The following is a 230,686-nucleotide window of genomic DNA, read 5'->3' on the forward strand; positions in this document are numbered from 1 at the left end:
AATCGATCTCCTGCTGCATTTTCAAAGTTTGGTACTCGTATGGTTTCAAAACGTCCATTTCCATTGTTCCTGTAGATCACATGTTTTCCTCCGTTAGGATTGTTCCATTGTGCATTCAACAAAACTAAATCCAAATCACTATCCGAATCAAAATCTCCCCACACTGCTGATCTTCCTCTAGCTCCTTCTGTTATTCCTACCTGATCATTTCCTAAAGTGAGTGTTCCGTTATTGTTAATGTAAAAATCTGGTGTATTTGGACTTGTTCCATTTCCTCCTCCTCGTGTTGCTACCAAATCTAAATCTCCATCATTATCAAAGTCTGCTGCAGAAGATCCATGCAAATCCTGTAATCTCCATCTTGCCAAATTAAAAGAGCGATCAAAAACTCCATTACCATCGTTCCAAACTAACTTGCTCGGATTATTAGGATCATTATGATTATTAAAAATCATATCATAATCTCCATCATTATCCATATCCGCTATGGTAGGACCTGCATATTTTAGAGCAGGACCTGTGGTAATTCCAGCAGATTGGGTTACATCTGTAAATAATGGATATTGAATAGAGATATCCTGAAAATTCAATTGGTTAATAGTAACATTACCTGATCGGGTTGCAATAGTGAGCGTTATTCGTCCGCTTTGGGGAAATCGTACGATAGCATTTAGCGAATGAGTCCCACTAGAAATGATATCAATATTATCCAAAATAACCTTGCCATCAGCCAAAATACTAAGGTTTGCATAATTAAAAGTAGTAGACACCTTAATGTTTACTTTTTTCACTAATGAACCTGAAACCGTATAGTTCAAATTTAAAGGAGATAACTGATTTACAAAGGTAGGATTGTTGATTTGAGATAAAACACCATTAATAACAATGATAGATAATAAAACAAATAGTTTTAGTTGTCTGTGTTTAGCGCAGTTTTTCATGAAATATGAGTTAAGTTGAGTTAGTCTAATTTTTTAAAAAACGCTACCGAATTTAGTTATAATTCGTATCTCAGCACTATGTTTTTACTGCACAAAAACTAGACAGAAACTCATTTTTCACCCATTTTTAATCGTGTTCCAACATAGATTATGGTATTAATTTGAAAGAAATATGGGAAAACCTTTTGCGGACACTTTTGATAGGAGATTTATAAATATATCCTTCCTATTTTTTAGTTTATAAAATCAGAAGGACTGATTTCAAATTCTTTTTTAAAGCATTTCGAGAAATAGGAAGGACTCGAAAAACCTGTCTGAAACGCTATTTCTGCAATCGTACTCTGTTTACTCATTAATAATTCTTTGGCTTTATGCAATCGAATAGAGGAGATCAATTGATTTGGAGACTTATTAGTAATTGCTTTGAGCTTTCTTTGTAGTTGTCGTTCACTTACGCCTATCTCTCTACACAGTATTGTAACTCCATAAAAATCATTACTTAAGTGATTATTAATATTTTGAATAACACGCTGTAAAAAAGAATCCTTATAGGGATCTTTAACTTTAGGAATATGAGGGACAATTTTTTCACGCTTCTGCTTTTTCGAGGCGGTATATAAAAGCATAGAAGTTCCTAAGTCGGTTTTAAAGACTGCCTTTTGCGGAGTGATATTGATATTTACCCCGATAAGTAAGTTCTTTACAGTTTCTGTTAATATAATTTGATTTGGAGTTGCTTGATTTGCTACAAGGGCAACAAAATCTTCCGTTTCTTCACAAATACAATCTACTACAGAACATTCTCTAATGTCAATTCCTATCGAAATATGAGCATTAAAACTTTGCACTGCTTCTACTAGCTCAGTACTGCAATGTACAGCTTTGCTAGGTCCTTCAAAAGTAATGGTAAAAGAGTTTTTAGTATCGATTACCAAATTTCCTTTATACGTATTCGCCAATTTCTTAACCAAATTTCTTACCGAATATTGATATGCTTCTGCAGCTTTTAAATGTCCAACCATAAAGGTGTACAACTTTCTTTCATATACTGGTTCGGAAGTTACCTTAATGCTATCAACAAAAGACTTTATCTCTTCTAAAACTTCAAACGTATTTCCTGCCCAAAACAAATGGTCATCTCCTTCTAGCTCCACCAATCTCGAATCTGGAATTCGATCTGCAATAAATCTTCCTTCTTCTATTTTTACATCAATATCACCAACTCTTTGAAGCAATAATGTTGGTACTTTTATGGAACCTAAAATATTAACAATGTCTACTTGGGTATTCATTTTGGTCAATATCATGGCAGCTCTAGGACTGGCTCCAGATCTAAAGTAGTTTGCCAACCACTCCATAAACACCTTATCTTTAGCTTTTGATGGTGCCAAAGATTCTAGATTCATAGCACCGCTCCCCCAATTGTTTTCGATCATGTCATACACTTCCTGACGTTCTTGATCGGTTGGCGCCCAAGGATAGTCATCAGCATATCTTCTCTTTGCAAAAATTCCAAAAGCAATTAATGAAATAACACGATCTGGATACGTAGCACTAAACAATGCCGAAACACTTCCTCCTTCTGAATGTCCAAATAATATAGCTTTTTCGGATCCTGCTGCATCCATAACAGCAGTAATATCTTCCATTCGTTCTTCTAAGGTAGCAAATTCCACCACTCTATCGGATAAACCTGTTCCTCTTTTGTCGAAAAGAATCACTCTGGCAAATTTTCCTAATTCTTCGAAAAAACTAACCAATTCTGGACAAGACCACATCAGATCTATATTAGAAACCCATCCTGGTATATATACTAGGTCTACTGGTCCCGAACCGAATACCTGATAAGCGATATTTACATCTCCACTCTTTGCATAAGCTGTCTTTGGTTTTGTCATTGTGATCGTTTTAAGAAGGTTAATAAACTGTAGAAAATCTACTTCTGTAAAACTATAAAACAACAACACGTAACCCACAATAACAGTAAGCACAAAGTGTATACGACCTGTATAAAACTGTTAAAAAAGCGTATACATTATGTAGACAACAAACATTTAATTATTTGAATATCAGATTTTTAAATATTAACATCTATAAAACTTCCGTGAACAACGATACTTAGGTGTTTTACTTTTCTAGCTGTACCAAATAGGAGAAAATTTCTTGTTCTGGAGCTAGTTGTAGCTTTTTTCGAAGTCGATATCTTGCCGTTCTTGCACTATCTGGAGAGATCCCCAAAATACCGGCCATTTCTTTTACATTAAGATTTAACCGAATTAAAGAACATATTTTTAGATCGTTGGTGCTTAGGTCTGGATGTTTTGATTTTAATGAAACATAGAAACCTTGATGGGCATCTTCAAAAAATCGACTAAAATCTTCCCAGTCCTTATCAATACTTATATTCTTTCGAACGATCTTATTTAGATCAGCAATTAATTTTGTTTTTTCTATTGAAGGAGATTTTTTAATTTTCTGTATAGTTTGCTGAATATTTTGTACAATTTCGTTTTTCTTAATAAAGTTTAAAGTATAGGTACTCAACTCTTTATTTTTAAACTCTAATTGTTGTTTTAATTCTTTTTGTTTTAGCTCTGAGTTTTCCAACTCCTTTTTTAATAGTTCTTTCTTGTTTACGGCTAATTGGCTACTCTTTTTTGCACGTTGTACAGAAATGATATAAATAAAACAACCACTAATAGTTATGATAATTACACTAAGCACCAAAATAAGCTGGATAATATCATCTTTCTTCTCCTGTGCTTTAAAAGACACTAGTTCCTTATCTTTTTTTTCTAATTCATTCGCAAATTCTATATACGCTATCTGTTTAGATTTTTCTAAGTTGAAGAGCGAATCTCGTAGCACAATATACTTGTCATAGAAATAATAGGCTTCTTCGGGTTTAGACTGTAGCTTTTTAATCTCCTTTAATTCCTCATAAGCAAACAGTTCATATTTTTTAAGGTTGTTCTCTTTGGCTAACCTCAATCCCATACTAATTTCTTTTACTGCCTCATCTAATTTACCTGATAGTCTTAAGATTTTACCATGGAGAATTAGATTATTCGTTAGTCCATCTGTATCACTTACCTTACTGCCTAAATCTTTAGATCTATTAATATGGTAATACGCTTGTTCAATTTCATTTTTATAGAGATATAGAATTCCTAGTTTGTTATGAGCTTCCGCGATACCATAAGTAAAGTTGGTATCAGTATGCATTTTTAATGCATCGGTAAGATATTTTAAGGCTTCTTCATATTTTCGTTGCTCTACCAACATGGTTCCTATTTTGGTAAAGGTGGTCGCTATTCTTCCTTTTAATCCTAAAGCAGTAAACTCATTAATAGCTCGTTCATAATATTGTTGAGCCTTTTTGTATTCTTTAAGATCGGCATACACCATTCCAATATTAAGTGTAGAATTGGCTATACCTTCTTTATCTTGTATACTTTCATAGGCTTTATAAGCATTGTTTAGAAATAGTAAAGCTTGCGTAAGATTCCCTTGTGCCCAATAGGCTACTCCTACTACTCGATTAGCCCTTGCTATTCCTTTTGGATAGGATAATTTTTCTGCCAGTTTTAATGCTTCAGAACCAAAATTGATGGACTCATTAGCATCCATAATCCAATATTCATATCCTATGGTGTTGAGAAGGTTTACCTTTATGGTATCTTCATCTGTATAGGCCTCTGCTAAATTCCGAAGGCTATCAATCTTTTTCGATTTTTGTGTAGCAAAAGTGAGATTGATGCAGAGGAAAAAGCCTAGAACAATAAAAAAGCTTTGGTTTTTACCAATAACATCGTACTTGGGTATATAAGATAGTACCTCAAAGAATCTCATCAAAAATCAGGGTTACAGGAATAATTGGTTTACAGTAAAAAACAAAGCTACTTATCATTTTCTTAATCCTATCGCTAAGAATTGTTAAAACCTGTCCTTCTAAACAGATTTTGACAACATCTCACTAAATTCCTATTTAATTTATGAAAAACACATCTTTGGTTCTAAAATATCCTCCTCGTTTTACAATGAAACTCCGATCAATACTCCAGCGCCTACTCCAGCGATCCCAATTAATATTTTCTCAAAAACACTCTTTCTTCGTTGTCGTTTTGCCGCCTTTTCTACCAATTCTAAACTGATACTTGCTTTATCCAAACTATTAATCGTATACTCCAATGCTTTTTGCGTATGATCCAAAGTGTTTTGTGTTTTTTGATATACTAACAAATCTAAGCTATCAGTCTTCGCAAAGTTGAAACCTAATCGTCGCTCTAAATCCATATTTCTTCGCAAGGTTTGTGTATACTTTTCCACCAACTCTTTGGTCATTCTATCCTGATCAATCGTACTCTGATATACGTTCTTAATAGCCAAAAAAGATTTTTTATTCACTAAGAAAATATCAGCGGTTTCAAACCTATACAAACTATCTTTTTTAACGGTCAATGGTTCTCCAGAATGATCTGCATAAGCAGCCGGAATCTTGATAACCTGCAAAGAATCTGCCACCTGACTGTAAGCTTTTGGTATTACAAAAATGAAAATGAGTACGATTAATTTATTCATGATATATTAATTTTATAAGAAGCTTTTGTTATTGATTTAATCCGAATAATCCTTCTAATAGCACACGATCTTTTGTCAACTGATTATTCGTTTGCTGAATAGAATCTTTGATGTTTTGTAATTCATTCCAATCCTTTGCATTTTTCTTTTTAAAAGCAAATAATATAGAATCTCGCTGATGAATCAGTAAATCTTTTTGTGCTTTCATCTGCTTAAATTCTATCCTAGAATTTTTTAAAAGATCTTTTGTAATAGCAAGCGTATCTTTTGATATTTTCAACTCTTTATTTGCTTTCTCTAACTCTGAAGTAATTACTTTCCAATTTTCACTACTATTAAAAGTCATGTAACCAATAATGATCAAAAAGATCAATGCTACTATTTGAAGTACGGTACTAATATTTATGGATTTCATCTATCTCAAGTTTATTAACTTCCTTTTACAATTACAACTAAATTATCTAGCGCTAAGGCTTTTTTTAAACATCAACGGCGCCTTGTATTTACTCTTCAAAAGTATAAATACATTTTTGACGAATCTAGGACAAAAACGGATAATCTGTGTAAATTTCCGACGAAAAATAATGGTACAACGTAAAATCTTAAGAAGGCGAGTTCGATAGATGTAAGAAATCTAGAATTATGTGATTAACAAAGTGCTTTTGCACACATATCACAATACTGCTAAATGATATGATCTAGCTTTTTTGGGGTGGGTATTTTTTCTGTATAATAGTAAATATCAACTAAAAACAACATATCCGATGAACCATATAAGTGCATAGAAAATAACTAGTACTAATTCCAATCTATATTTATTTATCATTTTTTCCATATCGGTATACTATATATTTTTATTACTCTTTATAATACCATTTCTCATATGAAATAACCGTATAAAATTGTCTCTTTTGACTTGATGCTTCGTCACAAAATGTATCGATAGCTAAGGCTATCCATAAATTTTCTTCCTTGTCTAAATTCAAAATAGCTCAATTTCGTATTTCAGTAATTTCATATAAGAACTGGTAAAGAAGGTTATTAAAAAGATCCTGTGAAGGAATACGCAGGACCTTTTCTAAAAATTACTAACGAAAATTTATCTTATAAATTTTAGTGCCTCTTATTTCTTTATTAATTGTTTGATAATACTTACTCCTACACCTTGAATACGAACAAAATAAGACCCACTTTCTAAATTCGAAACATTCATTTCTATGTCATCATTTGATTCATTTTTAGAAGATGTTAGTATCAATCTACCATTGATATCATATATCTCTATTTTGTTTAGCTTAGTTTTATTTGAGTTCGTAATATGTAGTATATCAATTACCGGGTTTGGATATATGGATACTCCAGCAAAAAGTTCGAATTCATCTGTACTCAGTGTTGGATCTACAGTAAGCTCAAAACTACAGCAAATCTCTGTTCCACTTTCATCTGCTGCACAAAGTGTAACGGTTGTAGTACCACTTGACAATAGTGCTCCTGGGGCAGGATTCTGTGTAAAAGTGACCAACGGATTAGCGCAAGTTCCTATTGCAATTGCTTCTCCAAGAGCAAAGTAATCTGGTAGTTGATAGGTGTCATTTCCTTCATCTGATGCTACAGTCTGATCAGCAGGACAACTAATTTGTGGTTCTGAAGGATTTTCTACCGTTACAATAGCAGTACAACTATCTGTATTACCATTATTATCTACTACCGTTAATGTTACTGTATTATCGCCTATCGATCCACAATCAAAAGTAGTCACATCTATACTCATCTCGGCAATACCACAATTATCTGATGATCCGCCATCAATATCTGCTGCAGTAATACTTACCTGACCATCTTCATCTAATTGAACAGTTATATCCTGGCATACAGCAGTAGGAGCTGTAGTTTCATTTACATTTACGGTAAAAGAACAGCTTGTTCTATTTCCAAATTCATCAGCAACCTCAAAAGTATTCACAGTTTCTCCCGCGGGGAACTCACTTCCACTAGCTAATCCTGCAGTTTGCGTAATTGTTCCAGTTGCGGTGGTGATGTTATCTATAAAGCTAGTTGCTATAAGCTGCATGGTAGCATCATCTACCAATCCACTATCTATGCTAGCAAACAATAAATAATACAATCGATTGGTATTTATAAGACCTGTTACCTGATGCTGATCATCATCGGTATCATCCGCAAAATTCTGAGAAGCCTCTACATTTTCTGGGATAATAATCAAATGGTTAACAGAAGGGTCACTAGAACTGCCATCTAACTCTTCTCTTACTCGTTTTACAAATATGTTATAGTTGATCGTGTTTACGGTAATAGTTGCTGTAAATCCATCTGCTAAGCCATCTCCATCTGCTCCTAACTCACCCGTAATATCAAAATCAGTAACACCATCTAAATCGGCTGCTAATAACCATAAATTTTCTACTTTTCTGGTAAAGTACGCACCATCTGTACCAAAGTCAGCAAGAGGTACAACCTCATTATCTGAATAGGTAATCGTTCCTGTAGAAAGATCTGTACTGATAAAGTTTCCATCATCGTACATATCATCTCCTCCATCATCAATAGATGACGCATTAAGTCCCTCGTCTAACTGGAAATCAAATGGATTTGGAATTAGTGATGAAACCAAAGAGTTTTTTCGATTAAAAAGTAACAAAATATCATCTAAGGTATTATCAAATACAGCAAAGTTATCGCTGGCACTTGGAAGATCGAAATTTACTACCGTACTACAACTAGTTACATCTAAATCAATAACAATATCATCTACACAAGTAACTACTGGCGCCTCTATATCATTTACCGTAATACGTTGTTCACAGCTTACACTATTTCCTTGATTATCTTCTATTGTCCAATTTACTACAGTGGTTCCTACAGGATATACACCTGAAGCATCTGACGTATTGGTATAATCATTTACGATTGAAACGTTACCAAACTGTGGTAATCGCAATCTAAAAAAGTTATTGTCTATACTTCCACATTGATTATCGTCCACATCAATATTTTCCAACAATGTAAATGTAATAGCATCTCCGAAAGTGTTGATCCATGTATTCCATGTTTCCTGTTCTACAACTACGAATTGCTTTACAATAGAACAACCGCTATTATTTTCTTCCAGCAATATTTGATCATCTGGCCCCGTTAATACAAACTTCTCATTGTCAATACCATCATGATCTCCATTAAACGTTATTTCTAAAGTAACATCGGCATTAGTTGTGCTGAGGCCAGATAAAATAGTCGGAGTATCGATAAGATCCCCTACATCATTGAAACGATAGGATACATTAAAAGTATCTGGTATTACTTGGTCTCCACAATTATCTCCAAAAGCTGGTGTAGCTACTGTAATTGATGCTTCATTGGAGTTAAGATCAGTCGCAACTGAGATGTCCGGTACACAAGTAATAGTGGGTGCTGTATCATCTGCAATAGTAACATCAAAAGAACAGCTTGCGATATTACCACTATTATCTTTTGCAAAAAATGTATTGGTCGTAGATTCAGCTAAGAAAAAATTACCAGATTCTTCTCCACTAATCAAAATAGGACCTGTACTATAATCATGAAATTCTATAATAAATCTTATGGATGCAGTTCCTCGGATATCATTCCAAAGACCAGAAGACGTTATCATCCCTACAAAATCTTCATTCCCCACATTATTCGGCTCACCAGAGTTAAAATTTCTAAAAGTAGCAGGTTGACCACTCTGCCATATAAAGGTTTCTTCTTCAACTTGATCATTCAATCCAATTAAAACGCCATTAATCGAATTATCAGTTAAAAATGTTTGTATAAACTCATTTTCTTCTATGTTATTGATGGTAATGATATCTAACTTTTCTTCTTGCGCTTTTTGGAAAGCTTCTGAAGCGGTCATTTCTTGATCTGATATAAAATACGTACTCGCTCCAAAATTTCCTAACGAAGTAAACCCATCCAAAGTAGTAGGAACTTCAGCAAAATTGCAATCTGAAATTGCTACTTCATAGGTTACTATGTCTGGACAATCCAGTGTTATATTTTCTGGACAGGCAATAACTGGAGCAGTGATATCTTCCACTGTAACCATAGCTGTACAAGTCGATGAATTTCCACGGGTATTCGTTACTGTTAGCGTTACTTCATTGACTCCTATATTAGAACAATCAAAACTACTAGGCGTAACAGAAAAAGCAGCAATACCCTCGGTATCGCTAGAACCCGCATCCATCTGAGCAGTAGTTATTGAGACTGTTCCTCCTTCATCTAATTGTACGGTAATATCCTGGCATCGCACCACAGGAAAATCATTAGCTACAACCGTCACAATTGCTGTACAACTAGATGAATTTCCACTTTGATCAGTAACTGTTAGGGTTACCTCATTTTCTCCGATATCAGCAGTACCAAAGGTATCTTGACTAATATTCTTACTATCTATATTGCAATTATCTGAACTTTCCACTTCAATATCTTCAATTGATATAGATCCCTGGTCATTGCTATCCAATTGGATTGTAATATCTCTACAGGCAACAGATGGATTTAATATATCTTCTACCGTAACCGTAGCGATACAACTAGAAGAGTTTCCTATGGTATTAGTAATCGTTAAAGTTACTTCGTTTGCTCCTAGATTATTACAATCAAAACTATTTGGTTCTGCTGTAAAAGATTCGATCCCCACATTATCGGTGGATCCCCCATCAATATCGTTTCCTGCGATTGTAACCAGACCATCTTCATTTAAAGAAACAGTGATATCTTGGCAAACTGGGGTTTGTATAGGATTGGAAACAGATAGAAAACCAACCCAGTTTGCGTCTTGATAATCTGTTTCAGTACCTTCTGGTATTATTAAATCAATAACGCTTTTATCGCCAAAAGAGCCATTAGAAATTCTTGGCGGATTTACGATTTGTGAAACTATTTTTGTAAGTGAATTTCTGAAGAATGCCTCTACTCCAACGGTAGTCACACTTGCTGGTATAATAATGCTGGTAATTCCTCCATTATCTCTAAACGCACGAAACTCCAATGTTGTAAGCGTTTCAGGTAATACCACACTAGTTAGACCTCTATTCCTAAAAGCAGCTGTACCAATAGTCGTGATCGTATAAGTAGCGTTATCTCCGGGATCAGTAACAGTCTCCGGGATTATCAAATCACTAGGAAAACCAGAACCTCCTGTTACGCGGACGGTTTGGAGATCCACATCAATGATCTCAAAGGTTAAATTATCAGAGGTAAAGGTTTGCGAAAAACTTACTATATAAAATAGTAGGAAAAATGTAGTGTTTAGTAATTTAATTCTCATGTCTTACTTTTTTGTTTTACGTTTAATTCTAAATTTTACAGATTATAAACCCTAATTCATCGATTAGGGTTTATAATCTGTATATTTAAATGAAGGTCAAAACTAGATCTGTTCGAAAAAACTTGATATAACAAACCCGCAAAAGACTTGTAATATTCCGACATGTAAAATGATAGTTATATAAAGTATTTGATGGTAAGTCGTATAAACAGATTTACGAAAAACAGAAAGTCAATCAAATAGCCCGAAACGCTTTTTATAAATCATCCTATGATCTCTTGTATTCCAATCTCATGAGATATCATAGCTTCAGAATAAAAATCCTTACTCAGACTGTTTCTTTAAGCGTATCGCCACTACTCTTTTCCTCTACCTTGATTGTATATTTTTCTTTATACAAAATCATTAGGTTACAAAAGGAGATGATAAATCCAGCGGAAAACAAATAACATAAGAATAATAATACCATTAACTGTACTCTATTAGTCATAATGCTTTCTTTAGTCCATGCTTTCTCTGGATCTCCCAATAGGATCATCATCTGTTCATTTCGAGCTGGTAAAAATCCATGAGAAGCTTCGAACGCTTCAAAAGGATTGCTATTCTTAAATTCATTACCGATCACGATGTCTTTTTCTAAATATGGTAATGTTTTTGCTTCCCTGGTAAAATGATAGGCAGCATAGGTTCCTATTAAAATAACAATGAAATTAATGGATAATCGCATCCACGTTTGGATCATTTTATTTTTTAAAGAATATAAAATCAGAAAACCTGCTAGCGCCGTAGCGATGAAAACTCCAAATTTCATCAAAAACACGGTATTATCATCCGATGCATGCCAAGATGGTAATGGGATGATAAACGCTCCTGCTACTGAAGCTATCCAGGTACTTAGCAATGTAATTTCTTTCCAAACTTCTTTTAGTTTTGCTACTAACATGATATCTTATTTTGGGGTTTGTAATACCAATGTTTTCTCTTCCTCGCCACCATTACTCATAATCAGATGTAGTTCTGGCGCTCCTACTCGGCCATCTTTTTCTAACCAAAATAAATAATACCCAGGCACAAAATCCTGAACAGCATTTTGAGTAGGTTGGTTAAACCGAAATCTTTTAATATCCTGTCCCTGCTCAAAGGACAATTTTCCGAACACAAAAAATCCTTCTTCTTCATTTGAATTTACAATTACTTTAATTTTTGTCGTTGCATCATTTTTCGCAGTATTATTGATGGTCTGTAATTTGGCATCATAATCCTGATAGATAGCATTGATGATATATTCCTTATCAGGAATAGTTTCATAATTTCTGGCCAGATCACCCACAATTCTTTCTGTTTCTTTAAGCGTAGCTACATATTCTGGAGTCAATGCATACTTATCATTACAATTTTCTAATACCGGAAATAACTCTTTACTTTTTACTACTAATTTTTCAAAAGCCTCTTTCTCTTTTGGTTCACTAGAAGCTGTAATTTTTTCTTGTAGGCTTGTCAGGTTTCGTTGGGTGTTTGACAATACTGCCGTAAGGTCTTTGTTTTTGGGTCCGTAACTGGCACAGCCCGACAGCATCACTGTTATTAGCAACAGTATAACTTGTGTTTGAATTTGTCTCATTTTAAGGGAATTTTAATGAATCTAAGGGATTATTTTGATTCAAAATTACAGGGAATTACCCCTTGTTCTATATCACAAAAACGGCAAATTGAAGTAATTTTCCGACTTTTGACAATAAATATCTATCCAAATTATTTTTCATTTTCTTTGCTTGCCCAAAGAAAACGAAACAAAAGAAAAGGCACTTTTTCAAGGTGTTTTTTAGTAATACTAAAAACCAGGTTTATTTTCCTAAAATTCTTCCAAGGCTTCAGGATTTTTAAACGTAAAACAAATCTTACACTGGTGAAAAAGACTTTCAAAGCTCTGCTTTGGAACGTTGTATTAATTGAATATCGTAATTAGATTAATTGTCTTGTATTTAAACTTATTTCTAGCAAAAACAATAAACTATAATTGATTAATTAATTGATCCCAATCAAAAGCAGGACCTATATCCCATTTACCCGAAGATCTATAATTTACATGAGAGGTAATTCCTCGGAAATTCACTAACTCTTCTTCTGCCACTATACCATATCGCTTATCTTCTGGTAAAAATGATGCAGGAATGTTATACTCTGCCGTTAAATATTTAAGTAACAAAGCCAAGCTTTTATATTGTTTAGCCGTGTGTGTCGCAAAGTATTGTTCTCCTCTAAACGGAATATCTAATTGGGTATAAAACTGTGTGTCACTGATATGACAATACACATCATTATCATTATATACAGTCACTAAATTGTCTCCGATTCTTTTCAAAAATCCAATGTTAGACATTTCTATGGCAATGGTTCTTCTACCTCCGTTTGTATTTCCACCTACTGCTCTAGAGCCTAAATGATAAGCCCAAAAAGCCGAAGACCACATATTAAGAATCGTTCCATTTCTGGCTATAATAAATGGTACAGATACTCTATGATTGGGTCTAGACAAGGCGGCTACATCTCCTTTTAGATAACCAGCAGTATAATGTAGTACAATCTGATTTTTGGTATGTTTTTCTTTTACATAAAAAGAAGTGTCTCCATTTTTTGTACGACATTGTACATATGGCATCTTCTCATGACTTCCTTTAATAGAAACGGAACTTGGTGTTAAAATAAATTCCTTACCGGCAGTATCTCTTCCGGTATCAAAAAAACTTTTCTCATGCTTGGCAATACTGGTAGCTTTCATACCTCATCGAATTTATAATTATTAATACCTCAAAATTACTGGCAGTTCTATACAATCACTATTACAAAAACGGTAAATAGAGGGAAAATTGCGACAGATTCTGTATGAACTTGTATAAGCTTAGAAACATTCGGACTAACCCTAGCTATTAAGTAAGGAAATAGGAAGTCCCTCAGGTCATGGAGCTTTTCGAAATGATAGAGGGATTTAGCGAGATGTTTTTGCAAATCAAAAAAGTTCTTACAACGTCCTAATGCTTCTCCAAACTTTTTTCTTGACTAAAAGTCTTCATCATTTTTTCGACATCCAGATGGATTCTTCCTTTTACCAGCCATGCAACAGCAAATGCATATACTGCTACCCACTCGATCCAAAAGGTATACGCAGGAATAATAGTATCGAAATTAATTCCTAATATGGCTTCTAGTGCAAAAATAGCAACCAACGCTCCTACAGATGCCCAAACGATAATACCACATCGTTTAAACAGTCGATTTCTGGATGCTGACGCATTGTGATTTAAGACAAATTTGAAAAAACTCATATAACCCAACAAAATGAAGAATAAGGCTGCACTCAACAAATGGATTGCCCCTAGGAATCCATTAGACTCGTGCCCAAACAGATATGGAGATCCTGTGAAAAACAATTGCCCCAAAGGGTTTTCTGATTTCGTAGGTATCAATACAGTAATTAAAATACAAATACCTGCTGCCGTAGTAACAAACCGATCGCTTAGTAGTTCTCCTTCTTTTTTGGGATAGCCTTTATAATTGATTAAGTTCAAGCCAAAAGCGGATAAGATTAATATAAAAAATACACTTCCAGCGGTATAATAATAATGACTCATACTAGAGATCAAATCCTGATGCGCTGCCAGCAGTAATAATGGCAATGCCAATCCTAAAATTCCTATTGTTTTTCTTAGTGAATAGAGTGATGTTTTATGTTCCATGATATACTGATTTATGTTTTCCCAAAAGTAGTATCACAAGACAGCTAACGGCTATCACAAAACCGGTAAAGAGAGGGAATTTTGCTATTCAAAGTTTACAACTTCGCAGAGCAAGGTTAACCTATCATTGTAGTAGCTAAGAAGTCAGGAGACTTTGCAGAGCGGGGTGTTTTTATGTTCTACACTACTCTAGATTCTAGTTTGTGTTGCATCATTGATTGCTCCTATTGTCTGTCATAGCAGACTTACTTCCTACTATCGATTCTTTTGGCTCACTTTTTGGTCGCCGATGTTGTAATTCTTTAGTGTTATTCAATAGTGCTACATGTATTAAAAAAGAATATGAACCCTACTTATAGAATTTCTCTCCATTATTCTGTTCGGGCTCTATCAAATTTTATTTTTAATTCTATTAAACGTTCTTTAATAACCCTTTTTCTACTCTCCATACCAATTGTCCATAGGGATGAACCGGTGAATCTTCTTAATACATTCCATAATCCAAATTCTTTACTAATTGTGGAATCAACATAATTTCCTGAATTTGAATCATATTCTTTACCTTGTTTAACACCTTCCCAATCACTTGCAGCTCTTCGCTCTTCTTCTGAGAAATAGTTGGTATATTGTTTATCTTTTACTAAACAGTAATGCTTAAATAGATTGTAGGCCCGGTGCACATATTTGCCCATTCGTATCAGATCATCCATACCTTCCGCTTTATTTAAACTATGAAAGGCAAAACCGATCTGCTCTGTAAATCCGTGATAATATTCAGCTGGGGTGAGTTTTAATTTTAAGAATTTAGTAGACCTGTCATTCTTGTACATATTATCCAGTATCTGTTTATTAACAACCACTCCGATAACTGCTCCCTGAGTATAATAAGCTTCATTGGCATAGGCGAGTGCTTTGGACTTCGCAGCTTTGAGCTCCATATAATATCGATCCGTTTTAAATTGCACATAGGTATCTTTAGGGTAATTTTCTAGTTTGCTTTTCCAATATTCAAATCTCAGCCTAGCTATGCTGACTTCATCTTCCAAAACCTTTTCATACTCCCTGTTCTCCGGTTCAATTTTACCTAAATCCGCTGGTAAATTGGTAGTATTATTGGCCGCTGGATTTAGCCGTTGGTTTCTTTCTGTGTATCTTCTTTCAACCTCTAACAAAGTTTGCTGCGGTACTACTTCTGGGTTTTGATTGGTAGTATCTTCTAATTGATCTTTATAATATTTCCAATCAGCATCGGTCATATTGACACGCATCATAAATAAAGAAGCAATTTCCTGTTCTTTTTCATCTTCTTTTTGTACCCTAGCATTTTTTATTTGATGTGTTCTCCAGTTATCAGAGTCATAATATTTTTCGTCATTGGTTTTAGTTAATTCTCCGTTTCCTTTTAATGCAAATACTTTTTTAGGCACAAAATCCTGAGCATAAAAATTCACATCATAAACTACCCCAGATTCTCTACCATTGCCGTATCTATTTTTAAACTCTTGATTCAACCAGTATACTGCATATTCACTACCATCACCACTTAGATTTACATCGATGTCCGAAGTGGGATTTGTACTTCCAGGAACATTCCCTATTAAAGGTCGAATTGGTTCATTAATCAAAATCTTTTTCATAATTCCATTATGGAAAAACGCAGATTCTCCTGTAGTCTTCATAAATTCCTTTCTTTCGTTTTCTTCATGTTGTTTCACAGGTTCCACCGCATCTTCTAGTAATCGCTCGGTTATCTCTTTTCGGTAAATTAATAATGAATTCATACCATAAACTTCAGGGCCATATTCATTTGCTCCAAATGTTGTATTAGGGGACTCTGAATTAAATTCTAAGATATTTTTCTCATACTGATCGAGCACTACAAACCAGTTATTCTCCGCATTATCATTCACATAATTTACAGGGTCTGAAACAGCTTCTAAATTTTTCAAACTATTGTCCACCGCACGTCTTTGGACTACAGGTTTATCTGATGACAATGGTATCGCCCCCTCCGTTGTATTCATTTCTTTTCGCTGCACCATTCTAGTATCATAAAGCATCCGATCCACTTTTTTCTCTCGGGTAGTATCTATTTTATGACCATTTATCAAGGCATCTCCTTTTGGCATACCATGCAGCGTATTATCAATCGCATGCGCCACCTCGTGTTTGATGTTATACTCGGTATCCATACCAGGTGCGAAATGAATGTTTTTACCCTCTATCGTAGCCTCTGCATTCACTCTTGCCGGAAAAGATGAGTTATGAGTAGCTTTTAAGGTTGAGGTATCTACTCCATAGCGTTGCCCCATTTGTGAGGCTATTTGCTGAAACTTGGCAGAACCTTGTGGCTTGGTTAGGATGGTTTCCTCTGAGCCTTGTATAGCTGATTTTAGCTTACGTTGAACTACCGTATTAAAACGGTTATCGGCAATGGTAGCTTTACCACCTATGCTGAACTTTTGCTCAACGGGTTGTACCGTTTCTAAAGTATTTTCTTGTAGTATTTTCATTGTATTTAATTCATTTTTGCTTGATTCTACAGGCAAATAAAGTCGTAACACGGATCACAGATCCTCGTCATCGGGGTTCTTTTGTAAATTATCTATCTGACTTTTTATTTCATTCGCTTTCTGAATGCTACCTGTCTTTTTTGCAATCTGTAATAAATTTTTGAGACAAAAGAGAATGTCTTGACCATGCGTTTTTTGCATTTTTGAATATAACTCATAGTCTTTCATAGCATACTGCCAGGCAAGCTCTAAATTATTCTTTCTCATGGCCAAACCGGATAGCCCTCGTAATGCACAAGATAATATGCTTCTTAGACCTATTTGATTCTCTTTTATATCTTTTGGCGATAGATGAACTGCAATTTTACTATACCACTTTTCAGCATATTCCCAATCAAAATGATCATCTCCCATATCGCCTAATATTCTGGCTAATAGGAATACGTTTTCTTTATCCTGATTAATTATAGTATGACAACGGTCAAATAACAACGCAAACACCTCATCATAATAGTGTCTATCTTGCTCTTTGATGGTTTGTGCTAGTAATAGACCTAATGCTAATGTTTTTCTAACAAGTGTTTCTTTTTCTTGTTCACATAACCATCTCAGTACCTTAACTACCAGCGTTTTTCTTGGAGAAAAAAGCGTTCTTGACAATTTTTTGTGTATAATTTTTCCCGAAGTATCCTGTACAGCCCCTGCTTCTTCTAGTATCAAAATGCCTTCTTTTACAAATTGATTATTGGAGTGTCTATAAAATTTGTACATCGTATTTTGAGTTTTAGTTTACGCCTATAAATTAGTTTGTTCAGGGAGTTCTGAAGTAACCCATTCTGTATAGGGCACACCGTATGCTTGGGCCACAACCATCACCTCATGAAATCTATGCGTCCCAGAAACGTTCTTGTTAAGACGTTGATTAAAAAACGAAAAAAGTCCCCAAGCCATCGCTTCCTTTTCTGCTGTGGTTGCCCCTATGATACGTCCAAGTTCCATAACAAGTGCTGTAGTCGCAGATGGTCCTGCACTTAATGGTACTTGATGTTCTCGAGCTTCTTTTGTCCAATCTGCTTCTTCATTTGGATTCCAGTGATTGGTTCGCGCTTTATTTAGATGGGGTCCCATTTGTGGGCTCCATCCGGAGACCCGTTTTCTGATAAACATCGCATAATCTGCTGCGATGGCAACACTTTTATTCAGGCTTTTCGGAAGCTTGTTAATCGCCTCTTGTATAGTTGTTCCTTGGCTAAAAAGATACTGTATTTGCAATGTACCATAATAGGTTCTGTATCGTCCGCGAACATTGGTTGCTGCATTTTTTATCTTCTCATTGTCATTGTCGCTTATAATATCTTCATGCCATTCCTTCAATCGGGTCATAAATGCTGTTACGCCTTCATTGATATACTCACTTTGCTGTACCTCTCGAGAAAGTGCATTTTCTTGTGCTAAATTTTCAGCACTTTTCACTTCCCCTGCCAGGGCTCTGGCAAGTTCTCCATAACTTCCGTATAATCTGTTTTCAGATGTTCTTAAATATATATTTGATTTTGCAGGGGCCTTCATCCATTTCTTAAGTATGTTTTTAGCCTGAACCTTTTCATCAACTTCCAGATCTTGAATCGGTTGAAAGGTTTCTACAATCGGCCAAACGTCCTTAATTTTATCCAGTTTTTCTTGAGTTTCGGGTTTATTTTTTTCTCCGATCTTTATAACTCTTTGTACGATCTTTTTATCGCTTGCTATTCGTTGAACCGGATGATACGCACTTGTAAAAGTATCCCCTTGATGAGCATGGGTTGTCAAAACAGAAGAATTTTTCTGCTCATTTTGCATCCCAAGTGCTTTTTCTCCCATAACATCTGCCTCTCTCTCCAAGCTTGTATCATCATTAATAGGCACCCTACTTTTTAACTGTCTGGTAGGTTGTACTCTGCCCTGTTTTTGTTGTACAACATGCCAGGCTTCGTGAGGTAGGTGTTTTTCTTGTCTTGGTCCCAAGTGGATATGCGTTCCTTGGGCATAGGCGTGTGCTTGCAATTGGGCAGGTTTGCTAGAGTTGTAATGTACTTTGACATCATCCATACTGTAGCCGGATAGGTTTTCGATCCCTGATTTTAGATGATCGGGTAATCCTGTGTTGTTCTTTCGACTACGCTCAGGATACGTTTTTCGTTGAATGGGGTTCGTATTAAAACCTGTACTCTCCAAACGAGCTCTTAACTTACCTTGTATTACTGTAGCGGGTCTATTATCTACAATCACAGCGGCACCGCCAGTACTAGGCTCATGTACCAAGCGTTGTACTGTTTCTTGCTGTGACTCTTGCGTTTTATCAAGTGGTGTTTTCATGAGATCAATGTTACTTTTTGATAATTCATCATAGATTTTGGTAACTGTATTTATTGCTCGGCGAATACTGTAAATTTTTTCATAACATCCTGTATATCCTTATCAATTCTTCCTTTTACCAACCATGCAACTGCAAAAGCATATACAGCAACCCACTCTAACCAAAAAGTATACGCTGGGATAATATCATCGAAATTGATTCCTAGAATCGTCTCCAACACAAAAATAGCGACTAGCATGCCTATGGATCCCCAGACTATAATTCCGCATCTTTTAAACAATCGATTTCTAGACGCAGATGCATTATGATTTAATACAAATTTGGAAAAACTCATATACCCCAACAACATGAAAAATAAAGCTGCACTCAATAAGTGAATAGCTCCGAGAAAACCGTTAGATTCGTGCCCAAATAAATAAGGAGTGTCTGTAAAAAATAAACTCCCTAATGGGTTTTCGGATTTGGTTGGAACCAATACTGTAATCAAAATGCATATTCCCGCCACCGTGGTGATTAAACGATCGCTATAGGACTCTCCTTCTTGTTTGGGGTATCCTCTATAATTTATCAAAATCAAGCCAAAAGCGGATAATATTAAGATAAAGAAAACACCTCCAGCAGTATAATAATAATGACTCATACTAGAAAGTAATTGTTGATGTGATACTAATAAAAGCATGGGTAATGCTAATCCTAAAATTCCGATTGTTTTTCTGAGCGAATACATTGATTTTTTATCTTCCATAGTGTACTGATTTATGTCGTTTCAAAAATAGTATCATAAAACGCCTAGCGACTATCACAAAACCGGTAAATATGAGAAGAATTGCGACATTGGTTGTATCGAACTGTGTTAGATTTATTAAAAATGATCACAGTACCAACGCAACCTTACTTATGTAAAAGAGAGAGTAAAAAGCATCGTTTACTCCTCTTTTCTAGATCCGATTTAGCATAAATACCGCTATATATACATCAACGTTACCCTGTTTTGGATAGAACATGAGAAGTATCCCTTTACCTAAGCCCCTTCTCCCTATCTCTAAAATCAAAATATGAGTTATTTGATGTTTTTGCATGTTATTTTATTAGGTCTTACCCCTTCGGAAACTGTTTCGAAGCGTTAAAGAACTGTTTCTAAGGATTAAAATAACATTTTGAAGGAGTTTTTTTAAGGCTTTTAACCCCATACCAAATCCTTTTGAACCTTAAAAATACATCAAAAAAGGATCAAGTTAATCCAAAAAAGTACTTCTTTTTGGGGTAATACCCTTTAAGATGGTACTTCGAAGGATTAAAATGATGCTTAGAAGTATTGTTTTAATCCTTCGAAGTACTTTGGTGAGGGGTTTACCCTATGTTAAATGGGGTTAGTAACTTAAACTAACCACAACTTGCTCCACTTATTCCACTTATTCCACTTATTGTATAAAATTACCCGTTAAAAATTCATTCTATTATTCGAATTTTTCTTAGTTCCTATTTTAAATTTGAACATGTCAAAATCACCTCGTTTCATTCTATCGATATTACCGAATTTTTTATCAAAAGTAGCTTTGCGGATCAGTGTATAGTTTGTTCTCTCATAATCTTCATCCAATTCATTTTCATAGTCTTGGATTTGTTGTATATGTGCATCTCCTACTTTCCATACTCCGGGTAATTGATCTCCATACGTTTCTGCAAATTGCTGCATATGCCGTCCTCTTCTACGACTAAATGAATCCGCATCATCCTGAAATGTTTTTTGGTTTTTAAAAATATATACTCCTGTTATTTTTTCATCACTTTCCGTAACAACAACGCTCTTGTGATTTATTACTTTTTCAATATTTAAAAGCAACTGCTCCATATCTTCCTGAACTAACTCGTTTTCAGACCCCTTCTTTTTTAGACCGTCCTTCAGTATCTCTAGTTGTAGATTCAGTTTTGCCACATTTCGGTATAAGTTTTTACTTTTTATATCCATAACGCTATCAGGCTCCTCATTCTTCATTAATTCAAAGTTTGTTTGTATATAATCCGTAGAATCTATAAGAAATTGTTCTCCTTTTGCTCTCGCTTTTAGGTTGATATTTACGTTTTCGTGATCGTTTGTAAATTCATATAAAATTCCTGAAACCATTGACAATCTATCTAATATGAGTAAACTTGGCGAATCGCCATAATGATATTTATAGACAAAACGCTGATCTGTTTCCAGTTGATGTCTCAATTGATTTTCTTTCCAATATTGAATTTTAAGATACTCCTTTACATATTTCTCTTCTGCAGTTCTCCTTTTATCAGAACTCTTATGTTTTTCTCCTATAATATTTAGTTTATTAACATCAATTTCGGTATCAAATGCCTGTAATTGTAAAATACTTTGATTGGTATTATGGTTTTGATGAATGGTTTTTCCTCTGGGTTGCCAATGTTTTATTGCTTTAGCCCCCATCACATCAGCTTCTTTTTCTAACCCCACATCATCATTAATATTTACTTTACTCTTTAACTGTCTAGTAGGCTTTACCCTTCCTTGCTTTTGTTGTACGACATGCCAGGCTTCGTGCGGCAGGTGCTTTTCTTGTCCCGGTGCTATATGAATATCGGTGCCTTGTGCATAAGCGTGTGCATGCAATTGAGCTGGTTTGCTAGAGTTGTAATGTACTTTTACGTCATCCATACGATAGCCAGAGAGGTTTTCGATACCGGATTTTAGGGTATCGGGTAGTCCTGTGTGATTCGCTTTTCGCTGGATAGGATTATTATCAACACTACCCATAGCTGATTTTAGCTTACGTTGTATCGCGACAAAAGGTCGATTATCTAACATAGTAGCTTCGCCACCTGTACTGGATTCTTGTTGTACACGTTGTACCGTTTCTTTTTGTGGTTCTTGAATGCTTTCTTGTGGTGTTTTCATCATTTTCAATTCCTAATTAATCGTATTATCGCTACGTATTGGAAGTACCGTTTACAAATTCAGCCATAACAGTTAAATCGTAATATCCATAAGATCATACATGATTCTCATAAAGGTATCTTTTACCGTATTATTATTGGCTTCATCTAAAAACCTTGGATTATTTCCTTTCTCGCTTAGATTCGAACTTCCAAACATCCCGGTCTGTGGTTTGATTACTTCTCTCCCTACCCCCTGATTTATAACTGTTGCTCCCACATTTTTGATCCCTCCGATGCCATGCATAACAGATCCTTGAAAGAAATTTTGAAAACCGGCACCTTCTGTTTGTACAAAGGTTTTTCCTGTATAGGTCAATCCAAATAGGACATGTTCGCCTCTAAATCCTAACATTCTCGACGGCATATCCACGCCATATTGTGGAGGTGGATTTGGTACTCCTGCCGGTAAATTTGCAAAATTGGCAGCATTACCCGGATAGTGAGATGTTTCTCTATTCGCAGGTCTTCGGGTCATCATTGCCCCCGCAGTCCTGGCTTGAGAATTCGCATCCCAAAATCCACCACCGCCCATCATGGTGGTTGGGTAATTGACATGAGAAGATGTGTACCCTGCGAGATTATTTTTGGGGAGGGTAACATTAGCTGCATTCACTACAGCAAGCGGCTGTGCTAATGCTATGAGCCTTTGGTAGAATGTGCCATTATCATTAAATACAATATGTCCACCGCTCCAAAACTCGGGTAAAGCCGACATCCCAAAGACCCTATTTATTTTGGTTATCATCGCATTTAAAAGTGCGTAATGATGCGGGTGATTGTTTGCTTGGAGATAATTTAGAAGTGCATTCCCTCTTTGTACGGATCTATTCATCGGATCATAGATAGGTAGGTAATTTCCATGAGTATCCACAGCAGGGGTTTTTCCATCTCGATCGAGACCCATGGCGCGCATAAGCAACCTCATAATATTAATAGTAATTCCACCTCTGTTATAATCTTGTATAATATCCTGACTACTAGTGTATTGCTGTGCTGGATTTAATGCTACACCGTTTTGGCTTCTATCTGTTTTTCCGACACACATGCTTCGAATGGTATTGGCGTGTCTTACCGTTCTTTGTACCGGTACCTTGTTTCCGATTGTTGAAAAATTGGGTACTGCTTTTCGCTGTATGGATAGCCCTTGATTTTTGACCGGTGTTCTTGCCATACGATCCACATGTTGCTCTCGGGTGGTATCGATAGCATACCCATTCACAAAGTGGTTTCCTTTTGGAGTACCATGTAGGGTATTATCTATGGCATGCGCCACTTCATGTTTTATATTATAATCAGTATCCTTACCTGGAGCAAAATGAATATTATTTGCTTGTATGGTGGCTTCTGCATTAAGTTGATTCGGAAATGATGAATTATGTGTTGCTTTTAAGGTAGAAGTATCAACACCATACTGTTGTCCCATTTGTGAAGCTATTTGCTGAAAACGTAATGAACCTTTGGGTTTCTCGAAACTAATATTACCACCTTTCTCAGTACTATCCATTCCTGATCTTAGTTTTCTTTGATCGATAGAAGAGGTACGGTTATCTTTTAATTGAGCCGTACCTCCGTTACTAGCTTCAGTAGAAACTATCGGGGTAATCGAGTGCTGTGATTCTTGCGTATTCTCTTTTTGTGTTTTCATAATCCTTTGACTTTTTATAAATAATTCATAGCGACACATTGTCCATAAAGACTATTAAATGTAGAACAATATAAACTCTATTATATCTGGATCGGTCATTTCTTTTTTATTGGTTGTGTTACGCTTAAGCCTAGCTTTCTAACTTTGCTTTCGTTTTTTATAGATGATTAGCAGTGGCATTCCCCACCGTCTGAAGCATCGTAAGGTCCTGATCTTTTAAGCTAATTAGAGCGTTGATTATGGGTCCGACTGTCATACTGGTATTAATGGCTGCTCTGATATCTACTGCGGTGATAATCCATTGACGCATTGGTATATTTAATGTATTGTTAAACCCTAATCCCCGAACAAGCACTGTAAGGTTACCGTTACCTAAATTATCCACATTACTATGCTGTATGGTAGCGCTCACAAAGGGCACTAATTTTATTTTTGTTCCATTGATACGCCAACCTACCACGCCTCTTCCAGCTGCGGTGATATCACTATCCAACGCTACCGTACCTATCTCTTTGATTACTGTGGTTGATGCGCCCTTTTTTCTTACATTCCTTAAATTAAGGGCACCTCTACGATCCACCTTTGTTTTTTCGCGATAGGTTCGGTAGGTGCCATTCTCTGCTGTAGCTTCTAGGGTAACGCCCCTTGCGTCTTCTGCAGTTACTTCTATGCTCGAATTGTTAATTCGTATACGTTGGGCAGTACGTTGTCTTTTTCTTGAGTTCGGGTATCGAGTTGGATTGGGATTCATCCAGTTTCCATAAATAAATAGTTCTCCACTATCAATTTGGATATTTGACCCCAAACCTGCAAAGTTCCTTCTTGCCTGTCTAATGGTTGGTGGGGTCACTGTACCCATGCCCATCAAATAACCAACAGCACCCTGAAGCCAGCCTTTCCATAACGAAGGGTTTGCCAAATCGATTCGTACCCCTTGGAAATTCATTGAAACGGTGGTATCCAGATCCACCCGAACCTCATTTTGATCCGTATCCATGGTTTCTATATCGATTACGGCATGATCTAGGTTATTTGCGTCTGGCGCGATGGTAACATGAACATTCACACAATTCAGGACAAGATTATTACCTCCGATATCCTGCGTGATTGTCATTGCCGGAATCATGGTATCTTCTTCTCCCCGATCAACCTCGTTCGCTGCCTGCCAATCGCAGCCTAAAACGTTTCTCATGGTAGCTAGTATACCGCTCATACGCATTGATCGTCTCTGCAACACTTTTGCTCCCCCTTCATTTTCAGTGTTCTGTATATTGGTGTTTTCTGTGAGACTTGCATTTTTCGCTATGCGATCTACTACCTTTTCGCGGGTGGTATCTACACGTGTCCCATTTACGTGTTTATTCCCTTTGGGTGTACCATGTAATGTATTATCTATCGCATGGGCAACCTCATGACGTATATTATACTCAGTATCCATCCCCGGGGCAAAATCAATCTTATTGCCCTGAATCGTAGCCTCTGCATGTACCTGAGCCGGAAATGAAGAGTTATGAGTAGCTACTAAACCCGAAGTATCTACCCCATAGTTTTTTCCCATGGTTGCAGCTATTTGCTGAAAACGAGCAGAGCCCTTGGGTTGCTGTTTTTGCTGAACCAGGATCGTATTTGGTAATGTCGTTTGTATCTTGTCTTGTAATTTGCGTTGAACTACCGTGGTTGCACGATTATCTGTTAATTCGGCTATACCTCCATCACCAGGCTCTTTGGTAATTTTTTCAATACTAGCTTTATGAGATTCTTGAGTTTTATCTTTTTGTGTTTTCATATCAGTCCCATAATTGTATCTATTTATTCTTTGATTTTATGCTAAGGGAGCTTGTCGAAGCAAATTGTAGGTAAAAAAGCACTTTGACAAGCTCAGTGTGACTATCTAAATACTTTTACTTTGTACCTTAAAAGGTTCTCGATACAATCACCTTCCATTACACTTCAGGTGATCACTCGAACTGACGTTTTTCAACTTATAATTACTCCTTCTTTCTGTAACTCCTGTTTTATAGCTGTTTCCAGGTTTTGTTGAGAGATGGTTGCTTTTTCATGGGTTACTGCTTGCAGTGTACATTTACGTATCACGTTCATCATCAATCCACCAGAAATATCATAGTGTTCGGCAATATGCCATAAGTCTGCATTAGTATCTAATGGTAATTTATCTGCAAAAGATTGTTGCCATAATTGATAACGTTCGTCAACACCAGGCATTGTAAATTCAATCATGGATTGAAATCTTCTAGTAAATGCCTCATCTATGTTATCTTTCAAATTACTAGCAAGAATAACCACTCCTGGAAAATCTTCTATACGCTGAAGTAAATATCCAATCTCCTGATTTCCGTATCGATCATTAGCACTGCTTACCTGTGTACGCTGTCCGAATAATGAATCGGCCTCATCAAAAAACAAGATCCAATCGTGTTGTTGTGCCTGATCAAATACTTTTGCCAAGTTTTTTTCGGTTTCTCCTATGTATTTAGAAACCGTCATACTCAAGTCTATTTTATACACCTGTTTTCCTGTACTTTTTCCTAATAATGCGGCAGCCATACTTTTACCAGTTCCTGGTGGTCCGTAAAACAAACTTTTGTAGCCAGGTTTTAATCGCTTGCCGAGTTCTAGAGTTTCTAAAACTGTTTGCCCATGGGTTACCCAATCCCTGATTTCCTGTAAGCTACGTGCTGTAGATCTAGAGACGATGAGATCATGCCACGATAACTTTGTATGCAACTGTTGTGCAGGGAAATCAGGGCTATATACTGCTTGATAGGGTATTCCTGTTAGTATGGAGGCTACATATTCATTAGATACCATCCATATACTGCTTAGTAAAGGACTGTTTCCTTTAGTCGGTGTCGTACTGATCATTCCTTGTCGAATGCCTATAAAATACTGAGTAACCAATCCATGATATATCAATCGTTTTTGGAGGTCATCTCCTGCCAATAAAAACATCGCAGTTTCTGCGGTAGGTATTAATCCCAAATGCCCTTCTAATAATACTCCTCCAAACTCACTATATCTACGATCATAATCCTTGTTTTTAGTGAGTAGAATATCTAATACTTCGGGTTTTAGATGTGGTACTAATGCCAGAATTAGTAGCAGTCTTTCTGCAAATTTGAGTTTGTGTTCTTGGATAAAGTTGGTATAACTTCCTTCCTTACCCATTATATCTGGAGGAGTTAATTCTTCAACAGATTCATATGGTGTTTCCTGTTGGAAATGTAGTTCTAAGCGAGTTTGTAATACTAAACTTAACCATGCAAGTTCAGCTTGCAAAACTTGGGCATTACTACTATTTACGTTTGTAATAGTTTTATGATGATTTTTTGTTTCTATGATTGTTGATTTTTCCATATCTCTATTTTTTTATACTGTACTAAAGTTCTTCCTCGCCAATAGGACTTCGAGAACCTCAGCCCTCGTATTCGTATTTCATATTTCAATTATCATTATGATACTTCTTTTTTGCATTGCCCTCCACTTCGACAACGATTCGACAGCACTTCGACGGGCTCAGTGTGACAGCTCAGTGTTACAACAAAACCTCAAACCTCAAACCCAACATCTAATACCTCTACATCACAACCACTCTACTACCAAAATTTCTTGCATCCATGGTAACTTTATGGTATGAAATCCCCATGGTATTTTTTCTAATGTAATATCATGCGTTTCTCTTTTTACTTGCAATAACCAATGCCCATCTCTAGTTCTCAAAGAACCTTGTCTACACAAATAAGAAGCTCTAAATCCATCAGAAGATAGATTTTTCCATTTGGGTCCTTTTGCTATTACGGCAGTTACCAAACCTTCGGCTATTTCTTTTTCTTCAACTGATAATTCAATTGGCGATACTACCGTATCGATATCTAGACCGCATACAATTTTATTCAGTAGTAAATCACCTTCAAACAATTCTTCTTCTTTGGTATCACATAAATACTGTAATACACAAATTGCTTTGTTGCGAGCTGCTTCATCTATGAAATTCTTATACTTCATAATTCCTATATTCTCAAAAAAGCGTTCTAAAAATGGCCAGAACAATACTAATCCTGCATTTTGTATGGATATAAAATCCGTATCATCAAATGGTGAAGACAACTGTTCTGCTGCGATAGATTTTGGCTTTGATCCTAAATGTTTCAATTCCTTTTGTAATCCTTGTAAATGCAATGCTAAAGGCTTCAATAAATTATTGACATCTAGTTCTTCTATAGTTTTCTTAGAAGTATTGCTTACATCGGTAAGTAATGATTTCGTCTCTTTCAATATCTTTGTCGATAGCCGATCAAAAAAAGGATGATTTACCAAAGATGATACTTGCTTAAAAAACTCCTTTCCTATTGCATTTTGTGCATACAAGGCACTACAAGAATCCACTAATCTTTTGATCTGATAAGCATACCTACCATTATCTACTATAAGTTCTTCTTTCTCATCAATCCCCAGATCTAGAAGCACCTCTTTTGTACGTTCTTTTAGGAATGCGAAATCGGTAGTAGCTACAGAATATTTTAAGAAAGCTGTTTTCCAAAAGCTATTGATTATTTTCTTCCTTTCTAGAGTATATTTCTTCTGAATGTTATCAAGAATACTGTTTTGAATCCTCAGTATCTGAGGAGATGAAAGGTTAGTAAGCAGTTTAAAAGAAGCTAATAATTGATCTTCTGTACTTACATATACAAAGCGTTGTAGGTAGGTAGGGTTCCAAGGCAACTCTTTTAACAATCTAATAAATGTGCTACTTGGTTGTTCTAATAATAGTGCTAATTGCTCGTGAAAATCATTTTTGTTTCCTTGTTTTGACCACCAAGGTAATACGCCTGTCTTTAGATAATGAATGATAGCTCTTAGTGGTGTTTCTTCATGAGTGTTATCACTGTTTTGTTTTTCTAAAACTACATTTGCTCGTTGATATGCTATGAGTTCTTCCTGTAATTTTTCGATAAAAGCAGTTTCGAAATTTTGCAAAGACACATTCCCCAAATCCAATGTTAGTCGATCAATCTGAAGTGATGATTCTGATACATTCGCTTGGCTAAGCACACGATCCAGCACAGTCGTCAATTGATTTCTACACAACGAACTCAATTTATGCTGTATCTTCGATGCATCCGAATGTTTCGGCACATGAATTTCTAAAATCTGTTTATTAACTATGTGTTTTTGCTGTAGCATAATCCGGTCTTTTATCCGTTTTGAATTTCAGTAAGGAAACGATGATACGCTTGGTCAAATTCTTGCATCTCTTCCTGATCCAACCATTGAATATTGGTTCTGATATGCACAGGTGTTTCTTCTCGAATGGTTAAAGCGATGAATTTTTTGAAATCATCATCCTGATATCTTTCTATCCATGAAGGAAGCATAAACGTGAGCTGCAAAGAATACGGATCCTGTGGAGTATTATTGGACATCCATCGTCCTGTTTCCTCTTCCTCAGTAAAAGGCACATCGATTTCAAAACCATTGTTGGATATCGAAATAATGGTATGCGTTCCATTATAATGAGTGGTTTTGGTAATCTCTACAAGGTCACCAACTTGTAAAGAATGTGATCCTATGTGACAAAAAGTATGGTTTGCATTTGTAGATGCCTTAAAACTATGTACCACAGCTGAGCGTAAGTAATATCGTATATCGTGCGTACGCTTCCAAACCGCTCCTGATTCTGATTCCTGAAAAGGTGCTTTGATCTCAAAAAAGTCATCACCAACTGCCAATACAGTATGGATACCATTATAACTATCATTGTTGGTAATTTCTACTTCTTCTCCTGGTAGCACATCATGATCACCGATGACACATCGTGTAAACTCATCTGTGATAGCAGCTTCAAATGTTGTAATTGGTGATGTACCGTAACTCGCTACAAAAGGATAGGGATAGGATTTTCTAGATCGCAACAAAATATGTTCTACCATATGTAAACCTGCGGTTTCCCCATTCCCGAGATTTCTACGACTGTAATCCTCGATCCCTATCTTTAAAGAAATTCTTTTTTCTAACCCAGAGACATTTTTGGTATCCCAAAGATCACTTTTGATATCATATCCTTTTGCTTTGCAGCCACTAACCGCAGGATATTCCTTTAAAAATCGTGCTTTGTCTTTAATCAATTTTTTATCCGAAGTATCCTGATTATCAGCAGTATCTTTTAATACCATTCCGTAAGAGGTAAACTTCTCGGCAAATCGAGCTAACAAATGATTCAAGAATTTGTTTTTTCTTAATAATCCTGTATTGGTATCAGCAGTCATTTCCTCTAGATAAGAAGTATAACTCTCTGGACTGTCTAGCAACTCTGAAATTCCAGGAACACAATCCAACAAATTTTGATTAAAATATGTACTGGTATCGTCCCCATCAAAACTCATTAGTTTTTTAAAATTTGCTAACTGAGAAAAATAATTAGCAAGGGTTTGCTCAAAAAACAATAAATATCCACTCAATTGTTTTGCTTGTGCTTTTCTGGTAGCAGAAGCAGCATCAGGTAATCCTATTTCTCCGATACCATAATTCATCGGAAATTGATTCTGAATCGGATAGTATTGATCTAATAATGGTGCATCGGATGTAGGTAGAACGATGTCTTTTTCTATTAAAGATCCTAATCTAGAGATTTCCTCTGTTCTTTTTTGATTATATAGTTGTTTGATTCGTTCTGCGTCAACACTTACAGTAAGCCCTTTGGAAGTAAAGGATAATTGCGATAGGGTACCATCAACATCTAGAATAGGTGTTTTGGAAGTATCTAATGGTAAGAGCCAATTTTTTATCGTATTGGTTCCTGTAGCAAGTGCCAGTTTATCGATAACCAAAATACCCGGTTGATCCATAATTTCTTTAATCACATCCGAGGTTTGAATTTCCTCTTTCCGATAGGCTTTGGCGATATCTTGATCTTCCATAAAGCCATGATGTAATCGAGGACCATCAAAAATTTCATCCGTTGTTTTACCTTTTTCTAGTTGTTGTTGCAAGGTGTAAAAAGGAATACGTGGCGAAAAATGGGTACCAACACGATGTAACATATTTGCTATAAGCTCATGGATATCGTCTACGTTATCAGCAATTTCGATTACACCTTGTAATCGTACTCCTTGCGTATCCAATAGTTTAATTTCTTCAAAATCTTCACCAATAGAACGACAGCTATATAATTTTTCTCGAACGGCAGTTATGATCTTACTACCAGGAATATCAAATAATCCATCTTTTTCTATAAACACACGAAACAGTCCTTTGGGAATACTTGGTACAAGTTCATTAGCATTTTTAGGAACTACTTTTTCTACCCATGCATTCTTAACTCCTTCTATATCAATCACCATCTTACGAATATCCATAAGGGTCACCGGATTTGTAGTCAAAATGGTTGCTGGGCCGCACAAACTCTTGTGGTTATTCCCTATCAAATCCTGGATATCATATTCCATACGATAGGCAAGGTCTGTAACAGCGTAGCATACTTGTTCTAAAATTGTAATACCAGGATCATGGATATTATGATCGGTCCAGGTATCTGCCGCCATTTTTTGGATCAATTGCATTCCTTCTGCTCTTAGGAATTCATAGCTCAACGCGTTGTCTTGTGGTAATTCTCTAGGTATGGTGATGGTATCTGTCATTGTAAAAGGTAATTGTTGTTCGTATTCTCCAAAATGATATATTTATAAATGTGGCTTTTGAAATGATTATAATTTCATGATGTATGCCAGAACGAAATATGGAGGTCGGTTTTCATGAGGTTGATTTTTTCCAGTAGGTTGTATATCTGCTTTGGCAGTATTAATAGAAATATCTGTTTTATTCTTCTGAATTGTTCCAAAATTATTTAAAGCAAACTCTTTACCAGCACCAGGATTATTATCCATTGTATCAGTAGTATCCCTACCAGTAAACCTAACCAATCCATTAAAACTTCCATGATTATGATTATGACCAGGATCCGTTATATTATGTTTATGCCCTTTATCTAAATGGGTATGAGTTGGCATTTGTGCTTCAGTAAGGGTTACTTCTTTTGCCCCTCCTTTTTCACCAATTTGGTATTCTGGATTATTCTTTTCCATTCCTACGATAAATCTTCCTGATAAGTCAGGAGTGTTATTAGTTCCATCACACAATACCCAACCTTTGGGAATATCTTGTCCGGACCACATAGAAATGAGACCTTTTGGCAAGCGTGTATCTACATACGTCTTTACCGCTTTCTGTGTCGCAAGTTTATCATGAGAAGTTGTAGTATTATCCAGCTCTTCATTATCCGAAATATTAGATGCCTTCAGGTTTCCTTCTACTTGCAATGTTCCTTTTACAGCAACTCCTTCTTTTTTAGAAACCTTAAAAATCGTAGTGTGGGTATTGGTGGTATCAGTTATAGAAATTAACGGAGCTGTATCTTTCCCTTCCACTGTTAGTTTAGCTGCCGGTTCTATGGTTCCTATACCAACATTTCCTTCTCCTGACTTAATAAATAGTCTACTTTGCCCTGTAGTATCTTTGATATTAAAACCAGGTTGATTGCTATTGGGTGCATCAGAATTTACTCTGGGATTTAGATTAATAGACCATTGTGGATTATCATCAGAAAAACTCTCATATAGATCCAACACTTCTTGTGTACCCACTCGCTCTCCTTCTGCTTGTACAGATAATGGGTTTCCTTGTACTTTTGCGACACCATCTTCTGCTTGATTCAACACAGCTTCTATAAAATCTGCAAACTCCTCTTGTGTAGGCTTGTCATTAATCTTAAAAAACCCTTTAAGTTCTGTTCTATTTTTTTTATTGATTTCCACTTCTTCTAATTTTTTTAGGATGTTAAATCTTCTGTAATTGCTACAATCTTTTCTTTTTGGTTTATAATTTCATGATATATGCCAATGCGAAATACGGTGGACGGTTTTCATGAGGTTGATTGCTTCCAGTCTTATTGGTATTAAATGAATGTCTATGCTTACCTGCAGGTTGGGTAGTTCTGGTGAATGCTTTATAATAATCATTAGAACTTCCTGTACCAGATCCATCTCCTCGTTTAGCTGCCCCCGTAAAATTATGTGCGTGTTCGCCAGCTTCTCCAGTAGTTCCTGAATGACTATGTGATGGTAATTGGCCTGTTGTTAGAGTAACTTCTTCTTTTCCTCCTGTTTTTCCAATCTGATATTCTGAATTTCCTTTGTCAAATCCTACAATAAACCTCCCTGATAAGTTTGGAGTACCTTGCTGTCCATCACACAATGCCCACCCCACAGGAATACTACTAATATTTCCGGACCATATCACAATTACTCCTTTTGGCATCCTTGTATCTACATAACTTTTTACTGCCATTTGGGTAGGAATCCTATCATGGCTAGCTCCTTCTTTATCTAAATCTGTACTTGTAGAAATATTCTCTGCCTTCAATTTTTTTACTGTCATATCTCCTTGAACTGATACTGCCCCTTTAATAGCAGTTCCCCCATCTGCTAGAATCTCTAGCTTTCTAGTAGTAGGATCACTATTCGTTGATTTTCCAAATACTCTTAGAGTGGTAGTTCCTACTTCAATCTTTGCAGAATCTTTATGCTCATTCGTATTATTACCTCCAAAAAGAAGCGTGTTTTCAGAAATTTGCATTGCATCGATAGGTTTGTTAGAAGTAGCATTTCCTTTAACCGTAAGAGGAGCCACAGGTTCGATGGTACCAATCCCAACAGTACCTTCTCCAGATTTTATAAACAAACGACTCTGTCCTGTTGCGTCTTTGATATTAAATCCAGATTGATTGCTTGATGGTTCTTCAGCGTTTACCCTTGGGTTTAAGTTTATAGACCATTGCGGATTATCATCAGTGAAATTTTCATAGAGATCTACAATCTCTTGTGTACCTATTCGCTCTCCTTCGGCTTGTATAGACAATGGATTCCCTTGTACTTTCGCAATCCCATCTTCAGCTTGATTAATGCTAGCTTCTATAAAATCTGAAAACTCTTCTTGAGTAGGTTTATCATTAATCTTAAAGTATTCCTTGAGTTCTGTTCTGTTTCTTTTATTGATTTCCATAAGACTGTATTTTATTACTTTGGTTTTAAGATTTTATTTCACAATAAAGTCTTTACTGATTTCCATATAATTAATTCCTTCAAAGCTATCTTCTTCGAATCCATTTTCGTTAACTACATAGACTTCATGTATTTGGGCAGCTACCATAATCATGTCGGGTTGCGAGGGCGTTACGATAGATTTTCCGTCATTCAGACTTCGTACATCGGTAAATGTCTTTCCGTCTTCACTTTGAAATAATTTTAGGTTTGCTACATAATCGATATACGGACGTTCTGCAATGAAGTTGATAATCATACTAGCATGAAGCGATCCTCCGATTTGAATTTCGCTATCCTCTCCATATGCCCAAGGAGACATGAATCGTTTGATTTCTTCTATTAACTTGTCTTTATAAAAAACTTCATCATATCCAGGATAAAATTTCACAACACATTCTGTAGAAACTTGTAAATAAGAAGGATTCGAAACGGATATCTCGGCATAAGTTGGAGCCAGATTTTCTAGATAAGAGTTGATCTTAAGAAGTGTATCCGCTGCTACTTTTGGAGCAAAAGGATTGAATGGCAATTTTCCTTTAATATCTGGAACTACAATCACATCTACTCCTCCAATACGATCCAAAGCTGGAAGACATTTCGTTTTATAAATTTCTGGGAACTTATGTAATATCATATGTTCATAATCCCACATGGTAAGCGCTCTATTTTTGTGCCGTAAACGTTCACTGATCCGCTTATATAAAGCATCTCCTTTTTCTACCGGTTTCCCCTTACTAGATGTAAAAGGTTGTGAAATTTTTACTATTTCAGGTATTTGGTTGAGTTCTTCGGTAATCGTATCTACTGGCAATGGATTTTCGAAATGCGCTGGTGCTACTGTTTCACTAGCAAGTGTAGCGCTAATCACCTGACTCCGAATATCAATAGTATCAGATACTCCTTCAATATTTTTGAACGCACTTATCTTCATCCAATGTAAATCAGATGGCATTAACGTACCACCTTGGGTAGCATCTTCGGGTATTCTAATTTTTACAATTCCTGTATTTAGTAATCCATTGGTACCATCCTGTAACAGATTAGAAGGTGCCAATGTTATCCATTCATTATTTCGCAGATAACTCCATTGTACTACTGGTTTTTCTATTTCAGGATCCGCACTCCCTTCTGCCATTTGAAATAAAATTGAAAGTACCTGTGGTGTATTTACCTCTTCAATTCCAAGATATAGTGAACCTTCGTCCTTATACGCAGGTATTAATGTACTTGTTGCTCCAGGAATTATATCATCATACCCAAATGGGTGTATATGAAATATCTTATTCGTAGTGCTATGCGTTGCTGTATTCGCTAGAATAGTATCACAAGACGTATATGAAATTCCTAGTTTTTTAAGCTTAGGCTGATATGGCGGATTGATCTTTAGACTTTTTATTTCTGCCTTATCCGATATTGCTTGTTTGACAGACAAGGTATTAAATACCGAATGCTGAAAGTTTATTGGAGTCAATTCTATTCTAAAATAGCGATCCCAAAGCAATGCTTCTTCATCATCTGTCTGTATTCCGAAACGTTCCTTATATTGATAATCTGGACTAGTATTTTTTATCCTTGTAGGAATATCATCAATGGATATACTATTTTCTTTATTAAAAAGCGGAAAACCTTCTGTTACCTCATTACCTTGTTCATCTTCAATCTTGGTAGAAAGTAACAGTTCTGCATTGCGATCATGTAAAAATACATCTGCCTTAAAATCATGATCATTCTCAATGATAGCAGCATCAAAACCTAACTTTTGATCTATGAGTTCGGCCAATTGTTCATCATTTAGTGAAGCAAGTTCTTCCTCGGTATGGTCTGCCTGAATAAGCCAATAATTTTTATAATAATCCACAAAAGATGTTGGCTGCTTTATCCATTCTAAATGTAACTGTACATCTTGCAACCGTTTCTGTGATATTTCGTCATTAGCGATGTAAAAACTAGTTCCTATTTCGGGTTGAAAGCCAAAAGGTTCAAATGGTTTATTGGTATCAATTGTTCCTTCATCATTCTCTATAATACTATGTTGCATATCCTGAACATCTACTCGAATATGGGCTTTTTGTAATGCCACATCTACTAAATGTTGATAGCTACTTCGTATCCTGTTTTGATCATCTTCCTCTTCTATTGAAGACTGTAATGTACAGACCATAACAGGATAATCTGACGCTATAAAAGAGGAAGAAGATGGAAATGAAATGATAGGTAAATCATTATCCTGAAGCTTAATTTGGATTCTCAGCGCATTTAGGTATACTTGATCCTTGCTGTATTTTTGCGTGTTTTCTACAGGTGTTTCTAATACTCCAACCTCTTTAATTTCTACAATTTTCACATCCTTAAAGGCTACAATCTCATAAATTTTTTGAGAGGCATCCACGATGTAATCGCCTATATCGGTTACAGTAAAATTAGTAGTATCTAATCGGGTAATGGTTTGATCCTTTATTTCAACGTTTAGATTATTCTCTGATGAACTGCCTACATAATTCCCTAAAGAATACTGAACCGCATCTGGCATAAACCATTGCTCTGCACTACTTAAATAGGTTTGAAAAGGATCTTTTCTATCAAAAACAGCTCGTAAATCTTTTATTTTTTGGCTGCTAAGATTTAAATCTAGAAATACTTCAATAGTACGTTTTCCGTCTTTGAGTAATAAAGTTGGAGAACTAATCGCAAATCCAATCTCTGATGGTTTTAAGGAATTATCTGCAATAGCAGTTAGTCTATCCCCAAAAGTTTTGAACCTTTTACTTTCTTCTTCCTCATCATATTGACTAAAAAGAAAATCCTTGACGTTAGCAGTATCATAAATATCAGATAATTGTTCTGTTTCTGGAGAAGGAATTACTACAGAACGCAGCTGACGTTCAGAAAATTCTAAAATACGATATACTTTATTTTTATCTTCTTCGGAAATAGTACTATCACTATTAGTTTGCATAACATGAATAAAATCTTGTTTTCTCAACAATAATTCTACTTCCACATATTCTAATGCTTGTTCAGAGTTCTCATTTGAGGCCTGTAAATCTTGAAGTACTTTTTCTAAAGATGTTGTTTCTCCGTTGTATAAAGGCAAAGAATCTCCTGGGTTTGGATTCCCATACACCTTCTTTAACATGACATCAAATCCATTGGTATTGTGTAATTCTTTTAAATCTTGTTGTCTCCGATGAATAATTTTTCTTTCGTACGTCTTTTCTAATAGTTCGTACTCAGGTACCCAATCTATAGGAATACCTTCTTTGTCTTGTAGATGCTTTAAAAAAATACGATCAAATTCATCTCTTTCTAAAAACAAGGCTTCTTTTACATAAGCAAGTGCCTCAGCATTCTCGTTGTTTACCGCTTCCTCTAATTGAAAAAGATCTTCTATCTGTAATGCTTCTGGAAAATCTGGTAATGCGTCACCAGGATTTGGATGCCCTAATGCCATTTCCATCATATCTACAAAAGCAGCATCTTTGCTTTTTCTTCGCTCCTGATGTACATTTCGGATAGTTCGTACTTGCTTGGATACAAAAACACTTTTTAATTGTGTAATTTGGGCTTTGCTAATCACCGTATCTTCATTGGTTACATACTGTAATTCGTTTCCTTCAGCATCTTCTCCTGCTTGTAATATGGTTCCTTTTTCTACTTCGAGATATTGAGTATTCTCTTCTAATTCTAAAAGTACATTCACCACATCTGGAACTGCCTGTTTTGGGTCTAATTGTAGATACTTTCTGTAGTAAAAATCGAGATGTTTTTCGGTAAGTCCATTCATTTTAGACTTTACATGATTCATTAACTTAAGAAAGGTGATAAACAACACTACATGAGGCTTGGATAATTTTGCCTTCTTTTCGGTGTTATTGTAAAACAGCTCTGGGTTTTCTACATATGCTGCTAGTTCTCTTGCCCATTGTTTTTGTTGTATTTTTCTCCCTTCTAGAGAGTTTTGATTAAATATATTGGGATCATCTATAAGAAATGATTCCCAAGTACCCGTAGGTCTGTTTTGTTCATCAAAAAACTGAAGCTCTTTGGCTAACCGCTGTGCTTCTGTAATCAATTCTTCTAAACTACGCCCTTCGATAGCTACATAATCAGTGCTCAGAGCATCCGAATTGCGATCGTTCTGACTGGTTCCATCTCTAAGAAGTATGTTATCTATATTTTGAATCGTATTCATCTCTTTTTACAACTTTTAGGTTATTTAGATTTTAAGTAGCTTTAATTTTCGCATTTGAGGGAACTAGTTTTCCTTGTCCAGGATACATTGGTAAAGGATCCGGTGTATTTGCTGGAGGTGGCTGTTTTGCTGGAGAAGTAACTTTAAACTCCGCTATAAAAATGCTACCCTTTATGATAATGCTTTTGTTTCCACTTTTACTTTTGGTTGTTAATTGATCTGGACCTAATTTTTTAATGGTTAATGTACCCTGACCAGGAATCACAAATGGAGGTGCTACATACGAACAGTTTTTAACTTCCACTTTAGATTCGTCTCCTGCCACACATACTTTTTTACCTTTTACAGTCGTTTTTCCTGAAGCTGTTATCTTACCTGGTTGTACACTAACAACCGCACTTCCAAAAGCTGGTAAAAAATTAACTGTATCTCCATCTATCACTATTAGATCCATTTTTCATTTAGTTTTAATAAGTATCGATTTTATTATAAATCAAATGCCACGCTAGAGGCTTCATTGATATAGAATGGATAGATAAGATTAAATCGATTATTTGTTGCTCTTACCATATAATCTATATCGATATGTACTACGCCATTTTCGGGATCTACATCTGTTATAGCAACATTATTCACCTCAATTCTTGGTTCGTATAATAGCACGGCACGAGATACCATATCACTTAACTCATTGGCAAATTTCTCATCCAATTCTTCAAACAAAAATTGCGTAAGATCACACCCAAAATCCGGGTGCATGATTCGTTCCTTTAGCGATGTGGATAACAAAATCTGAAGACTTTGCTTGATATCTTCTTCTCCTGAGGTAAGTTTGACCTCAGCACCTCCAATTCCAAAAGCAGGAGGAAATGACCATCCGTTTCCTAAAAATTTATTATTCATAGCTCTTATATTAAATCCACTTTTTTTCCTTTTACTTTTACTTTTCCTTTAGCATTGATATCAAAGTCTCCAGCAGCCTCTATTGAAAAATCCTTATTACTAATTATTTTAATACCATCTTTACCCATTAGAATACTATTACCATGAGCATCTTCTAATGTGATTGTTTTCTCCTTCTGATTGATAGCTAATTGCTGCTCATTGGACTGGTCTTTATCCGCTGTAGATAGTGTTATTACTTCTTTTTCCTCATCAAAAAGCAATTGATAATTAGACTTGGTAAAAATCCCTTTGTATTTGTTTTTTTTCTTTTCGGTATGTGGTGCTTTGTGGCTGTGCATAGCTCCTAAAACAACTGCTTGTCTGGGATCATCATTTAAAAAACCAATCACTACACGGTCTCCTTTTTCTGGAGGAAAGAAAATTCCATGATCTACTCCAGCGTCTAATGTGGTATACATAGCTAATACTTCGGTAGCTTTAGCTTCTTGATCAAAAGCTGGTATATGTACTTTAATTAGAAATCCGTGTTTCGAATCTTCTACATGTTCCAATACTGTTCCTACTTGTAATCCATTTACACCCGGTAATAAACCAGCAGCTTTTGTATCTATAATATCAGATTGCGAACTAAACCAGTTGGCATCCATTCCTATTTGTAGATAAGTATACCATCCAGACCCCATTACAAATCCATGTCGAACTCCAGTAATGATATGTTCTCCATTAAATCGACTTACATTTTCGATTTTCAGCGTCTGACCTACTTTTACTTTTCCATTTCCATTAATCCTAATGGTTCCTTGTACCAGAGACAGTCTTGACTTTACAAGTTGTGCATCTGACCAAGATTGCAATTCTAATGGATCTGTAGGTACAGCATGCACCAAGTTTGTTTCTTTAGCTCCAACTGCATCTGACAATTGTGAGGTTTTGTAATCAATACTAGTTAATAATTGCTCTTTACCTTTTTTGGGAATACTAAGTGCTAATTCATTCTTTTTTGTATCCAAACCAAATGAATGTACTTTCTCATATTGATGACGACTACTAATTTTTAGATCAAAATGGGCCAGATCTATCCCAAAGGTTAGGGTATGATCGGTACTACCAATTTGTGGCGTAAAAACAGAAACCTCTCCATTATCAACTTGTACTAATTGCCCATTCGCTTCTGCTCTTGATACTATAAAATCCCAATCCGAAACATAGTACTGTACCATCTGTGGATGTGCCAAAGAAGTATTTTCAATATTCTTAGCTTTTACATCTCTGTAGGTACTGATAATGTCTTTTATAAGTTTGCTATCCGTTTTATTCTGAAACACTTTGTTTTTTCGTAAAGTGGTCATTTTTATAGACGGATCGCAAAGCTCTATCGTAAGTACTGATTGGTATTGTGAGCGTTCGATTTCCTGATTGATCACAATACCTTCAAAAATCTTCGTCTCGTTTGTATTATTTCCTTCGTACCGCAAAAAGATTTCAATTTCAGCTCCTGGTATAAAAGCATTACTTTCTAGGGTGGTAAACTTTTGATTTGCTACACAACCATCAGATAGCTTAAGTTCAGCTAAAGGTATTTTGTTAAACTCTTTGCTCGTATCTATCGACAATAATTCATACGATCCTAATGGCAGGATCTTACCGTTACTTTTAATCGTACTTGTTACTACAGTTGATGACATCTCTTATTTTTCTATTGGTGGGAAATAAATTTCTTGACCTGGTGTTAGATTTCTAAAATCCGTTAGTTTATTTACACTTGCTACCAATGGATAATACATAGGAGAGCCATATATTTCCTGACACATTAATGGTAATTGATCCCCTGCTTTTACCATACGATAATGCGTAAGATCAGGAGATTGTAAATTCAACTTGGCTAATTGTGCTTTGGGTGTATCATCTCCAATGAAAGAAACATTGAGCTCGGCTCGCAAAGGATCTCCATTTCTTTCAAACAATGTGTAATTAATATCTAAGCTAGAAAGTCTACAATTAAACTTTAATGTTTTTCCCCAACTAAGAACTAAATAGCGCGGCTCATGAATTTTACCTTTTATTTCAGTAATGTCTTTTCGAAAATCATCTATTCTTTCTGCAACACTTTTTTGAGTTCCTCTTAACAATCTAAGTGCTATTTCAGCTCCATATTGATCTACATTGGTTCCATCAAAAATTAGACTCATACTCACTGTAGACGATCCGCTATGCATAAACTTAGCATCACTTTTATTCTGAGGATTACTTGCCTTATCGGTAAACTTATTTACAAAACTTCGCCTAACGGATTCGGGATTAAACATCACTTCTAATTCCTTCTTACCAGTGGTTCTTTCTTCATTATCAAAAGAAATAATGGTAAGCTTTTGTAGTTTAAAACTTAATTCACTTAATAATGCCATGATCTATCTAAGGGTTTTCTTTTTCAATATTTTTAGTACTTGATGCACGCATTCTTGTACTATATCACATTGCTCTTTTCCGGTATCCAAAGTTGGGCTACCTTTATCTGTCTGTGAAGCATCTGATATGATGGCTCGAATGACAATTTCTTTAATCTCTACTGCCATTTCTATAATCTTAAAATTTGAAATCGTGTATATGCCAACTCCATTGTATCGATGGCCACGGAATTGGATTGTGCATCCAAATCAGATACAGACCATTTTACTGGATATGCTTTTAGAAATAACCATCCACCAATCGGAATACCATTTTCGTTAAATAATGTGACTAGTACATTAGAAGGATTAAACTTAAAAAATGAAAATGTCGCATTGAATTCAGAAATCAGCGGAGAGCGCATCTGACCAAAACCAGGTAGACTAAGGCTATCTAAACCATCAGCTAAACTACTAGCTACAAAACCTCGCTCCAATACCAAATTGTTATAATTCATCTTTTTGGGTACGCGATGTGCGTGTAGGTTTTGTCCACCTTCATTTATCGTATCCAGTTGTACTTCGGTACTAATACCACTTACTTTCTGAAACCTAATATCTATCGGATTAGGAATAACGCCGCCTGATAGAAAGAATACTCCAAATCTATGTGATAATGAAGGCTCTTTATCTGCAAAATTGATTGCTCTTAAAACATCTAACATATGGTAACTCTTTAATTGTATTTTACTCGTAAGTCATGAGCTATTAAATCGAGACTCTCTATCGCTACTTCACTGGCGCTAGCGCTAAACGATGGAGCATCTAATTTGAAAGGTAATGCTCGGGAAACCTCCCAAACTACGATGCCCATCCCAGCTTCATCACAAAGCTCTATTCTAATGTCTTTCTTTTCACCAGATTTAATCCAGTCATATAAATCACTCCTACGTTTGATCAACCCTCTTTTTAAAGAAATATTAATCGGTTTTCTTTGGCTACGGATCAAATGATCACCTACTGCCCAACTAAAACCATGTCGATACAACACGTGATCATGGTCAATTTCTAAACCTGAAATCTCTGAGAACGACATGATTTCAACTCCGTTAATCGTTACCTGATAATTGTATACCGGTAACGGATAGGTTTCGCTAATTTTCTGTTTATCAATTGCCACAATACTTTGGTTTTTAAAATTTATATTGACTTATCATTCTGGTTTTATTTCCTAGAATAGAACTTGCGTAGTTTATGTACCCACTATGCTTCTTCCATAGTAACTCTGAATGCCATTAAATCCATAGATTCTATAGCTACATCATTAGAACTTGCATCAAAAGAAGGCGCAGTTAATTTGGTTGGAAAGGCATCAATAACTTTCCAGCTCACTACAGTACTACCTGTTTCATCTAAAAGATGCACTACGATATCTCGTTTATCTACCTGATTCAATTGTATATCATTGATCCAATCATAAAAGACAGGAATGCTCTTTCCTTTTACCAATCCTTTTTTCATAGATATATTTACGGGTTGGATCTGTCCTGGCATATACATAATATTCGGGCCTACTTTTCCTCCTGTAGCAAAGCTTTCTTTATATGTTGTTGTTTCGAAGGATAATTCTAAACCTGATACCTCCGAAAAACTTATAGATACTCCGTTGATATCTACCCTATAATTATAGGTGACTAAAGGGTAATCTGTCTTTATTTGTTCTTTAGTTAAAGCCATTGTTTTACTTTTTACTTGTTCATTAAATTTTCTACGCTAATTATGCTTCTTGTAGTTTATGAGAGAATTTCAGTATGATAAATTCTGCTGGACGCACAGCTGCTAGTCCAATTTCTACGATCATCTTTCCTTCCAAAATATCTTGTTGCGTCATGGTTTTTCCCAATCCGATATTTACAAAATATGCTTGTTCTTCGGTCGCTCCAGCTAATCCACCTTGTTGCCAAACTCCGTATAAAAAACTTTCGATCATCGCTTTCATCTTCAACCAAGTCACGGCATCATTAGATTCAAAAACTGCAAACTGAGATGCTTTTTTGGTAGACTCTTCTATCATATTGAATAACCTTCGTACTGGCACATATCGCCATTCGTTGTCATTTCCAGCTAGTGTACGAGCTCCCCAAATCATGGTTCCTTTTCCAACAAAACTTCGGATAGCATTAATAGATTTACCACTTGTAGCATCAACATTTAGTTTTTCCTGATCTTTAGAAGTGATTTTCGCAATAGGACCTATAACAGCATTTAAGCTTACGTTTGCTGGTGCTTTCCATACACCTCTTTCCCTATCTGTAGTAGCATATGCACCAGCTACTGCTGCACTTGGTGGTAAGGTGATGCGTTGTTTTGATACCTCACTGATAATTCTGCTATATAACTCAGAACGAGACTCCTTGAAAGTTGACAAACTAACAGATGCATTATCACCACCAGTAGTAATAAGATCAGTGGTTCCTGTAGAAGACTCTACAACGGCAGCTCCATCTAATAAAATAATATCAAAATCGCCTTTGTTTGAAAATGTATTCCATTCATTTATAATCTCGCTGGCAGGAGTTCCATCTCCAACATTCATGGTTAACACAGCATCAGCAATACTAAAAGAAGGTATGCTTCCCGATCCTTTGTTGATCTTAACTTTAGGAGCATCTTGCGAAGATCCATTGTATTCAACTCTAATCGCACCGGCTATTTCTAATTGTAGGGTTTCAGTTGCCGAAGAACCTGATACTTCTACAAGATCTTCTTCATAACGATAGGTAAGTGATGTTTGTAAATACGGAGTATAAGCGGCACCATATTTTAGATTATTTGTACCTATTCCATTTCTAAAAGATGTTCCATCTTCATCATCTTTTTTAATGTCAAAAATGCAAAATCTGTCTTTTAACTCTTGACATTGAGCTAAAGCACTTTGACATACTTCGTGATAATCAGGCGCATCTAATTTTGTTGCTTCGCCAAGCATAATCAAGGTAGGTTCGTCTTCCTTACTCAACGCCTCTAAACCATTTAAGAATGATTCTTTATCATGATCATCATTATGACTTCCTATGGATATGACATAACAATCACCACCACCATTTTTAAAGTATAAATCGATGGCATGATATAAAGTATGCTTCGGAGCTTCTACTTCTATATTTTCTACAGCATCATCATCCGAAATGCTTACCTTAAAAGATGCTGATTGTGCACCTCCAAAAGCCTCTTTAAACTCCAATAAAGTAGATACTCTAATGGCTTTGTTTGTAATATCTTTCCCATTTTTTACCGCTTTTTCCGTATATCCAATAAAAGCTGGTACCGCAGTAGAAACCTCTGCTACAGATTGTGGTAATAGAGGTACTTCCTCTGTATACACATCTGGTGTTAAAAATCTAGACATATTCTAATAGTTTTACATGTTTATACTAGGCTTTTCTAAAAACCAATACGTTTTTTCAGATCCGCCTTTCTATTTAATTTTAATTATTTGAATTCCTTGTTGTTCTGCTCGAGGGTTGGGTAAATGATTGATAAGAATATCACCGTTTTGAAGTAGTTTGATATTCTTAATGGGTTTGTTACTGTAGGGAACCAAATCTTTAGATTCAAAAATCTTAACTTGGGTATTCGGAAAATTTAATTGAATGGAATTTATAATCTGATCCGTGGTGTTTTCATCTACTACCACTTCATTGAAACTAATTTGATTATCTCTAGACTCTAAGCTGATATCCGTATCTTCGGTATTAGAAACAAAATAGTATTTCCACTTTACCGACTTTGCTCCAAATACAGCTTTAAAAATTATTGGTTCTTCTAAAGATGTAAGATTAATTTTATGACCTATAATATGAATACTTCCTAATGCAGGATATCCTCCAAAAACTCCTTCCTTTGCTACTTGGCTACTTACTAATTCCTGACTATTTTCTGAAAGATCTTGATTAGAAAATGAGATCATATGACCTTCATCTATCTTAGAAAAATCTGTAATCTCCTGAGTAGTATCTGAAGTTGGATATATATAAAAAGTAAAGTTGTCATCTTCGCTCAAAGGTTGGAAACCGATATTTCCCTGAGATATAGGAGCTAAAACCTTTATTCCTTTTTCTGTTTTCTTTATTACAAATCCAAGGTTACTTAAGTGTTTTCTCGTTTCATTTTTAGGTACAAGCACTACAGCATTAGATTCTAATAAAACAGGGTGAAAAACCTCTATGTCAAAAATTTCGCGATATTCCATGTTATACTTTATTTGATTCGATATTGGACTTGTTTATTGATCTATTTGTTAAAAGCTTATACTTTTTGATGAAGATTAAGATTCGTTTTGGATATTGGTTCTCCCACAAACTCCATACTTTGATCGTCTATAAAAGATAGCAGACGTACTTTATATAATACTGAGGGCAGGTATGATGTGTTTAAAGAATGCCATACTTGATTTTGTTCTTCTAATGGAAGTGATATTAATTCTACGATCAACTTCTCTATATTTTCATCTGATAATTGCGGTGAATTCAGAGGATCAAAGATTCGGTTGACCTGAAAAAACTTAATAACATGTGATAAAAACTTAAGTGCCTGATCATATTTATTGAATTTGGATACGAACAAAATCAATAACTCAATTCTTATTTCAGGATTTGCTTGGGTTTTTATGCCATTTCGAATTATACCGGCATATTGATCCGCATTTCTAAATTTTCTATCTTCTGAAATATTAATGAGAAAAGGAGTTATTTTATCATTAGTAAAAGAAACAGGATCGTTATTATTTGTACTTATAAAGTCTATAATATTAGATTCTGTAGTACCTACTACATTTTTAAAATACTCATTGAGCTTATCCTTTAAAACTGTTAATACAACATCGACCATGATTTATGCTAGGTTTATTGATTTTTGATGTTTCAAAGGTACCTGACTAAGCAGGGTAAAGGCTAGCACTTGTCCGTCAAATGATTAGAAATTTCCGACAAAAAAATGTCGTAAATAGACATGGTGTCACTTTTACGACACCGAGTTAAACCTTATCCCAAAAGAATCCTAATATTTTTAGACTAGGGAAAGTTCATCCAGTAAGGATGTTGTTTTTAGTACATAGTTGAAAGAAAGAAATTTAGAGATATTTCTCTATTCTATAAATTACACGGACATCCATAAAAAAAGTAGCTGCCCTTGAAAGCAGCTACTTAGGTAATAATTGATAATGAAAGCATCACAAATAAAGAACTATATAGGGCGTTATATAGTTCTTTAACTAATTCAAATTTTAGTATAAGCTAATTTTCCTTTTTCAAGTTTGTGTTTTATAATAGACATTATATTAATTGAAATTAAAGACTAGAATAATTATTTAGTTTACGTAGTGATAAGTCCTTTCAATCTTTTATCTATTTTTCTTTTTTTCAGAGTAATTAGCTTCATAACATCCATAAGTTTTGGGTCTTTACTTTTCTTATATATTTCATTTATACTTAATACTAGTAATTTAGCTTCTCTAGAAGCAGATACACGGTCACTAGTACTCATATTACTCATGCTTCTTTTTAGGAAGTCCTTTGCATTTTTCAATAACTCCATATATCTAAATTTTAAATGAAACACTTTATTTCATTATGGATTCAAAACAATATTTATAAATATTTGTTAATCAATGACTTTATTTTTATAATCTCTAATTTACAGGATATTTTTCATATATTTTCATTTATATTTGTAATTACAATCATTAATTATATTTATGAATTATACTTTGCATCAATTACAGATTTTTCTAAAAATCGCAGAAAAACAAAGTATTACGAAAGCATCGGAAGAGCTGCATCTAACCCAACCTGCAGTTTCTATTCAGCTTAAAAATTTTCAAGATCAGTTTCCAATTCCACTAACCGAGGTAATTGGAAGAAAACTTTATGTTACTGATTTTGGTAAAGAAATCGCTATTGCTGCAAAAAAAATAATCGATGAGGTAAACCAAATAAGTTACAAGACTAATGCGTATCAAGGACAGCTATCTGGTATTTTAAAAATATCGGTTGTTTCTACTGGTAAATATATTATCCCATATTTTCTCTCGGATTTTATGAAACAACATGAAGGTGTGGATCTTGTACTAGATGTAACCAATAAGCAAAAAGTAATAAAAAGTTTAGAAGAAAACACTGTTGATTTTTCACTTGTTTCCGTACTACCAACGCATTTAAAAATCGAGAAAACTAAATTGATGGAAAACCAATTATTTTTGGTAGGAAATACTTCTGAGAAGTTTCATAAAAAAAATTATAACAAATCTATTTTTACCGAACTTCCATTAATTTATCGAGAACCAGGATCAGGAACTCGACATACCATGGAAGCCTATATCGAACGTAACGATCTACCAGTTCGAAAAAAAATGGAACTTACTTCTAATGAAGCAGTAAAACAGGCTGTAATTGCTGGTCTTGGTTATTCGATCATGCCTCTTATTGGTATTAGAAATGATTTAGAAGCTGGACGTTTACAAATTATTCCAGTGAAAGGATTTCCAATTAAAACTATATGGAATCTAATATGGTTAAAAAACAAAAAGTTTTCTCCAGTAGCAGAGGCTTTTTTAAACTATGTTGAAGATAAAAAGGATGAAATTATTAAAAATAAATTCCATATTCTAAATTGATCTCCTCCTACAAATCTCGTAACCTATAATCAGCATTTTAATCAAAAATATTCCTCTTTTATTGATTAAACAACGTACTTATTAAGTTCTTTCAGCTGCTACTTCTACCCTAAAACAAAACAACCAGAGTTCTTTCTTTTTCGCACAAAATCAACGTGTTAATAATTAAAAAACCCTTAAAATCAATAAAACAGGGGTTTATACCCATACCAAAAATTCCCTTTCGATTATAACTTTGAGAAGCACTGCTTTATTAAAATTATAACTCACAATTATGTCCGGTAAAAAGAGAAAAATATCTCAATACGAAAGCGTAAAAGAGATTCTAAATTCATTACAGGGAAAAACGGTTCCTAGTTATCAAGGATTGCATGCTTTTTGGTTAGATCCGGAAGTTTTCATAACTGCTTCCTTATATGGACAACGTCTTATTGCACCAAAGGCAAATAACACTTCAAGTGAAACAAAGGGATGTTGCGGGTCTAAAGATGATTCTCACATAAATATTCCTGCTTCACAACCCACAAAAAAAAGCGATGGTTGTTGTGGATCTCAAAAAAAATCCTCAGATACTGCATCTCAACAGCCAGCAATATCTTCGGTACAACAACCACCAATACATACATCTATTGGAGATTGTTGGCCTTCAGGAGGGCAAGGAGGTGGAGGAGGAACCCATCCTCCTGTATATAAAAGGAGTGATCAGTCTGCAATTATTAAAGGCTTAAAAGGATTGTATCCTTTTGATGGTAGTATTTTTCCAAAATTACTGTGGGATGCTATTGCAACAGCTTCAACAGATCAAATTCAAATAATAGCAAATTGGATTGATGCCGATTGTCCTCTGACGCTGGAAGAAGAAAATTCTAAAAAAGAAGTACACCTAACTACCAGCAATAATCATCTTGCTCTAGCGAACGGAGAATTGCTTCACCCTGTATCTTCTAATACCACAAATCAGGATCATAGAGATAATAAAGGATTAACCATTAGAAAAGAAGTAAGTTCCTTATCTCCAGAAGAACTAGGAACATTTAGAGAAGCTTTGAATTGCATGTTTCAATACACAGATTATTGGCAGGATGAGAGAAGCTTTGACTACTGGGCAAGGATTCATACTAATTCCTGTCAACATGGATGGGAACAGTTTACAACATGGCATAGACTCTATCTTTATTTTTTCGAACAAAAATTAAAGGATTATGATCAAGATATTGCACTACCCTATTGGTCTTGGTCAGATTACGCAGATCAAAACAAAAACACTTTTAATAACAAAGAATATGACTTAGGAGTACTTCCTGAGGCTTATGGCTGTTTTCTTACTCAAAAAGGATTAGATCAATTAAAGAATCAAAAAACAAGCGAAGGAAAATCTATACTTACTAAAAAAGAAATTGCTGCCTTAGAAAAAATCGTAAAAAAAGGAACTATTTATAACTCTGGATTACGTTTTTTAAAAGCAGCTGGAATACCTTATGAAATTATCAATGTAAATAATGTTGCTGTATGGTCTGATAAAATCCGAGCAATTTATAATACCCTTAAAGAAATAAATCCACTTTGGTTTCCAAATCGATGGCCTGGATCTATGGGACCTCTTTCTCATTATCCAACCAAAGATGACATTGATGTATTACTTTCTCTAGACAATTTTGGTGATTTCGGTGGCGGACCATCCTATGACCATCATTATGGTTCTTTGGAAAAAGTACATAACGGAATGCATAACTTCTCTGGTGGTACGAATCCCAATTATCCTTATGAGGGAAATACTAAGTGGCAAAAAATTTATGCTGATTTAGGCCTTACTATAGATCCTCAAAACCAAGAAAATCCTATTTACGGTTGGATGACAGATAATCGAATCACTGCTTTCGATCCACTGTTTTGGGCACATCATTCTAATGTAGATCGTTTATGGGCTCGATGGCAAGAATTACACAACGGAACTCCTCAGGAGATGAATGCTGTTTTGGCTCCATGGTCTATGACCGTTCAGGATACTATGAGCATTCAAAAACTCGGGTATACCTACATGAGAGATTCTGTATTCTATGATGTCTCTAGCAAAGTAGGCTTGGTAAAATTTAATAGTGCACCAGCTACCATTTCGACCAATACATTAGATACACACAGAAAAGCCGAAATAAAAATTCATCGTGTACAACGTGGTAATTTACCAAATGCACATATCAGAGTGTTTCTAAACAGTCCAGATGCTACAATAGATACTCCAACAAATGGAAATGATCACTTTGTAGAAGAAATCTCCACATTTCATGGAAGCTGCTATGGTGGACCAGGACATTGCAATTTACCACTAGACAAAACAAGAAATTTTGACTATAGGCAATTACATCATCATGAACCTAGAAACTATAAAATCAATGCTACAGATGCTGTACAAAGGATATTAAACAATGGCGCCAAGAATATTACCGTACAACTAGTTATTGTAGGTATCGATGGCAAACCCATAGACAATGCTATCTATATAGATGGTGTATCCTTAAACTTCATGGACTAATTAAAGTAACACATAATGGACAATACATATACCACTTTTAAAATTCATCCAAGTATTGGAATCGCAAGGCTTGGTAATACAGATGACGATTTTTATCTAACTCCAGAACAACCTGGGACCTTACCAATTGCTTGTGATGAAATGGGAAGAGAACAAAAAGACTCTAAAGGAAACCCTATAAGGGTTAGTTCTTTTAAAGACAGTAATGATTTATCTAAAATCAAAAAACAAGCAGCAAGATTCAGGATTTTCTCTTATGAAAATGGAGATACTAAAGGAGAAGAAATTAAAGTAGGAGGCAGTTATAATTTTGTATACGAGACTGCAGTTACTGCCCCAAGAATTGTAAAAGGAAAAGTTACAGACATTGATTGGACGGTTCATCTAGCCAATAAAAAAGCTTCTTGGTATGAATTTCAGGAAACCAACGGACAACAAGGGTATGCTCCTGATCATCCGCTTCGCAATCCAGAAGTAACACAACCTGATCTACGAAGACAACTGATTATCGATCCTGGGCCATTAACTGTAAACCTAAAAAACAATAAAGGAGCTTTTGCAAAATTTGGTTCAGAAAGTAAAAAAACCGATACCAGTAAATACAAAAAGGTATCCTATCCACAAACATTTCCTCCTTCGGACATTCAACCAAATGCTATTGAAACCTTAGGCAGTTTATTAGTAAACGAACAAGAAAAAAATATCCGATTGATCGTATTAGGCGGAAACGGAAATTCAGGATCTACCAAAACTCCAGTTATCGAAAGTTTTGTAAATAATGATGGGTGGTTTGATGATATTTCCGATGGTCCTGTAACCGCCAAGATCGAATACACATTTATGGATACCGTTTATGATGGTGATAAAGAAAAAAAGGTGAAAACTACCGGAACGATGGACGTACAAGTCCCAGCATGGGTAGTCGTTGGGTATCCAAGATATGTGCCAGAAATGGAAGATATGATTACCATGGATGAAAAAATGTATGATCTTTTTGTACGTAAAATGGCCTATGACCCACAGGTATTCGGAGTTCCTCCTTTTACCAAAGCAACTAATAGTCCAAAAACACCCGAAGAATTTGATATCTGGAGAAATGAAGCTCATTATAATCCAGATTATTATCCAAAATTTTATAAAGAATTGTGGCCTCAACTACGAAGACCTGATGATTTTAAGTACACTTTTGTCTTTGATTTCTTCGGTGGTGGTGATCCTCATAATAGAGGAACAGGAGGTAATCTAGATTATAAAACACTTTCTATTCCACCAAAAAACGAAAAAGATCCTTACTACAGGTTACGACAATTTGTTTATGGAATCATGAGGAAAACGGATCAACTCAATGCGTATGAAGTAGAAGGCAATTACAACCTAACTTCTAATAAGCCAAGATTGATGCCACTACTTTGTGGAGATAATCCATTAACCAATACCGCTCCTCAAAAATTTCTTTCTATGACAGAAACCCAACTGTTTTTCTTAAAACAATGGGCAAATGGAAAGTTTGTAAATGAATGCGATGAATGGGGAGAAAGTAACTCATCCTGCACAAATCCTTGGGCAAACCCGCCAACAACAGGAATCGGAATTGATAGAGGCGTATTAAGTAATGTATTGGGTGGTGCTTTTTGCCCTGGAGGAGAACTCTCATGGATTGTAGACAATCCTGCAATCTATAGCGAACCTTATAGAATAAAACATGCTACTTATATTGCCGGAGGACTTAGCATTCCGCAACCTATTGCAAACAAGGATGGAAGTACTGCACCTAATATTGCTGCTGGAATAGAACCTGGAGATCTTACAAAGTATATTGGAATTCCATGGCAAGCAGATTTTCATGAATGTACTTTTCAGAACATCAATACTACCTACGAAAAATGGAACAATATTTATCCAGAATCCATTGGTGATCCTGTAGAACAGCAAATAGCATATAATATTCCTTGGTGGCCAGCGCATAGACCTATTGTAGTTCCTGAATCTTTGAATGGTTCTCAGGTATATTGGGCATCTGGAATACCAAACAATAATGCAGGAGATCTTCAAATGGTAGAGGCCTGGAAAGATCTTGGGTTTTTGATATCCGAAGGAGAAGGAATCACACGACAATTCTATCAGGTAGAACGTAATAATGAAGCATTAGGAGACCCTGTACAACCAGGTAATCGTGTTTTAGGTCAAAGTTTTGGGGAATCTAACAAAGAAAATAATTCAAATTAAAAAATCATGAATACAGCTATTAACTCTGTGCCGGAAATTCTAACTGGCATATGGACCTATCGAAGTTTTCTAAGTAATCCTGATCTGGATGCAGACTTTGACTCTTTAGAATTTGGAAGGGGAAACATAAAAATAAACGAAGCTCCATTTCAAACATTAGATGGTCTGATTTATGGTCCTGGATGGGAATTAAAACTAAAAGGATCTATTGGCTACGGCAATCCTTTCACGTTACAATTCCAAGGAAAAGGTATTGTTGGAGGAGCCGAATGGATCTATAATTATTTAGGATATTTCGTTCCGAACTGGATGAATGGCGTTGACCAACGCCCTGCAATTGTGGGGTCTATCGTTAGAGCAATTCCTCATCCTACAGGACCTAATAGTAAATCTACAGCTCCAGCTGGAGTGGTTGCTCAATGGATCGCCGTAAAACAAGATTCTAGTTCATGACCAGCAAAAAACTGACATATGATGTTTGTATTATAGGTGGAGGAGTTGCAGGATGCGCAACAGCAATAGCCCTAAAAAACAAAGCGCCATTTTTATCTGTTGCGATCTTAGAACGAGCAAGCAATATGCTACCCAATGATGCTTCTTTACCAAGAATTGGAGAAACCATTCCTCCACAAGCATCCCAGCAATTACAACAATTAGGAATTTGGGATTCTTTCTTAAAGTGTAATTTCCAACAGTCTTATGGTACCTCTGCTTCATGGGGTTCTTCTGAATTGTATCATAATGAATATATGTATTCTACTTATGGATATGGCTGGCATCTGGATAGACTGACTTTTGATCGGTTTATGATAAAAGAAGCCAAAAAAAAGGGAGTATCTATACAATTTAAAACTAGTGTCTTATCCTCCAAAAAAAAATCCGAATTCTGGTATTTAAAGACCAATTCAAATCAGAAACAGACAATTATCAAATCCCTTTTTGTTATTGATGCTACAGGAAAAAAAGCTGCTTTTTCATGTCTTCAACAAGTAACTAAAATAAAAGAAGATCGAATGGTAGGTATTTACCGCTTTTATAATATTACCAATTCTAATAAAACAGATTTAGGTACTGGCACTTGTGTAGAAACCGATCCATATGGGTGGTGGTATAGCGCTACACTGCCTAATGAAAAACTGGTAATTGCATACATGACAGATGCAGATATTGCAAATAAAATGCAAATTCGAAGAACCCACATTTTTGACAAGCACCTATTTAAAACAAACTATACACGTTATAGAACAGAAAACTCAACGAATCTAATAGAACCACAAATTGTTGCTGCTCACACCCAATTTCTAAGCTCATCCGTTGGCAATTCCTGGCTGGCAGTTGGAGATGCTGCATCCAGCTACGATCCTATTTCTTCTTTAGGAATTTTCAAATCCCTAACAATGAGCCAATTTGCTGCTTACGCTACTGTTGATTTTTTAAAAGGAGATCTCTCAGCGTTACCAAAGTACCAATACATCATTACGCTAGATTATAAAGGGTACTTAAAAAAAAGACAAGAATACTACGCACAAGAACAACGTTACCCTAATTCTTCATTTTGGGAAAGAAGACAACGATTACAAACAATAACTAATTAACCTAAAATTATATATTATGAAACGCACAGAACAACTTTTATACACCTATTTTAATAAGCTTTGGGTAATCCCATGTATCTTGATGCTATTCCTTTCTTGTAAAGACAAGGTTACCGTTAAAGAGCAGGTTGATACTGCGGAGGTTACTATGAATACTGATGATTACAAAAAAATTCCAGCTCCTGTAAAATTTTCTCCCGATATTCCAGTAGATGTAAATCCGGTAATTCAGCAAAAATTCAAGGACAAAAACGACATTTTTGGACTAAATCAAAAGTTTAATGAATACAGTTGGCAAGCTTTTATTGCAATTATGTGGCCAAGAGACGAAAAAGGAAAACCAACAGAAAAATTTACAGATAAAGGAGAACCTACCTGGTTAGGATGGAAAGAAGCATTTCAGGTGTACAGAGCAGACGGAAAAACTCCAGCTCCTTGGGGAAGTCCAAGAACAGCCTCGGGATTAGGTTTATCAGATGCTATTCTATCTAATAACGATGCACGTGTAGTGCTTTCTAAAAACACTCCTACAAGCAGTAAAAACTTTGATATCGCAGATGAAGTAGATCAGGCATTTGCTGGAAAACTTTTTGATCAAAACGGAAATGTAGTTGTATATGAAGTACTCATGAATAAAGAGGAGTTTGACTATATCGTTTCTAATAAACTTTATAATATTAATGGTCAGACTAAGTTCTCAGAAACTGGAATTGCTAATTTTCCTAAAGGGAATTATGAGGAGAATAAATTAGGAGCTGTAGAAATCAAATTTGCATGGAAAATTCTTACTGACAAAGATTATAAAGATCGCTATTATACAGAAGAAGGATATATTATTGGCCCAGATGGCACTTCATTAGTTAAAAAAGATTTAGGAATGATTGGTTTTCATATTAGTCAAAAAACACCGACAGGCAAACAATGGGTATGGTCCACTTTTGAGCATATTGATAATTTAGATCAAAATGTAATTGAAAAAGACGGAAAAACTACAGTAATTCCTCCATCGCTTACAGACCCTAACTGTGAAATTTGTCCTGTAAACATAGATGTTACAAAAAACGGAACAACATATACTCATAATAAAGGAGTTCATGGAGATTTCTGGACAATTTCCAGTAGTAGTACGGATAAATATTTTGCCAACAGTGATGTTATGAAAACTCAGGCAAAACGAATGGTAGATATACCCGTAAGAGTACAGCGAATTAATGAAAAAATGCAGACCTATTTTAAACAGCAAAAAAGTGTTTGGCAATACTATCGATTAATCGATACTCAGTATCCGTTAGATCAGAATGTTCCTCCTGGCAATCACACAGAAATCGGTTATAAAGTACCAAAATCTGTAGTTAACAAACCTGGTGGAAATCCAAATCTTGCATTACTTACCAATATCACAATGGAGACCTTTTTTCAAGGAGAGAATCAATCTGCCTCTAATTTAATGGAAGCAAACCCAGTAAGTGATATTACTATTTTTGGTACAGAGAGTTGTATGGGATGTCACTCTAGTGCTGGCATCTATCTGTACAAGAACGGAAAGTTAACTTCTGGAGATCAATTGAGCGGAGATTTTAGTTGGTTATTAGGCAAAGCACAATGGGAAAAAGGTGTTCCTAAAAAACCCTCAAAGTAGACGGTTTCGCTTAAAATTAATTTTCGATAAAACTACGTAAGTATTATGTAATCTCGATTATCGAGTCAAGTTCCATAACCAAACACAACAGCAATATGTATACCTTTAAAAATAAACCTTGCTCTTGTACTACCGAAAATGCTAATAAACCATCTGGTAGCTCTACAAAAAAGATGAGTGTTCTAAATATACTATCCGCTGTTGTGTTTTTTTTATTTCCTAAATGTGCATTTTGTTGGGCTGCTTATGCTTCATTTTTTAGTTACATCGGTTTCGATCAATTAGAATATAATTCTAAATGGAAATATGTAATACTTGCTCTATTCCTGTTGGGAAGTATTATTTTAATGTGGAAGCATTATAAAAATAAATCCTGGATCAATATTATAGTATACACCGTTGGATTATTCATTTTACTTATTGCCTATTATCTAAACTACAATCAAACATGGTGGTTATATATTGTAGCTTTTTTAATGATTTTAAGTAATTTCCATTTAAGAAAAAATCGAACTCTTAGTCATTCATAATATTTATCAAGTACTACGCTTTTAAAAAACATAGAGTATTGTATATTTATACAAAAAGTACCTTCTATGTCATCTCAATCCCGTTTGGATCGCGCTTATGAAAACGCAAAAGTTATCCCTTTCGATGACAGTTCTAAGTTTATTCTTTTTAGTGATTGCCATAGAGGTGATAATAGTTTTGCCGATGATTTTGCGAATAATCGTAATATTTATTTCCACGCTTTACAACATTACTTTAATGAAGGGTTTACCTATTGCGAATTAGGAGATGGAGATGAACTATGGGAAAACATACATTTTGAAACTATTCTGAGAGCACATAAAAATGTGTATGAATTACTCCAGAAATTCTATTTTAATGATAGATTAGCAATGATTTGGGGTAATCATGATATGGTATATAGAGATCCAAAATATGTAAAAAAGTATCTAAGTTCTTTTTATGATCGAAAGATTGATGATGATGTTCCTCTTTTTCCAAATATTGAATATCATGAAGCAATTATTCTAAGACATACCAATACGAAACAAGACATTTTTTTATTACATGGCCATCAGGCAGACTTTATGAACTATGTTGGGTGGAGAATCAACCGATTTTTGGTTCGCGTCTTGTGGAAACCTTTGCAGGTAGTGGGTATCGCAGATCCTACAAGCCCTGCTAAAAACTATAGAGAGACTAAAAAAGTAGAGAAGCGAATAAAAAAATGGATTTCGAATCACCAAAATCAGTTTACAATCATAGGGCATACGCATCGCCCTCGTTTTCCAGAAGCAGGTGAATTAGCACTTTTTAATGATGGAAGCTGTGTACATCCCAGATCAATTACTGGAATTGAAATTGAAAATGGCTGTATCACGCTAATCAAATGGCAAATTGCTACAACAGATGGTGGTACATTAAAAATAATTAGAGTCCCATTAGAAGGACCTCAGAAGTTAACAGATTTTATTACAGAATAAATCAATGCTGCTATGGAACAAGTACAGCAGATCATAGATCAAATTCCTATACGACATAATTTTGTTTCCTATTTTATTAGTCTTGGTATATTTATAGGATTATTAATCAGTTTGGTAATTCTTCTAAGAACTTCTAAAAAAAGTAAAGCATTTAGAATCTATGGGTGGTCATTACTTATACAATCCATTATAGCTACAGACGTTTTTTTATGCTATACAGGTCTGATAAAATATGTACTCCATTTTAATGACAGTACAGAACCTTTAGTTTTACTTTTAGCGCCATCTATTTACTTATTTGTATACTCTCTTCTGGTTAGAAAACCTATTACAATAAAAAAGCATAGTGTACATTTCTTACCTGCTATTCTATACTTTTTTACACAAATACAATATTATTTAGAACCTATTTCGGTAAAAGTAAATGCATATTTAGGAGCTTACTATCCTCATGTAAAAAGAGCTGTAGTTCCAGAAAACACAGACTACACCTATCAATTGATTAAGGATGAATTCCGATGGTTGGTTTTATTTAGCTTTGTTTTTTACATAGTACTTTCTATTCGCCTTATCATCATACATAAAGCTAAAAGGGCAAAGACAAATTCAGAATACACTAGGATTGACAAATTCGATTTTTCTAAGAATACGTCTATAGGATTACTTGCATTTTTCTTACTGATTTTTATAGTGTATTTAAACTATGATGACGATGGAGGAGATCATTATATTTTTATCTTTCATACCATAATAGTTACTATAACAGGTATTGTTTTGTTATCAGAATCTAGATTTTTCGAAAATTCGTGGATTGCAGATAAATATGAAACTTCTAGTTATAAGGGGCAAGAAATTTCTATAGACGAGATAAAAAACTTCGTAGAAAGTAAAGAGTTTTATTTAACCAGTTCGGCTTCTTTAAAAAGATTATCTGAGGAATTAAATTCGAGTGCTAATTACATATCACAGATCATCAATACCTCTACTGGTTTAAATTTTAATGATTTTATTAATCAATATAGAATCGAACTATCTAAAAAAAGATTAACAGATCCAGAATATGCTCATCTTACGATTGAAGCCATTGGCAACTCGGTAGGATTTAACTAAAAATCAGCTTTTTATAATGCTTTCAAAAAACATGTAGCCATGTCTCCGAAAGCTTTTGTAACCTTACAAAATACATCTTAACACCATTTAAAAAAGTGTAGTATTACAATATAGGACGTATTTAGACACTTTTTTGCTCTAATAAAAAGAGATTTATATCACTTTTGGAAAAACAAATTTTCAAAAGGTATGGATCAAAAAATTCGTCGATACGACTTAGATTGGTTACGAGTAATCGTATTTGCATTGCTTATTTTTTATCATGTAGGAATGTTTTTCGTTCCTTGGGGATGGCATATTAAAAACAATGACATCTCAGAAGGAATGCGGTGGCCTATGTTATTCCTTAATCAATGGCGGCTTCCTATTTTATTCGTAATCTCGGGAATGGGAACTTATTACGCTTTATCCAAAAGAAGTTTATGGCAATTTAATCTAGAACGTTTCTTACGATTAGGAATTCCTTTGGGCTTTGGTATGCTATTAATTGTACCTCCACAAATTTATTTTGAAAGATTAGCTACAAACGAATTTGTAGGATCTTATTTTTCATATCTAACTACAGAAGCATATACAGGAGTCTATCCAGAAGGTAATATCAGCTGGCACCATTTGTGGTTTTTACCATACTTATTTCTGTACTCATTGTTACTATCACCCATCCTAGTATTCCTGAAAAATAGACATACTAAAATACTACAATGGCTTTCAAGGCAACTGACAAAACCTTTCGGGTTTTATATTTTCATCATTCCTTTATATCTCATAGAGACATTAATAGAACCATTTTTCCCAGTAACTCATGCACTAGTAGATGACTGGTTTACATTTATCAATTTTATGGTGCTATTTTTTTACGGATTCTTGTTAATCTCTTGTGGATCTATTTTTTGGGAACGAATTCAATTATTTAAGCAAAGAGCCTTATGGATCGGAATTATCGCATTTATCATACAAACTATCATCTGGGTGATTGGAAAAGACAGCATAATTATTCACTTCTCAGAAGGTATGGTAAAGGTAGTTAATCTCTGGTCATGGATATTAGTACTATTTGGTTATGCTGCAAAGTATTTAAATAGAAGAAGTAACATCCTTGCATATTGCAATAGAGCCGTATATCCTTTTTATATTCTACATCAAACCATTACTGTAGGTATAGGATATTATCTGATGAATTTAGAATGGAGTATCACTCTAAAATTTATCATTATGGTATTAGGAACTTTTCTAATTAGCTGGATTATCTACCACTTTATTATTCTCAAAATTCCATTTTTACAACCATTATTTGGTCTTAAAAAAACATATGCTCAAGAGAAATAATCCTCTTGAGCATATGTTTTTGTTTGTATTACGAAATATAGGTTATTCTATATTTACAACTTCTTCGATCTGAGGAGCATATTTTTTAATGGTCATCTCTACTCCAGATTTTAATGTCATCTGATTTACGCTACAACCTACACAAGCCCCTTCTAACTGAACTTTGACTCTTTTATCATCTTCAATACCTACTAATGAGATATTACCTCCATCACTTTCTAAAAACGGACGAATCTCATCGAGTGCTTTCTCTACATTAATCTTTAATTCTTCAGATGTCATTTTCTATTTTTTTACTGCAGAACATCCTGCCATTGTTGTTATTTTTATTGCTTCTGTAGGCGGTAAACTTTCATTCCTATTCACCACTTCCTGTACTACATTTCTTGTCAATTCTTCAAAAGCCTTCTCTATAGAAGTAGCTGTTTGCAATGCTGCTGGGCGACCTACATCTCCCGCTTCGCGAATACTCTGTACTAAAGGTATCTCTCCTAAAAATGGCACATTAATATCGTCTGCAAGATTTTTGGCTCCTTCTTTACCAAAGATATAATATTTATTGTTAGGAAGCTCTTCTGGAGTAAAATAAGCCATATTTTCTACAATTCCTAAAACAGGAACTTTAATACTATCTTGTTGGAACATAGCAACCCCTTTTCTAGCATCTGCTAATGCTACATTTTGCGGAGTACTTACTACCACCGCTCCAGTAATAGGTAAAGATTGCATAATCGATAAATGAATATCTCCTGTACCTGGTGGTAAATCCAATAAAAGGAAATCTAACTCTCCCCAAGCAGCGTCAAAAATCATTTGGTTCAATGCTTTTGCCGCCATGGGTCCTCTCCAAACTACTGCTTGATTAGGTTGCGTAAAAAATCCTATCGATAAGATTTTTACTCCATAGCTTTCTATAGGCTTCATCTTAGATTTATCACCTACCTTTACAGATAATGGTCTTTCTCTTTCTACATCAAACATAATAGGCGCCGAAGGACCGTAAATATCAGCATCCAAAAGCCCCACACTAAATCCCATTTTGGATAAGGTAACTGCTAAATTAGAAGTTACTGTAGATTTACCAACACCTCCTTTACCAGAGGCAACGGCAATAATATTTTTAATTCCTGGTATTGGTTTCCCTTTGATTACATTAGGTTCCTGAGGTTTCGGTGCTGGAGCATTTACCTTAATGTTTACTTTTACCTTAGCTTTTTCATAGACGTTAGCGTGGATAGCCTTCATCACATCAACTTCAGCTCTTTTTTTGATGTGTAGTGCTGGTGTAGACAGTTCTAAATCTACAATCACCTCATCACCAAAAGTAATTACGTTTTTCACAGCTCCACTTTCTACCATATTTTTACCTTCTCCTGCAACTGTGATGGTCTCTAAAGCCTTTATAATCTCTGATTTTTCTAACTTCATTTGTACTAATTCTTTTCCTAAAGCAAATTTAAATGCAAAGATAGGTCTAAAAGTTAAGATTCTAAAACCGATAAATTGAAATGAATTATCACAATATTGGCAATGCTGATAATGAAATTTTCCAAAAAATGGTACAGTTTGTGTTTTTGGCTATTAAGATTTAAATCTGTAGCCCCAATGAAAAGAATTATCGGCACGATTTGCCTTTTGTTATTTTTTGCACTAACAGCTTCTGGTCAAGGTTTACTAGAAACTGCACAACAGCGATTATCCAAGGAAAATAACGCTGATATATTTCGAACTAATCCTAATAGCTCGGATAATCTTTTATCTCAAAATGATCGTAATTTAGGAAGAATTACCAAAGTTTTTGTGGAGATTGGTTTGTATGCCACGTACTATGGATTGATAGAAAGCCCGATGGAAAGAAAACATAAAGGGCGTAAAGCATTTATTACCAAACACCCTTATTTTATATCCAATAAAGGTAATTACTCATATAACTGGGGAGCAGATACGAATCTATACAGAATTACAGTCACTAATAGATTCCTAAAAGATACAGACCAATTATATGGTAATACTGCTCATATAGATTTTCGGTTTTTAAAAAGAATGAGTTTAGAAGCTAACTATCTACAACTCTGGGAACATGAATCTTTCTATAGCAATAGTTCTCTGGCTACTTATACCATTCTTGCTAAATATAATAGAATCCGAACAGAGAAATTTAATGCTTATTGGGGTGTAGGAGCTACATATATTGCTGGCGAGGTAGAAGAATTTGGTTTTACCTACGGTATTGGTGCAGAATATTTCTTTGTAAATCCATTGAGTATAGAAATCAATTACAATCAATCTTTTATTAACTCTTTTTCTTCAAACAGACTAAACAGCTTATTGAATTATCATATCAATCAATATAAAATAATTGGAGGGTATGAATATTTACGAATTGGTGGATTTAATTTCTCTACAATTTCGGTTGGGTTAGGTCTTTTTATTTAAAAATTAGTGTTCTTAAATCACTACGATTATAGTTCCTTCATAGGATCCCAGAATAATTTTTCAAAACTTTGAATTTGATTTTCAATAACCTCTACACCTTCGCTTTCTAATAACTGCTGCATTAAGTTAGTACCTTCAAAATGATGTTTGCCAGTTAATACACCTTTGCGATTTACTACTCGGTGTGCAGGTACATCTTCTTGTTTTCCAGATGCATTCATAGCCCAACCAACCATTCTCGCACTTCTTGCAGCTCCAAGATATTTAGCGATAGCCCCGTAAGATGTCACTCTTCCGTACGGAATCAATCTAGCTACCTCATATACCCTATCAAAGAAATTATTGTCTGTATTAGTACTCATAGTGTTCCTATTATCCCTCGTTCCAGGTATAAATTATCCTTGCAACGGTAAGCATTACTAAAATAAGCATCAATATTCCCATAAAATAATTGGAATACTTAGTGATAGAAGCAGTTTTCTTTTCAATTTTTAAAAACGATAATACATAAAAATAGAGCGTTACAAAAGTTCCTGCTCCTGCTGCGATTCCAAATATAAAAATTCGAAGCGCATCGTATTCTATCTTACCACTTACACTCATGGCAGCTGCTATTGTACAGAAATAAGGTATTGGTAATACATTTACCAGAGACATCATTACTCCTTTAAAAAAACTGCGAGAACCTGCATGCTTGTATACCTTCATTTTGGTTCTTCTTTGTTTTGCCTTCACAAAAAAATATATTGCCATTAAAAAAAATATCACTGCTCCTGTTCTAAGCAGCATATTCTTTACATACGGATTAAAGAAGATATATTTTGCTAGTAATATTGCGAATAATGCCTGTACAAAAACTATGGAAGATGCTCCGATGGCTACCAAAATACCATTTTTCTTCCCTCTTTCTAAGCACGTTTTAGCTACCGTCATATTGATCAATCCTGGAGGAATTACTCCAACTAGAGAAGCAAAAAAAGTAACTAAAAAGAGTTTAGTTGTTTCCAAATCGATGACGCAATTTAGGTAATTTTAAACTGGATGTAAGTTATAGGTTTATTTTGTTCTAGGTATTGTTTTTCATAAAAAGTTTGAATAGAAGTTACCTCTTCTGGCGAACCCTCCTGATGATATACATTATGGTTCGAATAAAGTACTTCATGTCCTTCTCCATGTAACAATCCTAAGGTATATCCATGCATAAACTCACTATCTGTTTTAAGATGCATAATACCATTTGGCTTTAAGATATTTTTATATCGCTGTAAAAACTGATGGTTAGTCATTCTATGTTTTGTACGCTTATATTTTATCTGAGGGTCTGGAAAGGTGATCCAAATTTCATCGATCTCATTGGCATCGAAAATATACTCCACTAGCTCGATTTGTGTTCTAATGAAACCAACATTTTTCATTTCGTTTTCGATAGCTGTCTTTGCACCACGCCAAAATCGAGCACCTTTAATATCGATACCTATAAAATTTTTATGAGGATATTTTTCTGCTAGTCCTACAGTATATTCTCCTTTACCACATCCTAATTCTAATACAATCGGATTTTGGTTTTTAAAAAATTTCTCACCCCATTTCCCTTTATAACCGTGAGCATTGTTCAACACTTCCTCCCTGGTTGGCTCTACCACATTCTGAAAAGTTTTGTTTTCGTTAAAACGCTTTAATTTGTTTTTACTTCCCACTGATTTTATTCTTCTTATATGTATTTGACTGTTTAATGCCGATTATGTTACGCTAAGATCTCAATTATTTATTTTACTTCTAAAATAAGATCAAACAACTAAGATGATATACCCATGTTAGATTCACTTTCAAATGTAAACTACAATCTAACGCATCCTGTTCTTCAACGGGATTAGTTCAGCTAATACATGCAATGCGCTTCGCTTTTGAATGTAAAGCTTCACTAACCTAAACATAATTTTTTGGTAAAATTAAGGAAATATATACTTACGAGAATACTATTAATTTTAAAATTAGACGATGTCTTTTTTTATATGATTAATTTACAAAACAACTGATTTTGAGTAAAAAAGTTCTTGTTGCACCGCTAAATTGGGGATTAGGTCACGCTACTCGCTGTATTCCTATAATAAACGCATTAATTCATGAAGGTTTTGAACCTGTTATTGCTTCTGATGGAGTAGCTCTTGCATTGCTTAAAAAGGAGTTTCCAAACTTAACTGCTAAAGAAATTCCTTCCTATAATATAGAGTATTCCAAAAAGGCTAGTAACTTTAAATTAAAGATGCTCTTAAACAGTCCAAAAATTGCTCATGCTATTACAGCTGAAAAAAAGGCTACTAAAAAAATTATAGAATCTGATGATTACTATGGTATTATATCGGATAATAGAATGGGTGTTAGACATAAAAGCCTCCCATCAGTTTTTATTACACATCAGTTAACAGTATTAAGTGGAAGTACAACTTCTATAAGTACAAAAATTCATAATAAGTATATCAAAAAATTTGATGTATGCTGGGTACCGGACATGGCTGATGATCCAAGTTTAAGTGGAGAATTAGGACATCCTAAACGAAGTAATATTCCGGTTACTTATCTAGGACCTTTAAGCAGGTTCAATTACCAGAATTTACCGAAGAAATATGATATTATGGTATTGCTTTCTGGACCGGAACCTCAGCGCACTTTATTGGAGAAGAAATTATTTCAAGAATTTGAACGTAGTGACAAAAAAATCGTTTTTGTACGAGGTGTCATCGAAGATCAACACGAAACCTATATTAAGAACAATATTACCGTTCATAATTACTTAACAGGCATTGCACTTCAAAACACCATTAATAGTAGTAACATAATCATATCAAGATCTGGATACACTACAGTAATGGATCTTGCAAAACTTAAGAAAAAAGCATTCTTTATACCTACTCCTGGTCAATTTGAACAAGAATATCTTGCTCAGCGTCTAACGAATAATAAGTTGGTTCCAAGTTGTAAACAAAATGAGTTTACCTTAAAAAAATTATATGATCTTAATATGTATAAAGGACTAAGCAGTTTTAGTACTGACATCGACTACAGGGAACTTTTTCACTTTTTCCAAGGTAAATGAAAATTCACTTCCAATTCGATAGTCGCTTTCTACATATATACGTTCGTGATGCGCTTCGATAATATGCTTTACAATAGCTAGTCCTAGACCAGAACCTCCTTCTTTTCTAGAACCACTTTTATCCACACGATAAAAACGTTCAAAAAGTCTAGGTATATGCGCCTGCGCAATTCCTTCTCCATTATCAGTAACTCTAACAATTACTTTATTTCGTATGAGATTCTCAATACTCACTTCGGTAGTACCATCTTCTTTTCCGTATTTTATAGAATTTACAATGAGATTAGATAACACCTGTTGGATCCTTTCTTTATCCGCATGGACAATTACGGGAGTCTGATAATTCATATCAAAAGTCAAAGCAATATTTTTCTTAGCGGCTTTCATTTCAAAAAGATCAAAAACACTTTGCACTAACTCTATGATATCAAAATTGGTGTAATTCAAGTTAAGATCACCAACTTCGAGCTTTGTGATCATATCTAAATCTTTTACGATATAGATCAGTCTTTCCACTCCTTTATTAGCTCTGTTAAGGTATTTATCTAAAATCGCTGGATCATTCATAGCACCATCCAACAGGGTTAGTATATACCCCTGAACTGTAAACAAAGGGGTTTTGAGCTCATGAGAAACATTACCCATAAATTCTTTACGATAATCTTCTCTGATTTTTAATGTTTCTATTTCAGTTTTACGTTTTTGCGCAAACTTTTCTACTTCCTTTATCAAGGTTCTCATATCGGTAGTAACCGGACTTTCGCCTCTGGTATCTACATCCAACATTTCTATATCATCATAAATTTTTCGAACTCTACGGTAAATAAATTTCTGAACTCGATACTGAATAATTAGAAAAGCAACTCCATAACATATAATGATAAAGCCTAATACAAACAGAATATTAAATTGATTCTGAACATATAAAAAAACGCTCACTATGAGCGTTAGTAGTATTGTTATGTATAAAGATGACAGGTATGCAAACCTGTACGATCTTTTAAAATTTTCTGCCATTATATCACAAACTTATAGCCTACCCCTTTTATGGTTTTAAAACTATCATCACCTAGTTTTTCTCTAAGTTTTCGGATATGAACATCTATAGTACGTCCTCCAACGATCACTTCATTACCCCAAACTTTGTCTAATATATCCTCTCTTTTGAAGACTTTACCAGGTTTTGAGGCTAATAAAGATAATAATTCGAATTCTTTTCGTGGTAATATAATTTCATTTTTATCTTTTACAATCTTGTATTCATCTCTGTTAATTACAAGATTACCGATCTTTACTACATTTTCGGAAGCATCATTTTCTTTAAGTCTACGAAGTAATGCTTTTACTTTACTTACTAAAACCTTTGGTCTAATAGGTTTTGTGATATAATCATCTGCTCCAGCATCAAATCCTGCTACCTGAGAATAGTCTTCTCCACGAGCAGTTAGAAATGTAATGATGGTATTTTGCAAATCTGGTATTTTACGAATCTGTTCGCAAGCTTCGATTCCGTCCATTTCTGGCATCATTACATCTAAAATAATCAAATGTGGTTTTTTCTTTTTTGCAATTTTTACAGCTTCAGTTCCATTTTCTGCTGTTAAGACATTGTAACCTTCGGTAGTTAGGTTATATCCTACAATTTCCAAAATATCAGGTTCGTCGTCTACAAGTAAAATGGTGATGTCTTTTTTATTCATTTTTCTAATTGAATTACTTCAGTAGTGGTAAATATACTAGCTTAAAATGAAGTATCGCTAATTATAGAACCTATAAACAATAAACTAACATAAATATTTCATAACCTTAACATTAAGCTAACATTATGAGATATTCTATAATCATCTAATCTTGATGATCTCTGTAGGTAGTTAACAAATTCATAGTAGCTGTTACAAGATCTTTAGTTTCCATCAACAACCCAAAGTAAAGAGTTGTATTTTTAGGGCTACTTTCTTCTGTTCTTGTTCGTTCTACTTGTTTATTAATTTTATCTGTGACTAAGGTAAAGAGATTTTGTTTTTCTTCGATGATGGCATTCAACTTTCCAAATTCTCTGGTATCAAAAACATCTTTTATACTCACAAAAAACTCCTGTAGTTGGTCCTCAATTTCTTTTAGATCCTTGATTTGATTAAATCTAAGTTTCTTATGATTATTATTTACATGTTTGTGACTATTTTTAGATATATATTCTAGGGATTGTGTAATATCTTCTAGATGCCCTAAAATAGAAATATAAAAACTACTGGCTCCAACACTGGATTCATCGAGGTTTTTGATAAAGTAAAAGATACTATCTCTCAATTCTTCTACTTCCGTTTCCAATTTAGCGATCCCTTTTCTACTCTTTTTTAAGGATGCAAGATCATACTTAGCTAAACTATCAATGGTATTTCCATAGATTTTATTTCCTCGATTTACAAAAGATTTGATATTGTCAGCACTCTCTTCTATCACTCCTTGTATAGAACTACTTTCAGATTTCTTAAGACTATCTTCTGCCTTATCCGCTCTTGTTTTATTTCGATATCTAATGGTATTTCTAACCAATAAAAAGACTGCTACTAGAAGTAGCACTCCTGTCATAATTGGCTGATTAAAATTAATCAAGAAAGCGATTAAAGCTGCCGCTAAAAATGCACTAATCGCAGTAAAAAACCATCCTCCGATTACATTTAATACTCCGGCCACACGATATACAGCACTTTCTGTTCCCCAAGCTCTATCTGCTAAAGAGGTACCCATTGCTACCATAAAAGTAACATAGGTAGTAGAAAGTGGAAGCTTCATAGAAGTAGCGATGGAAATTAACACGCCTGCTACCATAAGATTTACTGCAGCTCTTACCATATCAAAAGCAGGAAGATCTTCCTTTCTAGTCGTAGCCGCAACTGGGACTTCCTCAAACTGCTTTTCGGAAAAATCTTTAAAAGCTGCTGGCGTAATCGAAGAAATTACTTCCGAAATAAAAACGGTACCTCTAACAACACCTCTAGATAGAAAATTAGGACGAAACTTTTCATCACCTTCTCCTTGACGAGATAAATCTATGGAGGTTTTTACTACATTTCTGGCTTTTGTAGAAAACCAAAGTGTGAGTACCATAATTAATCCTGCTCCTAATAAAAATAATGTCGGGGTTTCTGCTTTTCCACTCAAAGAACTCATTAAAAATTCATTCGCAGGCATATTAGATGCACTCCACATCTCATACCCTTCATATGCCGCAATGGGAACTCCTATAAAATTAACTAAGTCATTTCCTGCAAAAGCAAGTGCTAAAGCAAAAGTTCCTACTATGATAATCAGCTTATAAATATTAACCTTTAAAAAGTTCATTACTACAAAAGAAATCAATGAGAGTAATGCAAACCCAGAGACAACTATAGCAAATACATTCGTTTCCAAAAATCCTCTTAAGGTTGTAGAGATGGTTCCAGCCTCTGCATCGATCTTAAAAAGATCTTTTTTAGCTTTTGCCATTTCTTTTAGCGTTTCATATGAGGTTTCAAAATAAGCATTTGCCCATTCTAAAAATCCTAAGCGTGTATCATTAGCAACGGTGTCTACAACTAGTTTTGCATAATTGGTTCCTTTAATACCTTTAATAAAGATGAAATATAAGATTGCTGTTAAGGCAATACCTCCAAATAAAGCTCCTACCCATTTAGCTTTCTTTTCAAAATTGAAAGAGAGTAAAAGCCTAGATATATATTGGACTAATGCTCCTACAGAAAACGCCACCACTACAGACAATAAAATCCCTGCGATAATTTCACCAGCTTTCTTCGTATTTATATAATCTCCTAAATCGGCAACTGAAAGATCTGCATCTGCAGCAATTTTAAGTAAGGCTACACATACAGCTGCTCCTAATAATTCAAATACGATAGATACCGTTGTTGAAGTTGGCATTCCCAGCGTATTGAAGAAATCTAGCAGCAATATATCGGTAATCATCACTGCCATAAAAATGATCATGATTTCATCGAAATAGAACTCTCCTGGTACAAAAATTCCTTTACGAGCAACTTCCATTAACCCGCTAGAAAAAATAGCTCCAGCTGCAATACCGACACTAGCAACTATCATAATAGTTCTAAATGAAATGGCTTTAGAACCTATCGCAGAATTCAAAAAATTAACGGCATCATTACTAACACCAACAACCAAATCAGCAATAGCCAAAAAAGCTAAAGCAACAATCATCAAAATATAAATATCGTTCATATTTTCTTCACAATCTTATAAACCACAAAAGTGTTACTAAAAATCTTGCCGTATGTTATTGAAATGTTATCTTTTTCACACTATTTCATAATCGAAAAGCAGTTTACATTCTTTAAAAACAACAATTGATTCACAATGAATATCCAAGGACTTGAAATTGATTGTGATAAATATATTTCAAAATAAAAAACATATCAATCCCTTTATGAATTAATAGGCAATCTCATATAGCCTTTATTTTCTGGCAATCTCAAAAGTATGATAGTAAATAAAAAACAATAAAACCTATGATTCAGCTACTTTGCAAAGTGATTTTACTTGCTTTTTTTTCATTGCAAACGGTCAAATTGTATCTTACATACAACTGTTAAACCTTACAAAAAATCATGACGAACCTTTTTGCTTATAAAACAAAATGCTGATATACAGTTGTTTATAAATCTAATGTTAACTTAATGTTACCTAAATGTTGTTTAAAAGTAAAATTAGTGTTACATTTGTAATGTAATCATTAAGAACACCCCAATAAAAAATATAGTATGAAAAGTTTAGTATTAACATTAGCAGTTCTTTTTTCTGGTGCTATTATGGCACAAGATGTGAAACCTACTTTCGAAAAAGAAGGAAATACTATAAAAGGAACGTATTATTATAACAACGGTGAAATTCGTCAACAAGGATTTTACAATAAAGAAGGAAAACTTCACGGAGAATGGAAGTCTTATGATGAGACAGGAAAGAAAATCTCAATGGGACAGTATGAAAATGGTGTAAAAACTGGAAAATGGTTCTTCTGGGAAGGTGAAAAATTATCAGAAGTAAACTATTCAGACAATTCTGTTGCTTCTGTAACAACATGGTCTAATAAAAGTGACGTAGTTGTAAATTACAAACAATAGTAAAATTTGCTACAATAATTTATAATGTAAAAACGCTCGGAAAATATTCCGAGCGTTTTTTTACATCCTGTTTTTCGAGTAAAAATCAATCCTGTAGATGTACATATTTGACTTTTTCACAAAAACAATTATTAAAAATATTTTTACACTAAATCATAAAAAATGTATTGTTAACATTTAGATAACTACCTAAATAAATGCCATAAATACCTGATTATTAAATCCTTCAATATTAAACAGTTTCAATTATTAGAAAAGAAATTGTAAAAAACACTTTCCTTAGATAACAATTACATAACACTATAATCACTCTTATTTAATTTTTCAGTAACGCACAGGTAACAATAGCTAACGTTATTTGCACCGAATTTAGAACACGTTATGAGAAAAATTGTCATTCTCTGTGCACTATTCGTTGTTGGAATAGTTAGTGCGCAGGAAACTGGCTCTATAGCCGGTACTTTGCTTGATAAAGAAGCAAACAATCAACCGTTACCTTTTGCTAACGTACTAATAAAAGGCACAAGCAAAGGTACTACCACAGATTTTGATGGTTTATATACTATCGAAAACGTAACTCCAGGAACCTACACTTTAGAATTTAGTTTTGTTGGTTATGAAACTTTAGAAAAAGAAGTGGTTGTAAAAGCTAATGAAACCACCACCGTAAATGCTACTATAGGTGCAAGTGCAGCGGCCTTAGATGAAGTTGTTATTAAAACAACCAGTAGAAAAAAAGAAAGTGTGCAAGCACTTCTTTTGGATCAAAAAGGAGCCGTAGTTCAGAAACAAAGCATTGGTGCTCAGGAGCTTTCTAATAAGGGAGTAAGTAATGCCGCAGCTGCAGTTACTAAAATTTCAGGAATCTCAAAACAAGAAGGTGGTGGTAATGTATATGTTAGAGGTCTAGGAGATCGATATCTAAACACCACATTTAATGGATTATCTCTCCCTGCAAATAATGTAGACAAGAAAAATATTGATCTTGGGTTGTTCTCTTCAGATGTTATCCAAAATATTGGAGTAAGTAAAACCTATGCTGCTAATTTTTATGGAGACTTCGCTGCCGGTAATGTAGATATTATTGCCAAAGAGCATGTTGGAAAAGCATACATAGACGCTGATCTGGGAAATAATATTAATACCGCTTCCGTTGGAAAGAGATTTCTAAAAAGTGAGGGGACTGGTTTTTTTGGATTTTATAATAGATACAGAAACGATCCTTTCGCAGTTATCTTATCACATACTATAGATCCTATCTCATCGGAAGGACCTGTTGGGCTTTCAGGATCAATTACCGCTGGAAAATCTTGGGATATTGGCGAAGAATCTAAGCTAAATATATTTGGAACCGCTTCTTTTGGTAGTAATTTCCAATATGCACGTGGACAAGCAGCTAATGTTACCGAAGCTGCTAATACCGTTTTTGCTGACGCCGAAGAATTCGAATACAGCCGAACTACTACCGCAATGACAAATATTGTTTACAGAATAAATAGTGATCATAGAATAAAACTTACTTCTCTTTTTATCAATGACGCTTCTGATATAGTAGGACGCTTTGGAATTGATGGGAATGGATATAATAGAAACACTATAGATGATCTAGATGATTTTGGACTTTTTGTTCAAAATGTACAATTCGAACAAGATATGATTTTTGTGAATCAGTTATCTGGTGTAAGTAACATTAATGAAAAAATTAAAGTAGATTACGGAATTGGCTTTAATAGCGTACTAGCACGTCAACCAGATAGAAAGCGAATTGTGTTAGAGCAATATGATTTAGCCTTGGACAATGATCCAAATACAAATCCAACACTTTTTCGTAACGTAGATTTCGACAACCAGCGTTATTTTCAAAATATCGAGGATCAGGAATGGAACGGGCGTGTAAACGTAGCGTACGAACATAAAGAAAATTTATCTTTTAATTTTGGCTACAACGGACGAATCAAACAACGTGATTTCGACAACCAACGTTTTGGATTGAGTATTAAAGACCCAGGAACAGAGGTAACTGATGTTAATAATTTTGATTCAATTTTTAACAATGATAACCTAGGAACCATTTTTGATACTGTAGTCATAAGATCTCTTGACCCAAATAATGGTATCAGTAACCGAAACCTTCCTGGACGTCCTGAAAACACTTATACTGGAAACTTAGATATTCACGCGCTGTATGCAAATGCTATCTATAAATATGGAGATAAATGGACATTTGTACCAGGATTACGTGTAGAATCATTTAATCAAAGTATTGATTATGATGTAATTAATCTTGCATTTAATAATCCTGGAAGTAATGAAGCTACGGAAACTTTCTTTTTACCAAGTTTAAATATCAAATATGCGCTAAACGAAGATCAAAACTTACGTTTTTCTGCAAGTAGAACAGTTTCTAATCCAGAGTTTAAAGAAGTTGCTCCCTTTGTATATGAAAACGTAACCGATCGTATTGGAGGTAATCCAGATTTATTAAATGACCCTGCATTCTCGTCGATCATTAATTTAGATTTAAAATACGAATGGTTCTTCGATCAAGGTCAGATATTTTCTATTGCTGCTTTCGCAAAACAGATTAATGATCCTGTAAACTTAGTATCTGCTAATGATGCTACAGGAACACAGCGTTTCTTTAGAACAGGAGACAAAGCAGAAGTATTTGGAATCGAATTAGAGGCGCGTAAAGCATTATTAAAAACTTCTGAAGAAGAAAACCTTCTTTCTGCAGGTGTCAATATCACGTATACCTCTACAAAGCAGGATTTAAAAACAATTTCGGGAACTTTTAATACTAATTTCAATAGAGATTCTGACCAATTACAAGGTGCATCTCCATTTTTGATCAATGCTGATGTAAGCTACACACCAACTTTTGGAGATTACAAACCGGTAGCAAACCTAGTATTCTCCTATTTCTCTGATCGTATTGATGCTCTAGGAGCGGGACAATTAGGAAATATTGTAGAAAAAGGAGTACCTACATTAGATTTTGTTTGGAAAAATAAGGTACGTGACAACTTTGAAATTAACATTAGTGTTAAAAACTTGTTGAACCCAACAATCGAAAGAGTCCGTGAAAATGCCAGAATATCAGAAGATGTACTAAACGCTCTTAATATTCCGATCACTAGAGACGAAAACAACCAAATCACTCCGGTAGATGAATTTGCTTTATCTAGCTACAAAAGAGGAGTAAATATTGGATTACAATTTAAATATACATTTTAACATACATAAAACGAACACGAGTAAAATTTATTAAAACAAAAATCATGAAAGCAAATATATTTCTTTTAAAAATCGCTGCCGTAGCTATGCTCTTTTCAGCATGTGCAAGTGATGATACTTCAGACATTACTATTAATATTAATGGTGATGGTTCTACTCCTGTTGGAGAAATAATCGGAGGAACATTAACAGAAGATCTTACACTAACATTAGGTACAGAATACGCTCTTACTAGTGCTTTAATTGTACCAGAAGGTATTACACTTACTGTAGAACCTGGTGTGGTAGTAAGAGCATCTACAGGATCTGATGTATATATCGCAGTATTACAAGGAGGAGTGATCAATGCAGAAGGAACTTCTACGAACCCTATCGTATTTACCTCTGCAACTGCTACTCCTAATCCTGGAGATTGGGGAGGCCTTATCTTATTAGGTAGAGCACCTATAAACTCTGTAGTAGGAGGAGACGCTACCTCTACTTCAGAAATTGGAGGATTACCGTATGGTGGTAGTGTTGTAGATGATAATTCTGGTATCCTTAGATATGTTCGTATCGAGTATTCTGGAGGAGCAGCCGATGCAGCATCAGAAAATAACGGATTCTCTTTTTATGCAGTAGGAAATGGAACTACCATCGAATTTATTCAGGCGTTTGAAGGAGCAGATGACGGAGTAGAATTTTTTGGAGGAACTGTAAATGCATCTTTCATATCTGTTATAGGATCACAAGACGATTCTGTGGACTGGACTGAAGGATACACAGGAACATTAACTAATGTATATATCGAGCACAGACAATCTCATGACAAAGGAATCGAGGGAGATGGATTTAATACGGATATAGGAAACAACTCTAATCCAGTATTTTGGTCAGCTCCTACAATAACAAACCTTACTATTAATGGACGCGGTTCTTCTAACGAAAATGAAGCCATCAGGTTACGTGCTGGTACAAGGGCTACTTTTACTAACGTATTATTAAAAGGTTTTGCTGAAGGTTTTGATTTGGATGATACTGAAACTGGAAATGGTGTTGTCAATGACGAAACTTCTATCACTGACATCACTTTTGATGATATTACATTAAACCTTAAAAATGATACAGGAGCTACTTTTGGCGAAGCTGATGTAATCTCTGGAGTAGGAAACGGAACTGGAGCAGACTACAACTCATGGAACTCTGGTTGGACACGTAACTAAACTACCACATCCCTACGGATGTTATTTTATAAAAAGAAAGCCGTTTAAAAATGTTAGATCATTTTTAAACGGCTTTTATCATCAAGAAAACTACTTTCTTAACCTTTTCTTTTCATTCTTAGCACTAAGATTACATTCTCATAATACAAGTATAATACTCCAGTAAAGTTTAACTAAAACAAAGTATTTTTATTTGTATCGATTAATTCAGAACGAGTTTTCTGGTGTATCAGACATCTCAGAATTTCAACAAACGACTTCTTATACATACATACGATAGGGAAAACTATTTTCTTTAAATAGCATATTACGATACGTGTTCGTAGAAGGCTGGAAGGTCATTATTATCCAACAACAATAATGGTTCTCTTCAGCCTTCTCATTTTTTATAATCGTCTATAAATGAATTTTTTAATATTTTCTATGAAAGAGACACGTCACTGTACAGAAAATCTTACTTTATTCTTAAAAAAATACAAAAATATACTGAGTATTGATGAATTCAGTTTATGCCATTGTTAACACAAAGATCTTTAAAACACTCTGTTTAACATTATCATAATGTTTATGTAATCTTTTCAAAAAACTAAAAAACCTTAAAAACGTAATTTTTCTAAAACCAAAACTTGTTTTTTCTCGATTACTTATCAAACAAATAATTTTACATCTATCTGATTTTTAAATTTTTATATTAAAAAAAAGACTTCTAATTAAAAGCCAAAAATAGCTACACAAATCTACTTTCATTCTCGTGTCCTACAAATTACAATCCCTTAAACTAAGGATAATAGTAGCGTAAAATTCTTTACTGTAAAACCGTATTTATTTGTACCAGATTTATTAAGAACACGAAATGAGAAAATTTTGCACAGTTATCGCACTGTTTATTCTTGGATTAAATTTTGCACAAGAAACCGGAACCATCGCCGGAACACTTCTAGACAAAGAAGTAAACAACCAACCACTACCTTTTGCTAACATCGTCTTATTAGGAACTACTCTTGGAACCTCTTCTGATTTTGACGGAAAGTATGAAATCCCGAATGTACCCGCTGGGACGTATACCTTAGAATTTAGTTTTACAGGTTATCAAACTTTACGTATCCCGGATGTGGTTATCGAACCGGATAAAGTTACCGTAATCGACACTACGCTGGGAGCTACCGCTGCAGCACTAGAAGAAGTAGTGATAAAAGTACAAACCAATAGAGAAAGAGAAGAAGCTTTACTATTAGAACAAAAAAATGCAATAACTCAAAAAATATCAATAGGAGCACAAGAATTAGCTAAAAAAGGTGTAGGTGATGTAGCAACCGCCGTTACTAAGGCTACTGGTATTTCTAAACAGGAAGGTTCAGGAAATATTTTCGTTCGCGGGTTAGGAGATCGATACAACGTGACTACCTTAAATGGTCTTCCATTACCATCAAATGACCCTTCAAAGAAAAATATTCAATTAGGGATTTTTAACACTAGTATAGTCGAAGCTATCGGCATTGACAAGACCTATAATGTCAGAAATTATGGAGATTTTGCGGGTGCCAATATAGATATAACATCAAAAGATTACAAAGGCTCTGGATTTATGGAAGTTGGAATATCGACTGGTATTAATACTGAATCTGTAGCAGTAGATGAATTCTTCCTTACCGATGGACCAAGTAGAACTGGCTTTTATGATACCAACGCTCCTGAATTCCCATTGAATAATTATAATTTCACTACTAGTTGGGATAGAGAGAAAACATCTAATCCATTTAATTCCAATGTTTCCTTAAAAGGTGGAGATTCATATTATCTCTTTGGAGGAGAGACAAAACTTAGCATTTTTGGTGTTGGATCTTTTAGTAATAATTACACGTACCAAGAAGGTGTTTCGCGAGGTAGTGTAAATGTAAACTCTGTTGCACAAAGCGATTTTGACTATTTTGATTTTGGATACAATACCAATACTACCTTAATGGGTAATATTGGATTAAAATATCGCAATCATAAAGTTGTATATAATGTTCTATATCTTAACAACACTAGCGAAAGACAACGTGAATTCTTCGGAATTATTGATGTGGAGGATGATGCACCAAACGGTGGAGGTTTTATCCAAAGATCTGTATTCTTAAGAACTTCATTAATTACCCATCAGTTATTAGGAGAACACAAAATTTCAGAAAACTTTGAGTTTGACTGGGGAGCATCTTATAACTTTTTAGAAAATAATGAGCCAGATAGAAGACAAGTAACTTTAGTTCCAAGAACTCCTAATGAGCCTGATGGACCAAAGTCTTTCTTATTAGTGTCTGCTGCTTCCGATAACCATAGATTCTTTGCCGATCTTATTGAAGATGAAATAGCAGGAAGATTTGAGGCTTCCTATAAATTTAAGAGAAATGAAGAAGACCTTTTCGATGGTAAACTGTCTATTGGGTATAGTGGAAGATTCAAAAATGTTGATTTCGAAGCTGAGCAGTTTAACTTTCAAATTTTTAATAGAGTTCCTCAACCAGATGTTGACGTAAGAAACGTTGATGCTTACTTTAATCAAGAAAACTTAAACGCAGGCTTATATAGAATCAGAACTTTTAGAGGAACTTTAGATACTCCTGGAGCACTTAACCCTCAATTTTATAAGGGAGATCAACAAATCAATGCAGCATATTTAAGTTTGGAATATAAATTTGCATCTAAATTCACTTTACTAGCAGGAATTAGAGCAGAACAAATAAACCAAAATATAGAATGGAGTACCGTAATTAATGGTGAAGGAGAAAATGAACTAGATGAATTAGAAATACTTCCTTCATTATCTTTAAAGTATGCCCATAATGAAAAACAAAACTTTAAACTTGCTACAAGTAAATCATATACTTTACCACAATTCAAAGAAAGAGCTCCTTTCCTATATCAAGAGGTAAATCAAGATTACTTTGGTAACCCATTCCTGACACTATCCACTAACTATAATGTAGACGTTAAATGGGAGTACTTTCCAAAATCTAGTGAAATAATTTCCTTTGGCGTGTTCGGGAAAATTATCGAAAACCCAATAAATTCCATAACAATTCAATCAGCTTCAAACGATATAACTTGGGCAAATACAGGTGATCAAGCAACAGCTTTTGGTGCAGAATTAGAAGTAAGAAAACTATTATTTCAGCAAGAAAGAGAAGTTAAAGACCAAATCTTAAAGCAAAATTTTACAGCCGGCATAAATGCAGCTTACATGATACACAATCAAGAATTAGATGGTCAAAAAGTATTAGATGAATCTGGATTAAGTTTTGACCCAACATATTCTGAAACTGGGCTATCTGGTGCTTCTGATCTAGTTGCAAATGCAGATGTAAGTTACTATAAAGATTTTGCAAAAGACAGAAATCTACAATTAACCCTAGCTGCTAATTATTTCTCTGACAGAATCTTTGCTTTAGGAAACTTTGGGAAAGGAAATATTATTGAGAAAGCTGTACCAACTTTAGATTTCATAGCTAAAACACAACTATCCGAGAGAGTTTCTTTAGGATTGTCATTTCAAAACATTCTAAATCCCGAAATCGAAAGATTTCAACAAGAAGTAACAGACAGTAACGGTGATATAAATCCTATAAGAAGTGGAACAGATCTTCAACAAAGAGATGTTGATATGCTGTCTTACAAAAAAGGATACAACCTAAAGCTGTCTTTTAACTATACTTTTTAACTAAACAATGACTTTTTATAAAAAAGCGAACAATTTTTATTCACAACTAAAATTCAAAAAAATGAAAAAAGTTCTTTTTACATTAATATTAATGTTTGCCACAGGCGCATTTGTCGTGTCATGTAGTGGTGATGATGATTCAGGTTCCACCGCATCTTGTACTGATGGTGTACAAAACGGTGATGAAACAGGTATTGACTGTGGTGGCTCTTGTACCCCTTGTACTTCTGCTAATTTATCTGGTGATGTAATAGCTGATACCACACTAGACGCATCATTAGACTACGAACTTACTGGAGCTTATGTCGTAAAGTCTGGAGCTTCTTTAACAATCCCTGCTGGTACTGTAATTAAAGCTACGGGTGGAACTGCTGCATATATAGCAGTTGAGCGTGGTGCTCAAATTTTTATTAATGGTACTTCCGCAAATCCAGTTGTAATGACCTCAGCTTCTGCAAATCCTGCTCCTGGTGATTGGGGTGGATTAGTAATATGTGGAGATGCTCCAACGAACAAAGGAAATAATGTAACATCTGAAGTTGCTGATCTTCAATATGGTGGAACAACTGCTAATGACAATTCTGGTTCTATTCGTTATTTAAGAGTTGAATATACTGGTGCTACTTTCTCTAACGATAAAGAATTTAATGGTGTATCTCTTTTTGGTGTTGGTTCTGGAACTACGTTCGAATTCGTTCAGTCTTTTGAAGGTGGTGATGACGGAATCGAGTTCTTTGGTGGAACTGTAAATGGAGAAAATCTTGTTTCTACTAATAGTGGCGATGATTCTATTGACTTCGCAGATGGATGGGCAGGAAACGGAGAAAACTGGTATATTTCTGGTGGAGCAAAAGCTGGTATAGAAGGATCTAATAATGGGGACAATGGTAACGCTGCTCCAGTAACTAATACTACCCTTTCTAATATCACTGTAGTTGGACCAGTAACTGAAGGTGCTTTATTTTATAAAGAAGGTGGAGGAAACTTCACAATAGACAATTTCTATACAAGTAATGTAAATGTTGGGATCACTGTATCAGATACAGATGCCGAAGCTGCTGCTAGAATCGAAAATGGTGACTTAACTATAACGAACATTCAGTTTGCGGATGCTCCTACTGATCTTGATATTACTAATTATACTGGTGCTAACCAATCTTTCTTTACAGAAGGTATTGCTACTGGTGCTGGTAACGGCGCTGCTTCTCCAGATTGGGCTGCAGGATGGACGAGAGGTCTTGACAATAGTGGTGCTTCTAGCACGCAAAATTTAGCTGGTGAGATAACAGGCGATGTTACTTTAAGCGCGGATGTTGAATATCAATTAACTAGTTCCTTTTATGTAAGATCAGGTGGTTCTTTAACTATTCCTGCTGGAACTACGATCAAAGCTACTGGAGGTACAGCTGCCTTTATTGCCGTAGAAAGAGGAGCTCAAATCTTTGTAAATGGTACTGCCACAAATCCAGTTGTAATGACTTCTGGTGCGGCAACACCTGCTCCTGCTGATTGGGGTGGATTAGTAATATGTGGAGACGCTCCAACAAATAAAGGAACTAATGTTACTTCTGAAGTTGCTGATCTTCAATATGGTGGTAATACTGCTAATGATAATTCTGGATCTATTCGTTACTTAAGAGTTGAGTACACTGGTGCTACTTTCTCTAACGATAAAGAATTTAACGGTGTATCTCTTTTTGGTGTTGGTTCTGGAACTACTTTTGAGTATGTACAATCTTTAAACGGAGGTGATGACGGAATAGAGTTCTTTGGTGGAACAGTATCAGGAAACTTCTTAGTATCTATAGGAAGTGGAGATGATTCTATTGACTTTGCTGACGGATGGGCAGGAAACGGAGATAGCTGGTATATCTCTAAAGGTGCCAAAGCTGGTATCGAAGGATCTAATAATGGCGATAATGGTAATGCAACACCAGTTACTACTACAACACTTTCTAACATTACCGTTGTAGGACCAGTAACTGAAGGTGCTCTTTTCTTTAAAGAAGGTGGAGGAAACTTTACGATTACTAATTTTTATACTGAAGGTGTAGATCTTGGTGTAAACATTAGTAGTACTGATGCAGAAGCAGCTGTTCGTATTGAAGCTAACGCTCTTTCTATCAATCCAATGCAATTTTCAAGTCCTGCAACAGGTTTTGAACAAACCAATTATGGAGGTGTTAACCAAAGCTTTATCACTGTAGGTGATAATACTGGAGCTGGTAATGGTGCAGCAGAACCAACTTGGGCTAATCGATGGGCTACTGGTTTCTAATCATAACTAAAATATAAATGAATACTAAAAACACCCTCCGAGAGGGTGTTTTTTTTTACCCCAAATCAACAAATATAAATTCGACAGACCCAACCAAAGGCATATAATAATCTTCTTATATATCCATGTTAACTAATAATATGTTTAATCAAAGGCTATTTCATGATTACAAGTAAAGTAAAAGTGATTTCTTTCTTAGGAAAACATTAATAAAATCTCACAAAGTGAACAAATCATTAATTGAGGTTTTTATCAGGTAACATTAGTAGTACAAATGACCCTCTATGGTATAAACCTTTTAAAACTTTACTAATGAAAAAAATCTATGTATTATTCATTCTATTAACGTCGATGATGCAAGCGCAAGTCGATATTCAAAACTTTAAAGTAACCTCTCCTACTAATGAAACTTTTACTTGGAACGATGGTCAACGTTTTAAATACAAATTTGACATTCGAGGAAATTATGGTTATAACGAAATCAAATTGAAAGTCTATGCCCAATCTGTAACATCTAATAACCTCATTGGTTTAATCAGATGGAATCGTGAAGGCGACGACAATCTATCATTTAACTCTTATACTACAAAATCTATGTGGGTAAGTATTGCTAACAATTGGAATGGCAGAAGCTTTAACACTAATCCCACAAAAAAATTCTATTTAGTCGCAGAGTATCAAGGAAATTCACGAACCTATACCTATACAATACCCGACGGTGATAACGATGGCGATGGTGTTACTAACACGCAAGATGAATGCCCAAATGAAGCAGGACCAGCGTCAAATAACGGATGCCCTTTACCTCCTGATCTTATAACCGCTAATTTAACGATCAAAACGAAAACATCTACAGGTGGTTCAATCACATATAATTATGATCATATTACCTATACACCTTCTTTATACTACAATAAATCGGCAGAATTCTCCGTGAAGGTTAAAAATAAAGGAGCAGGTAAAACCAATAGATCGTGTGAATTACATGTAGTTATCGCTGCGAATAAAAATTCGTATCCAGTTTGGGATCCAGGTGAAGCACAACCTTATGTTTATAGAGATTTTACAGTTCCTGTTTTAGAAAGTGGAGAAGAAAAAACATTTAAGTTTACCGAATACTTAGCCGACTATATGGGTTCAGTGCCTCTGTACGATGAAGTTACGTACTACATATTTTTCCATATTGATTGGAGAGAAGTAACTAATGAGCCTCCTTCCGCATTCAGTAATAACATCAATCGATATGCCTTCAAATATATAAAAGACAAATCATCAGGAGGTATAGGAATTATTGTACCTATTGATTCTGATTTTGACTCAAAAAGTAGTATTTCAAACAAATCTTATAATCTAGCTATTTTTAATCTTCAGGGAATTTTGGTAAAACAAAAAACAGTTACCGATGAGCAAGAAGAACAAAAGTTAATTGAAGAGCTACCTAAAGGATTTTACATCATTAAAAATGATCAAAGAACCTATAAAGTAGGAAAGTAATTAAACTTAAATAACCTTACCCTAAGAACACTAAAACCCGCTTCAAAATTAGAAGCGGTTTTTTTTATACTTTGCTAAAAAAAATTAAAAAAAGTTGTTTTTTAACGGTCACAATATTCTTATAAAATGGATTAACGATAGTAAAAACATATATCTAATTTTAAAACCATTTTTATGATGAAAACAAAGACAAAAAACTACATTTTATTATTAACGTTTTTAACGCTCTCGATATCGTTATCTGCTCAATCTCATAAATATCATCGATTGGTAAAACTAGGAACTTCATTGACGGATAATATTATAAATTCAGTTTGTAATAATCAGGATTTCGACGTCCCAACTTTGAAAGTAAATATAAGGCTAAATACTCCACTAGCAGTTGGAAAAATATACCTCATTAATATTACTGATGGTGATTTAAGTATTCCTTATAATACTCCTACGTACTATTTGGTAGAATTAGCATCAAATTCATCTAATTCAGATGCAGAGAATATTATTACTGCACCTATTGGTCTACCTGAATTCATATTTTGTGATAGTGATGGAGACGAGGTTTCAGACGAAGACGATAATTGTCCAACAATACCAAATACAGATCAGAAAGATTTAGATGGCGATGGAATTGGTGACGTTTGCGATAATCAAGATAATAGAGATTTCGATAATGATGGTGTAGAGAATTATGAAGATCAATGCCCAAATGAAGCGGGACCAGCTTCGAATAACGGATGCCCTTTTCCTGATCTTATTACCGCGAATTTAACCATCAAAACAAAAACAGCTACGGGTGGCTCTATTACTTACGATTATGATAAAATTACCTATACCCCTCCTTTATTTTACAATAAATCAGCAGAATTCTCTGTGAAGGTAAAAAATAAAGGAGCAGGTAAAACCAATAGATCGTGTGAATTACACGTAGTTATTGCTGCGAATAAAAATTCGTATCCAGATTGGAATCCAGGTGAAGCACAACCTTATGTATATAGAGATTTTACAGTTCCTGTTTTAGAAAGTGGAGAAGAAAAAACATTTAAATTCACCGAGAACATGTTTGATTATATGGGCTCCATCCCTTTATACGATGAAGTTACTTATTATATGTTTTTCCATATTGATTGGAGAGAAGTAACTAATGAACCTCCTTCAGCATTCAGTAATAACATTAATCGATATGCCTTTAAATATATAAAAGACAAATCATCAGGAGGTATAGGAATTATTGTACCGATTGATTCTGATTTTGACTCAAAAAGTAGTATTTCAAACAGATCTTATAATGTAGCTATTTTTGATCTTCAGGGCATCTTAATTAAACAAAAAACAGTTGCCAATGAGCAAGAAGAACAAACCCTAATCCAAGAACTACCTAAAGGATTCTACATCATTAAAAATGATCAAAGAACCTATAAAGTGGCGAAGTAATTAAAAAATAAATGACCAGAAACTTAGTAATACATAATCTAAGTTTCTGGTTTTTTAATTTTTAAGTTTTAGCATTTCCTCTAGAAGCTGGATTGCTTTTTTTCGAAAGCGACCATCATATTCGATAAGATTCTTTACATAAAATACAGCTTTTTGTAAATCACCTATTTTTAAATACGTAAGAGATAAATACCATTGTGCATCCTCGTAATAACCACTCTTATAAGGTATTTCTTCAAAAAAGGCAATTGCCTTTTCTTCCTGATCAACGAGTAGATAGCTATTCCCAAGATATACCTTCATTTCGTCTGTAAATACGGTATCTGATATCTCGGATGATTGTAGAATCACTTGATCATATAATTTTTTACTGTACGCAATCTTAATATTTTCCAAAGATTTTGATACTCCTGACCGAACTTCATTATTTACCGGAAACGGACTAAAATACTCACTATACAATGCATCCGCTGGTTTAGAATAATTTAAATTTGTGTATAACAAAACTCCCACACCGATGATGACGGCAATTGCAGCAGCAATACCAATATATCTATAGCGATGTCGTTTCGCTTTTTTGTTCTCTTCTTCAATTTCCTTTCCTATAGTTGTAAGTTCCTTTTTAAAGGACACTAGTTTTTTTTCTTGCAAAACGGTTTTAAGGGTTTTATGTCTGGCTACTTCTAATTGTAATTTAGGATTAGCATCCAATTCTTTCTCAAAATCCGCTCTTTCAGACGCTGATAAAGTATCCGAAAGAAATCTTTCTATGGTATCAAATAATTCTTCTGTTCGTTTCATAAGCTAGATTTTATGAAATCTTCATATTTTACCTCATCATATAATGGATCATTCTCTATTTGTTCCATTAAGGATTTTTTGCATTTATATTTCTTTCTTCTACAGTACAATTCGGAATAACTTGTGATTTCAGCAATTTCCCGCATACTTTTATCCTCAAAAACCAACTCCAATAGTTGCTGACATGCCAGAGATAAAGAGACAAAATATTTACGATACAAATTCCCCCTTTCTTGATTTGTTAGATCTTCTATAGTGGTATCTTGCATTTCACCTTCTTGAGGGGTATTAGTAAGAAAAATTTTACGCTTCTTCGCTAGTCTTTGTTTCCAAAGGTTTTTACATATCCCAAAAAAATAAGTTTTAAGTCTAACGGTAAGCTCCAGATTATCGGATAACAATTTTTCGTACAACACTACTATAGCATCTTGAAATACATCTTCTACATCTTCTTTATTACCAGAATTTTTTATGATATATTTCCTAACATATTTTAAGTTATCTCGGTAAAAAGCTTTAATAATCACCCGATCATTTTCTACAATTCCGTTTAAAATCTCCTCGTCACTCATTATAACTACCTTTCCAAAGCTTTCATATTTTTTTAAATAACATAGTTTTTTGCAAACGAATTATTAATGAAAATATTGATTAAAATCACAAACGAATTTCGTATTAATAAATTATTAAATCATCATATTTTCATGAAAAAATGACACATTTTTAATTCCTTTGTTTGTCTATTATTTTATCACCCATCCGTTAATACATATCCATGCACCAATCCCCTTTTGCAAAGTTTTTTATTATTCTATTTTTCTTAAGCCATCATCTTTTGGGACAGACTTCAAAAGACACAGTTAATGCCAATTTATATCAACAAAAAGGAGATTCTTTAGTACAGCGTCAGCATCTAGATAGTGCGATTATCTATTATCAAAAATCAGCAGATATTTATAAATCTCTTCAATATTGGAAAAAAACAGCCTCTAGTTACAATAAAATAGCTAGTGTATACCTAAAAAAGACAACTCTGGACAGCGCTCTACATTTTTCCAAAAAGGCATTTAGTATATGTGAATCAAAACTAGAAAAAAATAATATCGAAAAAGCCAATTCCTTAGAAAATATTGGCTGGTATTATTATGAGCAATCTGAATTCGAAAATGCTCTGAGAAAATTTAAAGATGGATTGAAAATAAAACTGGAAATACTTCCCGAAAATCATATTGCTTTTGCTAATGCATATAATAATTTGGGTAGAGTCTATTCTAAAACTGCACAATTGAATTTATCGTTAAATGCATATCAAAAAGCATTACAAATTGCTAAAAATTATCCAAACAGCCCTAATAGTAATATTGGTCTTTATTATAATAACGTAGCAGGTATTTTTTATCGGAGAGGAGAATACGATGAAGCAATTGAAACATTGAAAAAAGCAATAGAATTTCAAAACGATATTTCAAATCATCACCACCCTAAAAGTGTAAATTATTATAATAATTTAGGGAATTTATTCATGTCAAAAGGAGATTCAGAAAATGGATTAAAAAATTATAAAATAGCATTAAATACTCAAAATTTTATTAAATCTACTAATAAATTGTTGACAGCTTCTATTTATAATAATATTGGCAATGCTCATAATTCTTTGGGAAATTTCAATAAAGCGTTAACATATCACAAAAAATCTTTAACGATTCGACAAAAAAGATATGGTGAATTACATTATTCAATAGCATCATCCTATATGAACATAGGAAATGCTTTTTCAAATTTAGATGAGATTACCAGCGCATTAGAAAACTATACTAAATCACAAGAAATTTACGAAAAAATATTCTCAGAAGAACATCCTAGAATTGCACAAATTTATGGTAATAAGGCAATTGCTCTTCAAAGACAAGGAAATACAGATGAAGCTCTCAATTTTTTAAAAAAAACATTAAACATATATACTACTAACTATGGAAACTCGCATCCCAAAGTAGCAAAAACACATTCTACAATTGCTTGGTATTTCTACGAAAACAAATTGTTAAACAAAGCCCTATTTCATTCAAAAATTGCGCTAGACATTAACAAAAATCTTTTCGGCAAAAAAAATTCAAAAAATTCTGAACTTTACAATTTTTTTGCTAGAGTTTATATCGAAAAAAAGATGGGCAAAGAAGCATTGGACTTTTGTGAAAAAGCTATTATAGCTAATTCAAGATATCAAAAAAAATCAAAAACCCACTCAGTTTTTAATCCTAAAATTTATTTCGACCCTAGTATTGCTTTGATGAGTTTGAAATTAAAAGCAAACTCTTTTAAACTTTTATTTGATACCAATAAAAAAATTAAAGACTTACAGAAAGCAACACAATATTATCAAAAAGCAGATAGTATTATACATTATCTTAAAAATTTCAAAAAAAATCATCAAGACAAAGTTATTTTATCTAGAGACATAAAGGAAATTTACAAAAAATCCATCGAAGCTGAATTTCTTTCTTATAAAGTTAAAAACAATCCTACGCATTTAATAAAGGCTTTCGAGTACAGCGAAAAAAGCAAAGCCAATACCCTTAAAAATTTGCTTACAACTATTAGAGCCAAAACCTTCGCTGGTTTGTCTAAAGAAACGCTCTTATTAGAACAGAACCTAAAAACCAATCTGGCATTTTACACTTCAAACATTACTAATCAATTACAAACGAAAAATCCTGATACTACAAAAATTAGATTCTATGAAAATAAAATATTTGATATAACAAGAAAACAAGATTCTTTAACCAATTTCTTAGAACAAAATCATCCGAACTACTATCGTCTTAAATACAAAAACACATTTCTTACAGTACCCGAAATTCAGGAAAGATTATCTAACAACACTACGATTCTTGAATTTTTTACTACCGATAGTGTTACGTATGCTTTTACGCTAAATAAAAATGACATCAACGTTTCTAAAATAGCCACTCCCAATATTGCACAGAAAATACAGCATTTTAGAGAACATATTACTTCCAAAAATATTATTGATTACAAGAATAATGCAGAAAGTTTATATGGAACACTCATCAAACCCATAGTTCACCAACTAAAAGGTGATGAATTGATTATAGTTCCAGATGGTCCTTTATGGCATCTAAATTTTGATTTACTATTAACTGAAGAAAGTACTAGCAAAGATCCAAAGCAATTGCCCTATATGCTTCGTGATTATGCCATATCCTATGCTAATTCTGTAAATGTGCTTTTTTCAAAAAACCATTCAAACAACAACTCAAAACTATTGCAGGAATGTTTGGCCTTTTCTTTTTCGGATAGTACACAAATTACAGATTCTGAATCCTTATCATTTAATATTCTAAGAAATGCAGATGCAGATCTTCCTGGCACTCGGGAAGAGATTAGTGCCATTTCTGAAATTGTAAATGGGCAATACTATTATGGTGCTCAGGCAATTGAAAAAAACTTTAAAAAGGCAGCTCATCAATATAATATACTGCATTTAGCACTACACGGAGAAGTTGATAATGAACATCCTGAAAACTCTAAGTTGTACTTTACAAAAAGTAATGACTCTATTGAGGATGATTTGTTATATAGTCATGAGTTATTTGCTTTAGATATTCCTGCCGAGTTAGTTGTTTTAAGTGCCTGCAATACTGGAACAGGCAAAATCGCAGAAGGCGAAGGAATTATGAGTCTAGGAAATGCTTTTCAATATGCTGGTTCTAAAAGCTTATTACTAACAAACTGGGAAGTCCCTGATCAAAATACTCCTGAGATTATGCGCAATTTCTATACTCATTTATCATCTAAAATGAGTAAATCAAAAGCACTGCAACAAGCTAAATTAGACTATTTAAAAAATGCAAATATTACAAGATCACATCCCTTTTATTGGGGAAGTTTTTATCTTCTGGGCAACAACAAATCTATTGATCTACAAAATCCTTTTAGTATATCTAAAACAATAACTTGGTTTGTTTTACTTGTACTAGTTTTATGTTTAACCTTTTTTGTACTAAAAAAGAAGAAAAAAGCTATCTAAAAAGTAATATATAATTGTCAAACTATGCTTCCTCTATAAGCAGATAGGCGTAGAAGTTTATAACCATTTGATCGTCAGTCAATCTTCAACAGATCTTGTCGAACGGCTCAGACCGATAAATACAACTTTTTAGTACTTTTTAAACAGCTTATTTCGCCTCACACCTTCACCGATTTCCAAGTTCCTTTTCTAAACCATATGATACTAATTACAGCTATGAGTACTTCTGCAAAAGTAATAGCAAGAAAAACTCCCATCGCTCCCCAATCAAATAGTATGGCAGCCATATATGCAAACGGTAATTGAAACACCCAAAAACAAAAGAAATTGATAATTGTTGGTGTTTTGGTATCACCTGCTCCATTAAATGATTGAATAATCACCATACCATAGGCATAAAACACATACCCTGCTGCAATCACACGAAGACTTAACGCGCCATAGGTAATTACTTTTGGTTCCTCACTAAAAAACCCGATAATATATTCGGCAAATATTAAGTATACAAAAGAAACAAACACCATAAAGATTGCATTATACTTACCGGTTTTCCATACAGATTGTTCTGCTCGCTCAGGTTTACCAGCTCCTAAATTTTGCCCTACCAAAGTCGCAGCTGCATTACTCATACCCCAAGAAGGCATTAAGGTAAACATCAAAACTCGAATTGCAATCGTATATCCTGCTAATACCTCACTACCAAACTCGGCCATAATACGCATTAAAAACACCCAACTAGAAGTTCCGATAATAAACTGTCCGATTCCACCAAGGGAAACCTTTACCAGATTAAACATTACTTGAGATCGCAGTACAATATCTTTTAATGTTACTTTAATCTTGCTCCACCCAAAGAATAAAATCATTAGTTGTAGTACTACAGCGGTTCCTCTACCAATGGTTGTGGCGATAGCTGCGCCTTGTACTCCAAATTCTGGAATAGGTCCAAACCCAAAAATAAATAGTGGGTCCAAAATAATATTAAGAACATTAGAAACAATCAACACAATCATAGCTACCGAAGCATCTCCTGCGCCTCTAAAAACTGCATTGATCAAAAACAATAGCATGATGGTAATATTCCCTCCTAATAAAACCTGAGTGTAGCCATATCCTTCGGCAATGAGATCCGCTTCTGCTCCCATGAGTGCTAAAATTTCTTTCGGAAACAGTATCCCAACGATACTAATTAATATGGCTACTGCAATTCCAAGAAATATAGACTGTACTGCTGCTTGAGAAGCGCCTTCGATATCTTTTTCGCCTACTCTTCTTGCTACAATAGCAGTTACACCCATACTCAGTCCAATCGCTACCGCATAAATAAGTGTAATTACAGATTCTGTGATGCCAACAGTTGCTATTGCATTTGCTCCCAAACTAGAGACCCAATATGCATCTACCAATGCAAATATGGATTCCATCATCATTTCAAGAATCATAGGAATGGCCAGCATGAATACCGCCTTGCGAATACTGCCGGTTGAAAATTCTTTTTCTTTGCCTGTTACAGCTATTTTAAAATAAGAAAATAATTTGGTTAAGGTTATTTTATTGTGTGCCATGAAAAATGGATTATGTTTAAAAAAAAAGAGAAAAATGGAAATACGACTAAAAGAAGATTTTTAGCCTAATAATACCGAATCCGATATTTCCATAAATGTGTACATAAATCCTTATAACTTCATAATAAACAAAGATGGGACTTTTTCCCGAGACAACAAAAAAGAAAAACCTTAATTATGAAAAGGGTATACCATAAATGTGAAAATAAATTTGTTATTTTGTATATATTTAACATTTAAAAATGGCTGCCCTAACTCTATTTTTAATAAAATATTGTACTTTTATAGTCCCAAAATAAAGTTTTATGAAGAAAATCTACTTACTACTCATATTTATTGGCATTTTTGTCCTCTCCTCTTCTACAGGAGTTCAGGCGCAATCATCCATTGAAATAAAGGATCAAGAAGAAATTAGTATATTTCCAAATCCAGTTACTGGAGATGTTTTAAACATCACTTCCAAATCTGGAAAATCAATAACGTGTAGAGTTTTTAATGTATTAGGAAAAACTGTTTTATTTAAAGTAATTACCACAAGAGAACAATTGGATATTTCCGCTCTACCACCAGGTGTATATGTATTGAAGATTAAATCTGGTAAGGAGATTTTTTCTAAAAAATTAATTAGACAATAATTACATCATCTTTATAGACTATATTTTGTGATATCGAAAGAACGCATATCATAACCCATCATACTTAAAAAACACCCTATTTATAAAGGGTGTTTTTTTATACCTTTGTTTCAAAAATACATTGAAAAGTTTATGCTATCCGATAGAATTTTTGAAATTGAAAATGATGCAGAATTTGAAGAGGTAGCCTTAAGAGTTTTTCATCATCAATACATTCATTGCAAAGTATACCAACGTTTTTGTAATTTATTAGGTGTTACTAAAAACTCAGTAACCCGAATTACACAAATACCTTTTCTTCCGATAGAATTTTTCAAAAAAGAAACTATTGTAAGCTCTCCAGCAGATGTGCAACAGGTCTTTACTAGTAGTGGTACCACTGGAAGTATTACGAGTAAGCATTATGTTACGAATCTAAAGATTTATGAAAATAGCTTCAGAAAAGCTTTTCATTTTTTCTATGGAGACATTTCAGATTATACCGTTTTGGCTTTATTACCTTCATACTTAGAAAGAGAAGGCTCTTCCTTAGTATATATGGCCGATCAATTGATAAAAACAAGTAACAAATCTAATAGTGGTTTTTATCTTAATGAAATAGATACACTGATTCAAACCATCAATCAGTTAGCAGAAAAACAAGAGAAAGTATTGATAATCGGCGTTTCTTTTGCGCTCTTAGATATTGCAGAGCAATACTCACTCCATTTAAATGATAATATCATAATCATGGAAACTGGAGGAATGAAAGGTAGGCGTAAAGAAATGGTCCGAGAAGAATTACATCAAATACTAACAAATGGGTTCGGTGTTTCTAAAATTCATAGCGAGTATGGAATGACCGAATTACTATCACAAGCCTACTCTAAAGGAAATGGTCTTTTTAATTGTCCTCCTTGGATGAAAATATATACTCGTGATCCAGAAGATGCCCTTACTTTATTAAAACACAATAAAACGGGTGGAATTAATATTATAGACTTAGCAAATATTAATTCTTGTTCCTTTATAGCTACACAAGATCTCGGTAAGACTTACGAAGATGGAAGTTTCGAAATTCTTGGTAGATTCGATAATAGTGATATTAGAGGATGTAACCTAATGGTATTGTAATCTTACCTTTCTCATTTTATTCTATATAATTAAGATTCTTTTATGATCTTATTATGCAACATAGTAGGTATTGAACCGTATTTATGGATGTATAGGTTTTAGCATATAACGCATATCAAATTGGATATTCACACATATTAAAAACTTATAATTATGTTAAAATTGTAATGTCTTGTTTTTTTTACGACTGAATGGGTGTAACAACAAAAAAACATTACACAAAATGAAAAAGTTCTTAATCTTACTGTTTTTGGGATTAGCCACCAACTTAACAGCACAGAAGATTGATTACAATCTAAAAAAAGGTTTTGTCGCAGAAGGATACGATGTAACAGAATACTTTAATAACAAAGCTGTAAAAGGAGAAAGTAAATATACCGCTACTCATGACAACGTGAAATATAAATTCGCAAGTCAGAAAAATTTGGAGAAATTTAAAAAGAATCCAGAAAAATTTGTTCCTCAATACGGTGGTTACTGTGCCTACGCAATTGGAGCGAAAGCAGAAAAAGTAGGTGTTGATCCTGAAACTTACGAAATAAGAGATGGCAAACTGTACTTATTCTATAATTCCTGGGGAATAAACACATTAACCAAATGGAATGATGAAGGTGCAGAAGCCTTAAAAAATAAAGCTGATGAGAATTGGCAAAAAATAAAAGCAAAAAAATAATCGAGCAAACTCTCGATAAACATATAGAACGTTAAGTTTTTTTCAATAATTGATTGGTTAGTTGACAAAGCCTGCTAAGAAGAGATTCTTGCAGGCTTTGTTTTTATATATGGTTTTGTCGTTTCCTTATACCGTTCTAATCACAAAATAGTTTTTCTTTCCTCTTTGCAATAGTACAAACTGATCATTGATTAAATCATCAGTAGATATAGAATACCCTTCTTTAACCTTTTCTTTATTCACAGAAATAGAGTTTTCTTTCAATGCACGTCTTGCTTCTCCATTTGATTTTAAAAAACCTGTATGTTCCGCTAATGCTCCAATAATATCTACACCATTGCTGATACTATCTTTAGATATTTCTGCTTGCGGCACACCATCAAACACATCCAAGAAAGTAGCTTCATCCAACCCTTTTAAATCTTCTGAGGTAGATTTACCAAACAATATATTAGACGCTTTGATCGCATTATCCAAATCTTCTTGAGAATGCACCATAATAGTGATCTCATCTGCTAACTTCTTCTGAAGAATTCTTTGGTGTGGAGCTTCATTATGAGCGGCAATAAGATTTTCAATCTCTTCTTTCGTAAGAAAAGTAAAAATCTTAATATACTTTTCGGCATCCTGATCACTTGTATTTAACCAATACTGATAAAACTTATAAGGAGAAGTTCTCTTAGCATCTAACCAAACATTACCTCCTTCGGACTTACCAAACTTAGAACCATCAGATTTTGTGATCAGCGGACATGTAAGCGCATAGCCTTTGCCTCCTCCAATTCGTCTAATCAATTCTGTACCAGTGGTAATATTACCCCACTGATCACTACCTCCCATTTGCAATGTACAATCATGCTCTTTATACAAATGCAAGAAATCATATCCTTGTACTAATTGATAGGTAAACTCTGTAAATGACATCCCATCAGAAGATTCTGAAGAAATTCTATTCTTTACAGAATCTTTAGCCATCATATAGTTTACGGTAATATGCTTACCTACATCTCTAATAAAATCAAGGAATGAAAATTCTTTCATCCAATCATAATTATTTACTAAAACAGCAGCGTTAGGCTCATCACTTTCAAAATCCAAAAACTGTGATAATTGCAATTTTATAGCTTCCTGATTATGGCGAAGTGTATTTTCATCTAAAAGATTTCGCTCTGCAGATTTACCAGAAGGGTCTCCTATCATTCCGGTAGCACCACCTACTAGCGCGAAAGGTTTATGACCAGCACGTTGATAATGGGCCAGTAACATAATTGGTACTAGATTACCAATATGCAAAGAATCTGCTGTTGGATCAAATCCTACATACGCTGCTCTCATCTGCTCCAATAAATACTCTTCTGTACCAGGCATTGCATCATGCAACATCCCGCGCCAACGAAGTTCTTCTATAAAATTTACCGCCATTTTTGTAGTGTTCAAATTATGGCGCAAAGATAAAAATATGGATTATATAGCCCTATGAATACTGTAGAAATTAGTGTCTCTACTTACTGAAAAAATTAATCTTCTAATTTAGTTAATAGCTCTTTTGCCTTTTCTTTGTAAACACCATCAAAATCAACAATCTTTTTTAATAAGATAGAAGCCTTTTTAGCATCTTTTAATTTTAAATAAGTTAAGGCCTGATACCAACTGGCGTTTTCTGAATATTTACTATTGTCCCCTATCTGCTGAAACTGCTCCAAAGCCGATTGTTCTTTTCCTAAATTAAGATAGCTATTACCCAGATACAATCTAAATTGCTCTGTTAGACGAAAAGAAGTATTACCAGAAAGTATAGAAACAACTTTTTGATAATCCCCTTCGGCATAATTTTTCATAATAACATCCTTTTCTAACTGACTACTTCCTCTAATAACATCTTCTACTGGATATAACTCGTAGTACGCTGTATACAAATCAGAAAAATCATCTGAAGTATTGAGCGTATTCCATAATAAACTACCTACTCCAAAAACAATAATTATTGAAGCTGCTATCTTCCAGAAAACAGCATAAGATGTAGTGTTTTCTTCCGAATTTTCTTCTTTGATTTCGGTCCGAATTTTATGTATTTTTTCTTTAAACAAAAGAGTATCGGTATCACTTAACACACGTTGCAGTTCGCGATGTTTTTCTACTTCGAGTTCTAGATCAGAATCCATAGAGATTTCCTTTTCAAAAGAAATCACCTCTTGAACAGGTAACTCTTTTGACAAATAAAGCTCTATTTTTTCAAATAATTCCTGAGTTCTTTCCATCACATTAATCTTTTACAGAAGTTATTTTTAATTCCTGAAACATTGGATCTTTCTCTAGTTTTTCTAACAATGCTTTTTTACATTCAAATTTTTTCTTCCTGGTGTATCCATCTGAGTATCCTGTTATAACAGCAATTTCTTTCATATTATTGCCATCAAAAACAAGATTTAATATCTCTTTACAAGAGTCGCTTAGCGCAAGAAAATATTTCCTATACAAATGCTCACGCTCTTTAAACTCAATCTCCTCACTTATAGTCGTCTCTACCCCTTCATTTTCTTCCAACATCTCATTATCAACAATCATTTTTCTTTTCTTTCTTAGTCGGCTCCTCCACATATTCTTACAAATCGCGTAGAGATAGGTTCTAAGAGTAACGTTAGAATGAATATCCAAACTTCCAGCTTTTAGTTTTTCATAAATAACGATTAAAGCATCCTGAAAAATATCTTCAGCATCTTCTTCGTCTCCAGAATTTTTAAGAATAAAACCTTTTATATAATTAAAGTTTTTTTTGTAAAAAATCTTAATAGCCTTGGCATCACCAGCACGAATCCCTTCTAAAATTTTACGATCATTATTAATACTCATAGGTTAATGTCCTAAAACAGTAAATTGTTACCCTTTTTTAATCTTTAATCAATTTGTAAAAATAACATTTTTATTCTCTATGTTATTAATAAATGTATTTTGTAATCTATTTTTGGTTTTATTATAATTTTACATAAACTTGAAACCGGGAAACTCAATTAAAAATACTACACCTAAATTATTGTAAGTAATAATAGATTTCAGAAAAACAAACAATCTAAATTAGGCTGTGTAATTTGTCATCCATGGAACGACTAAAAAAAAAAATCATATTAAAAATTTCATTTATTGTTATTTTTCTTCCATTATGTCAAATCTTCTCACAGTCACCTCAAGATACTATCCTTGCTGCTCAATACTTACAAAAAGCTAAATCTTTATTGAAACAAAAAAAGCTGGAGCGTTCTATTGAGTATTATAAAAAAGCAATGGATGTTGAGTCCAAAATCTATGGTCAAAATCATGAAAAAATCATTATCCATTACAACAGAATAGGCCTCATATACAAGAACTTAGGCGAGCATGAAATTGCTCTAGACTATTTCAAAACCTTTGCGAAATTATCCATTCAGAAATACGGATGGCGCCACTATTATACCGGAACAGGTTTTTTACATATCGGTGTCACCTACAAAAACTTATTTCAATATGATCTAGCATTAGAAAACTATAAGAAATCTCTTCTTGTATTTCAATATTCTGGGAAAAAGGATATGATCGCATTCACTTATGACAATATAGGTGATGTTTTTATAAAAAATGGAGAAAATAAAAAAGCAATTGAATATTATAATAAAAGTATCAATATTGGAACCAAATTATTTGGAGAAAATTATATTGAAAACGGCAAAAGCTACCAAAATATAGGTAATCTCTATAAAGACCTGAAGCTATATGAAAAATCATTGACTAACTACCTAGAAAGCTTAAGAATACATATTCATGCTTATGGTGAAAATAATTTTGATGTTGCTCAACTGTATGCAGATATCGGAGATATTTATGATTTTCGAAAAGAGTATGAAATTTCCTCATCGTATTATCAAAAAGCTCTTAAAGCGTATATGGCTATTTTAGATGAGAATGACCCGAAAATTGTAAATTTAAATCTAAGAATTGCAAATATTTATATCAGAAAAAAGCAATATAATGAGGCCTTACAATATTATGAAAAAGGTTTAGCTTCATTTCAGAACACCTATGGAAATGAACATATATTAACTTCTGATTTTTATTACAATATTGCAAAAGTGTATAATGAGAAAAAAGATTTTGCTAAAGCCCTATCTTATTACGAAAAAGCGCTTAACTCAAATAAAAAAATAAAATACACAAATAATAAACAAGATACTTTTGATCCTAGCAAGTACTATGACTTAAAGTTACTTTTAGCGGTTTTGCAAGGAAAAGCTACAACTCTTCAATTAAAATATGAGGAATATGAAGAAATTGGAGATCTATGCGAAAGCCTAGAAATATATGAAAAAGCAGATCTACTTATTAATTATATCAGAAAATCCTATCAAGATTATCAGGAAAAAATTTCGTTTTCCGAAAATGCTAGGTCCGTTTATACCAATGCCATCAAAGCCGAATTCCAATATTATCAAGAAATACAAACAAAACAAACCTTAAGAAAGATAATCTACTACATCGAAAAAAGTAAAGCAAACATACTTAAAGATTTGATAAATGAATCAAAAACTAAAAAATTCGCTGGACTATCTAGTGAAATATTAAAATTGGAAAAGAACCAGCGTATCAATCGCGCGTTTTATCAATCTAGAATAATTGCTGAAACCTCTAAACAATCTAAAAATAATTCCAAAGTTCAGGAATATGAAAATAAATTATATCAACTTAGTTTAACAGAAGATTCTCTGGATATTATATTAAAAAACGACTACCCCAAATACCATAAACTAAAATATCAGAACTCAGTCATTATGGTCGATCAAATTCAGGAGATGTTAAAACCAACAACAACTCTTTTAGAATTTTTTATTGCTAAGGATATTGTCTATACATTCATCATCACTAAAAATAACATCACCGTAAAGAAACTACCTGCATCCAACTTGAAAGAAAAAATCTCTCAATTTAGAATGACAATTACGGATAGAAATACCCGAACTTATAAAAAAATAGCGCGAACACTATATAAAGATTTAATATCACCTATAGAAAACGATCTACTTGGAAAAGAATTAATTATTGTACCTGATGGTGTGTTATGGCATCTCAATTTTGATTTGTTGCTTAGCAAGGATGATATTTCTAACAACCCTAAAGAGCTATCATATTTTTTAAAAAACTATATTATCTCATATGCTAATTCGGCGAATTTATTATTTTCTAATAAGAATCGAAGCATATTCAGCTTTGCACAAACTCAAGAAGAATGCTTGGCTTTTTCTTTTTCTAATCTAATTGATAATCAATCATTAAATACTATAAGTTTATCAGATCTTATGATGTATGAAAAAGATTTACCTGGTACACGTAAAGAAATTAGAGCTATAGCAAGTATCATAGATGGGAACTACTTTTATGGATCCGAAGCTATAGAGAAAAATTTTAAAAAAAATGCAGGAAAATATAGTATCCTACACCTAGCATTACATGGTGAAGTAGATAATGAACGCCCAGAAAATTCAAAATTGTTCTTTACTCAAGAGAATGATTCCAAAGAGGATAATTTACTCTACAGCCATGAACTATTCGCATTGGATATTCCAGCAGAACTCACCGTTCTTAGTGCATGTAATACAGGTACTGGAAAAATTGCAAAAGGAGAAGGAATCATGAGCTTAGGTACTGCATTTCAGTACGCAGGAGCCAAAAGTTTATTACTTAGTAGCTGGGATGTATCCGATCAAACGACTCCTGATTTAATGACCTACTTTTATACCAACTTGAAAAACGGGTTGAATAAGTCTGAAGCACTTCAACAAGCTAAATTAGAATATCTTAGAAATGCCAATATCAACCGAATTCATCCTTTTTACTGGGGAGGTTTTTATCTTCTAGGAGATTCTGATCCAGTACAATTTGGCAATAAATATTATTGGTACTGGATAATTACAGGGCTTATTATAGTAATATCTTCTCTATGTTGGTTTTGGATTAGAAGAAAGAAAAAAAATAAGAATAGTCGATCAAAATATTTATAGCTAATTGTTTACATTAGTACTACAGAACAACAACAATGATTTTAGTTACCGGAGCAACAGGGTTGGTAGGCACTCATTTACTGATTAAGTTATTAAAAGAAAAACATCAGGTAAGAGCCTTGTATAGAACAACAATTAAAAAAGATTATGCTAAAAGTGTATATCTAAAATGCTGTGCACCGGAAGATCAAGAAGCTTTTGACAATATCGAATGGATTCAAAGTAATCTTAACGACATTCCACAATTAACTACAGCATTCAAAGATGTTACCCATGTTTATCATTGTGCAGCCATGATTTCCTTTGACCCTTCGCATTTTAAAAAGTTAAGAAAAACAAATATCGAAGGCACCGCGAATATTGTTAACTTATGTTTACTAAACAATGTTCAAAAGCTTTGTTATGTAAGTTCTATTGCTACAATAAGTGAAAATGTACTACAAAACCCTATAAATGAAACTTCTGAATGGAACCCCGAAATTTCCGACTCAGTATATGCCATCACTAAATATGGCGCAGAGATGGAGGTATGGAGAGGCACTCAAGAAGGTTTAGATGCCGTTATTGTAAACCCAGGCATTATCATTGGCTCTGGTTTTTTCAATTCGGGAAGCGGTTTTTTATTTAAAAAAATACAAAAAGGAATGCCATATTATACCAATGGCACAACAGGGTACGTAGCCGTCGAAGATGTGACAGAAATTATGTATCGTCTTTTAAATAGTTCAATTAAAAATCAACGATATATTCTTGTCGCCGAAAACCTAAGCTTCAAAAATGCTTTTACTCTAATTGCGAAAGCTTTGCAAAAATCAGCTCCTAAAAAGAAGGTTTCTCCGATTACTATGAAAATAGCTTTTTATATTCAGGAGTTTAGTCATTTCTTTTTTAGAACCAAAAAAATTCTATTTAAGTCATCTATAAAAAGTGCTTTTACAAATTCATTCTATGAAAATGACAAAATCAAAAAAGAATTATCTTACAACTTTATTCCTATAGAAAAAGCAATAATAACTACTGCTTCTTTTTTCTTGAAAGAGAAGAAGATTTAACTCTTTTTTTAACTGCATTTTCCATCTCTGCATCCATCAATTCTTCTTTTACTAATTCCAATTCATCTAAACTAGATGGTAAAATCTTTTCTTTGTTAAGACCATTTTTTACCTTTTCTAAAGAATCTTTTATTCGTTTTATAGAGTCTTCTTCTTTCTTAAGTTTCTCAAACTTAATTTTTGAAACTTCTATATTCTTTTTTACCTTATTAAATATTTTTTCATACCCATCAAGCTGACTGATATACCATCTATTATTTTCTACGAATACCAAGCTATCTATACCATGTTTTTCTAATATGTATAATTCAGGATTTATTTTTTCGATATCAAAAACCTTCTTATAACTTCCTTTAGCAGCTTTCACAAAGGCTATATCCGTAAGTATCTCAATCATCTTTTCTTCCTCGATAAAGTTTTCGGGTTTATCAATCTTATCGAGATTTTGACAAGAAAATGCAATTAACATCAGTAACAAAATACTATAGACAACACTATTTTTCACACATTTTTAATTTTAATGATCATTTAGAACAAACTATAACACCTAATAAACTTTTAGTTAAAGCGCTAACAGGCATTACATCAATACTTGGCATTGATGGCACTTTTTTAACGATCAAAAGTTAATCTTTGCGCATTTTTAACATCATAGAACTTAAAGTTCTTATATACCAAACTTCCATTAATGAAAGTATGTGTAATTCTAGACTTAAACGTAGTACCTTCAAACGGAGACCACCCACATTTATAAGCAATATTATCCGAGTTTACAGTCCAAGGCGCATTCAGATCTACCAAGACAGCATCTGCACAATATCCTTCTTTAATATAACCTCTTTTTGATACTTGAAAAAGAATCGCCGGATTATGACACATTTTTTCGGCGATTTTTTCTAATGAAATTTTACCTCTGTGATAAAACTCTAACATCGCTGGCAAGGCGTGTTGCACCAAAGGACCTCCAGAAGGAGCCTTCGTGTATACGTTATCCTTCTCTTCTTTTGTATGAGGCGCATGATCCGTAGCAATTACATCTAATTTATCTGCCAATAATGCTTCGAATAATGCATCCCTATCTTTTGCTGTTTTCACTGCAGGATTCCATTTAATAAGAGTTCCTTTTTGCTTATAATCCTCATCCGAAAACCAAAGATGATGTATACAAACTTCTGCAGTTATTTTTTTATCCTTTAAAGGAATTTTATTAGTAAAAAGTTCCAATTCTTTTGCTGTAGAAAGATGAAATACATGTAATCTAGCTCCAGTTTTTTTAGCTAATGCTACAGCACTAGAAGAAGATAAGTAACAAGCTTCTTCACTTCTTATTACCGGATGCATTTCGATAGGAATGTCATCCCCATATTGTTCTTTATACTTCGTTGTATTATTCCTAATCGTCTCTTCATCCTCACAATGAACCGAAATTACTAAATCCGTCGATGAAAAAATCTTTTCCAACACTTCTGGATTATCCACTAACATATTTCCTGTAGAAGACCCAAGAAATAATTTAAGCCCTGCTACTTTAGATGGATCTAACTTTATTATTTCTTCTAGGTTATCATTGGTTCCTCCAAACATAAAAGAGTAATTCGCATAACTAGTTTTAGCTGCGATATCAAACTTTTCTTCTAGTTTTTCTACGGTAGTCGTCTGAGGATTTGTATTAGGCATTTCTATAAAAGAAGTTATCCCTCCTGCAACAGCAGCTTTAGATTCAGTTTCTATAGTTGCTTTGTGTGTTAATCCTGGCTCTCTAAAATGAACCTGATCATCGATTACACCTGGAAATAGGTATTTCCCTTCTGCATCAAAAACCTGAACATCTGGAGATTTTGCACTTATCTGCGGTGCAATCTCCTTGAAAAACCCATTTTCTATATATACGTCTCCATTGAAAATTTTTCCTTCATTAACAATGTTCGCGTTTTTAATCAATACACTATTCATAATTATATATCATAACTATTAAACAAACTCTTTAATTTCATTCTTAACACTCCAAAAATAGCTTCAGAAATGATTCCTTTACTCATTTTAGAAGTTCCACGTGTCCTATCTGTAAAAATCACAGGCACTTCTTTTATTTTAAACTTCAGGAGATAAGCCTTAAACTTCATTTCTATCTGAAAAGCATACCCGACAAATTTAATTTTATCAAGATTTATTTTTTCTAAAACCTCTCTTTTATAACAAACAAAACCTGCAGTTGTATCATGGATATTCATTCCAGTTATAAGCCGAACATATTTTGAAGCTAACCAAGAGAGCAATACTCTACTCATTGGCCAATTGACTACATTAACTCCAGTAACGTATCTTGATCCTATTGCTACCTGAGAAGATCCTTTGGTACAGGCATTATAAAGTCTTATTAAATCATTGGGGTTATGAGAAAAATCCGCATCCATTTCAAAAATATATTCATACGAATTTTCCAAAGCCCATTTAAAGCCAGTAATGTAAGCTGTTCCTAAACCAAGTTTACCTTCTCTTTCTAGCAAAAATAAATGTTCTCCATATATTTCTTGCAGCTCTTTAACTTTTGCTGCGGTTCCATCAGGAGAATTATCATCTACAATTAGTATATCGAAATCACGCTGTAATGCAAGCACATTTTTAATAATACGCTCTACATTTTCAATTTCATTATAGGTAGGTATAATTACTAAGGCGTCTACCATCTTGGTATTTTCAGGCAAATATAACTAAATAATCACTAGATTATTTGCTCTTTTTTTAAGCAAAAACATAGTCTAGTAATATAACTACCCGAAGAAATTAGTGTTGCATCTTTATTTACTTTATTTTCATTTTCTTATGTAGTAACTATGATTTAATTTTGGAGCATCAATTATGGAAGTTATTACAAGAGAAATTATAGCAAGCGACTGGATTACCATTATATTTCTAGTATGTTTTATATTATTAGCTACTGCAAAACTCATGAACTCAGTATTGTTTCATGAATTTACAATGCTTTTTAACACGAATAAATATGTGGTATTAAATCATAAGGGAAATAAACTCTCTAATGCATTTAATGCAATACTCATATTGGTGCAAATACTGTCTGTATCTTTATTTGCATATCTATGCATTGAAACTTTTCAATGGAAAGTGAACGAATTAAATATGTTATTCTATTTTAAGATCACGTTACTATATTTATTCGTATTCCTTTGCAAAATTTTAATCGAAAAAATTGTTTCTATTGTTTTTTCTATAGAATCCTTAATAGACGATTATTTATTCTATAAAATATCATATCGTAATTTTTTAGGCGTAATTTTATTACCTCTTAATTTATTATTCATTTATACTACAAAACCCTCAAAAATTGTTCTTATTATTATCTTAGTATCGTTAACTCTACTAAACTTAATCACCCTCTTTTCTGCTTATAAGCGAAATGAAAACATTATTTTAAAGAACTTGTTTTATTTTATTTTGTATCTTTGCACACTTGAAATCGCACCCTATTTTATGCTTTACAAGCTAATGATATAATTTAGGAATACGTTACTAATAAAGATTATATATGAAAGTGAAAACGATTTTGGTGTCTCAGCCGGAGCCTAAAGTAGAGAATTCGCCTTATTTCGAGCTTGAAGAAAAGGAAAAGGTAAAAATTGACTTTATACCGTTTATTCACGTTGAGGGAGTAGATGCGAAAGAAGTGAGACAACAAAAGGTAGATTTATCTCAATACACAGCAATTATACTTACCAGTAGAAATTCTGTTGACCACTTTTTTAGAATCGCAGAGGAAATGCGTTTTAAAGTACCTGATACACTGAAGTATTTCTGCCAGAGTGAAGCTGTGGCGTATTATCTTCAGAAATATGTAGTTTATAGAAAGAGAAAGATCTATGTAGGGAAACGTACATTCCAAGAACTAACACCTTTGATCAAAAAATACAAAAACGAAAAGTTCTTACTACCTTCTTCTGACAAACTAAAACCATTAATTCCAGATACTTTAGATTCATTAAAAGTAGATTGGAAACAGGCTATCTTTTACAGAACAGTAGTGAGTGATCTTTCGGATTTACGTGATGTATTTTATGATATTTTAGTATTCTTTAGCCCTTCTGGAATTAAGTCATTATTTGAAAACTTCCCAGATTTTAAGCAAAACAATACACGTATAGCAGTTTTTGGTAATTCTACCGTAAAAGCAGCCGAAGAACATGATTTAGTAGTAAATATTCAAGCTCCTACACCTGAAACTCCATCGATGACCATGGCGCTTCAGAAGTACATCAAAGAAGCTAATAAAAAATAAGACATTTTTTTATTTCGATATAAAACTAAAAAGCCTGAAATTTAAATTTCAGGCTTTTTAATATCTATTAACTTAATTTATTTAGAAAGCATATCGCTGTGGTCCTCCTCTACGAATTTCTTCATTCGCATAAGACTCAAACTTTTTAAAATTCTCTCTAAATGCATTTGTTAGTTTAAATGCTGTCTTGTAATAAGCTTCATCATCATTCCATGTTGCTCTAGGACTAAGCACACTTGTAGGAACTCCAGGACATTCTCTCGGTTGTGCTACACCAAACACCGAATGAATATGATAGTTATCATAAGAATACAAGCCTAAATCTCCGTTCAGGACTGCCTGAATCATTGCTCGCGTATATTTCAGTTTTATTCTGGTACCTACACCATAAGGACCACCTGTCCATCCAGTGTTCACTAACCAAACATTTACTCCAGTATCTTTCATTTTATCGATAAGCATTTCTGCATATTTTGCTGGATGTAAAGGCATAAATGGAGCGCCAAAACAAGCAGAGAATGACGGAGTAGGTTCTACAACTCCCGCCTCTGTACCGGCAACTTTTGCTGTATACCCTGAAATAAAGTGGTATGCCGCTTGACTAGGTGTTAACTTAGAAATAGGAGGAATTACTCCAAACGCATCTGCCGTTAAAAAGAAAATGTTTTTTGGGTTTTTTCCGATGGACGAATCCTGAATATTTTCAATATGATGGATTGGGTAACTTACTCTTGTATTTTGTGTGATTGAAGTATCTGCATAATCTACTTCTCCGTTATCATCGATGATGACGTTTTCTAAAATAGCACCTTTTTTAATAGCACCATATATTTCTGGTTCTTTCTCAGCAGACAGATCAATCACTTTTGCATAACACCCTCCTTCAAAATTAAAAATAGTATTTTCTTTTGTCCATCCATGCTCATCATCACCTATAAGCTTTCTATCGGGATCTGTAGATAAGGTTGTTTTTCCAGTACCTGATAATCCAAAAAATATGGCTGTATCTCCTTTTTCACCAACATTAGCAGAGCAATGCATTGGCAAGGTATTTTTATATACTGGCAAGATAAAATTCAAAGCAGAGAAAATTCCCTTTTTAATTTCACCTGTATAGCCTGTTCCTCCTATAAGTGCAATTTTTCTAGTAAAATTTAGAATAGCAAAATTATGCTGACGTGTTCCATCTACAGCAGCATCTGCCATAAAACCAGGAGCATTAATTACCGTCCACTCAGGATCAAAATCTTTTAACTCCTCTTCCGTTGGCCTTAAAAACATATTATAAGCAAACATATTTGACCAAGGATATTCATTAATTACCCTAATATTTAATTTGTAATCAGGGTCTGCACACGCATAACTATCTCTAACAAATATTTCTTTCCCAGAAAGATAAGCGGTCACTTTATCATATAAAGCATCAAATGCATCTGGCTCAAAAGGAATGTTAATATCACCCCACCAAATCTTTTCTTCGGTAATTTGGTCTTTTACAATAAAACGATCCATTGGAGAGCGACCTGTAAACTCACCTGTATTCACAGCAAGTGTACCTGATTTTGTAATTCTTCCTTGTTTTTTTTGTACCGTTTCTTCCTGAAGTTCATCTGGAGATAATTGGTAACGTATTGTCGCATTTTCAATACCGTAATGCTTTAACGAAATCGTTTTCGTAATTGGATACAGTGGTTCCATAAAAATATGTTGTGTTTGTTATGTGTGGCAAAATTATAAATAAAAAGTACACCAACCGTTAAAAAAATCACTTAATCTTACTGAGGTAAATTATAAAGAAAATCCATCCCAAAATTAAAACAGAACCTCCTAAAGGCGTAATAAAACCAATACTTGAAAGAGAAACTCCAAGCACTTCATCTAATACTAATAAATAAATCGATCCCGAAAAAAGAATAATTCCTATCAGGAATAAATAAAAAACACGTCTTTTATGATGCTGTTGTAGCATATTCATATTTCCTAAGATAAGACAACCAATTGCATGATACATTTGATACCGAACCCCAGTTTGAAAAGAATTGATATTCTTGGCATCCGCTAATTTTTCCAATCCATGTGCTCCAAATGCACCTAACAAAACAGCTAATAAAGCTAACATAGCACCAGTAATCAAAATTGTTTTATTCATTCTTTTTTTTGCTACAATTGATCATTTTTCTGTTTAAAAAATGATTTTTAGACATATTTTAGAGAAAAACATAACGAATACTACAAAATCAAGATCTTACTTTTTGATGTATTCATTACTTTCGTATCAAAGTTATCAAAATAATCATTAGTTATGAGAAAGATATTGGTCATTGGTGCAGGTAAATCAACTGCTGTTTTAATCAAGTATTTTCAGGACAAATCTTCTTCTGAAAATTTACATATCACTATCGGGGATATCTCCCTAACTAATGCCAAAGAACTTGCTTCAAATCACCCTAATACCAATGCAATTACTTTAGATGTTTTTGATCAAAAATCGAGAGAAGAAGCCATAAAATCATCCGATATTGTAGTATCTATGCTTCCTGCTAGATTTCATATAGAAGTTGCCAAAGACTGTCTTCGATTTGAAAAATCAATGGTTACAGCTTCTTATGTAAGTGATGACATGAAAGCATTAGATCAGGAAGCAACTAATAAAGGCCTTGTTTTCATGAACGAGATTGGTGTAGATCCAGGTATCGATCACATGAGTGCAATGCAAGTGATCGACAGAATTAGAAATCAGGGCGGAAAAATAATACTATTCGAATCTTTCACCGGTGGTCTTATAGCCCCAGAAAGTGATACCAATCTTTGGAATTACAAATTTACCTGGAATCCAAGAAATGTAGTTGTTGCCGGACAAGGAGGAACTGCTGAATTTCTGCAAGAAGGAACTTATAAATACATTCCATATCACAAACTATTTAGAAGAACTGAGTTTTTGGAAGTAGAAGAATATGGACGATTTGAAGCCTATGCCAATCGAAATTCTCTAAAATATCAAAGTATTTATGGTTTAGATGATATTTTAACCCTATATAGAGGAACTATTAGAAGAGTTGGTTTCTCTAAAGCATGGAATATTTTTGTACAGTTAGGTATGACAGCTGATGATTATACATTAGAAAACTCCGAACATATGAGTTATCGTGATTTCACGAACTCTTTCCTTGCATATTCTCCTACCGATTCTGTGGAATTAAAACTGCGTCATTATCTAAAAATTGATCAGGACGATATCATATGGGATAAATTAATAGAGTTAGATATTTTCAATACCAATAAAAAAGTTGGAATTCCCAATGCTACACCAGCGCAAATTCTGCAAAAAATATTAATGGATAAATGGACATTGGATCATGGAGATAAGGATATGATCGTTATGTATCATAAATTTGGTTATGAAATAAATGGCGAACGTAAACAAATAGATGCCACAATGGTAAGTATCGGAGAAGATCAAAAGTATACCGCTATGGCAAAAACCGTTGGGCTTCCTGTTGCAATAGCTACATTAAAAATCCTAAATAAAGAAATCACAACTCCAGGAGTTCAAATACCAATTCAGGAAGAAGTATACACACCAATTCTTAAAGAACTAGAAGAATACGGAATTATATTCAAAGAAATTGATCGAGAATACCTAGGTTACAATCCTGATGGTGTAAAAGGATAATCCCTACAAGAGTTTCAATTTCATACCTAATGTCTTATTTTTGGTTAAGATTTGAAACTTCTTTTTATGAAAGAACAATACGGCAACTTAAAAATTGATGGTATAGACAAAGAGATTCTTCGCAATCTTATGGAAGATGCACGAAGACCCATCCTAGAAATCGCAAGAAAGATTGGCATTTCGGGAGCTGCTATTCATCAGAGACTAAGAAAACTAGAAGCATCAGGACTTATTACTGGATCAAAATTTATCATTGACCCAAAGATACTTGGATATAAAACCATGGCATTTGTCGGTGTTTATCTAGATAAAGCTGTAAGCAACCCTAAAGCTGTAAAGCAACTTAAAGACATCCCAGAAGTAATAGAATGCCATTACACCACTGGGAATTGGTCTATTTTTATTAAAATTCTTTGTAAAGACAATGAACATTTAATGAATGTCCTTAATAAAGAAATTCAGGCAATCGAAGGTGTTTCACGAACAGAAACTTTCATTTCTCTAGATCAACAAATTAGTCGACAAATAAAGATCTAATTAAGCAGATGAAAATTAGCAATAAAAACTTCATCCTTGGTCTAATCGGAATTCATCTTTTATTTTTCGTTACTAAGATTTGGATTGGAGATTATTTTATTCTTGATTCTTATGAATACTATAAGCTATCAGAAAATATTCTACATGAATTTGAATTTTATTGCGGGGACCTAAATAGCAACATCGATTTACGTAACTTCAATCGCAGACCTCCTCTTTATTCAATATTTATTCTAGCAAGCTCTTTATTTTTAAAATTTAACATTGGAATCTTACTGTTTCAAAATGTACTATCAGTAATTTCTTTAATATTAATCAGAAAAATATTTGAAGAATATTCTTTTAACGTAAATACTGCATTGTATTTTTTATTTATAGGCACTTCTTTAAACCAGTTTATTTACAGCAATTTAATCATGAGCGAAATATTTTTTCAGTTCATGATCATTATTTTATTTTACAGCTTACATCGGCTTATTCAAAATCCATCCTGGAAAAAACTTATTACTTTTCAACTATTTATTGCTCTTGTATTTTTAACTAAACCCGTTTTTTATCTATTCATTATTCCTAATATAGTACTTACCTACTTAATCTATAAGAAAACTAAAATAAGATGGGGATTTCTGAGTTCGATCATACCAATTTCAATTTTTGTTTTGTACAGTTTCTGGAATTATACAAGAACAGGTAGTACTGATTTCTCCAGCATGCAGAATTTCAACTTACTAGAATGGAATGTGAAATATTTTCACCAAAACAAATATGGAGCTCAAAAAGCTATAGCTATTAATGATTCTATACTCTCTAAATCTGAGAAAATAAAAAGCTATCCCGAACGTCAAAATTATATAAAAAACACTTCTATTGAATATCTAAAAAAGGATTTAATAGGCTACGGTATTTTTCATTTAAAAGGATGTTTTAGAATTTTTATAGATCCTGGTAGATTTGATATCGCTAACTTTTTTAAGATTGAATCAGAAAACCCTGAACTTGGAATTTTGTACCACATAAATAATGGAGGATTAAAAGGTGCTTTTAATTTTTTACGATCTCAAAACATCTTCTTGTTCATTGTATTTTTTATAATCCTGTTTTTTAATCTAGTTAAAGTGGTCGGTTTTATTTGGTTCTGGATTAAAAATTATAAGGAAGTAAATCTTACGATACTTACTATTATATTTATAGTACTATATATTGTTATTTTGACTGGACCTTTGGGAGCATCTCGATTTTTTGTTCCTATACTGCCTGCCTATCTTGTGTTTGCAGTATTAGGTTGTAATGATATAGTTTTAAAACTAACGAAAAATGAGCATGGAATTATTATTGGACAGTAAAAAGGTGTAAATACAGCTTATCCTAATCCAAATGCTTTTTTGTTTTATTGAATCAAAACATCTTTAACCTCTCCATCTTCCTGATATTGGGTATCTGTATTAATTTTCCACAAATCAACATCAGCATTGTTTACAATATTCTCAGCAGCAAGAATGCCCATTAAAATAGAATGATCTTGATTATTATATTTAAATGCTCCATATCTACCAATTGGAGTTAATTTATTGATCCCCATCAAATAATTTTCAATAATGTCTAAGTGAGATCTATATCCAATTTCATACACAGGATAGCATTTTGGAACTCTTACAATCTTCGTGTTTTCTACGACTTCGGTTTCTTTAATTAATTTTAAAGCCTTCAGTTCTTTGATTGCTAAATCACCAAGATATTGATCCGTTTCTTTCCAAATAGGGTCCGAATCAAAAGCCCAAAATTCTAAACATAAAATCGTAGTCTCCTTTCCTCTATTCAAACTTGGACACCAATTCCTAAAATTGGTGATTCTTCCATGTTTCACTTCTGGAGAATGCACATAAATCCAATTATCTTCAAACAAATCTTTCCTATCGATTTCTAGATATACCAGAATAGTATTTCGAAAATATAATCTGTTCACTGACTTCAAAACTTCTTCAGGAACATCATTCATACCTTGCAATAGATAGGTAAGAGGCATAGAAGATATCACATGATCTGCTGAATACTGTGTTCCATCCTTAGTAATTACTCCTGTACACACACCATCTTCAATAACGATGTTTTGAATTGGAGTATTTTTATGAATAATTCCTCCTTTTTCTATTACATATTCAGCCGCGCGTTCATACAACGTTCCTGTTCCATTTTTGGGATAAGAGAACTCATCAACCAACGTTTTATGTTTATTCCCTCGATTTCCCTTAAAAGCGCTCCAAACAGCTTCAAAAAGTGACAATCCTTTGATTCGTTGTGCTGCCCAATCTGCATCTATTTTAGAGCAGGGGATACCCCAAAGCTTTTCAGTATAATATTTAAAAAAAATGGTATAGAGCTTTTTTCCAAAACGGTTTGTTACCCATTTTTCAAAAGTATCTGGATTCTTTATAGGAAAAACCCGTTGTTTTGCATAATAATAAAGAATGCCAGTTATAGTTACAAGACTAAGATTACCCAACACATTAAAAATTTTCAGTGGGTAATCAAAAAAGTTCTTGTTATAAAAGATTCTTGTTAACCGCTGTACTTGAGTAAAATCTTCCTTAATTAATTCATCAAAAAAAACATTAATTCTATGGTCTTTGGAAAAAAATCTATGAGGTCCTAGATCTACTCGTTGATCCCAAAGATCAAAGCTCCTGGACATCCCTCCAACAAAAGGAGAAGCTTCGAAAACCTCAACCTTCACATTATTCTTCATCAATTGGTAGGCCGCTGCTAAACCAGCTGGTCCAGCTCCAATAACAATCACCTTTTTATTCGACATTATTAGTCTATCAAAATTAAAGGCAAAAGATACACATATTTGATCTTTGAATAAGGAAAACTACGAGTTTTCGCAATTACTAATCTCTTCTTCCTAAAAACATCGAAATAAAATAAAGTAACGTAGCTAATGATCCTAAAGCCGCTACTAAATACGTTCTCGCTGCCCATTTTAACGCATCTTTGGCTCCATCATATTCTTCGCTGGTAACCATATTAGCATCTTCTAGCCAAGCAAGCGCTCGATTACTGGCATCATACTCTACAGGTAACGTAATAAACGTAAATAAAGTAGTAACAGCGAACAATATAATACCAAGTAGAAAGACAAGATTTCCGAATACACTACCTCCTACAGACAATGCTAGACCCACCATAATTACAATGTTAGAGAACTTACTAGCTATTCCAACTGCAGGAACAATTTTAGACCTCATCGTTAACCAGCTATACGCTGTGGCATGTTGGACTGCATGACCAACCTCATGAGCTGCTACCGCTGCAGCGGCCGCATTTCGTTGATTATACACTCCCTCACTAAGGTTTACAGTTTTATTTCTAGGGTTATAATGATCCGTTAGCATTCCAGGTGTAGATATAACTTGTACGTCTCTGATTCCATTATCATCTAACATTTTTTGGGCAATCTCTGCTCCACTCATTCCATTACGCAATTGCACCCTTGAATAATGTTTGAACTTACTTTTTAATTTATTGCTTACATAGGAGCTTACCAAAAAGATAACACCCGCTATGACATAATATCCCATCATAATTAAATACTTTTAAGATTAAAGTTACGATAATAAAAGCAAAAACCTCGCCATAAAGACGAGGTCTTCAGTTAAATAAACTTGAGTTAGCCAATAAGTCGAGTTTAACTTAAATAGTTATTTACATCTTCCAAAGGAAGATTAAATGCTTCTGAAATAGCAGGATACACCACATCCCCATTAATTACATTCAATCCTTTTTTAAGTGGTTCGTTATCTGCACAAGCGGCTTTCCAACCTTTATTTGCCAATTGAATTGCATATGACAAAGTTACATTGGTTAATGCCAAAGTAGATGTATATGGTACTGCACCAGGCATATTTGCTACAGAATAATGTACTACATCATCAATAATATAAACAGGATCCTGATGTGTAGTAGGTTTTGTAGTTTCAAAACAACCACCTTGATCTACCGCAACATCCACCAATACAGTACCCGTACGCATATCTTTAAGCATATCGCGCGTGATCAGTTTTGGTGCTTTTGCTCCTGGAATTAATACACCCCCAATAATCAAATCAGAAGTTTTTATATGTTTACGAATAGTATATTCGTTCGAGAATTCAGTATTTACATTAGCAGGCATTACATCATCTAAATAACGTAATCTTTTCATACTAATATCAAGAATAGTAACATCAGCACCCATTCCTGCTGCCATTTTAGCAGCTTGCGTTCCTACAACACCACCTCCTAAGATTAAAACTTTGGCAGGAGCAACTCCTGGAACACCACCCAAAAGAATTCCTCTTCCTTTCAATGGTTTCTCTAGATACTTAGCACCTTGCTGTATCGACATTCTACCAGCTACTTCACTCATCGGAGTCAGTAAAGGTAAACTACGATCTGGATCTTCTACTGTTTCATAAGAAATACAAACAGATCCACTTTCGATCATTGCCTTAGTCAAAGGTTCGCTAGAAGCAAAGTGAAAATATGTGAATAATAATTGATCCTTTTTAATCAATTTATATTCTGGTTCAATAGGTTCCTTAACCTTAATAATCATTTCAGCAGTAGCGTATACCTCTTCGATTGTAGGTAATATTTTAGCTCCAGCTTCTATATATTCTTCATCACTAAAACCACTCTGAAGACCAGCATTTTGCTGAATGAAAACAGTGTGACCATTTTTAACGAGCGCCATTGTTCCTGCAGGTGTTACACCTACTCTGTTCTCGTTATTTTTGATTTCCTTAGGAACACCAATTATCATATTCTTAATTTTGGGTCGAAAATAGATGTTTTCTTGAAATAAAACAATAAAATACCTTTAAAAAATATCTTATCCGTAATTTAGGAAAACATATTGAAAGTTGTTAAAAAACAACAGAGTCGTTAATTTTATTTAGTTTTTATAACGAAATTTAAAATAAAGTAGAAAAATTCCTGATACTGCAGTAATAGCATTTGCCAAAATTACAGGAAAGCTATCAATCAAAAAACCGTAAACCAACCAACAAAGAACACCACTTTCAAAAACCAATAACATCGTCATCGATAAACTTTCTGCAGATTTTGTTTTCCAGGTCTTGTATACTTGAGGCAAAAAAGCCACTGTAGTTAATACAGCGGCTATTAATCCTAATATTTCTATGGAATCGATCATATCTGTTGATAAAAAACCGTAAGCCTATCATAGTCACACTGAGCTTGTCGAAGTGTTATAATACCAAAAAAAGTCTTTGACAGGCTCAGACTGACATAAATTTCTTTCTAAAAATTACCCTACTATATTCACAATTTTACCGGGCACAACGATCACTTTTTTCGGTTCTCGTCCTGCAAGTTGTTGTTGTGTCTTTTCGTGAGCCATTACTGCTGCTTCAATATCATCTTTACTCATATCTAATGGAAGTTCCATAGTAAAACGCATTTTTCCGTTAAAAGATATCGGATATTGTTTTGAGCTTTCCACCAAATGTTTCTCTTCAAATATTGGAAATGCTGCTGTAGCAATGGAATCATTATGCCCTAGTTTACTCCATAATTCTTCTGCAATATGTGGTGCATATGGAGACACTAATATTAATAATGGTTCTAAAATAGCTCTAGCATCACATTTTTGAGCAGTTAATTCATTCACTGCAATCATAAACGTACTTACCGAAGTATTAAAAGAGAAATTCTCTATATCTTCTTCTACTTTTTTGATCGTTTTATGCAATGTCTTTAAGTTGTCCTTAGAAGGTTCCGCATCAGTTACTCCAAACTCTTCTCCATTATGGTATAGTTTCCAAAGCTTCTTCAAAAATCCATGCACTCCTGTAATACCAGCAGTATTCCAAGGCTTTGCTTGCTCTAAAGGACCCAAGAACATTTCATATAGACGTAAACTATCGGCTCCATACTGCTCACAAACTCCATCTGGGTTTACAACATTAAACCATCTTTTAGACATTTTTTCGACCTCACGCCCAACAATATATTTTCCATCTTCTAGTTCAAATTCAGCATCTTCAAATTGTGGTTGCCAATTTCTTAAATCGTTTGGATCCAACTCATCTGAAGCATTAATCATATTTACATCTACCCGAAGTTCTTCAATCTGATTCTTATACTGATCCTTAAGTCCTTTAGAAACATATTTATTCGTACCACTTATCCTATACACAATAGCACTTGTTCCCAAAATCATTCCCTGGTTGATTAGCTTTTTAGCAAATTCATCTACAGGAACGATTTCACGGTCAAATAAGAACTTCTGCCAAAAACGCGCATATAATAAATGTCCTGTGGCATGTTCGCTTCCTCCTATATATAGATCTACCTCTTTCCAATAGTTGATCGCTTCTTTAGAAAACACTACCTCATCATTATTCGGATCCATATACCTATTAAAGTAATACGAACTTCCAGCCCAACCAGGCATTGTATTTAACTCTAATGGAAAAACGCTAGTGTTATCTATTTTTTCATTACTAACCACTTTATTGGTTTCTGTACACCAAGCCCAAACATCAGCCCGACCTAAAGGTGGTTCTCCAGTTTCAGTTGGCAAATATTTTTCTACTTCTGGCAACTCAATAGGCAGATGTTGCAGATCTATTATCTGCGGCATTCCATCTACATAATATACTGGAAAGGGTTCTCCCCAATATCGCTGACGGCTAAATACCGCATCACGTAATCGGTAATTAATTTTACCTTTTCCTTGACCGATTTTCTCTAATTCGTAAATCGCTCTTTTCATTGCCTTCTTATAATTCAGACCATCTAAAAAATCTGAATTCGCAATGATTGTTTTTTCTTTATCTGCAAAAGCTTCTTCGCTGATGTCCACTCCATCAAAAATGTTAGGAATCTCAATCCCAAAATGTTTTGCAAAGTCATAATCACGTTGATCTCCACAAGGAACCGCCATCACTGCTCCAGTACCATAACCTGCTAATACATAATCTCCAATCCAAATCGGCACAGGTTCTTTGGTAAAAGGATGTTCTGCATAAGCTCCTGTAAACACTCCACTAATGGTTTTTACATCTGCCATTCGATCGCGTTCACTTCGTTTTGCTGTAGCTTCAATATATGCTTCGATCTCTGCTTTTTGTTCTGGAGTAGTAATTTTAGCTACCAATTCATGTTCTGGTGCCAACGTCATAAAACTTACTCCGAAAATAGTATCAGGTCGGGTCGTAAATACTTCTATTACCTCATCATGATCTTTTACATTAAAGGTAACTCTTGCTCCTTGCGAGCGACCAATCCAATTGGTTTGTGCATCTTTTAATGGTTGTGGCCAATCTATAGTTGCTAATCCATCCAATAAACGCTGTGCGTATGCCGAAATTCGCATACTCCATTGTGTCATTTTTTTACGAATCACCGGATGACCACCACGTTCAGAGACTCCATTTACAATTTCGTCATTTGCCAAAACAGTACCTAGTTTTGGACACCAATTCACTTCGGTTTCTGCTAAATATGTCAATCTATATTTTAGAAGGACTTCTTGTTTTTCTACGGACGAAAAATCATTCCACTCCTCAGCAGTGAAAATAACCACATCTTCATCACAAACAGCATTTACATTTGTATTTCCTTCTTTAGAAAAAACTTCTTCCAGTTCATTTATAGCTCTTGCTTTATCAGCATCATTATCATACCAGGAATCAAAAAGTTGGATAAAAATCCACTGCGTCCATTTATAGAATTTTGGATCACTAGTTTTCACCTCTCTACTCCAATCAAAAGAGAACCCTATTTTATCTAACTGCTCTCTGTAACGGGCAATATTCTCTTTGGTGGTAATTGCAGGATGCTGTCCAGTCTGAATGGCGTATTGTTCAGCCGGCAAACCAAAAGAGTCATATCCTTGAGGATGTAATACATTAAAACCTTTATGACGTTTATATCGTGCATAAATATCACTGGCAATATATCCTAATGGATGCCCAACGTGTAATCCCGCTCCAGAAGGATAAGGAAACATATCCAATACATAATATTTTGGTTTATCGCTATTATTTTCAGCTTTGAATGTTCCATTCTCTGCCCAATAAGCCTGCCATTTGGCTTCAATCGTATTAAAGTCGTAACTCATGATCTGAAATTAAGACCGCAAATTTACGATTTTATGCGAGTTTCCTATAGTTTTTTAGGTTAGTTTTTAGCGCTTCTTGCTTTTGCTTCCATCGGTTGTAAGCAACTATAAATAAACGTATTTGTAGGTGTATCAATACCATGTTTTTTTCCTTCTTTTACAATAAAACCATTAAAATTATCCAACTCCGACGGTCTACCTTTCATTATATCTCTTTGAGTAGATGCAGTAGCATCATACGGTTGGTTTTTGATAAAATTCATGATACCTTCTACAATAGTTGTAGGCATCGCTACTTCTTTTGCAATAGCAACCTGATAAATTTCGGAAGCTGTAGCTCTCAATACACTATTAAGCTCTGGATGGTCATACATTTCTCCAATGGTAGCTCTGGTTAATGCTCCCAATCCACTTACTGTAGCGATAAACATAAATTTACTCCAAATATCTACCTGAATATCTTCTGAGATTTTATTTTTAAAACCTGCCTTATCAAATACTTCTTTTATACGGAGTAGTCGATCTGATTTACTCTTATCTAATTCTCCAAAAATAATCTCTGGTGGGTGTCCAAAATGTGAAATTACTCCTGGTGATTCGATCTTACTGTAGATTTTGCATAAGCCTCCTAGTACATATTTATTATCAATCACAGAAATGATCTTTTCTGCATTATCAGCTCCATTTTGTAATGGAATCACCATAGTTGTATCTTTAAGTAGTGGTCTTATAAGTTCTGCTGCTGTTTGAACTTGCCATGATTTTGTACAAATCAATATTAAATCGGCTTTATCAATTTGATGTATATCATCTGTTACCAAAAAAGGTGCTGTAACAAAATCTCCTTCAATACTCTTTACTTGTAATCCATTCTGAAGTATAGCTTCGAGATGTGCTCCTCTGGCCAGCATAGATACTTTCTGACCCGAAAAAGCAATCTTGCCTCCAAAATACCCTCCTACTCCTCCAATACCAATAACTACTGTATGCATACGATATCCTATCTTAAAAATAACAATGTTTGTAAGTTTACGTTATTTGATAAAGAAACTAAAATTAGGGAAAAGATTATTATAAATCGACCTTAATTATTAGCGCAACTAATTCTGAAATGAGATGTATTTAGCATCAAAAGTCTCATTAACTTTATTATTTTTACCTGCAAAACAAATCTTTATGAGCTCATCCTTTGAAAAATATCAGAAACGCAGACTTATATCTTCTTATTTCTCTGTGGTGATTAGTATTTCTCTGGTACTTTTTTTATTGGGATTATTAGGTCTTTTGGTGTTGAATACCAAAAAGGTAGCCGATCATTTTAAAGAAAAGATAGCGCTGACTATCTACTTAAAAGACACTGCCAAAGAGGTAGAAATTAAACAAATGGAAAAAAGTCTAGCTTTGGCAGAATATACAAAGTCAACTACCTACATTTCTAAAGATGAAGCGGCAGAAGAGCATAGTAAAGATATTGGAGAAAACTTTATGGATTTTCTAGGATATAATCCTTTACAAAATTCTATCGATGTATTTCTTAAAGCCGATTTTGTAGATCAAGTAAAAATTGATGAAATAACCACAAGCATTACTAAGAAAGATTTTGTAGACGAAGTAATCTATGACAAACCTTTAATCTCACTACTAAATGACAATATCAAAAAAATAAGTTTTTGGGTATTGCTTATTAGTGGGATTTTCACATTTATTGCGGTGTTACTTATCAATAGTTCCATACGATTATCTGTATACTCAAAACGTTTTATTATTAAAACAATGCAAATGGTAGGTGCTACCAAAAAATTCATCCGTAGACCTTTTGTTTGGAAAAGCATTCGTCTAGGTATGATCGGAGCAATTGTTGCATTAATAGGGGTAGGAGTTGTATTATATTATTTGGATCAGGCTTTTCCTGAACTAGGTTTATTGAATGACAAAATCTTACTCATTGGTTTATTTGGAGGAGTTTTTGGAATAGGTGTTTTCATCACATGGCTTAGTACTTTCTTCGCTACTCAGCGTTTTCTGAATCTTAGAACAGATGAATTATACTATTAATTATCTGAAGCTATCATGAAAAAAACCGGAAGAATTTTCTTTTCCATATCATCGGTATTGTTCATCATTTTCATGTGGGTTGCCATTCAAACGTTTAAACCAATACGAGATGTACAACCTGATGACGTTATAGAAATTACTGGCGTTGTTGCCAAAGTAGAAGAGAAAAGCGGTTTTGATATCGCCATTACTTTAGAAAATGATGATCATTACTATTATATCAATCGAGGATTAGAGCGAGGATTGACTATCCAACAATTACAAGAAGAATTAATAGGCAAAAAAGTTACTTTGTATTCTATTCATAGATGGACTATATTTACACGTGATAAAATTATGGGACATGTCTCTAAATTGACAGTAGATGATCGTATAATTTTTAATGAAATTCGAGAAGAAGAATAGTTATAAAAATATAAACATTGGAATTCTATCTTCCTGACTTATTTAGATAGAAAGACATCATAAATAATGACATTCATGAGCAAACAATCCAACAATAGCGCAGTGCACAAACCAGATTTCGTTTTTGGAAAGAAAAACTATGTAGTAATGGCAATTGGTATTGCCGTAATTGCCTTAGGATTTATCCTAATGGCAGGTGGTGGAAGTGACGATCCTAATGTTTTTAATCCTGAGATTTACAACTTCAGAAGAATTCGCCTAGCTCCTATGATTGTATTAATTGGATTTGGAATTGAAGTTTATGCCATTTTACTAAATCCTGACAAGAAGAAAAGCGAGTAAACAAACGATTTATCTTCTCGTAGTTATATATTTGCATCAAATTTTACAAAACGTTCCTTATGGAAATTATTGATGCTATCATTTTAGGTGTAATTCAAGGACTAACTGAATTTTTACCAGTCTCTTCCAGTGGTCATTTAGAATTAGGAAAAGCTATTCTAGGTGATAAGAGTTTACCCGAAGAATCCTTGCTTTTTACTGTTGTTTTACATTTTGCTACAGCACTTAGTACTATAGTTGTATTTAGAAAAGATATTCTACAAATTCTAAAAGGTCTTTTTCAATTTAAAAAGAATGAAGAGACTATGTTTTCTTTACGCATTGTTGTTTCTATGATTCCTGCAGTACTTATTGGTCTATTTTTCGAGGAACAATTAGAAAAGCTTTTTGGTGGGAATATTATGTTCGTTGGTTTTATGTTATTGATCACAGCTATTCTTTTATGGTTAGCAGATAAGGCCAAAGACACTAATAAGATCGTAAGTACACCTAATGCTTTTATTATAGGAATTGCTCAAGCTATTGCCATGCTACCAGGTATTTCTAGAAGTGGAGCTACCATTTCTACTTCTGTACTATTAGGTAATGATAAAACAAAAGCAGCAAGATTCTCATTTCTTATGGTAATTCCTCTAATCTTCGGAAAGATTGCCAAAGACCTATTAAGTGGGGATTTAAATATCTCTTCAGAGAGTAGTTTCCCTTTAATTCTAGGGTTTTTAGCAGCTTTTATTTCTGGACTTTTTGCTTGTACCTGGATGATTTCTTTGGTAAAAAAGAGTAAATTATCATATTTTGCCTTATATTGTATTGTTGTTGGTATAATAGCCATCATCTTTGGTTTTATTAAATAGTCCCCAGTAATGCTAACCGAACAAGATTATAAAGACGGTCAGATCGTTCTGATCGATAAACCACTTCAATGGACTTCCTTTCAGGTTGTTAATAAAGTACGTTGGCGTATTCGTAAAACTTTCGGGATTAAAAAAATTAAAGTTGGCCATGCTGGTACGTTAGACCCACTTGCTTCTGGATTACTAATCATTTGCACTGGTAAGTTTACAAAACGAATTCAGGAATTCATGGGACAAACTAAAGAATACACTGGAACCATTACCTTAGGAGCAACCACACCTTCTTATGATTTAGAGACTGAAGTAGACCAGACTTTTCCTATAGATCATATTTCGACAGAAAATATACAACAAGCTACTAAAGGGTTTATTGGAGAAATTGAGCAATATCCTCCGGTTTTTTCAGCTTTAAAAAAGGATGGAAAAAGATTATATGAATACGCTCGCGAAGGAGAAGAAGTTACTGTAGTAGCAAGAAAAATTACGATTTCCGAATTTGAAATTACACGAATAGAATTACCAGAAGTAGATTTTAGAGTAGTTTGCGGAAAAGGAACCTATATACGATCACTAGCACATGATTTTGGAAAAGCATTGCAAAGTGGTGGCCATCTAAGCGCATTAAGAAGAACTAAAATCGGATCTTTTGATGTTACGGATGCAATAAGTCCTGAAATATTTGAAAATCAACTACGTGCAGAAATCGAAACCTTATAAAATATTGTAGAAGAAAAGGAGTTATAGATACCTATGCAATTTATAGAAAAACATAAAGCATTAATTATCACATCTATGTTGATGGGTATTTTTGTGTTGACGCTCTACAATATTAATATGGTGAATAAAAAGAAAGAGCAGTCAGAAATTCTTATGGAAATCCCAGAAGAGTTAATGGAAGAACTTGCAAAACAAGAAGAACCAGAAGAAGAAATAGCTCCTGAAGAAAACAGAGAATTAATTGCCTCGAAAAGAACTCATGATGCGTTTAACGAAGATTTCGAGGATTCTGAGGATTTCGAACAACGTTTAAAATCTCTTACCGAAACAGCAGAAGCAACGGAACAAACTTCTGATAATGAAGAAATGGTGGAAGGAGAGGAAGTAGTGAATGAAGAAATCATTGAGGAAAAGGTTGAGGAATCTAAAAAAGATGAAAAACCAATTTCTGAAGAAGTTAATAATAGAAATAGTTCGGTTACTTTTACACTAAAAGGAAGACAAAAAAAAGACATTCCCAATCCTATTTATACTTGTAATGGGAGTGGGAAAGTCGTTATTAAAATCGAGGTAAACCAGAACGGTTATGTTACCGATGCCAAAGTTGACAAAAAAAGATCTACCACACGAAATGAATGTCTTTTTGAAAACGCAATTAATTATGCACGAGATGCTTTATTCTCCTCTTCTGAAATAGAAGAACAGAAAGGTTTTATCACGTATTACTTTAATTACGGAGGTTAGCTTATAGAAGCTTTACTAAATCTTCTGCGATGTTGCTCCCTTTATCTTTGTTATACCAAACCTGTAAATCTTGCTTAAATTCCGGATCCAAACTTCCGTGTAACTCTTTATAGTCATTTACCATTTTAGTAGCTACTGATGGCCTTGGACCCCAACTATCTACTACTTCTTTAGTTTCTTTATTGTAAGCAATCAGCTTAGGGATAGACTTACCACCATTGGTAAGAAAATTATTCATTAACTCGTCATTATCATCTCTAGAAATAATTCTTAGCTTAATTCCATCGTTCATTTCTGCAAGCTTATTAATTACCGGTAAGGATTGTGCAGCATCACCACACCAACCTTCAGTTAACACCAACCAAGTAATATCTGTTTTAGCATTAGTAAACGCATCCTTTACTTGATCATCTATTTTTAAAGTTTTATCTAGTCTTTTCATTCTACGATCATTAAGCATACTGTAATTAGTTAATGCATCAGACTGTTCATGACCTGTAGACTTACCTTCTGCTAATAAATCACTTACTAAACTTCTATATTCCTGATAAGAATATGAATTATCGATTCCTTTTTCTATTAAATTATATATTGTCATTGTTGTTTCCATAGTTGTTATCTCTCTTACAAACTAAGACGATATTGAGTTTCAAAACTTACAAATCATCTAAACCCTTCTACAGTGTCAAAAATACCATTTCGTTAAGAAACATTTATTAAGTCCTTTGAAAATATCAATAGGAATACTGTATTTTAGACAATAATTTTTAAAAAAACTTCATGGGAAAAACTAGATGTGGATGGTGTGTTGGCGACCCTTTGTATGAATCTTATCATGATAATGAATGGGGTGTTCCGTTGCACGATGAACAACTATTATTTGAATTCTTAGTTTTAGAAACCTTTCAGGCCGGATTAAGCTGGATTACAATTCTTAGAAAACGAGATAATTTTAGAGTTGCTTTTGACAATTTTGATTACCAGCTTATAGCACGATATGATGATAATAAAAAAGAAGAATTACTACAAAACCCAGGTATTATCCGGAACAAACTAAAAGTAAATTCTGCAATTACGAATGCTCAGAACTTTATCAAGATCCAAGAAGAATTTGGAAGTTTTGATGCCTATATCTGGGGATTTGTAGATGGAAAACCTATTAAAAATGCTTGGAAAGACCACAAAGAATGTCCTGCCAACACTCCTCTTTCTGATAAAATTAGCAAAGATTTGAAAAAACGTGGTTTTAAATTTGTTGGATCTACCGTAGTATATGCTTTTATGCAAGCAATTGGAATCGTAAACGATCATACAGTAGATTGCTATAGATATAATGAGGTTTAAACAAAAGAAAAGTTAGAATCATTTATTCTTCTTTTCTTCTAAGATTTATTTTAAAAAGATATGCCATAGCTACTCCATATACCAGTGAAACAAGGATATGCCAATGTAGTTTTTCCCAAACAATATCTAATGTTAATTGGCGTAAATTAAAGGACATGAACAGATAAAAAAACGTCGCATGCATTAAGACTAGAATGATAAACTTTAGTTTAGAAGTCATAGTATATTTTTACAATTTAGTACCATAAGAAAGGTCTCCAGCATCTCCTAATCCCGGAATTATATACCCTTTGGAATTTAGCTCTTGATCAATAGCGGCTATCCAAAGATGTGTGTTTTCTGGAAATATTTTTTCTACATAAGCCACTCCTTTATTGGATCCAATAACTGAAACTATATGAATTTGCTTGGGTGTTCCATGACTTTTTAAAGCTTTCATGGTATTTTCTAATGTTTTTCCAGTAGCTAACATGGGATCTATTAATATTAACACCTTATTTTCTATGGAAGGAGATGCCAAATAACTTACCACCACATCAAAATCATCACTATTTTCTTTATGATCCCTATAAGCTGATATAAAAGCATTCTCTGCTTGATCAAAATAATTAAGAAGTCCTTGATGCAAAGGCAAACCTGCTCTTAAAATAGCACACAATACAAGATCTTTTTGTGGAACCGAGATTTCTTTAGCTCCAAGAGGTGTCTGAGTCATTTCCTCAGGATACGTCAAAGTTTTACTAAGTTCATATCCCAAAACCTCTCCTATACGCTCTATATTACGCCTAAAACGCATAGCATCTCTTTGGATAGCTGTATCTCTAATTTCTGCTATGAATTGATTTAAAATAGAATTTTCGGTTTCAAGATTATGTATAATCATAAAGGTTTAATTTTCTTATATAAATCTACTTCAAAAATTTCATAAAATCATCTCTTGGAATTTCTTTTGCACCCAAACTCTCTAAATGATTTGTATGTACCTGACAATCTATTAACTTCACTTCATTTTCCTTTAAAAACTCTACAAGTTTAACAAACCCATATTTAGATGCATTACTTACTTTAGAAAACATACTTTCGCCACAAAAGACATTCTTGTCTTTTAGCCATACTCCATACAAACCTCCAACCAATTCTGAATCTTTCCAAACTTCTACTGAAGTTGCATATCCCATTTTGTGAAGTGTAGTATAAGCTTTTTTCATATCTGGCGTTATCCAAGTTCCTAATTGATCTACTCGATCAATCGAAGCGCAATTTTCAATTACATTTTCAAAATCCTTATTAAAAGTTACAGAAAACGTATTTCTTCGTAACAGCTGCTTCATACTTTTACTAATCTTTAGTTCATTCGGAAAAAGTATCATTCTAGGATCAGGACTGAACCACAAAATTGGCTGATCTTCATCATACCATGGAAAAATACCTTGATGATATGCCTCTAACAATCTAGGCACTGAAAGGTCTCCACCAATTGCTAATAATCCGTCGTTATTGGCCTCGGATACTGGTGGAAAAGCAATAGAATTATTAAGTATGTACAAATCTAAATTCGCTAACGTTTCTACAACGTTAAATATCAATTAGTTGTTTGAATTGACCAAAAAAATCGCAATATTTGTTAAGACCTTTTAAGATAAATTTTGTTCATCATTGCTTTTTTGAGTTTTATTAAAAGGTTAACCTAAAACCACAATATGAAAAGTCCGACACGTATGTATCGGACTTTTTGCTTTATAATTCAATATGTTGCTTAAGATTTTAGCAACATGTTGAACTTAAAATGGTAAATCGTCGTGATCCTCTTCTTTAAAATCAGTAGCAGGTTCAAATGCATCAGCAGGAGGCATTGCTGGCGGAGCTGAAGGAGCTGCTTGTTGTAAGTTTTCGATTCTCCAACCTTGAATAGAATTAAAATATTTTGTTTCCCCCTGAGGATTTACCCATTCGCGACCACGCAAATTGATACTTATTTTTACATCCTGACCTATCTGAAAGTTATTTAATAAATCACATTTATCCTGAATAAACTCAACCATTATATGCTGTGGATATTGCTCATCTGTAGTCACCACTATCTCACGTTTTCTGAAACCATTGCTTCCAAACGTCTGCGTTTCACCTAACATCTTTACTTTACCTTGTACTTCCATGTGTTTAATTATTGTATTGCTGCTAAAATATTCCAGGCAGTTTGAATATCATCTTTATCCAAATACTGCTGTGCAAATTTATGAATTTCTATTAGGTTAGCACCCTGAATTTTATCCTTAATATCAGCATTGTTATTAACAAAATCTTTGGCTTTGTTTATTTCAGGAATACTTTCAACATTTCCTAATTTACCTAAATCATTACCAGTAAAAACACTACTACTCTTAATATGATCTGGCAGTACATCAATTCCAATTCCTATAGTACTTAAAGGTTTTGGCACTTCAAACATTCCCATGTTTGCTCTAGAATACCAATTACCACCCATACGAGCTACCTGATCAATTTTGTATTGGTCGATCTTACCATCGGCATCTAATATATCTTCTTTTACGTGCATCAATAAGACCTCGCAAATAACCAAGTTACCAGCACCACCATTATCACCCAATGAAACAACCTCGTTTACCTTGCACTCAAACTGAACTGGAGCCTCAGCTACTCTAAAAGATTTTATCTTTTCTGAAGGCAACATGGTCAATCCAGCTTTCTCAAACTCATTAACACCCTCTGGATATTCTGTACTAGACAAGGACATTTGCTGAACAATATCATAATTAACAATATTAATTACTACCTCATCAGTTGCTATAACATTCTCTAGGGTATGCTTGGTAGAATTATCTCTCACTCTTCGCGCAGGAGAGAAAATAAGAATAGGTGGATTAGCACTAAATACATTAAAAAAACTAAAAGGAGAGAGGTTTGGATTCCCTTCCTTATCCACAGTGCTGGCAAAAGCTATAGGCCTTGGCCCTATTGCACCAAGCATCATTCCGTGTAATTTTCCAGTGGAAACTTCTAAAGGATCAATTCGTATCATATAAAAATCTAATAAGACAAAGATAATTAAACTTTAACCCGATTAGCATTCATTTGTTTGGTTTTACTTACCTTGGTATAAAACAATAAAATCGTATAAAAACGTTTATATTTAGGACTTGCAATACACTTTTTATGAACTTTTCTGACGAACGTAATTTAGCTAGTTACTTTATAATATTTGCAGTTCTTGTAATTACAGGTCTTGTATTATGGAACACCTCTTTGTTTTTGCAACGCTTAAAAAAAGATGAAAGTATTAAAATGCAGGTTTGGGCTCAGTCTTTTAAAGCATTAAGTAGCTCAGGAATTGATGGTTCTGATGATCTAAGTCTTGATGATTATTTAGAATTATCCAATCTAATTAATAGCACGAATACCACAATTCCAACCATTATAACAGACGCTGAAGGCAAACTAATAAGACATTCCAGTGGCGAATTAAACATAGAAGGATCAACACTTAATATCCCTGATGATATTACAGAAAAAGAACTCATAGAGCATCTAGAAGAGATGAAATCTGAGAACGAACCCATTGCTCTGGACCTGAGGGGATCGGTTCAATATATTTATTATGGCAATTCATCTATTCTTAATAAATTGAAATACTATCCTATAGCCATTGCATTGATCATTTTTTTACTCATTGGTGTTATTTATTTCTTTTTTACCACCTCTAAAGCAAGTGAACAAAACAAATTATGGGCTGGTATGGCTAAAGAAACAGCACACCAGATCGGAACACCACTTTCTTCATTAGTTGGCTGGAACGAAATTTTAAAAGCAGAACAAGTAAATCCAGAATATATTGTAGAAATCGAAAAAGACATTTCTAGATTGAAAGTAATTACGGAACGATTTTCTAAAATTGGTTCTATACCGAACTTGGAGGAATCAGATATTGTAAAAGAAACGAGTGAAGCATACACCTATTTGCAAAGCAGAAGTTCTAAATTGATTAATTTCTCTATAAACATCCCTAATGAGTCTATTCTAGTACTTCTAAACTCTCAGCTTTATAGTTGGACCATAGAAAATTTGGTTAAGAATGCGATAGATGCTATGAGAGGAAAAGGAGATCTTAATATTGATTTATCTCAGGACAGCAAACGCGTTTATATAAGAATTACTGATACGGGAAAAGGAATCCCAAAAAGTAAATTTACTAAGATTTTCGAACCTGGTTACACCTCTAAAACCAGAGGTTGGGGGCTTGGGCTCTCCTTGGCTAAGAGAATCATTGAAGAATACCATTCTGGTAAAATTCGTGTACTAAGATCGGAAATAGGAAAGGGCACTACATTTCAGATTACTTTAAGTAAATATGATGCTTCTAGCATAACATAATGTTTTTACGCACGTTATCTCTTAAAATAAATGTAACGTGAAAACCGAGTATATCATTTTAAAAAACGCCATTCTAAATAATAATTGCCCTGAATGTTACGCTACAAAAAGCCTACAACTTTCTTTTAAACAAAAAAAGGTTCTTTCTAAATTATACACTAGAACAGAAAAAGAAGTTATAGAAAGCATGGATTGCCAAAAATGTGGCACCACTATCTACCCTGGTAGATGGACCGATGATATCGAAAGAGTTTATGAATATCATAAGAAAACAATATCGGTAGCGTCTTCTGGAATCAGATTTACTAAACTATCTTATGCAATACTCTTTTTACTTATTCTGATAGTTTCTTGTGCTATTGGAGCATTTCTATTTTTTCCTGATCTTTTTGCTAATACATTCTAGGCATATTCATTCATTACTGCTCTAAGATCCTCAGGAATAACAAATGTTTTATCAATATTAAAGTCAAAACAAACAGCGACGTCATTACCAACAGCACATAAAGTACCATCATCATTATAAAGTTCGTGATACAGACCGAAACTTGAATTTTTGATATAGGCTACTTTTGTTTTTATCAATACATTTCCAGGAAAAAATAAAGGATTTTTGAAATCACATTTGGTAGAAACCAGCATAGGCCCTTTTTTTGTTGTTGCATATAATTTTGCCAAACCAGACACCTCCCAAAACTGAACACGCGCACTCTGCATGTATTTCATGAAGTTAACATTATTTACGTGCTGATAGGTATCCATTTCACTCCAATCAATCCTAAGTTGTAGCGAAAGTTTAAATTCTGAAGAGGTACTCATTTACAAATTAGATTGAATCTTTTCGGCTAATGTTTCAAACTCTTCTTTACTCATCGATATTTTATGCTGAAATGTCATCTCTCTCATATCATTAAGCGGAATTAAATGCACATGAACATGTGGTACTTCTAGACCCACTACAGCAACCCCAACTCTTAAACAGGGAACAGATTTTTCAATTGCCTTTGCCACTTTACGAGAAAAACGCATCAGTTCTATATATGTTTCTTCGTCTAGATCAAAGATTTTATCTTCTTCCTTTTTGGGAATACATAGCGTATGCCCTTTGGCATTAGGGTTAATATCTAAAAAAGCATAAAAGTGTTCATCTTCTGCAACTTTATATGAGGGTATTTCACCAGCAACTATTTTCGTAAAAAGGGTAGACATTTGTTATAAATTTTGGTTGGTTTATCGCTACGAAATATAGAACATTTCTAGGAAAATAATAATCACAAAAAAACCTTTCTCATTTTTTTAAGAAAGGTTTTCGTATTCTATGTTATTTATGCTATTCTCTTGTTATTTCTACTACATCAAACTTCATAATTCCGTTAGGAACTTGAATCTCTGCTACCTCTCCAACACTTTTCCCTAGAAGACCTTTGCCTATTGGAGAATCTACTGATATTTTTCCAGTTTTAAGATCTGCCTCACTTTGTGCTACTAATTTATAAGTCATTTGAGCACCATTGGTTTGGTTTTTTATTTTTACTGTAGAATGTATCAGTACTTTTGAAGTATCTAACTGAGATTCATCAATAAGGCGAGCTCCGGCTAAAGTCTCTTCTAATTTAGAAATTCTCATTTCTAACAGTCCTTGTGCTTCTTTTGCCGCATCATATTCGGCATTTTCACTTAAATCTCCTTTATCACGTGCTTCTGCAATTGCTTGTGATGCTTTAGGTCTTTCTATATCTTTAAGGTTATTTAACTCGTCTCTTAATTTTTTTAGCCCTTCAGCAGTGTAATAGGATACTTTGCTCATAACTTCATCGTTTATATAAATACAAAAAATCCCATAGCTATGGGACTTTATCTAAACAAATATAAGAAAAAATAATACCGAATCACATTTTTGACTAATTTGGTCGTTTAAAAAATCCCTGTTTTTGTAAATAAAGAATATCTTTCTTTTTTTAAGAGTTAACAAATGAAAAAAATACTATTTATACTATCCATTTCACTATTCATCATTTCTTGCAGTAGTGATGATAACCGTTCTAATAACCCCAACCTTCCTTCGGTTAGTTTTACTCATACGGTAAATTTAGATTTACCACAGTTTAATGACCTTGATTTCCCAGGAAATTCTGAAGTCATTGGAATAGAGGGTGTCGGCATCAAGGGAGTCATCATATATAATGTGGATAATACATTGTATTCTGCTTTTGAACTTAGTGATCCAAATATTCTACCTAGCGACTGTTCGGCACTAAATGTTACAGGTATTAGAGCCGAATCTAATTGTGGTAATGATAACGCTTATGAAATTGTCAATGGTCAACAATTAGAAGGAGAAGGCGGTTTTCCTTTATTGAGATATCAAATTAGAAGAGAAGGAAATATTTTGGTAATTTCTAACTAAAAAGCAGACAATCCATTACTTAAATTAATGAGATGAAGATCATTTCTTTTTTCTCTAATAAGTTCTATTGCTCTTTTACTACGAATTCCTGATTGACAACAAACCACAATTGATTTGTTATCGTTCAATTCTGTTATACGATCCGAAATACTTTCTAAAGGAATATGAATACCTCCTATGTTAAAATGATTAAACTCTTTGGAAGATCTGACATCTAAAATTTGATAATCTTCTATATGTTTTTTCAGTTCTACTGCATTGATTTCTTCAAAATCATAGGAATTTATTCCGCAGAAAAAGTCGTAATCCTCTTCTAGTTGATCTATTTCAATGTCATGATTTTTCTTGAATACAATGACCTGTTGTTGCATTGTTAGCGTATCAAAATAAAAAAGTTTTCCTCGTAATACTTCTCCAATTCCTGTAACCATTTTAATTACTTCATTGGCTTGAAGACTTCCAATAATTCCAGGTAACACCCCCAAAACTCCTATATCAGAACAATTAGGAACAGCTCCTGGAGCCGGAGGAGAAGGAAATAAACAACGATATGTTGGTCCATCCTTATAATTTAAGACAGAAACTTGTCCTTGAAATTTAAAAATAGATCCGAAAACTAATGGTTTATCAGTTATTACACAAGCATCATTTACTAAGTATCTGGTCGGAAAATTATCGCTTCCATCCACTATAATATCATAGGCTGAAAATAGTTCTACAGCATTGTCATTATCTAGTGCTTCCTCATATACCTTAAAAAAAACAAAAGGATTTAGCGCAGCTAACCTTTCAGAAGCTACTCTTGCTTTTGACTTTCCAATATCACTAATTGTATATAAAACTTGTCGTTGTAAGTTAGTTTGATCAACTACATCATTATCAATAATACCAATAGTTCCAACTCCTGCGGCAGTAAGATATTGTAAAATTGGACATCCTAAACCACCTGCACCGATCACTAAAACTTTGGCAGATTTTAATTTTTCTTGCCCTTCGACACCTATCTCATTGAGCAAAATATGGCGACTATATTGAATGTTTTCTTCTTTGTTAAGCATAATATCACTAGAGACTTGCAATTCTACCGTAAAATTAAGCAATAAATAAAGAGTTTTAATTCTAAAAAATATTGTTTTAATTGTACTTCCTAAGTAAGCTGTTACAAATTTCTTTTTAGAATCTCTTTATTTATATGAAACTCTTTAATAAACAAGTTGATCCAAACTTAATAATTGCGGTTGGTGTTCTTATTGCTAGTTTTTCAGCACTTTTTATATACATGCGTCAAGCCTCGATAATGAGTGAACAGACAGAAATTCTTTTACAACAAACTAAGGCAAATGCCTGGCCCTATTTAGATCTTTCCTATTCTTATAACAGCAGTGGCAAAAATGATTTGGATAAAATTTTCTCTTTTGCACTCCATAATAAAGGCATTGGTCCTGCTATTATTCAAGACGTTTCTATAACATATAATGATACCCTAGTAAAAAATTGGAAAGAGTTTCACCATGCATTACACATTAATGACTCCTTGTTAGCAATAGGATACAACACCTCTTCTATTAGCAATAAGGTAGTTTCTCCTAATGAAAAAATCCGATTCATTGATTGGTCAAAAAATACCCGATTAGTAGATATTGTAAGAGAAAAAGCGGGTACAATAAAAATTAAAGTTTGTTATAAATCTGTATTCGACGAGTTTTGGAGTGTAGAACGAATTGGTTTTGATGGCATTACTAAGGAAATCAACTATTCACGACCTAAAACTTGTTCTTCTGACGCAGGTAATTTTGAGGATTAAATGAAAGCCTTCTACTGCCAATTATGCGCCCAATCTTTCCACACTACCTCTAAACCTTTAGACCTCAGCATAGTGACCACCTCTTCGGTAGAGCGTTCATCAGAGATTTCGAACTGTTCCAAAGATTGAGGTTCTACAGCATATCCACCTGGATTTGTTTTGGATTCTGCACTTATGGAAGTAATGCCAAGATTGACAATATTTTCTCTAAAAACTTCACTCTCACGAGTAGACATAGATAACTCCACATCTTCATCTAACAATCGAAATGCGCATATTAATTGTACTAAATCCGAATCTGTCATTTCTACTTTAGGCTCTAATCCTCCACTATGCGGTCGTAACCTTGGGAATGATATAGAGTATTTAGTTTTCCAATACGTTTTTTGAAGATATCGAAGATGCAACGCGGTAAAAAAACTATCTGCCCTCCAATCTTCCAACCCAAACAAAGCTCCTAATCCTATTTTATGAATTCCTGCACGCCCTAATCGATCTGGAGTTTCTAACCTATAGTCAAAATTAGACTTTCTCCCTTTTGGGTGATGCTTCTTATACTCTTCTTTATGGTAAGTTTCCTGATACACTAACACTGCATACAAACCACTTTCTATAAGCAACTCGTAATCCGGTTGATCTAATGGCTGCACTTCTATAGTGATATTTGCAAATTTTGACTGAATTAACTGTATCGCATTATTGATATATGATACACCTACAGTTCTATTTGCCTCTCCAGTAACCAATAAAATATGGTCATATCCTTTCGATTTTAAATATGCTACTTCTTCTAGTATTTCCTCATCGGTCAAGGTCCTTCGAGGAATTTTATTAGTCATACTAAAACCGCAATAGGTACAAATGTTTTGACATTCATTACTAAGATACATCGGTGCATACATCTGTATGGTATTCCCAAATCGTTTCTTAGTAAGTTGATAGCTTAATTGCGCCATTTGCTCCAAATACGGTTTTGCAGCTGGAGAAATTAACGCTTTAAAATCCTCAATAGTTCTTTTCGAAGCATATAATGCCTGTTGAACATCTTGTTCATTTTTTTGTAAAATATCGGAAAGCACATCGTTCCAATCAAACTTATCGAATATGTCTTTGAAACTACTCATTCAAAAAACTTGTTAATGGACTACTTGCTTCTGCGTGTTTTTTAACAGGCGCTAATTTTGCGTTATACGCTAGTCTACCTGCTTTGACAGCCATTCTAAAAGCCTCTGCCATCGCAATAGGTTCTTGAGAAACGGCAATCGCCGTATTTACCAATACAGCATCTGCTCCAATTTCCATTGCAAAAGCAGCATGCGATGGACTACCGATACCTGCATCTACGATTACTGGGACGTTACTTTGATCTATGATTATTTCCAAAAAATCAAATGTCTTTAAACCTTTATTACTTCCTATTGGCGCTCCCAAAGGCATAACACATTGCGTTCCTACCTCTTCGAGTCTTTTGCACAAAACAGGATCGGCATGAATATATGGCATCACTACAAATCCTAACTTCACCAATTCTTCTGCTGCTTTTAAAGTTTCTATAGGATCTGGCAACAAATATTTTGGATCAGGATGAATTTCTAATTTGATCCAATTCGTTTCTAACGCTTCCCTTGCCAATTGTGCAGCAAAAACAGCTTCTTTAGCATCTCTAACTCCCGATGTATTTGGTAATAAATTAATTCTGGGATGATCTAAATGCCTTAATATATTATCATTATCATCTTCAACATCTACCCTTTTTAGAGCTACGGTTATCAATTCACTTTCTGATGCTAATAATGATTTTCTCATTAGATCAGAGGAACTAAATTTTCCTGTACCTGTAAATAATCTAGACGAAAACTCTTTATCTGCAATTTTTAATGTATCCATGTTTCTTTTAATTCATTCTCTATGAATCAGCTTTTGACCATTATAAGGTCTTTTAAATTTTGTATTCTTTCTTCTAGTTGTACTTGATTGGTAAGCATTCCGGAAACAGCAATTCCAGATACACCAGTTTCCATAATACCAGCAATATCTTCTTCAACAATACCTCCAATCGCTACAATTGGCATTTCTATTTGTTGAACTCTCAGTTCTGAAGTAATAGATCGATATCCTTCAATTCCAAGAATAGGACTTAATTTTTCTTTGGTTGTGGTATACCTAAAAGGACCAAGGCCAATATAATCAACTCCGTCATTCTTATGTTGTATACAGTCTTGCAATGTATTTGCAGTACCTCCAATAATAAAATTGGGACCTAAAATATTTCTAGCTTCTTTAGGATTCATATCATTTAATCCTAAATGCACTCCATCTGCTTGAGATGCTTGCGCGATACTCACACTATCATTTACAATCATAATCGCTCCATACTGATCACAGATTTCTCTGCATTTTAGAGCTGTTTTTAAAATGGTAGCCGGATCCTCATTTTTAAGACGTAATTGTACCCATCTCACTCCCGCTTCGCACACTTCTCCAATATGCTGTATATGTTCTTGCGGCGAATTTCCTTGCGAAATATATTGTAAACTTACTTCTGTCATATACGTTTATAAATTCTTAACCATTCCAACTCCTTAATTACTGCATTCTATATTCTATGATAGCCCAATAATGTCTTATTAGAGCTTAACACATTTTCTGTATATCTTTTTGCTCTAAAGCATGCTTTCAATAAAGGAAAACCTAAAGCCAAATATGCAGTAACAGCAGATGATAATATACAACCACTACCATGTTTTTCTGTGATTCTATTGCGCTTTGGGTTTAATGTAAAACAATTACCTTTTTTAGTATACAATTCATCCTTACCCACCATTTCTTTACGATGCCCTCCTTTTAGAAGTAGATTCGTATAACCAGAAATATGATTTATAGTTTCTTTTATATTCTTATCAGGATATAGTCTTCCGATCTCTTCATAATTAGGAGTAATTAAGTATATCTTTTGCAAAACTTCTTCAAAGTAATGGTTATCATTTTTAATAGAGGAATGAAAATCATAGGAAGAGCTAGATCTCAATACTGGGTCTAAGACAATTTTTATTTTACTATTTTTTTTCAATAAAAAATCGACAATTTCATACAGTATCTCCCAATTCTGAACAATACCGATCTTCACAAAGTCGATCTTAAATTTTTTAAAAAGAATAGAGATTTGACTTTTCATTACTTCTTTATCAATCCAAATACACTCTTCAAAATCCGTATCGTTTTGTATCGTGTTAGCGGTACACACGGCAAAACCATAACACTTTAAAGCTTCAAAGGTTTTAATATCAGCACTTAATCCAGCTCCTGATGAAGGATCAAAACCGGCAATTGTTAATACATTAGGACGCTTTTTCATACACTTTCAATTCATAATCCTGACAACAGCATCATGAACATCTTTAATCTGAATAAAACTTTTTATTGGATCTTCTGAATTCCAAACACCTCCTAAAATTCCAACCCCTTTAAATCCTAAATCATAGGTTTTTTGTAGTGTGCTTTCATTGATACCGCCCATACCAATTATGGTATGATCCATATCAGTTACATCGAAACCTTTACCTTCATATCCAGCTTTAGATATAGAACCAAAAACAGGACTTAATAGCACATATTCAAAAGCAGCTTTACAGTCCCTAATATCTTCTTTGGAATGAAAAGAACTCGTAACAGAAAAACCTTTGTTTTTATACACTTGAATAGTTATTTCTAAAGCATCTTCCAGATCAATTCTTGCTTGTTCTTGCAGGTGAATCCCTCTTAAATCATACTCTTGTGTTAACTCAGGAAATTGATGTGTCATAATTCTATGATGATACTTTGTTTCTATCTGTTCCAAAAGTGATCGATATCCGTCTATCGTAAATGTAGGTTTACGAAGATGTAATATTTCTAAGCCTTCTTTGAACAATTGATTAATTTGTTCAGCTTCATTTGGCAAAGCCCTTTCTGATGTAAGTACGATGATCATTTTTTCTACTTGCTATTCTATTAGACATGGAATCGGGTACAGGATTCGATGTCCGATACCCAACTTCAAGTACCTTGATGCTTTATAAATAAACTTCGCTTCCTTTTTCTTTAAACTCTTCTGCTTTTTCTTGCATTCCTTGTTCTAACGCTTTTTGATCATCGATCTCCTTTTTAGCTGCATAATCTCGTACTTCTTGAGATATTTTCATCGAGCAGAATTTTGGGCCGCACATACTACAGAAATGTGCAATTTTTGCTCCTTCTGCTGGTAGGGTTTCATCATGATATTCTCTTGCTCTTTCTGGATCTAAGGCCAAGTTGAATTGATCTTCCCATCTGAACTCAAATCGTGCTTTACTCAAAGCATCATCTCTATGTTGTGCTCCTGGATGTCCTTTTGCCAAATCCGCGGCATGTGCTGCTAACTTATAAGTAATCACTCCTGTTCTAACATCTTCCTTATTAGGCAATCCTAAATGCTCTTTTGGAGTTACATAACATAACATAGCAGTACCATACCATCCTATCATTGCCGCTCCAATTCCTGAAGTAATATGATCATATCCTGGCGCAATATCTGTAGTTAAAGGTCCTAATGTATAAAAAGGAGCTTCTCCGCAAGCCTCTAACTGCTTATCCATATTTTGTTTAATCATATGCATAGGCACATGACCTGGTCCTTCAATAAAAGTTTGTACGTCATGCTTCCAGGCAATTTTTGTTAATTCACCTAGTGTTTCTAATTCTGCAAACTGGGCTTCATCATTAGCATCTGCAATACTTCCTGGCCGTAAACCGTCTCCCAATGAAAATGCAACATCATAAGACTTCATGATTTCGCAAATCTCCTCGAAATGAGTATATAAAAAACTCTCTTTATGGTGAGCTAAGCACCATTTTGCCATGATGGATCCTCCTCTAGAAACAATTCCTGTTACTCTTTTGGCAGTCATTGGTACATAAGCTAAACGCACACCAGCATGAATGGTAAAGTAATCTACTCCTTGCTCTGCTTGCTCAATTAAAGTATCTCTAAAAATTTCCCAAGTAAGATCTTCGGCTTTCCCGTTCACTTTTTCTAACGCCTGATAAATTGGTACTGTTCCTATTGGCACAGGAGAGTTACGAACAATCCACTCTCTAGTTTCATGAATATTCTGACCTGTGGAAAGGTCCATAATATTATCAGCTCCCCAACGGCATGCCCATACCGCTTTTTCTACCTCTTCTTCGATACTAGAAGTAGTTGCCGAATTACCAATATTAGCATTAATTTTTACCAAAAAGTTACGCCCTAAAATCATTGGCTCCGCTTCTGGGTGATTGATATTAGAAGGAATTACCGCTCTACCTCTTGCTACTTCTTCTCTTACAAACTCTGCAGTAATCTTCTTAGGAATACTCGCCCCAAAATCCTGACCAGGATGCTGTTTGGCAATTCTAGTAGCTTCCTCTATTTTTTGATTTTCTCTAATGGCAACATATTCCATTTCTGGGGTAATGATTCCTTGTTTTGCATAATACATTTGAGAAACATTCTTACCAGCTTTTGCTCTTTTTGGTTTTCTAAGATGGTTGAATCTTAGGTGATCTAAACTTGGGTCATTTAGCCTTTGATTGCAGTATTCAGAAGAAAAACCATCTAGCTCTTCGACATCACCACGATCTAATATCCATTGCTCTCTTATACGTTCAATTCCGTTATGAACATTAATTTCTTTACTAGGATCTGTATAGGGTCCACTTGTATCATATACTACTACAGGTTCATTTGCTGTTTTTTTACGAGTCATCGAATCTACTGTATCACTCAATTCAATTTCTCGCATCGCCACATTGATCTGCGGGTGGATACTTCCCTTTACATATACTTTTTTAGAGTTTGGAAAAGGTGTTGTTGTAATTTTTTCTTGCTGTGGTGCGGTATCTTTTTTCTTCATAAATATCTCGTTTTAGCTTCTGGTAATCATTTATCTGTAATGTATTTATCCTCCTTGAGTAGCTTGAATTATAGTAATATTATCGCTTACTTTAATTAAAGTCTGGCTCCATTCTTTTTTGGTAACAACTTCATTATTGATTGCTATTGCAATTCCATCTTTAGCAATGGATAACTGCTCTAACAAAGATGTTAAGGAACTATTTTCGGAAATAGTTTTTTCTTGATTATTAACGTTTATGGTCATTCTTAAATCTTAAATCCATAAACTTTAGGTACACACCTATAACGAGAAGAAAAATCACAGACAATAGTGCAGTGACATTAACTTTTCCCTTCATCAGTATTAACTGCATCAGGTTCGAAGGGTATTTCTCAGACTCCTTTTTTTGGAGACACCCCTAAAGTTTATTTGGTAAAGGTAAGGAATCTAAAAATAAATACTGTATCTACTTTCCTATTTATAAACTTTTTATGAAAATCTAAAGTCTAGATACTATAGAAAGACAAGGGTAATTCTTGTTCGAAACACAATGCTATATGTGAGTTGTATCATCAATAAACAAGGTGGTTCCAATGATTTATTGTAAATTTATGAATCGATTAAACAATGCTTCTCATTTTTTGAAGTTAGTATACTAAGAAATAAGTCATTACTATCAATTTAATTCTAATTAAATCGATTATTAGAGATTCCTCTTTTAAAATTGGAAACTCAATACATATAGACAGATGAAAAATACCAAGCGTGCCATAACATCAAAGGTAATTATTAGCTATAGTCTCGCGACCGTTTTGGCTGTTCTTTCTTTTTGGATAATTTATAGTCAATTAAATAACTACACAGAAAGCACCAAAATTAAAAATGAAAATAATGAAAAATTAGTTCTTGTCGGAGAAGCTATTACCAGATTATATGAAGCGGAAAGCCTTACAAGAAATATCATTCAAACTTCTAATAAGAATATGAAATTTCAAAACTACACTGCCAAAGTAGATTCTATTATTAATACGATCGATCAACTTGCATATGTTTCCTCCGATAGTGTTCAGATTAGAAAAATAGATAGTATTAAAATTTTAGTAGATAATAAAAATAAAAACTTTGCAGAGTTAATAGACATTTACAAACAACGTAATCGAAAAGGCACTTATCAAACAGCTATAGATGAGTTGAAAAAAACCAATTCTAACTTCGAAGATTATGACACCAACTATGAAAAACGTTTTAAAGACAAGTCTCCTGATAAGAGAAAACTTTTTTCTAATGTGATAGAATTATTGAAAAAGGACAATGAAAAAAGATTAACCAACGAAACAGTAGAATCTCTTACCAATACCGTAAAGGAAGTACTTGCAGAATTAGAAGCAAAAGACCGGAGATATAGATATGAGATTTGGTATAAAGAAAACAAACTCTTAAAAAATGATCAGGTTATTACTCAAAAATTAAGAGATATTTTAGCTCATATTGAACAAAATGAAAGAAACGAATTTAAAAAGAGATTCCAAGCTTCGAGTGAGGTCATGGATAAAACCTTTACGTTCATCATTATTATCTCTGCAATAAGCCTTGTCATTGCTATTATTTTTATTGTATTAATTACTGGTGATATTTCTAAAAGTCAGAAATTTAGAAATGAATTAGAGAATGAAAAAACATACACAGAGTCCTTATTAAAAACCCGAGAATCTTTAATCAACACGGTTACTCATGATCTACGTTCTCCTCTAAACACAGTGATTGGATATTCTGATTTATTAGAAAAAACAGGATTAAACAATAAGCAAAAACATTATCTAGGTCATCTCAAAAAATCATCGGATTACATTCTACATTTAGTGAATGACTTGCTTGATTTATCAAAATTAGAGGCTGGTAGAATGGTAATAGAGGAATTACCTTTTTCTCCAAAAAAATTAATCGTAAATACCATTACGAGTGTAATGCCGGTAAATGACGCTAAAAATCTTGATATTTTTATTAACACCGAAAAAGAACTTAAAAAACAATATTTAGGAGATCCATTCCGTATTAAGCAAGTACTTACCAATTTGCTTAACAATGCATACAAATTTACAGATGTAGGTTCTATTACCATTGATGCAGAAATTACTGAAAATGGACTTGCAGAAAAGGAACTGAAGATATCCGTAAAAGATACAGGAATAGGCATTACTAAAGAACAACAAAAATATATCTTCGAAGAATTTTCTCAAGGAGATGATGACACTGAAAAAAAGTACGGTGGATTTGGTTTAGGTCTTGCTATCACAAAGAAAATAATCAAACTTCTTAATGGTAAAATCCGTTTAGAAAGCGAACCTAACAAAGGAAGTAATTTTACGTTCTGTATACCTATTAAACTTGCTAAAAATCAAATTCCTGAAGAAGAACATGAAGTAGTGAAAATAAAACACTTCACAAATAAAAAAGCGCTTATTGTAGATGATGACCTAAGTCAATTAGACCTAACTAGTGAAGTCGTATCACTCATGGGGTTATCTTATGATATCTGTGAAAATGGTTTGGATGCTCTCGAGCTCCTCCAAAAAAATAATTATGATCTTATTCTTACTGATATTCAAATGCCCAAAATGGATGGTTTCGAGCTTTTGAAAAATGTAAAAGAAGACTCGAAATATATGGATACTCCAATTATCGCACTTTCGGGCAGAACCGATACTACAGCATCGGAATATGAAGTAGCAGGTTTTTCTAGTAGCTTGCGAAAACCATACGCACCACAGGCACTTATAGATCTGGTAGCATCCGTATTAAAAATTGATGCGCCTGATATTGAATACGAAAACCCAATTACTGATCAGGAAGAAGAATCCGATTATTCTTTAAGTGATCTGATGCTTTTTGCACACGGAGATTCTGAATCTCTTTATGCTATTTTAGAAACCTTTTGCGATAGCACTACAGACCACATAAAAGAATTAAAAACAGCAGTAGCAACTAATGATGGCGATCTAGAACAAATTAAAAGGTTAGCTCATAAAATGCTGCCCATGTTTAAGCAGATAAAAGCCAAAGAAATCGTACCTATATTAGATACACTTGAACATCTGGATAACTACGAACTAAACTCCGAAGAAGTTCTTTCTCTTACCAAAGAAGGAATACAAAAGATAGAAAACCTAATTGATAAGCTTAAAGTGAAACACTAAAGACTTATATCGTATTGCTTTAATTTATTGTAAAGTGTTTTTCTATCTATATCTAGCATGCGTGCAGCTTTTGCTTTATTACCATTAGCTTTTTCTAAGGCATCCAAAATTAATTCTTGTTCATTTTGGTTTTTAAACAGCCCATAGGTTTGTTTCGCATTATGTGAAGCATATGCTACATCATTTGGTAATACATCTAGATTAATCATATCATTTTGCGAAAGTAACACTGATCTTTTTACAATATTTTTTAATTCTCTTAGATTTCCAGGCCAATCATATTTCTTAAATGTATCGAGAACCTCATCTGCAAAACCGACAACATGCTTATCTAACTCTATATTAGATTCTTCGAGAAAATAATTTGCGAACAACATTAAGTCCTCAATTCTATCCTTTAAAGGTGGTACTTTTATTGAAAATTCATTGAGTCTGTGATACAAATCCTCTCTAAATTCTCCTTCTTTTACAGCATTACTTAAATCTTCATTGGTAGCTGCTATTACTCGAATATCTACCTCTATCTCCTTGTTACTTCCAACAGGCTTAATTTTTCTTTCTTGTAATGCCCTTAGCAACTGTACCTGTAATTCATAACTTAGGTTTCCAATTTCATCTAAAAACAAAGTTCCTCCATTCGCTGCTTCAAAATGACCTACCTTATCATTAACAGCACCCGTAAAAGAACCTTTTATATGTCCAAAAAATTCACTGGAAGCAATTTCTTTAGGAATTGCTCCACAATCTACAGGAACAAAAGGTTTATCTGCTCTCTTACTTGCTTTATGAATACTACTAGCCACATATTCTTTTCCTGTACCACTATCTCCAATTACCAAAACCGACATTCTGGTAGGAGCTACTAAAGCTACATATTCATTTAGTTTTTTAGAGGCATCACTAACTCCTTTGACAAAGGAATTATTCTGAGATACTACTACCTCTTCTTTTTTAGAAGACTCTTTTTTAACCGATTGAGGAACATCCTTTACCTTTAAGGCATTTTCTAAAATTTGAAGTATTTTATCTGGATTAAATGGTTTAGAAACATAATCAAAAGCCCCTTGCTTAATAGCACTAACTGCCATATTAATTTCGGCATAACCAGTCATAATAACGACTTGCGTTTTTGGATTTTTTGCTCTAATATCATCTAATAAAGTAATTCCATCTCTATCTGGCAGTCTTACATCTGTAAGGACTATATCAAATGTATGTTCTTGAATTTGTAAAACGGCTTCACTTCCAGAAAATGAGGTTGATACTTCATATCCTTTTTTTTGTAAAAAAGTCTTAAGCATTGTGCAAAAAGCCACATCATCTTCAACAATCAGTAATTTGGACATATGATATCATTTAATTCTAAATGTATTATATAAAATTAAATATTAAAAACATTTAATAATTCTCTTCTTCAAAGAAACGTAAAAAATAAAAAAGAGACCCTTGGGATTGGGTCTCTTTTTAGCACTAAACAACTTTATATCGTCTTTTGGTTGCAAAACGATATCCTTTTCTACCCCTAGATTTAAGATTTGTCGTCTGGCTTAATCCATTCGCCATTAGCGCTTGCAAATACAACTTTAGTATAGTTATCTTTACCTTTAAGGACAATTTTATAGGTATTATCCTTAGATATATAAGCTCTATAAATACGTAAGTTTTCAAAATCCTTAGCGGCTGCATCCTGAACCATCATAGGCAATTCTACAATTTCGATTTCAGTATACTCTTGCAGCTCATATTCATAATCCATAAACTCCCATCCATCATTCTCAGCTAACTCATCCTGTGCTATCACTCCTTGTGCTGAAATAATACTTACTACTATCGCGATGATCATTTGTAAATTTTTCATTTTGTTAATGTGTAAAAACCTGTTTTACGCTTATATAGAAAGGAATAATTGTTCCAAAAAAATAAGTAACATATAAAAAATTACAAAACCCTGTAAAACAGTTAATTACATATTAAATGAAAAATCAAAAAACTGTGGAAACTCGTAAAATCCACATAAAAGTGTAGAAATTTTACACACTTTTAAAGGTTGTAGCTAATTAAAAAAGTGGTTTTTTACGATTTGTTTTTTTTAAGGAGTGTTGTTTTTTATTCTCTAACCTTTTTTTGACAGATGCTTTTGTAGGTTTTGATGGTTTTCTAGACTTTTTCACATGTAAGCTCGCCTTTAAAATATCTAGGAATCTAGTAATCACAAGTTCCTTATTCCTGTGTTGACTTCTTGTATCACCACATTGTAAGATCAAATGACCAGATTTTGTTATTCTAGAAGCAAGCTTATTATAGATCTTTACTTTTTCTTCTTCTGTAATCCCTTTTGAATCTTGTATATGAAAACTAAGCTCTACTTTAGTGGACACCTTATTTACATGTTGACCACCAGCTCCAGAACTTCGAACAGATTTAAATTTCAATTCACTGAGAAGAACGGAAGTATTCACGAAAAAAGTTTTACTTGATGAGCAGATTTAAGCAAATCATTTACAGTTTTAACGGGATTAAAAGTAGTAAGCGGAACCTCCACAAAAACACTAATCCAATTTGCCATAGCACCATTCCATAATCCTGGAAGTTCTAGCGCTTTTAAAACTTTTCCATTTAATGATTTAGTAGTTATGAATCCAGCATTTGGATCAATATATTGCGTTAGGTCAAATTTATTTCCTTTATAGTCTCTAACTCCACAAACCAGATCTACCGGATTAAAATGAGTAGCGCTTTCCAATATTTCACGTTGTCTATGATCCTGTGTATTGATCTGAGGGGTTTCTATAATCTGCAACACTAGCCTTCCATTATCCTTCTTAACCCAAAAAGGCCCTCCTCCTGGTTCTCCTTCATTAATTACCATCCCACAAACTCGGATCGGTCTATTTAAAGATTCCTGTAAAAATTCGATTTTATACTTCTCAGAAAATTTGTCAAAGTCTAAAGGCAAACGAACATTAAGTTGCTCTACCAAGAACTTCTTTATGTCAGTTAGCTCTGCTTCAGTTGGAGGTTTTTTGTCAATAGCATGTAATATTCTAAAAGCTTCTTCCTGAATTTCTATCAACTTACCGGCCAGTATCTTTTTATATCCAGAAACCTCATCCTGATATTTTCTAACGACCACATTATCAATATTCTTTATGTAGATAATATCAGAATCCAGTTCGTTTAAATTTTCGATCAATGCTCCGTGCCCTCCAGGCCTAAAAAACAAGGAACCTTTTTCCGTTCTGAAAGGTTCGTTATTTTCATCTACTGCAATAGTATCTGTTTCTGATTTCTGAAAAGAATAAGTAATAATAAAGTTAGTATCTGTTTTCTCCTCTACCTTTTTCTTAATTCTCTCAAACTCATCTTTAAATGCATCCAAGTGATCTTTTGAAATAGTAAAATGCAGTTTAGAATCTCCATTAACGCTTTTATTATACCCTGCAGCTTCGTATAGATGTTCCTCGAAAGAAGTAGCTATACTATTTGGATATTTATGAAATGGTAATAAACCCTTTGGATATGAACCAAAATTCAAACCTTTTTCTTTTAACATCATCTCAATAAATATATATAACTGACGTCCTTCAGAAAGAGACTCAAAATTAGGATACGAATTCTTCACATCTTGCATTACAGTTTCATAAAAAGGAAACTTTTCTAAACCAATCAGGAATAAACGTATAGCAGTTGCTTTTTCATGATTCGTATAAGAATTTAAACTCTCTTTTTTGTATTCGTAATTATCCAAAAACTTAAATAGGTCTTTGAACATTCTAGTTGCTGCACCAGATGCAGGAACAAACTTAATCGTATCTAAATCTGCGGACTTAGATTCATATAACTTCGTTAATTCTGTTTGATAATGGTCTGAAAACTTCAAAATACCATTCTCTAAACTTGCCGCACTCCTTAATGCAACAAAGGGAATTTCATTTTTAAAGGTTTCTATCTGGGATAATACCCGTTCTACAGTTAATCCTTTTGATGTTATTAGCTTAATATCTTTATCTGTAATATTCACTTTTGTAAATTCTTTTATTAGTCAGAAACAAAAACACAGTATTCAATCTTGTTTTCAATTTTAACAGTTAGTTTCCGCTTCGAAAGCCTATTTGATATTTATTATTCGGTTTATCAATATAAAATAAAAACGTGTAAAACCTAGTTATTTCTATTTTAAAAAATGATTTATATTGGTAAAGCATATACACAGGTAAAGCCTTCAAACTCTAAAAAAGTAATATCATAATAGCTAATTTTGTTTTTATAATGTAAACTTGCCGTTGTAAAAGGCATTCCGAGATTAAATGGTGTTACATGTATGTTTTGCTCAAAACTAAGACCTGCCGTTCCATATAATTTGTACAAAGACTCTTTCGCCCCCCAAATAACCGTCAAAACCCTAACCTTTTCTTCTTGAAATTGCTCCACAAATTCTTGTTCTGATTCCACAAATTTATGAGCAATCCTAACAATCTTATCTCGTTGCTTTTCGATATCAATTCCCACTAATTTATCACTAATTATAACACCAGCAAATTCATAGGAATGTGTAATAGAAATTTGTTTCCCATCTTTTAAATGTGGTTTCCCAAAATCGTCATAATATAAATCATGATCTGTATATCCAAAAATGGCTAATAAATGACGAACACTCATAAATCCTCTTCTATGCAGATCAGATTTCATATTGTCAACTCTATTTTGACAATGGTCCGTAAGTTCAATTCCATCAGACAGATCTTCAAAAGACTCTTCTATCTTCCAAATCAATATATTAGTGGTTTCATCTACTGTTATAGTTTTGTAAAGAGGCATGCGAATTCTTAAAGTTATTATGTACCTTTGCAAACTGAAAATTAGGAGTGAAGACCTTAATTTTCGGGAAACGAATTTAGAATAATTTGGTGCGAAATACTAAAATTATTGCACTTGATAACTATAAAACAGATACTATGAGTACCAAAACAGTACCTTATGTTCCTTACAAAGTTAAAGACATTTCATTAGCTGCTTGGGGGAGAAAAGAAATTGAACTAGCAGAAGCAGAAATGCCAGGTCTTATGTCCTTAAGAGAAGAATATAAAGAGGAACAACCTCTTAAAGGAGCTCGTATTGCAGGTTGTCTACATATGACTATCCAAACCGCAGTATTAATTGAAACATTACAAGCTCTTGGAGCAGAGGTTACTTGGAGTTCATGTAATATTTTTTCTACTCAAGATCAGGCAGCAGCAGCAATTGCAGATGCTGGAATACCGGTGTACGCTTGGAAAGGAATGAATGAAGAAGAATTTGATTGGTGTATAGAACAAACACTGTTTTTTGGAGAAGATCGTAAACCATTAAATATGATTCTGGATGATGGTGGAGATTTAACAAACATGGTATTGGATAAATATCCAGAACTAGTAGATGGTATCAAAGGACTTTCTGAAGAGACTACAACCGGAGTTCACCGTTTATACGAAAGAATGAAAAACGGTACGTTGCCAATGCCAGCAATTAACGTAAATGATTCTGTTACTAAATCTAAATTTGACAACAAATACGGTTGTAAAGAGAGTGCGGTGGATGCAATAAGAAGAGCAACAGATGTAATGTTAGCTGGTAAACGTGTAATTGTTTGTGGATACGGAGATGTTGGTAAAGGAACAGCTGCATCATTTAGAGGTGCTGGTTCTATCGTTACGGTAACCGAAATAGATCCAATCTGTGCTTTACAAGCTGCGATGGACGGTTTCGAAGTTAAAAAACTAGAAACTGTAATCGGAAATGCGGATATTGTAATTACTACTACAGGTAATAAAGACATTGTACAAGGACATCATTTCGAAGCCCTTAAAGACAAAGCAATTGTTTGTAATATTGGACATTTCGATAACGAAATCGATATGGCGTGGTTAAATAAAAACTACGGAAATACAAAAGACACTATCAAACCACAAGTAGATAAGTATAATATCAATGGTAATGATGTGATCATTCTTGCAGAAGGTCGTTTGGTAAATTTAGGATGCGCAACAGGTCACCCAAGTTTTGTAATGAGTAATTCTTTTACCAATCAAACTTTAGCACAAATAGAGCTTTGGAAACATAGCGAAAACTATAAAAATGAAGTATATATGTTACCAAAGCACTTAGATGAAAAGGTAGCTAAACTTCACCTAGCTAAAATCGGAGTAGAATTAACAGAATTACGAAAAGATCAAGCTGAGTATATCGGTGTTACGGTAGAAGGACCTTTTAAACCAGAACATTACAGATACTAATTAGGATAATATCTTAAAACGTATATATTTACAAAAAACTCCTTGTTTAATAAACAAGGAGTTTTTTTATTGGTTTAAGCTATAAAAATTTGTAAACCTAATCTACAATACTAGTATACCATATTTAAGTTAATATTTCCGTTTCCGGAAAATATAACTCATCCATACCGGATCATTTTCTTCAGAAACTACAGATTGACGGTCTACAAACTCCCAATTGGCTGCATTCATATAATTCAACAAATCTGATGTTCCTTCTAAATCTTCAATCTCCTTAATTGTAATTTGTTTGCCCTCTAAAGATTTCTGCTCTTGCACCTTTATTCTTTTTACTTTTCCACTATTATTAGCTTTTTGGACAACTATGATTTCCAAATAATCATATTTTGGTATTTCCTGCGAGGCTACAGCGTTTACAATCAAAAGAAAAACAAAGCAAAGCACAATTCGATTTAGTAGTAATTTCATAAAATTTAGGTTTAAAAGAAGTTTAATTCAAATAAAAAGCCCTTTTCAAGTTTATTTGAAAAGGGCTTCGTCTTTATTACAAAGGAAAATATTCTTATGCTTCAAAAGGAACTATAGAAACATAAGATTTATTATCTTTTTTCTTAGTGAATTTTACTACACCGTCTACTTTAGCATGTAGTGTATGATCTTTACCAGCGTAAACGTTTTCACCTGGCTTATGCGCTGTACCTCTTTGTCTTACAATGATGTTTCCAGCTACGGCAGCTTGTCCACCAAAAATCTTAACACCTAATCGTTTCGATTCTGATTCTCTACCATTCTTCGAACTACCAACTCCTTTTTTATGAGCCATAATTTCTAGGTTTTATTATGTTAAACTTAAAATTGAACGAGTAAATTAAGCTTTACCACCATCCAATTCGTCTTGCCATTTCTTTAATTCGTCCCACTTACCTTCAGCAGCTAATTTTGCTTGTGCAGGCCAAGTGTCTGTTACGTGGTTACCACGTACTTCAGCGATGATTTCTGAAATCTTAGCAGCATCTGTCTTTGCTAAATCAGCAAAAGTAGCGATTCCTGCTTCTACTAATGTAGATGCGATTTTCGGTCCAATACCTTCAATCTTTTTAAGATCATCAGCTTTCGCTGCTTTTTTAGGAGCGGCTTTCTTTGGCGCTTCTACTTTTTTCTCAGCTTTTGTTTTTGGCTCAGCCTTCTTAGTTTCTTTCTTAGGAGCAGCTTTCTTAGCTCCAGAAGCAACAATACTTTCAATTACGATTTCTGTAAGAGATTGACGGTGACCATTTTTTACACGGTAACCTTTACGTCTCTTTTTCTTGAAAACAATAACTTTATCACCTCTTAGGTGTCTTGTGATTTTCGCTCCTACTTGAGCTCCATCTATAGCCGGGGCGCCTAAAGTAACATTATCTCCATCTGCAGTAAGAAGAACTTTATCGAAAGAAACTGTATCTCCTTCTTCTCCTGCTAAACGATGAACAAAAACTTTTTGGTCTTTCGCAACTTTAAATTGCTGCCCTGCTATCTCTACAATTGCGTACATAGCGTAACGTTTAATTAATTTTTTTATATTTAAAGAACAACCGCCTATGAAATAAGCGGATGCAAATATACTGCTAATTAATTAACTGACAAATATTTTAGGCCTTAATAGGGTGAGAATGATGCTTTTTCTTAATATTCCAACTTTCTTTAAATAATTGCATAAAAGATAAGGTAAGCACAAAAGTTGTAGCAAATCCCATAATTGCGGCTACAAACACTACTATACCAACTCCTACATGATAATGCGAACTCCAATTAGCAAGCATTTCGGGAAGAAAGTTAGTATTGATATTCGTAACATATATGGCAAAGAAAATAGTAAAGATTAAAGTAGCATTAAATCCGGTAAATAAACCGGCCATAAATCCTTTTTGGTATTCAAATTCACTGCCTTTTTCTAATTTATAATCCCTCATTGCTCTGTAGAGACCATAAGCAACAATAAAACCATTACCTAGACTAAATGCAGGGTTAGTTTGCACTCCAACTAATGATAAAAGTAAAAAATAAGCAATCAATCCTATTGCAATCAAAACACCATATTTAACAGGAATAGTAGACTTTTTCATAATTTTCTTGTTTAGTTATTACTGTAATTTATAGATAATTAACGGCTTTTAACCTTAAAGAACTGTTAATTTATTAATAACTAGCTATTTACAACGTTAAAATTCTTTTTCGTTTAAATTGTAACAAAACCCGATCTTTGCATACAAATTCAATAAACAAAATTGTTATAAATGAAAACTAAACTTTACACAATTGCTTGTGGACTTCTGATGGCAGTATCAGGAAATGCGCAAGAAGTAGAATACACAGAGTATGACCTAGATAATGGTCTACATGTAATTCTACATCAAGAAAACAAAGCACCTGTTGTAACGGTAGGTGTGATGTATCACGTAGGCGCTAAAGACGAAGAAACTGGAAGAACAGGGTTTGCCCATTTTTTCGAACACTTATTATTTGAGGGTACAAAAAATATAGAAAGAGGAAAATGGTTCGATATCGTTTCTGCCAATGGAGGAAGAAATAATGCAAATACCACTCAAGACAGAACTTACTATTACGAGACTCTGCCTTCTAATAATCTAGAGCTAGGATTATGGATGGAATCAGAACGTATGTTACACCCTGTGATTAATAAGATTGGTGTAGACACTCAAAACGAAGTAGTAAAAGAAGAGAAAAGACAGCGTATTGATAATGCTCCTTATGGGAAGATTATCTACAGAACTGGAATTAACAAATACATCTTCAAAAAACATCCTTATGGACAGTCTGTGATCGGAAGTATGGAAGATTTAGATGCAGCTAAACTTGATGAATTTATTGCTTTCAACAATAAATTCTACAATCCAAATAATGCAACTTTAGTAGTAGCCGGGGATATTCAGATTGAAGACACTAAGAAGATGATTGCTGACTATTTTGGCCCAATAAAAAACACAGGTGATAAAATAACCAGAACCATAATCAAAGAAGATCCTATTACTACAGAAATTAAAGCAACAGAGAAGGATGCCAATATTCAGATTCCTGCAAAAGTATTGGTTTACAGAACACCAAAACAGACCGATAAAGATGCTTATGTATTAAACTACATATCTACAATTCTTACTGGAGGTAATAGCTCTAGAATGTATAAGAATATGGTAGAAGACAAAAAAATGGCATTGCAGGTACTAGCTTTTACAGATGCCCAAGAAGACTATGGAACTTATATTATGGGTGCCTTACCTCTTGGAAATGTAGGTCTGGATAAACTACAGGCAGAAATGGATGCTGAAATCGAAAAATTACAAAACGAATTGATTTCTGAGAGAGAGTTTAAAAAACTTCAAAATCAATTTGAAAATAACTTTGTGAATTCCAATTCCAGTATCGAAGGAATCGCTAATTCATTAGCTAGATACCAAATGTTATATAATGATACTAGTTTGATCAATAAAGAAATTGACATTTACAGATCCATTACAAGAGAAGACATTCAGAACGTTGCAAAAAAATACTTAAATAAAAACCAACGTCTTAATCTTGACTACTTACCTGAGTCGAGCAAATAATAAAAAAGAATATTACGATGAAAAAACATATAATCTTTATCATAGCATTTGTATTGGTTGCTGTTAGTGCTCAGGCGCAAATAGATCGATCTAAAATGCCAAAATCAGGACCTACACCTGTAATTAATTTAGGAGAACCTTATACCTTTAAAATGGGGAATGGTTTAACGGTACTTGTAGTAGAAAATAAAAAGCTACCAAGAATCACAGTAAGCTTGTCCTTAGACAATCCTCCAAATGCAGAAGGAGAAAAAGCCGGAATTGAAGCAATCGCTTCAGAAATGATTGGAAAAGGAACTAAAAACATTAGTAAGGACGCTTTTAACGAAGAAGTTGATTTTCTTGGAGCATTTGTAAATGTTGGCGCATCTGGTGGTTTTGCGCAGTCATTATCAAAATACTCTGACAGAATCATTGAACTGTTCGCAGATGCTTCTTTAAATCCAAATTTCACACAAGAAGAATTGGATTTAGAAAAAAAGAAACTTATTGAAGGAATTAAATCTGGAGAAAATAGTGCTGAAGCTGTTGCAAGTAGAGTACGAAGTGTTTTAGCTTATGGGAAAAACCATCCTGCAGGAGAATACATAACGGAAAAAACTGTAAGTAATATTACACTAGCAGATGTAGAAACGTATTACAGAAAAAACTTTGTTCCTGCTAATGCCTATATGGTAATTAGTGGTGATATCAATAATGACAAAGCAAAAGAGCTTGTAGAAAAACACTTCACTTCATGGACCTCTGGAAAAGCACCTTCTTTTGGCATTCCTGATGTAAAAGATGCTCAATACAGACAGATCAACTTTATCGATATGCCTAACGCTGTACAAACAGAAATGGCAGTTATGAATATTTCTGATCTTAAAATGGCTGATGAAGACCATCATGCCGCATTGGTTACTAACTATATCCTTGGAGGATCTTTTGGTAGTTATGTAAATATGAATTTAAGAGAGGAACACGGATACACTTACGGTGCAAGATCGACAATGCCTAGAAATAAAAATTTCAAGACTGCATTTCGAGTTACTGCCAAAGTAAGAAACATGGTAACCGATAGTGCCGTTGTAGAAACACTAAAAGAAATCAAAAGAATCAGAACGGAAGATGTTGATGATGAAGTATTAAAAAATGCAAAGGCAAAATTCTTAGGAAATTTTATCTTAGCTTCTGAAAACGACAGAACAATTGCTTCTAGAAGTATTGATATCAAAACTCAGAATCTTCCAAAAGATTTCTATGAAACTTTTATTGCTAAAATTAATGCGGTTAGTAAAGCAGATATTAAAAGAATAGCGAACAAGTATTTTAATTTAGACAAAGCAAGAATTGTATTAGTCGGTAAAGGAAGTGATGTTCTTGAAAACCTTGAAAAAATCCAATTCGAAGGAAAGAAAATCCCTATCCTATATTTTGATAAATTCGGAAATAAAACCGAAAAACCAGACTATAATGCCGCGCTACCAGAAGGAATTACCGCTCAATCTGTTTTTGATGCTTATTTCAAAGCAATTGGAGGAAAAGATAAATTAGAAGGAGTTACTTCTACATTTACAACTGCTCAAGCGTCTATGGGAGGAGCCACGCTTGATATGATCCTTAAAGTAACGTCTAAAAACCAAACTCTTTCTAATATCTTATTTGGTGGAAATTCGGTAAACAAAAATGTTTTTGATGGAACTAAAGGATATGTCATGGCACAAGGGCAAAAAATCGACTATACCGAAGCTCAAATTGCTGATGCCAAAAAGGATTCGCATCCATTTTCTGAATTAAAGAATACAGATGCTACGCTAGAAGGCATAGAACCATATGAAAACGGAAAAGCATACAAGGTAAAAGTAAGTGATAAGAAAACTTCATTCTTTGATACCGAAACAGGACTTAAAGTAAAGGATATCGTTATCCAAGAACAAGGAGGACAAAAGATTCCTTCTACTGTTGGATATAGCAACTATAAAGAGGTAAACGGAATTAAGTTCCCACATACCATCTCCATTGCTGCTGGTCCTCAGAAATTCGATTTTAATGTTTCTAAAATTAAAGTGAACGAAGGAGTAAGCGATGAAGATTTTAAATAAAATCTAATTCAAGAAAAAAGATAATAAAGGTTCGTAGCAATACGGGCCTTTATTTTTTCCTGTTAGCAATGTACACTCCAAGAATAATGACTCCTGCTGCCAATACCTGATAAAAAGAAAACTCTTCTCCATCTAACAATCCCCACATCAATGCCACGATAGGTATGGTGTAGGTAACAGAAGTGGCAAAAACAGGACTGCTAATCTGCACTAATTTATTGAATAATATTTTTGCGATACCAGTACCTACAACCGCAAGTATGGATATATACATCAAACTGGTATGTACTTCTGGACTTTGAACAACTTTAGCTTCAAAAAAATCTGAATAAAATAAAACAATTAATGAAGGAATAACCAACACGATAAAATTACCATTGGCAATGGCAATTGGAGAAATCTGTTGCATATACCTTTTTATAATATTCACGTTGGTAGCATAACAAACCGAAGCACAAAGGACTAAACCGGCATACCAATAGTTTTGATTTGGATTCACAGAAGCTCCTTCTAATATAAGTGCTAAACAACCTATTAAACCAACGATGACTCCAATAAGCTGATTTCTACTAAAGTTTATAGAAAATAGCACAACTCCTAATATTAATGTAACTAGAGGAGTAGTCGAATTAAGTACCGATACTACACCACTATCTATTTCGGTTTCTGCAAAAGCAAAAAGAAATGCAGGAATAAAGGTTCCTAAAAAACCTGATATTATCACCCATTTCCATTCTTCCTTTTTAATGGTTTTCATACTACGAAAACCTATCAAAAACAAAAATGCCGCAGCAAACAAGGTTCTCAATGCACCTAACTGCATTGGTGTAAGTCCAATCAAAGATTTTTTGATCAAAATAAACGAGCTACCCCATACTAACGACAATATCGCCAGATATATCCATTTAAGCTTAGTCTGTTGCATTGATAATTAATAAGCTGTAAAAATCAATAAAATAAATAAGCTACAATTCGTTATATAGAAAAATTAACGAACGTTTAGCGTTATTCTTTCCACTGCACTGTTTCCATAAAATGGATTACATCATTTCTAAGATATTTTGCAGCAGGAAGAATCGAATCGTAGTTAGGTTTCACTTTAAAATAAACCGAACCAGAGACAAAATGCTGAACACTATCCGTTAGGTAAAACTGGCAAGAAGAAGCTGCATTTCCAGTTACTTCATATATCCTTCCATAAACCTTTTTCTCAGGATATACAAAATCCTTAGGTTGTATCGCATCAGCTTTTATAAAATGCTCCTGAGTAAGATTTTGAGCGTCACGTAATAAGGAATCTAAATTTTTATCAATGTCATAGTACGACAAATAGATCGTAGCTTTTAGCTGTGGGTATTCTAGATTATACCAACAGGCTTTTTTATTTCTTGCTTTTTGAAAAGAAGCCGAACTATTTTTTTCAAACGAATAAGAACAGTCTAACAATGCTTTTTCATATTTTGGAGATGGATATGATAAACGTAACATTGCTTTTGGTTTTGGCAAGGTCTCACCACCACATGAATACAATACTCCTAGTATTATAGAAGTCAAAAATATGTATAGCCTACTCTTCTTCATTAATTGTTAGTTTTACCCTCTTAATACGCTTATTATCCAAGGATTCTATTTTAAAAACGTACTGTTCCAGCATTATTGTATCATTTCTCTTCGGAAAACTACCTGATATTTCTAGTAATAAACCAGCAATCGTTTCTGCATCCCCTTTTTTATTTTCAAAAATAGAATGATCCTCTAGTTTTAGTATTTTATAAAAATCTTTTAGCGATGTTCTTCCTTCGAATACATAATTTTGATCATCCAATTTAGAAAACACCAGATCTTCATCATCAAATTCATCACTAATATCTCCTACGATCTCCTCGATAATATCTTCTAAAGAAATTAGCCCACTAGTACCTCCATACTCATCTACAACAATAGCTAAGTGGTTCTTTTTATCTTTAAAATCATTTAGTAAATCATCCAATTTTTTGTTTTCAGGAACAAAATAGGGATCCCTAACCAAACTAACCCAATCGAAGTTTTTATGATTGATGTAAGGCAAAAGGTCTTTTACGTATAAAATCCCAATTACTTTATCGATACTATCTTCATATACAGGAATACGCGAATATCCCTGTTTTATTACCTCCGGAAGTACCTCTGCATATTTCTTTTCTTTATTTAACGCAAAAATATCGATCCTAGGTTTCATCACTTGCTTCGTATCTGTATTTCCAAAAGATACAATCCCTTCTAAAATTTTCTTTTCTTCGGAAGTAGTATCGGTATCTGATGTTAACTCCAATGCCTGTGATAGTTGATCCACGCTAATATTGGATTTTTGCTTTCCTAACCTATTATGAATTCGCAAAGTAACACCACGCATAGGCAAACTAATTGGGGTAATGATCCAATCTAGAAATTGCAAAGGACGCGCCATAAAATTTGCAAATTTCACCTTGTTTCTACTCGCATATATCTTTGGTAGTATTTCTCCGAATAATAAAATTAGGAAGGCTACCAAAATTACTTCTACCACAAATCGAACATCGATCCAAGTGGCCCAAGGAATTACTAAATCATCAAGATCTTTAAAAAACACCTCTCCTAGAGTATTAAAAAGCAATACAATAGCAATATTGATGAAGTTATTAGCTACCAAAATCGTAGCCAATAGTTTTTTTGGCTTGCTTAGTAGTTTTGAGATAATTTTTTGATGTATTGTTTCTTCTTCTCCTTCAGTTTTTAGATCAGAAGGCGTAAGCGAAAATAAAGACACTTCGCTACCGGAGATCAATGCCGAGCAGATCAATAGTATAACAAGGACAATCAGATTGATTGCCTGCATGGAATCAAAAGTTGTTAAAACAATAAATAACGGTTCAGGATCAGGATCCAAATTATAGCTCTTTAGTTAAACAAATTAAAACGGAAGATCATCTTCTTCCATTTCTGTTGGCGAAGATGTAACCGATTGTGGTGTACTAACCGATGGAGTATTACCCATAGTTGGTTGTTTTTCTGGAACTATCTCAGAGTGCTGACCTTCATTCTTTGGTGTTAAAAATGTGAAATCAGTACACTGTATTTCGGTACTATATCGATCTTTTCCTTGTTCGTCTTGCCATTTTCTTGTTTTCAGACGACCCTCGATATATACCTTATCTCCTTTTTTTAAATACTTTTCGCAGATCTCTGCAGCTTTATTACGTACTACTATATTGTGCCACTCGGTAGAAGTAACTCTTTCTCCTGTGGTTTTGTTTACATAAGAATCATTAGTTGCCAGTGGAAATCCACCAATACAGTTTCCCCCTTCAAAATAATGCATCTTTACCTCATCACCCGTATGGCCAATAAGCATTACTTTATTCAACGTTCCAGACATATTCTTTTTTATTAATTATAGTAAATGTAATAAAAAAGCATCATACCTTAAAAAAGGAATCTATAAAATTACCTAATAATACAGGAACAGGATATTCTTTGATTTTATCAATAGGTATCATCTGACAAGAATCATCGAGTTTAGGAGATTTATTTGTCCTTATAATATAGAATCTTGTATACAAGTGCTGATGCGAAAGTTTATGAATCTTAAATTCCTCTTCATAAACAGTTACATTACGCGAAGAGGCTGACATACTCTCTTTTAGTATTTCATGCTCTTCTACATATTCTAATTTCACTTCATTATCACTTTCAATTAATGGAAATTCATATAGATTCTGCCATATTCCTTTTCCTATTCTCTGACGAATCACTGTATGCTTATTGTCTACCAAAAAGATCAAATAATTAAAATATCGTTTTTTGACTTTTAATTTTTTCAATTTTACCGGCAATGATGTCACAGTTCCTTTTTGCAAAGACTCACAACTATCATTTAGAGGACATACTATACAATAAGGATTTTGTGGTTTACATTGTAAAGCTCCAAACTCCATGATTGCCTGATTGTATGTGGCAGGTTCCTCTTGCTCCATAACCTCGATGGCCACTTTTTTAAATTCCTTTATTCCCTCTGTACTATTAATAGGGGTACTAATATTAAAATATCTGGATAACACTCTATATACATTTCCATCTACCACAGGTACTACTTCATCATAACAAATAGATGCAATAGCGCTAGCAGTATAATCTCCTACCCCTTTAAGTTTTAATAACTCTTTATATGAAGCTGGAAAAACACCATGAAGATCATTAGCAATATATTTTGCAGTAGTGTGTAGGTTTCTTGCTCTTGAATAATACCCTAAACCCTGCCATAATTTTAGTACTTGTTCCTCTTCTGCATTCGCCAAATCGAAAACGGTTGGATACTGCTCTGTAAAAGCTAAATAATAAGGTAATCCTTGCGCAACTCTAGTCTGTTGCAAGATAATTTCGCTTAACCAAATACGATAAGGATCGGTAGTTTCTCGCCAAGGCATTGATCTTTTGTTTTGTAAGTACCACGAAATGAGTTTTTTAGAGAAAATCATAAGGAATTCTTAAGTTTTGTAAAATTAAACCATTAAAAGATGATAATTTCATCTTAAGTATTGATATTTTGGATTTTAAATTGCTATATTTGCCCCCTTGAAAATTTAAAAACCCCTAAATAGGTAATATAATGACTAAAGCAGATATTGTAGCAAAAATTTCAGAAAAACTAGGAATTGAAAAAGGAGATGTTCAGGCAACTGTTGAAACATTCATGGAAGAAGTAAAAAGTTCTTTAGAGAGTGGAGACAATGTATACTTAAGAGGATTTGGAAGCTTCATCATCAAGACGAGAGCGGAAAAAACTGGGCGTAACATTTCTAAAAACACTACAATCAAAATACCTGCACACAATATTCCTGCATTTAAGCCAGCGAAAGTGTTTGTTGAAGGTGTAAAAACTAACGTAGAAGTTAAGTAAAAAATTAATAATCAATAAATAAGACGCACTATGCCAAGTGGTAAGAAACGTAAAAGACACAAGGTAGCTACGCACAAGCGTAAAAAAAGAAGAAGAGCTAATCGCCATAAGAAAAAGTAGTTTTCTAACTACTTTTTCTGGTATTTAAGAATGTTCTTTGAAATCGAAATAGAGTTTCTTATATCACTACCTTTATAAGACTTTGTTTCAACGGGATTATAAAAAATTCCTGTGAAAAATTTGTTTAATCCATTCCGATATCATTCGGGATAAAAATCTAATCAGAGTGAACAAAGAATTGATCATTAGATCTGGTTCCTCTACGGATTTTGCCTTATTAAAGGATGGAAAACTAATTGAATTACATAAAGAAGAAGACGACAGTAATTTTTCGGTTGGTGATATATTTATTGCTAAAATTCGAAAGGCTGTTCCAGGTCTAAACGCTGCATTTGTAAATGTAGGGTATGAAAAAGATGCATTTTTGCATTATCATGATCTGGGTCCTCAAGTATCTTCTTTACTTAAATTCATTAAACGTGTAAGCACAGGTAAAGTAAAAGATTACTCTCTTAAGAATTTTTCTTTTGAGAACGATATTGATAAACACGGCGTTATTACCGACGTGTTAAAATCAAATCAATCGCTATTAGTACAAATAGTAAAAGAACCTATTTCTACAAAAGGCCCTCGAATTAGCTCAGAGCTTTCGATTGCTGGTAGATATATTGTTTTGGTACCCTTTTCTAGTAGAGTTTCTATTTCGCAAAAAATAGAATCTACTGAAGAAAAAGAACGTCTAAAAAGACTTGTAAAAAGTATCAAACCAAAAGGTTTTGGAATTATTGTGCGTACTGTAGCAGAAGGCAAAAAAGTAGCAGAGCTAGATAGAGATTTGCAAAACTTGATGGATCGATGGGAGTCTATGTGTAAAAAGTTATACAAAGCACACCATCCATCAAAAATTTTAGGTGAAATGAATAGAGCATCTTCAATATTAAGAGATGTTTTTAATGATACCTTCACCTCTATTGTTGTAGATGAACAAGATCTCTACAACCAAATTAAAGAGTATCTGCAAGAAATTGCACCAAAAAAAGAATCAATTGTAAAGTTACACACGTCTAAAGTACCGGTATTTGAGAAATACGGTATCGAAAGACAAATTAAAACCAGTTTTGGCAAAACGGTATCCATGAGTAAGGGAGCCTATTTGGTAATTGAACACACTGAAGCAATGCATGTCATTGACGTAAACAGTGGTAACCGATCTAACAAAGCCAAGAACCAAGAAGACACTGCACTAGAAGTCAACCTAATCAGTGCAACCGAAGTTGCCCGCCAACTACGTCTAAGAGATATGGGAGGTATTATCGTAGTCGATTTTATAGATATGAATAATGCTGATAACCGTAGAACACTCTTCAACCACTTACGAGAAGAGATGAAAGACGACAGGGCGAAGCACAAAATTTTACCGCCAAGTAAGTTTGGTTTGATTCAGATTACGCGACAACGCGTTCGACCAGAAATGAATATCAAAACCCGTGAGGACAATCCAAACGGAGGAAATGGCGAAGTTGAGGCGCCCATAGTTTTAGTAGATAAAATAAAGGTCGATTTAGAAAAATTAATTAAAAAAGATCATAAAAAGTTGACGCTAAGCGCACATCCTTTTATTGCAGCTTTTTTAACCAAAGGATTTCCATCCGCCCGATCTAAGTGGTTTTTTGACCATAAGAGATGGGTAAAAGTTATACCTAGAGACGCTTACACGTATTTAGAATATCACTTCCATGATAAAGATGGAGAAGTGATACAATAATAATCAAAAACCCAGCTTACCAATTGTAGGCTGGGTTTTTTTGTTTTCTTAAATTTGCATTTTAAGCCACTAATGTATCAAAACACACCTGAATCCATTACTGTTACTGAGGCCATCAAAAAGATGGAGCATTATTGCGCTTATCAAGATCGTTGTCATAAAGATATTTCGGAGAAATTATCAACGATGAAACTAATTCCCGAAGCAAAAGAAAAAATTATCCTTCATCTTATAGAACATAATTTCCTGAATGAAGAACGTTTTGCAAAAAGCTTCGCTAGAGGAAAATTTAGAATCAAAAAATGGGGAAAACAACGCATTATCAGAGAATTAAAATTTAGGCATATCTCTGAATACTGCATCAAAAAAGCACTACAAGAAATTCCAGAAAATGAATACTTGGAAACATTTCATAACATTGCAGAAAAAAAACTCGAATCCATCACTATAACAGATAGCTACAAAAAAAGAAAAAAGCTAATCGACTATCTCCTCTATAGAGGTTGGGAAAATCAACTAGTTTTTGATAAGGTAACGGAATTAATAAAAAAGGAATAATCCTCTATTTCAACAACGAATTTGTTCTACTAATAGCTTTATTGTTTTTATAATCCATCCATTTTTGACCTCTTCTACTTCGCATAAAATTATCAAAATGTCGCATAAAAAACACATTGTAAGTAGCCTGCATAAAATTGCTTAGCTTCTTAGGCACTGAGCGAATGCTCATTGAAAAACCAGGAGTTAGATATGTCATATGATGCCAATAGCCTTCTGGCATATACAATGTTTCTCCATGGGTTAGATGTGTAACATATCCTTTTGCCTTTTTAAGCGCAGGCCATTTCTCAAAATCTGGATTTGAAAAATCAATCTGCTGATGAGAAATCAATGCATGCGGTACCTTATATAGAAATTTTGTTTCTGAAGGAGGAAATAGAATACACTGCTTTTCTCCATGAAAATGAAAGTGAAATATATTGGCCAAGTCAATATCGTAATGCATAAAAACTTTAGAACCTCCACCTCCAAAAAATAAGAAAGGCATTTTTTTAAGGAATTTTAATCCAATCTTAGGATATTTAAAATCCTTTTGAAGCGCCGGCACTTCTTTTAAAAGATTGTATAAGAAAATCCTATAATTGGTAGGCTTTTGCTTTAATAAATCCACATAAGCATTCATTTTCATGCTTGCATGCGGCTCGTTAAATTTAAACTCCGAATTTATCGGTCGATCATCAAAGAGCGGCACCTCTTTATCTCCAGCAACTTCATTTATATAATCTAAATTCCATTTCTGAAAAGCTGGCCAGTCTTCGATTAATCGTTCAATTACCACAGGTTTCTGAGGTATAAAATAATCCCTCAAAAACTCTTCTTTTGTAATCGTTTTTACCCTTGATATTTCCTCTAAATTTAACCCCATTAACTAAGAAATAATTCTAATTCCTTGATTTTCAAAGTTAATCAACTTTACAAATTATTTATTGAGTAGCGCTTCTTTTCCTTTTTGTTTCGCTAATTCATTTTTTTCAATTACATGGTCAGGTCTAGACCATTTAGGTTTTTCACCTTTAGCTTCAAATTTAGAATCTTCGGCTTCTACAGTTTCTGGTTGTGCCTTTTTCACAAAAGGTTTCTGTGGATTTAAACCTAATTTCTTAAACATTTCCATATCTTCATTAACATCTGGATTTGGAGTAGTTAGCAACTTATCCCCTGCAAATATCGAGTTTGCTCCTGCAAAAAAGCACATAGCCTGTCCTTCTCTACTCATTTCTGTTCTACCCGCAGAAAGTCTTACTTGCGTTTGTGGCATTACAATTCTAGTGGTTGCTACCATTCGAATCATATCCCAAATCTCCACTGGTTTTTGATCTTCCATAGGAGTTCCTTCAACGGCTACCAATGCATTAATTGGCACAGATTCTGGTTGTGGATTTAACTTTGCCAATGCAACAAGCATTCCAGCGCGATCTTCTGTTTTTTCTCCCATTCCAATGATTCCTCCACTACAAACCGTTACATTGGTTTTTCGAACATTATCAATTGTTTGTAAACGGTCTTCATAACCTCTGGTAGAGATTACCTCTTTATAATACTCTTCTGAAGTATCCAAGTTATGGTTATAAGCATATAAACCAGCTTCTGCTAATCGTTGTGCCTGATTTTCTGTAATCATACCAAGCGTACAACAAACTTCCATTTCTAATTTATTGATTGTTCTAACCATTTCCAGAACATTATCAAATTCTGGACCATCTTTTACATTTCTCCATGCCGCTCCCATACAAACTCTGGAGCTTCCCGAAGCTTTAGCACGCAATGCTTGTGCTTTTACTTGTTGCACACTCATTAAATCATTACCCTCAATATCGGTATGGTATCTAGCTGCTTGTGGACAGTACCCACAATCCTCCGGACATCCACCAGTTTTAATAGATAACAAGGTAGAAACCTGAACCGTATTTGGATCATGATATTCTCTATGTACAGAAGCTGCTTCATAAAGCAGTTCCATTAGTGGCTTATTATATATTTCTAGAATTTCTTCTGATGTCCAATCGTGTCTAATAACGCTCATAAATCAATGGTATGTGAATTTTCAAAAGTAATTGTTTAAAATCAAAAAACACAAATTAGCTTTATCAAATTCGAGAGTTTTAATAACAATCTATTGTTGATTATTGTTCTTTTATGATGGAAGTTCTACTAAAATACTTACTGCATTTCCTCCAAATCCTACAGCATTCACAATAATCTTGTTCAATTTTTTAGGAATTGCTATATTCTTTACAAAAGGGACTGGAATAAATTCCTGATGTTTCATCATCAACATAGCCAATTCCAAACTTAAAATCCCACTAGCTCCAAAAGTGTGACCTATTTTCCATTTGTTTGTGGTCATTGCTGGAATATGTTTCCCAAACACTTGCTTAATCGCATTGAATTCTGCTTGATCTCCTTTTACAGTTCCAGGAGCATGTAATACGATAGCATCTACTTCTTTTACATCGGTATTTCCTAATGCCATTTTCATAGATTTTTGAAAACAATCTGCATCTGTAGATATAGATATGTTATGAGTTAAGGTCTCGGTAGCATACCCAATTCCAGTAATTAACGCTTGTGCATTTTTAGTACGTCCTTTTTCTAAACAAGCAATACCAGCTCCTTCTCCTAAAAACATCGAATTTCTGGATTTATCCCAATTCATTGCCTGACAAGGATACGCCACTGTATCCGCAGCCGCATAAATCTTCAGTGCTTTCATCTGAGCAATGGTAAAAGGTGTTAACGGCGCTTCACTTCCTCCTACCAAAAACTTATCACTCAACCCAGATTGCAACCATGCGATTCCATTTAATATAGAATGTAAAGCGGTAGAACAGGTTATCGAATGACTGATATCTGGACCTGTAGCACCTAAATCCTGTACAATCCAGGAAGATATATTGCCTAAAGTGGTAGTTGGAGAACTCAGCGTAGAAGACTGATTACTTCTTAAAAATTCTTCATGATATTTTTCAAAAAGACCCGTTGCTCCTCTAGAGGAACCTACATTTACTCCAAAATTAGCATCATCTTTCCAGCCAGCCTCTTTTATAGCGTTTCTGGAAGCAAACAATGCAAATAATACAGAATCATCCAACGATGCATAGCTAGAATTTTCCTTCCTAAGTATTTCTATTGCTGCTCTGGATGCTACATCTAATCTGGCAATTGGTGCCAGATTTCCCGCCATATCTTCAAAAGTAATACAATGAGAAGATTCCTTATATAGCTTCCATATTTCTTTTGAGGAGATACCTAAAGGAGAAATAGACGAAATTCCGGTTATGGATACTGGATTTTGCAATACGTAATTTTTGGGCAAATGTAGGGGTTTGTTCTGGTATGTTCAACAGTAAAATTATAATTGATAGTTACCAGACAAGATACTATTTCTTTATTTTTAGATAAGAATACACCTTTTCCTTATAGCTAACACCAATAGGGATTTCGATCATTCCTAAATCTATATCGTTTTGGGTGTAGGCAGTAATTTTGTTTGTATTAATTATAAAGGATCTATGAACCCTCAAGAATGAGCCGCTTTGTAATTTTTCTTCAAAATCACTGATTTTATATTTTGCTTGTATTTCTTTTTCATCCGTATGGATTTTAACATAATCTCTAAGACTCTCGATATATGTAATTTCATCTAAATTAATTTTATGATACTTACTCCCTGATTTAATTACTAAAGGTTCTTCTGAGGTTGTGATTTTATCTCTGAATAACAAAGGTGCTTTGTGTTCACTTCTAAAATAACGTTCTACCGCTCTAAAAAACCTCTGAAAAGTAATGGGTTTGAGCAAATAGTCCAGAATATCGAGATCATATCCCTCTAACGCATATTCTCTGTAAGCAGTAGTAATAATGGTCTTAGGTGGCGTTTTTAGCGTTTTTAAAAATTCTAAACCTGTGATATTTGGCATCTTTATATCTAAAAACAACAAATCAATTTTCTGTTGTTTTAATATTTCCATTGCCTTTATTCCATTATTACAAGTAGCAACAACCACCAAAGAATCTATTTTGGCAATATGATTCTCGAGTAAGCGTATTGCTAAAGGTTCATCATCCACGAGTAAACACCTAATCTTCATCATATTTTTATTTTTAGCCCTACCGAAAATAAACCATCCTTATTATTTATTATGTTCAGATCATATTGATCCTTATATAATAAATCCAGTTGTTTTGTAATATTTGCTAGCCCAATTTTGGTTTGTCGATCTTCTGTTGGAATTGTTCCTACGGTATTAGAAACATTAAATATAAATAATCTCTTTTCATATGCTACAAATATTTCAATTCGAGGAGAACCACTATCCTCTGCAGCTCCATGTTTAAAGGCATTTTCCACAAGCGAAAGCAGAATAAGTGGTGCTATATTAATATCTTCTTCAATATGCGTTTGAAAAGTAACTTCTAATCGATCATCATATCTCAGCTTTTCTAATGCGATATAATTCTCTAACATTGTAATTTCTGATACCAGCGAAGTATACCTATCCGTACATCGATACAAAATATAATCCAAAATCTCTGATAGTTTTTCTATCGAATACGCAGTTTTATCAGACTTTTCCAATGCCAAAACATAAATGTTATTCAAGGTATTGAATAAAAAGTGAGGGTTTAATTGCGCCTTTAGCAGCTTTAATTCGGTTGCTACCTTTTCTTTATCCGCTTTTAATGCTATTTGCTTGGTATGTGTGTAATGCAGGAAAAACTTCAAAAAAAGGAAACCAAAAACAACACTATAAATATGTGGAATATACTTTAAAAAGAGATGCTTCCATTGTGTCATAATCTGCCATATGGATTCTTGTGGGAAAGGCGGCGTTCTTGTTAAACCTTCTGACAGGTATACGATAAGAATTCTTCCCAAAACACTAGTAAAATATATACTAACAACAAATAATAAGATGTAAACAAACTTTCTGTTGGAAAGAGCATATTTTGGGATCAAATAATATCCTAAAAAGTAAGAAGCAATCATTTGTGGGATCAAATAACATAATTGTCTAACAAAGGAAGTATATAAAGAATATAGATCCAACACCCTATCTCTGGTCGTAAAGGTAAAGACGATCACACTCCAAAAAATCAAATGCTTAACCCATTTCTTTTTTTGTACTTGAAATACAGTTTCTTCAATCCAAATCTTATCTGTCAACATACCCTCTAAAATAACTAATGTAAGCATATCTGCGATTCATAGTCGACAAACTATGGTTAAAAACAGATGAATTTTCGGATTTAAATGACAAATGTTTTTTATCCTTTGAAAAAGCATAAACACATGCCTTACAAATGTATCTATCGACAAGCTAAATTAAGAACCTCTTTATTTTCAATTTTTGACAAAACAAAAATTTATATCAAAATGAAACAAGTCGTACATCTACTGGTTTTAATAGGTTTATTCCTATTTACTATCCAAACTTACAATCAAGAAAGCAACATTATTATCAATGAAGGTTCTGGAGCATTTACATTGCAGGGAGGCAAAGGAAATGAGCATAAAAAAATTACTATTCATTATTATAAACCTAAAGGATTTAATGCTTCTTCCGAAGTCTTGCTCGTTTATTCCAGGATCAGGCAGAAATGGAGATAGTTACAGAGATAGTTGGATAGAAGAATCCGAAAAGTATAATATTCTTATCCTTTCACCAAATTATCCAGAAACAGCATATCCTTATGAGGATTATCATTTAGGTGGAATAGTAGCAGATGTAAATACTCGAGAGAGTATCACATTTATAAAAAATACTAACCAAGTTTTTCTAGACGAAGAAAAGACTTCAATACAACTAAATTTAGACAACGCTAGCTGGATATATGAAGATTTTGACAGAATATTTGAGTCTGCTATAAAAGCTTTGAATGGATCACAAAGAGGTTATGATATATTTGGACATTCTGCTGGTGGACAAATTTTACACCGATTTGCAATTCTTCATACCAATTCAAAAGCAAAAAGAATCATTGCTGCCAATGCTGGAAGCTATACTTTACCTGATTTTGAAACAAAATTTCCTTTCGGCATTGAAGATCTTAACCTATCTATTGAAGATCTAAAAAAATCCTTTGCAAAACAACTTACGATTTTTGTGGGTGAGCTAGATAATGAACATGAAAAAGGAGGAATTCTTTTACGTTCTAAAACAGCAGACAAGCAAGGATTACATAGACTTGCCAGAGCGCGTTATTTTTACAAAACTGCTAAAATCAAAGCTACAAAAATGAATTGCATATTTAACTGGACTCTAAAAGTGATTCCAAATGTTGGCCACCATATGAGAAAAATGGGAAATGCAGCAGGAATTTATTTATACGAGTAAATTTCTTGTAACAAAACCTTTGGAATTGATACTTATATAGTGATCTTAAAATACACTATATAATGGAAATTCAGACAGCAAAAAAAAGTTGGTTTAGTAGAAATTGGCCATGGGTAGTTCCTGTAGGAGGATGCCTAACGATCATCGTCATATTTTTTGTCTTTTTAGGCTCTGTAATTTTCGGTGTTTCTAAAGCATTTACAAATTCTGGTCCCTATAAGGATGCACTTGCTAAAACCCAAGAAGACGATTATATTGTCGAAATGCTTGGAGAACCTATAGAAACTAATGGTATTATGAACGGAAGCTTAAAGTTCGAAAACGACGAGGGTTCAGTCGATATTTCTATACCTATAAAAGGTCCAGAAGGAGAAGCAAGGGTGTATATCGTAGGAACCAAAAAAGATGATACTTGGACATATTCCGAATTATATGTCATCCTAGATGAAACTAATGAGCAAGTTGATTTACTATGGGGAAAAGAGAATAATGAAAATTAACTAAAAACATATCATTATGACTGGCAATTTTAGTTTAAAAGAAACCTTATTACTATTTGGATTACCCCTATTTATATTAGTTTCTTTAGCGTTATTTGCCAGCTCTGATATAGCATTATCTAATTCTCTCATTTCTAAGAGTATTACATTAGACTTGATAATTACCATTCCTTTTATTCATTGGGTCTTAATCCGGAAAAAAGATATTTCCAAGTTTTCGGTGCTTTCTTTTTTCGTAATAGGTATTCTTATTGCTTCTTTTGTTATTCCTGAAGAAAATCAATCCTTTATCTCCTTTATCAAGAATTGGGTATTACCTTTTATAGAGTTGGGAATCATTACTCTTATTCTCCTCAAAATTCGGAAAACAATTCAAGTTTATAGGCTTGCTAAAAATAGTTCACCAGATTTTTTTACAATCCTTAAAAAGACTTGTTCAGATGTTTTTCCTAAAAAAATATCAGCCGTATTAGCGATGGAAATTGCTGTGTTTTATTACGGGTTCATTTCCTGGAAAAAGAAAATTCCAAGAGAAAATGAATACACTTATCATAAAGATGGTAACTCTATAAGTATTTTCATAGGTATTCTTATGATCGTCATTATAGAGACTTTTGTTTTGCATAAAATGATATTAAAATCCAATCCATCTATTGCATGGATAATAGGAATAATAAGTGTTTATTCTTTTGTTCAGATATTTGGTTTTGTTAAATCAATAACGAAAAGACCTATAACTATAGATGGAGAAATGTTATATATCCGATACGGAATAATGAGTGAAATAACTATTCCCATATCTGATATTAACGTAATTGAATTTCCTTCTTCTTCAGTGGTTTTTGACAAAGAAACCAGAAGATTATCACCTTTGGGAGAACTAGATTCTCATAATATACTTATTCGATTAAAAGAGCAATCAATAGGAACTAAAATAGGGTTATATGGAATAAAACGCAACTTTAAAGCTATAGCATTCTATGTTGACAAAAAAGAAGAATTTAAAACTAAATTGGACAAAAAAATTTCACTTTTAACATAAAAAAGAGAGCTTTTAAAAAGCTCTCTTTTTTATGTAAGTAATTACAAAATATTTATTGTTTGTAATTATATGTTATCACGTATTCAGATTCCAAATCTTCCTCATCAATTATAGTCAAAGTAGCAGAAGTAGGATAATTATCTGCATCATAAACATAATCTATTTTAAGCTCACCAACAACTTCACCATCTTCATCTTTATATGTAATAGATTTAATATTATTTACAGGAAATAATGCACGTGCTTGAACAATTTCAGGGCTTTGTGGCATCATACTAAAGTTTAATTGAACTTTATCTAAAACCTTAATTAAACCAGCCGCTTCAAACGTATAGAAATAAGGATTTGGTGCAGCATCGTAAGTTATTGTTCCAATATACTCTTCTGTAATTTCTTCATATTCTCCTGTTGTCTGATTGTATTCATAATAATCTTCCAATACACTAACGGAAATGGGATTTCCACTAGCATCATACTCTAGGACATCTCCTGTTTCAAACGCCTCATACGGATCTTGGTATAATTCGCTTAAACTAAATGGATCACCATCTCCCGTAATTGTTGATAATTCTTCGTTATTATGCATTAAAACTACGGATCCAACTCCACTAGACGCGCTTGTTACTCTGTCATTAGCATCATAGTTGACAGTAAACACTTGATCTTCTTCTTCAATTTGCGCAGGGTTAAATTCAACCCTTTCTATTAATTTTTTTACTGTATTTCCATTTGCATCATCAAAAGCATCAGAGACAGAATCACTATCACAGCTTGTTATTAAAATACTAATTAATCCTAATAAGCATAAAGGTCTTTTCATTCTAATCTAGTTAAATTTTATAAAATTAATTTTCATTTTTATTGTACAATAATAGCTGTACATATTATTTAGTATCATGTTAGTAGAATTTGTTACCCAATAATTTGAGCTTTTTTATGAATTACAACTGATTTAATAATTTCTCTATAGTTGTATAAACCTTAGCTAACTGTGGTTCAGAAATCACATAAGGCGGTAAGATATAAATCGTTTTCCCTAACGGTCGTAAGCACACTCCGTTTTGCATAAAATGATCAAAGATTTCATATCTCTTTTTACCATAGCGATCCATTTCAATATTTAAATCCAAAGCGTAAATAACTCCTTTTTGTCGTGTGCTTTTTATTTTTGGATGATTTTTTATAACATCATTAAATTCTTGATGAGACTTGATGATTCTAGCAATATTTTCCTGAGTGTCTTTTGTACTAAGCAGGTCAATTCCAGCAATTGCAACGGAGCATGCTATTGGGTTTGCAGAATACGTATGCGCATGAAAAAATGCCTTGCCTATAGAATCATCCAGAAATGCATTGTATATCTCTTGGGTACAGCTTGTTACTGCCATAGGCACAAAACCAGCTGTTAAGGCTTTGGACATAGAAATGATATCTGGCTTTGTCTCCATATATTCTGATGCAAAGTTTTTTCCTGTTTTACCAAAACCAGTCATTACTTCATCTGCAATGGTAATAATCTTGTTTTCTTTGCAAATTTTAAGAATCGGATCTAGGTATTTTTCCTGGAACATATGCATTGCATTAGCCCCTTGAACCAATGGTTCATAAATAAAAGCTGCAACTGGATTAGTCTCAATAATTTGACGTAGTGTTTTTATGACTGTATCAAAATTGTCTTTAGTAGGAGTAGGGATTCTTCGAACATCAATAAAAAAATCCTCAAAAGGACCATTATAAACTGATAAGCCCGAAGCAGACATTGCTCCAAAGGTATCGCCGTGAAATCCATCTTCAAAAGCGACAATAGTATTACGTTTTTCTCCTTTATTAAAATGATATTGCAATGCCATTTTAATACCTACTTCATTAGCAGTAGATCCATTATCGGAGAAAAATATTTTTTCCTGATTATCTGGTAATATTTGTATTAACTTTTCAGATAGTTCTATGGCTGGTTCATGGGTGAAACCTGCAAAAACTATTTGATCTAATGTATGCATCTGTTTATTGACTCTTTCCAAAATAAAAGAATTACAATGACCATACATCGCCGTATACCACGAGGCAATTCCATCTATATATTCATTACCATTATCGTCATACAACAAAGCACCTTCTGCTTTTACAATAGGAAGTGCATCTGGATGGATTTTATGTTGCGTAAGTGGATGCCAAAGATGTTTTTTATCTCTTTGTTTTAAATTCATAAAGCTTCTAATTGATCTTTAAATAAGGATGCATACTCCTTCACTACCATTTTATCAAAATAAGGTTCATTATCAATTCTACCGATAACTTTAGCTCCTGTCATTTTTTGGATAATACTTTCGGTAGTTACATGCTCATCTCCGCTAAAAATAATTACAGGATCAAATCCTTTCTCCTGAAGTAATTTAATAGTTAACAAAGTGTGATTGATACTCCCCAAATAATGTCTAGATACTACAACAACCTTGCAATCAGGATCAATAATATCCAAGATTGTAGCTTGCTCATTTAATGGAACCAATAGACCTCCAGCTCCTTCGATAATGATGTCGTTTTCGGTATCAGGAATCTTAATGTTTTCTATATTTATGGTTATACCGTCAATTTCTGCAGCCGCATGAGGGCTCATTGGCGTATGTAATGCATAGCTGTTTTTATGAAAAGTCGATTTAGAATTTGAAACAAGTTCTTTTACTTTATCCGTATCAGAATATGATAAATCTCCTGCCTGAATCGGTTTAAAATAATCCGCTTGTAATGCCTCCACTACAATGGCAGATACCACAGTTTTACCAACATCTGTTCCTATTCCTGTTATAAATAGTTTTTCTCGTTTTTTCTCCTTCATACCAGACCCTTAATTTGTCCTTTTTAATTTTTGACAAAGGTAGCTAACAGTTGTAAAACTTCTACTATTTCTTCTTGCGTATTATAGCTATGTAAACAAAATCGTAATCGTTCTTTTCCTTCAGGAACCGTTGGTGACAAAATAGGTTTTACATCAAAACCTTTACTATATATTTTTGAGGCTATAGTCTTTACTTTTTCATTTCCAGAAATGATACAACAATGTATGGCAGAATCACTTTTAATAAAATATTTTTCTAATCCTATCGATTCTAGCTGCTCATTAAAAAACTGAATGATCCTACGAAGTTTCTTGATTTCAGTTGTTGCGCAAAGTTCTTTGTATGAAGACTGAATAGTGGCAATTGCATGGGGTGACAAACCCGTCGTATAAATAAAACTCCTAGCAAAGTTTACCAGATATTGTCTCAATGCTAAAGATCCTAAAATAACTGCTCCATGGCAACCTATTGCTTTACCAAATGTATGAATACGTGCAAAGACTTTTTCTTCGAGTTTTAACTCCTGAATTACACCCGCACCATCCTTGCCAAACACACCTGTTGCATGAGCCTCATCTACAACAAAATAGCAACTATTGGCTGCACACAATTCAGAAAAAGCTTTTAAGTCAGGTACGTCTCCATCCATAGAAAAAACTGACTCTGTTACTACATAAATTTCCCTTCCTTCAATAGATGAAGATCTAATTGATGTGATCCTTTTTTCTAGATCAGCGAAATCATTATGCTTAAATTTATACGATTTCGCATTACTCATTATGATTCCATCTCTGATAGAAGCATGAATGAATTCATCATATAAAATGGTATCACCTCGTTGTGGAATCGAAGAGAAAAAACCAATATTTGCATCGTATCCTGAATTAAAAATCAAAGCAGACGGTGCATTATGAAAATTAGCTAGTATTTCTTCAGTTTCGTTATATAAAGTATGATTTCCCGAAAGCAAACGTGAACCTGTTGCTCCATTCTCATGTATATCACGCTCCATTAATAGCTGATGTGTCTGATTAAAAACAACTTTGGAAGAAGAAAAACCTATATAATCATTAGATGAAAAGTCAATTAACTTACTTCGACTTGCTAACATACGTAAAGCACCTTTCTCTTCTCTTTCCTGAAGCTTTTTATGAAGTTTTTTTGGCATTTCTTGCATACCGCTAAAATACAATAAAATAGTACTTACTGCTGGAATCAAGAATACTAATCAAGCTTTGAACAACAATAATTAAATATTCTTTTTTGATAAAAAATTATTGTTTTTCAATAATTTTTATATATTTGTTATCGTTAAACGATAATTTTAAATCTATCGATATGAAAAATAATAGTACACTTTTGTCAGGTATTATTTATGTGATGTTATTGGTTACTGTTTCTGTTCTAATTAATGATATTAGAGAATTTGATTTTATGCAATTCAAGGATTTTGAAAATTGGTCTGAAACAGCAGAGAAAAATACAGATTGGTGGCGCTCCGAAAATGCAATAATATGGAGTAACTATGTTATTACACTTGCATTATTCTTTTGGCGAGGTTATTTAATTTATGGTTTCACTTATTTTATTTCCATTCTGAAAGAAATTGAGAATCAGAATTATTTCAGCGAAAAAAATATCAATTATTTCAAAAAAATAGGAAGCATTTTTATTACCTATACTATTAACGTATGCATTCTTAAACTGCTAATGGCATTTATAGGAAACACATCTTTCAACTTTTTTTACATTTTAAAGAACGAGTTGACATTCTTAATTCCATGTGGTCTAGGATTTTATTTACTCTCTGAAATTTTCAAAAGAGCCAAAGAATTACAAGAAGAAAATGATTTAACAGTATAGCTATAAATACAAAATTGATGTACTCACTTTCTTCTAAACTCTTTTTTCATCAAACTTCAATACTACTATATCATATGAAACCAATCTATATATTAAAAAAACTAATTAACTTTTATTATTATTTTGTAGGGTTCGGCATAGGAATTAGCTTTATCTCCTTATTATACCGATTCTTCGTTCCCAAAATGATTAATCCTCATTTCTTAGAAAGTGAAACACTATATAGTTCTGACTCTATAAAAGTTACAGTTACTCAACTATTATATATAGCTATGCTTTTTATTTTTTTCAAAGCGATTGAACTTCTAACGAAGAGTCTTTCCGACTTGTCAGAAGGAAATCATTTTTCGTCTACTGTTATTAAAAACTTTAAGAACTCAGGAAGGCTATTTATTATACTTAGTATCGTAGAAATATCAGCAAAAATATTTACAAACTTATTTTTAGAAAGTAAATTTGTATTTAAACTAGATACTTCTATTATTTTATTTCCAATTATCGGCTTATTCTTTTTATATCTCCATGAGGTATTTTCAAAGGCAAGAACACTTCAAAACGAAAACGATTTAACTATTTAATTATGCCTATAATTGTTAATCTTGATATTATGCTTGCCAAACGAAAAATGAAGAGTAAAGAATTGGCTGAAAAAATAGGTATCACTACTGCCAATCTTTCGATTCTTAAATCTGGAAAAGCAAAAGCGATCCGATTTTCTACACTCGAAGCAATTTGCAAAGAACTAGATTGTCAGCCCTCTGATATTTTAGAATACCGCCCTTAAAATTTTGATAAATTGATATACTTATTAGAAATCTAAAATATTATTTTTATCAAAACAGTTCTCCATGATCATATACACCATAGCCTCAAAAGATGAAGAATTACATCAAATACTAGCATTACAGCAAAGCAATTTATCCGAATCCATCTCTTCCAACGAGAAACAAAAAGAAGGTTTTGTAACTGTAAAACATAATTTTGATATTCTTAAAAAAATGAACACCCAGCAACCGCATATCATTGCCAAACATAATGATAAAATTGTTGGGTACGCATTATGTATGACCAAAGATTTTGGAAATGATATTGAAGTTCTTAAACCCATGTTTGCAAAAATCGACACTTTGATTGAGCCAAGAATTAACTACATTGTCATGGGACAAGTATGTGTTGACAAAACATATAGAAGACAAGGAATATTACGAGGTCTTTATCAAAAAATGAAATCGTCTTTACAAGAAAAATATTCCTTGCTAATAACTGAGGTTGCTTCAAACAATAAAAGATCTTTAGAAGCCCATAGTGCAATTGGTTTTAAAGATTTAATCGTTTATCAGGCTGATACTATAGAGTGGCATATCATTAGTTGGGACTGGGAGTAGCTTTTTGCATACTCAGTGGTGTTTCCTCTAAATCATACCCAAAGTCTTTTCCTTTATCCACTCTAGAAACACCTTTTGTCATCCATAACGGTGCTGGTTTTCCTTGCAGATAATGATCAAAAAATTGCATCATTCGGATTGACAAATCTTGTTTATTTTTTTCTTTTCTTAGATTATGGGCCTCATCGTTGTATACCAAAAGCCAAGCGGGTTTACCTAATCTACGCATTCCCATAAACATTTCTATACCCTGATAATAAGGCACTGCTCCATCTTTATCATTATGCATCATTAACAAAGGAGTTTCTATTTTAGGAATTCCGAATAAAGGAGAATTCTCTATATACAAATCAAATCCATCCCATAGGTTTTTTCCAATACGACTTTGCGTTCGTTCATACTGAAAAGCTCTACTCAATCCAGATTGCCATCGAATTCCTCCGTATGCAGATGTCATATTACTCACTGGAGCTCCAGCCATAGCTGCTTTAAATTTATTGGTAACCGTAACTAAATAAGCTACCTGGTATCCTCCCCAACTTTGTCCTTGGATACCCATATTTTCACTATCTATATATCCTTGCTTTTCTAATGCTTCTACTCCAGAAACAATACAATTGTAAGCACTAGCACCAGGTTTTCCATCTTGATAAACAATATCTGGCACAAACATGATGTAACCATTACTTACCAGGTAGGAAGGATTTACAGTAGAAGCACTAGGTCTTGGTGTATAATAGTTTCGATAACTGTCGGATCTCTTCTCATAAAAATAAGTGATCAAAGGATATTTTTTTGAGGGATCAAAATTTTCTGGTTTATAAACGATCCCTTCTAGCTTTTTACCATCAAAACTTTTCCAGGTAAATAATTCTGCAGTTCCCCATTTAAAATTTTCCTTCTGAGGATTCACATTTGTTATTTGGTCAGTCTTATCAAAATCATCATTAGTATAATGTAAGTCTTCGAAAGTATCGAAGTTTTGCTTAGTAAACGTAATTAGTTCTCCTTTCTTAGCTTTATCAAAGTCGTTGATAAAAAATTCTGTTGGTTTTATTTTCTCCTTCAATTTATTATTCACTAATGTATACAAACCAGAGGCCTTCGTAGTTTTATCAAAACTAGTGATCAATAATTCCCCATTACTATAAGAAGCCTGATTTCTATTTTTATCATCTAATTGCAAGGTTCTATATTCGATATTACGTTTTCTACCATTGGTAGTTACATTTACAGGTTTTGTTCCACCTGATAAAGCAACTTTCCAGACATCATACTTGTCATAAATTAGTGCATTACCATTTTTATCGAATCCTCCAAATCCATGAGGAAAAGGTAGCATTGGGTGGTCATCATCCTCATCATAAAAAGCTACATCTACCTCTTTTGTAAGATTGGTCTTTTTTAAACTCTCTAATTCTAAAGAAAACCAGTTTTTCTGCTCTATATCGTAATATAATGCATACTTACCATTTGAAGAAAGTATTGGTTGTAAGGCTGCTTTGGCAAGTGCTAAACGTTTTTGTCCAGAATTAGTATCGATAACGTAAAAATCTCTAAACCATGGAAAATGCCATGACCTTTGAACATCATATGGTGATCCGGTAGTTCCAAGTATAAATTCCTGCTCGTTGTCTTTATCTAAAATAAGATTGTCCATAAAATCATCTTGTAATTTTACAACCGAGTGATTTTTGATATCGTAATAAGAAAGAAACGCTTCATTTTTTAATTCCTCTAACCTAGCATTTTGTTCGGGTTGTACCATTTTATCTTTCCAATTCCAAACATCTACCTGAGGGATTTCATCTTCTAAAAGCGTAGTATCATTTTGAAATATTGTTTTAGGTTTTGAATAAAAGTAAAGTCGTTTGCCGTGCTCCGAAAAGAAAGAAACCTTTGTATCACTAAGCTCCCAATTATTTCTAAGATTCTTACCTAAACTATCAACAATACTGATTAGTTTATTATCTTGATAATAGAACAATTCGTGTTTCAGAGAATCTACATGAGTAGAATCTTTAACAGCAATAAAAGAGAAATGACTCCCTGTTTTATCTACCGATAATTTATCATATAAATACCTTGTTGTATCGATTACATTTTTGGTTTTTGTGACCGCATTATATGAAAAAACACCTAAATCTCTTTTTCTATTTTCTTTACCTTTTTTTCCTTTTTTACTATGATTGGTTTGAGTATAATAAAACTGATCTCCTTCTTCAGATAAAACAAAATCCTTAACCTGAAGAATTGTATCTTTTTTCTTGGCCTTTAGATCATATACCAATACATAATCTTGTGTAAACGCTTTTCCTAATTTTACTTTTACAGTATCTTTTTCCTTTTTTTCTTCTTTCTTGTTTTTCTTATCAGGTTTCGCATTCTTAAATTTTTTTACAACTAACCAGCCATTAGATTTCTCAGAAATTTTATAGGAACTTACCCTTCCTATAGAGTCATACAACTTATTATTAATTACATCGTAGATAAATAAATCGTCCTTAGCTTTTTTATCTTTCTTAACTTTCTTCTTCTTTTCTTTTCTAGTGGTTTTATAGGATGGTTTTCGCTTAAAAACCACAAAATTCTCATCTTCCGTAATTGATGTATCATACCCATTAAAAAAGGTAAAATCATTTTTAGTCTCGGTATTATAAATCTTTACGTAGCCATCACCTCTTTTAGTAGTGGTTTCAATTACTGAAACAATCAATTTCCCTGTATTCGATATTTTAGTATCTGAAATACGTTTCCAAAGGTCATAATCATCATGAGTTAGTGGTTTTTTCTGAGCAAAAGCCACAAGAGTAAAACTCAAAAAAACAAACGTGAATATATTTTTAATCATGCTATTGTGTTGTATACGAAGTTGAAAAGTATAAAACGTTTTACCTACAAATGATGGTTTAACATAATTTTAAACAAAATCTACGGAATTATCTAAAATTAACTTATTTACCATATAAAAAAGGAGTTAAACACATGGTATAACTCCTTTTTTAGTAAATCTTTTAAGAAAATTACTCTATTCCGAGATACGGATTGTAAATGTAAGTTTTACTAAAGTTTCCTAATCCATTAAAATACTCATCAACCAAATGAGCAGGGTAATACGCCATACCTCCAGCTAATAGTCCCTGATTACCTCCATCATCTTTATCATCCCAGTTCCAGGGAGCATTGGCAGATCCATTACCGTATGATTTTTGAAATGATTTAGCATTACTAAAAAGGTTTGTATTAAATCGTTGATCCCACATCCCACCGTTTTCAAATATATTCACCAATTTATATTTTACATTTCTATCATAAATATCAGATGGATGTTCGCTAGTGGTCTTACTAGGAAAATATACTACATAATCACTCCCTCCTGGTTGTTGTTTAGCATGTGCTTTGATACCATGTCCTTTTGCCTCTGCAGAAGTTTTAAATCTAGTAATTCCATTATGATTTTGAGTAGTTAAAGTACCATCTATATCTTCACTCCCATTAGTTAATCCAGAGTTTGAAGCTTTATAAGAATAAAAATCAGAATGAAATACGGTTACAGCCCCAATTGCTGTACCGTAGGTAGAGTTGTCTTTTTTTACAACTGTAAGTACACCTTCAAGATCATTTTCATGCTCATCAAAATGATATAAAAACCAAATATCTGTCCAGTCTCTTGGATGAAAAAATGCATAGGTAATAAAATAGTGCGTACTTGTTTCTACAACGGAATAATATCCAACTGCATTTCCTTTTCTAGAGGAATTGGCAATGTTGTCCCAATTATTTTTTGCATTTAGATCACCATCAAAATCATAAGCAGTGATGTAATCCGCTTTTCCGCTTAAACCATGAGAACCCGTTCTATCTACATCTTGATAGTGTACAGGTGCATGTTGATAAGCTAAATCTAAATAGAAACTAGAATTTTTATTCTCAGACACATCCTCCTCAAAAACATAAATATCCTCATTTGATTCGCATCCACATAATGTAAGTACTATAATAAAAAGTGTAATAATTTTTTTCATTTTAAATGATTTATAAGTTAGTTAAGCATCTAAAATTATAGTTTTCCTCAACGCTTTTTATTACCTGTAGATTAATTAATTTTTAACTAAACTGTTCTTCCCTATAAAAACACTTATTGATTGATTTAAAAATTTTAAAACACTAATAATCAATTTTTTAAATCAAATTTTGTTATTAAAAAGTTATCATAAAAAATCAATTTCAAGGCAATTGTTTATGAATCATTATTAAATTATTAGGGTTGTCTTTATTCCTGTTTTTAGGTCTTTTGATTCTTTAATTTCGTAAATGAAATTTAAAAAAAACACAGTAATGAAAACAACCAAAAAGTGTATTTTTTCTTTGTTATCTATTGCTATTGTATTTACCACTCTGTATGTTTATCATGTACACTTTAATTATAGGTTTACAGAGGTAACATCTGGAAAGGTATATAGATCTGCGGCGATTCCTGCTGATAAAATTGAGAATTATCTAAACAAATATGGTATAAAAACTGTTATTGACTTAAGAATTGGAGCTGTTATAGACCCTCTAAATCCAAGTCTCACCAATGATATCACCAGAGAGCATGACATTATAGAAACCATAGATAATGTAACGCATATTAATATTCCATCTCACCAAATACCTAGTAAGGAAAATTTAGAACAGTTTTTTGATGTTTTAGATAAAGACATATCGTATCCAATATTGATTCACTGTCATCATGGGACAGGTAGAGCGGTTTTATACACTGCTTTATATCGTATTGAATATGAAGGATTTTCTAATGAAGAAGCCAGAAAAAAAACTGTTTTTCCAGTACTTCTAAGTTCCTTTGATAATGGGACACCTAAAGGAGAGTGGCTAAAAGCCTATGAAGTAAGAAGAACAAATGAATATGCTTCATCAGAAGTTGTATCGGAAAACAATTCATCTCAATAATTGATTCTTAACTAACCAAATCGATAATCAAATGAAAATTTTAGTAACAGGAGCAGCTGGATTTATTGGTTTTCATGTAACCCGAAGACTTTTGAAAATGGGACACGAGGTCATTGGTTTTGATAATATAAATTCATATTATGATCCTCAGCTAAAATATGATAGGCTTAAAGAGGTTGGAATCCCCAAGAACTTGATTGTTGAAAAAAAATATATTCAGTCAAGTATCCATTCGCAATATCGATTTATTAAAATGGAATTGACCCAGAAAGCTGCATTAATGGATTTATTCCGATATGAACGTTTTGACGCTATTATACATCTGGCTGCTCAAGCAGGTGTACGTTATAGCTTAGAAAATCCAGACGTATATATAAAAAGTAATGTAGAAGGTTTTTTGAATATTTTAGAAGCATGTAGACACTATCCTGTTAAACATCTTGCATATGCATCCAGTTCTTCAGTATATGGAAACACAAAAAAAACACCATTTTCTGTAGATGACTGTGTAGATCATCCCATTAGTTTATACGCAGCTACAAAAAAAAGCAATGAACTTATGGCTTACACCTATAGCCATTTATTCAAAATTCCAACAACTGGCCTGCGTTTTTTTACAGTTTATGGTCCTTGGGGACGACCAGATATGGCACCATCACTATTTGCCGAAGCTATTATAAATAATAGACCAATACAAGTCTTTAATAACGGTAATATGGAACGAGATTTCACTTACATAGATGATATCGTAGAAGGAATTGTAAAAGTAATATTTGATATTCCAGATGCCGAAAAAGAACACATTCCATATGTGCTTCATAATATCGGAAATAGCCATCCAATTAAGCTTATGGACTTTATTGATTCAATCGAGAAAAACTTGAATACTAAGGCGAAAAAGAACTTTATGCCAATGCAACCAGGTGATGTTCAAAAAACATATGCGGATATATCTAGTCTAACAGAAGCTGTTGGATACGCTCCACAAACCAATTTACAAGAAGGAGTGAAGCGTTTTACAGAATGGTATATTTCTTATTTCATTCGAAAACAAAGAACCAATAAATCAAAAACCTTAGCATAACCAAGTTTCATTACACAAATAATTATTCAACTTGGATTAGATATGCTTTTTCTAAGATAGCATCTCTTGTATTAGGATTCAAAAACTCTAAAGATAACCTGGTAATTCTATGGTGATATATCTCATATTCTCTTGACCAGCTTATATTCATAGCTTTCAACGACTCCAACTTATTGCCATATAGAAATAACCATTGACCACTTTTCACTGTACTTGATACTTCTGAAATATGAACTGTAGGTGTAATTCTTTTGGTGTAAAAGTCGAGTGACCAGCTAGGCCTTCCATTTAACATCAGGACATCAGTTTTATTAATATCCTCCGCATGAATTACTCTTGCAGCATTGTTACCTGCCTGATATAATAATAGTTTTGGGTAAAATTGAGTATTTAAACAAAAATTGATCAAAATCATATATGATACCGATAGAATGATCAATTTTCTTATCGTTTTCATTTTTGTAGTAATTACATAACTTAATCCTACTAACAACAGTAAATAACATAAAATAATACCAACATGTGGCATCGGAAAAGCCCAAAATATAAGAAACAATACTAAAATACTACCTGTGGTTAGTATAACATACTGTAGTACTAAAAACACCTGAGAAGTACGTTTTTTATTTCTGTTGTACAATTCTGTTAAATAACCTGCTACTAAAACAGATAATATTGGTAATACGCTATTTAAATAATGTGGCAATTTAAACTTTGAAAAACTAATAACTATCAGAACTATGAAAACACCTAAGGAGGTTAATGTTTCTAGTTTAGGTTTAAAAATAAATTTGTTTATCCATAGTTCTTTACATCTATTAAATAGAGCTGAGTATGCTATGATTGACCATGGTAAAAACGCCCATAAAAGGGTATGAAAAAAGAAAAAATAATCAGGGCTAGTTTCTTCAAAACCAGAAGCCGTTAATCTATTAAAACTTTGATCCCAAAGAATAAACCTAATTCCAGAAACATTCGACTGACCATCTATAATTTTTTCGGGATGTAAATCGAATTGAACGTAATACGCATATAAAACTGGTAATATTGAGATAACGAATGATAAAATACCGATTAAAGTTTTCCAAGACCAAATCACATACCATCTCCTATTATATGACACATATGTTAGTATGCAGATTCCTGCCACAAATACTCCTAATTGACCTTTCGTAGAAAAAGCTATGGCTACTCCAATCGCTCCTAAAATAGCATGAATAACTTTTTCATGATTTATATATAATACCAGTTGCCATATTCCAAAAATAGTAGCCCCTGTAAGAACAGCATCTGTTCTTACATCATGATTAGAAAGAACAATTGCTTGAGCAGATAAAAAAACTAATGAAGCAATGTGTCTTGCTTGTTTTCCATAAAACTCTTTAGCCAATCCATAACAAGAGATTGCTCCTATTCCTGTAAATAACAAAGCAGGAATTCTATACGCCAAATCTGATATTCCAAATATTTTAAATGATAAAGCTGCAAGCCAAAAATGCATATGTGGCTTATCTAGATAATCTTTTCCTGCTTTATAAATATTAAGGAAGTCATTTTCCAGATACATCCGCATTGCCATTGTTGCATGTTGTGTGGAATCATTCTCCATTAAGGGAATCCATAATCCAGATATATATACTATAAGCAATAATATGTATAGTATTATATAATCTTTTTTAAAAAGAAAATCTGTCATCTAAAAAGCAATAAGATCTTAATTAATAGCATCTAATTCGACCAAAAGTAGTGTAAGTGCGTTTCTAAAAACAACCTCTAGCGAACTACTTAACAATTATATAACTCGACCGGAATTCCTTATTAATTTATTATCAATTACCCAATATTAAATTGATGTTCTAACTATAACTTTGATGATTTAAGAAGATTCCATATGCAGAGTATAAGATTATTATCAGTGGTAATTCCTGTATACAATGAAGAAGGAAATACGAGCTTACTAACAGAAGCCATAGAAAATGGATTAAAAGGATATCGATATGAGATTATTTATGTAGATGATTTCTCTTCTGATAATACCAGAGAAGAAATAAAATCACTAAATAATCCTAATGTTGTTCTTGTAGAATTAAAAAGAAACTATGGGCAAAGCTCTGCTTTAGCAGCTGGTATTGACTATGCAAGAGGTGAATATATTATTACCATGGATGGTGATATGCAAAATGATCCTTCAGATATTCCTAGAATGTTAGAATTAGCCATCGATGAGGATTGGGATCTTGTTACCGGCATACGACAAAAGAGAAAGGATAATTTTATTAGAATCTTGCCTTCTAAAATAGCAAATTACATTATTCGTAAAGCTACAAATCTTCATATCACGGATGCTGGGTGTGCCCTGAAAGTAATGACTTCAGAAACAGCTAAAGCGATTCCTTTATATGGAGAACTACACAGATTCATTGCATTAAACGCTCATATAGATGGTGCACGTATCACAGAAATTCCTGTAAAACATCACGCAAGAAAATTTGGTGTTTCGAAATATGGATTAGGAAGAACATTTAAAGTGATGAATGACCTTTTATTGATCATTTTCCAGCGTAAATACCTGCAAAAGCCTCTATATTTATTTGGAAATATGGGAATGTTATTTTTTGGAGTTGGCTTGTTGATTAATGTATACTTAATCATTTTGAAATTGATGGGGAATGATATTGGAACACGGCCATTACTATTATTAGGTGTATTATTAATACTAGTAGGAATTCAATTTTTTACAATAGGGATTGTCACCGATTTATTAATGAGAACTTACTACGAATCTCAAAATAAAACTCCTTATAACATTAGAAAAATTACGACTTTTGAGACAAGAGAGAAAGAACCTGTTTTACACGTTTCTTAAAATTGGAATAACCCTATTATTACTATACCTAGTTTTTACAAAAATTCCATTTACAGAAATTTGGGAAACATTAAAAAGTGTAAATATTTTTTATCTTTTAATTGGGATAGTCTGTTTTATTCTATCCCAATGGATTTCTGCTGATCGACTTTTAGTATTGTTTATATCTTCAAGTTTTTACATAAGTCCTAAAAGCAACTATAAACTGTATCTAATAGGAATGTTTTATAATTTTTTTATTCCTGGAGGAATTGGTGGAGATGCTTATAAAGTATTTTTACTTCACAAGAGTTTTAAATGGTCTACCAAAAAACTTACAGCATCTTTATTCGTAGATAGATTTATGGGATTGACCGCTATTGGGATTTTAATACTAATTTATGCTCTTATAATACCCATATTTGAGGGGACAAATATGATTGCAGGAATTATTCTATTATTAGTCTTGGGTATAACAGCTTCTTATATATTTATACAAAGGTTATTTCCAGCTTTTTTATCTGACTATTTAAAAACCTTAGTACAGTCTATTACTATTCAGTTGTTACAATGCATTTGTATCCTATCGTTGCTAGCATCTATAACAGAGGTTGAATCCTATTCATTATACATTTTTGTGTTTTTAATTTCTTCGGTTTTATCCATTTTTTCATTTTCAGGAATAGGTGTTAGAGAAATGATTTTTTACCAAGCTTCTTCAATGTTACAATTCGATACTGTAACTGCTGTATCTATTGGGGTTTTATTTTCTGCTATAACTGCTCTTGTATCTTTATTTGGAATTATATTCCATTTCAAAAAAGCAAATTCATATTTAAAACTTAGAGATCCGTTACATTAACTAATAGAGTATGAGCCGTCAGTTACATTTCCTAAAACAAATAGGCTCCTTGAAGAACCACAGATCTTTTTTTCTTTTAATCATTACTTATTTTCTGACACATCTTTTTTTTAGACTATTACTTACAAATTCGTTAGAAGTAGATGAAGCAGAGCAAGTGTTTTTAAGTCAAAAGCTTTTACTTGGTTATAATCAACAACCACCTTTATATACTTGGATAATTATTTTTATTACAAAACTATTTGGATATAGTTTACTGAGCATCATTATATTTAGAACGGTATTGTTGATTGGTATTTTTACACTTGTTTTTACAATATCAAAACAGTATCAAGACTCCTTTTTAGATGCAAATATTTCAACTTTAAGCTTATTCTTATTTCTTCAGTTATCGGTTGAAAGTTTTAGACAAACCCATACAGTACTTATTACCTTTTCTGTTGTCTTCATGATCTGGTCTTTTACAAGACTTATTCGTAATCCATCGAATCTTAATTATATCATATTGGGTATTACTATTACATTAGGAATCCTATCAAAATACAATTTTGTAATCTCCTTATTAGCATTTTTATTAGCTGTTATATCAGATATAGAATACAGAAAAATAATCCTGAATAAAAAGATTAGTCTATCGATACTTGTTTTTTTAGTACTGATTACACCTCATTTTATTTGGCTGTATAAAAACATGACAACTACCAGTGAAGAAACCATCAATGATCTGGCAACACAAAACCTTTCATATATATCAACTATAACTCCAAGTATCTGGGCTATTAGTAAAGGGGTTTTATCATTTGCAGGTTTGTTTTTTGTCTCTATGTTATTACTCTTTAAAGGGAAAATCAAGTCTGTTTTCGAAACACAAAAAAATAGGTTTGTTAATTTTTTAGGTAGGTTTTTGACTCTTTCAGTACTGATCTTCGCTATCATTTTAGTATTTACCAAAGCAACGAATGCGCATGAGAGATGGATTCAACCATTGCTTATTATTACCCCGATTTACGTGTTTTGTTGTATTGATGAGCATGAAAAATCAATAAAAAGATATAAGGTTTTTAAAAATATTTTAATAATTATAGCAGCTCTAACACTCGTAAACAAGCCACTGAGTATTGGTTTAGGACCATCCTTAGGTTTTACAGAGCGAATCAATCGGCCTTACTTCAAATTTGCAAAATTCCTATTACAAAATCACTCATCACAACTAGAGAAATCAAATCTCATTATCTGTGATGCAATTGATTTTACAGGCACTATGAAAGTGCTCATACCTAATCATTTTTATGATGCATTTACGGCTAAAAATGATCTTTTTTACACCTCTATTGATCAGTATAACAACAAGACAATTCTCTTACTTGGAACATCAGAAAACAATCAAAAATTAGTTAACAGCATTAAATCAAAAGTTAATAATCTATCTATAAAAGAATCCTCAAGCAAAACCTTTTTTTATAACTATAGCAATAAAAAAACCTACACCTTTTATTACACCTTTATCACTATATGTAATTAATATTTAGTTATCATTTCTTTTTATAAATTCGGGTAGTATGTGATTCAAATAGCGCTTTTACTTCCATGATTTTGACGATATCCATTCTGTTTTCTAAAACATCTACCTCACGTGTATTTGTCATTAAAAATCCTTTTGGGTGTTTTTCAAAATACTCCTCTATCTCAGCTTCCTTATGAATAATCGTGAAGGTCCTTTGAAAATTAATTGGGAAAGCAGCGTCAAAACTTTTATATACTTTAACTGTATCATTTTGTTTTAATATTGACTTTGCTTGCTCTACAGGGTTTTGCGAAGTTAATCTAGGATAAATCCCAAGAAATAAAATTGGTGTAATGATAACCCAACCCAAAGCGATGGTGATAAAAGCCTTTTGTAAATATCCTTTGAAATAAAAAACCAAGCCAACTAAAGTAGCTGTTGACGTTGGTATTAGCCAATAGGCTATATCACTTACATCACCTAATTCCTTTTCTTGTAATAATGCTAACTTTCCTGCTGTTGGCAAGGCTATAGCCAGTAGTGCAATTAATACTAAAGCAATAGTATTGTGGATACCTTTATCCTTTCCTCTGTAAAACTCCCAAAAAGCCACTGCTAGTACCAATGCCAAAAAAGGATAACACGGCATCGTATAGTTAGGCAATTTAGTTCCTGAAATACTGAAAAACACAATAAATACAACCGATACAATAGTAGAAAATAAAAGTAATGAGTCTTTAGATTTGTTTATATATGAGTTTTTAAATGCTTTTAAAAGAAAAAAAGAAAATGGCATTAAACCCAATAAAACAAATGCCCATGTAATTAGAAATATACCTCCATGACCTTCCATTTTACTTCCAAATCTATTTACATTATGATCCAGAAAAAAGCCTTTTGTCCAATCTCCATCGGTTTCGAAATGCACTAAAATATACCACGGTGTTGTTACTAATAGAAAAACAATTAACCCTAAAAGAGGTCTAAATTTAAGAATCGCTTGGATACTGAAATTTTTAGTACTAACTAAAAATATAATACAAATCAAACCTGGTAAAGCAATTGCTACAGGCCCTTTGGTAAGTGTTCCCAAACCAAAAAGCAAATACATTATCCATAATGAAAACTTAGAACTGGTCGCATAAAAGTCATAAAACATCCAAAGCCCAATACTTATAAAAAAAATTAAATAAGCATCTGGAACAGCCAAATGAAATTCCTGAATAAAGCATATAGATGACCAACAAATAAAAACAAAAATCCAGGCGATAGTCCTCTTAGAAAATTTATTTATATAGTAATACGATATACTAATTGTTAATGCTCCGAATATTCCAGAAAAAAAACGAGCACCGAATGCATTCACTCCAAAAAGCTTATATCCCAAAATCATAAAATAATAATGTAGAGGAGGTTTATCAGTTCTTAGTAAGCGATTAAATTTTGGAACAATAAACTCAGAATGAACAAGCATCTCTCTTGCAGCTTCTGCATTTTTTGCTTCATCTAGAATATAAATTGGATATGCCCATGATCCGATCAAACAAAGAAAAAGGCTAATAGAAAAAACAATTAGAAAGTTTTGATGATTATATAACTTGGTAGTCAAAATGCGTAGTAAAAAAAATTAATACTTTGGATATGATCTTATTCTTCTGATAAATAACTGCCGTAAAAACACCAATCTTACTTTTAGCTTTCTAGAGGCAACAGGTACCAGATATTTATCCATCCAAAAATATTTGGGTGCAATTTTTTCAATCAAAGTAAATGCTATTATGGAAGATAAGGTTCCAAACAGAAATCCAAAATATACATCGATCAGAAAATGTTGAGCTAAATATACTCTAGAAAACCCAACACTTATTGCTAATAAAGCAAGAGTAATCGAAGAGCGATTAGAATTAAATATCAATGCAATGAAAGATGCAGCAAAAGCAGCTCCTGTAGTATGACCAGAAGGAAAACTCACTTCACGTCTAACTCTTATTCCTTCAACAAAATGAAGTAAATGATCCTGACAGATCCAACTCATATAGACAGACGGTCTATAAATGTCATTGAAAAGAATTTGCTTATTAAACTGAATGAGGAAAATATGTAAAAGAAGCCCGACTACAAAAACAAAAAACCAACGTACTCTAAGAAACAATAAGGTTATAGCTGCACAAACTACCATAAATCCTTCGCCAAACCAAGTGAGATTCTTGAAAAATGTATCTCTTACAGGAGAATTAAACCCATTTATAAAAAGTAAACTCTGATCTTTTGGTATGCATAAAAAAGGGCTAAGAACAACAAGAATAATGATAAAAGGAACAATAGATTGATATCGTTTAGCTTTCATACATACGAAAATATCACAAAGCTAAAATCACTCCTTTATCCATATGTTATCGTTCATAATTAGATAGGTTAAAAAAAGAGTTGTTTCTTAATTAATTGTTACCAGTAAATCACTCTATAAAATCCACAAATTTCTGTATATATTCTTCCTCATAATCAAATAATCCTACGATATGTTTGCCTTGTATTTCCCAAAAAGTTGATTGGAGTGTATCAGAAGCTTTATAAAGTTTTTTGCCTAATTTAAAAGGAACTTGCTCATCTGTATTACTATGAATAACGAGTATTGGTTTATTAATTTTTTGTATTTCTTTCTCTGCAGGAAAGTCATTATTCATTAATATTGGCATCATCCACTTAAAATTTTCCATATTGATTGCTCTTGCATACTCCTTTCCTATATCGGGAAATGAATTAAATGTTCCTTCTACAATAACTCCTGTTATTTTATCATTTCTTTCTGCAGCATTCATCATTGCAAAAGCTCCACCTAAGCTTTGTCCCCAAATAATAATTGCTGTTCCCTGTACAGCAGTATCATTTAATATCGTATCGAACATAAACAAAGCATCTTCTTTTAATACCAAGGAATTATCTGCTATGCCTGTTGATTTTCCAAAATCTCTTCGTTCATAACCAAATACTTGAAAGCCTCTATCTGTTAATAGCTTATAATAGGGTTGAGACGACATTAAATGCATTCCTTTGCCTGCATGATGAATAATTGTTCCTATTGGCTTATTCTTTGGTTTAAAAAGAACTCCGTGTAAAACAGTATTTGTGTCGACCTCCAAATAGTATTCTTTATGAGGAATATTAGACTCGAAACTTTCGTACTCTAAACCATTTACATGATAAATTAGTGTATCAGTATATCTAGAAAACCTGATATAAAAAATACTTCCTAATAACACCAAAAACAGTAATAGAACGGTCACCTTTGTAAATTTTATAAACTTCTTCATTTTTCATGTTTTTAATTTGTAAACATGTCAAATAAACAAGCATTGAAAATCACATAAAAAACATTGTTATGAATTCATATTTTTTGGGGTACACCAATACTTTCTGTGGCCAAATCTTATTTTTTGGGGTCAATTCATGAAGGATATTTTTACAGAATCAAAATAGGTTTTTGATACTGGTAGTTTTTCTTCTACAAATTTTAAGTGTATACTTCCCTTTTGTGCATTTCCTTCAACAGAAATTATAAAAGCAGGATTGATTAGATAGGATCGATGAACTTTTAGTAAATGATGAAGTTGGGTATGCAACGAAGAAAGGGTATTACGTATTATCTTTTTCTGTAGACCCTCTTCTTCTACGTAATAAATATTTACATAGTTATCTTCTGATTTAATGTATACAATATCCTCCGCCAGTACAGTAAAAGACTCTTTTTTTAAAGTACTCTTTACTACTATTTTTTCTTGGTCATTTGTTTTATACTTTTTTATTTCTTGTTCTTCTTTTCCATAATACCGTCTTAAAAAAATTGATAGCACAGATAAAATAATTCCGAAACCTAAGAAAACAAATCGAAACCATTCTATAAAAAAACTGAAGATCATAAAATTAGATCTCTTATTGATCATTAATTCTGTATAGAAGAAAGCGGTCGCGATTGCTATAGTAATATAAAGAAAAGAGAATATTAATTCTTCACTCCATTTCCATCTCTTAAAATTGTTATAATACAATCTTGACAAAAGATAGATAATTAAATACACTACTACCGAAATAATGCCATAACCAATAAAATAGAGATGCTTGTAGGGGTGATTAAAATTATTAGCTCCAAAGGGTTGTAAAAAAATGAGTATAAATACAACAACAAAACTAAGCATAGCAGCAATACGTATATGCTTTCTGAAAGAATTAAAGTATGGAAAAGCTTTATTTAAAAACATAAAAAATCCCTATTACATATAATAATAGGGATTAAATATAATGATCTAGATTGTAAATACTACTTAATCTGCAAGTACAATCACTTTATTATCTTTCATTTCAATTGTACCTGAATTTATCGCTAGAAGTGTAACACCATTTTCTTTCGTAAATTTTTCTACTACTTCTTCTTCCAAATTCATATCACCATACACTTTCACATTTCCTTTTCCTAATAAAGAAACGATTGGCGCGTGATTATCCAACATCTGAAACTCTCCATTCACACCTGGAACAGCAACCGAAGTTACTTCGCCGCTAAACAATACTGCTTCTGGAGTTACTATTTCTAAATACATATTTATAGTTGTTTATTGTTAGTTGTCGGTTGATTGTGTACTTAATTAAGATACTATCAACTACCAACAATTAACCAGATTATGCTTCAGCTAACATTTTCTCACCAGCTTCGATAGCTTCTTCGATGGTTCCTTTTAGGTTAAATGCTGCTTCTGGTAAATGATCTAATTCCCCATCCATAATCATAGTAAAAGCTTTGATTGTATCTTTTATATCTACTAAACATCCTGGAATACCTGTAAACTGCTCTGCTACGTGGAATGGCTGAGATAAGAAACGTTGAACACGACGAGCACGTCCTACCGCTAACTTATCCTCTTCAGATAATTCTTCCATACCAAGAATTGCAATGATATCTTGTAATTCTTTATATCTCTGTAATAACTCTTTTACTCGTTGTGCACAATTATAATGTTCATCTCCTAAGATATCGGCAGTAAGAATTCTCGATGTAGAATCTAATGGATCCACTGCTGGATAAATACCAAGCTCCGCAATTTTACGAGATAATACTGTAGTTGCATCTAAGTGAGCAAACGTTGTTGCTGGTGCTGGATCCGTTAAATCATCTGCAGGTACATAAACTGCCTGTACGGAAGTAATAGATCCTTTCTTAGTAGAAGTAATACGTTCCTGCATCACACCCATTTCGGTTGCTAATGTAGGTTGATATCCTACCGCAGATGGCATACGACCTAGAAGTGCCGACACCTCAGAACCTGCTTGTGTAAAACGGAAAATGTTATCTACGAAGAAAAGTACATCCTTTCCTTGCCCATCTCCAGCTCCATCACGGAAATATTCTGCAATCGTTAGTCCAGAAAGTGCAACACGAGCACGTGCTCCTGGTGGCTCATTCATCTGACCGAATACGAAAGTTGCTTTAGAATCTTTCATAGCTTCTTTATCTACTTTAGAAAGATCCCATCCACCTTCTTCCATAGAATGCATAAAGTCATCACCATATTTGATAATTCCAGACTCTAACATCTCACGAAGAAGATCATTTCCTTCACGTGTTCTTTCTCCTACTCCTGCGAATACAGAAAGTCCACCGTGACCTTTTGCGATATTATTAATTAATTCCTGAATCAATACCGTTTTACCAACACCTGCACCACCAAATAATCCAATTTTACCTCCCTTTGCATAAGGCTCGATAAGGTCGATTACTTTGATTCCTGTGAATAATACTTCTGTAGAAGTTGATAAATCCTCAAACTTAGGTGCTTGACGGTGAATTGGAAGACCATTTTCTCCAGCTTTAGGAAGATCTCCTAATCCATCAATAGCATCTCCAATCACATTAAATAGACGTCCATATACATCTCCTCCGATTGGCATTTGGATTGGAGCTCCTGTTCCAACAGCTTCCATTCCTCTGCTTAATCCATCACTGGAATCCATCGCAATTGTACGTACCGTATCTTCACCGATGTGAGACTGAATCTCTAACACTATCTTGGTACCGTCTGCTTTATTAATTTCTAACGAATCGTAAATTTTTGGTAATTCAGTACCGGCAGCGAATGCTACGTCTATAACCGGACCTACAATTTGTGATACTTTACCCGTAACTTGAGACATTATATAACTATTTAATGTTTAGTATTTAATATTTAAAAAAGACCCTTTTTTCTTACATGTAGAATACGACCTTTTTTCAGGCTGCAAATATAGGCTTTTAAAATGAATAACATAGCCTGTTTCATTTTGTTTTTTTCTTATACAAATTTAAAGGCGTCAAACCCATTAAAAAGTATAGATTATTCGACTATTTTATTTCGTTTAAACTTATTACATGTTGATTTTTATGGACAAAATTTATAATTTTTATTCAGCTTTTTGCTTTAATACAATCCATATCATCTTAAAAAATTACCGCAAAAAAAAACCAGCACTACCGTAGGTAGCACTGGTAATTATAATTTAACAATATGATTACTATTGCAAGGCTGGTGAATAAAATGTTGGATAATCCGCTGCCTTCACCAACGGTAAATTAGACTCATAAGTCATATTAATTGCTTTAATCGCTTCATTTGCCAACAAAGCATATCCTCTAGCAGTTGGGTGAACACCATCTAAAGAGAAAGCTCCTCCAAATACTAAATTATCTTCTAAAAGAAATTCATCAAATGTAATTCCATCAGTGGCAACTTGTTCTAATAGAGCATTCGCATCTACAAAAGCTAAACCAGCTTGATCTCTTGCTGCTGCAATAGTAGTATTAAAAGCTGCTGTAGCATTAGCAATTTCCATTTGCTCCTCTGGAGTCAACACCCATTTATCCGCTAATGGGATTGCTACTCCATTTACTGTTTGTGGATTTCCAGGTACCGCTTCTGTACCTATAAATGATGCTGCTGTTAACACAAGTAAATCTTCAGATGTTGCTTGCCTCATACTTATTAAAGCAGCATTGATACCTGTTAAATCCGTTAAATCTTCATCCAAAATCACTACGGCATTTTCCTCGCTTTCAGAAAAAGTAATTTTCCTTCGTTCTATTTCTGCAGTTGCTAGTTGTAAAGAGGTCATATCTGATGTTGGAGGAAAAAGAGCTCCTAAAGTAGCTTCATTTGCGGTTAAAAAAGCCAAAGTTGCATCTAAGCCCGCGTTATAAGCTCCATAAGCACTTGCACTATTTAAGAAAGCGGCAGTAGCAGCATCTAAAGGAACTGGATTATGAGGAACTGTTGTAAAATGCGGAATTGATGTAACATCTGGAATATTAGCAATCACACCTTTAGCTCCTCCAGCTGTTAATGTAGTAATCAATGCATTATAAGCTTGGGCAAACGTTCCTGTATCGGTAATAGGGTCTGTTCCGTCACCACCAGATAATGCATATCCTAACACATCATTATTACCAATCCAAAGAGAGAAAAATGTCGGATTCTGATCCATAGCATCCTGAATTACTGATGCGCTTGGATCTGAAGCAATTCTCACATAATATGGATTTGCAGTAGGAGGCATAGCTCCTAAACCAGCAGGGTTACCATAACCAGGAGCTAATAAGTGGAAACTTTTAGCACCTGGAACTCCCATATTATTAAAAGTCCCACCAAGATTTGCTGTTCCTTCTGTAGTAGGTAATTCTGGAGAGAAGTCTAATTGATCCGGAATTACTCCTAAAGGATAGGGACCAGAATCAAAATCATCATCAGGATTTACATCACTATAAAAATAGAGTCTTGGACCAAAACTACCATCTAACATTGGCATTCCTCCAAAAAGAAGTCCTCCAATATTATCACTCATTAAAGGCTGTGTAAATGTTCCTCCTCCGACTAATGCAAATTGTTGAGACAAAATGTTAGGAAGAGAATTTTCTTGTCCGGCAATAAATAAAGCATTATCAGTAAAACCAGCAGTAAGAGAATTTCCTAAAGCAACGTAATTCGAAAAATCCGCTGTTCCTGCGGTGAGAACTATTTCTTCTGTTGTAGCAGAATCATCATCAGATTCGCACGCTATAAATCCAAAAACTAACAGAATCAATAGCCATTTATATTGAATATTCATATTTAAAATATTTTTAGATTAATTATAAGTTGTTTATAGATATACCTACATAATATTGGGACCCTATAAATCCAGTACCAAACGCTGTGAAATACTCTTCACCAAGAATATTTGTTGCTCCTGCTTTCAGCGTTGCTTTTAATTTAGGAATAGTATAATTGATCTGTCCATTAAGAACATTGAAAGACGGCACATTCCCATCACCAAAAGCAGCTTCCCAAAAATATGCATCACTCCAAGTCCAACTAGTGTTAAATCCAAAGTTTTTAAACAAACTCGTATGACCAAAAGAAGCTTTTACTTTATGCTCTGGAGTATTGAAATTTGTTCTAAAATCAGGATCTTCCTCCTCATCAAAATCTTGTTTTGTAAATGTGTAATTAACTCCAAAATCAAAGTTTCCTAATATTTTAGTATCCACACCAACAGTACCACCAAATGATTTAATATCTACATCAGAATTCGTGTATGCCTGATATACTTCTGTATCTCCATTCTGTAAAGCTGCAAGCGATAGTGTTCCATCTCCAACTTGCCCATAAAGAGGAACCAAAACATTTTCTGTAGAAATGAAGTCAGTATAAATATTGTAATACCCACTTAAGTCAATAACAAACTTCTTGATTTTAGCACGATAACCAAGTTCTACTGCAACAACTTTTTCAGGCTCTACCAGATCAACATTTGAAACCGTAGGTGTACCATTCAATACAGAATTTAACGAAAAAGAGTTTTCATAAGCTTGTCTTCCTACTACATCTACCGAACTATTTCCTGTTAACAACTGACCATCTCCACTTAGATCAAAGTTTCTAACATCTCGATCTAAATTCTCTGAAGCCGATCCTACAAGTATTGCTCTACCCACATCTAAACCAATGAACAAATCTTGTGTTGTTGGATTTCTAAAACCTGTTTGAGCAGACAAACGGATATTATGATTTCTATCTGCTCCTGCTGTATAACCTAAAGATAATCTTGGAGAAAAATTACCATCAAATAACTCCGATTTATCATATCTAATAGAACCTGTAATTTTTAATCTGTCATCGATTAATTTCTTTTGTACTTGAGTATACACTCCAAACTCTGAATAGCGAATTGGTCCATCAAAATCTGTAAAAATCGTTCCCGCAGAATTTAATTTATATTCTCTGAAAGATCCTCCCACCTGTATATCTGCGATATCACTAGTAAGATGACTAAAGTTATAATTAACATCTACATGTCTTAATTGACTAGCGTCTTGAAATTTAGATCCACTAGTAAGATCAGGGTTTGTTGTTACTGTATTAAAAGCGCTTTCAAACTCTGGTGTTCCCGGTAAAAGCCTTCCTGTATCCGCTGTCTGTCTTGCTATTAAATGTGCCTGCTCTGGCAACTGACCTGCTAAACTTGCTTGAACAAAAGCGCCAGCATATTCTCCGAACCAAGTTTGATCATCTTTCCATAGTCTATTGATATTAATCCCTGTAAACCTAGAATCGTATGAATCTCCAGCATCTTCATCTGTAATATACCCTCTTATAAAAAAATTGTCATTTTTGATTTCTAATTTATGCTGCTGTAGGAAAAAATTTCGAATAGAATATCTATTTGCTCCTTGATAAATTGTCGTACCACGACCAACTTTCCCTAAATAAATAATTTCGAAATCGTTTGCAAAAGGGCGATAATGTAACGCAGCGTCAAACTTTATGCTTTCTGCGTTATAATTATTTAAATCACTTTCTAAATACCCTGTTCTACTAACTTCTTGATCAGGCAATATATTTTCTGCTCCAGCTGGCAATAACCCGCCATTTACCAAGGCAACCCCAACTCCTCTTATATTAGTACTTACTTCATCTCCATATACATTAAGTCCATCATAATTAGGATCTAATCGGGTTCCAGTAATAATATCATTAGAAACACTTACTTCATTAGTAGCAAACCAATCTGTTCCTCTCAAATAAGAAAAATTCACTTTTGCTGCGAATTTATCTGAGAATGCATGGGCAATCCTGATTCCATAATCATAATATTCATTATCACCTCCAACTTCCTGAGAAGTAATTCCTCCTTTAAAATATGCACTTATCCCTTGATGATCAAAAGGATTCTTACTAGTCATGAATAGAATTCCGTTAAAAGCATTTGCTCCATAAAGTGCGGAAGAAGCTCCTGGCAGTAATTCTATACTATTAACGTCCAATTCTGTCATCCCTAGTAAATTTCCTAAAACAAAATTTAGAGCAGGCGCCGCATTGTCCATTCCATCAACCAATTGAACAAATCTGGTATTTGCAAAATCTGCAAATCCTCTGGTATTGACCGATTTAAAAGTTAAACTATTGGTATTAATATCAACTCCTTTTAAATTTTCTAAACCGTCATAAAAATCTGCTGCAGGAGTAGTTTTTATTTTCTTGATTCCAAAACGTTCTACACTCACAGGAGATTCAAACACTCGTTCTGGTGTTCTAGAAGCTGAAATAACTACTTCGTCTAGTTCTGTTCCTTCTTTTAATGTAACTGTGATGTCAGAGGTGCTCGATGTAATATCCAAAGTAGTGGATTCAAAACCTATACTACTTACAATAATAGTAAAAGGAGGCGTTTCCTCTAAAGTAAGTGTGAATAGACCATCAAAATCAGTAACAGTTCCTACGGAAGCTCCCTGCAAAGCTATATTTGCTCCAGGAATGGGTTGATTGTTATTATCAACAACTTTCCCACTAATTGTTGTTTGTGCAGTAATAATAGTGCCTATTAAAAGCACTATTACTAACGTAATTGTCCTCATATCCTAAATTAGTTTTTATGTTATGACAACAATATACGTTTTTTTATCAATTCTTTAAAAAAAAGTTAAAATCATGTATTTTTCACAATCTTATACACTCTATTTTATTAATTATTCTTTTTATTGAAACTATACTTAATTTTTACGCAATTACAAACCTATTATTATTGAGGAATTAACTGGGGAAATTTTATTTCTTCTTATAAAAAAAGCTCGTCTAAAAAGTTTAGACGAGCTTTATATATTACTATTTGATTTTTACAATCTGAAGATTGTACTATTTCAAATTATTAATTAAAAATTATTGATAGTTAATCCTAAATAATACTGAGAACCTATTGGTGCTGTTCCTACAGCAGTAAAGTACTCACTTCCTCCAATATTTGCCCCACCTAACTTAAGGGTAGTTTTTAGAGAAGGAATTCTATAATTAAACTGTGCATCAAAAACTGTGAAGGAAGGAACTTCACCAACTGCAAAAGCAGATTCCCAAGTATATTCTCCACTCCACTTAACAGCAGTGTTAAATCCAAAGTTCTTAAACAAATTATCATGTCCAAAGTTTGCTTTTACCTTATGCTCAGGTGTATTAAAGTTAGTCCTAAAGCCTGGATCTTCTTCTTGATCGAAGTCTTGTTTTGCATAAGCATAGCTAGCTCCCAAATCAAAATCTCCAAATACCTTGGCACTTATTCCTAATATAGCTCCGTAAGAATTAATATCAACTTCAGAGTTTGTAGTTGCCTGAAAAGCTGCAAAATTTCCTGTCGCAATCGCCGTTTGAGCTTCTGCACTACCTACTTGACCATCCAATGGACTTATTACATCAACTGTGGAGATAAAGTCCTGATACATATTATAATATCCACTTAAATCCAATAGAAGTTTCCCAAAATCTGCTCGATAACCAACTTCAATTGCAGTTACTTTCTCTGGCTTTACAATATCTGGATTTGCAATTACTAATGCAGTTGTTCCTCCTGAAGCCGCAAAGGCCTGCACAGATTCTCTTGTATATGAATTCTCATATGCAATACGTCCCGTATAAGTTACTCCACTAGTTGTAGTTCTGGTAAAACGATCTAAATTATCAGGAGCAGATCCAACGATAGCAGCAGCACCGATATCAAGACCTAAATACAAGTTCTGTGTTGTTGGATTTCTAAAACCTGTTTGTATGGAGGCACGAAGGTTTCTATTTCTATTTTTTCCTAAAGTATATCCAATTGACAATCTTGGTGAGAAATTACCATCAAATAATTGAGATTTATCATAACGAACGGACCCTGTAAGTTTTAATCGATCGTCTAATAACTTCTTTTGGATCTGGGAATAAACTCCAATCTCTGAATAGTCAATAGCTCCATCAAAATCGGTATAAAAAGTTCCTGCAGAATTCAAAGAGTATTCTCTAAAAGATCCTCCTACCTGAATATCCGCAAAGTTATTCGTGATATGACCAAAATTATAATTTGCATCTACATGTCTTAACTCTGTCTTAGATTTAAATCTAGATCCTGTTTGGAAATCTGGTGTACTTGTAACCTCATTAAAAGCTGTCTCAAAACCCTCTGTTCCAGGCTCTAATCTATCTCTATCCGCAAAAGTTCTTGCAGCCTCATGTCTCTGTTGATCCGTACCTACTGTCGTAGCGAACGTCGTCGCATATTCGTTAAACCAATCTTCATCACTTTTCCACCTTCTGTTAATATTAACCCCTGTAAACACCAAATCATACGTATCTCCAGCATCTTCTGCAGAAATATACCCTCTTACAAAGAAATTATCATTTCTAACTTCTAACTTATGTTGTTGAAAAAAGAAGTCATTTAGAGAAAATCTGTTAGAATCTTGAAATATTGTTTGTCCTTTTCCTAATTTACCTGCATATATAATCTCTAAGTCATTATGAAAAGGTTTATAATGAACAGCACCATCGAACTTAATACTTTCTGCATTATAATCAGTTAGATCCAATTCATTATATCCTGTTCTAGAGACTTCTCCGATACCGCCAGGAAGATTCTGTGTAAACTCATCTCCATATACATTTAATCCATTATAAGCTGGATCCAAAAGTCTACTTTGACCTGGATTCTCAGTATTTGCTTCACTAGTTGCAAACCAATCAGTAGCCGTTAAATATGAAAAATTCACTTTTGCAGCTAAATTATCCGTAAAAGCATGTGCCATTCTAATTCCAACGTCATAAAAATCATTAGTTCCAGCTGCATCCTGTGAAGTAAATCCTCCTTTTGCATAAGCACTAATTCCTTGCTTATCAAAAGGACTTTTACTCGTCATAAATAATATACCGTTAAATGCATTCGCTCCATATAATGCAGAAGAAGCTCCTGGTAGAAGCTCGACATTTTCTACATCTAATTCATTCATCCCTATAAGGTTTCCTAAAGCAAAGTTTAAAGAAGGTGACGTATTATCCATTCCATCAATCAACTGAACAAATCGAGTATTTGTAAAAGTTGCAAAACCTCTAGTGTTTATAGATTTAAACGTTAAACTATTCGCGTTTACGTCTACTCCTTTAAGATTTTCTAAACCGTCATAAAAATCAACCGATGGCGTATTTTTAATCTCTTTTACACCAAATCTTTCAATACTTACTGGTGATTCAAAAAGACGTTCTGGTGCTCTCGAAGCAGAGATTACAATTAAATCAAGTACATTACCCTCAGTAAGAACGATTACTACTTCTTCGGCTGTAGAAGTAACTTCTACAGAACTTTCTTCATACCCAATACTACTTGCGGTAATTGTAAATGGTGGTTCTTTGGTTACTGTTAGCGTAAAGATTCCATCGAAATCTGTAACCGTTCCAATAGATTCTCCTTTTAAGGAGATATTGGCTCCTGGTATGGGTTGATTAAAATCATCAACTACCCTACCATTAATTGTAGTTTGAGCATTACTAATGAAACACATTAATAACACTACAACGAATGTAATTTTTTTCATAAAATAGGTTATTTTAGGTTTAAGTTTATTTGGGGAACTTAAATTCTTGAAAATGAAACTATTCATAATCGGTCGCGAAGCTAACAAAAAAATAGTATTCATGCATAATGTTTTCTGTTTTTTTATCGATAAAATGCAAAAAAGTACGATATATCGTACTTTTTTACTTAAAAATGATGCTTTTTATCGATTTTAAATCTTACTCTACCGTAACTGATTTAGCTAAATTTCTTGGTTGATCTACATTTTTACCAAGCATTACCGCAATATGGTATGATAATAACTGTAATGGTATAGTAGTTAAAAGAGGCGTTAAGAATTCTATTGTTTCAGGTATTTCAATAACATGATCAGCTAATCTCTTCACTGTTTCATCTCCCTCGGTAACAATTCCGATAATTTTTCCTTTTCTGGACTTAATTTCCTGAATATTACTCACAACCTTTTCATAATGACCCTTTTTAGTAGCAATTACAACTACCGGCATTTGTTCATCAATCAATGCAATTGGGCCATGTTTCATTTCTGCTGCAGGATATCCTTCTGCGTGTATGTAGGAAATTTCTTTTAGTTTTAATGCTCCTTCCAGAGCCACTGGGAAATTATATCCTCTTCCTAAATACAAGAAGTTTCTTGCATTCTTATAAGTATCAGCAATCAATTTAATATGATCATTAGATTCTAATGCATCTTTTACTTTTTCTGGAATACGTTCTAACTCTTGAAGATAGTAATGAAAATCACTGTTAGAAATCGTACCTTTTCTCTCTGCAAGTTTTAATGCAATCAAAGACAGTACGGTTATCTGTGTTGTAAAAGCTTTTGTAGAAGCTACCCCAATTTCTGGACCTGCATGGGTATAAGCACCTGCATGTGTCTCTCGTGAAATCGAAGAACCAACGACATTACACACTCCAAATACAAACGCTCCTCTCTCCTTGGCTAATTTAATAGCAGCCATAGTATCTGCTGTTTCACCACTTTGAGAGATTGCAATTACAACATCGTCTTGATGAATTACCGGATTACGGTATCTAAACTCAGAAGCGTACTCTACTTCAACAGGAATCCTAACAAGTTCTTCAAAAATATACTCTGCTACAAGACCCGCATGCCAAGAAGTACCACAAGCAATTACAATTATACGTTTTGCATTGAGAAGTTTTGCCAGGTTGTCATCGATTCCCGCCATTTTTATAATTCCCTCTGCTACTCTTATTCGACCTCTATAGGTATCACTTATTGCATTTGGTTGCTCATAAATTTCTTTTAACATGAAATGGTCATAACCACCTTTTTCAATTTGCTCAAGATTTATTTGCAATTCCTGAAGATAGGGATCTACTAAACTATCGTCTTTTATTTTTCTAACTTTTATACCTTTCTTTCTTCTAACGATGGCCATTTCACCATCTTCAAGATATATAGCGTTATTCGTATATTCTATGAAGGGAGATGCGTCAGAAGCTATAAAAAATTCATCTTCTCCAACACCTATCGCCAAGGGACTTCCTAATCTAGCTACGACAATTTCATCGGGTTTTTGACGATCAAAAACCGCAATAGCATATGCCCCAATAGTCTGATTTAATGCTATCTGAACAGCTTTTCCTAGTTTAACATTTTCCTTCGTCTTTACATCTTCAATAAGATTCACCAAAACCTCCGTATCAGTCTCGGAAGTAAAAGTATACCCTCTATTTAAAAGTTCTTTTCTTAAGGATTCGTAATTCTCAATAATCCCATTATGAATAATAACTAAGTCTCCTGAATTTGAATAATGAGGATGAGAATTTACATCATTGGGCACTCCATGGGTTGCCCATCTTGTATGACCAATACCCACACTTCCATTCGTAGAAATCTCATTAACTAATCTGTCCTCTAGATCAGCCACTTTGCCTTTGGTCTTAGATAGTTTTATATCATTACCATCGTAAAGCGCAATTCCTGCAGAGTCATAGCCTCTATACTCTAGCCTCTTAAGTCCTTTTAATACAATTGGATAGGCCTCCCTATGACCTATATACCCTACTATTCCACACATAATTTAATTTTTTGTTGATTAATTGGTTGTTGATTCTGTATAAAAAATATCAAGCTTTAATCGCTTCTCTTCTGGAACATTTGCTCCATTCCCATAAAGAATTGTTCCTTCATGAGATATTATTGACGAAAAGGGGATAATTTCGTCTTCTGTATTTGTGGGGGTAAATCCTTCAGCAGTAGTTATAATATTAACGTTTTGAGAGACAGATAAACCTAGTTTTACATTATCTTCGTCCTCGTTTAATAGATCAATAACATGCCTGGTTAATTTTATTTTATAGAATTCTCCTTTATCATCACTATCTCTAGTTATACTTCCTAAATGATCAATAATTGAGTTGACAGGATTTGTTGCATTAGATGTTGGGTCCACTAGATAGTCTATAAGTACACTACCGGTTTCTAAATTAAATAAATAGATTCTTTCAGGCTCTGTTTCTCCAGAAATTACCATATCCTGATTTATATAAAGCTTCATACTAGCCTCATTGATCAGCCAGTCTTGTCTTTTTATAAACTCCAACTCATTTTCTAGTTCTCCATCTTCATTTGTAACATCTCTATTAAACAAATCAATCACAACATATGAACCTTCGCCTCCTTTTAAATATAAATTTTCTTCTCCATTGATCTCATCCTGACTTGATAGCTCATTTTCTATAGTAGTATTAAAATTCGTCTCTATACCATTTACAATATTATTTGAAAAATTCAATACTAATTCTCCTGTGTCATCCACAATTTCTGTCGTATCATCATCACCTGTCGTATCCTCCCTCTCAAAAGAATAATGTAAAGTTATATTTGCTTGAGTAATATCAAAAAACACGAGAGTTCCCTCTGTTGTAATCGCCTCCGCTTTAAAATAAATACCTCTAAAAAAATTATGAAAGTTGTTCGCATTGCTTAGCTCCAAACTACCTTCTTTATCTAAAAACATAGAGGTAAAGTAATCAATCAAATCCTGACTTCCTACTCGGACATTATTGGGATCAGGATTTAAAACATTTGCCTCATCCGCAGCTATATCAGAGAGAAGCGCCATCCTGAATCCAGGAGGAATTGTTGAAACTTGAGGATCATCATCCGTATCCACATCCGTATCCTCTGTTAAGAGACGTATTTCCTTAGAACTTACCTCAAAATTATTTTTAGCAAACAATAACCTCTCTTCTACCTCAAGACCAAAGTTTTCGTTTATATCATTAGAAAAATACACTTGTCTAACCTCCGAACCTTCTTCCACATCGAAATCCCTAAGAAAATAATCTGATTTATATACAGAAAGATTTATTACAGAAGAACCATACACTGAATCTAGTTCATATGTATTCACAATATCTCCGTTATCATTCGTTTCTGTTTCGGTAATATTACTGAAGTATGGAATCCTTAAAACAACACTATCTAAGACCGGATTATCTCCAAAAGTAGGATTAAATCTATCTGGTAATACTTGAGATAAAATACTATAAGTAGATTGACCATAAATAGGATCATTGTATGTTCCTATCAAATAGTTTGGCAAAGCGCTTGTTTGCACTTTCTCGAATCTTTTACTGTAAGCTACTGGAATAGAACTATACTCGTTATCTTGGAAATTAACACCTCCAATAACTTCACTCCCCACAGAATTAAAATCATCATCACACGACACCATGGTAAAGACAACAGCTACCATAGCTGCTACTTTGATCAAAACTTTCTTCAAATTCATAATAGTTTTTATGCTACACCAGCACCTCTGTTTGATAGAAGGCTTCATAGGCGTCTGCAAATTCATCTGGTTTTTTATATTCTAATACAGGTTGATCTATTGTTTTTAAATGTTTAGAAAGCTCTTCTGGTATTTCCTCTGAACCTACGATAATAGCGTCAGAGTTATCTATAGCAACCTTCATTACGTTATCATAAGTAGGTTTAGCTAAATCAGCAATTTTTTCTTCATCGATACCATCAAACTTTACTTTCTCTAACATATTACTATCCAATGTACCTTTAAAACCATGATCATAAACTGAAGTTACGATTTTACTATCATTAAATAACGGTTCATTTGCATAGTAATTTCTCAGATACAATGGCAACATAGATGCCAACCAGCCATGAACATGAATAACATCTGGCGACCAATTCAATTTTTTAACCGTCTCAATTACTCCTTTTGCAAAGAATATTGCCCTCTCATCATTATCGGGGAACAGGTTTCCTTCTTCATCGGTTAAAGTTGCCTTTCTTTTAAAATAGTCTTCGTTATCAATAAAATAAACTTGCATCCTTTCTTTAGGAATCGACGCTACCTTAATAATTAGCGGCATATCTAAATCATTAATAACCAGATTCATTCCAGAAAGACGAATTACTTCGTGTAATTGATGTCTTCGCTCATTAATGTTTCCATATCTTGGCATAAAAATTCTAATTTGCCCGCCTTTGCTATTTACCATTCTTGGTGCTTCAAAAGACATGGATGAAATCTCAGTCTCTGGTAGGTAAGGTATTACTTCTGATGATACGTACAATATCCTCTTATCTTTCATATGATCTACTTTTCTCGTCTCCTTCGGAATAAATTTTTGCAAAATTACGAAAATTTATGTAGTCTGCCAGTAATATCTTATTTTTGCACGCCTTTAACTTTTAGATAAATGCGGGTACACGAGAAAAGACTGGACATTGAAAAGGATGTTGCAGACTTACATAAACAAAATAAAACAATAGGTTTTGTTCCTACAATGGGAGCTTTACACGATGGCCATCTTGCTTTGGTACAACGAGCAATTAATCAAAATCAAGTTGTTGTTGTCAGCATATTTGTTAATCCAAATCAGTTTAATAACTCTGAGGATCTTGTTAATTATCCTAGAACACTAGATGCAGATATCAAATTACTTTCCAAATTATCTAAAGATATTATTGTTTTTGCGCCAGGTGACCCAATCGAAGTTTATGGAAATAATTTGGACTCCATTTCGTACGACTTTGAAGGATTGGAAAATGAAATGGAAGGAAAATTTAGACCAGGACATTTTGATGGTGTAGGAACGGTTTTGAAACATTTCTTTACGATTGTATCTCCTACTAGGGCATATTTTGGAGAAAAAGATTTTCAACAGTTACAAATTGTCAAAAAATTAGTTGAGATTGAAAAAATGTCAGTAGAAATAGTAGGATGCCCTATTTATCGAGAAGAAAGCGGACTAGCTCTAAGCTCAAGAAATAAAAGGCTTAATAAAACACAACTTCAAGAAGCTCCTTTAATCTATAAAACATTACAACAAGTTAAAAATGACTTTGGCACAAAAAGTGTACTATCATTAACAGCATGGATATCAAAACAATTCGAAGCCAACGAAACACTCGAATTAGAGTATTTCCAAATTGCTAAAATATCTGATTTGAAATCGATTCAAAGAAAACAAAAGAACACTAAATATCGAGCTTTTATTGCAGTGTTTGCAGGAGAAGTAAGACTTATTGATAACATTGCCCTAAATTAAAAATAACTAAATTTGTAACATGTTTGTACACGTTGTAAAATCAAAAATTCATCGCGTTAAAGTAACTGGCGCAGACCTTAACTACATAGGTAGTATTACGATTGATCAAGATCTTATGGACGCTGCTAATATTATAGAAGGAGAAAAAGTTCAGATCGTAAATAATAATAATGGGGAAAGATTAGAAACTTATGCCATTCCAGGGCCTAGAAATAGTGGTGAAATAACATTAAATGGAGCCGCAGCACGAAAAGTAGCTAAAGGTGATGTTTTAATACTTATTACCTATGCTATGATGGATATAGAAGATGCTAAAAAATTTAAGCCAGCACTTTTATTTCCTAATGAAGAAAATAATTTACTAAAATAATAGAGTGAATCCTAAACTCATTAAAATTTTAAAAATTGTACTCCCACTATTGTTGGGAGTTTTTTTAATTTGGTATTTTCTTAGTTCGGCAACTCCAGAATACAGAACGCAATTATTACAAAATATAAAAAATGCAGATCCTCTTTGGATAACTGCCTCTCTTATTCTAGGAATTATTTCTCACCTTTCTAGAGCCTATCGATGGAAATTTTTACTTAATCCTCTTGGGTATACTATCAAATTTCATAACAGCTTTATGGCTATTATGATTGGATACCTTGCTAATCTTGGCGTTCCAAGATCAGGTGAGGTTCTCAGAGGAATAACTACATCTACCTATGAGAAAATCCCCTTTGAAAAGGCATTTGGAACTATTGTTTCTGAGAGAATTACAGATCTCATCATGCTTATCATCATTACCTCTACAGCAGGTATCTTGCAAACAGAATATTTATTAAACTTTCTAGAAGAAAAAAACATAAATCCTCTTTTTACGTTAGGAGCAATTTTAGGATTAATTTTTATTGGTCTTTTAGGATTAAAAATTCTCCAAAAGTCATCCAATAAATGGATTGTAAAAATCAAAGATTTTGGAATGGGGCTTTTAGATGGGATGAAAAGTATATTTAGTATGAAACAAAAATGGGCTTTTCTATTTCATACCATACTCATTTGGTTTTTATATGTTTTAATGTTTTATGTAATAAAATTTGCAGTTCCTAATTTACACGATGCATCTATTGGAATTATACTCGTAGCTTTTGTAGTGGGATCCTTTTCTATGTCAACCACCAATGGAGGAATTGGTATCTTACCGTTTCCGATTGTAGTTGGCGCAGTTTTTGTTTTCTTTGGTTATGCAAAGAGTGATGGAGAAGCTTTTGGTTGGATTCTTTGGGGCTCTCAAACTGCAATAAATATTGTAGTTGGAGCGTTATCATTTTTATTCCTTCCAATTTTAAATAGAAGCAAAATCAAATAACATATTTATAAACCCCTTACAGACAATACATTGATTATTTTGAAGACTAATTTTAAAGGTCTAAAATAATTTATATCTTGTCCTCGCTTAACCTTAATCTTACTACTTATGAAGAAAAGTATATTTTTAATTCTCGTCACCTTCTTTACGTTTATCTCAAACGGTCAGGTAAAATATGAAACATTTAGATCATTAAAATTAGATCAGAATAGAGATTTAAAAATTCAATTACCTCGTAATTATGAAAAAAACGAAGATAAGATCTACCCTGTTATTATCGTCTTAGATGGTGATCATCTGTTTGAACCTGTAGCTGGTAATGTAGATTATTTTTCTTATTGGGAAGATATGCCAGAATCTATTGTGGTAGGTGTGTTACAAAGAAAAACAAGAGAAGATGATTGCCGATATGATTTAGCAAGTTATTTACCTGAAGGAAAAGGTGCTGCATTTTTTGAGTTTATAGGTCAGGAACTTTTACCATATATCGATGAAAATTATAGAACTGCTCAGTTAAAAATGATCGTTGGACATGACTATACAGCTAATTTTATAAATTATTTTCTTTTTAAAGACAATCCTATTTTTCAAGCATATATTAATCTTAGTCCTGAGTTAGCACCACCAATGGAAGAACGTATCTTTAATGTATTAAGCAGTGCAAAATCAGATATGTGGTACTATTTAGCTACAGCTACAAATGATGCTGAAATCATAAAGAAAAATCTGGTAAAGGTTGATGAAAAGCTATCGACTATAGAGAATCCAGAGGTTAATTATTTCTTCGACAATTTCGACGAATCTTCTCACTACACTTTGGTAGGTAGAGCCATTCCAAAAGCGTTAGAAACCATTTTTGAGATGTATCGTCCAATTAGCAAAAAAACATATAAAGAAGATATTCTTACTTTAGAAACTTCTTTGTACGATCATCTTGTGGATATATATGATACTACCGAAAAATTATATGGATTCAAACGACAAATTAGAATTAATGATTTCATTGCAATTTCTACCGCTATCGAGAAAAAAGAATTGTGGGAAGAACTAGAGCCTTTAGGTAAATTAGCCATCAAAGAACATCCTGAGACTATGTTAGGATACTACTATCTTGGTTTAGGTTACGAACAACTTGGAGAACCTAAAAAAGCCATGAGAGCTTATGAAAATGGATTCTTGTTAAACGAAATCGCATTTCTTACCAAAGATTATATGTTAGAAAAAGTAAATAAAATCAAAGAAGATTTTGGTTATTAGTAGAAATCTCTGCTTTTAAAACTAAAGAATAAAAAGATCCCTATTTTGGGGTCTTTCCTTTTTTATACTTTTTGAAAAGACAATATAAATAGTAGTATTTTTACCTTCAATTAATAAGATATGGCCAAAACAAAAACTATTTTTTTCTGTCAGAATTGTGGTGCGCAATATGCCAAATGGCAAGGACAATGTACTTCTTGCAAGGAATGGAATACCATTGCAGAAGAAGTAGTTCAAAAGGCTTCAAAAAATGATTGGAAAGCCCCTAGTACTTCAACTAAAGAGCGTAGAGTTTCGAAACCACTCAAAATTTCAGAAATTGATACGAGTCACGAAGCAAGATACAATACCGATGATTCAGAATTAAACCGAGTTCTTGGTGGTGGATTAGTACCAGGGTCTCTTACGTTATTAGGTGGCGAACCTGGCATTGGAAAAAGTACATTACTATTACAAATTAGTCTAAAATTACCCTATAAAACTTTATATGTATCTGGAGAAGAAAGCCAGAAACAAATAAAAATGAGAGCGGAACGCATTCATTCCAAAACCGATAATTGTTTAATCCTTACAGAAACGAAAACTCAGAATATCTTTAGACAAATCGAAGCTACAGAACCTGATATTGTAATTATCGATTCTATTCAAACCCTTCATAGTGATTATATAGAAAGTAGTGCTGGAAGTATTTCGCAGATCAGAGAATGTACTACGGAATTAATAAAGTTTGCAAAAGAAACGGCTACTCCTGTAATTCTTATTGGTCATATCACCAAAGATGGAAATATAGCAGGACCCAAGATATTGGAGCATATGGTAGACACTGTACTTCAGTTTGAAGGAGATCGTAATCATGTGTATCGAATACTTCGAGCATTAAAAAATCGTTTTGGATCAACTTCAGAACTTGGAATTTATGAGATGCTAGGAAGTGGCCTTAGAGAAGTTACAAATCCGAGTGAAATTCTAATCTCTAAAAAAGAAGAAGAACTAAGCGGAACTGCTATTGCTGCCACAGTTGAAGGTATGCGTCCTTTAATGATAGAAATTCAAGCATTAGTGAGTACTGCAGTGTATGGAACTCCACAACGTAGCGCTACTGGATATAATCTAAAACGATTAAACATGCTCTTGGCAGTATTAGAAAAACGTGCTGGTTTTAGATTAGGAGCTAAAGATGTATTTCTTAATATTACTGGTGGTATTTCTGTGGATGATCCGGCGATTGATTTAGCCGTGGTTGCGGCTATACTCTCATCCAATGAAGATATCCCTATTGCCAAGGATTTTTGTTTTGCTGCCGAAGTTGGACTTGCTGGAGAAATTAGACCGATTACAAAAGTAGAACAACGAATTCAAGAGGCCGAAAAACTAGGTTTCTCGACCATTTTTGTATCTAAATACAATAAAATTTCTAACCCTGATAGCGGTATAAATATTCAACTTGTTGGTAAAATTGAAGATGTTGTTGAGTATTTATTTGGTTGATTTTTAAGGTGCTGGATTAGGAATTTGCGCATGTACTTCATTAATCTCATTGAGTATTTCATCAGACAATACCAAATCGATACTCCCTATATTTTCTTCTAATTGTTGTATCGAAGTCGCTCCAATGATATTACTGGTAACAAACGGTTGTTGATTTACAAAGGCCAATGACATCTGTGTTAAACTCATTTCATACTTCTTTGCAATTTCATTGTACAATCGAGTAGCTTTGTAACTATTTTCATTCATATATCGATTGTAGTTTGGAAAAAGATCAACTCTAGAGTTCTTAGGGATTTCATCTAGATATTTTCCTGTTAACATACCAAAACCAAGCGGTGAATACGGTAAGTGTCCCATATCTTCTCTGTGCAGAATCTCAGCAAGCCCAATTTCATCTTTACGATTCAAAAGGTTATAAGGGTTCTGTACCGTGATCATTTTAGGAGCTCCTTTTCTTGCCTCTTCTAAATAGCGCATTAAACCATAAGCAGATTCATTGGAGACACCGATCTGTCTAATTTTACCTTGCTTTACAAAATCGTTTAGATACCCTAAAACCTCAGCAAAATTATCTTTCCAAGGATCATTTTCATCATGAGTATATCCTAGTTTCCCAAAATAATTAGTCTGCCTTTCTGGCCAATGCAATTGATATAAATCAATATAATCCGTTTGCAGTCTTTTTAAACTCTTATGAATTGCATCTTCTAATTCTGATTTACTAAATCCACCTGTTCTTATATGCTTAGAAAATTCTGCAGGTCCTACAATTTTAGAAGCAATCACTACATCATCTCTTTTACCAGATTTCTTTAACCAGCTTCCAATAACTTTCTCTGTACTCCCTTGAGTTTCTTTTTTAGCAGGAACAGAATACAATTCGGCAGTATCAATAAAATTTACACCTTTATCAATAGCATAATCAATTTGCTCATGACCTTCTGTTTCAGAATTCTGTTCTCCCCAAGTCATAGATCCCAAACATATTTTACTAACTTTTATATCTGTATTCGGTAACGTAGTATACTTCATATAATCGACTTAATTTTTTTGGAAATGTAAAGACTCAAAATTAAAAAGTCTCTTATTAGATATTCTAAAAATTATCATAATTAAACTTTAAACTGGGGATCTTCTCTACAACATTGACCAAGTAATCTACAATTTCATCTAGTAAAATAAAATTCAAATAAAAACAAGGTGCTGAATAACAGTAACTTACGAAATTTTTAGTATTTTGGTATTATTGTTTCAATATATATCTCAAACATCAGCAATGATGAACAAAAGGCATTAATAATAATACCAACCAAAAAAAAACAGAGTTGTTTCTTTTTTCAACTCGCTACTCTTATAACCTGATAAAGAGCTTCTATTTTTAAGAAGCTCTTTTTTGTATTCAACACACTATTTCGCAAAACAATTATATATAATAATATATGTTTTGATACTTTTTATATATATTTTTATATCTTTAAAAAGAAATTCACTCACTTTTTTATATAAAAATATGCTTAATACGTATTACAAAAATCTAACTAAAGAAAATAGACAACTAGCTGTACAACGCATTGCATTCAAAACCGCTTTTACGGAAAAAATTGTAGAAAGAGTGTTACATCGCTTTAACCCTCTTATTGAAATTCAAAAAAATAGGGTAGTGATTCATAAAAACTCATATCATAGACTTGTAAAAGAAATTTATAAGGAATATTTGATAACCACCTAAAAAAACGGATGCAGTTTTACCCCATAACTACATCCGTTTTACAACTAACCAACCTAAAAAATTAATTCCTCACTCATCCAACCATATTATCTTTTTAGATTGATATAAAAGTATGATCTAAAAGGTTGTTAAGAAACCTATAATGAGGGAAACCGCATTCTGAGTGAGGGAAATAATATATTTTCTTATGGAGCTATTAACAATGTCTTCTTAATGACTTGTCTTTAAAAAATAGAAGATAAAATCTAAATATGTAGGTCTAGAGAAATTGTATAAAACAAAAAAAAGCGCTCATTGCGCTACGTAAATTTACGACATCGGTAATATTTCTATCACTTTGCCGTATACGTTTTTGGTCCATCCGTTGATGCGACCTCGGTTATTACCGATTAGTAATCCTCGTTTTACATTTTTTCCTTTAACTAAATGTGTAAAACAGTTTCCTCTTACTTTACAAAAAACAATATCTCCTGCTTCGCAGTCTTCCCAATTAACAGGTTCCAGAATAACAGGTTGTTTAGATTGTAAAATAGGTAACATAGAATTACCTGGTTCTTTGGAGACAATTGTCTCTCCATTCAATAGTTTTTGAATTTTCCAATTCATAATCATAGTTTTAAAAATTAATACATAATTCAAAAACTATGGAGTATGGATATTACAAAGAACTCGTACTCATGTACATTGCAAATATAACTATTTTTTTAAAGCTCTCTTATTATATAGATTAGACAAGAATACTACTGGTCATCTTCATCATAGTCATCTTCCTCATCATAATCCTCTTGGTAATCATCCTGTTTATCTTGTTGTTCATCTCTTCGTTTATTCGCTTTTTTGGTAACCCCACATTTTCTGCGAACAATTCGTTCTGAAAGTGTTGCGGCATTTCTTGCATGACTTTCAGAAGTACGACCATCTTTCATAATAGCATCGTACACCGATTTATTTTCTATAAGCCCTCTTAAAATACAAGGGAAACCAGGACTATCCTTTCCTTTATAACGGCTTTTTTTCTTTGGCTTGGTAACCAACTCATTAAATAAACGCCCTTTGAGTACTCTGTCTTGTTGCACCTCCACGATAAACTTGTACAATAAGTTCTCGTCTTCGGATTCCATATCATTTACCTTATCCAATACGTTAGAGTACTCATCATTAGTAAAATCGAAATATTGATAAAAATCGAAGTAACTCCCTTGATCTTCTTTCTGCTCTTCTCCATCTTCTGAGTACTCATCACTTTCTGTTCCTTCCTCCTCATAGTACTCCTCTTCACTTTCCTGACTTACTCCTTTACACACGAAAAATAGTAGTAGTATAAAAATAGGTAACTGCTTCATTTTATTCATAGTTTTTATTTGATTTGGGTATTATAAACGTCTGATACAGCTGTTTTGTTATCTGTTTTACTGGATTTTACGCTTTTATAATAGGAAGCAATGTAAACTTTTTCAATTTGTTATGAAAATTTACACCACTTCTATGCATATTTAAGAATTTTATTTTTTGTTTGCTAAATTCGTGGCACACTTTTTGGAAACTTCAAATTAAATTGGTTATTTTAAACCAAGTTTTTAAGATAACTTTAATAATAAAATTATAATTATTCCGTTAGGAATACGTGAAATCAAATACGTAGTTTTGATACTAAATTTATAACACCCAAATATTATGAAAAAACTAATGCTACTTTTATTCTTAGTAGGCGCAGGAGTAACCACTCAAGCACAACAGGATACGTGGGCTCAAAGAGCTGAATCGTTTACTCAATTGTACAGTTTAGCTACTGATTTAAATAAAGAAACTGATAAGGTTACCGCACAAGGAAGCGTAGTTTCAGTTGTAACTGGTAAAGGAACTATATCTGTTGAACAAGTTTTAGACAAATCAAAGCCTGCAGATTTAAAGGCTTATAAATATAATTTACTTACTTCAGCTGGAAAAATGATTCCTTTAGACTTAAAAAACTCTGAAGAGGTAATTGAAGGTTTTCACAGAAAACTTTTAAATGTAAAAGAACAAATGAGACAGAATCATGATAAAGAAGTTGGAGATATTTTAGATTCTTTGTTTAACTAAAGTATTAATTCAACATAATAAAAAAGCGCTCTATTCGAGCGCTTTTTTTATGGAGATAAATTAAATTATATATCATTTAATAACTTAGAAATTTCATCTAGCTTAGGTGTTAGAATTACTTCTATTCTTCTGTTTTTAGCTTTACCAGCAGATGTTTCATTAGATGCCACTGGTGAATACTCTCCTCTTCCTGCCGCGGTAAGGTTCTGTGCATCGATTTGTGGATTTTTTAATAATAAATCTACAATAGCTGTCGCTCTTTTGGTAGAAAGATCCCAGTTTCCTTTTAACTGCCCATTACCTGTATAAGGCACATTATCAGTATGTCCTTCTATCAATACAGCAATATCTGGGTTCTCTCCAAGAACAGATCCCAACTGTTTTACCGCCTGTCTTCCTTGGGTACCTACTGCCCAACTACCAGAATCAAACAACAATTTATTCTCCATAGAGATATATACTTTTCCATTTCTTTCTTCTACCGTTAATCCTTTTCCTTCAAAATTTCTTAGTGCTTTAGAAATAGCAGATTTTAACGCTTGCATCTTAGCATCTTTAGCAGCAATTAGTCCTTCTAACTCATCTACACGTTTAGAACGGCTATCCAAATCTCTTTGTAGTTTTTCTAATCGATTACGCTCTGCAGCTAAGGTTCGCTCTTTTTCTTCTAATTGAGATAACAATTCTCGATTTCTCTTGTTGTTGGCATTCAAAGCTGCAGCACTATTTTTTCCTAAGGCATCGTATGAGTTCTTTAGATTTTCATAGTTTGAAGAAAGCGCATCATATTTAGTTCGTAACTCATCTCTTTCTGTCTTTGTTTTGTCATATGCTTCATTTAGCTTATCCAAAGCTAACTTATCAGTATCACTTTCCTTTTGTAATGTCTTATATTTATCTTGCAGTGAACGATTTTCTCGTTTTAGTCTTGCATATTTTCCTTCTAGTTCTTTATGTACTTTAGAAGAAACGCAAGAAGTAGCAAAAGCTCCAATAAAAATGATTATTAAAATTCTTTGTATCATATTTTTGTTTTTTCTGTCAGTCTGAGCTTGTCGAAGACTGATAAGATCTCATTATACTAATATAACACTTCGACAAGCTCATTGTGACAATTTGGTATGACAATTCTAAGTTTTTTTTATACGTTTAATTCCACCATGATTGGGCAATGATCACTATGCTTTGCTTCGGATAAAATGATAGCTCGTTCTAGTTTATCTCTTAAAGGTTCTGCCACCATTCCATAATCCAATCGCCAACCTTTATTATTGGCTCTAGCGTTAGCTCTGTAACTCCACCAAGAGTAATTATGAGGTTCTGAATTAAAATGCCTAAAAGAATCAATAAATCCGCTCTCCATAAAATTGCCGATCCATTCTCGTTCTACTGGCAAAAATCCTGATACATTTTTATTACGAACAGGATCATGAATATCAATTGCCTGATGACAGATATTATAATCTCCTAGAATAACCAAATTAGGATACGTCTTTTTAAGTTCATTAACATAGTCTTGTAGATCTGCCATATATTTTAATTTATGCTCTAATCGATCTAAATTAGTTCCACTTGGCAGGTACATACTCATGATAGATACTCCATTAAAATCAGCTCTTAGGTTACGCCCTTCATGATCCATATAGTCGATTCCTGTACCATATTCTATGTGGTTTGGTTCTGTTTTGGATAAGATAGCAACACCACTATAACCTTTTTTCTGTGCACTAAACCAATAGTTATAAGAATATCCTGCTTCGGCAAAAACATCTAGTTCTAGTTGTTCCTTATTGGCTTTGATTTCTTGTAAACAAATCACATCAGGATCTGCTTGTTGCAACCATTCTATAAATCCTTTTTTTAAGGCTGCACGGATTCCGTTAACATTATATGATATTATTTTCATAGTATATTTTAAAAACAATAGCTAATATATCTGAAAATTGTTTTTTACGGTAATTATATCATAATAAAAAAATACTACTATTCATTCCCCAAGACTTCAATCATTTTTTTGGGTTTTTTAGTTCGTACTCGTACCAATTCATAATGCCAAGTATTATTCCATTTATTAGCGATAATGTCTAATTTCCCTTTTTGCTTAGAACCTTTGATTCCGACTGTCATGATAGCCTTACTTTTTTCCTCATATCTAACTTCACCTTCCAGCAATTCAAAAACGCTAATCGGCTGTACTTCTCCTAATAGTGCAACTACACGTTGGTCATCTTCCACCATTTCGAAAGCAGTTGTATATACCGACGGATCTGATACCGCTTTTGTAAAATCTCCAATAGGTTTGCCGAGTAATACCAAAATTGTAAGTACAAATCCACTTATCAATGCGAAAAAACCTAATATCCAACTTCGGCTTTTACGCCACCATCTTTTCTTATCCATATAATTTGTCTTAAATTTTTGCCTAAATAAATGCGAAATCACAAAACATACCACTATATTTAGCGTTATCGCTATTATAAAAACCTATCCAATCAATAATTGTTGCACAAATCATAGTAATTTAAGGGCTTGGAGTGTCTCTGTTTCTGAAAAACTTTAGTTTTGTATCGATGCGCATTTTTACGGTTTTAGGTTTTTTATTACTTCTTAGTACCTATACTATATACGGGCAGGATATTTCTGGAAATTTCAGAAGTAAAAAAGTACCCGTTACCGATACCATTCGTATTGATTCTGTAAGCATCAATCCTTTTAAATTTAAATTGCTTTCTAGGCAAGGAAATGCTATCGACAGTACTTTTTATAAGGTGAATTTTGAAAAGGCATCTGTAATTTTATCTGCGGAGATTAAAGCACAAAATGATTCTATTACATTACAATATTATCGATATCCTGATTTTCTAACCAAAAAGTATTTTGAGTTTGATCCATCTCTTATTGTAGAGGAAAATGGAAATCTACAAAAGCTATACAGCTTATCCGAAGCTAATAATAAAAAAGAATTTACTCCTTTTGATGGGCTTACCACTAATGGGAGTATCTCTAGAGGAGTTACTGTAGGTAGCAACCAAAACACAGTATTAAACTCTGAACTAGATTTACAAATCTCAGGTAAGATTAGTGATAACATTTCACTACGAGCTTCTATTCAGGATGCCAATGTACCCGTACAGCAAAGCGGATATTCACAAAATCTAGATGAATTTGATCAAGTATTTATTGAACTCTACAGTAAAAACTGGAATGTAAGAGCTGGCGATGTACAACTACAAAACAATACTAGTTATTTTAACCGATTTACCAAAAACGTACAAGGTATATCTATTAACGGAACTTTGAATCATACAGAATCAAACACTAATTTGTTTGCTTCTGGAGCATTGGTAAGAGGAGTTTTTACCCGTAGTCAATTTACTGGACAAGAAGGTAATCAAGGTCCATATAAATTAACCGGTCCTAATGGTGAACTCTTTATTCTTATTGTATCTGGTAGCGAGCGCGTATATGTGAATGGTTTATTACTGGAACGAGGAGAGAACAAAGATTATATCATCGATTATAATGCAGGAGAAGTACGTTTTAATCCCACCTACCCCATTACTTCGGATATGCGGATATCTATCGAATACCAAACTACAGAACGAAATTATTCTAGAATTATAGTCTATGGTGGCGGAGAACACAAAAGTGACAAACTAAAAATTGGTGCTTTTGTATATTCTGAAAATGATGCAAAAAATCAACCTTTACAACAAAATTTGAGTGATCCTCAAAAAGAAATTCTATCCAACGCTGGTGATGATCCTACTCAAATGATTTCTCCATCAGCTGTTCCTGATGTTTTTAGTGAAAACAAGATCCTCTATAGAAGAGAAACGATCAATGGACAAGAAGTATTTATATTTTCCAATAATCCAGAAGATGAATTATTTAATGTACGTTTTTCATTGGTAGGTGATAATCAGGGAGACTACATCGTTGGTGATGTAAATACAATAAGTCGAATTTTTGAATATGTACCACCTGTTAACGGTATTCCGCAAGGTAATTATGCTCCCGTTGTACAACTTGTAGCCCCTACCAAACTGCAAACCGCAGTGGTACAAGGTTCTTATGTACCAACAAAAAAAACAACAGTGTCATTCGAAATTTCTGGTAGCAAAAATGACCTTAATTTATTTTCGGATATTGATGATGACGATAATGATGGCGTAGCTGGAAGACTACAGATACAACAAAATATCTTCTCCAGAGATAGTAGCTGGACTATGAATGCTTTTGCTAACGGTGATTATATCCAGAAAGAATTTAAAAGCATTGAAAGAATTTATAATGTAGAATTTAATAGAGATTGGAACTTGAATAATCCACTTGGAGATCAACAATTTTTAACTACCGGTTTAGAACTACTACATCCCAAAAAAGGATACACAAGATACTCTTTTCAACACTTAAATTTTTCCGAAAATTATAACGGAAACAGACATCTTTTAAACACAGAGCTGCGGCTTAATAAACTGGCAGTTGGTGTGTTTTCTAGTTTACTAAATAGTAAAAATGAGACTTTAGACTCACGTTTCTTTAGAATGTACAGCAACATTACCTATAGCTTTCCCAAAAACTGGATAGGTGCTAAAATGGCTACCGAAGAGAACAAAGAAATTAATGTCGGAGATCAGACATTTACCTTAAATACCCAACGATTTAAATCCTACGAAATATACAGTGGAGTAGGTGATAGTACCAAAATTTATGCAGAAATAGGATATCGACATCGCATAAATGATAGTGTAAAAAACAATAGACTGGACAAAGTGAGTACCTCTAACACCTACTTTTTAAAGTCCAACTTATTGAACACAAAAAACACGCAACTTTCGTTATTTATCAATTATAGAACCTTAGATAATGAAGATCAAAATCGACAAGATGAGCAATCTTTAAACTCTCGATTACTTTATAATCAGCGGTTTTTCGGAAGTAAAATCAATTGGAACACTGTTTTAGAAACCAATAGCGGAACACTACCTCAACAGGAATTCACTTATATCCAAGTAGATCCGGGACAAGGAACTCATACTTGGAATGATTATAATAGTAACGGTGTACAAGAACTAGAAGAATTCGAAATTGCTCAGTTTACAGATGAAGCTATATACCTTAGGGTTTTATTACCTAATCAAGTTTTTGTAAAAACGCATCAAAATCGACTTAGTCAGATTATTACCCTAAACCCCCTTTCGTGGTCAGGATCTGAAAATAAAATCAAAAAACTATTGTCTCATTTCTACAATCAAACTTCTTATATAGTAGATCGTAAAAATTTGCGAGATAATAATTCCTTTGATATTAATCCATTCCGTAAAGATGAGAATGAGCTAGCACTTAATCTAAGTTTTAGAAATACATTATTTTTTAATCGTGGAAAACAACGCTATACCACATCGTACACATTTTTGTCCTCTAAAAACACAAATTTACAGGTGACTGGACTTCAGGAAAATAGTATCGATAGCCATCAACTAACATTTGCTCATAAAATGGCCAAAACATGGCTTTTTGATTTAAAAAACGAGCTAATTACAACAGAAAGTATTTCGGAAAACTTTACCAACAGAAACTACATCTTAGAGGGTTATAAAATAGAACCTAAACTTTCTTATTTGCTATCACCACAAACACAGTTTAGTATATTTTATTTATTAAATGATCAGGAAAACATATCTGGAGAAGAAATACTGACTCAACAAAAACTAGGAGTTTCTTTTATGTATGCTAACAAGCAACAAATATCGATAAGTGGAGAGTTTAACTACTTCAAAAATGATTTTACCGGAAATGCATTTTCTCCTGTGGGTTATCAGCTGTTAAGTGGTTTACAGCCTGGAGATAACTATACTTGGTCTCTTTTAGCCCAAAAAAAACTAACCAAATATTTAGATCTGAACGTTTCCTATTTAGGAAGAAATAGCGAAAATAATAACACAATTCATACAGGAAGCATTCAACTAAGAGCCTATTTCTAATATTTTTCTCATCTTTACAAATACAAATCTCTTAATTCTTCTATTACCATGAAAAACACCTTAAAAATTTATCTGTTTATTCTTCTCATTCCTTTTCATAGCTGCATTACTACTAAAGCTGCAGATGGAAAAGATGGCCAAAACGGAAAAGAAAGTGCTCAAAACATCAGCTCAACAGATATGCTGGAAAAAGGACTTAAAAAAGCAACTTTAAAGACTTCTAAATCGAGTGATTGTCCATATATACTTACAGTAGATGAGACTAAAGATCAATTAGACCCTATAAATCTTTTAGACTTTTTTGAAAATGAGGTTCCGGAAAAAGTATGGGTAAAATATGGTAACCTAAGAATGCGTAACCGATGTATAGAAGCCAGACCTGTAACCATCATAGAAATTAACAAGCGTACAGATTAATTCACTGAAAATTTTGCAGACTTTCCGGTTTTACCACTTCCCAACCTTACAAAATAAATACCCGTGCTGGCAAAAGACATATCTAACAAGTAGGTAAATCGACTATTCGCATCTTTATCTACAAAATTAGAAACAATTGTTTTACCAGTAATACTATAAATACTCAACCTAAGTCTATCATCGGCATTACTATCGCTCATTGTAATCAAAAACTGGTTATTCGGTTGACTCAAAACAGTAAGGTCTGAATTTGGATTGGTATTTTCTCCTATTTCTACCGTATAATCATGTGTAGTTCCAAACTGCATTGATCCACAAGGATCATTAAGCCTTGCCCCACTATTTGTATTTGTATCACCAGCTCTTACTCTCAAAATATGCGTGCCCAATGGGGCATCGCCTGGCAAGGAGAAAAGAAATGTTTGATCTACATTCTCTTGAGATATTACTTCGTTACTTATGATTAATTCTTCATCTTCAAAAACTGCATCATCATCCAAATCTATCCATAAGGAAAGTTGTTCTGCATCGCCTTCGGCAAAACCAGCCTGAACTGTTAACGAATAAACACCTAAAGATCTATCCAGATTAATCACCAAATCTGTAAAATCTTCGTAACCGTTACCACATTGAATGTCTCTATTTGAAATATTAGAAAGTACAAAAGAAGATAATCCATCTCCAAATCTCAAACAATCAGATGTCGGTGCACAAAGTTGATGTACAACAACTCTAGAAATAATATCATTAGCAGTATCTTGGTCAGATGTTAATTCTGTGCCTATCTGAAAATTATAACTATCAAAAGCAGACAAATCTGCTGTAGTAGTAAAAGTATATTCTGCGGACTCTCCAACCGGAATAGATCCCGTAAAAGTTTCGCTAATCACCTCTCCTCCATCTATAGCATAAAATACTGGAATATTAGATTGAACAGAACCTCCATAATTTCTAATAAGTACAGTAATTGTCTCAGCTGAAGAAATTCCACCTCCAGAAACAGGTGATACCAAACTAATCACTCCAACATCATTAAGAAACAAATTATTTGCTTCTCTATTTGCACAATTATTTTCTGGAGTTACATCTCCAACTAAATTAGTCTCTGCTTCTATTAAAGAAACTCTTCCACTAGTTAAATTAGCAGTAGTATTAAACGTAAAAGACGCTATTTGGCCTGGAGCAATAGTTCCTGTAAAAATCTCATTTACTGCAGCGCCACCATTAATACTATAGCTAACAGGAATATTACTTTGGGTAGTAGCACCGAAATTCTTAATTGTTATTGTTATAATCTCTGCAGCCGAGAACGTTGCATCTTGTGGAGCATCGATACGAATAACACCTACATCGTTGTTTACATTTTCGGCAATTTTAAATACCCCAACAATATTTCTCGCATTATTACCCGAATTCTCGAAATATTCAGCAATATGCCAAAAAGTTTGATCATCTCTAGGATCTACAGTTATCTGGGCATAATCGCCATAACGATTTCGAGTAGTTTGATCGACATCTGTACCAACGGCGATAGTTTCTTCGGCAAATGTCATAGTTCCTAAAGGATCATCAGCTAATCTACCTGTATATCGAATAGATGCAAAACTATCTCTACCTGCTCCATTATCCACTGTACCCATAGTTGTATAGCCCATTCCTATGTTACCAAAAACATCCATTGCCATACTGCCGCACCACGCACTTTTACCATCTGGTGAAGTATAAGTCCCCTCTTGGAAAACTGACCAAGGTTGACCATCTCCATTTTGTCGAAGTTCGTACCATCTTATTGCCGAAATATTATCAGAATCTGGACGAGTGTCTATATCTACAGGAAAGTTGAGTACTACTGAATTAAAATCACAAAACCTTCTATAATTCGTAGCATACATTACTGTTCCTTGCAAAACATCAATATCTTGACCACCTGTTCCAGGTTGTGGTAAATTAGCAAAAGAACCTCCATCAAAAGTAGAATCAAAAGGGGTTATATTTCCATTACTAACCGTTAATTCTTCTGCCTCAGTAATTGTTGACTGATCAGGATTCACCCAATCCACATTGATGGTCCATAATTTTAAGGCGTCTTCACTCACTCCCTCCCAATCATCATCCTGAAAATAAATAATTTTAGCATCTCCTTCTGGCGGTAAAGTATTTCCTATGGCATTAAAAGACGCTGGACTGTAAAAACCACCTATTCTTGCTCCTGGTAATGGAAAACCAATCATTTGTGTTGTATTAGCTCCAGCAAGCATTTGTTCTCTATCAATAACAAAAATAACTTCACTTGTCATTTGTTGTCCTTGATCTTTATTTGCTGTTACGTAATATCCATCTGACCAAATAGAGAATTTTGTATAATCTGGAAAACTACCTGTATTGAATCTATACGTAAACCAACCATCATTCACTGGATCAGAACCTCTGCAAACTGCCACTAAAAACCCGTTCGGAGTATCACTAAATTGCGTAATTACAAATCTATCTGCAAAACTATCATAAAAAACGATGGGATCTCCTAAGGTTTCACCTGGAAAAATATTAGCCAATGAAGTTGATGGCACAAGTACATTTCCATTTCTATCATGAATAGCAAATGCCGAGTTCTTGGCACTTACAAAGTGATTAGGTCCTATCGCACCCGATGGATCCGAGGGTGAAACTGTGCTAGAATTTGTCTCAAATATTAATGAAGGAGCTTTATTATTTCTAAAAGAACCCTGATTTTTCTGTTTAGCTATTAATGCATCTTGTTGTTTTGGTAAACCTTTACCCGGTACTACTTTATTAGCATCCGTCCTTTTAGGATTTACCTCTCCATCTCTAAGCTCCTCAGGTATTAGTTTTTTACCTATTAAAGGACCCACCTCTTTCATATAGCTGGAAGAAGTAACCAAAGTTGCATTACTGGTCTTTTTATTTTGAGTAAAACCAGTTATACAATACAACATAAAAGAAAAGAAAAGAATCCTTTTCATAGCTTAATCAGAGAGTTTTAAGATGAGTTTGTTTTCGATTTCTGGTCTAAAATACAATTAAACTTCAAAAAATGGTAAAAACTAAGCACTTAATCTATCATTTATACAGAAAACAAAGGAGATTTCTTACAAATGAAATCTCCTTATACTATAGTGTAACGTTAAATTGATAAAATTATTTAAATAATACTATCAAGTTAGTTCTAAATAATAAACAAGCTTGTTTAATAAAACCCTACTAAGAAACTACTTGATTTTGATACGCATAAAAAAACCACCATTTCTAGGTGGTTTTATATATTTACAATTCAGTTTTATTTCAACCAATTTTCTGCATCTACTTTTTCTGAAATAATAGACTTTAATTCAGAGATAGCAACTCGTTTTTGTTCCATGGTATCTCTATCTCTTATGGTAACTGTTTGATCAGTTAGCGTATCGTGATCTACCGTAATACAGATTGGAGTTCCTGCAGCATCTTGTCTTCTATAACGTCTTCCGATTGCATCTTTCTCATCGTAAGCTACATTGAATTTCCATTTTAGATCTTCTACAATCTTTTCAGCCACTTCCGGCAAACCATCTTTTTTCACTAATGGTAATATCGCAGCTTTTACAGGTGCTACAACCGCAGGAAGTTTTAATACTACTCTACTGGAACCATCTTCTAACACCTCATCCTGTAAAGCCGTAGAAAATACCGCTAAGAACATTCGGTCTAACCCTACTGATGTTTCTACTACATAAGGAACATAGCTTTCTTTTAATTCTGGATCAAAAAATTGTAGTTTCTTACCAGAATATTCTTCATGCGCTTTGAGATCAAAATCTGTTCTAGAATGAATCCCTTCTAATTCTTTAAATCCAAATGGGAAATTAAATTCTATATCCGCCGCAGCATTGGCATAATGTGCTAATTTATCGTGATCATGAAAACGATAGTTTTCTTTCCCTAACCCTAATGATAAATGCCAGTTTAAACGGGTTTCTTTCCAGTATTCATACCACTTCATTTCTTCGCCTGGTCTTACAAAAAACTGCATTTCCATTTGTTCAAACTCACGCATTCTGAAAATAAATTGTCTTGCTACAATTTCATTTCTAAATGCTTTACCCGTTTGTGCGATACCAAAAGGTATTTTCATTCTACCTGTTTTCTGAACATTAAGAAAGTTCACAAAGATTCCCTGAGCCGTCTCTGGTCTCAAATACAAATCAGTAGCTGATTCTGCTGAAGCACCCAGTTTTGTTCCAAACATCAAATTAAACTGTCTAACGTCTGTCCAATTTTTAGAGCCTGTCTCTGGATCAGCGATACCCAGTTCTTCAATTAATGCTTTTACATCAGCTAAATCTTCACTCTCCAAAGATTTCGCCATTCGTTGAAGTACTCTTTTTTGTTCTGAAAGATATTTTACAACTCTTGGATTTGTAGTAACAAATTGCTCTTCATCAAAATCATCTCCAAAACGCTTTTTCGCTTTTGCGATTTCTTTTTGAGCTTTCTGATATTGTTTTTCGGCATAATCTTCTAACAATACATCTGCTCTATATCTTTTTTTAGAGTCTTTGTTATCAATTAAAGGATCATTAAACGCATCTACATGGCCTGATGCTTTCCAAGTAGTAGGGTGCATAAATATTGCTGCATCTAAACCGACAATATTTTGATGCATATACACCATACTTTTCCACCAATACTCTCTAATATTTTTCTTCAGTTCAGCCCCATTTTGTCCGTAATCATATACGGCACTCAATCCATCATAGATTTCACTAGAACCAAAAATATACCCATACTCCTTGGCATGGGCTATTACCTTCTTAAATTTATCTTCTTGATTTGCCATGGCGCAAAAATAATTGAATTTACCACAATTGAAAACGAAATTATTCAATTAATGTACTTAAAAAGTAATTTCTCACAAAAACATAAAAAAACCACCATATTACTCAAAATATGGTGGTTATATATGGAATAAAACCTATTTACTTTAATTCAAATTGAGTGTTAGAAATCATTCTTGGTCCAGAGAATAAATTCACTACATAATTCCCTTTCATCAACTCTCCTTCTTCAGCATCTACTAATACACAAACGTCTAGGGCATCATTTTCATAAAACACTTTATTACGACCACTATATGTTAATACAGCATCATCAAAGTTTACTGAAATTTTATCTCCTATAAGATTATTTTCTGGATTAATTACCTGAACGAATAATTCCTTATCACCTTTTTCTGTTAGTTTATTAGGTGATAATGTAAAACATACTCTCACTTTTTCTGCTCTACTAGATCTAGAAGTTGTAACTATTTTACCGCTATTACGAACTCTTACTCCTTCTGCTTTAATACCAGAAGCTTGTAATGCAGAACCTCTTTCTACGATTTCAGCAAGTTTACTATTCTGATTTGCAAGAGAATCTGAGAATACGATTCTTTCAGAAAGTGCTGTAGAGGTACTATCAAGATCCGTTGCTAACTGAGCATTTGCAGTCGTTAAACTATCTGCTAATTTGAATAATCTTTCACGTTCTTTCTTCAACTTACTAACTTCTCTTCTGTAACGTGCGATCAATGCAACATTAGCTTCATAATCTTTTAAGCTATCTAATAAAACAACAACACGTTGTTTTTCTTTCAATAAATGATCGTCCATCACTTCATTAAGAGCAATAGCGTTATCATATTTTGTTATTAATTCTCCTAATTCGCTTTCAATTAAATCTTTTTCTTGTTGCAAAATTGCTTTTTCTCTCTTTTCTTCGTTGTAAAACTTATACGTGAAGATCCCCAGAATTAATAAAAGAGCTCCCAGAACACCGATTAGTATCTTAAGGGTCAAGTTATTGTTTTGAGTTGTCATAATAAATTTCTAATTTTTGATGGTTACGTTATATAGTAAATTTAGTTAAATATAATAATTAATGTTAATTCACCTAATATGTTAAGCGACTTAGCTTATTTATTTTTCCCTATATATTGTGCTGCTTGCGACAGTCCATTATATAAAAACGAAAAGGTCTTATGTTCCTCTTGCAGACACAAGCTTCCGCTGGGTAATTTCCATAAGGTTAACGCTAAAAAGATCGAAAAAGTATTTTATGGGCGTGCTAAAATAGAAAATGCGACCTCTTTGTTTGTGTTTGAAAAAGATAGTTTGGTGCAAAATCTTATGCATAATTTAAAGTATCGAGGACAACAAGAAATCGGAAAAGAGCTAGGGATATGGCTAGGTTATGAACTAATGCAATCAGATGCATATCAGAATATTAACGCAATCATACCGGTGCCTTTACACCCTAAAAGATTACGAGAGCGAGGGTATAATCAGGTGGAGAAATTTGGAAGAGAAATTGCCACCCAATTACAGGCGGATTATATCGATTTTGTTTTGAAAAAAAATTCTTACAGTGAGAAACAATCAAAGAAAAATCGTTTTTCTCGTTGGTCAAATACTTCTGAAACATTCGCAATCGAAAATGAGTCTCTATTAATAGATAAACATATATTAATTGTAGACGATATTGTAACTACAGGAGCAACACTAGAAGCTTGTATTCAAGTTTTGAAATCCATACCAGGTATTAAAATAAGTATTGCCACTATGGCGATCACCGTATAGATTTTTTGTTTGTTATAAATAGTCGTTTCTTTGTGTCTTTAAAAATCGTAACGGAGCTATGTATAAAAGATCCTATACAATACTATTTACTATTTTCTCTTTATTATTAATTATCAGTTGTGCAAAAAAAGGTACAATAACTGGTGGTGAAAAAGATGAAATTCCTCCAAAATTTGTGAAAGCAACTCCTCCTAATTATTCTACAAATTTTAATAGAAATGAAATCCGAATCTATTTTGATGAATACATAAAGCTAGAAGATGCTCAAAAACAGATCATCATATCTCCACCGATGGATCCTAAACCCGAAATTACTCCATTAGGTGCTGCGAATAAATACATCAAGATTAAATTTTTAGACACTTTATTAGAAAATACAACATACAGTATAAATTTTGGACAAAGTATTGTAGACAATAATGAAGGAAATCCAAATCCTTTTTTTAGATACGTTTTTTCTACGGGAGATTCGTTAGATTCTTTAAGAATACAAGGTACAGTGGCAGATGCTCTTGAAAAAAAGCCGGATCCATTTATAAGCGTTGCTCTTTATGAAATCAATGAAAATTATTCTGACTCTCTTGTTTTTAATGAAGTACCAAGATATGTTACCAGTACTCTGGATAGTATTAATTTTGACCTAGACAATTTAAAAGAAGGTAAATATAAACTTATTGCTCTAAAAGACGCTTCTTCTAATTATACCTACCAGCCTAAGCAAGATAAAATTGGTTTTTACGAAGAAATAGTAACTCTACCAGAAGACACTGCAAAGGTATTTACCATCAATTTATTCAAAGAAGTACTAGATTTCAAAGCACTTAAACCAAAACAGCTTTCTAAAAACTCTTTCGTTTTTGGATATGAAGGAGAATTAGATTCAATGAAAATAAAGTTACTTAGTAATACTCCAGAAAACTTTGAAACTCGCATCTTTCCGGATAGAGAAAAAGATACATTACATTATTGGTTTAGACCTTTCTTTGAAGCAGATTCCTTAATTTTTGAGGTTGCAAACACTAAAAATTTTAGAGATACGTTAGTTGCTAGATTCAAAGATCAATATAAAGATTCCATCAAATTAAGTAGTAATTCTAAAGGAAGTCTAGCATTTGATGAAGATTTTACACTTTATTCTAATACACCACTAGAGAAAATTGATGACAAGCTTATTAAGTTAGTAGATAAAGACACACTAGAAGTTCCATTTTCTGTTGCGTTAAATACAAATAAGAATGAAGCTAAATTTACTTTTGAAAGAACTGAAAGTAATGCATACAAACTAGAGTTGTTACCAGAAGCAGTGACCGATTTTATTGGAAATGTGAATGATAGTATTAGTATTAATTTTAGAACCAAAAAATTAGCAGACTACGGCACCATCTTTTTTACTTTAGAGAATGTAAAACAATATCCTGTTATCATCCAAGCTACTGACGAAAAAGGAAAGTTTATTGATGAAAAAATTGTCACAAAACAAGAAACTGCTGTTTTTGATAATCTCGATCCAGGAAAATACAATTTACGTGTAATCCTTGATAATAATAAAAACGGGAAATGGGATACTGGTAATTTCCTAAAAGGCCTGCAAGCAGAAAAAGTAATCTACTTCCCAGAAGTCCTAGAAGTTCGGGCTAACTGGGAACTCAAACAAACTTTTGTTTTGGAATAATTCTAAAAGGATCTGCATCCTGTAAGAAAGGTAGTTTTTTACGAGTTTTTTCGATATGCTCTTTATCTAAGGTTGCATATAAAACAACTTCTTTTTCTACAGGATTTTCTTCTAAAACAGAATTACCGAGCACGTCATATACCGCAGAATGGCCATTGTACTCATAGCCTTTTCCATCTAGACCGACACGATTTACACCCACACAATAGGACATATTTTCAATAGCTCTGGCTTGCAAAAGGACATCCCACGCATTTATACGAGGTTTGGGCCAACTAGCTACATACAAAAGTAAATCATATTCAACCGTGTTTCTTGCCCATACAGGAAATCGAAGATCATAGCAAATCTGAGGTTTAATTTTCCAATTTTTATATACAATAATAACCTCTTCATTACCAGCCGTAAACACTTCGTCTTCTTTGGCCAAAGTGAATAATTGATGTTTATCATACTTCTGAATAGTTCCATTGGATTCCACAAACAAAAAACGATTGTAATAAGCACTATTATCTTTTATAATGATACTACCCGCTATTGCACAGTCTTTTTCTTTAGCTAGTTCCTGAAGCCACTTTATCGTTTCTCCATGCATAGTTTCTGCAACTTCAGCAGCATTCATTGTAAAACCTGTGGTAAACATCTCCGGAAGGATAATTAGATCTGTTTTGGGTTTCACGGCTTTGATTTTTTGTTCAAATACCGCTCTATTCTGGATTGGATTTTCCCATGCTAAATGAGATTGAATTAACGCAATTTGTAAAATAGCACTCATAGCCTAAAGACAATTAAACTTAAAAATTATACAATATCGACTTCCTTACTCTTCTTCTTCATGTACCATTATCTCAAAATGAGCAGTCTTCTTTTTTGAAGAAACTGTAATCTTTTCGATTACCGATCTATCAATTTTGTGGATGTCTTGTTCTTCTATAACAAAATCTACTTGAGTAATACTCTTGTTGGATACGTTAGAAAAATCAGATTCTATTTCCTGCATATCAGAAGCTAAATTTAATTCAAAATCCTTTCCTAAAATTAAAAGTTCAGCTCCTTTCCAGGTTTTTATATGAAAACTCCCTATAATAATCGTTTTCACATAATAATACCCCGCCAATTCCACAATGTCCATATAAATCTCATTAGATGAAGATTGTGCAAATTTGGTTCCGTTTACCTGTATAATTATATTTTCTGCATGGGTATCCACATGCAATTTCTCCATCGCTCTAATATTACCTAGAGCTGCCTGCACTTTCAGAATCGAACGTTTTAAACTCATAGTTGTGATTTATACTTCAAAAATAACTTTTCATATGAGAATAGATCATCAATCACAATTACTTTTTGCCTTCATGATCAAAAAAGTGCAAAACAAAAGCTATTGTAGTTTTGATAACCGAAATTTCACCTAATAATAATACACAATATTTGAACGATTTACACTCGTCATTTTTCGAGAAAATCGTTATTTTCGCAGACTTAATAGAAAGAACGATCAAATGAGCACGAAGTTTCCTGAATATAAAGGACTTGACTTGCCAAAAGTGGCAGACGATATACTAGAATTCTGGCAGCAGAATAATATTTTTGAAAAGAGTATTTCTGAGCGTGAAGATGCGACTCCTTTTGTATTTTTTGAAGGACCTCCATCTGCAAATGGATTACCAGGAATTCATCACGTAATGGCACGTGCTATAAAGGATATTTTTTGTCGTTATAAAACACAAAAAGGTTTTCAGGTACAACGAAAAGCTGGATGGGATACGCATGGACTTCCTGTAGAATTGGGTGTAGAAAAGGAACTTGGAATTACTAAAGAAGATATTGGTAAAAAGATCACCGTAGAAGAATATAACGAAGCTTGTAAAAAAGCAGTAATGCGTTACACTGATATCTGGAATGATCTTACAAAGAAAATCGGGTATTGGGTAGACATGGAAGATCCTTATATCACCTACAAATCCAAATATATGGAAACGGTATGGTGGTTACTTTCCGAAATCTACAAGAAAGGCTTACTTTATAAAGGATATACCATACAGCCATACTCTCCAAAAGCAGGAACAGGTTTAAGTTCTCATGAATTAAATCAACCTGGAACCTATCAGGATGTAACGGATACTACTATAGTTGCCCAGTTTAAAGCTAAAAAAGAAACACTACCTTCATTTTTAACGGATATTGAAGAGGATATTTATTTCTTAGCCTGGACGACCACACCTTGGACATTACCGTCTAATACTGCATTAACAGTAGGGCCAAAAATTGACTATGTTTTAGTAAAAACATTCAATCAATATACATTTGAGCCAAGCCATGTGATCCTTGCCAAAAATCTGGTAGGAAAGCAGTTTAGTGGAAAGTTTGTTCAAGCAGAAAACCAAGAAGAAGTAACCAACTTTAAACAAGGAGATAAAAAAATCCCTTATTACATATTAAAAGAATTCAAAGGAGCCGATCTTGTTGAAATCCGATATGAACAATTGTTGAATTACGCTCTTCCGTATAACAATCCTGAAAATGCTTTTAGAGTAATATCTGGTGATTTCGTAACTACCGAAGATGGTACGGGTATTGTACATACTGCACCAACATTTGGAGCAGATGATGCCTTAGTATCTAAACAAGCAACTCCAGAAATTCCACCTTTATTGGTAAAGGATGACAACGATAATTTAGTTCCTTTAGTTGATTTACAAGGAAAATTTACGAAACATGTTGGTGAACTAGGTGGGAAATATGTAAAGAACGAATATTATAATGATGGCGAAGCTCCTGAAAAATCAGTAGATGTAGAAATTGCGATCAAATTAAAAACAGAAAATAAAGCATTTAAGGTAGAAAAATATGTGCACAGTTATCCAAACTGCTGGCGTACTGACAAACCTATTTTATATTATCCTTTAGATTCTTGGTTCATCAAAGTAACAGATTTTAAAGATCGCATGCATGAACTTAATCTGGGAATTAACTGGAAACCAAAAGCTACCGGAGAAGGACGTTTCGGGAACTGGCTGGCGAATGCAAACGATTGGAACTTATCCAGATCACGTTTTTGGGGTATTCCATTACCAATATGGAGAACAGAAGATCGCAAAGAAGAAATGGTGATAGGATCTGTTGAGGAATTAAAATCTGAGATGCAGAAAGCAGTAAATGCTGGTTTCATGACAGCTGATATCTTCGAAGATTTCATTGTTGGTGATATGAGTGAAGAGAACTATGATAAAATAGATCTTCACAAAAATGTTGTAGACAAAAT

General features: G+C 33.6%; 200 protein-coding genes and 1 riboswitch (2 of these 201 running past the window's edge). Of the genes, 73 read left to right on the forward strand and 127 right to left on the reverse strand.

Features of this window, described 5'->3' with window-relative positions:
- The 36 genes from ABD077_RS01435 to ABD077_RS01610 form a co-directional block, all read right to left on the reverse strand.
- Positions 1 to 941: the 5' portion of an FG-GAP-like repeat-containing protein gene (locus tag ABD077_RS01435; RefSeq protein ID WP_343909778.1), read on the reverse strand. Its footprint begins 2,155 nt before the window's first position; 941 of the gene's 3,096 nt are visible here — the first part of the coding sequence; its start codon is at positions 939 to 941; its stop codon lies beyond the left edge, outside the window.
- A 233-nt stretch (positions 942 to 1,174) separates the two neighbouring features.
- A complete protein-coding gene (locus tag ABD077_RS01440) occupies positions 1,175 to 2,839 on the reverse strand; it encodes an alpha/beta fold hydrolase (RefSeq protein WP_343909780.1) in 1,665 nt (554 codons plus the stop codon).
- A 229-nt stretch (positions 2,840 to 3,068) separates the two neighbouring features.
- Positions 3,069 to 4,793 (reverse strand): tetratricopeptide repeat protein, encoded by a 1,725-nt coding sequence (locus ABD077_RS01445; RefSeq protein WP_343909782.1) that lies wholly within the window; start codon positions 4,791 to 4,793, stop codon positions 3,069 to 3,071.
- Positions 4,794 to 4,976: 183 nt separating this feature from the next.
- The gene (locus tag ABD077_RS01450; protein WP_343909784.1) at positions 4,977 to 5,522 is read right to left on the reverse strand and encodes a hypothetical protein; all 546 of its coding nucleotides are present in this window, start codon (positions 5,520 to 5,522) and stop codon (positions 4,977 to 4,979) included.
- 28 nt (positions 5,523 to 5,550) lie between these two features.
- Positions 5,551 to 5,937, reverse strand: coding sequence for a hypothetical protein (locus ABD077_RS01455; RefSeq protein WP_343909786.1), 387 nt, complete (start codon positions 5,935 to 5,937; stop codon positions 5,551 to 5,553).
- 442 nt (positions 5,938 to 6,379) lie between these two features.
- Positions 6,380 to 6,508, reverse strand: a complete 129-nt coding sequence (locus ABD077_RS01460; protein WP_343909788.1) for a hypothetical protein — start codon at positions 6,506 to 6,508, stop codon at positions 6,380 to 6,382.
- A gap of 137 nt (positions 6,509 to 6,645) precedes the next feature.
- Positions 6,646 to 10,836 (reverse strand): HYR domain-containing protein, encoded by a 4,191-nt coding sequence (locus tag ABD077_RS01465; protein ID WP_343909790.1) that lies wholly within the window; start codon positions 10,834 to 10,836, stop codon positions 6,646 to 6,648.
- A gap of 328 nt (positions 10,837 to 11,164) precedes the next feature.
- Positions 11,165 to 11,779: a hypothetical protein gene (locus ABD077_RS01470; RefSeq protein WP_343909792.1), complete on the reverse strand. Its 615-nt coding sequence runs from the start codon at positions 11,777 to 11,779 to the stop codon at positions 11,165 to 11,167.
- Positions 11,780 to 11,785: 6 nt separating this feature from the next.
- Positions 11,786 to 12,457, reverse strand: coding sequence for a hypothetical protein (locus tag ABD077_RS01475; protein WP_343909794.1), 672 nt, complete (start codon positions 12,455 to 12,457; stop codon positions 11,786 to 11,788).
- A 390-nt stretch (positions 12,458 to 12,847) separates the two neighbouring features.
- Positions 12,848 to 13,615, reverse strand: coding sequence for an N-acetylmuramoyl-L-alanine amidase (locus tag ABD077_RS01480; RefSeq protein ID WP_343909796.1), 768 nt, complete (start codon positions 13,613 to 13,615; stop codon positions 12,848 to 12,850).
- Positions 13,616 to 13,865: 250 nt separating this feature from the next.
- Complete coding sequence (locus ABD077_RS01485; protein ID WP_343909798.1) at positions 13,866 to 14,570, reverse strand: hypothetical protein; 705 nt, start codon at positions 14,568 to 14,570, stop codon at positions 13,866 to 13,868.
- 371 nt (positions 14,571 to 14,941) lie between these two features.
- Positions 14,942 to 17,083, reverse strand: coding sequence for a hypothetical protein (locus ABD077_RS01490; RefSeq protein ID WP_343909800.1), 2,142 nt, complete (start codon positions 17,081 to 17,083; stop codon positions 14,942 to 14,944).
- 54 nt (positions 17,084 to 17,137) lie between these two features.
- Positions 17,138 to 17,854 (reverse strand): hypothetical protein, encoded by a 717-nt coding sequence (locus tag ABD077_RS01495; RefSeq protein ID WP_343909802.1) that lies wholly within the window; start codon positions 17,852 to 17,854, stop codon positions 17,138 to 17,140.
- Positions 17,855 to 17,878: 24 nt separating this feature from the next.
- Positions 17,879 to 19,438 carry an eCIS core domain-containing protein gene (locus ABD077_RS01500; protein WP_343909804.1) on the reverse strand — a complete coding sequence of 520 codons (1,560 nt, stop codon included), beginning with the start codon at positions 19,436 to 19,438 and terminating at the stop codon, positions 17,879 to 17,881.
- Between the two features lie 50 nt (positions 19,439 to 19,488).
- Complete coding sequence (locus tag ABD077_RS01505; RefSeq protein ID WP_343909806.1) at positions 19,489 to 20,184, reverse strand: hypothetical protein; 696 nt, start codon at positions 20,182 to 20,184, stop codon at positions 19,489 to 19,491.
- 696 nt (positions 20,185 to 20,880) lie between these two features.
- Complete coding sequence (locus ABD077_RS01510) at positions 20,881 to 22,347, reverse strand: eCIS core domain-containing protein (protein WP_343909808.1); 1,467 nt, start codon at positions 22,345 to 22,347, stop codon at positions 20,881 to 20,883.
- Between the two features lie 72 nt (positions 22,348 to 22,419).
- A complete protein-coding gene (locus ABD077_RS01515; protein ID WP_343909810.1) occupies positions 22,420 to 24,033 on the reverse strand; it encodes a hypothetical protein in 1,614 nt (537 codons plus the stop codon).
- Between the two features lie 157 nt (positions 24,034 to 24,190).
- Positions 24,191 to 25,246, reverse strand: coding sequence for a hypothetical protein (locus tag ABD077_RS01520; RefSeq protein WP_343909812.1), 1,056 nt, complete (start codon positions 25,244 to 25,246; stop codon positions 24,191 to 24,193).
- A 764-nt stretch (positions 25,247 to 26,010) separates the two neighbouring features.
- Positions 26,011 to 27,408 (reverse strand): ATP-binding protein, encoded by a 1,398-nt coding sequence (locus ABD077_RS01525; RefSeq protein WP_343909814.1) that lies wholly within the window; start codon positions 27,406 to 27,408, stop codon positions 26,011 to 26,013.
- A 225-nt stretch (positions 27,409 to 27,633) separates the two neighbouring features.
- Positions 27,634 to 29,235, reverse strand: coding sequence for a contractile injection system tape measure protein (locus tag ABD077_RS01530; protein ID WP_343909816.1), 1,602 nt, complete (start codon positions 29,233 to 29,235; stop codon positions 27,634 to 27,636).
- Positions 29,236 to 29,246: 11 nt separating this feature from the next.
- On the reverse strand, positions 29,247 to 31,688 hold the full coding sequence (locus tag ABD077_RS01535; RefSeq protein WP_343909818.1) for a hypothetical protein: 2,442 nt from the start codon (positions 31,686 to 31,688) through the stop codon (positions 29,247 to 29,249).
- 66 nt (positions 31,689 to 31,754) lie between these two features.
- Positions 31,755 to 32,861, reverse strand: a complete 1,107-nt coding sequence (locus tag ABD077_RS01540; protein ID WP_343909820.1) for a hypothetical protein — start codon at positions 32,859 to 32,861, stop codon at positions 31,755 to 31,757.
- Between the two features lie 61 nt (positions 32,862 to 32,922).
- Positions 32,923 to 34,107, reverse strand: a complete 1,185-nt coding sequence (locus ABD077_RS01545; RefSeq protein ID WP_343909821.1) for a phage baseplate protein — start codon at positions 34,105 to 34,107, stop codon at positions 32,923 to 32,925.
- A gap of 33 nt (positions 34,108 to 34,140) precedes the next feature.
- On the reverse strand, positions 34,141 to 38,340 hold the full coding sequence (locus ABD077_RS01550; protein ID WP_343909823.1) for a baseplate J/gp47 family protein: 4,200 nt from the start codon (positions 38,338 to 38,340) through the stop codon (positions 34,141 to 34,143).
- A 31-nt stretch (positions 38,341 to 38,371) separates the two neighbouring features.
- Positions 38,372 to 38,794: a hypothetical protein gene (locus tag ABD077_RS01555; protein WP_299897932.1), complete on the reverse strand. Its 423-nt coding sequence runs from the start codon at positions 38,792 to 38,794 to the stop codon at positions 38,372 to 38,374.
- 32 nt (positions 38,795 to 38,826) lie between these two features.
- Entirely contained in the window at positions 38,827 to 39,243 is a 417-nt protein-coding gene (locus ABD077_RS01560; protein ID WP_343909826.1) for a GPW/gp25 family protein, read from the reverse strand.
- Between the two features lie 5 nt (positions 39,244 to 39,248).
- A complete protein-coding gene (vgrG, locus tag ABD077_RS01565) occupies positions 39,249 to 40,931 on the reverse strand; it encodes a type VI secretion system tip protein VgrG (protein ID WP_343909828.1) in 1,683 nt (560 codons plus the stop codon).
- A 3-nt stretch (positions 40,932 to 40,934) separates the two neighbouring features.
- Positions 40,935 to 41,651, reverse strand: a complete 717-nt coding sequence (locus ABD077_RS01570) for a CIS tube protein (protein WP_343909830.1) — start codon at positions 41,649 to 41,651, stop codon at positions 40,935 to 40,937.
- 3 nt (positions 41,652 to 41,654) lie between these two features.
- Positions 41,655 to 41,819, reverse strand: a complete 165-nt coding sequence (locus ABD077_RS01575) for a DUF5908 family protein (RefSeq protein WP_343909832.1) — start codon at positions 41,817 to 41,819, stop codon at positions 41,655 to 41,657.
- Between the two features lie 2 nt (positions 41,820 to 41,821).
- Complete coding sequence (locus tag ABD077_RS01580) at positions 41,822 to 42,355, reverse strand: phage tail protein (RefSeq protein WP_299605205.1); 534 nt, start codon at positions 42,353 to 42,355, stop codon at positions 41,822 to 41,824.
- 11 nt (positions 42,356 to 42,366) lie between these two features.
- Positions 42,367 to 42,810 carry a phage tail protein gene (locus tag ABD077_RS01585; protein WP_343909836.1) on the reverse strand — a complete coding sequence of 148 codons (444 nt, stop codon included), beginning with the start codon at positions 42,808 to 42,810 and terminating at the stop codon, positions 42,367 to 42,369.
- Between the two features lie 83 nt (positions 42,811 to 42,893).
- Positions 42,894 to 43,367 carry a phage tail protein gene (locus ABD077_RS01590; RefSeq protein WP_108805100.1) on the reverse strand — a complete coding sequence of 158 codons (474 nt, stop codon included), beginning with the start codon at positions 43,365 to 43,367 and terminating at the stop codon, positions 42,894 to 42,896.
- 40 nt (positions 43,368 to 43,407) lie between these two features.
- Positions 43,408 to 45,039, reverse strand: coding sequence for a phage tail sheath family protein (locus ABD077_RS01595; protein ID WP_343909840.1), 1,632 nt, complete (start codon positions 45,037 to 45,039; stop codon positions 43,408 to 43,410).
- Between the two features lie 69 nt (positions 45,040 to 45,108).
- The gene (locus tag ABD077_RS01600; RefSeq protein WP_343909842.1) at positions 45,109 to 45,882 is read right to left on the reverse strand and encodes a hypothetical protein; all 774 of its coding nucleotides are present in this window, start codon (positions 45,880 to 45,882) and stop codon (positions 45,109 to 45,111) included.
- A gap of 56 nt (positions 45,883 to 45,938) precedes the next feature.
- Positions 45,939 to 46,520 carry a Pvc16 family protein gene (locus ABD077_RS01605; RefSeq protein WP_343909844.1) on the reverse strand — a complete coding sequence of 194 codons (582 nt, stop codon included), beginning with the start codon at positions 46,518 to 46,520 and terminating at the stop codon, positions 45,939 to 45,941.
- Between the two features lie 483 nt (positions 46,521 to 47,003).
- Positions 47,004 to 47,225 carry a hypothetical protein gene (locus tag ABD077_RS01610; protein ID WP_299605190.1) on the reverse strand — a complete coding sequence of 74 codons (222 nt, stop codon included), beginning with the start codon at positions 47,223 to 47,225 and terminating at the stop codon, positions 47,004 to 47,006.
- A 160-nt stretch (positions 47,226 to 47,385) separates the two neighbouring features.
- Between ABD077_RS01610 and ABD077_RS01615 the strand changes: the two genes are divergently transcribed.
- The 10 genes from ABD077_RS01615 to ABD077_RS01660 all read left to right on the forward strand — a co-directional run bounded on the left by ABD077_RS01615 (position 47,386) and on the right by ABD077_RS01660 (position 60,222).
- Positions 47,386 to 48,303, forward strand: coding sequence for a LysR family transcriptional regulator (locus ABD077_RS01615; protein WP_343909847.1), 918 nt, complete (start codon positions 47,386 to 47,388; stop codon positions 48,301 to 48,303).
- Between the two features lie 274 nt (positions 48,304 to 48,577).
- Positions 48,578 to 50,833 (forward strand): tyrosinase family protein, encoded by a 2,256-nt coding sequence (locus ABD077_RS01620; RefSeq protein ID WP_343909849.1) that lies wholly within the window; start codon positions 48,578 to 48,580, stop codon positions 50,831 to 50,833.
- Positions 50,834 to 50,848: 15 nt separating this feature from the next.
- On the forward strand, positions 50,849 to 53,059 hold the full coding sequence (locus tag ABD077_RS01625; RefSeq protein WP_343909851.1) for a LodA/GoxA family CTQ-dependent oxidase: 2,211 nt from the start codon (positions 50,849 to 50,851) through the stop codon (positions 53,057 to 53,059).
- A gap of 6 nt (positions 53,060 to 53,065) precedes the next feature.
- Entirely contained in the window at positions 53,066 to 53,512 is a 447-nt protein-coding gene (locus tag ABD077_RS01630) for a hypothetical protein (protein WP_343909853.1), read from the forward strand.
- The gene (locus ABD077_RS01635; protein WP_343909855.1) at positions 53,509 to 54,654 is read left to right on the forward strand and encodes an NAD(P)/FAD-dependent oxidoreductase; all 1,146 of its coding nucleotides are present in this window, start codon (positions 53,509 to 53,511) and stop codon (positions 54,652 to 54,654) included. The genes ABD077_RS01630 and ABD077_RS01635 overlap by 4 nt, the downstream gene beginning before the upstream one ends.
- Positions 54,655 to 54,670: 16 nt before the next feature.
- Positions 54,671 to 56,293: a hypothetical protein gene (locus ABD077_RS01640; protein ID WP_343909857.1), complete on the forward strand. Its 1,623-nt coding sequence runs from the start codon at positions 54,671 to 54,673 to the stop codon at positions 56,291 to 56,293.
- Between the two features lie 95 nt (positions 56,294 to 56,388).
- Positions 56,389 to 56,823 carry a hypothetical protein gene (locus ABD077_RS01645; RefSeq protein WP_343909859.1) on the forward strand — a complete coding sequence of 145 codons (435 nt, stop codon included), beginning with the start codon at positions 56,389 to 56,391 and terminating at the stop codon, positions 56,821 to 56,823.
- Between the two features lie 66 nt (positions 56,824 to 56,889).
- Entirely contained in the window at positions 56,890 to 57,786 is an 897-nt protein-coding gene (locus ABD077_RS01650; protein WP_343909861.1) for a metallophosphoesterase, read from the forward strand.
- Between the two features lie 12 nt (positions 57,787 to 57,798).
- Positions 57,799 to 58,896 (forward strand): helix-turn-helix domain-containing protein, encoded by a 1,098-nt coding sequence (locus ABD077_RS01655; protein WP_343909863.1) that lies wholly within the window; start codon positions 57,799 to 57,801, stop codon positions 58,894 to 58,896.
- Positions 58,897 to 59,085: 189 nt separating this feature from the next.
- Positions 59,086 to 60,222 carry an acyltransferase family protein gene (locus ABD077_RS01660; RefSeq protein ID WP_343909865.1) on the forward strand — a complete coding sequence of 379 codons (1,137 nt, stop codon included), beginning with the start codon at positions 59,086 to 59,088 and terminating at the stop codon, positions 60,220 to 60,222.
- A gap of 42 nt (positions 60,223 to 60,264) precedes the next feature.
- Here the strand turns inward: ABD077_RS01660 and ABD077_RS01665 are convergent, their stop codons facing one another.
- Positions 60,265 to 60,504: a NifU family protein gene (locus ABD077_RS01665; protein WP_027394883.1), complete on the reverse strand. Its 240-nt coding sequence runs from the start codon at positions 60,502 to 60,504 to the stop codon at positions 60,265 to 60,267.
- Positions 60,505 to 60,507: 3 nt separating this feature from the next.
- Positions 60,508 to 61,650 (reverse strand): Mrp/NBP35 family ATP-binding protein, encoded by a 1,143-nt coding sequence (locus ABD077_RS01670; RefSeq protein WP_343909869.1) that lies wholly within the window; start codon positions 61,648 to 61,650, stop codon positions 60,508 to 60,510.
- Between the two features lie 177 nt (positions 61,651 to 61,827).
- Here ABD077_RS01670 and ABD077_RS01675 point away from each other — a divergent pair, with 177 nt between their 5' ends.
- Positions 61,828 to 62,658, forward strand: a complete 831-nt coding sequence (locus ABD077_RS01675; RefSeq protein ID WP_343909871.1) for a hypothetical protein — start codon at positions 61,828 to 61,830, stop codon at positions 62,656 to 62,658.
- A 26-nt stretch (positions 62,659 to 62,684) separates the two neighbouring features.
- On the opposite strand, the gene ABD077_RS01680 is transcribed toward ABD077_RS01675, so the two are convergent.
- From ABD077_RS01680 to trmB, 3 genes are read right to left on the reverse strand one after another with little or no spacing between them, the layout of a single operon-like run.
- Positions 62,685 to 63,020, reverse strand: a complete 336-nt coding sequence (locus ABD077_RS01680; RefSeq protein ID WP_343909873.1) for an MGMT family protein — start codon at positions 63,018 to 63,020, stop codon at positions 62,685 to 62,687.
- A gap of 10 nt (positions 63,021 to 63,030) precedes the next feature.
- Entirely contained in the window at positions 63,031 to 63,666 is a 636-nt protein-coding gene (locus ABD077_RS01685) for a LysE family translocator (RefSeq protein WP_299605159.1), read from the reverse strand.
- Between the two features lie 14 nt (positions 63,667 to 63,680).
- The gene (gene trmB / locus ABD077_RS01690; protein WP_343909876.1) at positions 63,681 to 64,355 is read right to left on the reverse strand and encodes a tRNA (guanosine(46)-N7)-methyltransferase TrmB; all 675 of its coding nucleotides are present in this window, start codon (positions 64,353 to 64,355) and stop codon (positions 63,681 to 63,683) included.
- A 341-nt stretch (positions 64,356 to 64,696) separates the two neighbouring features.
- Between trmB and ABD077_RS01695 the strand changes: the two genes are divergently transcribed.
- A complete protein-coding gene (locus tag ABD077_RS01695) occupies positions 64,697 to 65,752 on the forward strand; it encodes a glycosyltransferase (protein WP_343909878.1) in 1,056 nt (351 codons plus the stop codon).
- On the opposite strand, the gene ABD077_RS01700 is transcribed toward ABD077_RS01695, so the two are convergent.
- The 3 genes from ABD077_RS01700 to ABD077_RS01710 form a co-directional block, all read right to left on the reverse strand.
- On the reverse strand, positions 65,690 to 66,769 hold the full coding sequence (locus ABD077_RS01700) for a sensor histidine kinase (RefSeq protein ID WP_343909880.1): 1,080 nt from the start codon (positions 66,767 to 66,769) through the stop codon (positions 65,690 to 65,692). The genes ABD077_RS01695 and ABD077_RS01700 overlap by 63 nt on opposite strands.
- On the reverse strand, positions 66,769 to 67,452 hold the full coding sequence (locus ABD077_RS01705) for a response regulator transcription factor (RefSeq protein WP_343909882.1): 684 nt from the start codon (positions 67,450 to 67,452) through the stop codon (positions 66,769 to 66,771). Before ABD077_RS01705 ends, ABD077_RS01700 begins: the two co-directional genes overlap by 1 nt.
- A gap of 145 nt (positions 67,453 to 67,597) precedes the next feature.
- A complete protein-coding gene (locus ABD077_RS01710; protein ID WP_343909884.1) occupies positions 67,598 to 69,985 on the reverse strand; it encodes an inorganic phosphate transporter in 2,388 nt (795 codons plus the stop codon).
- Between the two features lie 539 nt (positions 69,986 to 70,524).
- Between ABD077_RS01710 and ABD077_RS01715 the strand changes: the two genes are divergently transcribed.
- The 7 genes from ABD077_RS01715 (at position 70,525) to ABD077_RS01745 (ending at position 84,223) form a co-directional block, all read left to right on the forward strand.
- Positions 70,525 to 70,884 carry a toxin-antitoxin system YwqK family antitoxin gene (locus ABD077_RS01715; RefSeq protein ID WP_343909886.1) on the forward strand — a complete coding sequence of 120 codons (360 nt, stop codon included), beginning with the start codon at positions 70,525 to 70,527 and terminating at the stop codon, positions 70,882 to 70,884.
- 381 nt (positions 70,885 to 71,265) lie between these two features.
- The gene (locus ABD077_RS01720; RefSeq protein ID WP_343909888.1) at positions 71,266 to 74,121 is read left to right on the forward strand and encodes a TonB-dependent receptor; all 2,856 of its coding nucleotides are present in this window, start codon (positions 71,266 to 71,268) and stop codon (positions 74,119 to 74,121) included.
- A gap of 44 nt (positions 74,122 to 74,165) precedes the next feature.
- A complete protein-coding gene (locus ABD077_RS01725; RefSeq protein ID WP_343909890.1) occupies positions 74,166 to 75,323 on the forward strand; it encodes a multidrug transporter in 1,158 nt (385 codons plus the stop codon).
- An 853-nt stretch (positions 75,324 to 76,176) separates the two neighbouring features.
- A complete protein-coding gene (locus ABD077_RS01730) occupies positions 76,177 to 79,020 on the forward strand; it encodes a TonB-dependent receptor (protein ID WP_343909892.1) in 2,844 nt (947 codons plus the stop codon).
- Between the two features lie 61 nt (positions 79,021 to 79,081).
- Complete coding sequence (locus ABD077_RS01735; RefSeq protein WP_343909894.1) at positions 79,082 to 81,298, forward strand: hypothetical protein; 2,217 nt, start codon at positions 79,082 to 79,084, stop codon at positions 81,296 to 81,298.
- A gap of 312 nt (positions 81,299 to 81,610) precedes the next feature.
- On the forward strand, positions 81,611 to 82,792 hold the full coding sequence (locus ABD077_RS01740) for a T9SS type A sorting domain-containing protein (protein ID WP_343909896.1): 1,182 nt from the start codon (positions 81,611 to 81,613) through the stop codon (positions 82,790 to 82,792).
- Between the two features lie 177 nt (positions 82,793 to 82,969).
- Positions 82,970 to 84,223, forward strand: a complete 1,254-nt coding sequence (locus ABD077_RS01745; protein ID WP_343909898.1) for a thrombospondin type 3 repeat-containing protein — start codon at positions 82,970 to 82,972, stop codon at positions 84,221 to 84,223.
- A 54-nt stretch (positions 84,224 to 84,277) separates the two neighbouring features.
- On the opposite strand, the gene ABD077_RS01750 is transcribed toward ABD077_RS01745, so the two are convergent.
- Positions 84,278 to 85,024 carry a tetratricopeptide repeat protein gene (locus ABD077_RS01750; protein WP_343909900.1) on the reverse strand — a complete coding sequence of 249 codons (747 nt, stop codon included), beginning with the start codon at positions 85,022 to 85,024 and terminating at the stop codon, positions 84,278 to 84,280.
- Complete coding sequence (locus ABD077_RS01755) at positions 85,021 to 85,596, reverse strand: RNA polymerase sigma factor (RefSeq protein WP_343909902.1); 576 nt, start codon at positions 85,594 to 85,596, stop codon at positions 85,021 to 85,023. The genes ABD077_RS01750 and ABD077_RS01755 overlap by 4 nt, the downstream gene beginning before the upstream one ends.
- Positions 85,597 to 85,859: 263 nt before the next feature.
- Here ABD077_RS01755 and ABD077_RS01760 point away from each other — a divergent pair, with 263 nt between their 5' ends.
- On the forward strand, positions 85,860 to 89,072 hold the full coding sequence (locus tag ABD077_RS01760; protein ID WP_343909904.1) for a CHAT domain-containing protein: 3,213 nt from the start codon (positions 85,860 to 85,862) through the stop codon (positions 89,070 to 89,072).
- A gap of 158 nt (positions 89,073 to 89,230) precedes the next feature.
- Here the strand turns inward: ABD077_RS01760 and ABD077_RS01765 are convergent, their stop codons facing one another.
- A complete protein-coding gene (locus ABD077_RS01765) occupies positions 89,231 to 90,637 on the reverse strand; it encodes an MATE family efflux transporter (protein WP_343909906.1) in 1,407 nt (468 codons plus the stop codon).
- A 305-nt stretch (positions 90,638 to 90,942) separates the two neighbouring features.
- On the opposite strand from ABD077_RS01765, the gene ABD077_RS01770 reads away from it, so the two are divergent.
- From ABD077_RS01770 to ABD077_RS01780, 3 genes are all read left to right on the forward strand, one after another.
- Positions 90,943 to 91,272, forward strand: a complete 330-nt coding sequence (locus ABD077_RS01770) for a T9SS type A sorting domain-containing protein (RefSeq protein WP_299605123.1) — start codon at positions 90,943 to 90,945, stop codon at positions 91,270 to 91,272.
- A 132-nt stretch (positions 91,273 to 91,404) separates the two neighbouring features.
- Complete coding sequence (locus ABD077_RS01775; protein WP_343909908.1) at positions 91,405 to 92,385, forward strand: LuxE/PaaK family acyltransferase; 981 nt, start codon at positions 91,405 to 91,407, stop codon at positions 92,383 to 92,385.
- A gap of 223 nt (positions 92,386 to 92,608) precedes the next feature.
- The gene (locus tag ABD077_RS01780; protein ID WP_343909910.1) at positions 92,609 to 93,058 is read left to right on the forward strand and encodes a YHS domain-containing (seleno)protein; all 450 of its coding nucleotides are present in this window, start codon (positions 92,609 to 92,611) and stop codon (positions 93,056 to 93,058) included.
- A 126-nt stretch (positions 93,059 to 93,184) separates the two neighbouring features.
- On the opposite strand, the gene tyrS is transcribed toward ABD077_RS01780, so the two are convergent.
- From tyrS to ABD077_RS01795, 3 genes are all read right to left on the reverse strand, one after another.
- Positions 93,185 to 94,480, reverse strand: a complete 1,296-nt coding sequence (gene tyrS / locus ABD077_RS01785; RefSeq protein WP_343909912.1) for a tyrosine--tRNA ligase — start codon at positions 94,478 to 94,480, stop codon at positions 93,185 to 93,187.
- Between the two features lie 95 nt (positions 94,481 to 94,575).
- A complete protein-coding gene (locus ABD077_RS01790; RefSeq protein WP_343909914.1) occupies positions 94,576 to 95,316 on the reverse strand; it encodes a tetratricopeptide repeat protein in 741 nt (246 codons plus the stop codon).
- Between the two features lie 4 nt (positions 95,317 to 95,320).
- Positions 95,321 to 95,908 carry an RNA polymerase sigma factor gene (locus ABD077_RS01795; RefSeq protein ID WP_343909916.1) on the reverse strand — a complete coding sequence of 196 codons (588 nt, stop codon included), beginning with the start codon at positions 95,906 to 95,908 and terminating at the stop codon, positions 95,321 to 95,323.
- Positions 95,909 to 96,153: 245 nt separating this feature from the next.
- On the opposite strand from ABD077_RS01795, the gene ABD077_RS01800 reads away from it, so the two are divergent.
- Complete coding sequence (locus tag ABD077_RS01800; protein ID WP_343909918.1) at positions 96,154 to 99,081, forward strand: CHAT domain-containing protein; 2,928 nt, start codon at positions 96,154 to 96,156, stop codon at positions 99,079 to 99,081.
- Positions 99,082 to 99,116: 35 nt separating this feature from the next.
- Positions 99,117 to 100,133: an NAD-dependent epimerase/dehydratase family protein gene (locus ABD077_RS01805; protein ID WP_343909920.1), complete on the forward strand. Its 1,017-nt coding sequence runs from the start codon at positions 99,117 to 99,119 to the stop codon at positions 100,131 to 100,133.
- Here ABD077_RS01805 and ABD077_RS01810 read toward each other — a convergent pair.
- The 3 genes from ABD077_RS01810 to ABD077_RS01820 form a co-directional block, all read right to left on the reverse strand.
- The gene (locus tag ABD077_RS01810; RefSeq protein WP_343909922.1) at positions 100,096 to 100,638 is read right to left on the reverse strand and encodes a DUF4296 domain-containing protein; all 543 of its coding nucleotides are present in this window, start codon (positions 100,636 to 100,638) and stop codon (positions 100,096 to 100,098) included. The two genes, ABD077_RS01805 and ABD077_RS01810, sit on opposite strands and share 38 nt — an antisense overlap.
- A gap of 107 nt (positions 100,639 to 100,745) precedes the next feature.
- Positions 100,746 to 102,086 (reverse strand): dihydroorotase, encoded by a 1,341-nt coding sequence (locus ABD077_RS01815; protein WP_343909924.1) that lies wholly within the window; start codon positions 102,084 to 102,086, stop codon positions 100,746 to 100,748.
- Between the two features lie 2 nt (positions 102,087 to 102,088).
- Positions 102,089 to 102,820, reverse strand: a complete 732-nt coding sequence (locus tag ABD077_RS01820) for a polyprenol monophosphomannose synthase (protein ID WP_343909926.1) — start codon at positions 102,818 to 102,820, stop codon at positions 102,089 to 102,091.
- A 172-nt stretch (positions 102,821 to 102,992) separates the two neighbouring features.
- Between ABD077_RS01820 and ABD077_RS25210 the strand changes: the two genes are divergently transcribed.
- The gene (locus ABD077_RS25210; RefSeq protein ID WP_425545851.1) at positions 102,993 to 103,646 is read left to right on the forward strand and encodes a DUF4271 domain-containing protein; all 654 of its coding nucleotides are present in this window, start codon (positions 102,993 to 102,995) and stop codon (positions 103,644 to 103,646) included.
- 31 nt (positions 103,647 to 103,677) lie between these two features.
- Positions 103,678 to 104,424 carry a uroporphyrinogen-III synthase gene (locus ABD077_RS01825; protein ID WP_343909928.1) on the forward strand — a complete coding sequence of 249 codons (747 nt, stop codon included), beginning with the start codon at positions 103,678 to 103,680 and terminating at the stop codon, positions 104,422 to 104,424.
- 81 nt (positions 104,425 to 104,505) lie between these two features.
- Here the strand turns inward: ABD077_RS01825 and pckA are convergent, their stop codons facing one another.
- Together pckA and ABD077_RS01835 are read right to left on the reverse strand one after the other, a co-directional pair.
- Complete coding sequence (pckA, locus tag ABD077_RS01830) at positions 104,506 to 106,122, reverse strand: phosphoenolpyruvate carboxykinase (ATP) (RefSeq protein ID WP_343909930.1); 1,617 nt, start codon at positions 106,120 to 106,122, stop codon at positions 104,506 to 104,508.
- Between the two features lie 67 nt (positions 106,123 to 106,189).
- Positions 106,190 to 106,573, reverse strand: a complete 384-nt coding sequence (locus ABD077_RS01835; RefSeq protein WP_343909932.1) for a DUF423 domain-containing protein — start codon at positions 106,571 to 106,573, stop codon at positions 106,190 to 106,192.
- Between the two features lie 153 nt (positions 106,574 to 106,726).
- Between ABD077_RS01835 and ABD077_RS01840 the strand changes: the two genes are divergently transcribed.
- From ABD077_RS01840 to ABD077_RS01850, 3 genes are all read left to right on the forward strand, one after another.
- Entirely contained in the window at positions 106,727 to 108,097 is a 1,371-nt protein-coding gene (locus ABD077_RS01840; protein WP_343909934.1) for a saccharopine dehydrogenase family protein, read from the forward strand.
- 66 nt (positions 108,098 to 108,163) lie between these two features.
- Entirely contained in the window at positions 108,164 to 108,634 is a 471-nt protein-coding gene (locus ABD077_RS01845) for an Lrp/AsnC ligand binding domain-containing protein (protein WP_343909936.1), read from the forward strand.
- Between the two features lie 8 nt (positions 108,635 to 108,642).
- On the forward strand, positions 108,643 to 109,977 hold the full coding sequence (locus ABD077_RS01850) for an ArnT family glycosyltransferase (RefSeq protein WP_343909938.1): 1,335 nt from the start codon (positions 108,643 to 108,645) through the stop codon (positions 109,975 to 109,977).
- A gap of 44 nt (positions 109,978 to 110,021) precedes the next feature.
- Here the strand turns inward: ABD077_RS01850 and ABD077_RS01855 are convergent, their stop codons facing one another.
- The 6 genes from ABD077_RS01855 to ABD077_RS01880 all read right to left on the reverse strand — a co-directional run bounded on the left by ABD077_RS01855 (position 110,022) and on the right by ABD077_RS01880 (position 117,754).
- Positions 110,022 to 111,443, reverse strand: a complete 1,422-nt coding sequence (locus tag ABD077_RS01855; protein ID WP_343909940.1) for an FAD-dependent oxidoreductase — start codon at positions 111,441 to 111,443, stop codon at positions 110,022 to 110,024.
- A 79-nt stretch (positions 111,444 to 111,522) separates the two neighbouring features.
- Positions 111,523 to 112,215: a zinc metallopeptidase gene (locus tag ABD077_RS01860; RefSeq protein WP_343909942.1), complete on the reverse strand. Its 693-nt coding sequence runs from the start codon at positions 112,213 to 112,215 to the stop codon at positions 111,523 to 111,525.
- A 104-nt stretch (positions 112,216 to 112,319) separates the two neighbouring features.
- Complete coding sequence (gene ald, locus ABD077_RS01865; protein ID WP_343909944.1) at positions 112,320 to 113,435, reverse strand: alanine dehydrogenase; 1,116 nt, start codon at positions 113,433 to 113,435, stop codon at positions 112,320 to 112,322.
- Between the two features lie 132 nt (positions 113,436 to 113,567).
- Complete coding sequence (locus tag ABD077_RS01870) at positions 113,568 to 113,828, reverse strand: SemiSWEET family sugar transporter (RefSeq protein WP_299897811.1); 261 nt, start codon at positions 113,826 to 113,828, stop codon at positions 113,568 to 113,570.
- A 114-nt stretch (positions 113,829 to 113,942) separates the two neighbouring features.
- On the reverse strand, positions 113,943 to 116,762 hold the full coding sequence (gene leuS, locus ABD077_RS01875) for a leucine--tRNA ligase (RefSeq protein ID WP_343909948.1): 2,820 nt from the start codon (positions 116,760 to 116,762) through the stop codon (positions 113,943 to 113,945).
- A 59-nt stretch (positions 116,763 to 116,821) separates the two neighbouring features.
- Positions 116,822 to 117,754, reverse strand: a complete 933-nt coding sequence (locus ABD077_RS01880; protein WP_343909950.1) for a ketopantoate reductase family protein — start codon at positions 117,752 to 117,754, stop codon at positions 116,822 to 116,824.
- 184 nt (positions 117,755 to 117,938) lie between these two features.
- Here ABD077_RS01880 and ABD077_RS01885 point away from each other — a divergent pair, with 184 nt between their 5' ends.
- The 6 genes from ABD077_RS01885 to ABD077_RS01910 all read left to right on the forward strand — a co-directional run bounded on the left by ABD077_RS01885 (position 117,939) and on the right by ABD077_RS01910 (position 121,879).
- Positions 117,939 to 118,817, forward strand: a complete 879-nt coding sequence (locus ABD077_RS01885; protein WP_299605071.1) for a cell division protein FtsX — start codon at positions 117,939 to 117,941, stop codon at positions 118,815 to 118,817.
- A 15-nt stretch (positions 118,818 to 118,832) separates the two neighbouring features.
- A complete protein-coding gene (locus ABD077_RS01890) occupies positions 118,833 to 119,222 on the forward strand; it encodes a hypothetical protein (protein ID WP_343909953.1) in 390 nt (129 codons plus the stop codon).
- A gap of 75 nt (positions 119,223 to 119,297) precedes the next feature.
- Positions 119,298 to 119,564 carry a DUF3098 domain-containing protein gene (locus ABD077_RS01895; RefSeq protein WP_343909955.1) on the forward strand — a complete coding sequence of 89 codons (267 nt, stop codon included), beginning with the start codon at positions 119,298 to 119,300 and terminating at the stop codon, positions 119,562 to 119,564.
- A 59-nt stretch (positions 119,565 to 119,623) separates the two neighbouring features.
- Positions 119,624 to 120,418: an undecaprenyl-diphosphate phosphatase gene (locus tag ABD077_RS01900; protein ID WP_343909957.1), complete on the forward strand. Its 795-nt coding sequence runs from the start codon at positions 119,624 to 119,626 to the stop codon at positions 120,416 to 120,418.
- Between the two features lie 9 nt (positions 120,419 to 120,427).
- The gene (gene truB / locus ABD077_RS01905) at positions 120,428 to 121,135 is read left to right on the forward strand and encodes a tRNA pseudouridine(55) synthase TruB (RefSeq protein WP_343909959.1); all 708 of its coding nucleotides are present in this window, start codon (positions 120,428 to 120,430) and stop codon (positions 121,133 to 121,135) included.
- Positions 121,136 to 121,168: 33 nt separating this feature from the next.
- Complete coding sequence (locus ABD077_RS01910; protein WP_343909961.1) at positions 121,169 to 121,879, forward strand: hypothetical protein; 711 nt, start codon at positions 121,169 to 121,171, stop codon at positions 121,877 to 121,879.
- Position 121,880: 1 nt separating this feature from the next.
- Here the strand turns inward: ABD077_RS01910 and ABD077_RS01915 are convergent, their stop codons facing one another.
- Complete coding sequence (locus tag ABD077_RS01915; protein ID WP_343909963.1) at positions 121,881 to 122,489, reverse strand: thioredoxin family protein; 609 nt, start codon at positions 122,487 to 122,489, stop codon at positions 121,881 to 121,883.
- Between the two features lie 170 nt (positions 122,490 to 122,659).
- Here ABD077_RS01915 and ABD077_RS01920 point away from each other — a divergent pair, with 170 nt between their 5' ends.
- Positions 122,660 to 123,223: a DNA-3-methyladenine glycosylase I gene (locus ABD077_RS01920; protein ID WP_343909965.1), complete on the forward strand. Its 564-nt coding sequence runs from the start codon at positions 122,660 to 122,662 to the stop codon at positions 123,221 to 123,223.
- Positions 123,224 to 123,245: 22 nt separating this feature from the next.
- On the opposite strand, the gene ABD077_RS01925 is transcribed toward ABD077_RS01920, so the two are convergent.
- From ABD077_RS01925 to ABD077_RS01945, 5 genes are all read right to left on the reverse strand, one after another.
- A complete protein-coding gene (locus tag ABD077_RS01925) occupies positions 123,246 to 123,443 on the reverse strand; it encodes a hypothetical protein (RefSeq protein WP_343909967.1) in 198 nt (65 codons plus the stop codon).
- Between the two features lie 9 nt (positions 123,444 to 123,452).
- Positions 123,453 to 124,106 (reverse strand): uracil phosphoribosyltransferase, encoded by a 654-nt coding sequence (gene upp, locus ABD077_RS01930; RefSeq protein ID WP_343909969.1) that lies wholly within the window; start codon positions 124,104 to 124,106, stop codon positions 123,453 to 123,455.
- A gap of 25 nt (positions 124,107 to 124,131) precedes the next feature.
- Entirely contained in the window at positions 124,132 to 124,770 is a 639-nt protein-coding gene (gene aat, locus ABD077_RS01935; protein ID WP_343911960.1) for a leucyl/phenylalanyl-tRNA--protein transferase, read from the reverse strand.
- Positions 124,771 to 125,004: 234 nt separating this feature from the next.
- Complete coding sequence (locus ABD077_RS01940; protein ID WP_343909971.1) at positions 125,005 to 125,379, reverse strand: DUF3127 domain-containing protein; 375 nt, start codon at positions 125,377 to 125,379, stop codon at positions 125,005 to 125,007.
- An 8-nt stretch (positions 125,380 to 125,387) separates the two neighbouring features.
- A complete protein-coding gene (locus tag ABD077_RS01945; RefSeq protein ID WP_343909973.1) occupies positions 125,388 to 126,263 on the reverse strand; it encodes a flavin reductase family protein in 876 nt (291 codons plus the stop codon).
- A 134-nt stretch (positions 126,264 to 126,397) separates the two neighbouring features.
- Between ABD077_RS01945 and ABD077_RS01950 the strand changes: the two genes are divergently transcribed.
- Entirely contained in the window at positions 126,398 to 127,612 is a 1,215-nt protein-coding gene (locus ABD077_RS01950; RefSeq protein ID WP_343909975.1) for a sensor histidine kinase, read from the forward strand.
- 37 nt (positions 127,613 to 127,649) lie between these two features.
- Entirely contained in the window at positions 127,650 to 128,018 is a 369-nt protein-coding gene (locus ABD077_RS01955; protein ID WP_343909977.1) for a hypothetical protein, read from the forward strand.
- On the opposite strand, the gene ABD077_RS01960 is transcribed toward ABD077_RS01955, so the two are convergent.
- From ABD077_RS01960 to greA, 3 genes are all read right to left on the reverse strand, one after another.
- Positions 128,015 to 128,431: an acyl-CoA thioesterase gene (locus ABD077_RS01960; RefSeq protein ID WP_299605045.1), complete on the reverse strand. Its 417-nt coding sequence runs from the start codon at positions 128,429 to 128,431 to the stop codon at positions 128,015 to 128,017. The genes ABD077_RS01955 and ABD077_RS01960 overlap by 4 nt on opposite strands.
- On the reverse strand, positions 128,432 to 128,821 hold the full coding sequence (locus tag ABD077_RS01965; RefSeq protein ID WP_343909979.1) for an HIT family protein: 390 nt from the start codon (positions 128,819 to 128,821) through the stop codon (positions 128,432 to 128,434). It abuts the gene before it with no gap.
- A gap of 121 nt (positions 128,822 to 128,942) precedes the next feature.
- Positions 128,943 to 129,419 carry a transcription elongation factor GreA gene (greA, locus tag ABD077_RS01970; RefSeq protein WP_299605043.1) on the reverse strand — a complete coding sequence of 159 codons (477 nt, stop codon included), beginning with the start codon at positions 129,417 to 129,419 and terminating at the stop codon, positions 128,943 to 128,945.
- Positions 129,420 to 129,584: 165 nt separating this feature from the next.
- Between greA and ABD077_RS01975 the strand changes: the two genes are divergently transcribed.
- Positions 129,585 to 130,019 carry a hypothetical protein gene (locus ABD077_RS01975; protein ID WP_343909981.1) on the forward strand — a complete coding sequence of 145 codons (435 nt, stop codon included), beginning with the start codon at positions 129,585 to 129,587 and terminating at the stop codon, positions 130,017 to 130,019.
- On the opposite strand, the gene moeB is transcribed toward ABD077_RS01975, so the two are convergent.
- Positions 130,016 to 131,119, reverse strand: coding sequence for a molybdopterin-synthase adenylyltransferase MoeB (moeB, locus tag ABD077_RS01980; protein ID WP_343909983.1), 1,104 nt, complete (start codon positions 131,117 to 131,119; stop codon positions 130,016 to 130,018). The genes ABD077_RS01975 and moeB overlap by 4 nt on opposite strands.
- Positions 131,120 to 131,211: 92 nt before the next feature.
- On the opposite strand from moeB, the gene ABD077_RS01985 reads away from it, so the two are divergent.
- Positions 131,212 to 131,823 carry a hypothetical protein gene (locus tag ABD077_RS01985; RefSeq protein ID WP_343909985.1) on the forward strand — a complete coding sequence of 204 codons (612 nt, stop codon included), beginning with the start codon at positions 131,212 to 131,214 and terminating at the stop codon, positions 131,821 to 131,823.
- A gap of 11 nt (positions 131,824 to 131,834) precedes the next feature.
- Here the strand turns inward: ABD077_RS01985 and thiH are convergent, their stop codons facing one another.
- The 7 genes from thiH to thiS form a co-directional block, all read right to left on the reverse strand.
- On the reverse strand, positions 131,835 to 132,947 hold the full coding sequence (thiH, locus tag ABD077_RS01990) for a 2-iminoacetate synthase ThiH (protein WP_343909987.1): 1,113 nt from the start codon (positions 132,945 to 132,947) through the stop codon (positions 131,835 to 131,837).
- Positions 132,940 to 133,710, reverse strand: coding sequence for a thiazole synthase (locus tag ABD077_RS01995; protein ID WP_343909989.1), 771 nt, complete (start codon positions 133,708 to 133,710; stop codon positions 132,940 to 132,942). Before ABD077_RS01995 ends, thiH begins: the two co-directional genes overlap by 8 nt.
- A gap of 26 nt (positions 133,711 to 133,736) precedes the next feature.
- Positions 133,737 to 134,372, reverse strand: coding sequence for a thiamine phosphate synthase (locus tag ABD077_RS02000; protein ID WP_343909991.1), 636 nt, complete (start codon positions 134,370 to 134,372; stop codon positions 133,737 to 133,739).
- A gap of 47 nt (positions 134,373 to 134,419) precedes the next feature.
- A complete protein-coding gene (locus tag ABD077_RS02005) occupies positions 134,420 to 135,178 on the reverse strand; it encodes a hydroxymethylpyrimidine/phosphomethylpyrimidine kinase (RefSeq protein ID WP_343909993.1) in 759 nt (252 codons plus the stop codon).
- Between the two features lie 6 nt (positions 135,179 to 135,184).
- Entirely contained in the window at positions 135,185 to 135,793 is a 609-nt protein-coding gene (locus tag ABD077_RS02010) for a thiamine phosphate synthase (protein WP_343909995.1), read from the reverse strand.
- An 82-nt stretch (positions 135,794 to 135,875) separates the two neighbouring features.
- The gene (gene thiC, locus ABD077_RS02015; RefSeq protein ID WP_299605027.1) at positions 135,876 to 137,735 is read right to left on the reverse strand and encodes a phosphomethylpyrimidine synthase ThiC; all 1,860 of its coding nucleotides are present in this window, start codon (positions 137,733 to 137,735) and stop codon (positions 135,876 to 135,878) included.
- Between the two features lie 45 nt (positions 137,736 to 137,780).
- Complete coding sequence (gene thiS / locus ABD077_RS02020; RefSeq protein WP_343909998.1) at positions 137,781 to 137,981, reverse strand: sulfur carrier protein ThiS; 201 nt, start codon at positions 137,979 to 137,981, stop codon at positions 137,781 to 137,783.
- A gap of 68 nt (positions 137,982 to 138,049) precedes the next feature.
- Positions 138,050 to 138,147: riboswitch (TPP riboswitch) on the reverse strand.
- Between the two features lie 319 nt (positions 138,148 to 138,466).
- Between thiS and ABD077_RS02025 the strand changes: the two genes are divergently transcribed.
- Positions 138,467 to 140,911 carry an ATP-binding protein gene (locus ABD077_RS02025; RefSeq protein WP_343910000.1) on the forward strand — a complete coding sequence of 815 codons (2,445 nt, stop codon included), beginning with the start codon at positions 138,467 to 138,469 and terminating at the stop codon, positions 140,909 to 140,911.
- Here the strand turns inward: ABD077_RS02025 and ABD077_RS02030 are convergent.
- The 5 genes from ABD077_RS02030 to ABD077_RS02050 all read right to left on the reverse strand — a co-directional run bounded on the left by ABD077_RS02030 (position 140,908) and on the right by ABD077_RS02050 (position 145,729).
- Positions 140,908 to 142,257, reverse strand: a complete 1,350-nt coding sequence (locus ABD077_RS02030) for a sigma-54-dependent transcriptional regulator (RefSeq protein WP_343910002.1) — start codon at positions 142,255 to 142,257, stop codon at positions 140,908 to 140,910. The genes ABD077_RS02025 and ABD077_RS02030 overlap by 4 nt on opposite strands.
- A 182-nt stretch (positions 142,258 to 142,439) precedes the next feature.
- Positions 142,440 to 142,769 carry a hypothetical protein gene (locus ABD077_RS02035; protein ID WP_299605019.1) on the reverse strand — a complete coding sequence of 110 codons (330 nt, stop codon included), beginning with the start codon at positions 142,767 to 142,769 and terminating at the stop codon, positions 142,440 to 142,442.
- Between the two features lie 199 nt (positions 142,770 to 142,968).
- Positions 142,969 to 143,370 carry an alternative ribosome rescue aminoacyl-tRNA hydrolase ArfB gene (gene arfB, locus ABD077_RS02040; protein WP_343910004.1) on the reverse strand — a complete coding sequence of 134 codons (402 nt, stop codon included), beginning with the start codon at positions 143,368 to 143,370 and terminating at the stop codon, positions 142,969 to 142,971.
- A complete protein-coding gene (locus ABD077_RS02045; protein ID WP_299605015.1) occupies positions 143,367 to 144,932 on the reverse strand; it encodes a DUF4301 family protein in 1,566 nt (521 codons plus the stop codon). The genes arfB and ABD077_RS02045 overlap by 4 nt, the downstream gene beginning before the upstream one ends.
- A gap of 167 nt (positions 144,933 to 145,099) precedes the next feature.
- Positions 145,100 to 145,729: a 4'-phosphopantetheinyl transferase family protein gene (locus ABD077_RS02050; RefSeq protein ID WP_299897730.1), complete on the reverse strand. Its 630-nt coding sequence runs from the start codon at positions 145,727 to 145,729 to the stop codon at positions 145,100 to 145,102.
- 137 nt (positions 145,730 to 145,866) lie between these two features.
- On the opposite strand from ABD077_RS02050, the gene ahcY reads away from it, so the two are divergent.
- Positions 145,867 to 147,183 carry an adenosylhomocysteinase gene (ahcY, locus tag ABD077_RS02055; protein ID WP_343910005.1) on the forward strand — a complete coding sequence of 439 codons (1,317 nt, stop codon included), beginning with the start codon at positions 145,867 to 145,869 and terminating at the stop codon, positions 147,181 to 147,183.
- A 129-nt stretch (positions 147,184 to 147,312) separates the two neighbouring features.
- Here the strand turns inward: ahcY and ABD077_RS02060 are convergent, their stop codons facing one another.
- From ABD077_RS02060 to ABD077_RS02075, 4 genes are all read right to left on the reverse strand, one after another.
- A complete protein-coding gene (locus ABD077_RS02060; protein WP_343910006.1) occupies positions 147,313 to 147,651 on the reverse strand; it encodes a hypothetical protein in 339 nt (112 codons plus the stop codon).
- Positions 147,652 to 147,745: 94 nt separating this feature from the next.
- Complete coding sequence (gene rpmA / locus ABD077_RS02065; protein ID WP_211073876.1) at positions 147,746 to 148,006, reverse strand: 50S ribosomal protein L27; 261 nt, start codon at positions 148,004 to 148,006, stop codon at positions 147,746 to 147,748.
- A gap of 45 nt (positions 148,007 to 148,051) precedes the next feature.
- A complete protein-coding gene (gene rplU / locus ABD077_RS02070; RefSeq protein ID WP_343910009.1) occupies positions 148,052 to 148,717 on the reverse strand; it encodes a 50S ribosomal protein L21 in 666 nt (221 codons plus the stop codon).
- A gap of 97 nt (positions 148,718 to 148,814) precedes the next feature.
- Positions 148,815 to 149,288, reverse strand: coding sequence for a DUF4199 domain-containing protein (locus ABD077_RS02075; RefSeq protein WP_343910011.1), 474 nt, complete (start codon positions 149,286 to 149,288; stop codon positions 148,815 to 148,817).
- 171 nt (positions 149,289 to 149,459) lie between these two features.
- On the opposite strand from ABD077_RS02075, the gene ABD077_RS02080 reads away from it, so the two are divergent.
- A complete protein-coding gene (locus ABD077_RS02080) occupies positions 149,460 to 150,785 on the forward strand; it encodes a M16 family metallopeptidase (RefSeq protein WP_343910013.1) in 1,326 nt (441 codons plus the stop codon).
- Positions 150,786 to 150,802: 17 nt separating this feature from the next.
- Entirely contained in the window at positions 150,803 to 152,869 is a 2,067-nt protein-coding gene (locus ABD077_RS02085; protein WP_343910015.1) for a M16 family metallopeptidase, read from the forward strand.
- A gap of 49 nt (positions 152,870 to 152,918) precedes the next feature.
- On the opposite strand, the gene ABD077_RS02090 is transcribed toward ABD077_RS02085, so the two are convergent.
- From ABD077_RS02090 to mutY, 5 genes are all read right to left on the reverse strand, one after another.
- The gene (locus tag ABD077_RS02090) at positions 152,919 to 153,794 is read right to left on the reverse strand and encodes a DMT family transporter (protein ID WP_343910017.1); all 876 of its coding nucleotides are present in this window, start codon (positions 153,792 to 153,794) and stop codon (positions 152,919 to 152,921) included.
- Positions 153,795 to 153,874: 80 nt separating this feature from the next.
- On the reverse strand, positions 153,875 to 154,450 hold the full coding sequence (gene gldD / locus ABD077_RS02095) for a gliding motility lipoprotein GldD (protein ID WP_343910019.1): 576 nt from the start codon (positions 154,448 to 154,450) through the stop codon (positions 153,875 to 153,877).
- Positions 154,437 to 155,774: a gliding motility-associated protein GldE gene (locus tag ABD077_RS02100; protein WP_343910020.1), complete on the reverse strand. Its 1,338-nt coding sequence runs from the start codon at positions 155,772 to 155,774 to the stop codon at positions 154,437 to 154,439. The genes gldD and ABD077_RS02100 overlap by 14 nt, the downstream gene beginning before the upstream one ends.
- A 24-nt stretch (positions 155,775 to 155,798) precedes the next feature.
- Positions 155,799 to 156,263, reverse strand: coding sequence for a single-stranded DNA-binding protein (locus ABD077_RS02105; protein ID WP_343910021.1), 465 nt, complete (start codon positions 156,261 to 156,263; stop codon positions 155,799 to 155,801).
- A 40-nt stretch (positions 156,264 to 156,303) separates the two neighbouring features.
- On the reverse strand, positions 156,304 to 157,362 hold the full coding sequence (gene mutY / locus ABD077_RS02110; RefSeq protein WP_343910022.1) for an A/G-specific adenine glycosylase: 1,059 nt from the start codon (positions 157,360 to 157,362) through the stop codon (positions 156,304 to 156,306).
- Between the two features lie 131 nt (positions 157,363 to 157,493).
- On the opposite strand from mutY, the gene ABD077_RS02115 reads away from it, so the two are divergent.
- The 3 genes from ABD077_RS02115 (at position 157,494) to ABD077_RS02125 (ending at position 160,167) form a co-directional block, all read left to right on the forward strand.
- Complete coding sequence (locus tag ABD077_RS02115) at positions 157,494 to 157,784, forward strand: HU family DNA-binding protein (RefSeq protein WP_024768281.1); 291 nt, start codon at positions 157,494 to 157,496, stop codon at positions 157,782 to 157,784.
- A 286-nt stretch (positions 157,785 to 158,070) separates the two neighbouring features.
- The gene (locus ABD077_RS02120) at positions 158,071 to 159,609 is read left to right on the forward strand and encodes an Rne/Rng family ribonuclease (protein WP_343910025.1); all 1,539 of its coding nucleotides are present in this window, start codon (positions 158,071 to 158,073) and stop codon (positions 159,607 to 159,609) included.
- Positions 159,610 to 159,681: 72 nt separating this feature from the next.
- Complete coding sequence (locus tag ABD077_RS02125) at positions 159,682 to 160,167, forward strand: regulatory protein RecX (RefSeq protein ID WP_343910027.1); 486 nt, start codon at positions 159,682 to 159,684, stop codon at positions 160,165 to 160,167.
- A gap of 4 nt (positions 160,168 to 160,171) precedes the next feature.
- Here ABD077_RS02125 and ABD077_RS02130 read toward each other — a convergent pair whose 3' ends face one another.
- The 5 genes from ABD077_RS02130 to ABD077_RS02150 all read right to left on the reverse strand — a co-directional run bounded on the left by ABD077_RS02130 (position 160,172) and on the right by ABD077_RS02150 (position 165,367).
- Positions 160,172 to 161,035, reverse strand: a complete 864-nt coding sequence (locus ABD077_RS02130) for a cupin-like domain-containing protein (RefSeq protein ID WP_343910029.1) — start codon at positions 161,033 to 161,035, stop codon at positions 160,172 to 160,174.
- 54 nt (positions 161,036 to 161,089) lie between these two features.
- Entirely contained in the window at positions 161,090 to 162,193 is a 1,104-nt protein-coding gene (gene bioB, locus ABD077_RS02135; RefSeq protein WP_343910031.1) for a biotin synthase BioB, read from the reverse strand.
- 111 nt (positions 162,194 to 162,304) lie between these two features.
- Positions 162,305 to 163,468, reverse strand: a complete 1,164-nt coding sequence (locus ABD077_RS02140) for a beta-ketoacyl synthase N-terminal-like domain-containing protein (protein ID WP_343911961.1) — start codon at positions 163,466 to 163,468, stop codon at positions 162,305 to 162,307.
- Between the two features lie 82 nt (positions 163,469 to 163,550).
- A complete protein-coding gene (locus tag ABD077_RS02145; protein WP_343910033.1) occupies positions 163,551 to 164,264 on the reverse strand; it encodes a LytR/AlgR family response regulator transcription factor in 714 nt (237 codons plus the stop codon).
- Positions 164,261 to 165,367 (reverse strand): sensor histidine kinase, encoded by a 1,107-nt coding sequence (locus ABD077_RS02150; RefSeq protein ID WP_343910035.1) that lies wholly within the window; start codon positions 165,365 to 165,367, stop codon positions 164,261 to 164,263. The genes ABD077_RS02145 and ABD077_RS02150 overlap by 4 nt, the downstream gene beginning before the upstream one ends.
- Positions 165,368 to 165,547: 180 nt before the next feature.
- Between ABD077_RS02150 and ABD077_RS02155 the strand changes: the two genes are divergently transcribed.
- The 4 genes from ABD077_RS02155 to ABD077_RS02170 all read left to right on the forward strand — a co-directional run bounded on the left by ABD077_RS02155 (position 165,548) and on the right by ABD077_RS02170 (position 168,050).
- The gene (locus ABD077_RS02155; protein WP_343910037.1) at positions 165,548 to 165,781 is read left to right on the forward strand and encodes a hypothetical protein; all 234 of its coding nucleotides are present in this window, start codon (positions 165,548 to 165,550) and stop codon (positions 165,779 to 165,781) included.
- Positions 165,726 to 166,508: a hypothetical protein gene (locus tag ABD077_RS02160; protein WP_343910039.1), complete on the forward strand. Its 783-nt coding sequence runs from the start codon at positions 165,726 to 165,728 to the stop codon at positions 166,506 to 166,508. Before ABD077_RS02155 ends, ABD077_RS02160 begins: the two co-directional genes overlap by 56 nt.
- A 62-nt stretch (positions 166,509 to 166,570) precedes the next feature.
- Positions 166,571 to 167,008, forward strand: coding sequence for a cytochrome c oxidase assembly factor Coa1 family protein (locus ABD077_RS02165; RefSeq protein ID WP_343910041.1), 438 nt, complete (start codon positions 166,571 to 166,573; stop codon positions 167,006 to 167,008).
- 16 nt (positions 167,009 to 167,024) lie between these two features.
- Positions 167,025 to 168,050, forward strand: a complete 1,026-nt coding sequence (locus tag ABD077_RS02170) for a hypothetical protein (protein WP_343910044.1) — start codon at positions 167,025 to 167,027, stop codon at positions 168,048 to 168,050.
- Between the two features lie 52 nt (positions 168,051 to 168,102).
- On the opposite strand, the gene ABD077_RS02175 is transcribed toward ABD077_RS02170, so the two are convergent.
- From ABD077_RS02175 to ABD077_RS02190, 4 genes are all read right to left on the reverse strand, one after another.
- Positions 168,103 to 168,870, reverse strand: coding sequence for a hypothetical protein (locus tag ABD077_RS02175; RefSeq protein WP_343910046.1), 768 nt, complete (start codon positions 168,868 to 168,870; stop codon positions 168,103 to 168,105).
- A 121-nt stretch (positions 168,871 to 168,991) separates the two neighbouring features.
- On the reverse strand, positions 168,992 to 170,257 hold the full coding sequence (gene bioA / locus ABD077_RS02180; protein ID WP_343910048.1) for an adenosylmethionine--8-amino-7-oxononanoate transaminase: 1,266 nt from the start codon (positions 170,255 to 170,257) through the stop codon (positions 168,992 to 168,994).
- A complete protein-coding gene (gene bioD / locus ABD077_RS02185) occupies positions 170,254 to 170,886 on the reverse strand; it encodes a dethiobiotin synthase (RefSeq protein ID WP_343910050.1) in 633 nt (210 codons plus the stop codon). The genes bioA and bioD overlap by 4 nt, the downstream gene beginning before the upstream one ends.
- A gap of 23 nt (positions 170,887 to 170,909) precedes the next feature.
- A complete protein-coding gene (locus tag ABD077_RS02190; protein WP_425545852.1) occupies positions 170,910 to 172,106 on the reverse strand; it encodes an aminotransferase class I/II-fold pyridoxal phosphate-dependent enzyme in 1,197 nt (398 codons plus the stop codon).
- Between the two features lie 119 nt (positions 172,107 to 172,225).
- Here ABD077_RS02190 and ABD077_RS02195 point away from each other — a divergent pair, with 119 nt between their 5' ends.
- From ABD077_RS02195 to ABD077_RS02210, 4 genes are all read left to right on the forward strand, one after another.
- Entirely contained in the window at positions 172,226 to 172,750 is a 525-nt protein-coding gene (locus ABD077_RS02195; protein ID WP_343910052.1) for a DUF2975 domain-containing protein, read from the forward strand.
- 74 nt (positions 172,751 to 172,824) lie between these two features.
- Positions 172,825 to 173,328: a DUF2975 domain-containing protein gene (locus ABD077_RS02200; RefSeq protein WP_343910054.1), complete on the forward strand. Its 504-nt coding sequence runs from the start codon at positions 172,825 to 172,827 to the stop codon at positions 173,326 to 173,328.
- Between the two features lie 2 nt (positions 173,329 to 173,330).
- Positions 173,331 to 173,534 (forward strand): helix-turn-helix domain-containing protein, encoded by a 204-nt coding sequence (locus ABD077_RS02205; RefSeq protein ID WP_299902525.1) that lies wholly within the window; start codon positions 173,331 to 173,333, stop codon positions 173,532 to 173,534.
- 64 nt (positions 173,535 to 173,598) lie between these two features.
- A complete protein-coding gene (locus ABD077_RS02210; RefSeq protein WP_343910057.1) occupies positions 173,599 to 174,135 on the forward strand; it encodes a GNAT family N-acetyltransferase in 537 nt (178 codons plus the stop codon).
- Here ABD077_RS02210 and ABD077_RS02215 read toward each other — a convergent pair.
- Complete coding sequence (locus ABD077_RS02215; RefSeq protein WP_343910059.1) at positions 174,116 to 176,986, reverse strand: alpha/beta hydrolase family protein; 2,871 nt, start codon at positions 176,984 to 176,986, stop codon at positions 174,116 to 174,118. The two genes, ABD077_RS02210 and ABD077_RS02215, sit on opposite strands and share 20 nt — an antisense overlap.
- A gap of 172 nt (positions 176,987 to 177,158) precedes the next feature.
- Positions 177,159 to 178,160, reverse strand: coding sequence for a hypothetical protein (locus tag ABD077_RS02220; RefSeq protein WP_343910061.1), 1,002 nt, complete (start codon positions 178,158 to 178,160; stop codon positions 177,159 to 177,161).
- A gap of 313 nt (positions 178,161 to 178,473) precedes the next feature.
- On the opposite strand from ABD077_RS02220, the gene ABD077_RS02225 reads away from it, so the two are divergent.
- Together ABD077_RS02225 and ABD077_RS02230 are read left to right on the forward strand one after the other, a co-directional pair.
- On the forward strand, positions 178,474 to 179,088 hold the full coding sequence (locus tag ABD077_RS02225) for a dual specificity protein phosphatase family protein (RefSeq protein WP_343910063.1): 615 nt from the start codon (positions 178,474 to 178,476) through the stop codon (positions 179,086 to 179,088).
- A gap of 31 nt (positions 179,089 to 179,119) precedes the next feature.
- Positions 179,120 to 180,172: an NAD-dependent epimerase gene (locus ABD077_RS02230; RefSeq protein WP_343910065.1), complete on the forward strand. Its 1,053-nt coding sequence runs from the start codon at positions 179,120 to 179,122 to the stop codon at positions 180,170 to 180,172.
- A 22-nt stretch (positions 180,173 to 180,194) separates the two neighbouring features.
- Here ABD077_RS02230 and ABD077_RS02235 read toward each other — a convergent pair whose 3' ends face one another.
- Positions 180,195 to 181,868: an ArnT family glycosyltransferase gene (locus ABD077_RS02235; protein WP_343910067.1), complete on the reverse strand. Its 1,674-nt coding sequence runs from the start codon at positions 181,866 to 181,868 to the stop codon at positions 180,195 to 180,197.
- A 195-nt stretch (positions 181,869 to 182,063) separates the two neighbouring features.
- On the opposite strand from ABD077_RS02235, the gene ABD077_RS02240 reads away from it, so the two are divergent.
- Genes ABD077_RS02240 through ABD077_RS02250 form a run of 3 tightly spaced genes read left to right on the forward strand, consistent with a single transcriptional unit; the run spans position 182,064 to position 185,401 of the window.
- The gene (locus tag ABD077_RS02240; RefSeq protein WP_343910069.1) at positions 182,064 to 183,038 is read left to right on the forward strand and encodes a glycosyltransferase family 2 protein; all 975 of its coding nucleotides are present in this window, start codon (positions 182,064 to 182,066) and stop codon (positions 183,036 to 183,038) included.
- Positions 182,998 to 183,879, forward strand: a complete 882-nt coding sequence (locus ABD077_RS02245) for a lysylphosphatidylglycerol synthase transmembrane domain-containing protein (protein ID WP_343910071.1) — start codon at positions 182,998 to 183,000, stop codon at positions 183,877 to 183,879. Before ABD077_RS02240 ends, ABD077_RS02245 begins: the two co-directional genes overlap by 41 nt.
- A 10-nt stretch (positions 183,880 to 183,889) precedes the next feature.
- The gene (locus tag ABD077_RS02250) at positions 183,890 to 185,401 is read left to right on the forward strand and encodes a glycosyltransferase family 39 protein (protein ID WP_343910074.1); all 1,512 of its coding nucleotides are present in this window, start codon (positions 183,890 to 183,892) and stop codon (positions 185,399 to 185,401) included.
- A gap of 10 nt (positions 185,402 to 185,411) precedes the next feature.
- Here ABD077_RS02250 and ABD077_RS02255 read toward each other — a convergent pair whose 3' ends face one another.
- From ABD077_RS02255 to ABD077_RS02310, 12 genes are all read right to left on the reverse strand, one after another.
- The gene (locus tag ABD077_RS02255; protein ID WP_343910077.1) at positions 185,412 to 186,926 is read right to left on the reverse strand and encodes an ArnT family glycosyltransferase; all 1,515 of its coding nucleotides are present in this window, start codon (positions 186,924 to 186,926) and stop codon (positions 185,412 to 185,414) included.
- 84 nt (positions 186,927 to 187,010) lie between these two features.
- Positions 187,011 to 187,730, reverse strand: a complete 720-nt coding sequence (locus tag ABD077_RS02260) for a phosphatase PAP2 family protein (RefSeq protein ID WP_343910081.1) — start codon at positions 187,728 to 187,730, stop codon at positions 187,011 to 187,013.
- A gap of 109 nt (positions 187,731 to 187,839) precedes the next feature.
- Positions 187,840 to 188,694 (reverse strand): alpha/beta hydrolase, encoded by an 855-nt coding sequence (locus tag ABD077_RS02265; protein WP_343910085.1) that lies wholly within the window; start codon positions 188,692 to 188,694, stop codon positions 187,840 to 187,842.
- Between the two features lie 129 nt (positions 188,695 to 188,823).
- On the reverse strand, positions 188,824 to 189,639 hold the full coding sequence (locus ABD077_RS02270) for a LytR/AlgR family response regulator transcription factor (protein ID WP_343910089.1): 816 nt from the start codon (positions 189,637 to 189,639) through the stop codon (positions 188,824 to 188,826).
- Positions 189,640 to 189,702: 63 nt separating this feature from the next.
- Positions 189,703 to 189,978 (reverse strand): F0F1 ATP synthase subunit delta/epsilon, encoded by a 276-nt coding sequence (locus ABD077_RS02275; RefSeq protein ID WP_219010889.1) that lies wholly within the window; start codon positions 189,976 to 189,978, stop codon positions 189,703 to 189,705.
- 79 nt (positions 189,979 to 190,057) lie between these two features.
- Positions 190,058 to 191,566, reverse strand: coding sequence for a F0F1 ATP synthase subunit beta (gene atpD / locus ABD077_RS02280; RefSeq protein WP_343910092.1), 1,509 nt, complete (start codon positions 191,564 to 191,566; stop codon positions 190,058 to 190,060).
- 357 nt (positions 191,567 to 191,923) lie between these two features.
- Entirely contained in the window at positions 191,924 to 193,510 is a 1,587-nt protein-coding gene (locus ABD077_RS02285; protein WP_343910095.1) for a G-D-S-L family lipolytic protein, read from the reverse strand.
- A 22-nt stretch (positions 193,511 to 193,532) separates the two neighbouring features.
- On the reverse strand, positions 193,533 to 196,298 hold the full coding sequence (locus ABD077_RS02290) for a TonB-dependent receptor (protein ID WP_343910097.1): 2,766 nt from the start codon (positions 196,296 to 196,298) through the stop codon (positions 193,533 to 193,535).
- 294 nt (positions 196,299 to 196,592) lie between these two features.
- Positions 196,593 to 199,274, reverse strand: coding sequence for a TonB-dependent receptor (locus tag ABD077_RS02295; protein ID WP_343910099.1), 2,682 nt, complete (start codon positions 199,272 to 199,274; stop codon positions 196,593 to 196,595).
- 199 nt (positions 199,275 to 199,473) lie between these two features.
- Positions 199,474 to 201,321: a glutamine--fructose-6-phosphate transaminase (isomerizing) gene (gene glmS, locus ABD077_RS02300; RefSeq protein ID WP_343910101.1), complete on the reverse strand. Its 1,848-nt coding sequence runs from the start codon at positions 201,319 to 201,321 to the stop codon at positions 199,474 to 199,476.
- Positions 201,322 to 201,339: 18 nt separating this feature from the next.
- On the reverse strand, positions 201,340 to 203,040 hold the full coding sequence (bamH, locus tag ABD077_RS02305; RefSeq protein WP_343910103.1) for a BamH family beta-barrel-assembly machinery protein: 1,701 nt from the start codon (positions 203,038 to 203,040) through the stop codon (positions 201,340 to 201,342).
- Between the two features lie 13 nt (positions 203,041 to 203,053).
- Positions 203,054 to 203,863: a glycogen/starch synthase gene (locus ABD077_RS02310; RefSeq protein WP_299606336.1), complete on the reverse strand. Its 810-nt coding sequence runs from the start codon at positions 203,861 to 203,863 to the stop codon at positions 203,054 to 203,056.
- Between the two features lie 108 nt (positions 203,864 to 203,971).
- On the opposite strand from ABD077_RS02310, the gene panC reads away from it, so the two are divergent.
- From panC to radA, 5 genes are all read left to right on the forward strand, one after another.
- Positions 203,972 to 204,823 carry a pantoate--beta-alanine ligase gene (gene panC, locus ABD077_RS02315; protein WP_343910106.1) on the forward strand — a complete coding sequence of 284 codons (852 nt, stop codon included), beginning with the start codon at positions 203,972 to 203,974 and terminating at the stop codon, positions 204,821 to 204,823.
- Positions 204,824 to 204,842: 19 nt separating this feature from the next.
- Positions 204,843 to 205,193 carry an aspartate 1-decarboxylase gene (panD, locus tag ABD077_RS02320; protein ID WP_299604885.1) on the forward strand — a complete coding sequence of 117 codons (351 nt, stop codon included), beginning with the start codon at positions 204,843 to 204,845 and terminating at the stop codon, positions 205,191 to 205,193.
- 4 nt (positions 205,194 to 205,197) lie between these two features.
- Positions 205,198 to 206,175, forward strand: coding sequence for a lysylphosphatidylglycerol synthase transmembrane domain-containing protein (locus ABD077_RS02325; RefSeq protein WP_343910109.1), 978 nt, complete (start codon positions 205,198 to 205,200; stop codon positions 206,173 to 206,175).
- A gap of 108 nt (positions 206,176 to 206,283) precedes the next feature.
- Positions 206,284 to 207,432, forward strand: a complete 1,149-nt coding sequence (locus ABD077_RS02330) for an alpha/beta hydrolase (protein WP_343910111.1) — start codon at positions 206,284 to 206,286, stop codon at positions 207,430 to 207,432.
- A 120-nt stretch (positions 207,433 to 207,552) separates the two neighbouring features.
- Entirely contained in the window at positions 207,553 to 208,920 is a 1,368-nt protein-coding gene (radA, locus tag ABD077_RS02335) for a DNA repair protein RadA (protein ID WP_343910112.1), read from the forward strand.
- 3 nt (positions 208,921 to 208,923) lie between these two features.
- Here radA and ABD077_RS02340 read toward each other — a convergent pair whose 3' ends face one another.
- The gene (locus ABD077_RS02340) at positions 208,924 to 209,955 is read right to left on the reverse strand and encodes an aldo/keto reductase (protein ID WP_343910114.1); all 1,032 of its coding nucleotides are present in this window, start codon (positions 209,953 to 209,955) and stop codon (positions 208,924 to 208,926) included.
- Positions 209,956 to 210,433: 478 nt separating this feature from the next.
- On the opposite strand from ABD077_RS02340, the gene ABD077_RS02345 reads away from it, so the two are divergent.
- On the forward strand, positions 210,434 to 210,652 hold the full coding sequence (locus ABD077_RS02345; protein WP_343910116.1) for a hypothetical protein: 219 nt from the start codon (positions 210,434 to 210,436) through the stop codon (positions 210,650 to 210,652).
- Between the two features lie 309 nt (positions 210,653 to 210,961).
- Here ABD077_RS02345 and ABD077_RS02350 read toward each other — a convergent pair whose 3' ends face one another.
- Positions 210,962 to 211,258: a hypothetical protein gene (locus ABD077_RS02350; protein WP_299604878.1), complete on the reverse strand. Its 297-nt coding sequence runs from the start codon at positions 211,256 to 211,258 to the stop codon at positions 210,962 to 210,964.
- A 134-nt stretch (positions 211,259 to 211,392) separates the two neighbouring features.
- Positions 211,393 to 211,995, reverse strand: coding sequence for a hypothetical protein (locus ABD077_RS02355; protein ID WP_343910119.1), 603 nt, complete (start codon positions 211,993 to 211,995; stop codon positions 211,393 to 211,395).
- A 331-nt stretch (positions 211,996 to 212,326) separates the two neighbouring features.
- Here ABD077_RS02355 and ABD077_RS02360 point away from each other — a divergent pair, with 331 nt between their 5' ends.
- Entirely contained in the window at positions 212,327 to 212,734 is a 408-nt protein-coding gene (locus ABD077_RS02360) for a hypothetical protein (RefSeq protein ID WP_343910121.1), read from the forward strand.
- Between the two features lie 65 nt (positions 212,735 to 212,799).
- Here ABD077_RS02360 and ABD077_RS02365 read toward each other — a convergent pair whose 3' ends face one another.
- The 3 genes from ABD077_RS02365 to ABD077_RS02375 form a co-directional block, all read right to left on the reverse strand.
- Positions 212,800 to 213,759 carry an OmpA family protein gene (locus ABD077_RS02365; RefSeq protein WP_343910123.1) on the reverse strand — a complete coding sequence of 320 codons (960 nt, stop codon included), beginning with the start codon at positions 213,757 to 213,759 and terminating at the stop codon, positions 212,800 to 212,802.
- Between the two features lie 116 nt (positions 213,760 to 213,875).
- Positions 213,876 to 214,640, reverse strand: a complete 765-nt coding sequence (locus ABD077_RS02370) for an exodeoxyribonuclease III (RefSeq protein WP_343910125.1) — start codon at positions 214,638 to 214,640, stop codon at positions 213,876 to 213,878.
- Positions 214,641 to 214,717: 77 nt separating this feature from the next.
- Positions 214,718 to 215,134, reverse strand: a complete 417-nt coding sequence (locus ABD077_RS02375; RefSeq protein ID WP_343910127.1) for a cytochrome c oxidase assembly factor Coa1 family protein — start codon at positions 215,132 to 215,134, stop codon at positions 214,718 to 214,720.
- Between the two features lie 170 nt (positions 215,135 to 215,304).
- Here ABD077_RS02375 and ABD077_RS02380 point away from each other — a divergent pair, with 170 nt between their 5' ends.
- Positions 215,305 to 218,721: a hypothetical protein gene (locus tag ABD077_RS02380; protein WP_343910129.1), complete on the forward strand. Its 3,417-nt coding sequence runs from the start codon at positions 215,305 to 215,307 to the stop codon at positions 218,719 to 218,721.
- Positions 218,722 to 218,769: 48 nt separating this feature from the next.
- On the forward strand, positions 218,770 to 219,138 hold the full coding sequence (locus ABD077_RS02385; protein ID WP_343910131.1) for a hypothetical protein: 369 nt from the start codon (positions 218,770 to 218,772) through the stop codon (positions 219,136 to 219,138).
- On the opposite strand, the gene ABD077_RS02390 is transcribed toward ABD077_RS02385, so the two are convergent.
- The 3 genes from ABD077_RS02390 to ABD077_RS02400 form a co-directional block, all read right to left on the reverse strand.
- Positions 219,135 to 222,119: a GEVED domain-containing protein gene (locus tag ABD077_RS02390; protein ID WP_343910133.1), complete on the reverse strand. Its 2,985-nt coding sequence runs from the start codon at positions 222,117 to 222,119 to the stop codon at positions 219,135 to 219,137. The two genes, ABD077_RS02385 and ABD077_RS02390, sit on opposite strands and share 4 nt — an antisense overlap.
- A gap of 314 nt (positions 222,120 to 222,433) precedes the next feature.
- Positions 222,434 to 223,969: a glycine--tRNA ligase gene (locus tag ABD077_RS02395; protein ID WP_343910135.1), complete on the reverse strand. Its 1,536-nt coding sequence runs from the start codon at positions 223,967 to 223,969 to the stop codon at positions 222,434 to 222,436.
- A gap of 139 nt (positions 223,970 to 224,108) precedes the next feature.
- Positions 224,109 to 224,990, reverse strand: coding sequence for a hypothetical protein (locus ABD077_RS02400; RefSeq protein ID WP_299604856.1), 882 nt, complete (start codon positions 224,988 to 224,990; stop codon positions 224,109 to 224,111).
- Between the two features lie 78 nt (positions 224,991 to 225,068).
- Between ABD077_RS02400 and ABD077_RS02405 the strand changes: the two genes are divergently transcribed.
- Positions 225,069 to 225,749: a ComF family protein gene (locus ABD077_RS02405; protein WP_343910137.1), complete on the forward strand. Its 681-nt coding sequence runs from the start codon at positions 225,069 to 225,071 to the stop codon at positions 225,747 to 225,749.
- Between the two features lie 58 nt (positions 225,750 to 225,807).
- Positions 225,808 to 227,421 (forward strand): Ig-like domain-containing protein, encoded by a 1,614-nt coding sequence (locus ABD077_RS02410; RefSeq protein WP_343910139.1) that lies wholly within the window; start codon positions 225,808 to 225,810, stop codon positions 227,419 to 227,421.
- Here ABD077_RS02410 and ABD077_RS02415 read toward each other — a convergent pair.
- Together ABD077_RS02415 and ABD077_RS02420 are read right to left on the reverse strand one after the other, a co-directional pair.
- On the reverse strand, positions 227,396 to 228,196 hold the full coding sequence (locus ABD077_RS02415; RefSeq protein WP_343910141.1) for an amidohydrolase: 801 nt from the start codon (positions 228,194 to 228,196) through the stop codon (positions 227,396 to 227,398). The two genes, ABD077_RS02410 and ABD077_RS02415, sit on opposite strands and share 26 nt — an antisense overlap.
- A gap of 45 nt (positions 228,197 to 228,241) precedes the next feature.
- Complete coding sequence (locus ABD077_RS02420; protein ID WP_343910143.1) at positions 228,242 to 228,703, reverse strand: hypothetical protein; 462 nt, start codon at positions 228,701 to 228,703, stop codon at positions 228,242 to 228,244.
- A gap of 220 nt (positions 228,704 to 228,923) precedes the next feature.
- Between ABD077_RS02420 and ileS the strand changes: the two genes are divergently transcribed.
- On the forward strand, positions 228,924 to 230,686 hold the 5' portion of the coding sequence (gene ileS, locus ABD077_RS02425; RefSeq protein ID WP_343910145.1) for an isoleucine--tRNA ligase. Its footprint extends 1,642 nt past the window's final position; the window shows 1,763 of its 3,405 coding nt (coding positions 1–1,763); it begins with the start codon at positions 228,924 to 228,926; its stop codon lies off the right edge, out of view.

This window comes from Aquimarina litoralis (assembly GCF_039523995.1).
Classification (GTDB): Bacteria; Bacteroidota; Bacteroidia; order Flavobacteriales; family Flavobacteriaceae; genus Aquimarina; species Aquimarina litoralis.

What these genes read in the sequence shown, in the direction of transcription:
- ABD077_RS01440 (WP_343909780.1), bottom strand. Translation starts at nt 2,839, where the DNA reads ATGACAAAACCAAAGACAGCTTATGCAAAGAGTGGAGATGTAAATATC.
- ABD077_RS01445 (WP_343909782.1), bottom strand. Translation starts at nt 4,793, where the DNA reads ATGAGATTCTTTGAGGTACTATCTTATATACCCAAGTACGATGTTATT.
- ABD077_RS01450 (WP_343909784.1), bottom strand. Translation starts at nt 5,522, where the DNA reads ATGAATAAATTAATCGTACTCATTTTCATTTTTGTAATACCAAAAGCT.
- ABD077_RS01455 (WP_343909786.1), bottom strand. Translation starts at nt 5,937, where the DNA reads ATGAAATCCATAAATATTAGTACCGTACTTCAAATAGTAGCATTGATC.
- ABD077_RS01465 (WP_343909790.1), bottom strand. Translation starts at nt 10,836, where the DNA reads ATGAGAATTAAATTACTAAACACTACATTTTTCCTACTATTTTATATA.
- ABD077_RS01470 (WP_343909792.1), bottom strand. Translation starts at nt 11,779, where the DNA reads ATGTTAGTAGCAAAACTAAAAGAAGTTTGGAAAGAAATTACATTGCTA.
- ABD077_RS01475 (WP_343909794.1), bottom strand. Translation starts at nt 12,457, where the DNA reads ATGAGACAAATTCAAACACAAGTTATACTGTTGCTAATAACAGTGATG.
- ABD077_RS01480 (WP_343909796.1), bottom strand. Translation starts at nt 13,615, where the DNA reads ATGAAAGCTACCAGTATTGCCAAGCATGAGAAAAGTTTTTTTGATACC.
- ABD077_RS01485 (WP_343909798.1), bottom strand. Translation starts at nt 14,570, where the DNA reads ATGGAACATAAAACATCACTCTATTCACTAAGAAAAACAATAGGAATT.
- ABD077_RS01490 (WP_343909800.1), bottom strand. Translation starts at nt 17,083, where the DNA reads ATGAAAATACTACAAGAAAATACTTTAGAAACGGTACAACCCGTTGAG.
- ABD077_RS01495 (WP_343909802.1), bottom strand. Translation starts at nt 17,854, where the DNA reads ATGTACAAATTTTATAGACACTCCAATAATCAATTTGTAAAAGAAGGC.
- ABD077_RS01500 (WP_343909804.1), bottom strand. Translation starts at nt 19,438, where the DNA reads ATGAAAACACCACTTGATAAAACGCAAGAGTCACAGCAAGAAACAGTA.
- ABD077_RS01505 (WP_343909806.1), bottom strand. Translation starts at nt 20,184, where the DNA reads ATGGAAGATAAAAAATCAATGTATTCGCTCAGAAAAACAATCGGAATT.
- ABD077_RS01510 (WP_343909808.1), bottom strand. Translation starts at nt 22,347, where the DNA reads ATGAAAACACCACAAGAAAGCATTCAAGAACCACAAAAAGAAACGGTA.
- ABD077_RS01515 (WP_343909810.1), bottom strand. Translation starts at nt 24,033, where the DNA reads ATGAAAACACAAAAAGAGAATACGCAAGAATCACAGCACTCGATTACC.
- ABD077_RS01520 (WP_343909812.1), bottom strand. Translation starts at nt 25,246, where the DNA reads ATGAGCGGTATACTAGCTACCATGAGAAACGTTTTAGGCTGCGATTGG.
- ABD077_RS01525 (WP_343909814.1), bottom strand. Translation starts at nt 27,408, where the DNA reads ATGGAAAAATCAACAATCATAGAAACAAAAAATCATCATAAAACTATT.
- ABD077_RS01530 (WP_343909816.1), bottom strand. Translation starts at nt 29,235, where the DNA reads ATGCTACAGCAAAAACACATAGTTAATAAACAGATTTTAGAAATTCAT.
- ABD077_RS01535 (WP_343909818.1), bottom strand. Translation starts at nt 31,688, where the DNA reads ATGACAGATACCATCACCATACCTAGAGAATTACCACAAGACAACGCG.
- ABD077_RS01545 (WP_343909821.1), bottom strand. Translation starts at nt 34,107, where the DNA reads ATGGAAATCAATAAAAGAAACAGAACAGAACTCAAGGAATACTTTAAG.
- ABD077_RS01550 (WP_343909823.1), bottom strand. Translation starts at nt 38,340, where the DNA reads ATGAATACGATTCAAAATATAGATAACATACTTCTTAGAGATGGAACC.
- ABD077_RS01555 (WP_299897932.1), bottom strand. Translation starts at nt 38,794, where the DNA reads ATGGATCTAATAGTGATAGATGGAGATACAGTTAATTTTTTACCAGCT.
- ABD077_RS01560 (WP_343909826.1), bottom strand. Translation starts at nt 39,243, where the DNA reads ATGAATAATAAATTTTTAGGAAACGGATGGTCATTTCCTCCTGCTTTT.
- vgrG (WP_343909828.1), bottom strand. Translation starts at nt 40,931, where the DNA reads ATGTCATCAACTGTAGTAACAAGTACGATTAAAAGTAACGGTAAGATC.
- ABD077_RS01570 (WP_343909830.1), bottom strand. Translation starts at nt 41,651, where the DNA reads ATGGCATTATTAAGTGAATTAAGTTTTAAACTACAAAAGCTTACCATT.
- ABD077_RS01575 (WP_343909832.1), bottom strand. Translation starts at nt 41,819, where the DNA reads ATGGCAGTAGAGATTAAAGAAATTGTCATTCGAGCCATCATATCAGAT.
- ABD077_RS01580 (WP_299605205.1), bottom strand. Translation starts at nt 42,355, where the DNA reads ATGTTAGATGTTTTAAGAGCAATCAATTTTGCAGATAAAGAGCCTTCA.
- ABD077_RS01590 (WP_108805100.1), bottom strand. Translation starts at nt 43,367, where the DNA reads ATGGCTTTAACTAAAGAACAAATAAAGACAGATTACCCTTTAGTCACC.
- ABD077_RS01595 (WP_343909840.1), bottom strand. Translation starts at nt 45,039, where the DNA reads ATGTCTAGATTTTTAACACCAGATGTGTATACAGAGGAAGTACCTCTA.
- ABD077_RS01600 (WP_343909842.1), bottom strand. Translation starts at nt 45,882, where the DNA reads ATGGAATATCGCGAAATTTTTGACATAGAGGTTTTTCACCCTGTTTTA.
- ABD077_RS01605 (WP_343909844.1), bottom strand. Translation starts at nt 46,520, where the DNA reads ATGGTCGATGTTGTATTAACAGTTTTAAAGGATAAGCTCAATGAGTAT.
- ABD077_RS01610 (WP_299605190.1), bottom strand. Translation starts at nt 47,225, where the DNA reads ATGGAGTTATTGAAAAATGCAAAGGACTTCCTAAAAAGAAGCATGAGT.
- ABD077_RS01615 (WP_343909847.1), top strand. Translation starts at nt 47,386, where the DNA reads ATGAATTATACTTTGCATCAATTACAGATTTTTCTAAAAATCGCAGAA.
- ABD077_RS01620 (WP_343909849.1), top strand. Translation starts at nt 48,578, where the DNA reads ATGTCCGGTAAAAAGAGAAAAATATCTCAATACGAAAGCGTAAAAGAG.
- ABD077_RS01625 (WP_343909851.1), top strand. Translation starts at nt 50,849, where the DNA reads ATGGACAATACATATACCACTTTTAAAATTCATCCAAGTATTGGAATC.
- ABD077_RS01630 (WP_343909853.1), top strand. Translation starts at nt 53,066, where the DNA reads ATGAATACAGCTATTAACTCTGTGCCGGAAATTCTAACTGGCATATGG.
- ABD077_RS01635 (WP_343909855.1), top strand. Translation starts at nt 53,509, where the DNA reads ATGACCAGCAAAAAACTGACATATGATGTTTGTATTATAGGTGGAGGA.
- ABD077_RS01640 (WP_343909857.1), top strand. Translation starts at nt 54,671, where the DNA reads ATGAAACGCACAGAACAACTTTTATACACCTATTTTAATAAGCTTTGG.
- ABD077_RS01645 (WP_343909859.1), top strand. Translation starts at nt 56,389, where the DNA reads ATGTATACCTTTAAAAATAAACCTTGCTCTTGTACTACCGAAAATGCT.
- ABD077_RS01650 (WP_343909861.1), top strand. Translation starts at nt 56,890, where the DNA reads ATGTCATCTCAATCCCGTTTGGATCGCGCTTATGAAAACGCAAAAGTT.
- ABD077_RS01655 (WP_343909863.1), top strand. Translation starts at nt 57,799, where the DNA reads ATGGAACAAGTACAGCAGATCATAGATCAAATTCCTATACGACATAAT.
- ABD077_RS01660 (WP_343909865.1), top strand. Translation starts at nt 59,086, where the DNA reads ATGGATCAAAAAATTCGTCGATACGACTTAGATTGGTTACGAGTAATC.
- ABD077_RS01665 (WP_027394883.1), bottom strand. Translation starts at nt 60,504, where the DNA reads ATGACATCTGAAGAATTAAAGATTAATGTAGAGAAAGCACTCGATGAG.
- ABD077_RS01670 (WP_343909869.1), bottom strand. Translation starts at nt 61,650, where the DNA reads ATGAAGTTAGAAAAATCAGAGATTATAAAGGCTTTAGAGACCATCACA.
- ABD077_RS01675 (WP_343909871.1), top strand. Translation starts at nt 61,828, where the DNA reads ATGAAAAGAATTATCGGCACGATTTGCCTTTTGTTATTTTTTGCACTA.
- ABD077_RS01680 (WP_343909873.1), bottom strand. Translation starts at nt 63,020, where the DNA reads ATGAGTACTAATACAGACAATAATTTCTTTGATAGGGTATATGAGGTA.
- ABD077_RS01700 (WP_343909880.1), bottom strand. Translation starts at nt 66,769, where the DNA reads ATGGCAGAAAATTTTAAAAGATCGTACAGGTTTGCATACCTGTCATCT.
- ABD077_RS01705 (WP_343909882.1), bottom strand. Translation starts at nt 67,452, where the DNA reads ATGAATAAAAAAGACATCACCATTTTACTTGTAGACGACGAACCTGAT.
- ABD077_RS01710 (WP_343909884.1), bottom strand. Translation starts at nt 69,985, where the DNA reads ATGAACGATATTTATATTTTGATGATTGTTGCTTTAGCTTTTTTGGCT.
- ABD077_RS01715 (WP_343909886.1), top strand. Translation starts at nt 70,525, where the DNA reads ATGAAAAGTTTAGTATTAACATTAGCAGTTCTTTTTTCTGGTGCTATT.
- ABD077_RS01720 (WP_343909888.1), top strand. Translation starts at nt 71,266, where the DNA reads ATGAGAAAAATTGTCATTCTCTGTGCACTATTCGTTGTTGGAATAGTT.
- ABD077_RS01725 (WP_343909890.1), top strand. Translation starts at nt 74,166, where the DNA reads ATGAAAGCAAATATATTTCTTTTAAAAATCGCTGCCGTAGCTATGCTC.
- ABD077_RS01730 (WP_343909892.1), top strand. Translation starts at nt 76,177, where the DNA reads ATGAGAAAATTTTGCACAGTTATCGCACTGTTTATTCTTGGATTAAAT.
- ABD077_RS01735 (WP_343909894.1), top strand. Translation starts at nt 79,082, where the DNA reads ATGAAAAAAGTTCTTTTTACATTAATATTAATGTTTGCCACAGGCGCA.
- ABD077_RS01740 (WP_343909896.1), top strand. Translation starts at nt 81,611, where the DNA reads ATGAAAAAAATCTATGTATTATTCATTCTATTAACGTCGATGATGCAA.
- ABD077_RS01745 (WP_343909898.1), top strand. Translation starts at nt 82,970, where the DNA reads ATGAAAACAAAGACAAAAAACTACATTTTATTATTAACGTTTTTAACG.
- ABD077_RS01750 (WP_343909900.1), bottom strand. Translation starts at nt 85,024, where the DNA reads ATGAAACGAACAGAAGAATTATTTGATACCATAGAAAGATTTCTTTCG.
- ABD077_RS01755 (WP_343909902.1), bottom strand. Translation starts at nt 85,596, where the DNA reads ATGAGTGACGAGGAGATTTTAAACGGAATTGTAGAAAATGATCGGGTG.
- ABD077_RS01765 (WP_343909906.1), bottom strand. Translation starts at nt 90,637, where the DNA reads ATGGCACACAATAAAATAACCTTAACCAAATTATTTTCTTATTTTAAA.
- ABD077_RS01770 (WP_299605123.1), top strand. Translation starts at nt 90,943, where the DNA reads ATGAAGAAAATCTACTTACTACTCATATTTATTGGCATTTTTGTCCTC.
- ABD077_RS01775 (WP_343909908.1), top strand. Translation starts at nt 91,405, where the DNA reads ATGCTATCCGATAGAATTTTTGAAATTGAAAATGATGCAGAATTTGAA.
- ABD077_RS01780 (WP_343909910.1), top strand. Translation starts at nt 92,609, where the DNA reads ATGAAAAAGTTCTTAATCTTACTGTTTTTGGGATTAGCCACCAACTTA.
- tyrS (WP_343909912.1), bottom strand. Translation starts at nt 94,480, where the DNA reads ATGGCGGTAAATTTTATAGAAGAACTTCGTTGGCGCGGGATGTTGCAT.
- ABD077_RS01790 (WP_343909914.1), bottom strand. Translation starts at nt 95,316, where the DNA reads ATGGAAAGAACTCAGGAATTATTTGAAAAAATAGAGCTTTATTTGTCA.
- ABD077_RS01795 (WP_343909916.1), bottom strand. Translation starts at nt 95,908, where the DNA reads ATGAGTATTAATAATGATCGTAAAATTTTAGAAGGGATTCGTGCTGGT.
- ABD077_RS01800 (WP_343909918.1), top strand. Translation starts at nt 96,154, where the DNA reads ATGGAACGACTAAAAAAAAAAATCATATTAAAAATTTCATTTATTGTT.
- ABD077_RS01805 (WP_343909920.1), top strand. Translation starts at nt 99,117, where the DNA reads ATGATTTTAGTTACCGGAGCAACAGGGTTGGTAGGCACTCATTTACTG.
- ABD077_RS01815 (WP_343909924.1), bottom strand. Translation starts at nt 102,086, where the DNA reads ATGAATAGTGTATTGATTAAAAACGCGAACATTGTTAATGAAGGAAAA.
- ABD077_RS01820 (WP_343909926.1), bottom strand. Translation starts at nt 102,820, where the DNA reads ATGGTAGACGCCTTAGTAATTATACCTACCTATAATGAAATTGAAAAT.
- ABD077_RS25210 (WP_425545851.1), top strand. Translation starts at nt 102,993, where the DNA reads ATGGAAGTTATTACAAGAGAAATTATAGCAAGCGACTGGATTACCATT.
- ABD077_RS01825 (WP_343909928.1), top strand. Translation starts at nt 103,678, where the DNA reads ATGAAAGTGAAAACGATTTTGGTGTCTCAGCCGGAGCCTAAAGTAGAG.
- pckA (WP_343909930.1), bottom strand. Translation starts at nt 106,122, where the DNA reads ATGGAACCACTGTATCCAATTACGAAAACGATTTCGTTAAAGCATTAC.
- ABD077_RS01835 (WP_343909932.1), bottom strand. Translation starts at nt 106,573, where the DNA reads ATGAATAAAACAATTTTGATTACTGGTGCTATGTTAGCTTTATTAGCT.
- ABD077_RS01840 (WP_343909934.1), top strand. Translation starts at nt 106,727, where the DNA reads ATGAGAAAGATATTGGTCATTGGTGCAGGTAAATCAACTGCTGTTTTA.
- ABD077_RS01845 (WP_343909936.1), top strand. Translation starts at nt 108,164, where the DNA reads ATGAAAGAACAATACGGCAACTTAAAAATTGATGGTATAGACAAAGAG.
- ABD077_RS01850 (WP_343909938.1), top strand. Translation starts at nt 108,643, where the DNA reads ATGAAAATTAGCAATAAAAACTTCATCCTTGGTCTAATCGGAATTCAT.
- ABD077_RS01855 (WP_343909940.1), bottom strand. Translation starts at nt 111,443, where the DNA reads ATGTCGAATAAAAAGGTGATTGTTATTGGAGCTGGACCAGCTGGTTTA.
- ABD077_RS01860 (WP_343909942.1), bottom strand. Translation starts at nt 112,215, where the DNA reads ATGATGGGATATTATGTCATAGCGGGTGTTATCTTTTTGGTAAGCTCC.
- ald (WP_343909944.1), bottom strand. Translation starts at nt 113,435, where the DNA reads ATGATAATTGGTGTTCCTAAGGAAATCAAAAATAACGAGAACAGAGTA.
- ABD077_RS01870 (WP_299897811.1), bottom strand. Translation starts at nt 113,828, where the DNA reads ATGATCGATTCCATAGAAATATTAGGATTAATAGCCGCTGTATTAACT.
- leuS (WP_343909948.1), bottom strand. Translation starts at nt 116,762, where the DNA reads ATGAGTTACGACTTTAATACGATTGAAGCCAAATGGCAGGCTTATTGG.
- ABD077_RS01880 (WP_343909950.1), bottom strand. Translation starts at nt 117,754, where the DNA reads ATGCATACAGTAGTTATTGGTATTGGAGGAGTAGGAGGGTATTTTGGA.
- ABD077_RS01885 (WP_299605071.1), top strand. Translation starts at nt 117,939, where the DNA reads ATGAGCTCATCCTTTGAAAAATATCAGAAACGCAGACTTATATCTTCT.
- ABD077_RS01890 (WP_343909953.1), top strand. Translation starts at nt 118,833, where the DNA reads ATGAAAAAAACCGGAAGAATTTTCTTTTCCATATCATCGGTATTGTTC.
- ABD077_RS01895 (WP_343909955.1), top strand. Translation starts at nt 119,298, where the DNA reads ATGAGCAAACAATCCAACAATAGCGCAGTGCACAAACCAGATTTCGTT.
- ABD077_RS01900 (WP_343909957.1), top strand. Translation starts at nt 119,624, where the DNA reads ATGGAAATTATTGATGCTATCATTTTAGGTGTAATTCAAGGACTAACT.
- truB (WP_343909959.1), top strand. Translation starts at nt 120,428, where the DNA reads ATGCTAACCGAACAAGATTATAAAGACGGTCAGATCGTTCTGATCGAT.
- ABD077_RS01910 (WP_343909961.1), top strand. Translation starts at nt 121,169, where the DNA reads ATGCAATTTATAGAAAAACATAAAGCATTAATTATCACATCTATGTTG.
- ABD077_RS01915 (WP_343909963.1), bottom strand. Translation starts at nt 122,489, where the DNA reads ATGGAAACAACAATGACAATATATAATTTAATAGAAAAAGGAATCGAT.
- ABD077_RS01920 (WP_343909965.1), top strand. Translation starts at nt 122,660, where the DNA reads ATGGGAAAAACTAGATGTGGATGGTGTGTTGGCGACCCTTTGTATGAA.
- ABD077_RS01925 (WP_343909967.1), bottom strand. Translation starts at nt 123,443, where the DNA reads ATGACTTCTAAACTAAAGTTTATCATTCTAGTCTTAATGCATGCGACG.
- upp (WP_343909969.1), bottom strand. Translation starts at nt 124,106, where the DNA reads ATGATTATACATAATCTTGAAACCGAAAATTCTATTTTAAATCAATTC.
- ABD077_RS01940 (WP_343909971.1), bottom strand. Translation starts at nt 125,379, where the DNA reads ATGGAAGTACAAGGTAAAGTAAAGATGTTAGGTGAAACGCAGACGTTT.
- ABD077_RS01945 (WP_343909973.1), bottom strand. Translation starts at nt 126,263, where the DNA reads ATGATACGAATTGATCCTTTAGAAGTTTCCACTGGAAAATTACACGGA.
- ABD077_RS01950 (WP_343909975.1), top strand. Translation starts at nt 126,398, where the DNA reads ATGAACTTTTCTGACGAACGTAATTTAGCTAGTTACTTTATAATATTT.
- ABD077_RS01960 (WP_299605045.1), bottom strand. Translation starts at nt 128,431, where the DNA reads ATGAGTACCTCTTCAGAATTTAAACTTTCGCTACAACTTAGGATTGAT.
- ABD077_RS01965 (WP_343909979.1), bottom strand. Translation starts at nt 128,821, where the DNA reads ATGTCTACCCTTTTTACGAAAATAGTTGCTGGTGAAATACCCTCATAT.
- greA (WP_299605043.1), bottom strand. Translation starts at nt 129,419, where the DNA reads ATGAGCAAAGTATCCTATTACACTGCTGAAGGGCTAAAAAAATTAAGA.
- ABD077_RS01975 (WP_343909981.1), top strand. Translation starts at nt 129,585, where the DNA reads ATGAAAAAAATACTATTTATACTATCCATTTCACTATTCATCATTTCT.
- ABD077_RS01985 (WP_343909985.1), top strand. Translation starts at nt 131,212, where the DNA reads ATGAAACTCTTTAATAAACAAGTTGATCCAAACTTAATAATTGCGGTT.
- thiH (WP_343909987.1), bottom strand. Translation starts at nt 132,947, where the DNA reads ATGAGTAGTTTCAAAGACATATTCGATAAGTTTGATTGGAACGATGTG.
- ABD077_RS01995 (WP_343909989.1), bottom strand. Translation starts at nt 133,710, where the DNA reads ATGGATACATTAAAAATTGCAGATAAAGAGTTTTCGTCTAGATTATTT.
- ABD077_RS02000 (WP_343909991.1), bottom strand. Translation starts at nt 134,372, where the DNA reads ATGACAGAAGTAAGTTTACAATATATTTCGCAAGGAAATTCGCCGCAA.
- ABD077_RS02005 (WP_343909993.1), bottom strand. Translation starts at nt 135,178, where the DNA reads ATGAAAAAGCGTCCTAATGTATTAACAATTGCCGGTTTTGATCCTTCA.
- ABD077_RS02010 (WP_343909995.1), bottom strand. Translation starts at nt 135,793, where the DNA reads ATGATCATCGTACTTACATCAGAAAGGGCTTTGCCAAATGAAGCTGAA.
- thiC (WP_299605027.1), bottom strand. Translation starts at nt 137,735, where the DNA reads ATGAAGAAAAAAGATACCGCACCACAGCAAGAAAAAATTACAACAACA.
- thiS (WP_343909998.1), bottom strand. Translation starts at nt 137,981, where the DNA reads ATGACCATAAACGTTAATAATCAAGAAAAAACTATTTCCGAAAATAGT.
- ABD077_RS02025 (WP_343910000.1), top strand. Translation starts at nt 138,467, where the DNA reads ATGAAAAATACCAAGCGTGCCATAACATCAAAGGTAATTATTAGCTAT.
- ABD077_RS02030 (WP_343910002.1), bottom strand. Translation starts at nt 142,257, where the DNA reads ATGTCCAAATTACTGATTGTTGAAGATGATGTGGCTTTTTGCACAATG.
- ABD077_RS02035 (WP_299605019.1), bottom strand. Translation starts at nt 142,769, where the DNA reads ATGAAAAATTTACAAATGATCATCGCGATAGTAGTAAGTATTATTTCA.
- ABD077_RS02050 (WP_299897730.1), bottom strand. Translation starts at nt 145,729, where the DNA reads ATGCCTCTTTACAAAACTATAACAGTAGATGAAACCACTAATATATTG.
- ahcY (WP_343910005.1), top strand. Translation starts at nt 145,867, where the DNA reads ATGAGTACCAAAACAGTACCTTATGTTCCTTACAAAGTTAAAGACATT.
- ABD077_RS02060 (WP_343910006.1), bottom strand. Translation starts at nt 147,651, where the DNA reads ATGAAATTACTACTAAATCGAATTGTGCTTTGCTTTGTTTTTCTTTTG.
- rpmA (WP_211073876.1), bottom strand. Translation starts at nt 148,006, where the DNA reads ATGGCTCATAAAAAAGGAGTTGGTAGTTCGAAGAATGGTAGAGAATCA.
- rplU (WP_343910009.1), bottom strand. Translation starts at nt 148,717, where the DNA reads ATGTACGCAATTGTAGAGATAGCAGGGCAGCAATTTAAAGTTGCGAAA.
- ABD077_RS02075 (WP_343910011.1), bottom strand. Translation starts at nt 149,288, where the DNA reads ATGAAAAAGTCTACTATTCCTGTTAAATATGGTGTTTTGATTGCAATA.
- ABD077_RS02080 (WP_343910013.1), top strand. Translation starts at nt 149,460, where the DNA reads ATGAAAACTAAACTTTACACAATTGCTTGTGGACTTCTGATGGCAGTA.
- ABD077_RS02085 (WP_343910015.1), top strand. Translation starts at nt 150,803, where the DNA reads ATGAAAAAACATATAATCTTTATCATAGCATTTGTATTGGTTGCTGTT.
- ABD077_RS02090 (WP_343910017.1), bottom strand. Translation starts at nt 153,794, where the DNA reads ATGCAACAGACTAAGCTTAAATGGATATATCTGGCGATATTGTCGTTA.
- gldD (WP_343910019.1), bottom strand. Translation starts at nt 154,450, where the DNA reads ATGAAGAAGAGTAGGCTATACATATTTTTGACTTCTATAATACTAGGA.
- ABD077_RS02105 (WP_343910021.1), bottom strand. Translation starts at nt 156,263, where the DNA reads ATGTCTGGAACGTTGAATAAAGTAATGCTTATTGGCCATACGGGTGAT.
- mutY (WP_343910022.1), bottom strand. Translation starts at nt 157,362, where the DNA reads ATGATTTTCTCTAAAAAACTCATTTCGTGGTACTTACAAAACAAAAGA.
- ABD077_RS02115 (WP_024768281.1), top strand. Translation starts at nt 157,494, where the DNA reads ATGACTAAAGCAGATATTGTAGCAAAAATTTCAGAAAAACTAGGAATT.
- ABD077_RS02125 (WP_343910027.1), top strand. Translation starts at nt 159,682, where the DNA reads ATGTATCAAAACACACCTGAATCCATTACTGTTACTGAGGCCATCAAA.
- ABD077_RS02130 (WP_343910029.1), bottom strand. Translation starts at nt 161,035, where the DNA reads ATGGGGTTAAATTTAGAGGAAATATCAAGGGTAAAAACGATTACAAAA.
- bioB (WP_343910031.1), bottom strand. Translation starts at nt 162,193, where the DNA reads ATGAGCGTTATTAGACACGATTGGACATCAGAAGAAATTCTAGAAATA.
- ABD077_RS02145 (WP_343910033.1), bottom strand. Translation starts at nt 164,264, where the DNA reads ATGATGAAGATTAGGTGTTTACTCGTGGATGATGAACCTTTAGCAATA.
- ABD077_RS02150 (WP_343910035.1), bottom strand. Translation starts at nt 165,367, where the DNA reads ATGCTTACATTAGTTATTTTAGAGGGTATGTTGACAGATAAGATTTGG.
- ABD077_RS02155 (WP_343910037.1), top strand. Translation starts at nt 165,548, where the DNA reads ATGAAACAAGTCGTACATCTACTGGTTTTAATAGGTTTATTCCTATTT.
- ABD077_RS02160 (WP_343910039.1), top strand. Translation starts at nt 165,726, where the DNA reads ATGCTTCTTCCGAAGTCTTGCTCGTTTATTCCAGGATCAGGCAGAAAT.
- ABD077_RS02165 (WP_343910041.1), top strand. Translation starts at nt 166,571, where the DNA reads ATGGAAATTCAGACAGCAAAAAAAAGTTGGTTTAGTAGAAATTGGCCA.
- ABD077_RS02170 (WP_343910044.1), top strand. Translation starts at nt 167,025, where the DNA reads ATGACTGGCAATTTTAGTTTAAAAGAAACCTTATTACTATTTGGATTA.
- ABD077_RS02175 (WP_343910046.1), bottom strand. Translation starts at nt 168,870, where the DNA reads ATGAAAAGACCTTTATGCTTATTAGGATTAATTAGTATTTTAATAACA.
- bioA (WP_343910048.1), bottom strand. Translation starts at nt 170,257, where the DNA reads ATGAATTTAAAACAAAGAGATAAAAAACATCTTTGGCATCCACTTACG.
- bioD (WP_343910050.1), bottom strand. Translation starts at nt 170,886, where the DNA reads ATGAAGGAGAAAAAACGAGAAAAACTATTTATAACAGGAATAGGAACA.
- ABD077_RS02195 (WP_343910052.1), top strand. Translation starts at nt 172,226, where the DNA reads ATGAAAAATAATAGTACACTTTTGTCAGGTATTATTTATGTGATGTTA.
- ABD077_RS02200 (WP_343910054.1), top strand. Translation starts at nt 172,825, where the DNA reads ATGAAACCAATCTATATATTAAAAAAACTAATTAACTTTTATTATTAT.
- ABD077_RS02205 (WP_299902525.1), top strand. Translation starts at nt 173,331, where the DNA reads ATGCCTATAATTGTTAATCTTGATATTATGCTTGCCAAACGAAAAATG.
- ABD077_RS02210 (WP_343910057.1), top strand. Translation starts at nt 173,599, where the DNA reads ATGATCATATACACCATAGCCTCAAAAGATGAAGAATTACATCAAATA.
- ABD077_RS02215 (WP_343910059.1), bottom strand. Translation starts at nt 176,986, where the DNA reads ATGATTAAAAATATATTCACGTTTGTTTTTTTGAGTTTTACTCTTGTG.
- ABD077_RS02220 (WP_343910061.1), bottom strand. Translation starts at nt 178,160, where the DNA reads ATGAAAAAAATTATTACACTTTTTATTATAGTACTTACATTATGTGGA.
- ABD077_RS02225 (WP_343910063.1), top strand. Translation starts at nt 178,474, where the DNA reads ATGAAAACAACCAAAAAGTGTATTTTTTCTTTGTTATCTATTGCTATT.
- ABD077_RS02230 (WP_343910065.1), top strand. Translation starts at nt 179,120, where the DNA reads ATGAAAATTTTAGTAACAGGAGCAGCTGGATTTATTGGTTTTCATGTA.
- ABD077_RS02235 (WP_343910067.1), bottom strand. Translation starts at nt 181,868, where the DNA reads ATGACAGATTTTCTTTTTAAAAAAGATTATATAATACTATACATATTA.
- ABD077_RS02240 (WP_343910069.1), top strand. Translation starts at nt 182,064, where the DNA reads ATGCAGAGTATAAGATTATTATCAGTGGTAATTCCTGTATACAATGAA.
- ABD077_RS02250 (WP_343910074.1), top strand. Translation starts at nt 183,890, where the DNA reads ATGAGCCGTCAGTTACATTTCCTAAAACAAATAGGCTCCTTGAAGAAC.
- ABD077_RS02260 (WP_343910081.1), bottom strand. Translation starts at nt 187,730, where the DNA reads ATGAAAGCTAAACGATATCAATCTATTGTTCCTTTTATCATTATTCTT.
- ABD077_RS02265 (WP_343910085.1), bottom strand. Translation starts at nt 188,694, where the DNA reads ATGAAGAAGTTTATAAAATTTACAAAGGTGACCGTTCTATTACTGTTT.
- ABD077_RS02270 (WP_343910089.1), bottom strand. Translation starts at nt 189,639, where the DNA reads ATGTTTTTAAATAAAGCTTTTCCATACTTTAATTCTTTCAGAAAGCAT.
- ABD077_RS02275 (WP_219010889.1), bottom strand. Translation starts at nt 189,978, where the DNA reads ATGTATTTAGAAATAGTAACTCCAGAAGCAGTATTGTTTAGCGGCGAA.
- atpD (WP_343910092.1), bottom strand. Translation starts at nt 191,566, where the DNA reads ATGTCTCAAGTTACGGGTAAAGTATCACAAATTGTAGGTCCGGTTATA.
- ABD077_RS02285 (WP_343910095.1), bottom strand. Translation starts at nt 193,510, where the DNA reads ATGAATATTCAATATAAATGGCTATTGATTCTGTTAGTTTTTGGATTT.
- ABD077_RS02290 (WP_343910097.1), bottom strand. Translation starts at nt 196,298, where the DNA reads ATGAGGACAATTACGTTAGTAATAGTGCTTTTAATAGGCACTATTATT.
- ABD077_RS02295 (WP_343910099.1), bottom strand. Translation starts at nt 199,274, where the DNA reads ATGAAAAAAATTACATTCGTTGTAGTGTTATTAATGTGTTTCATTAGT.
- glmS (WP_343910101.1), bottom strand. Translation starts at nt 201,321, where the DNA reads ATGTGTGGAATAGTAGGGTATATAGGTCATAGGGAGGCCTATCCAATT.
- bamH (WP_343910103.1), bottom strand. Translation starts at nt 203,040, where the DNA reads ATGAATTTGAAGAAAGTTTTGATCAAAGTAGCAGCTATGGTAGCTGTT.
- ABD077_RS02310 (WP_299606336.1), bottom strand. Translation starts at nt 203,863, where the DNA reads ATGAAAGATAAGAGGATATTGTACGTATCATCAGAAGTAATACCTTAC.
- panC (WP_343910106.1), top strand. Translation starts at nt 203,972, where the DNA reads ATGCGGGTACACGAGAAAAGACTGGACATTGAAAAGGATGTTGCAGAC.
- panD (WP_299604885.1), top strand. Translation starts at nt 204,843, where the DNA reads ATGTTTGTACACGTTGTAAAATCAAAAATTCATCGCGTTAAAGTAACT.
- ABD077_RS02330 (WP_343910111.1), top strand. Translation starts at nt 206,284, where the DNA reads ATGAAGAAAAGTATATTTTTAATTCTCGTCACCTTCTTTACGTTTATC.
- radA (WP_343910112.1), top strand. Translation starts at nt 207,553, where the DNA reads ATGGCCAAAACAAAAACTATTTTTTTCTGTCAGAATTGTGGTGCGCAA.
- ABD077_RS02340 (WP_343910114.1), bottom strand. Translation starts at nt 209,955, where the DNA reads ATGAAGTATACTACGTTACCGAATACAGATATAAAAGTTAGTAAAATA.
- ABD077_RS02345 (WP_343910116.1), top strand. Translation starts at nt 210,434, where the DNA reads ATGCTTAATACGTATTACAAAAATCTAACTAAAGAAAATAGACAACTA.
- ABD077_RS02350 (WP_299604878.1), bottom strand. Translation starts at nt 211,258, where the DNA reads ATGAATTGGAAAATTCAAAAACTATTGAATGGAGAGACAATTGTCTCC.
- ABD077_RS02355 (WP_343910119.1), bottom strand. Translation starts at nt 211,995, where the DNA reads ATGAAGCAGTTACCTATTTTTATACTACTACTATTTTTCGTGTGTAAA.
- ABD077_RS02360 (WP_343910121.1), top strand. Translation starts at nt 212,327, where the DNA reads ATGAAAAAACTAATGCTACTTTTATTCTTAGTAGGCGCAGGAGTAACC.
- ABD077_RS02365 (WP_343910123.1), bottom strand. Translation starts at nt 213,759, where the DNA reads ATGATACAAAGAATTTTAATAATCATTTTTATTGGAGCTTTTGCTACT.
- ABD077_RS02370 (WP_343910125.1), bottom strand. Translation starts at nt 214,640, where the DNA reads ATGAAAATAATATCATATAATGTTAACGGAATCCGTGCAGCCTTAAAA.
- ABD077_RS02375 (WP_343910127.1), bottom strand. Translation starts at nt 215,134, where the DNA reads ATGGATAAGAAAAGATGGTGGCGTAAAAGCCGAAGTTGGATATTAGGT.
- ABD077_RS02380 (WP_343910129.1), top strand. Translation starts at nt 215,305, where the DNA reads ATGCGCATTTTTACGGTTTTAGGTTTTTTATTACTTCTTAGTACCTAT.
- ABD077_RS02385 (WP_343910131.1), top strand. Translation starts at nt 218,770, where the DNA reads ATGAAAAACACCTTAAAAATTTATCTGTTTATTCTTCTCATTCCTTTT.
- ABD077_RS02390 (WP_343910133.1), bottom strand. Translation starts at nt 222,119, where the DNA reads ATGAAAAGGATTCTTTTCTTTTCTTTTATGTTGTATTGTATAACTGGT.
- ABD077_RS02395 (WP_343910135.1), bottom strand. Translation starts at nt 223,969, where the DNA reads ATGGCAAATCAAGAAGATAAATTTAAGAAGGTAATAGCCCATGCCAAG.
- ABD077_RS02400 (WP_299604856.1), bottom strand. Translation starts at nt 224,990, where the DNA reads ATGACAACTCAAAACAATAACTTGACCCTTAAGATACTAATCGGTGTT.
- ABD077_RS02405 (WP_343910137.1), top strand. Translation starts at nt 225,069, where the DNA reads ATGTTAAGCGACTTAGCTTATTTATTTTTCCCTATATATTGTGCTGCT.
- ABD077_RS02410 (WP_343910139.1), top strand. Translation starts at nt 225,808, where the DNA reads ATGTATAAAAGATCCTATACAATACTATTTACTATTTTCTCTTTATTA.
- ABD077_RS02415 (WP_343910141.1), bottom strand. Translation starts at nt 228,196, where the DNA reads ATGAGTGCTATTTTACAAATTGCGTTAATTCAATCTCATTTAGCATGG.
- ABD077_RS02420 (WP_343910143.1), bottom strand. Translation starts at nt 228,703, where the DNA reads ATGAGTTTAAAACGTTCGATTCTGAAAGTGCAGGCAGCTCTAGGTAAT.